Origin of the sequence: Pseudomonas sp. 58(2021) (assembly GCF_017491585.1) — a bacterium.
Classification (GTDB): domain Bacteria; phylum Pseudomonadota; class Gammaproteobacteria; order Pseudomonadales; family Pseudomonadaceae; genus Aquipseudomonas; species Aquipseudomonas fluorescens_BT.
The window spans coordinates 112,302-332,512 of the sequence record NZ_JAFGYZ010000004.1 but is presented as its reverse complement, the minus strand read 5'-3'; the positions used below and the strand labels follow the sequence as shown (position 1 = coordinate 332,512).

Below are 220,211 nucleotides of genomic sequence, written 5' to 3'. Positions count from 1 at the left end.
CCAGGCTTCGATGATCTGAAGCAAACCGCTATCGAAAACCGTGTAACTCATTGAATCTCAAGGAGTTTTCCGTTTCGACTGCGCCGGAAGTGGGGCGAATTATAGACCTCCAGAATCTGCCGTCAACACTTAATTTCGTTTTTCTTGCAGAACCTGTCGTTTACCCAGTAAACGCGGGATTCGACGGCCTACCGGCGGGAGGCGCAACATGAGAAGCAGTCCACCTATAAAGGCATAGACCGCCCACTCCTTAAGATCAGCACGCACAATCCACAGCATATGCAGCAACCCAAGCCCCAGAATCAAATAAGCCAATCGATGCAACTTCTTCCAGCGAACACCCAAACGACGCTGGCTATAACGATTGGACGTCACCGCCAATGCCAGCAATCCCAGAAACCCGAGCGTACCCACGATAATGTAAGGGCGCTTGCGCAACTCCACACCCAATTGCGACCAGTCGAATCCAAGGATGAACGCCATATAGCTGCATAAATGCAAAACCACATACGCAAAACACCACAACCCCAGCTGTCGGCGCACAGCAATCCACCCCGCCCACCCGGTGAGCTTCTGCAAAGGCGTCATGCTCAACGTGATCAGCAACAATACCAAGGTCCCAAGCCCAAGCCGATCGACCAGAACCTTTCCCGGATCCGGCCCGAGCAGATCCTCAAAGGCCTGATAGAACCACCACAACGGCCAGATGGCCGTTGCAATAAAAACGCCCACACGCCAGAACGGATATCGCATCAGTAATTCTTCCGCAGATCGAGCCCTGTATATAAAGAAGCGACTTCATCCGAGTAGCCGTTGAACATTTGTGTATCACGCACATTCGGCTTGAACAGGCTATTAGGAAGACGTCGCTCCCGAGCCTGAGTCCAGCGAGGATGATCCACCGTCGGGTTCACATTCGCATAGAACCCGTACTCATTTGCCGCAATGCTTTGCCAGGTCGTCTTGGGCTGCTCACTCACCAGACTGATCCGTACGATGGATTTGACACTTTTGAAGCCATACTTCCACGGCACTACCAGACGCAAGGGCGCGCCGTTCTGATTCGGCAGTTCACGGCCATACATGCCCACAGCCAGGATCGCCAACGGATTCATCGCCTCATCCAGGCGCAAACCTTCTACATAGGGCCAGTCGATCAGAGCAAATCCTGAACGCTGTCCGGGCATACTCTTGGGATCCTGCAAGGTTTCAAAACGAATGTATTTGGCATTGGACGTTGGCTCCACCTGCTTGAGCAGCGCCGATATCGGAAAGCCGATCCAGGGGATGACCATCGACCAGGCCTCGACACAGCGCAGGCGATAGATACGCTCCTCCAACTGATAAGGCTTCATGAAGTCCTCCAGCGCATAGCGCCCCGGTTTCCCCACCTCCCCGTCCACCACCACACTCCAGGGTTCGGTTTTCAGCAATCCGGCATTAGCTGCCGGATCACCCTTGTCGGTACCGAACTCATAAAAGTTGTTGTAATGGGTGGCGTCCTTGAAGGGCGTGATGGCCTCATCCTTGACGTTCACGGCGCCCCATTTAATAGAAGGCAGCTTTTCGGAAAACCAGACAGGCATCTTTCCGGGCTCGACATCGGCATAACGGACGGCCTCTTCGGCACTGGCCCAACGCGGCAGGCTGCCCATAGCCAGGCCGGCCGCCGTAGCACCGAGCAATTGCCGGCGAGAGAGATAAATGGATTCAGGCGTGACGTCCGACTCATGGCAGTCGGACGCTTTGGGGATTTTGATCAGCATGACAACTCCGCAGTTTTGGAGGACAGATGCACCCATAGACTGCGGAGTATGAGGGAAATTACATCACTCGACGTTTTTGTGGCGACGAAGATGCAACAGGTACTGCACAGGCCCCGAAGCCGCATAGGCAAGGAACACCAGCAGCAGAATGCGCGGCGGATCGCTGAACACCACGGCGAACACCAGCACCACCGCCAGGATCGCAACGAATGGCACGCGCCCCTTCAGGTCCAGCTCCTTGAAGCTGTTGTACTTGATGTTGCTGACCATCAGCATGCCGGCAGCCGCGACCATCAACGCAACCAGGAACGACATCTTCGATCCCTGTATTCCGTAGTCGCTGAATGCCCAGACAATCCCCGCCACCACACCGGCAGCAGCCGGGCTGGCCAGTCCGATGAAGTAGCGTTTGTCAGCAGTGCCGACCTGAGTGTTGAAACGTGCCAGACGCAGCGCCGCACCCGCCACATAGATAAAGGCTACCATCCAGCCGACCTTGCCCATGTCACCCAGCGCCCAGCCGAATGCCAGCAATGCCGGCGCGACACCAAAGGCAACCATGTCCGACAGCGAGTCGTACTCGGCACCGAATGCACTTTGTGTATTGGTCATGCGCGCCACACGGCCGTCGAGACCGTCGAGCACCATGGCGACAAAAATCGCGATGGCTGCGAACGCGAAGTACTTGCTCGCATTCGCCGCGTCCCCGGCGCTCAAGGCCGCCTGGGCACTCATCGAGTTGATAATGGAATAAAACCCTGCGAACAGGTTCGCAGTGGTGAACAGATTCGGCAGAAGATAGATACCACGATGCCGGACTTTACGACCTTCTGCGTCATGCCCTTCTTCGACATGTTCATCGATGGGCAGCAGGCTTTCGGCGTCTGAAGCCTGGTTCGGCTCTTCGGGGCGTTCGCTCATGGACATTACCTTGCAACGGATTGGACATTTTCGACAGGTGTCTGGGACGACGGTTCGGCCACAAACGATGCAGCTTTATACCAGAACCGTCCGCCCATACGAAAAAACGCGGCCGAAGCCGCGTTTTTTTTCACACAAGGGTCGACGACTTAGTTTTTGGCTTTGTCGACGATCTTGTTGGCACCGATCCACGGCATCATGGAGCGCAGTTGCTCGCCGATGATTTCGATACCGTGAGCGGCGTTGTTACGACGCTTGGCGGTCATCGAAGGGTAGCCGGTTGCGCCTTCGCTGATGAACATTTTGGCGTATTCGCCGTCCTGAATACGTTTCAGGGCGTTGCGCATGGCCTGACGGGATTCGGCGTTGATCACTTCCGGACCGGTCACGTACTCGCCGTACTCAGCGTTGTTGGAGATCGAGTAGTTCATGTTGGCGATACCGCCTTCGTACATGAGGTCAACGATCAGTTTCAGTTCGTGCAGGCACTCGAAGTAAGCCATTTCCGGCGCGTAGCCAGCTTCTACCAGGGTTTCGAAACCGGCTTTAACCAGTTCAACGGTACCGCCGCACAGAACGGCTTGTTCGCCGAACAGGTCGGTTTCGGTCTCGTCCTTGAAGGTAGTTTCGATGATGCCGGTGCGGCCACCGCCAACGCCTGCAGCGTAGGACAGTGCAACGTTCTTGGCGTTGCCCGAGGCGTCCTGGTAGATCGCGATCAGGTCAGGGATGCCGCCACCTTTCACGAACTCGGAACGTACGGTGTGGCCCGGGGCTTTCGGCGCGATCATGATCACGTCGAGGTCGGCACGCGGAACAACCTGGTTGTAGTGGATCGCGAAGCCGTGGGAGAAGGCCAGGGTGGCGCCTTTCTTGATGTTCGGCTCGATTTCGTTCTTGTACAGCTGGGACTGGAACTCGTCCGGGGTCAGGATCATGACCAGGTCGGCGCCGGCAACAGCGGCAGCCACGTCGGTCACTTTCAGGCCGTGGGCTTCTGCCTTGGCAACGGTGGCCGAACCTTTACGCAGACCGACAGTAACGTCGACACCGGAGTCTTTCAGGTTGCATGCTTGAGCGTGGCCCTGGGAGCCGTAACCGATGATGGCAACTTTCTTGCCCTGGATGATCGACAGGTCGCAGTCTTTATCGTAGAAAACTTTCATGAATTTCCCCTTTATATCCAGGCCGTTCAGGCCATTCGCTAATTTGGTTTAGATGCTGAGTACTTTGTCGCCGCGGGCAATACCGGTGACGCCACTACGGACGGTTTCCAGAATCGATGCGGTGCCGATGGACTGAATGAAGCTGTCGAGCTTGTCGCTGGTACCGGTCAGTTGAACGGTATACACGCTGGCGCTGACGTCGACGATCTGTCCACGGTAGATATCGGTGGTGCGTTTGATCTCGGCGCGCTGGGCGCCAGTGGCCTTGACCTTGACCAGCATCAGTTCACGCTCGATATGAGCGCTTTCCGACAGGTCCACCAGCTTGACCACTTCGATCAGCTTGTTCAGGTTCTTGGTGATCTGCTCGATGATTTCATCGTGGCCGACAGTGGTCAGCGTCAGACGCGACAGGGTCGGGTCTTCGGTGGGCGCCACGGTCAGGCTTTCAATGTTGTAGTTGCGCTGCGAAAACAGGCCGACTACACGAGACAAAGCACCAGGTTCGTTTTCCAGAAGCAAGGAAATAATGTGCCGCATGATTAGGTACGCTCCGTCTTGCTCAGCCACATATCGCGCATCGAGCCGTCTTTGATCTGCATCGGGTAGACGTGCTCGCTGGTATCGACCGAAATATCGATCACGACCAGGCGATCCTTCAGGGCGAACGCTTCTTCCATCTTCGACTTCAAATCTTTCGATTCGGTGATGCGCACGCCGACGTGGCCATAGGCCTCGGCCAGCTTGACGAAATCAGGCAGCGATTCCATGTACGAATGCGAGTGACGGCTGCCGTAGCTCATGTCCTGCCACTGACGCACCATGCCCAGGACACCGTTGTTCAGGATGACGATCTTCACCGGCAAACCATATTGCAGGCAGGTCGACAACTCCTGGATGTTCATCTGGATACTGCCTTCACCGGTGACGCACGCAACATCGGTGTCAGGGAAGCTCAGCGCGATACCCATCGCGGCCGGCAGACCAAAGCCCATCGTGCCCAGACCACCGGAGTTGATCCAGCGGTTCGGCTTGTTGAACTTGTAGTACTGCGCAGCAAACATCTGGTGCTGGCCCACGTCGGAGGTCACAAAGGCGTCGCCCTTGGTCACTTCGCACAGGGTTTCGATCACGGTCTGTGGCTTGATCTTGCTGCCGTCGCCCTTGTCGTAAGGGAACAGGCCGCGATCACCGCGCCACTCATCAACCTGCTTCCACCAGCTGGTGATCGCTTCCTTGTTCGGGGTTTCGCCGATTTCCTTGAGGATCGCGACCATTTCGGTCAGGACGCTCTCCACCGGGCCAACGATTGGCACGTCAGCCTTGATGGTCTTGGAAATCGAAGCCGGGTCGATGTCGATGTGAATGATCTTGGCGTTCGGGCAGAACTTCGGCGCGCCGTTGATCACGCGATCGTCGAAACGCGCACCGACAGCCAGGATCACGTCGGCATGGTGCATCGCCAGGTTGGCGGTGTAGCTGCCGTGCATGCCGAGCATGCCGATGAACTGACGGTCAGTGCCAGGGTAGCCACCCAGGCCCATCAAGGTATTGGTCACTGGCAAGTTGAGCATTTGCGCCAGTTCGGTCAGCGGCGCGGAGCCGTTGCCGAGAATCACGCCACCGCCGGAGTACAGCACAGGACGCTTGGCCGCCAGGAGCATTTCTGCCGCCTTGCGGATTTGCCCGGAGTGACCGCGAACGGCCGGGCTGTAGGAACGCAGTTTGGCTTTCTTCGGGAAGATGTATTCGAACTTCTCGGCCGGGTTGGTCATGTCTTTCGGGATATCGACCACGACCGGGCCCGGACGACCGGATTGCGCCAGGTAGAAGGCTTTCTTCATGACTTCCGGGATTTCGGACGCGTGCTTGATCATGAAGCTGTGCTTCACGATCGGCCGGGAGATACCGATCATGTCGGTTTCCTGGAACGCGTCGGTGCCGACCATGGTGCTTGGCACCTGACCGGAAATGATCACCATCGGAATCGAGTCCATGTAGGCCGTGGCAATACCGGTGATGGCGTTTGTGGCGCCTGGACCGGAAGTCACCAATACCACGCCGGCCTTACCGGTGGCACGGGCGTAGCCGTCAGCCATATGGGTAGCCGCTTGTTCGTGACGAACCAGGATGTGGGTCACTTCCGGTTCTTTGAACAGGGCATCGTAAACATGAAGGAGAGCACCACCCGGGTACCCGTAGATATATTTGACGCCTTCGTCACGCAAGAAGCGGACGAGCATCTCACCGCCAGATAAAAGCTCCACGTTGTTCACCTCTAAAACGCCAGAATACCGTCCACAGAAAAGCGAACGGGTCTTAATAGGTTTACTTCTCGGCAGAGCATGAGCGACGGTGGTCGCCGACTACGTCAGCACTGACTGAGCAAGTATTGGGATCGTCCCAAGTGTTGCGGGCCTTTCCCACCCAGCGCGAGGTAACGCGTTGCGGGTGTAACAGGTCGACGCGGATATGCGCCTCATGATCTGCCGAGAGGGTCTGCTTCTGGCAGTCCCTGTACAGCGGACTTTGGATTCTTCTGTTTCGCCCTCTCCAAGTCAAGCCGTCTTTAGGCCTAATTGTGGGTAAGCACATGAGAACGCAAGAAAAAACCTGAAAAGCGCTACTCTGTTAGCGTCAATTGCGCAATTTTGCCAAGGAATCAGCATGCGAACGCTCCTCGTCACTCTGCTGATCGGCCTCAGCCCCTGGTGCATGGCCGGTCAGATCTACAAGTGGGTCGATGCCCAAGGTGTCACGCACTTCGATGCGCAGCCACCACAAGGTCAGTCTGCAACGACAGTGCAAACGCCGCCCTCGCCTTCCCCGCGTCCGGCAGCCATGCCAGGCAGCGGCCCGCTGGGGGATCAGAAAGCCATCGATGACAAGGTCAAAAAACAGGTCGCCGAGCAACAGGACCAGCTCAAGGTCTTTTGCGAACAGGCGCGTACGAACCTGGCGCAGTTGCAGAACAATCCGCGCCTGAGGGAGGAAACCGAGGGAGAGTTGCGTCGACTGAGCGATACGCAACGTCAGGAGCGAATCGCAGAGACGCAGAAACAGATTGCCGAAAACTGCCAGTGATCACTGGCAGCCGGCCGCTCAGCGTGAAGCAGTGATCAGCAGGTCGAACTCTTTGAGCAAGACCTGCAACTGCCGGTCCTTGCCCTGCAGATTACGCTGGGCGAAGACCATTTCGGCCATTTCCTGAATGCCCGAGGCATTGGGCAATGGCAGGTTCTGCTCGAGGATGATCTTCATCCGGGGCAGGAAGATCCATTGCAGCCACTGCTCGAAATCGAGCGTGTCGACCGAGAATGGCTCGACGCTGCTCAAGGCTTCGACCGAAGGCTGGACGTCATCCCACCAGCCCTGGGCGCGCAATTCACGCTCGATCAACAACAGTTGATCGGCGACTTTCGAGAAACGCGCATCCATCACAGCGAAACCCTGGCCTTCTGACGGGCCAGAGCGGCGCCGGCGGAATCACCCTGTTTTTCGCGAGCTTGAGCAATAAGCTCCCACAGGCTGGCCTGCAAGTCCGGACGGCCGTTGGCCATGGTCAGCGCGCGGCGGGCGGTCTGCTCGGCTTGCGGAGCGTCGCCTTGGGCCATACGCACTTGCGCCAGGCGGTAGAGCACTTGCGGCTCACGCGGCGCAACGCGTTGAGCGCGCTCGAGGCTGGAGGATGCGCCATTCAAGTCGCCGCCGGCCTGCTGTTGCTGCGCAGTGGTCAGCAAAGCGAGTACCGGGCCGTCCAGTTGCTCATCGGCAGACAGACCGCCGCTGCTGCCGGCTGAAGGAATGCCACTCGGCGTCGAAGGCATGCTGTAGCTGCCGGAGCTGATCGGCGCAGACTCGACCGGCGAAGGATTGTATGGCCCCGGCGTGATACCTCCGGAGGCAGGGCCCGGAACGATCGGCGACGTGCTGATCGGCGCCGATGTCGTGGCGCCGCCGCCCGGCACCATCACCACCACGCCGGTATCGCCTTGCGGAATGGCCTGGGATTGCGCCTGACCTTGTACCGGGCGCTTGACCGTCGTCTTGCGGAAACCGCCGTTGGCCGACAGACGCTCACTGTTGGACACGGTCGTCCCCGCATCCACCACCGGGATCGAACCACGCTGTACGGTGGAGCAGCCGCTGAGCAAAGCCACGGCGGTCACCGCTGGAATCAACCACTTGTTCACTTGAAACCCTCTTCGCTTAATTCATCCAGCCCTTGACCCAATCCATCACCGACTCGCCCGACGCAGGGCTTTCGCCCGCACAGGAAGCGCCGGGTGGCGGTTCGCTGCCGCGAATATACGGCATCTGCACGGCGCCCGGACAGTTGGCATCAGAGCCCTGACCGGTACGCGAATCGACCCACGCCTGTACCACGTTATCCGGCTGTGGCATGTCCAGCGGCAGCGGATCGGCCTTGCGCATGAAGCTGGTCCAGACCTGCAGGGCACCGGTAGCACCGGTGAACGGCGTCTTGCCGTTATCGTCACGTCCGAGCCAGACCACTGCCAGCAGATCCTGACTGAAACCGGCAAACCAGCTGTCGCGCGAATCGTTACTGGTACCGGTCTTGCCGGCCAGCGTCAGCGTCTTGGGCAACACGTTGTAGACCGAGCTGCCGGTACCTTCGCGCATCACACGCTGCATGGCGTTCTGAATCAGGTAGATCGACGCCGGATCGAAACGCTGTTCGATCTGGAACGGATAACGCTTGAGCGGCTCGCCCTCGGCGGTCAGCACACTGCGGATTCCGCGCATCGGCGTATTGAAGCCACCGTTGGCGAGGGTCTGGTACATGGTCGCCACTTCGATCGGCGTCATGCCCCCGGCACCCAGCAGCATCGACGGAAACGCCGGGAACTCGCGGGTCACACCCAGGCGCCCGATGGTCTTGAGGACATTCGGAACACCCACCGCCAGCCCTAGACGCGAAGTCGACAGGTTGTAGGAATGCGCCAGCCCTTGATAGAGGAACACCGTACCGTGTGAGCGACGATCATAGTTCTGCGGTTTCCAGACCTGACCATCAGCACCCTTGATGGAAAGCGGGTCGTCCGACAGCCAACTGGTGAGCGTGTACTGACTCGGCTTTTCCAACGCCGTCAGATAAACCGCAGGTTTGACCAGAGAGCCAATCGGGCGCACTGCATCCAGGGCTCGGTTGAACCCGGCGTAACTGGCCTGGCGGCTGCCGATCATCGCCTGGACTTCGCCGGTTTCCGGGTTGGTCACGACCATCGCCGCTTCCACGTCATCGGCCCCCTTGCGGCCGGAAAGACGTTTGAACGTGTCATTGACCGAGGCTTCAGCCTTCATCTGCAGGATCGGGTCGAAACTGGTGAAGATCCGCAGGCCTTCTTCGGTCAAGTCCTCGTCACGGTAGTCTTCACGCAACTGGCGTTTGACCAGATCGATGAACCCCGGGAACGAGCTGTCGGCCAGCTTGCCGCGCGAGGTCACGCCCAGCGGCATTTTCTTTGCGGCCTCCACCTGTTCGGCAGACGCAACACCCTGCTGCTCAAGCACGTCGAGCACCAGGTTACGCCGCTCCAGCGCCCGCTCCGGGTTGCGCCGTGGGTTGTAATAGGACGGGCCCTTGACCATGCCGACCAACAGCGCGACCTGATGCAGTTTCAGCTCGGACAATGGCTGGCCGAAGAAGAACTGACTGGCCAGACCGAAACCGTGTACTGCACGCTGTCCATCCTGACCGACGAAGACTTCATTGAGGTACGCCTCAAGAATTTCCTTCTTGTCGTAATGCAGCTCAAGCAGCATCGCCATCATCGCTTCGGTGAGCTTGCGGGTCAGGCTGCGTTCGTTGGTGAGGTAGAAGTTCTTGACCAGTTGCTGAGTCAGCGTACTGCCGCCCTGGGTCATCTTGCCGCCGGATGTGTTGACCCAGATCGCCCGGGCAATCGACTTCGGCGAGACGCCCCAGTGACTGTAGTAATCCCGGTCTTCCACGGCGACCAGGGTTTCCAGCAGGTACGGCGGCACCTGATCGAGCTTGATCAGAATCCGGTCTTCAAGGTTTTTCGGATAGATCCCGCCGATCAGCAGCGGCTCCAGACGCACCACCGACAGCTTCGATCCGTTCGTCGCCGACAGTTCGGCCACGTAATCACCGGAGAAACGCACGCGCACCGGTTGCGGTTTCTCGAGGCCTTCGTAGAACTGGAAGCCACGGGTATTCAAATCGACGGTGTTGCCGTTGACCGCCGCAGCGCCGGGGCCATTGCTCACGGCTTCGCGGCGATAGCCCAGGGCATCGAGTTCGGTGAGGAAATCGTCCTTGCTCAACTTCTGTCCGACGAACAGCTCGAGCGGGCGCGCGTACACCTTGGCCGGGATGGTCCAGCGCTTGCCGGAGAACTTCTCCTGCACCACGGCATCGAGGTAAACGGCGAAGCCGGCCAGCACCACAAGGCCGACCAGACTGAGTTTAAGGGCCCAGCCCAACCATGGGCGCAGGCCCCGGGAAGGTGGTTTTTTAGGGGTACGGGGGGATCGAGTACGAGTCATGGCGGCGGATTATACGCACTTTATTCATACTCAACAGGAGCGCTCCGAGGTTTGCGTCGGGCGGGCGAGCGGCCATAATGGCGACCTCGAATTTCCCCAGTCTCTGAAGGATCGCCCGTGAGCCAGTCCCTGATCGCTGCCCTGCAAAACCCGGCCCTATACCCGCACCCTGTCGAAGGGTTTCAGGTCATCGAAACCCATATTTCGTGGGTTCTGCTCACCGGTCCTTACGCTTATAAAGTGAAGAAACCGGTGAATTTCGGTTTTCTCGATTTCACCAGCCTCGAATCACGCGAGCATTTCTGTGGCGAGGAGCTGCGACTGAATCAGCGCCTGACCGATGATTTGTATCTGGAAGTGTTGCCAGTGACCGGCAGTGCCGAAGCACCACAACTGGGCGGCGAAGGCCCGGCCATCGAATACGTGCTGAAAATGCGCCAGTTCCCGCAAACCGGCCTTTTGAGCACCCTGCAAGCCAATGGCGAACTGACCACTACACACATCGACGAAATGGCCGAGCAGATCGCTCGCTTCCACCTCAATGCGCCAAAGGTTCCGGCCGAGCATGAAGCCGGTACCCCGGATGCTGTCATGGCGCCGGTCTCGCAGAACTTCGAACAGATCCTGCCGTTCCTCAGCGACAAGAACGATCTGCTGCAACTCGAAGCGCTGAAAGCCTGGGCCGAAAGCAGCTTCGAACGCCTCAAGCCATTGTTCGCCCAGCGCAAGGCCGAGGGCTTCACCCGCGAATGCCACGGTGACATCCACTTGGGCAACGCCACCGTCATCGACGGCAAAGTGGTGATCTTCGACTGCATCGAGTTCAACGAACCGTTCCGCTTCACTGACGTCTGGGCCGACACTGGCTTCCTGGCGATGGACCTGGAAGACCGTGGCCTGAAATCCCTGGCCCGTCGTTTCATCAGCCAATACCTGGAGCTGACTGGCGACTATCAGGGTCTGGAAGTGTTGAACTTCTACAAGGCGTACCGAGCGCTGGTTCGTGCGAAGGTTGCGCTGTTCAGCATGCCTGCCGACGCAACCCCGGTGCAGCGCGCAACGACCCTGCGCCAATATCGCAACTACGCCAACCTGGCGGAAAGCTACAGCACCATTCCTTCGCGCTTCATGGCGATCACCCACGGCGTATCCGCTGTGGGCAAAAGCCACGTTGCCATGCGTCTGGTCGAAGCGCTGGGCGCGATTCGCCTGCGTTCCGACGTTGAACGCAAGCGTCTGTTCGGCGAGCAAACCGTTGCCAACGATGTTCAGGCCGGGATCTACAGCGCCGATGCCAGCACCGCGACTTATGCTCGTCTGCATGAAATCGCCGAAGTCATCCTGCACGCCGGTTTCCCGGTGGTGATCGATGCCACGTACCTCAAGCGCGAACAACGCGACAACGCCGCCAAAGTCGCCGAAGCCACCGGCACGCCTTTCCTGATCCTCGATTGCAATGCTCCACAGGCAGTGATCGAGAGCTGGCTGGCGATTCGTCAGGCAGACAAGAAGGATCCGTCCGACGCGACCCTCGCCGTGATCGAAGCACAGCAGGCTAACCGCGAAGCCCTGACGCCGGATGAAATCCTGCGCAGCAAACGCGTGCAGACCAATGAATCCGGCACTCTGGACACCGTCGTGGCGCAGATCCGCCAGCGTCTGCCAGGTCTGTAAGAAACTATTTCGGCCGTGAAGCCCTCGCTCGCTTCACGGCCGTCAAATAGTGGCACTATACTGGCGTCATAAAACCAACAGGTGATACGACATGAGCCAGCCGAAACTTCTCGACACCCCGCTTTATGCCTTGCTGCACAAAGACGACATCACAGGTTTCAACAATGAACGTCCGAAAGACGGCCCGATCGACATGGTCGGCGGTGATTTTCGCGGCCTCGACCTGCGTGAACTGAACGCCGATGGCGTGGATTTCCGGGACGCCTACTTCCGTTCCGCCGACCTGCGCGGCATCGACTTTCGCAACGCTTCGCTGGAAGGCGCGAGCCTGGCGCATGCGCAGATTTCCGGTGCCTACTTTCCGCCGGAGCTAAGTGCAGACGAAATCCTGATGTCGATGAATTTCGGTACGCGCCTGCGTTATCGCACCCGCTGATCTTTTGGAAACCTGAACCGTCCAGCGCCCCCGCTTTGCGCTGGACTGCGTGCCATTGGTAATTCTCCCTCGCCCTCCCCATCCTGATTCATCCGCGGAAACTGACCTTTCTTAGAAGCGTTTGCGTTGAATCCGACCAAACAACCACGCTTTTCCTACTGATGGCTACACTCCTGAGAAGATCGCCCACGCACCATTCGGCCGTCGCAAGGAGGCTTGATGAATGATGAACTGCAACACCTGAAGAATCTTGGCAAGACGTCGGCGCAATGGCTGCATGCCGTGGGCATCCACAGCGCCTCGGATCTGCGTCGCCTTGGCGCCGTGGATGCCTATCGGGCCGTGCGCACACGCGGGTTCCGGGCGTCGAAGGTGTTGTTGTATGCGATCGAAGGGGCGTTGATGGATGTGCACTGGAACGACATTCCAGCCGAACGCAAGGACGCTCTGAACAAACAGCTGGAAGCCATTTCCTCTCGCCACAAGAACTGACGGGCACTGACCGCCATGTACCTGCTCGGGGAACAATCGGCCCAGGCCGATGCATTGATCAACCACTTGCAGAGCTTGCCTGCGCAATGGCTTGAAGGCCTGGAGCCGTGCGGGCCAGCGCTGGAACTTGAAGCCACGGATGATCTGTTGGCACGTTTGCCGGACGACCAGCTGTTTTTGCTGACGCAAGGTGTCATCAACGGGCGACTCTGCGGTCGCGGCTTGTTTTACTGGCACGAGGGAGATTTGATCGGCCTGCAACAGGGTCCGGAATGGGCGGATTGCAGCTTGTATGCCTATAACCCGCTGACTTTACGGCCTTATCACCGAAGCGATTTGTTTCAACATGTGTATGGCGACTTTTCGCGCTCGGAACAGTTTCTGCGCTATCTGCTCGGGCAAATGGCACTGCTGGCGCATGCAGTCGCCGAGTTCAAGCCGCGCGAGTTTCGCAGCACCAATGGTTTCAAGCGGGTCGAAGCCGGAGACGTTCTGATCCGCGAGGGCGATGTCGCCGACCATGTGTTCGTGATTATCGAAGGACACGCCGAAGCGTTTGTTAACGGACACAAGGTAGGCGACGTGCCCAAGGATGAAATATTCGGCGCAATGGCCGTGTTCACCGGCGAACCGCGCAACGCAACAGTCATTGCCCGGCAAGCGAGCACCGTGATGCTGATCCCCGGCGATCAGTTTCTGAGCATGACCCGCAGCAATCCGAAAATCGCCCACAGCCTGATCGAAAGCATGGCGCGGCGCATCGACGAGCTCAACAAGCAGCTGACGGGATCGAACAGTCAGGTAACGCCCGTATACACAGGCCGTTGACGCCCTTGCCGGGACTAAACGACAGAAATGAAAAAACAATAGTTGACTCGTTAATGAGAATCGCTATGATTATCACAACTGGTCGCGAGATCAGTCGATATTCTGAAAAGCCCTTGGTTCGGACTCTCAGATTATCTCCTCATCAGGCTAATCACGGTTATTTGACCCGGTTTTTACCGGGTCTTTTTTTGCCTGTGGAAAAGTCATTTTTTGCCGAACTGTTTACGCATTTCGGCGCAATAATCCGGTTTCGGTGTGGCGGGGGTGAACCAGACATAATCAGCCATCGCCGCCGTGATCTGACTGCCCTGCTCCGCCAGCATCAGCACCGTCGGCGCTTCGGGCGCGCCCAGATCCAGCACATGCAGCGGCACACCGACATCCTTGCGCGCGTGATACGCACCCGCCAATAACAAGGCAGGCGCGGGCGCCGCCAACAATCGCGAGGCCATGCGTCGATCCCGCTGTTGCTGAACCGCCAGCATCGCCGGCATCTGTGATGACGGCAGCAAGCCGCAGTGAGAATCGCCGATCTGCTCCAACAACGTTTCTTTCACAGATTTGGCGTTGCTGCGCTCGCCGCTCAGGACAGGAGGATCGCGATAGAACGCGCGAATTTCGATGTTATCGAGATTGGCCGCCAGCAAAGGCCAGGATTGCGTCAGGGCGAACCGAACAATCGGCCCGTAGAGATTCCAGTCCCAACCGTCCTGCCAGGCCAATGCAGCAGGAAGATCCGCCGGCGGCGTTGAGGCATGTCGTACGTCATCAACCCGCGACTGTTGATCGGGTGTCAGCATTTCCAGCAGGAGGCTGCCCTGAGGGCGCGAGTCTTCGAGGTTCTGTAACAACCACAATTGAATGGCATGGTGATCGACGTTGTCATGCTGCTCGCCGATAACCACCCGCGATGGATTGCTCAGCTGAGTCAGTAATTGCTGCGCCGTCAGCCTCTCGCCACTGCGCAGATCCCGGATCTCGCCAACGACCGGCGGCGCCGCAACATGCTGGCAGCCTGCGAGCCACACCACCGCCAACAGCAAAATCCTGCGCATACCTTCACCTCGATGACGAAATCAGCGGGCGATGATCAGCGGATGCCCGCGCTCCGGGTGCGGTTGCACCAGCACTTCCAGACCGAAAACCGCCTTCAGCGATTCCGGACGCAATACCTGCTCAGGTGTATCCAGTGCGACCGGGCGCCCGCCTTCCAGCAGCAGGATGCGATCACAATAGCGCGCCGCCAGATTCAGATCATGCAGGATCACCAGCACCGCCGCGCCGCGATCGGCAAATTCGCGCACTGCCTGCAGCGTCGTGTGTTGATGCAACGGATCGAGCATCGAAGTCGGCTCATCCAGCAACAGGGTCTGCCCGGCCTGCCCCGGCCAGAGCTGCGCCAGCACCCGCGCCAGATGCACCCGCTGACGCTCACCGCCGGACAGTGCCAGATAACTGCGGCCACTCAGGTGTCCGGCATCGGCGGCCCGTAATGCGGCAGTGACGATCTCGTTATCGCGCGCCCGCCCGCTCTGATAAGGCAGACGCCCCATGCCGACCACTTCTTCGACACGAAAGGCAAAATCCAGGGTTGATACCTGCGGCAACACCGCCAGCCGCTGGGCGCGCTGAGTGCCACTCCAGTGGCTCAATACCTCACCGTCCAGCAACACTTCCCCTTCATGTGCGCTCAGCTCACCGCACAACGCGCCGAGCAAGGTGCTTTTGCCGGCGCCATTCGGCCCCAGCACGCCCAGCACTTCGCCCGGTTCGAGCTGCAGGCTGACGTCGGCCAGAACGGTCTTGCGGCCACGGCGGATGTGCAGATTGTGCGCGCACAGCATCAGGCACGCCCTCGCAGCAACAGATAAAGGAAGAACGGCGCACCGATGAACGCGGTGACGATGCCGATCGGCAGCTCCGCCGGTGCCAACGCCAGACGCGCCACCAGATCCGCCAGCAACAACAGACTGGCACCGGCCAGCACCGATGCCGGCAGCAATACCCGGTGATCCGGCCCCGCGAGCAAGCGCACCAGATGCGGCACCACCAATCCGACAAAGCCAATCATGCCCGCCGCGGCCACCGCTGCGCCGACGCCCAGCGCCGTGCAGAACACCAATTCACGCTTGAGCCGCTCGACATCGATCCCCAGATGCCCGGCTTCCGACTCGCCGAGCAGCAATGCATTGAGTGCCTTCGCCCGACGCGGAAGCCAGAGTGCAACACCGGCAGTGATGATCAGCAACGGCCACAACCGCGCATAGCTCGCGCCGTTAAGGCTGCCCAGGTTCCAGAACGTCAATGTGCGCAATGTGGCGTCGTCGGCCAGATAGGTAAACAACCCCACCGCCGAACTCGCCAGCGCCGTCAGAGCAATACCCGCCAGCAACATGGTCGCCACATGGGTCTGCCCGTTGCGGCGACCGAGGCGATAGACCAGCGCCGTCACGCCGAGCCCGCCAAGAAACGCGCAAACCGACAGCAGATAAGGCCCGAACCACTCGGGCAGACCGCCGAAAAACGAACCGCCGACGATCGCCACGGCAGCGCCCAACGCCGCGCCGCTCGAGACACCGACCAGCCCCGGATCGGCCAGCGGATTGCGAAACAGCCCCTGCATCGCCACCCCGGACAGCGCCAGCACACCGCCAACTGCCAACCCGAGCAGCGTACGCGGCAAACGAATCTGCCCGAGAATCAGCTCAGCCTGCTCCAGCCCGTCCGGCGCCAGCGGCACACCGATCATGCGCAGGGTAGCGCGCAAGGTATCGAACAACGGCAGGCTGACCGGCCCCAACGCCAGCGACAGCCAGATCGCCAGCAAACACAGCAGGATCAGGCCGATGAACAAGCCACGGGGTTTGACCAGCGTGGTCATTGGCCGCTCGGTGCCGGATAGAAACCGTCAGACAGGGTCTTCAGCGCAGCCGGCAAACGCGGCCCGAGCCCGCCCACCAGCAACGTCGGGTCCAGCTCCAGCACGCGTCCGGCCTTGGCCGCACGGCTGGAATTGAGGATCGGGTTTTCCTTGAACAACGCCGCTTTCGCCGCCTCGCCGGTCAGCGCACGGTCAGCGAACACCAGCACTTCAGGATCGAGACTGGCCAGGGACTCCACGGAAAACGGCTTGTAACCGGTGTGGGTCGCGAGGTTATGCCCGCCCGCCTGTTGCAGCAGCCAATCGGCGGCGGTGTCTTTGCCGGCGATCAGCGGTTTGCCGCCGGCATGGCCGAGCAGCAACAGCACGCCCGGCGCTTTCTGTTTAGTCTGCGCTTGGGCCACACGCGCCTTTTGCGCATCGAGTTGCTGTTGATAACGTTGCAGCAATTGCGCGGCCTGGCTTTCAGCGCCCAGTAACTGCCCCAAATGGGTGACGTTTTTTTCCAGCGTCGGCAGATCCGGCTGAGCCGAGAACAATTCCACCTGCACCTTGGCGCTGCGAACCTGCGAGATCACTGGCGGCGGGCCCATTTCTTCGGTACCGATCAGGATGTCCGGACGCAGGCTGAGGATGCCTTCGGCCGACAGGCTGCGCTGATAACCGATGCTCGGCAGCGACTGGAGGGATTGCGGATGCTGGCTGGTGGTGTCGACGCCCACCAACCTGGACTCGCCACCCAATGCACTCACCCACTCCGACAAGGCGCCACCGGCGCTGACCCAACGTTGCGGCAACTCGGCCGCTGCAGCCTGGTGGCTGACCAATAGTCCGACACACAGCGCAGCAACGCGGGTACTCAAGCGCATAGACAGCTTCCTTGAAAGGTTTTCCCGGGCATCGGGACGGCAGGCCAAGTATCCTCGGCAGCGGTCACCTCGCCACGGGCGAAGGCGGCCATTTGATAATTGTTTGCATTTGAACGTCAAGCTCGGACATATCCAGACACGAGCCGACACTGAGGATAGCCATGAAGTTTCTCTGCGCGGGTGCCGATCTGGTTGAAGGCGGCAGTCGCGGTTTCGATATCGACGGCAAAAAACTGTTTGCCGTGCGCCGCGCGGGGCAGGCTTACGTCTATCTCAATCGCTGCCCGCATCGGGGCGTCGGCCTGGAATGGCATCCCGACCAGTTTCTCGACCCGAGCAACAGCCTGATCCAGTGCGCCACCCACGGCGCACTGTTTCTGATCGAGGACGGAGAATGCGTCGCCGGCCCGTGCGCCGGGCAATCGCTGACGGCCATCCCTTGCCGTGAAGACGCGCAAGGGCTGTGGATCGATGTTTAACCGTTGAGCAGCACGTCCAGGCGCCGGTCGATCACCATCTCTTCATGGCTCAAACGCACGCCATACGCCAGTACTTCGACCCCACACGCCACCGCCTCGCGCAGCGCAGCGGCGTAGGTCGCGTCGATCTCCTCGGCCGGACGCACCGCTTCGACACCCGTGAGATTGACGCAGTACAACTGCACCGCGCGAATCCCGTCCCGGGCCAGATGCGCCAGCTCACGCAAATGCTTGGCGCCGCGCTCTGTCACCGCATCGGGAAATGCCGCGACCGCCGTGCCGTCGAAACCCAGCGTGACACTTTTCACTTCCACGTAGGCCGGGCCCGCCGGGTAATCGAGGCGAAAATCGATCCGGCTCTTTTCCTGTCCGTATGCCACTTCGCGCTTGAGCCCGGTAAACCCGTTCAATTCACTGATGACGCCGGTCTGCAAAGCTTCTTCGACCAGTGTGTTGGCGCGTCCGGTGTTCACGCAAAACAGCCGGCCCTGCGGGGTTTCGCCGACTTCCCAGGTACCGGGCAGCTTGCGTTTCGGATCATTGGAGCGGCTGAACCAGACCTGCCCGCCCTCGACCTGACAATTGAGCATCGAACCGGTGTTCGGGCAATGAATGGTCAGGAACTCGCCGCCAACGGTTTCGATATCGGCGAGAAAGCGTTTGTAACGGCGGATCAACCGTCCCTCTTCAAGAGGAGGATGAAAGCGCATCAGCCTTGCCAGCTCTTCAAGCCACGGGCGATGCGTTCCACCGCTTCCTGCAGGCGAGGGAGGTTTTGCGTGTAGGCAAAGCGCACATGATGGCCAGCCTGATAACGACCGAAATCCAGACCCGGGGTGAACGCCACATGCTCGGTTTCAAGGAAATGCCGGCAGAACGCGAAGGCATCACCGCCGAACTGGCTGATATCGGCATACAAGTAGAACGCGCCTTCCGGCTCCACGGCGATGTTGAAACCCAGCTCCCGCAGTGCGGGCAGCAGGAAATCGCGGCGACGACCGAATTCGGCGCGGCGCTCTTCGAGGATCGCGATGGTCTCTGGCTCGAAACAGGCCAGCGCCGCATGCTGGGCCATGCTCGGCGCGCTGATGTAGAGGTTTTGCGCGAGCTTTTCCAGCTCACTGACGGCAGCATCCGGCGCCACCAGCCAGCCGAGGCGCCAACCCGTCATGCCGAAATACTTGGAAAAACTGTTGAGGACAAACGCACTGTCGTCGACTTCCAGAACACTGGCGGCATCGGTGCCGTAAGTCAGGCCGTGGTAGATCTCGTCCACCACCAGATGCCCGTGACGCGCCTTGATGGCTGTGGATAACCCCGCCAGTTCGTCGCGCGTCAGGATCGTTCCGGTCGGGTTGGCGGGCGAAGCCACCAAGGCGCCGACACTGTCGTGATCCCAGTGGCGCTCCACCAGATCAGGCGTCAGTTGATACCTGACATCCGGGCCTACAGGAACCAGTTGCGCCGCGCCCTCGACCAGACGCAAAAAGTGCCGGTTGCACGGATAGCCGGGATCGGCCAGCAGCCAGTGCTTGCCCGGATCCACCAGCAATGCACTGGCCAGCAGCAGTGCCCCGGAGCCGCCCGGAGTGATCAGAATGCGCCGCGGGTCGATATTCAGACCATAACGGGTCTGATAAAAACCGGAAATCGCCTCCCGCAGCTCGGGAATCCCGCGCGCTGCGGTGTAACGGGTCTTGCCCGCCGTCAGCGCAGCCTGGCCGGCGCGGATAATCGGTTCGGCCGTCGTGAAGTCCGGCTCACCGATTTCCAGGTGGATCACGTCGTGGCCGGCGGCCTGCAATTCATTGGCCCGCGCCAGCAACGCCATCACATGGAACGGTTCGATCGCACGACTGCGCGCACTGTAGGGCTGAGCCATTGGCCTTCCTTCAACGAGTGAAAAGAAACGATTCTACCCATCTGCCGGAACGAGCGAGAACCCGCAGTGGTCACAGCCTCAAGAACACTGGACTGTAACGACCCGAGCGTACGCTCCAGGATTGACTAAAATCAGTGATTGAGCAGGTCTGCAACATTGCCGGACATGGCTTGGCAAACATTTGCAAGCCCCAACGGCCACGCGCTCGACATCCGGGAGTAGCGCGGGCCGAATTGATCTGGTAAGTTCGCCCGCTTGCAGCCGCAGGGCCGGCAGGTGTCGGTGATGGAGCAATCCTGCGCAATGGATTACAAGAGTAGAGGCGGTCCATTTCATGCCCACCCAAGCAAAGCAACAGGCAAGTCAGACCCTCAGCGGTTTCGAACCCTACGTCCCGAAAGCGGGCGAAGAGTACATGGGCGCTCCAATGCGCGCGCACTTCACCAAGATCCTGTCCAAGTGGAAGCAGGAGTTGATGCAGGAAGTCGACCGCACTGTTGATCACATGAAAGACGAAGCGGCCAACTTTCCTGATCCGGCCGACCGTGCCAGCCAGGAAGAAGAGTTCGCCCTCGAGCTGCGCGCCCGCGACCGCGAGCGCAAACTGATCAAGAAGATCGACAAGACCCTGCAACTGATCGAAGACGAAGAGTACGGCTGGTGCGACTCTTGCGGCATCGAGATCGGCGTCAAGCGCCTCGAAGCCCGCCCGACTGCCGACATGTGCGTCGACTGCAAGAACCTGGCGGAAATCAAGGAAAAGCAGGTCGGCAAGTAATCCCGACCTGAACGAAAAACGGAGCGTGCGAACGCTCCGTTTTTGTTTCTGCCGTTTTTTACTCTTCAAGTAACATCGCCCTCATGACTGCCAACACTTCCCCCGCCTACATCGGCCGCTTCGCCCCCACGCCCAGTGGCCACCTGCACTTCGGTTCGCTGGTAGCTGCCCTCGCTTCCTATCTGGACGCCCGCTCGGTGAACGGCCGCTGGCTGGTGCGCATGGAGGATCTCGATCCGCCCCGTGAAGAGCCCGGCGCGCAAGCGGCGATTCTCAAGGCGCTGGAAAGCTATGGCTTCGAATGGGACGGCGAAATGGTCCGCCAAAGCGATCGGCACGAAGCCTACGCCCAGGTGCTCGACAGCCTGTTCAATCACGGCCTCGCCTACGCCTGCACCTGTTCGCGCAAACAGCTGGAGCCGTATCACGGCATTTATCCTGGGCTATGCCGCAACGCCGGCCATGACCAGGAAGATGCCGCAATTCGCCTGCGCGTACCGGAGCTGGAATATCACTTCATCGACCGGGTACAGGGCGAATACCGCCAACATCTGGGCCGTGACGTGGGTGATTTCGTGATCCGTCGCCGCGACGGTCTCTACGCCTACCAACTGGCGGTGGTGCTGGACGACGCCTGGCAGGGCATCACCGACATCGTGCGCGGTGCCGATCTGCTCGACTCGACGCCGCGCCAGCTGTACCTGCAAGAACTGCTGGGCCTGCGTCAGCCGCGTTATCTGCACTTGCCCCTGATCACCCAGCCGGACGGCAACAAGCTCGGCAAGTCCTATCGCTCGCCACCGCTGGAAGCCGGTCAGGCCACGCCATTGTTGCTGAGAGCCTTGCGTGCGCTTGGGCAAGAGCCGGGGCCTGAACTGGCCCACGCCTCGCCGCAGGAGCTGCTGAAATGGGGCAGCACCCACTGGGATGCGACAAAGATCCCGCGCACACTGACCCTGCCCGAAGCGCGACTGCTGTGACGACACTTGCAGTGGCGCGCCCATCCGTTACCATCGCCGCACGTTTTCGGGCACGCGCATAAAAAAGAGAGGCCGGGATGTACATCTATCGCTTGGTCCTGCTTCTGGTCGTGGGGATCTACCTGTTTTCTCCTGCCATCATGGATTGGTGGATCGACGCTACGGGCGCCTGGTATCGCCCTTATCTGCTCTGGCTGATCCTGATTGTCGTGACCTTCATCCTGCAGAGCCAAAAAGATGCCGATGAGCTTTAGCCTGACCCAGATGCTGCTGATCAGCGCCGCCTACCTGGCCGCGTTGTTCGGCGTGGCCTGGATCAGTGAACGGGGCATGATCCCGCGGGCGATCATTCGCCATCCGTTGACCTACACCCTGTCGCTGGGGGTTTACGCCAGTGCGTGGGCGTTCTACGGCACGGTGGGTCTGGCTTATCAGTATGGCTACGGCTTTCTGTCCAGCTATCTCGGGGTGTCCGGCGCGTTCCTGCTGGCGCCGGTGCTGCTGTATCCGATCCTCAAGATCACCCGCACCTATCAGCTGTCGTCGCTGGCGGACCTGTTCGCCTTCCGCTTTCGCAGCACCTGGGCCGGTGCACTGACCACGATTTTCATGCTGATCGGCGTCCTGCCATTGCTGGCCCTGCAGATTCAGGCCGTAGCCGATTCCATCGGCATCCTCACCGGCGAACCGGTGCAGAATCGCGTAGCCCTGGCGTTCTGTGCGCTGATCATCCTGTTCACGATTTTCTTCGGCTCCCGTCACATCGCCACCCGTGAAAAGCACGAGGGGCTGGTCTTCGCGATTGCCTTCGAATCGGTGATCAAACTGGTGGCCCTCGGCGGCGTGGGCCTCTACGCGCTGTACGGCGTATTCGACGGCCCGCAACAGCTCGAACTGTGGCTGCTGCAGAACCAGACCGCCCTCGCCGCCCTGCACACCCCGTTGCAGGAAGGCCCGTGGCGCACGTTGCTGCTGGTGTTTTTCGCCTCGGCGATCGTGATGCCGCACATGTATCACATGACCTTCACCGAAAACCTCAATCCGCGCTCGCTGGTCAGCGCGAGCTGGGGTCTGCCGCTGTTCCTGCTACTGATGAGCCTGGCGGTGCCGCTGATTCTCTGGGCCGGCCTGAAACTCGGCGCCACCACCAATCCGGAATACTTCACCCTCGGCATCGGCATCGCCGCCAACAGCAAATCGCTGGCCCTTCTGGCGTATGTCGGCGGTCTGTCGGCGGCCAGCGGCCTGATCATTGTCACCACACTGGCGCTGTCGGGCATGGCCCTGAACCACCTGGTGCTGCCGCTCTATCAGCCACCGGCCGAGGGCAATATCTATCGCTGGCTGAAATGGACCCGCCGGGCGCTGATCGTCGCGATCATCATGGCCGGCTTCTGCTTCTACCTGATGCTGGGCGCCGAGCAGGATCTGGCCAACCTCGGCATCGTCGCTTTCGTAGCCACCCTGCAGTTTCTGCCCGGTGTGCTGTCGGTGCTGTACTGGCCGACCGCCAATCGTCGCGGCTTTATCGCCGGTCTGCTGGCGGGGATCGTGGTGTGGGTCGTGACCATGCTGCTGCCGCTGGTCGGCAATCTGCAGGGTTTCTATATTCCGCTGCTGAACATGATCTATGTGCTGGACGACACCAGCTGGCACATGGCGGCCATCGCCTCGCTGGCGGCCAACGTCCTGATGTTCACGCTGATTTCGCTGTTCACCAATGCCAGCCCCGAAGAGGCCAGCGCTGCCGAAGCCTGCGCTGTGGATAACGTGCGCCGTCCGCAACGCCGCGAACTGCACGCCGCCTCGCCACAGGAATTCGCCACGCAACTGGCCAAGCCGCTGGGCGCCAAGGCTGCACAGAAGGAAGTCGAGCAGGCCCTGCGCGACCTTTATCTGCCTTTCGATGAACGCCGCCCTTATGCCTTGCGCCGCTTGCGTGACCGGATCGAAGCCAACCTCTCCGGCCTGATGGGCCCGAGCGTAGCCCAGGACATGGTGGAAACCTTCCTGCCGTACAAGGCCGGCGGCGAAAACTACGTCACCGAAGACATCCACTTCATCGAAAGCCGCCTCGAGGATTACCACTCGCGCCTCACCGGCCTGGCTGCCGAACTCGATGCCCTGCGCCGCTACCACCGCCAGACCTTGCAGGAACTGCCGATGGGCGTCTGCTCGCTGGCCAAGGATCAGGAGATCCTGATGTGGAACAAGGCCATGGAAGAGCTGACCGGGATTGCCGCGCAACGGGTCGTCGGCTCGCGCCTGAGTACCATCGCCAATCCGTGGAAAGAATTGCTGCAAGGTTTCATCAACCTGCCCGACGAACATTTGCACAAGCAGCATCTGGCGCTCGACGGCCAGACCCGCTGGCTGAACCTTCACAAAGCGGCCATCGACGAGCCGTTGGCACCGGGTAACAGCGGCCTCGTGCTGTTGGTGGAAGACCTGACCGAAACCCAGATGCTCGAAGACAAACTGGTGCACTCCGAACGCCTGGCCAGCATCGGTCGTCTCGCGGCCGGCGTGGCGCATGAAATCGGCAACCCGATCACCGGCATTGCCTGTCTTGCGCAAAATCTTCGGGAAGAACGCGAAGAAGACGGCGAACTGACGGAAATCAGCGGCCAGATCCTCGAGCAGACCAAACGCGTGTCACGCATCGTGCAGTCGTTGATGAGCTTCGCCCATGCCGGCAGCCATCAGCACAGCGACGAGCCCGTCTGTCTGGCGGAAGTGGCTCAGGACGCCATCGGTCTGCTGGCGTTGAACCGGCGCAACTTCGAAGTCCAGTTCTACAACCTGTGCGACCCGGATCACTGGGTTGAAGGCGACCCGCAACGTCTCGCCCAGGTGTTGATCAATCTGCTCTCCAACGCCCGTGACGCCTCGCCTGCCGGCAGTGCGGTGCGGGTCAAGAGCGAAGCCGGCGAACACACGGTCGATCTGATCGTCGAGGACGAAGGCAGCGGTATTCCATCGAGCATCATGGACCGATTGTTCGAACCCTTCTTCACCACCAAGGACCCTGGCGAAGGCACCGGTCTGGGCCTTGCACTGGTCTATTCCATCGTTGAAGAGCATTATGGACAAATCACCATCGACAGCCCGGCTGATGTTCAGAGCCAGCGCGGCACCCGTATCCGGGTGACTTTGCCGCGCCATGTCGAAGCGACGTCCGCTGTGAACTGAGACCGTCGAGAGTATCGAATCAATGCCGCACATTTTGATCGTCGAAGACGAAACCATTATCCGCTCCGCCTTGCGCCGCCTGCTGGAACGCAACCAGTACCAGGTCAGCGAAGCCGGTTCAGTGCAGGAAGCACAAGAACGCTTCAGTATTCCCACATTCGATCTGATCGTCAGCGACCTGCGTCTGCCGGGTGCTCCGGGCACCGAGCTGATCAAGCTCGGCCAGGGCACGCCAGTGCTGATCATGACCAGCTACGCCAGCCTGCGCTCGGCGGTCGACTCGATGAAGATGGGTGCGGTGGATTACATCGCCAAGCCTTTCGACCACGATGAAATGCTTCAGGCTGTCGCGCGGATCCTGCGTGATCGCCAGTCGGCGCCTGCCGCCGGTGAAGCAGCGTCTTCCAAATCGGCCAACGGCAACGGCAAATCCGCCATCGACAACAGCAATGGCGAGATCGGCATCATCGGCTCCTGCCCGCCGATGCAGGACCTTTACGGCAAGATCCGTAAAGTCGCCCCGACCGATTCCAATGTTCTGATCCAGGGCGAGTCCGGCACCGGTAAAGAGCTGGTGGCCCGCGCCCTGCACAACCTGTCGAAACGCGCCAAGGCACCGATGATCTCGGTGAACTGCGCCGCCATTCCGGAAAGCCTGATCGAGTCCGAACTGTTCGGTCACGAGAAAGGCGCGTTCACCGGAGCCAGCGCCGGTCGCGCCGGTCTGGTGGAAGCGGCAGACGGAGGCACGCTGTTCCTCGACGAGATTGGCGAACTGCCTCTGGAAGCTCAGGCCCGCCTGTTGCGCGTACTGCAGGAAGGCGAAATTCGCCGGGTTGGCTCGGTGCAGTCGCAGAAGGTCGATGTCCGGTTGATCGCTGCAACCCACCGGGACCTCAAGAGCCTGGCGAAAATCGGCCAGTTCCGTGAGGACTTGTACTACCGCCTCCACGTGATCGCGTTGAAACTGCCAGCCCTGCGCGAGCGCGGCGCCGACGTCAACGAAATCGCCAATGCGTTCCTCGCTCGCCAGAGCGCGCGCATCAACCGCACCGACCTGAAATTTGCCGCCGATGCCGAACAGGCGATCCGGCACTATTCCTGGCCGGGCAACGTGCGGGAACTGGAAAACGCCGTCGAGCGCGCCGTGATTCTGAGTGAAAGCCCGGAAATCTCCGCCGACCTGTTGGGCATCGACATCGAGCTGGGGGATCTGGAGGATGACGAGTTCATCGGTCTGCCGGCGCAACCGGCCGGTAACGCCAGCAACAGCAGCCACGAGCCGACCGAAGATCTGTCGCTGGAAGATTACTTTCAGCATTTCGTGCTCGAGCATCAGGACCACATGACCGAGACTGAACTGGCGCGCAAACTGGGCGTCAGCCGCAAATGCCTGTGGGAACGCCGTCAGCGTCTGGGCATTCCACGGCGCAAGACCGGGGTCGCCAGCGAGAGCTGAACATTACCTGTCGAGTGTGCGGGTAACGGTTGAGGATGTGAAAAAACTGTTACCTCAGTCTTTTCACGTAACAGAAGCCGGGGTTATCGGTAACGAAACCCCGGCTTTTTTTCGCCCCGAGAAAACGGTTATATCGACCTAACCCCTTGTTTTATTGGGGTTCGCAAAAGTTGGCACGGCCCCTGCTATATCTTTGGTACAAGAACAATAACAAGCAATGCACAAGACAATAAAAATAAGACGAATCGACTCACGCACAATAAAAACAAGACGGCGAGAGGCGCAGCTAACTGATTCTTTTGGAGAGGCGTTGTATTTGGGGCTTGCCCCACGACCAGGCCGAGAACAACAAAAACTGTCCTAAGACAGAGCCTGTACTGGTTGGATCGAGAGATCACTGCAATTCAGCGACCAAAGCAATCCGTTTGCTCTTGGCTCCCGATTGGGAGGGTCATGAAGGAAAAGCTTCATGGCGAGGGCACTCAACAAAAACAAGAAGCCCGAATCAATAATAAAAAGAGCACGCAACTACTTCTTGGGGAGCTTCGGCTCCCCTTGTAGTTTCTCCTTTCCGGGAAATTCTCCCTTTCTGACGCATCTCCACCCCTCTAGCCTGCGGCCTGCAGCGCAAAACGGCAGCGTCCTACACCATCCCTCGACTAAATGCTAGAATCCCGGCCCATCATGCGGTCATTCTCTGGTATGGCCGAACATTCCTTCAAACAGTGCATCCCATGCTGAAGAAGCTGTTCCAGTCATTCCGAACTCCCCTGCGTCGTACGCAACACATCCGTAGCACGCCTGAAGTCCTCAACAGCGGCCAACATTCGCTGCAAAAGGCGCAATTCAGCCGATACGCGGTCAACATCGTCGAACGTCTGCAGGGCGCCGGCTACCAGGCCTATCTGGTTGGCGGCTGCGTGCGAGACATGCTGCTGGGCATCACGCCCAAAGACTTTGACGTTGCCACCAGCGCCACCCCCGAGCAGGTCCGCGCCGAATTCCGCAATGCGCGGATCATCGGTCGCCGCTTCAAGCTGGTACACATCCATTTCGGTCGCGAAATCATCGAGGTCGCGACCTTCCGCGCCAATCACCCGCAAAACGAAGACGACGAAGACAGCAACCAGTCTTCGCGCAATGAGAGCGGGCGCATTCTGCGCGACAACGTCTACGGCACCCTGGAAGAAGACGCGCAGCGCCGCGACTTCACCATCAACGCCCTGTATTACGACCCGGTCAGCGAGCGCATTCTCGATTACGCCAACGGCGTGCACGACATCCGCAATCACCTGATCCGCCTGATCGGCGACCCGAAACAGCGCTACCAGGAAGACCCGGTACGGATGCTGCGGGCCGTGCGTTTCGCCGCCAAGCTCAACTTCGGCATCGAAAAGCACACCGTGCAGCCGATCCGCGAACTGGCGCCGATGCTGCGCGAGATTCCGTCGGCCCGGCTGTTCGAGGAAGTGCTCAAGCTGTTCCTCTCCGGGCATGGCGCCATCACCTTCGAGATGCTGGTCGACCTGCAGTTGTTCGCGCCGTTGTTCCCGGCCAGCGCCGATGCGCTGGAATACAACCCGGAATACACCCACACACTGATCAGCGAAGCACTGACCAACACTGACCTGCGGATCAAGCAGAACAAACCGGTGACCCCGGCGTTCCTGTTCGCCGCGTTGCTGTGGCCAGCCCTGCCGGCCCGCGTGTTGCGTCTGCAGGAACGTGGCATGCCGCCGATTCCGGCGATGCAGGAAGCTGCCCACGAGTTGATCGCCGAACAGTGCCAGCGCATTGCGATTCCAAAACGCTTCACCATGCCGATCCGCGAGATCTGGGACATGCAGGAACGTCTGCCACGCCGCAGCGGCAAACGCGCCGACCTGTTGCTGGACAATCCGCGCTTCCGCGCCGGCTATGACTTCCTGCTGTTGCGTGAAAGCGCCGGTGAGCAGACCGATGGCCTGGGCGAATGGTGGACCGACTATCAGGACGCCAACGACAGCGAGCGCCGCGACATGATCCGCGATCTCAGCGGCAAGGAAGACGGCGCCAGCGGTGCGCCACGCAAGCGTCGCCGCAGCGGCGGTTCCAAGCGCAAGCGCGCCGGCGCACCGAGCGCCACGGGCGAATAAGGCATGGAACGCATCTACATCGGCATGGGCAGCAACCTGGCTGACCCGGCCGAACAACTGCGCAGTGCGGTCGACTCACTGGGGCAACTGCCGGATACGGTCCTGGCTGGCGTGTCTGCCTTTTACCAGAGCGACTCGCTGCTGCCGGGCCAGCCGCGTTATACCAACGCGGTCGCAGCGCTCGACAGCACACTCGCTCCGCTGCAACTGCTCGATGCCTTGCAAGCCATCGAAAACGGTCAGGGTCGCGAACGCCTGGAGCGCTGGGGTCCTCGCACGCTGGATCTGGACATCCTGCTGTTCGGTGACCGCCTGATCGATGAGCCGCGCCTGAAAGTCCCGCATTACCACATGCAGGAGCGTGCATTCGTCCTGTATCCCCTGGCCGAACTGGCCCCCGAAGATCTGCGCCTTGCCGATGGCCGCACCCTTGCCGATCTTCTCGCAGCCTGCCCGTTCGTCGGCCTCGAACGCCTTCCCCACCCCTGACATCTATCCCACATCGACTTATCCAAATCCCGGTTTTTGTCGGACAAAAACTACGCAGATCAGGCCCGCCGGCCCGCTGAATCGCATCAGTAACGCCGGTAACACTCCCGTCGTAACAATGCGGTAACACATGCAATTGACTTCCTGAGGCCTCATCACGACTATAGGCGTCCCGCTGCCGCCAACCCGGCATACAAGGGCGCAATCCAGGCCTTATAAGCACGACAAAAGAGCGTGCGCCTGAATAGATGACGAATCACGCGCGTTACTCGCAGTAGTTTCCAAAGCGCCTGAACGAGGATTTCTTACATGCCAGCCATCACTCTGACCACGCTCCAGAGCCTCAAGCAGAAAGGTGAGAAGATCACCATGCTGACCTGCTATGACGCGACCTTCGCCCACGCCTGCAACGAGGCTGGTGTTGAAGTGCTGCTGGTGGGCGACTCCCTCGGCATGGTCCTGCAAGGTCACGACAGCACCCTGCCGGTGACCATTGCGGAAATGGCCTACCACACCGCCTGCGTCAAGCGCGGCAACACCGACGCCCTGATCCTGGCCGACCTGCCGTTCATGGCCAACGCGACCCTCGAGCAAACCATGACCAACAGCGCCATGCTGATGCAGGCCGGCGCGCACATGGTCAAGGTCGAAGGTGCGCTGTGGCTGGCGGATTCGATCCGCCTGCTGGCCGAACGCGGCGTACCGGTCTGCGCCCACATGGGCCTGACCCCGCAAGCCGTGAACATTCTCGGTGGCTATAAAGTGCAGGGGCGCAACGAGAACCAGGCACGCCAGATGCGTGCCGACGCGATCTCCCTGGAGCAGGCCGGCGCGGCGATGCTGCTGCTCGAATGCGTGCCAAGCGAACTGGCTGCCGAAATCAGCCAGGCGGTGAAAATCCCGGTAATCGGCATCGGCGCCGGCACCGACACCGACGGTCAGGTACTGGTCCTGCACGACATGCTCGGCCTGTCGATCAGTGGCCGCGTGCCAAAGTTCGTGAAGAACTTCATGCAGGGTCAGGACAGCATCCAGTCCGCACTGAAGGCTTATGTGAACGAAGTCAAAGCCACCACTTTCCCTGGGATAGAACACGGATTCTCTGCATGAACACCGTCAAAACCGTACGTGAACTGCGCGCCGCCGTGGCTCGCGCCCGCAGTGAGGGCAAGCGCATCGGCTTCGTCCCGACCATGGGCAACCTGCACAGCGGCCACATCGCATTGATCACCAAGGCCAAACAGCGTGTGGATTTCGTGGTCGCGAGCATTTTCGTCAACCCGCTGCAGTTCGGCGCCGGCGAAGACCTCGACAAATACCCGCGTACGCTGGCCGCGGATCAGGAAAAACTGCTGGAAGCCGGTTGCTCCCTGTTGTTCGCCCCGACAGTCGAAGAAATGTACCCCGATGGCATGGCCGGTCAGACCCGGGTCAGCGTGCCACAGCTTTCCGAAGGCCTGTGCGGCGCCAGCCGTCCGGGACACTTCGAAGGCGTGGCGACCGTGGTCAGCAAGCTGTTCAACATGGTCCAGCCGGACCTGGCGATCTTCGGTCAGAAAGACTTCCAGCAACTGGCGGTGATCCGCGCGCTGGTGCATGACCTGAACATGCCGATCCAGATCATCGGCGAGCCAACCGTACGTGCTGCCGACGGTCTGGCGCTGTCGTCGCGCAACGGCTTTCTCAGCGAAGAACAGCGTGCCGTGGCACCGGTGGTCTATCGCACCCTGTGCGCCATTGCCGACTCGATCAAGCAAGGCGAGCGCGATTTCCCGGCGTTGATCCAGGCTCAGCGGCAACAGCTGGAAGTGGCCGGTCTGCGGCCGGACTACCTGGAAATCCGCCACGCCGTGACCCTGCGTCCGGCGACGGCAGAAGATCGTGATCTGGTGATTCTGGTGGCTGCGTTCCTCGGCACCACCCGATTGATCGACAACCTGCACCTGAATCTCGATACCCCCGCGTAAACACCGCCATCCCCCTGTGGGAGCCTGCCTGCAGGCGAAAGCGATCCATCGGTCAGAAATGATGCTGACTGCCGGGCCGTAATCGCCAGCAGACTGGCTCCCACATCGCTTTGTATCACCTGCGGCGTGTATTGCTGCCTACCTGCCCATCGGGCAAACTGCCCGCCGTTCTACTCGCGCGATGAGCAGGGACTTGCTTGCATTACCCGCCGTCTGTCGGCCTCTCCTGTTATCGATGTTAAAAAAGTACAGGTAACAGGTCAGAAGAAGCCAAGACAGATCGCAGCGCTGGGTTTACTGTATTCGCCCTGCGCCAAAGTAATCGTGTCGACGCAGTTGCCCCCTCGCCCAAACATGGCGGGGAGGTCTTTTCAGTGTTCAAAAGGCCGTTCAAGTAAAAAGGAAAACCGCAGCGATGGCGTACTACCGCACTCCTCATGACGTTACCGCTCTGCCTGCCTGGCAAGCGTTGAAAGATCACCGCCAAGCCATGCAGGATTTCAGCATGCGCGAAGCCTTCAACGCCGATCCGCAGCGCTTCAATCAGTTCACTCTCAGCAGCTGCGGACTGTTTCTCGACTATTCGAAGAATCTGATCAACGCCGAGACCCGCAACCTGCTGGTGGGTCTGGCCAATGAAGTCGATCTCAAGGGCGCGATCAAGGCCCTGTTCGACGGCGAAATCGTCAACTCCTCCGAAGGCCGCCCGGCGCTGCACACCGCCCTGCGTCGCCCGGTCGGCGACAAGCTGTCGGTCAACGGCGTCAACGTGATGCCTGAAGTACACAAGGTGCTGAACCAGATCACCGATCTCGTGGGCCGCATCCACGACGGTCTGTGGCGCGGTTACACCGAGAAGCCGATCACCGACGTGGTGAACATCGGCATCGGTGGTTCTTTCCTTGGCCCCGAGCTGGTCTCCGAGGCCCTGCTGTCCTACGCCCAGAAAGGCGTACGTTGCCATTACCTGGCGAACATCGACGGCAGCGAATTCCACGAGCTGACGCAAAAACTGCGCGCCGAGACCACGCTGTTCATCGTTTCGTCGAAGTCGTTCAACACCCTCGAAACCCTGAAAAATGCCCAGGCCGCTCGCGCTTGGTACCTGGCTCAGGGTGGTTCGGAAGCCGAACTGTATCGCCACTTCATCGCCGTCTCGAGCAACAACGCGGCAGCCGTGGCTTTCGGTATCCGTGAAGAGAACATCTTCCCGATGTGGGACTGGGTCGGCGGTCGTTATTCGCTGTGGTCGGCCATCGGCCTGCCAATCGCGCTGGCCATCGGCATGTCCAACTTCAAGGAACTGCTGTCCGGTGCCTACACCATGGACCAGCACTTCCAGAGCGCGCCGTTCGAACAGAACATGCCGGTGCTGCTGGCCCTGCTCGGCGTGTGGTACGGCAACTTCTGGGGCGCGCAAAGCCACGCGATCCTGCCGTACGACCACTACCTGCGTAACATCACCAAGCACTTGCAACAGCTGGACATGGAATCCAACGGCAAGAGCGTGCGCCAGGACGGCACCGCAGTGTCGACCGATACCGGCCCGGTGATCTGGGGCGGCGTCGGCTGCAACGGTCAGCACGCTTACCACCAGCTGCTGCACCAGGGCACCCAACTGATCCCGGCCGACTTCATCGTGCCAATCGTCAGCTTCAACCCGGTCTCCGACCACCACCAGTGGCTGTACGCCAACTGCCTGTCGCAGAGCCAGGCGCTGATGCTCGGCAAGACCCTGCCGGAAGCCGAAGCGGAACTGCGCGACAAGGGCATGAGCGAAGACCAGGTGCAGAAACTGGCACCGCACAAGGTGATCCCGGGCAATCGTCCGAGCAACACCCTGGTGGTCGAGCGCATCAGCCCGCGTCGTCTCGGCGCACTGGTGGCGATGTACGAACATAAAGTCTTCGTGCAAAGCGTGGTCTGGGGCATCAACGCCTTCGACCAGTGGGGCGTGGAACTGGGCAAGGAACTGGGCAAGGGCGTCTACAACCGTCTGGTCGGCAGCGAAGAAACCGCCGCTGAAGACGCGTCCACACAAGGCCTGATCAACTACTTCCGCGGCCGTCACCGCGGCTGATCCAGCCCTGAACACACCCCCTCTCCATGAGGGGGTGTTTGTTTACAGGTATTGAACCCTCCCCGCTCTCGGCGCATCTTTATCCTTGTCGCACAACAAGAATAAGGAACCGTCATGTTCGATATCAGCACGTTCCCCAAAGCCGATGCCGTCCGCCGGGCAGCCCAGTTGAGTCAGGACGACTACCAGCGCCTGTACCGCGAATCCATTGAACACCCCAGCACCTTCTGGGCCGAACAGGCCACCCGCTTCCTCGACTGGAGCACACCGTGGCAGACCGTCCAGCGCTATGACCTGAAGACCGGCCAAGCCGCCTGGTTTGCCGGTGGCAAGCTGAACGTCAGCTACAACTGCATCGACCGTCATCTGGAAAAGCGTGGCGACCAGACCGCCATTGTCTGGGAAGGCGACGATCCCGCCGAATCCACGCAAATCACCTACAGCAAACTCCATCACCACGTCTGCCGACTGGCCAACGTGCTGAAAAGCCGTGGCGTGAAGAAAGGCGACCGGGTGTGCATCTACATGCCGATGATTCCCGAAGCGGCCTACGCCATGCTGGCCTGCGCGCGGATCGGTGCGATTCACTCGGTGGTGTTTGGCGGTTTTTCACCGGACTCGTTACGCGACCGCATTCTCGACGCCGACTGCCGCACCGTGATCACCGCCGATGAAGGCGTGCGCGGTGGCAAATTCGTGCCGTTGAAACACAATGTCGACAAGGCCCTGCAGAGTTGCCCGAATGTCGGCACCGTCGTGGTGGTCGAGCGCACACAGAACAAAGTCAACTGGGTCGAAGGTCGCGACCTCTGGTATCACCAGGCCGTGCGTGACGTCAGCGACGATTGTCCGCCGGAACCGATGGACGCCGAAGATCCGCTGTTCATCCTCTACACCTCCGGCAGCACCGGCAAACCCAAGGGCGTGCTGCACACCACCGGCGGTTACCTGTTGCAGGCGGCGATGACCTTCAAGTACGTGCTCGACTACCGCGACGGCGAAGTGTTCTGGTGCACCGCCGACGTCGGCTGGGTCACCGGCCACAGTTACATCGTCTATGGCCCGCTGGCCAACGGCGCGACCACCCTGATCTTCGAAGGTGTGCCGAGCTACCCGAGCACTTCGCGGTTCTGGCAGGTGATCGACAAACACAAGGTCAACATTTTCTATACCGCTCCGACCGCGCTGCGCGCACTGATGCGCGAAGGTGCCGGTCCGTTGCAGGAAACGTCGCGGCAAAGCCTCAGATTGCTCGGCAGTGTCGGTGAGCCGATCAACCCGGAAGCGTGGGAATGGTATTTCAACGTGGTCGGCGAACAGCGCTGCCCGATCGTCGATACGTGGTGGCAGACCGAGACCGGCGGCATCATGCTCAGCCCGCTGGTCAGCGCCCAGCGAATCAAACCAGGCTGCGCCACCCAGCCGATGTTCGGCGTGCAACCGGTGCTGCTCGACGAGCACGGCAAGGAAATCAAGGGGGCCGGTAGCGGCGTGCTGGCGATCAAGTCGAGCTGGCCGGCGCAGATCCGCAGCGTCTACGGCGATCCGCAGCGCATGGTCGACACCTACTTCAAGCCCTACCCCGGCTACTACTTCACCGGCGACGGCGCCCGCCGCGACGAGGACGGCGACTACTGGATCACCGGGCGCATCGACGACGTGATCAATGTCTCCGGTCATCGCATCGGTACCGCCGAGGTCGAAAGCGCGCTGGTGCTGCACGACAGCATCGCCGAAGCTGCCGTGGTCGGTTATCCCCACGACGTCAAAGGCCAGGGGATTTATGCGTTCGTCACACCCATGAACGGCACCGAACCCAACGACGAACTGAAGAAAGAACTGCTGGCCCACGTCAGCAAGGAGATTGGCAGCTTCGCCAAACCGGACCTGATCCAGTGGGCCCCGGCCCTGCCGAAAACCCGCTCGGGCAAGATCATGCGGCGGATCCTGCGCAAGATCGCCTGCAACGAACTCGACAGTCTCGGCGACACCTCGACGCTGGCGGATCCGAGCGTGGTGCAGGGCTTGATCGATAAACGCTTGATCCAGTAAGGCCGCAAAAGCATCGCGAGCAGGCTCGCTTCCACAGGGACTTATAATCGTCTGTGGGAGCGAGCCTGCTCGCGATGGGAACCCCTCGATTGCCTGCCAAACTGCTAAACTCCCGCGCCCCGATTCCCTCCAGCAAGGCGCAAGCATGTCTTCCCTGAATCAGGCGCTGCGCGCCGCCCTCGATCAACGCCAGGATCTGCTCGCCGAGCTGCACAGCCAGGGCACGGATTGCTATCGCCTGTTCCATGGCAGCCAGGAAGGTGCCGGCGGCCTGACCGTCGACCGCTATGGCCCGCAACTGATGGTGCAGAGTTTCCACCAGACGCTGGAACTCACCGACCTGCTGCAACTGCACGCCACGGTGAATGAAACGCTGGGCTTGCAAACCTTGCTGGTCTACAACGACCGCTCCCGTGGCAACTCGCGCATCGACCGCGAAGACAGCGTCTACCGCGCCGAAGATGCAGCACTGGTTGATCTGGTCGGCCACGAATGGGGCCTGAACTACCGCGTGCGCGGACGCCATGCCGGGCAGGATCCGCTGCTGTTCCTCGACCTGCGCAACACCCGCGGCTGGGTCAAGGATCACGCCAGGGGCAAAAGCGTGCTCAACCTGTTCGCCTACACCTGTGGCGTCGGCCTCAGCGCGGCTGCCGGCGGTGCCCGCGAGGTATGCAATCTGGATTTCGCCGAAGGCAACCTGGCCGTCGGACGCGAGAACGGCTTGCTCAATCCGCAACTGCCGACCATGGAATTCATTCAGTCCGACTACTTCCCGGCGATCCGTCAGTTGGCCGGGCTGCCGATCAGTCAGCGTCGCGGGCAGAAACTGCCGAGCTATCAACGCCTCGAACAGCGCCAGTACGATCTGGTATTGCTCGATCCACCCGCGTGGGCCAAGAGCGCGTTCGGCACTGTCGATCTGCTGCGCGATTATCAGAGCCTGCTCAAGCCAGCCCTGCTGACCACCGCCGAAAACGGCGTGCTGATCTGCTGCAACAACCTGGCAAAAGTCAGCATGGACGACTGGCGCGAACAGGTACTGCGTTGTGCCGAGAAGGCCGGGCGACCGGTGCGCGAGTGGAGCGTAATGACCCCGGGCCGGGACTTCCCCTCACTGGACGGGCAACCGCCGCTCAAGACCCTGATTCTCCAGCTCTGACTCCCCCCCGGCAGGAGCCCCCTTCGGCAGCGCCTACAGATATTGCAGAAAAATCTGAATAATCCTGTCGCGCGCGATGTACTTCGGAACCGGAATCGCGTGCCATACTCCAAGGCACTCCGATTCAGACAGATGAAGCCGCACATGCCCAAAGGATTGATTCGCGCGATTGGCGCCCTGTTGACCGCTCTGGCCCTCTACAGCCTGCTGGGGTTTCTGATTCTGCCGGGCATTGCGCTGCGCATAGCCAACCAGCAACTGGCCAGCCATGCAACGCTGCCTGCGCACCTCCAGCGTATCGAACTCAATCCGTTCAGCCTCGAAGTCACGCTTTGGGGCCTGGTCATCGGCGAACCGGGCAAGGAGCAGGTCGGTTTCGAGCGCCTCTACGCCAACCTGCAACTCGACAGTCTGTGGACAAAAGCCCTGCACCTGTCCGACATCGAACTCGACAAACCCAAGACCGAAGTCCTGTTCGCCAAGGACGGCAAGCTCAATCTGCTGGGCCTGTTCAAACTGCCGGCCAGCGAACCGACGCCGGCCGATCCGAATGCCAAGCCTTTTCCACTGCGCATCGACCGGATCAAACTGGCCGGCGGCAACGTGCATTTCGAGGATGCACGCCCGAGCGAGCCGATCGAATTCGTCTACGACAAGCTCGACTTCGAACTGAATAACCTCAGCACCCTGCCTGAAGACAACGCCGACATGACCCTGGTCGCCATCGGCCCGTCCGGTGGGCAGATCGACTGGAAAGGCAACTTCAGCCTGATCCCGATCGCCTCACAAGGAACGCTCAAGGTCACCGATGGCCAGATGAAAGCCTTCTGGCCCTACGTTCGCGACGCCGTACCGCTGGCGCTGGAAAACGGTGTGGTCAGCCTCAGTACCGACTACAAGCTCAACCTGTCCAAGGAAACCGAACTGCTGCTGAGCAACGTCTCGGTCAGCGTCGCGCCGTTTGCGATCAAGACCCCGGACGGACGTCCGCTGGCAAGACTCGACCGCCTCGACGTCAGCGAAACCACGGTGGACCTGGCCAAACAGCAAGTAGTGGTCGGCAAGATCCGCAGCCAGAAACTCGAAACCTGGGCCGCCCTTGAAGCGGACGGGCAACTGGACTGGCAGAAACTGTTCGCCAGTCAGCCGTCCAAACCGGCTGCCAAGGCTGCGGCGGAACCCAAGAGCACACCGGCGGCCGCCGATTCACCGAAAGCGGAACCGACCGCCCCCGGCAAGCCATGGCAAGTGCTGCTCAAGGACGTGCAACTGCGTGACTACAAAGTACATCTGGCCGACCGCTCGGCGAAACCCGAAGTCACGCTGGACGTCACGCCGCTGAATGTCGACCTGCAGAATTTCGACAGTCTCAACGGCTCGCCCTTCAACCTCAAGCTCGATGCCGGCCTGGGCAAACAAGGCAAGATCAACGCCGACGGCGTGGTCAACCTGGCGCCGGTCACCGCCCAGCTCAACGTAAAAACCCAGGACATCGACCTGCGCGTCGCCCAGTCCTACATCAACCCGTTCATTCGTCTTGAACTGCGCAGCGGCATGCTCGGCAGCGACCTGAAAGTGAACCTGAAAAGCACCGAGCCGCTGGCATTCAGCGTCACCGGCCGCGCCCAGGTCGACCAACTGCACACTCTAGATACCCTGAAGACCCGCGACTTCCTCAAGTGGCAGCAAGTGGTGGTCGAAGGCCTGAACTATCAACATGGCGACAGCCTGTCGATCGACAGGATCAACCTGTTCCAGCCATATGCGCGTTTCATGATCAACGATGACCGCACCACCAACATCGATGATTTGCTGATCCCGCAACCTGCCGATTCCGGAGCGAAAACGGCAGCGGCCAAACCAGCCAACAACTCGAAACCGCTGGGCATTCATATCGGTGGTATCGCGATCAATGACGGCTCGGCCAACTTTGCCGACTTCAGCCTGACCCCGAACTTCGCCACGGCAATCCAGCAACTCAACGGCCAGATCGGCACCATCGACAGTCGTCAGGCGAAACCGGCCAGCGTTGACGTCAAGGGCAAGGTCGACCGCTATGCGCCGGTGACGATCAAAGGCGCGGTCAACCCGTTCGACCCCATGGCCAGCCTTGATATCGCCACCAGTTTCAAACGGGTCGAACTGACCACCCTGACCCCCTACTCCGGCAAGTTCGCCGGTTACCGGATCCGCAAGGGCCGGCTCAATCTCGACCTGCACTACCTGATCACCAAGGGCCAGCTCAAGGCCGAGAACAAAGTAGTGGTCGAGCAACTGCAACTGGGCGAGAAAGTCGACAGCCCGGATGCCGTGAGCCTGCCGCTGAAACTGGCGATTGCACTGCTCAAGGATGTGGACGGCAAGATTTCCATCGAGCTGCCGGTCACCGGCGACCTCAACAACCCGCAATTCAGCGTGATGCCGATTATCTGGCAGACCCTGCGCAACCTGATCGTCAAGGCGGCGGCCGCGCCGTTCAAGTTGATTGGCGGACTGGTCAGCGGTGGCGGTTCAGAAGATCTGGGTACCGTGTCCTTCGCGCCAGGCTCCAGTGAACTGAACAAGGATGCCGAAGCGGCGCTGGTCAAATTGTCCCAGGCCTTGAAAGAGCGCCCGGCCCTGCGCCTGGAAATCGAAGGCACCGCAGCACAAAGCAGCGACGGCCCACTGATCGCCGAGCAACGTCTGGAACGCGAATACCAGTACAACTACTACAAGATGCTCCAGCGCCGTGGCGACAAAGTGCCGGCTCAGGCTTCGCTGATTCAGGTGCCGGATAACGAAAAAGGCCCGCTGCTCGAAGGCATCTACCGCACCCGTTTGAAAACCCAGCCACCGGCCGAATGGAAGGATCTGGGCAAGGAAGAACGCACGGCGAAAATGCGTGCCGACGTGATCAAGTTCTGGAGTAGCAGCGACGTGCTGTTGCGCCAGCTCGGTCAGGAACGAGCCAGCAGCATCAAGGATTATCTGGTGGACAAGGGCCAGTTGGCCGATGACCGCGTGTACTTCATCGACGCCAATCTTGGCGAAGCGCAAAGCGACGGCCGCGTGGTGACGCAAATGCATCTGGACGCCGAGTGATGAACAATCAATGGCTGGCTGCAATTGCGTTGGCGCTCGTCGCCAGCCAGGCTTCGGCATCCGATACCCTGCGCTGCGGCAGCCAGTTGGTGAGCCTCGGCGACCGCGCCAGCGAAGTGTTGCAAAAGTGCGGCGAGCCGATCAGTCGCGATGTGCTGGGCTACAAGCGCAGCGCCAATCGCCGTGAAGAGTTTCAGGTCGAGGAATGGACCTACGGCCCGAGCAATGGCATGTACCAATACCTGCGCTTCGAGGGCAATCGCCTGCGGCAGATCAACAGCAAGCGCGGTAACTGACTCCACCACTTTCCTATCTCTGAAATAGAACAGGCCCCGACACGAATGCCGGGGCCTGTAATGGCCACAATCCGTGTGGCCGTTCGCATGAACTCTAAAGTGCGGCAGACGTATTGCTCGGCCCGCCTGTCGCGTCTTCTCCCGGTCCAGGCGAGAAGTCTTGCCTTACTCGGCTTTCAGGCCGTCAGCGGAGACCGCTTTCACACCTTTGATTTTCTTGGTGATGTCTACGGCCATTTTTTTCTGTGCTTCTGTCACTGCAACAGTGGAGGACAGAGACACGACGCCTTTGTTGGTTTCTACTTTGATGTCAGTGCCTGGAATGCCTTTTTCAGTGACCAGGTCGCTTTTGACTTTGGTGGTGATCCAGGTGTCGGAAGTAGCTTCTTTGGCCTTGGTCATTTCACCGGCAGCCAGAGTCATTGGAGCCTGGGTCGCCTGGGTGGATTGTGCGAATGCGCCGGTGGCCATGGTCAGGGTCAGCGCGGTAGCAGCAGCGGCAGTGATAGCGAACTTCTTCATACGAGTAACTCCTGTTTTTCTGGAAAGTCTGCTGGGTGTCTTGTCAGCAGGGTTACTGGAAGTATTGCGAACGCTGTGCCAACTTTTGAAAATACAATAAACTCTTATAAATCAATAATTTAGTGAAATTAAAAATTTTCGGAATCATGCAAATTGCATGACCCTTGAATTATCTACATGCAAGTTGCGGTTTTTGGGAAAGTTCCTAACACGCTGAAAAGATTGAAGCTTTTTTGTGAAGCACCGCAAAAGAAAATGCCCCGCAAAGCGGGGCATTTGATGAGCAGAGGTCAAGCAATCAAGTACCGCTGCCAGGGCAACCTTTAGGGGCGTAGTCAGGGTTGACTGTCGAGGCGCAGCTCCAGACGCCCGCGGTGTTACCCGTCGCACCGCCAGAACGGGTCAGCGTGATGGTCTTGCCCAGTACCGGAGCCGGTGCGTTGGCCAGAGTGCAGACTATGGTACCAGCTCCAGAAGACGCAGTACCCGAGGCAGTGACTGTGCCGCAGTTGGTTGTCGAATAGGATGCGTTACCGGTCACCAGCGTCAGCGTCGGGTCTGTACCTTGATTGATGGTGTCCTCGAACGGCACTTTCAGCGCGCTGATTTCCGCCAGACCTGCCGTCACTTTCGACCGTGCCTGGTACTTGGTGTATTGCGGCAGGGCAATGGTCGCCAGGATGCCGATGATCGCCACGACGATCAGCAGCTCGATGAGAGTGAAACCTTGTTGTTTTTTCATAGACACGCTCCATGCATGAGTCGGAATCTCATGATCTGAACAGGACTCAGCACAGCCCGTGCCAAGGCGCCCGCAGCCGCGCAGGCTGGGCGCGATCACGCTATCGCGGGGTTTCCTACAACGTGTAACCGCACTATCTGACACTTTTTGTCACCTGCACCGGAGAGGTTTGGCGCTGTCACTTGACTAGGCTATAAGTCATGAACTGTCTGCATCCGGGATTCCCATGAATGACATCGCTCTGAGCGGCCTGGCCAAACAGCTGGTCCAGGCCGAACTGCTCACGGAAAAAGTCGCCCAGCAAGCCTGGCAGCAGGCCCAGCGCAATCGCCTGTCGCTGGTCAGCTATCTGGTACAGAACAAACTGGTGAAGAGCTGGCAGGTCGTCGAAATTGCCTCGGAGCATTTCGGCATGGCATTCCTCGACCTCAACTGCCTGGACAAGGAAACCCAGCCCAAGGGCCTGGTCAGTGAAAAACTGGTGCGCCAGCATCACGCCCTGCCCCTGTGGCGGCGTGGCAACAAGCTGTTCGTGGGCATTTCCGACCCGAGCAATCACCAGGCGATCAACGACATTCAATTCAGCACCGGGCTGAGCACCGAAGCCATTCTGGTGGAGGACGACAAGCTCACCGACGCCATCGAAAAGTTCTTCGACACCCACGCTTCCGGTCTGGAAGACATGGCCGATGTCGACCTTGAAGGACTGGACGTCGAGTCAGTCGATGACAGCAAACAGGACGCCATCGGTGGGATGGACGCCGACGATGCTCCGGTGGTGCGCTTCGTCCACAAGATGCTGCTGGACGCGATCAAAAGCGGCGCTTCCGACCTGCACTTCGAGCCCTACGAAAAGAACTACCGGGTGCGCGTACGTACCGACGGCATCCTGCGTGAAGTGGCCAGGCCACCGATCCAGCTGGCCGGGCGTATCGCTGCACGTCTGAAGGTCATGGCCAGCCTCGACATCTCCGAACGTCGCAAGCCCCAGGACGGGCGTTTGAAGATGCGTCTGTCAAAAACCAAGTCGATCGATTTCCGGGTCAATACCCTGCCGACCCTGTGGGGCGAAAAAGTGGTGATTCGGATCCTCGACCCCTCCAGCGCCCAGATCGGCATCGACGCCCTCGGTTATGAGCCGGAGCAGAAAGAGTTGTACCTCGCCGCCCTGAAGCAGCCCCAAGGCATGATCCTGGTCACCGGTCCCACCGGGTCGGGCAAGACGGTGTCGCTATACACCGGGCTGAATATCCTCAATACCGTCGACATCAACATTTCCACCGCCGAAGACCCGGTGGAGATCAACATGGAAGGCATCAACCAGGTCAACGTCAATCCGAAGCAGGGCCTGGATTTCGCCCAGGCGCTGCGCTCGTTCCTGCGCCAGGACCCGGACGTGATCATGGTCGGCGAGATTCGCGATCTGGAGACCGCGGAAATTGCCATCAAGGCGGCGCAGACCGGTCACCTGGTTCTCTCCACACTGCACACCAACAGCGCCGCCGAAACGCTCACGCGTTTGCACAACATGGGCATCCCCGGCTTCAACATCGCTACATCGGTCAGCCTGATCATCGCCCAGCGTCTGGCACGCAAGCTGTGCAGCCATTGCCGAAAACCCATCGAGATCCCCCGCGAAACCTTGCTCAAGGAAGGCTTCCCCGAGGAACGCATCGGAAGTTTCACGATCTATGAGCCCGTCGGTTGCGATCAATGCAACGGCGGCTACAAGGGCCGCACCGGCATCTATGAAGTGGTCAGGAATACTCCCGAACTGCAGCGGCTGATCATGGCCGAAGGCAACTCACTGGAAATCGACAGCCAGATGCGCCTGGACGGCTTCAACGACCTGCGCACCTCGGGACTGATCAAGGCCATGCAGGGCATCACCAGCCTTGAAGAAATCAACCGGGTCACCAAGGACTGAACATGGCCGTCAAGGCAGCGAAAATCAGCGTCTACGCCTGGGAAGGCACGGACAGGAAAGGCAGCCGGATCACTGGCGAACTGAGCGGACAAAGCCCCGCGCTGATCAAGGCACAGTTGCGCAAGCAGGGCATCAACCCCGGCAAGGTGCGCAAGAAATCCGCGTCGTTGATGAACTTCGGCAAGCGCATCAAGCCTCTGGATATCGCCCTCTTCACCCGGCAAATGGCGACCATGATGAAGGCCGGCGTGCCATTGCTGCAGTCGTTCGACATCATTGGCGAGGGCTTTGACAATCCGGCCATGCGCAAGCTGGTGGACGAGGTCAAACAGGAAGTCGCCGCCGGTAACAGCTTCGCCGCGGCCCTGCGCAAGAAGCCGCAATACTTCGACGAGTTGTACTGCAACCTGGTGGATGCCGGCGAGCAGTCCGGTGCCCTCGACACCCTGCTCGAACGTGTGGCGACCTACAAGGAAAAGAGCGAAAGCCTCAAGGCCAAGATCAAGAAGGCCATGACCTACCCCACCGCCGTGGTTCTGGTAGCCGCGGTCGTCACCGCAATTCTGCTGGTGAAAGTGGTGCCGCAGTTCCAGTCGGTGTTTTCCGGCTTCGGTGCCGAACTGCCGGCGTTCACCCTGATGGTGATCGGCCTGTCGGAATTCATGCAGCAATGGTGGTGGGCGATTCTCGGCGTGCTGGTCGCAGCTTTTTTCGGCACCCGCCATGCTCTGAAGAAATCCCAGGCCCTGCGCGATCGCCGTGACGCCTGGCTGCTCAAGCTGCCGCTGGTGGGCACCATGATGTACAAGTCCGCCGTGGCCCGTTTCGCCCGGACCCTGTCGACCACCTTTGCCGCCGGCGTGCCGCTGGTCGAAGCGCTGGACTCGGTTGCCGGAGCCACCGGCAACGTGGTGTTCAAACGCGCGGTGCTGCGCATCCGCCAGGACGTGGCCACCGGTATGCAGCTGAATTTCTCGATGCGCACCACCGGCATGTTTCCCAACATGGCGGTCCAGATGACCGCCATCGGCGAGGAGTCCGGTGCTCTGGACGACATGCTCGACAAGGTTGCCGGGTTCTACGAGGAAGAAGTGGATAACATGGTCGACAACCTCACCAGCCTGATGGAGCCATTCGTCATGGTGGTGCTCGGGGTGATCGTCGGCGGACTGGTGGTGGCCATGTATCTGCCGATCTTCCAACTCGGCTCAGCGATCTGACATGCCCATCGACGAACTCTTCGCTCTCTATCCGCTGGCCTTTGTCTTCACCGCTCTGATACTCGGACTGGTGGTCGGCAGCTTCCTCAATGTGGTGATCTGGCGTCTGCCAAAAATGCTCGAGCGCGAATGGCGCCAGCAGGCTCACGATGTGCTTGGGCTGCCTGTCGAAACACCGCTGCCGGTTTACAACCTGATGTTGCCGCATTCGCAGTGCCCGCATTGCGCCCACCGCATTCGTGCGTGGGAAAACATCCCGCTGCTCAGCTACGTGTTTTTGCGCGGGCGCTGCTCGTCATGCGCGGCGCCGATCAGCAAGCGTTATCCACTGACCGAACTGGCCTGCGGTCTGCTCTCGGCGTTCATCGCCTGGCATCTGGGCTTTGGCTGGCCGGCATGCCTGCTGATCGTGCTGACCTGGGGCCTGCTGACGATGAGCCTGATCGATATCGAACATCAGCTGTTGCCCGACGTGCTGGTGCTGCCGCTGCTGTGGCTGGGGTTGATCGTCAACAGCTTCGGCCTGTTCGTCTCGCTGCACGACGCGCTGTGGGGGGCAGTAGCTGGCTACATGGCGTTGTGGTCGGTGTTCTGGCTGTTCAAGCTGTTCACCGGCAAGGATGGCATCGGTCACGGCGACTTCAAGCTGCTGGCACTGCTTGGGGCCTGGGGCGGCTGGCAGATTCTGCCGCTGACCGTCCTGTTGTCCTCGTTGGTGGGAGCGGTGCTGGGGGTGATTTTGCTCAAGTTGCGCGACCGGAATACCTCGACGCCGATCCCCTTCGGCCCCTATCTGGCAATTGCCGGCTGGATTGCCTTGCTCTGGGGTGGTCAAATAACCGACTTCTATTGGCAGTTTGTCGGTTTGAAATGAATACCCCTGTGGAAAAACCCTGGATTCTCGGCCTGACCGGCGGCATCGGCAGTGGCAAAAGCGCGGCGGCCCAGCACTTCATCGACCTCGGTATCCATGTCGTGGACGCCGATCATGCAGCACGCTGGGTGGTTGAACCGGGTCGCCCGGCGCTGGCGAAAATTGCCGAGCACTTCGGCCCGGATGTCCTGCAGGCCGACGGCACACTGGATCGCGCTGCATTGCGCAAGCTGATCTTCGAAGTGCCGGAGCAACGCCGCTGGCTAGAAGCGCTGTTGCATCCGCTGATCGCCGAGGAAATCGCCCATCACCTGGCGCTGGCAAAATCGCCTTACGCGATTCTGGTCTCGCCGCTGCTGATCGAGTCCGGACAGTACGCGATGACCCAACGGATCCTGGTGATCGACGCGCCGCAACAACTGCAGATCGAACGCACCTTGCAGCGTGACCAGACCAGCGAAGAGCAGGTCCAGGCGATCCTCAAGGCCCAGTCCAGCCGCGAAGACCGCGTGAGCCGTGCCGACGATGTGGTGGTCAACGACCGCGACCTCGCCTGGCTGCACAGCGAGGTCGAGCGCCTGCATCACTTTTACCTGACTTTATCCGGAGGCCAGTCATGAGCCAGACCCCAACCGTAAATTGCCCGACCTGCGGCGCCCCGGTGGAATTCACCCCCGAGAACAAATTCCGGCCGTTCTGCTCGGACCGCTGCAAACTGATCGACCTCGGCGCCTGGGCGTCGGAAGAACACAAGATTCCGGTGGCCCCGGATGCCGAGGACGAACTGTTTTCCGGCGACTTCGACCCGCGCCACTGATCCTCTGATCAGGGCCGCATGAAGCCGTAGTCCTGATCGTCGTCGAGGTTTTCCGCCAGAAAGCGCAACTCGTCGGCCAGGTCTTCGGCATTGCGTACGGCCTTGCTCTGTTGCACCACCGCACTGAGCAGGGCCCGCAGGCTCAGGCCCGGATCGAACCCCACCTCCTGCGCCATCTCCAGACTCTGCCGGGTTTCCTGCCTCGCCCACTCGTACACGCTCATGCCGCTGCTCCTGAAGGGATTTTGCCGAGCATGAAATGCTGCGCATCAAGTGGATTTGATGTGGATCAAGACTTGGGATCGTCGTCCTTCCAGGGCGCCGAAAGGTAGCGGGTGCGGTTGAAGGTCTCCAGCCATTCCGGGCTGAACACCACCAACGCGCTGATCACCATGCCGTTGATGAAAGCTTCGGGAAAAATCAGCAGCCACAGGTAACCGATGAAATCTTCCAGCCATTCCGGCATGGCGAAGAGGCCGTCGTACCAGAGCAAGGTCAGGCTCAGCGTCAGACACAACAACGCCGACAGCGCTGCGGCGAAAAAGCCGGAACAGAAGATGTACACGAACGGATTGCGCGGTTGGGCGCGCTCGACCAGGATTGCCACGCATTCGGTGATCAGCACCGGCAACAGGATCAGCAAGGCGCCGTTGACCCCGACAGCCACCAGATCCTGACGTCCCAACAACACCAGTCCCAGCTGCGCCACCAGTCCGCCGACGATTGCCAGCGGCCAATCCAGCAGCAGTGTCACCGCTGTCATGCCGATGAAGTGGTAGGACACGCCGCTATCGAAATCCCTGCGCACCAGCCACAGCAGAAACAACGCGAACACCGTGCCGAACAGCAAATGCTGACGGCGGTTGTCGCTGAACAGCTCGACCCACGGTGCGCGGACAATCGCCCAGAGCAGCACCGGCAGGTAAATCAGCCAGCCCAGCAGCAGGCTCGCAGACGACAGCAGCTCGGCGCCGATCATGGTTGCGCCTGCTCCAGCGCCTCGCGCAGTTCCGCAGCCTGGGTGTACTCATGCCGGGCCAGCAAACGCCCGTCCTTGAGTTGCAGCCAGAGCACCGTGCCATCAGCCCCGGGATAGCGCGAGGCCACACGGCCTTCGCGATCAAGCAACACTCGATAGCCATAGTCACGCATGGCCGGAATGGCGAACATCTTCGCAATCAACGCCGGCATGCGCTGGATATCGGCGACAAACACCGCATGCCGTGCCTCCAGATAGCCCTTGGGCTGATCGGCCATGGCTTGCTTGAGCAGTTTCGCACCGTCCATGTCACGCGCCACCAACAGCGTCGTGGTGCGGTTATCGAGAGTAAACGGCTGATCGTACTGATCCAGCAGCGTCCAGGATGCCAACCGCTCACCAACCTCCAGCGCATGGGCCCATAGCGGAACCACAGCGAACAACAACAGCCAGCGAAATTTCACATTCAACCCCTTTCATTCGACGTTGATACACGGTGCCATCAGTCTACACCGACCCTCCCGACTGCCCACTGATGCACTTTGCCGCGCGAACGCTTTCAGCTTGTCGCAATTGAACGCTAAGCTTGGGCCTATGGATGACTCGGATTATTTACGCCTGCTGACCATCGCCGCCGAGCAGGCCAACGCGTTCCTGTCCAATGCCCGCAAATGGGAGCGTGAGCGTTGGGTCTGCCAGCGCCTGCTGCAAGGCTTGAATATTCCCTATCGCGCCGACGAATTCGCCCCGGCTGGCGAGCCCCCGGACGTGTTGTTTCGAGACGCCAACTTCGAGGTGTTTTTCGTCCTCGACGAAGGTCGCCGGCTCAACGACGAATGGCGCGATGAGCTGCAACGCCGGCGCAGTGCCTTTTCCCTGAGCCAACTGGTACGCCGCGAAGCCAAGCCGCGACGAATTCCGGCCAATGAATTTCTGCTCAGACTGGCGCCGACCCTGCGCAAGAAGGCGCACAACTACAAGGAACGCGGCATGGACCTGGGCGAGCTGGACATCATTGCCTTCGCCAGCCTGAAACGCGAAGTGCTGGACCTCAACAGCCACTTTCCACCGCCCACCGAATATCTGCGTCAGGGCTGGCGCTCGCTGTCGCTGGTCGGGCCGACCTTCGCCCGGGTGTTGTTCGCCCACCCCGATGCACCAGACTTTCTGCGCAGCAATCTGGGTCGCAGCATCGTGTTCGATGTCGGGATCAGCCTGTGACGCCTCTTCAACAATTGATTGCCGATGTCCCGCAGTCCGGGCGTGTGCGCTGGATTGGCGTGCGCCCCGAATCCCGGGGTCCGATGCTCGCGCTCGATGCGGTTGAGGCGCGGCTCGAGGCCGGGCTCACCGGCGATCACGCTCGGCCCGGTGTGCGCAATGCGCGGCAGGTGACGCTGATTCAGTGGGAACATCTGGCTGTCATCAACGCCCTGATGGGCCGGTCGGCCGAACAACCGGTCACGCCTGAAGATCTGCGGCGCAATCTCGTCATCAGCGGGATCAACCTGTTCAGCCTCAAGGGGCGGCGCTTTCGCATTGGTCAGGCGATTTTCGAAACCACGGGCTGGTGCCAGCCGTGTGCGCGCCTGCAAAACAACCTCGGCCCCGGAACGTTCCAGGCGGTGCGCGGGCATGGCGGAATCACCGCGCGAGTGTTACAAAGCGGGATCATTCGCCTCGGGGACAGTGTGTCTGTCGAACCGGTCCCGGACAGTGGCTATGCTGCGTTCAATCCCGGATAAAAAAACCGCTGTAGCTTGTTCACATTCAGCAACGTCTACCCCTGACGAGGCCTCATATGACCAGCCGCCTGAACCCCGAAGACCAGAAGCATGTCGAAGAGTACCTGCAGTTGTCCCAGCACCGTGTCGAGCGCCGGCCATTCCGGCCGTGGATGCTCCTGGTGCTGGTGCTGGCAGTGACCATTGGTCTGGGCCTGTTGAGCCGACTTATCAGTTACCTGACGCTATGAGCAGCATCGCGCTCGCTTGGGTAACCGCACCGATTTCCTTTAAAAACCTTGCGAGCTATCCCTATGTCCCATCGTATTGTCATTGTCGGCGGCGGCGCCGGCGGTCTGGAGTTGGCTACCCGTCTGGGTAAGACTCTGGGCAAACGCGGCACTGCCAGCATCCTGCTGGTCGACGCGAACCTGACGCACATCTGGAAACCGCTGTTGCACGAAGTGGCCGCCGGATCGCTGAACTCCTCCGAAGACGAACTCAACTATGTCGCCCAGGCCAAATGGAACCACTTCGAGTTCCAGCTGGGGCGTATGAGCGGGCTCGACCGTGAGCAGAAAAAGATCCAGTTGGCCGCCACCTACGACGAAAACGGCGTGGAACTGGTCCCGGCGCGGGAAGTGCCGTATGACTCGCTGGTGATCGCGGTCGGCAGCACCACCAACGATTTCGGCACTCAGGGTGCAGCGCAGCATTGCCTGTTCCTCGACACCCGCAAACAGGCCGAGCGTTTCCACCAGCAACTGCTCAACCACTACCTGCGAGCTCACGCCGGACAATCCGATGGGGTCCAGCAGATCAGCGTGGCCATCGTCGGCGCCGGCGCCACCGGCGTCGAGCTGGCAGCAGAGTTGCACAACGCGGCCCATGAACTGGCGGCGTATGGTCTGGACCGGATCAAGCCGGAAAACATGCACATCACCCTGATCGAAGCCGGGCCACGGGTGCTGCCAGCGCTGCCGGAGCGAATCAGTGGGCCGGTGCACAAGACGCTGGAAAAGCTCGGGGTCAATGTGTTGACCAACGCGTCGGTCAGCCAGGTCACCGCCGACAGCCTGATCACAGCCGATGGCAACGAGATCAAGGCCAGCCTGAAAGTCTGGGCCGCCGGGATCCGCGCACCAGGTTTCCTCAAGGACATCGATGGCCTGGAAACCAACCGCATCAACCAGTTGCAAGTGCTGCCGACGTTGCAGACCACCCGAGACGAAAACATCTTCGCTTTCGGTGACTGCGCCGCGTGCCCGCAACCGGGCTCCGATCGCAACGTTCCACCACGGGCCCAGGCTGCGCACCAACAGGCGTCGCTGCTGGCCAAGTCGCTGAAACTGCGGATCGAGGGCAAGACCCTGCCGGAGTACAAGTACACCGACTACGGCTCGCTGATTTCGCTGTCGCGCTTCTCGGCGGTGGGTAACCTGATGGGCAACCTGACCGGCAGCGTGATGCTCGAAGGCTGGCTGGCGCGGATGTTTTACGTGTCGCTGTACCGCATGCATCAGATGGCGCTGTACGGGCCGTTCCGTACGGCGATGCTGATGCTGGGCAGCAAGATCGGACGCGGCACCGAGCCGCGCCTGAAGCTGCACTGATGTAAAAACACCGTGGGGGCGGACTCGCCCTCACGGTGTTTTGTTTTCTACTGTATCTGCCCCCTGCTTTCCCCACCTTCGCTTACAAACGCCCCGCTCCTCGACACAGACGCGATACACCGCCACCGCTTAATGGCCACACCCGAGCACACCTGCTCCGGCTTGATCGCCCTTAACGTGTGGTTGCGCTGTGCAACCGAAGGAGAATGCAATGTCCCGTACTTCGAAAATCGGCAAAAACTCCCTTGGCCTGGTCGGTGCCGTACTGGCCGGTGGCCTGATGCTGTCCGGCTCGGTGTTCGCCGCACAACCGCTGGCTCAGGGTTATATGGTCGCTTCGGCCGAGACCTCGGTGAAAACCCCGGAAGGCAAATGCGGTGAAGGCAAATGCGGCGATGCGTCGATGGCCAAGACCGACACCGATGGGGACGGCAAGGTCTCGCGCGCCGAATTTCTGAAGGTCGCGCCGAAGTCCGACTTCGACAAGATCGACACCAACCACGACGGCTTCATTGACGAGCAAGAGGCTTACAACAACGTCAAAGCCAACTTCGAAGCCAATGGCAAGAAAATGCCGAAAGGTCTGTTCGAACACCTGAAAGACCAGGACGGTGCCTGATTTTTCAGCCTGCCCGATAACACAAAGCCGCGCTTTCTCTGACGAGAAGCGCGGCTTTTTCACGCCTGCATGATTACAGCTGGAAGCGCCGCACCATGCCCTGCAGGGCATTGGCCAGTTGCGACAGTTCATGGCTCGACGCATTGGTTTGATCGGCACCCGCCGCCGAGCGCACCGACAGGTCACGAATGTTCACCAGATTGCGATCCACTTCCCGCGCCACTTGCGCCTGTTCTTCGGCGGCACTGGCGATCACCAGATTACGCTCGTGGATTTCGTGTACCGAGGCCGTGATCGTCTGCAACGCCTCACCGGCACGCTCGGCCAGCACCAGCGTGGTGGCCGCCCGCGAGGCACTGGCCTGCATCGACTCCAGCGCCAGGCTCGAACCATTGCGCATGCCCTGCACCATCTGCTCGATTTCCTGGGTCGACTGCTGAGTGCGATAAGCCAGCGCCCGGACTTCGTCAGCCACCACCGCAAACCCACGTCCACTCTCCCCGGCCCGTGCCGCTTCGATGGCGGCATTGAGTGCCAGCAGGTTGGTTTGTTCGGCGATCGCTCGAATCACGTCCAGCACTTTGCCGATGTCTTGTGACTGATTGGCCAGCGATTGCACCAGCTCGCCGGTGTGTTCGACTTCGCTGGCCAAGGCGTTGATGGCGCCGGCGGTTTCGCTGACCCGTTCCTGACCCAATTGCGCCGACTCGCTGGACTGGCGGGTGGCGTCGGACGTCGACACCGCATTGCGAGCGACTTCCTCGACCGCCGTGGTCATCTCGTTGACCGCGGCGGCGGCTTGTTCGATTTCGTTGTTCTGTTGTTGCAGCCCTTGCGTACTGTCGTGGGTGACCGCGCTCAGTTCATCGGAAGCGGTCGCCAGTTGCGTGGCCGATCCGCTGATGCCCTGCAGGGTTTCGCGCAGGTTCTGCTGCATGGTCGCCAACGCCTTGAGCAAGCGGCTGACTTCATCGTTGCCGTGGGTTTCGATCGGGCGGGTCAGATCGCCTCTGGCGACGTGTTCAGCAGCGTCGACGGCGGCGCTCAGGGGGCGAACGATGCTGCGGGTCAGCAACATGGCCAGGGCCACGGTGGCCAGCGCCGCCAAAGCGATGAACAAGGTCACGATGGTGCGCGAAGTTTCGTAGTGGGCGGCAGAGTTCTGACTTTCCGCGGCGACCTGGCGGGTAAACAGATCTGCCAGATCGTTGAGTTGTTTGCCGGAGCCGTCGACCACGGTTTTCATGTCGACCAGCAGCAGTTTGGTCAGCTCGTCACGCTTGCCTTGCTCGGCAAGGGTGAACGACTGGGCGATCCCGGAGCGATAGGCAGCAAAGGTCTTCTTGAACTGATCGTACAACTGCTGACCTTCCGGGGTGGTCACCAGCCGGTCGTAAGCGGCGATTTTCTCGCTCAGCTCCTTGTCGCGGGTATCCATCTGGCTGCGGTACGTGGCGATGTTGGCCGGATCCTGATCCAGCGCCATGCGCAGGGAGATGGTGCGAATGCGCAACATGATCTCGCGAATCTCGTCACCGCCGCGAATGCTCGGCAGCCACTGCGTCTCCACAGCCACTTCGCTGTCGCGGATGCTCGACATCTGCCCCAGCGCAAACACCCCGAGCAACGCCACCAGCACCGCGATCAGGGCAAAGCCCAGGGCGGCACGGGGAGCAATATTCAACTGACGAAGCAACATGACGAACGCCCTTTTCTTGTATTGGCCGGATTCAAGGGGCGATCAATGGCAGCCTCCTTGCGTTAGCGGGCTATCGGCAAGTTGTATGACGACTTGAATGAAACATTTCCGAAGGGCAAAAAAAATCCCCGTATCTTTCGATACGAGGATTTTTAATATGGTCGGGGTAAGGGGATTCGAACTCCTGACATCCTGCTCCCAAAGCAGGCGCGCTACCGGACTGCGCTATACCCCGGTAAAAAAAAGGCGACCTTTCAAAGATCGCCTTCTTCGATCAGCGCTTTTGGCCTCTGATCTTAAGATTCGATCCCAGTGTTACCTGGTTTCAAAAATGGTGGGTCGTGTGGGATTCGAACCTACGACCAATTGGTTAAAAGCCAACTGCTCTACCAACTGAGCTAACGACCCAAAAATGGTCGGGGTAAGGGGATTCGAACTCCTGACATCCTGCTCCCAAAGCAGGCGCGCTACCGGACTGCGCTATACCCCGGTTTGAAATTGGCTCCGTGACCAGGACTCGAACCTGGGACCCAATGATTAACAGTCATTTGCTCTACCGACTGAGCTATCACGGAACTACACATTTCAATTTACTACGGTGAAACTTGCAGCTTCTAGACACCGTTTTCGCATCGCTGCGTTCGTGTGTCTGAGGCGCGCTATTCTACAACCTAGAACACCTCTGTCAACCCCCTAAATTGCTTTCAAGTTAATGATTTGCAACTTATTTCAGATTTCTGCCCAGTGAGCTGAAACCGTGTTGGTGACTGACTGCGGGGCGCACTTTACAAGCCTTTTCCTTTGAGTTCAACAGCCTGGCGAAAAAAAAGGCCTCGCATTGCGAGGCCTTCCTTACTTCACCACCGGCAGGTGTCAGTTGAACGTGATCTCGTCGTTCTCCACGACACCGGTCGCGGTCTCGCCCGGCATGAAACGCCCCGACAGGATCAACTGCGCCAGCGGGTTCTCGATCCAGCGCTGGATCGCCCGCTTCAGCGGCCGTGCGCCATAGACCGGGTCGTAACCGACGGCAATCAGCTTGTCCATCGCTTCCGGGCTCAATTCCAGCTTTAGCTCGCGCTCGGCCAGACGGCTGCGCAGACGGCCCAGCTGGATCTCGGTAATGCCCGCGATCTGATCCCGCGCCAATGGCTCGAAGATCACCACTTCGTCGACCCGGTTGATGAACTCCGGACGGAAGTGGGTGGAAATCGCATCCATCACCGCTGCCCGTTGCGCTTCACGATCACCGACCAGTTCCTGGATCTGCATCGAACCGAGGTTGGAGGTCATGACGATCACGGTATTGCGGAAGTCCACCGTGCGGCCGTGGCTGTCGGTCAAGCGCCCATCCTCCAGCACTTGCAGCAGGATGTTGAATACATCCGGGTGCGCCTTCTCGACTTCGTCCAGCAGGATCACCGAGTAAGGCTTGCGCCGTACCGCTTCGGTCAGATAACCACCCTCTTCGTAGCCGACGTAGCCCGGTGGCGCCCCGATCAACCGTGCCACGGAATGTTTCTCCATGAACTCGGACATGTCGATCCGCACCATCGCCTCTTCCGTATCGAAGAGGAATTCGGCCAGCGCCTTGCACAGCTCGGTTTTACCGACACCGGTCGGGCCGAGGAACATGAACGAGCCGCTCGGACGATTCGGGTCTGACAACCCGGCACGGGACCGCCGCACCGCGTTGGCCACTGCGACCACCGCTTCGTCCTGGCCGATCACACGCTGGTGCAACAGGCTTTCCATCTTCATCAGTTTGTCGCGCTCGCCTTCGAGCATTTTCGACACGGGGATGCCGGTCCACTTCGAGACGACTTCGGCGATTTCCTCTTCGGTCACCTTGCTGCGCAGCAGCTGGTTCTCGCTCTTGCCGTGCTGGTCGACCATTTGCAGGCTGCGTTCCAGATCCGGGATCACCCCGTACTGCAACTCGGCCATGCGGTTCAGATCACCTTTACGGCGCGCGGCTTCCAGTTCCTGACGGGACTGTTCGATCTTCTGCTGAATCTGTGCAGAACCCTGCACTTCGGCTTTTTCCGAGTTCCAGATTTCTTCCAGATCCGAATACTCACGCTCATGACGGACGATTTCTTCCTGGAGTTTCTCCAGACGTTTCTTCGCCGCGTCGTCGCTTTCTTTCTTCAGTGCCTGGGATTCCACCTTCAACTGAATCAGGCGCCGCTCCAGCCGATCCAGCACTTCCGGTTTGGAGTCGATCTCCATGCGGATGCGGCTGGCCGCCTCGTCGATCAGGTCGATCGCCTTGTCCGGCAACTGCCGGTCAGTGATGTAACGATGGCTGAGCTTGGCCGCCGCGATGATTGCGCCGTCGGTGATCGCCACCTTGTGGTGAACCTCGTAACGCTCCTTGAGGCCACGCAGGATCGCGATGGTGTCTTCTTCGCTCGGCTCGTCCACCAGCACTTTCTGGAAGCGCCGCTCGAGGGCTGCGTCCTTCTCTATATATTGGCGGTACTCGTTGAGCGTGGTCGCGCCGACGCAATGCAGTTCGCCACGGGCCAGGGCCGGCTTGAGCATGTTGCCGGCGTCCATCGAGCCTTCGCCTTTGCCGGCGCCGACCATGGTGTGCAGCTCGTCGATGAACAGAATGATCTGCCCTTCCTGCTTCGACAGCTCGTTGAGCAACGCTTTCAGGCGCTCTTCAAACTCGCCGCGATACTTGGCACCGGCGATCAGCGCGCCCATATCGAGAGACAGCAGACGCTTGCCGCGCAGGCCGTCCGGCACTTCACCATTTATGATGCGCTGGGCCAGACCTTCGGCAATCGCGGTTTTACCCACGCCAGGCTCGCCGATCAGCACGGGGTTGTTCTTGGTCCGGCGTTGCAGAACCTGAATGGTGCGACGGATCTCGTCGTCACGGCCGATCACCGGGTCAAGCTTGCCTTCTTCGGCGCGCTTGGTCAGGTCGACGGTGTATTTATCCAGCGCCTGACGCGACTCTTCGTGGTTGGCGTCATTGACCGCTTCGCCACCGCGCAGGTTGTTGATCGCGTTTTCCAGCGCCTTTTTGCTCACGCCCTGGCCGAGCAGCAACTTGCCGAGCTTGCTGTTCTCGTCCATCGCGGCGAGCAGCACCAGCTCGCTGGAAATGAACTGGTCGCCTTTCTGCTGGGCCAGACGGTCGGCCTGGTTGAGCAGACGCGCCAAATCCTGCGACATGTTCACGTCGCCGGTCGGGTTCTGGATTTTCGGGAATTGATCGAGCTCTTTGGTCAGCTCTTTACGCAAGCTGTTGACGTCGAAGCCCACCTGCATCAACAGGGGTTTGATCGAACCACCCTGCTGTTCAAGCATGGCTTGCATCAAATGCGCCGGCTCGATGGCCGGATGATCGTGGCCGACGGCCAACGATTGGGCATCGGACAACGCCAACTGCAACTTGCTGGTTAAACGGTCTATACGCATGGGTCACCTTCCTTTTGAGCAGGCCGGACCTGAAAAACCATCCTGAATAAAGAAACCTGCCAGATACCGCTATAGATGCGGTCAATTCTGGAAGATTCAAGCGTCAGGGAGTTGATGCAGATCAGAGAGTTTAGCGGGTGAGCCAGACTAAGGAGGCAAAGCGACCGGTGCGCGACGCACGGCGATAAGAGAAGAAGCGCGGATCGGTCACGGTACAGAAACCGCCACCATAAACAGCGGTGACACCACGAACCGCCAGACGCAGTCGCGCCAGCTTATAGATGTCAGCCATGAACTTGCCCGCATTGTGGCTCGGGACAAAGGCTGTCTCGGCTTCGGGCAATTGATTGATGAAGACGTCCCGGACTTCCGGGCCGACTTCGAAGGCCTGCGGACCGATGGCCGGGCCGAGCCAGACCAGAACGTCTTCGGCGGGCACATCCAGACTGTCGAGGGTGGCTTCCAGCACGCCGGCCGCCAGGCCACGCCAACCCGCATGAGCCGCCGCCACGCGAGTGCCGGCACGGTCGCAGAACAGCGCCGGCAGGCAGTCGGCGGTCATTGCCGCACAAGCGATACCGGGTGTTGCCGTCCAGCTGGCATCCGCCGTGGCCACCACGGACGGATCAGCATGCGCCACGGCAATCCCGTGCACTTGCTGCAACCAGGCAGGCTTTATAGAGAAGTGTTCGGTCAGACGCCGACGGTTTTCAGCGACCGCCTCGGGACGGTCATCGACATGATCGCCCAGGTTTAGACTGTCGAACGGCGCCTCGCTGACGCCGCCCTCGCGGGTGGTGACACAGGCCTTGACGCTGGCCGGCGCGGGCCAGTCCGGCGTCAGCCAGTTCATCCGACGAATGCCTCGCGATCCTGCTTGAGCAGGGTCAGCAGCCAGACCAGATCTTCCGGCAACGGCGATTCCCAGCTCATGCGCTCACCGGTGGTCGGGTGATCCAGCTCCAGAAACCGCGCGTGCAGCGCCTGACGCGGGAAGTGCTTGAGGGACTCGACCATGGTCTGGCTCGCCGCTGGCGGAATGCGGAAACGACCGCCGTACGCCGGATCGCCGACCAACGGGAAGTTGATGTGCGCCATGTGCACGCGAATCTGGTGGGTACGACCGGTTTCCAGCTTCACCCGCACGTGAGTGTGGGAACGGAAGCGTTCCAGCACGCGGTAGTGGCTGACCGCCGGCTTGCCGCCTTCCATCACCGCCATGCGCTGGCGCTGCTGGCCATGCCGACCGATCGGCGCGTTGATCTTGCCGCCGGCCGTCACCACGCCGATCACGATGCACTCGTAGATCCGGCTGACACTGCGGCTTTGCAGCTGCGCGACCAGTTTGGTCTGCGCCTGGATGGTCTTGGCCACCACCATCAGACCGGTGGTGTCCTTGTCCAGACGATGCACGATGCCGGCACGCGGGACATTGATGATGTCCGGCACGTGGTGCAGCAAGGCGTTGAGCAAGGTGCCATCGGCGTGACCGGCGGCCGGGTGCACCACCAGGCCGGCAGGCTTGTTGATCACCAGAATGTCGTCGTCTTCATAGACGATGTCCAGTTCGATGTCCTGAGCGACCCATTCACCCTGGGCCTCCTGCTCGGCAGTGAGCTCAAGGATGGCACCGCCATGAACGATGTCGCGCGGGCGGATGACCGCCCCGTCCACAGTCAGGCGACCTTCTTTGATCCAGGCGGAAAGGCGCGAGCGCGAGTGCTCGGCGAAGAGTTGGGCGGCGACTTGATCGAGGCGTTGGCCGCCCAATTCGGACGGCACCTCTGCGCGAAGTTCAATTTTATCGGACATGCTCGGACTGGGCGTCGGCTACAGCCTTTGGTTTCGGCTGCGCGCTTGTGGTTAAATACGGCGTCTTTTGCCCCGGGGCTTTTCAACGGGGCGCTCATCATAACAGGACGGCCCCGCCCAAGACAGCGGCCGTCATAGGGACGCAAGCCGCCATGCAAGTGAAACACCTGCTGCTGATCGCCATCCTCGCATTGACCGCTGCTTGCTCATCGAAGGAAGTCGTAGACGAAAACCTGAGCGAAACCGAGCTGTACCAGCAAGCTCAACAGGACCTGGACAACAACAGTTACACCAGTGCCACCGCCAAGCTGAAGGCTCTGGAGTCGCGCTATCCGTTCGGTCGCTACGCGGATCAGGCACAGCTCGAACTGATCTACGCCAACTACAAGAACTCGGAGCCGGAAGCCGCAAAATCCGCCGCCGAGCGCTTCATTCGTCTGCATCCACAGCACCCGAACGTCGATTACGCCTACTACCTCAAGGGCCTGACCTCGTTCGACCAGGACGTCGGCCTGCTGGCGCGCTTCCTGCCGCTGGACATGACCAAGCGTGACCCGGGTGCTGCCCGCGATTCGTACAACGAATTCGCCCAGCTGACCAGCCGCTACCCGAACAGCCGCTACGCACCGGACGCCAAGCAGCGCATGATCTATCTGCGCAACCTGCTGGCAGCCTACGAAATCCACGTGGCCGACTACTACCTGACCCGTCAGGCCTACGTCGCTGCCGCCAACCGTGGCCGGTATGTCGTGGAAAACTTCCAGGAAACTCCATCGGTCGGTGACGGCCTGGCAGTGATGACCGAAGCCTATCAGCGTCTGCACCTGGACGAACTGGCGGCCACCAGCCTGGAAACCCTGAAGCTCAACTACCCGAACCACCCGAGCCTGAAAGACGGTCAGTTCGTACCGTCGGTCGCCGAAGCCGACAACCGTTCGTGGCTGAGCAAGGCCACTCTGGGCCTGATCGAGTCCCGTCCGCCGCTGCCGCCGGGAGAGACCCGCGCCAACCAGGACGTGCAGAAGCAGTTCCAGGACGCGAAAGACGCGATCCCGAACGAGCTCAAGCCCAAAGACGAAAACGGCGCAGTGATCGAAGAGGAAGAGCACGGGGCGGCCGGCAACAACGACGACCGCTCGTGGTTCAGCTACATGACTTTCGGTGTGTTCGACTGATCACAACGCAAGTACGAGAAAGGGAGATCTTCGGATCTCCCTTTTTTATTGCCGCGTTTTATTGCGCTGTGCGCCTGTCGAGTCCTTGGCTAAACTGCCGGATCATCAGCCAAAAAGCCGCCCATCATGCTTCGTCTACTCTTCTGGATCGCCCTGATCGCCGCCGCCGTCTGGCTGTGGCGCAAACTCAAGGCGCCTGCCGCCCCCACGCAATCCCCCCGCGAAAAGGATGCTGCGCCGATGGTGCGTTGCGCCCATTGCGGCGTGCACCTGCCGCGGGATCGTGCGCTGAGCCTTCAACAACAGTGGTATTGCAGCCAGGCTCACCTCGAGCAAGGCCCAGGCTCCAGTGATCGCTGAGGCCACCAACGCCACACGCAGACAGGCCCAGCGACTGCTGCGCCTTTATCACCTCTACCGCCTGAGCGTCGGCATCACCCTGGTGCTGCTGATCTCCAGCAACATGGACAACCGCCTGCTGACGTCAGCCGATGACGAGTTGCTGCGCAACGGCAGCTGGTTGTACCTGGTGCTGAACATCCTGCTGGTGGTGTTCCTGGAGAACATCCGGCGGCCGGCCCGGTTGTTCGGCCTGGCCCTGGTCGACATCCTGCTGCTGTGCGGGCTGTTCTACGCCGCCGGCGGCGTGGCCAGCCCGGTGGGCAATCTGCTGATCGTCTCGGTGGCCATCAGCAACACCCTGCTGCGACGACGGATCGGTGTGCTGATCGCAGCGATCGGGGCGCTCGGCATCGTCGGCCTCAGTTTTCTGCTGAGCTTCAGCCATCCCTTGAGCGCCAATGACTACCTGCAGGCAGGCACCCTTGGCGCTCTGTGTTTTGCCGGAGCACTGTTGGTACAGGGGTTGATCCGTCGTCTCGAAATCAGCGAAACCCTGGCCGAGCAACGGGCCAGCGAAGTGGTCAGCCTTGAAGCGCTCAATGCCTTGATCCTGCAGCGCATGCGCACCGGCATTCTGGTACTCGACGAGCGGCGCCGGGTACAACTGGCCAACCACAGCGCCCGGACGCTGCTGGCGCAGTCACCCCTCGAAGGCCAGTTGATCGATGACTATTCGACCGCGCTGGTCGAGCGCCTGAATCTGTGGCTGAACAACCCGACCCTGCGCCCGCAGAGCCTGAAAATCGCGGCCAACGGCCTGGAACTGCAACCGAGCTTCATCGCCCTGGAACAGAGCCCGAACCGCCAGACCCTGGTATTTCTCGAGGACCTGGCGCAGATTTCCCAGCAAGCCCAGCAACTGAAACTCGCCGCACTCGGGCGTCTGACTGCCGGTATCGCCCACGAGATCCGCAACCCGCTGGGCGCGATCAGCCATGCTGCGCAGCTGCTGCAGGAGTCCGAGGAACTCGACGGCGCGGATCGGCGTCTGACGCAGATCATCCAGGATCACTCCCAGCGCATGAACCGAGTCATTGAAAACGTCCTGCAACTGTCCCGACGCCAGCAGAGCGCGCCGCAACGGCTGGACCTGGAACCGTGGCTGGCGCAGTTCGTCGCCGAAGCCCGGGAACAGGCCGGTGAGCGCCAGCGCATACATTTGCGTATCGATTCCGGGGACTTTCGCACCCTCATGGACCCCGGTCAGTTGACGCAAATTCTCGACAATCTGTTGCGCAACGGCTGGCGTCACAGCGCCCTGCTGCACGATCCGGCCGAAGTGTGGCTGACGCTGTTCATCGACCGCGAAAGCCAGCTGGCTGTGCTCGAAGTACAGGACAACGGCCCTGGCGTGGCACTGGATCAACAGTCGCATCTGTTCGAGCCCTTCTTTACCACCAGCAGCCAGGGCACCGGCCTTGGACTTTATCTGTCCCGTGAGCTGTGCGAAAGCAACCAGGCCCGCCTAGACTTCATACCACGCCAAGGCGGCGGCTGCTTTCGCATCACCTTTGCTCACGGACGGAAACAAAGTTGAACACGAGCCCACGGCAAAAAATCCTCATCGTCGACGACGAACCGGATATCCGCGAACTCCTGGAAATCACCCTGGGACGGATGAAACTCGACACCTTCAGCGCGCGCAACCTCGGCGAAGCCCAAGCGCTGCTGAGCCGCGATACTTTCGATCTGTGCCTGACCGACATGCGCCTGCCGGATGGCACCGGACTGGAGCTGGTGCAGCACATCCAGCAACGCTATCCACAATTGCCGGTGGCGATGATCACCGCCTATGGCAGTCTGGAAACGGCGATCAACGCCCTGAAAGCCGGGGCTTTCGACTTCCTGACCAAACCGGTAGACCTCAGTCGTCTGCGGGAACTGGTCGCCACTGCGTTGCGCATGTCGGCGTCGGGCAATGTCTGCACCGCGATTGATCGCCGGCTGCTCGGTGACTCGCTGCCCATGCGCAATCTGCGCAAGCAGATCGATAAACTGGCCCGCAGTCAGGCGCCGGTCTACATCAGCGGCGAGTCCGGCAGCGGCAAGGAACTGGTTGCCCGGCTGATTCACGAGCAAGGCCCACGCGCCAGCCAGCCGTTTGTACCGGTGAACTGTGGGGCGATTCCTTCAGAGTTGATGGAAAGCGAATTCTTCGGTCACCGCAAAGGCAGTTTCACGGGTGCGGTGGAGGATAAGCCGGGCCTGTTCCAGGCTGCCCATGGCGGGACGCTGTTTCTTGATGAAGTGGCAGACTTGCCGCTGTCGATGCAGGTCAAGTTGCTGCGGGCGATTCAGGAAAAGGCCGTGCGCAGCGTCGGCGGCCAGCAGGAAACCGTGGTCGATGTGCGCATCCTCTGTGCGACGCACAAGGATCTCGACGCGGAAGTCGCCGCCGACCGCTTTCGTCAGGACCTGTATTACCGACTGAACGTGATCGAACTGCGGGTGCCCTCTCTGCGCGAACGTCGTGACGACATAGAAGCCTTGGCCAGCCATATGCTCAAGCGTCTGGCGAACGGTACCGGCCAGCCGGCGGCGCGCCTGCATCCACAAGCGCTGGAGGCATTGAAGAACTACCGCTTCCCGGGAAATGTGCGGGAGCTGGAGAACGTGCTTGAGCGGGCGCACACCCTGTGTGAAAACCGCACGATCGAGGCCGACGACCTGCGCCTGAGCGAAGGCAATTGCACAGCCGAGGGCGGCATTGCCGATCTCACGCAGATCGACAACCTCGAAGACTATCTGGAGAACGTCGAGCGCAAGCTGATACTGCAGGCCCTGGAAGAAACCCGCTGGAACCGTACCGCAGCGGCCCAGCGGTTGAATCTGTCCTTCCGTTCGATGCGCTACCGGCTCAAGAAGCTCGGCCTGGATTAAATCCGTCCGGTCGGGGCATACGGCGCCGGATCAATGATCGGCGCGCGCCCCAGCATCACATCGGCAAACAACTGACAGGACGCCGGCGCCAGCACCAGTCCGTTGCGGTAATGCCCGCAGTTGAGCCACAAGCCATCAAAACCCGGCACCCGGCCGATGTAGGGAACGCCCTCCGGCGAGCCGGGACGCAATCCGGCCCAGTGTCCCACCACTTCGGCATCCGCCAGCGCTGGCAGCAATTCGACCGCCGAGGCCTTGAGGCTTTCCAGTGCATTGTCGGTCGGGGTCTTGTCGAAACCTTCGTGTTCCAGCGTGCTGCCGATCAGGATGTGCCCGTCGCGACGCGGAATCGCGTAGCGCCCCTTGGCCAGCACCATGCTCGGCAGGAAATCCGCCGCGCACTTGTAGAGAATCATCTGGCCCTTGACCGGTTCCACCGGCAGCGACAGGTCCAAGGTCTTGAGCAATTCGCCGCTCCACGCGCCCGCCGTCAGCACGACCTGATCGCCAGCGATCACACCGGTGGAAGTCTGCACGCCCACCACACGCTCGCCTTCAAGGACAAACCCGCTGACTTCACACTGCTCGTGAATCGTCACGTTCGGCAGCGCCTGCAACGCCGCTTTCAAAGACTTCACCAACCGCGGATTGCGTACATTGGCCACATCAGCCATGTAGATCGCCCGTGAAAACCCACCACCGAGCACCAGCACCGCATCATGCGCCGCCGAGATATCCACAGCCCGCAGCGGACGGTTCTCCCGCGCGGCCCACGCCAGCGCTTCGGCTTCGTCATCCAGGTCCAGCCAATACAGGCCGGTGGTGTGAACCTCGGGATCAACCCCGGTATCGGCAAAAAGACGCTCGCCCAACTGTGGATAAAAATCCTGCGACCAGTGCGCCAGCGCGGTAACGGCCGCGCTGTAGCGCCACGGGTACAGCGGAGACACGATACCGCCGCCGGCCCAGGACGATTCCTGGCCGACGTTCGAACGATCCAGCAGCACCACGCTGCCGACCTCGGAGGCGAGATTGTACGCCGTGAGCAGGCCAATCACCCCGCCACCGACAATCACCACTTGCTGTTGCCTGGTCATGTTTGATCCAACCGTAAAAAAGACAGTGGGCGCAAATGGCGCCCGAAATATAGCGGCTCAGCGGCCCCAGCAATCCTTGGTGGTCAGCCCGGTGGTCGCGTTGTTCATGCTTCTGACACCGGTGTTGGTGAGGGTGAAATCCCCGCACTTGTCAGTGGCCATGGCCGTGCCGGTCTTGCGGGTCGCGGTCAGCACAAAGGTCTGGTCAGCGATGGTCGGGGTAATGGTGTAGAAATCATTACCCGTGCTGAGACCGGTGACGCCCGTGTAAACATTGTTTCTGGTGTAGAAGCGCTCGAGAGTCTGCGCCTGCTCCGTCAGCAGCGATACCACCTCGGCGCGACGGCCCTTCTTCAGATATTCGGTATAGCTCGGTGCGGCAATGGTGATGATGATTCCGATAATCGCAATCACGATCATGATTTCGATCAGGGTGAATCCTCGGATGGATCTGCGCATGCCTCAACTCTCGCTTACTGAATTTGTCGCCACATGATACGACGACTGCCGCCGCCGCCCTTTTCCACCAGGGTGGTGATGTTGCCACTGGAGTCGGTCTCGATCTTGCCCTTCCCGGCGTTGACGATGGCGTTCAAGGTCGGGATGCCGCCGGTGAATATCACTCCGCTGGAAATCGTGTCGCTGCTGTCGACGACACCATCGGCGTTGGTATCGAGCACCGCGTAGTTGAGCATCTTACCGCTGAACGCATCGAGTTCGACCAGTTTACCGGTGCCAAAACTCGCACAAGGATCGGTGGTGTCGACACTGGCCGTGGTAAACACGATGCGCCCGAGTACGATGCTGGCCTGATTGATCACCCGCTCGCCGGTCAGCACGTTGTTGTATACCAGCGGCAGGTACCAGCCCTTCTCCGCTGGATAGGTCGTGTCATTCTGGGTTGTGGTCAGGAACTGCCCGGAGCTGCCGGAGAAGGATCCGGTAATCGCTTGCGCCTGCAGACTGCTGACAGTCAGTTGACCCGAACCCCCATCGGCATCCCACACCGAATAAAACGCCTGCAAATCCTTGTTGGTCTTGTCGGCGGTCTCGTTGAATTTGCCGGTGCCGACGAAAATCTGTTTGCCACCCAGAGCATTGTCCGCCAGCAACGGTTGCGCGGTGATCGGCTGAGTCGCCCCGCCGGCTGTCGTGAACAGCGGCTTGCCGGAAAACGCCACGCCCCAGCTGTCGGACGAAGCGGCGCTCAGGTCGAACTTCCACAGCCGCCCCTTCAAGTCACCGCCATACGCGGCCTGCACCACGTTCTGCGAATTGACCCGCAGCTTCACCGAGGACAAACCGTTGGTGGTTTCCGTACTGTCGATGACGATTTTCCTGATCAGCGAGCCGTCACGCACATCCAGCACATACAGCGCCGCCACCCCGGAGTTGCTGCCGTAACCGTTGGCAATGAACGCTGCCCAGCGACCATCGGCCAAGCGTGCCACTTCCGGACGGGCATAGGCGTAACCCAGATCATTAAAAGCGTTGGAGGTGCTGGCAGTAGCCGGCGCGCTGACTTCCCACAAGGCACGGATAACGTTGCCTGCCGAGGCGTCGAACAGTTGGAGCCCGTAGAAGGTTTTGCCCCCGGCCCCCGTCCCGCCAATGGCCAGGGTTTTCCACGCCGTGCCGAATTGCGCATCGAATACACCAAGTTGACCGTCTACCAGAAACTTGTGGCTGACGCCGTTGACGTAGTTCGGATCGGCAATCAGGCGCAGCGAGGCCAATACGCTGGATGGCATGTAGGCATAGCGCCGGGTACCGTTAGCCGAGTTGATGACGCTGACAAATCCGTCGTTGGCGTTCACCACGAGGCTGGCATTCATGTTCGAAGCCTTGGTGGTCAGGTAGGTGCTGTAGGTGGTATCGCCAGCCAGATCGGAGGCGGTTTTATCCGTGGGTGAAGCCAGCACCAGCGGCGAGTTGATGATGTCCCCGAGCAACACGCTGCGCACTTTGAGCCCGGCCTTGTTGGTGCCCTTGCTCCATTCGACCAGGTCCATGCCGCTGATGCCGGTGGGCAAACCCTGACTGAGAACGGTCTGCTGGGTTGGGGAGAAATTACCGTAGGCCAGCGTCACCGCCGCATTGTTCAGAGTGTTCCACGACTGGTAGGTCGGCGCAGTGGCGCCGGGCACGATGGCGGTGTCGGTGGTCCACAGCACGGCCGACGTATTGACCGCCCCGGCCGAGGTGAAGCCAAAGGACTTGATCGTGCCGCGCCAATCTTTGGGATCGTAGGTGGTTTGAAAAAAACTGCTGCCAGCGGTCAGCGTGGTGCCGCTGGTCACACCCGCACCGCCGGAACCAGCCTTGGAGGTGATATCGCTCAACGCCGAAGACAGCGCGACATTCAGGCCGGCGCTGTCGGTCGCCTGGTAGTAGCGGCCCTGTCCGTAATCGGCGGCGTCCGAGAGCATGTCGTTGGAGGCGGTAAAACCTACGGTGTAGGTATTCATGTACTGCTTGGGAAAATCCACCGCATTCCAGCTCTTGCCTGCCGCGTCGGTACCGCTGAAACGCATGTCGATGTCGAAGGCGAACTTGGCGATATCGTCCAGATACAACGTATCGCCCTCCCCGTCCCCGTTCAGGTTGTTCCCGTCATTGTTGATGCCGTCCCAGTTCGGCAAGCGGCTGCCGCCCAGCGGGTCGTTGTTCGGAAAGGTGCGGTCGTAGGTCGGCAGGCCGTCGGTGATGACCACCCCGTAGTTTTTCTGGCAGCGGTACTGGATCGGGCTGGTGTAGGTGCTGGGGGTGCTGTTGTAGTACGGCGTCATCCCGCGCATGTAGCGGGTGATTTCGTAATAGGTCTCGGCCAGTGGCGTGTTGGCCACCGCGCTCAGGCCGTTGATCGAGGAAATCAGTGCGTTGTAGTTGTTGTCGGCCTGGGCCTGGGTCACGCTGCCGCTGACCGGTGACAAATCGCTGATGGAGCGTGCAATGAAACCACCGTTGCCGGGGTTGTTGCCGGTGGCCGGGTTGAAGGTGGCGAGGCCCATGCGCAGGTTGCGGTTGCTGGTGACCAGTGCGGTAGAGACGTTGCGCGCCACGTTGATCCGGTAATCGTTGGGAATGGCTCCGGTAGTGAAATCGCGTGTGCCGTTGTTGATCGCCAGTCCGACCACGTAGGAAATGTAATCCGCCGAATAGCGAGTGTTGCCGCTGCCCACCGGATCCGGCAGCTTCAGACAGAGCGGTGTCAGGCTGTTGTTGTAGAACGCATAGGCACCGCCGGAGCAGCCGGAAGTCGGCAGGCTCGAGAGAAAGATCGTATCGCCGGTGATGGCGGTCGAGCTCAGGCACAGGCCGATGACCGCGTTGCACTGCCGTGCCGGCGTGCGATCCTCGGCCGGATCGAACCCCGCCGCATAAATGATGCTGTTCATACTCCCTGAGTCGTCGATCAACAGCATGACGTTGGGCGGTACTGCGGCCGCGCTCAACAGCGGCGATTCGGACGGCGTGAACGCATATGCCGGCGTCGCCACATACAAGCCCGTCAAAAGCCCCGCCAGGCAGGCTCGCCACCTTGAGCGTCGCTCAATACTTCGCATAAACGCTCTCCACCACACTGCGTGAGCTGCCGACGATGCCGACTGCCGTGACCCGGTACAACGTCGCCGAGGTGTTGCTCGGCACGTTCACCGCCGTCAGGGTCGTGCCGATGTTCTGTACCCCGTAGAAGCCGCTGCCGGCGGCAATCCAGGTGACACCCGACGTGGAATTGAGCCCCGCTGAACTGACCACCGATGACTCCGCCGGCGGCGCGCATTGCGTGGTGTTGGCACACACCGCCAGCGAATAACTGTCCAGTTGCACGGCACTTTCACCAATGCGCAGCGCCGCCTCGGCCGTCTGGAACGATTGATTGCGCAGACTCACACTGCCGGCCATTTTTTCCTGAAGGTTGGCGCTTTGCATTGATGACAGGCCGATCACCGTGAGGAGCAGCAGAAACACCAGACTGACCAGCAACACCATACCGCCCTGGTACCGTCGCCGATGGAGAGAAACGTTCATCGCTCGCCCCTCACTGCAAGCGGTTGCGCAAGGCGGCAACCACGTTGAAGGTTTGATTGCTGACCCGATTGTTCGGGTCAGTGAGGGTCAGGCTCAGGCGCACGCTGCGGATCCGCGCCGGATCACCGGGATTGGCGCTGTAGGTGGACGCCGCGACATCGGTCGCAGAACTCGCCAGACCGAACATCACGGAAAACGCACTGACGTTGTTCACCAGCACCTGCTGGGCCGGATTCCCGCTGCCGGTGCCCATCAGAATCTGGTTGTTGCTGAAGCTGTAGATCAGACGACGGATCGGGAACGCGATCTGCCCCGTCGCTGCTGTCCGTGCGCCGGTATAAGCAATGGCGCTGTTGCGGCAATCGGAGACCACGGTCCAGGTCGGCGTCCCACCCGCGCTGCCCACATCGGCGGTGACCAGGGTCAGCTTGAGATTGGCGTTGTCCCAGCTGATCGGCATGATCTGAGCCGCCGTGAAATCCCCCGCCGAGCTGGAATCGGTAATCGTGCCCAGACAGCCGAACATGCCCACCATGCGCAGTTCCTGGATCATCTTGCTCAGCACGAACCGCGCGTCTTCCTGCATGGCGGCGGCGCTGTTCTGGCTGACGTAGGTGTTTTTCGCCGCCAGGAAGATCTGCACCACGCCGAGCACCACGATCAGCCCCAGCGCCAGCGCGACCAGCATTTCGATCAGGCCGAAGCCCAGATTATGGCGCTTCATGGCGTGGCCACCGGGTCGACCGCAGCGCGGCTGGTCAGGACAAAGCTGCGGGTTGCACTGCTCGTATTGGCGGCGCGTACGTCACTCCAGGTGATGGTGATGGTGTACACGCGTTGATTGAGGGTGATGCTGCCGGTGGCGGTCGGTCCGCCGAAATTGACGATATTGGTGGTGAAATCGTAGAGATCCTGATCCCGGGCGACACTCAGGTTGCCCGTGGTCGGTGGTGTGACGGTGTAGTCGGCGCCCGAGTTGGCGCGGATCCGGTCCATCATGTCGTAGGCGATGAAACTGGCCTGACTGGTCATCCGCGAGCTGTCGGTGTATTTCAGCGCATTGAGCTGAACCGCCGCCGCCCCCAGTAACCCGACCGTCAGAATCAACAACGCGACCAGCACTTCGATCAGCGTCATGCCCTCCTGTGCGTGCTTGCTCCCTGCCCTCATCCGCAGCTTCCACCCGATTGAATTCGTCCGTTCAGACACACGTTCAGCGTCCTGCTTTGCGTTCCCAGCGTATAACTGAACACCACCGCCGTGGACGGTGTTGCCAGCCCTCCCAGATTGTTGAAATCCAGCGCGGTCACTCCTGAGGTTAGCGTCAGAGTCGCGCCGCTGCTCATCGCTGGAACAACCCGCAATACATTGGCCGGAGTGCCAGTACTGTCATAGACCGACAGCTCGCCGGTCCAGACGCTGCCGCCGGCGCTCGGCCGCAAGCGAGTGGTGATGCCCCGGTTGATCGCCTCGAGCCTTGCGTAATTGAGGGCCCGTTGCAGGTCGCCGACTTCGGTGTCGGCCTTGCTGCCCTGGATCGATCGGGTAAACGCCGGGACGGCCATCGTGATCAGGATCACAACCAATGCGACCGCCACCAACACCTCGATCAGCGTGAAACCTTTTGTACGATGATCCATCGATGCCCTCCGTTGCCGTCGGCTATACCTGCCCAGTAAACCTAGAACATTCGACCGGGTTACGTCGGTTGATTTGCCCTGCCCGGCGCACGGATCGCGTCGAACACCCTGCATCAAGGAGGAACTGCTCATGCCGCAACAGGGATTCACTCTGGTCGAACTGCTCATGGGACTGGCGATCGGCGCAATTGTTCTGTCGCTGGTCAGTCCGGCGCTCGCCACACTGAAGGAGTCAAACCATCGACAGCAGGCGGCAGAGTCGCTGATCAGCGGGATCCGCAATGCCCGCACTCAGGCGATCACGCGCAATCAGAGCGTGGTGATTCATGGCATCGACGGGGACTGGAGCCGGGGCTGGCGGATCATTCTGGATGTCAGTGGCAAGGGTGCGGAAGACAGCAGCAATCCGCTGCTGGTCGAGCACGCCAGTGACGGGCGAATACCCATTGTCGGCAACTGGTTCGTCAGTCGGTACATACGCTTCAGCAGTCTGGGGCAACCGCTGATGCCCGGGCGGGCATTTCAGGCAGGAAAACTACACATCTGTTCGACCCGCGAGCCGGTCAGCCAGCTTCAACTGGTGCTGGCGGCGACCGGTCGCGTGCGCCTGGCCAGCGAAAAGGCTGAACAGGCGCTGTGTCGAAAGGATAAAGCGGTCAGATCGAGCGTACGCGCAGCTCTTTAGGCATCGAGAACGTGATGTTCTCTTCACGCCCGGCCAACTCGTCGGCACCGGTGGCACCCCAGGCCTGCAACTGCTGGATCACGCCGCGCACCAATACTTCCGGTGCAGAGGCGCCGGCGGTGATGCCGATACGCTCGACACCATCGAACCAGCTCTTCTGCAGGTCTTCGGCGCCATCGATCAGGTAGGCCGGGGTGGCCATGCGTTCGGCCAGCTCACGCAGACGGTTGGAGTTGGAGCTGTTCGGGCTGCCGACCACCAACACCACGTCGCATTCGTCGGCCAGTTGCTTGACCGCGTCCTGACGGTTCTGCGTGGCGTAGCAGATGTCGTCCTTGCGCGGCCCACCGATGGCTGGGAAACGCGTGCGCAAGGCGTCGATGACCCGGCTGGTGTCGTCCATCGACAGCGTGGTCTGGGTGACGAAGGCCAGTTTTTCCGGGTCGCGTACCTGCAGCTCGGCAACATCCTTCTCGTCTTCGACGAGGTAGATCGCGCCGCCGTTGCTCGCGTCGTACTGGCCCATGGTGCCTTCGACTTCCGGGTGACCGGCGTGGCCGATCAGGATGCATTCACGACCGTCGCGGCTGTATTTGGCGACTTCGATGTGCACCTTGGTCACCAGCGGACAGGTGGCATCGAACACTTTGAGGCCACGGCCGGCGGCTTCGGTACGCACGGCTTGCGAGACGCCATGGGCACTGAAGATCACGATGACATCGTCCGGCACCTGATCCAACTCCTCGACGAAGATCGCGCCACGACTGCGCAGGTCCTCGACGACAAACTTGTTGTGCACCACTTCATGACGCACGTAGATCGGCGGCCCGAACACTTCCAGGGCGCGGTTGACGATTTCGATCGCCCGGTCCACGCCGGCGCAGAAGCCACGGGGGTTGGCGAGTTTGATTTGCATGCTGTGCCTCGTGTCTTGCGCGCAAGAAAATAGATCATTGCAATCCCTGCGGGAGCAGGCTTGCTCGCGAAAGCGGTGTGCCAGACAACTTTTATGTTGAATGTCAGTCTGCATTCGCGAGCAAGCCCGCTCCCACAGGGGTTCTGCTGTGTTACTCAGACGGCTTTGACGGAGAAGATTTCCACGTCAAAGGTCAGCGTCTTGCCGGCCAGCGGGTGGTTGAAGTCGACGGTCACTTGCGCGTCGTCGAACTCTTTCACCACACCCGGCAGCTCAGTATTGGCCGCATCGTTGAAGATCACCAGCAGACCCGGCGACAGTTCCATGTCCGCAAACTGCGAGCGCGGCATGACCTGCACGTTTTGCGGGTTCGGCTGGCCGAACGCGTTTTCCGGCTCGACGGTCAGCGTGCGCTTGTCTCCGGCCTTGAAGCCGAACAGCGCCGCCTCGAAACCCGGCAGCAGGTTGCCATCGCCGACCTTGAAGGTCGCCGGGGCCTTGTCGAAGGTGCTGTCGACCGTGTCGCCGTTCTCCAGGCGCAATGCAAAGTGCAAGGTGACTTCCGTGTTCTGGCCGATGCGTTGCTCAGCCAATACCTGTTCAGTCATGAACGGCTTCTCCGGTTTTTTTACTTTTGAACATGTCCAGTGCCAGCATCACCGCACCAACGGTGATGGCGCTGTCGGCGAAGTTGAACGCCGGGAAGTACCAGCGGTTCTGCCAGTGCACCAGAATGAAGTCGATCACATGGCCCAGAGCAATGCGGTCATACAGATTGCCCAGCGCGCCGCCCAACACCAGCGCCAGCGCGATGGCCAGCCAGGTTTCGTTGCGGCCCAGGCGTTTGAGCCAGACCACCAGCACCGCACTGACCACCACCGCGATCAGGGCGAACAGCCAGCGCTGCCAGCCGGAGCTGTCGGCCAGGAAGCTGAACGCCGCGCCGGTGTTGTAAGCCAGGGTCCAGCTGAAGTAATCGGGAATGATCACGATCTGCTGGTACATCTCGAGCTTGCCTTCGAAGTAGAACTTGCTGGCCTGGTCGATGACCAGAACCAGCAAGCTCAACCAGAGCCAGCTCAGCCGTCCGAAACGGCCAACGGCATTAGGCATAGTGACGAACCTCGCCAGCGCCATCGATGTTGTCCACGCAACGGCCGCAGATCTCCGGATGCTCCGGGTTCACGCCGACGTCTTCACGGCAGTGCCAGCAACGGGCGCATTTCGGGAAGGCCGATTTGACGATCTTCAGCTTCAGGCCGCTGACTTCGGTGGCCACAGCTTCGGCCGGAGCCTGTACGAACGGCGCAACGCTGGCAGTCGAAGTGATCAGTACAAAGCGCAGCTCGTTGCTGAGTTTGGCCAGGTCGGCGCTCAGGGCATCTTCGGCGTACAGCGTCACTTCGGCTTGCAGGTTGCCACCGACAGCCTTGGCCGCGCGCTGGATTTCCATCTCCTTGTTGACCGCCACCTTCACTTCCATGATGCGATCCCAGTACTCGCGACCCAGCTCGAAGCCTTCCGGCAACTCGGTCAGACCTTCGTACCAGGTGTTGAGCATCACCGATTCGTTGCGCTCGCCCGGCAGGTATTGCCACAGTTCGTCGGCGGTGAAGGCCAGGATCGGCGCGATCCAGCGCACCAGCGCTTCAGAGATGTGGAACAGCGCGGTCTGGCACGAACGACGGGCCTTGCTGTCGGCGCCGGTGGTGTACTGGCGGTCCTTGATGATGTCGAGGTAGAAACCACCCAGCTCCTGCACGCAGAAGTTGTGGATCTTCGAGTAGACGTTCCAGAAACGGTATTCGCCGTAGTGCTCTTGCAGCTCGCGTTGCAGCAGCAGGGTGCGATCCACCGCCCAGCGATCCAGTGCCAGCATGTCTTCGGCCGGCAGCAGGTCGGTGGCCGGATTGAAGCCGGTCAGGTTGGAAAGCAGGAAACGCGCGGTGTTACGGATACGACGATAGGCGTCCGCGCTGCGCTGCAGGATCTGCTCGGACACCGCCATTTCGCCGGAGTAGTCGGTCGAGGCAACCCACAGACGCATGATGTCGGCGCCCAGGGTGTCGTTGACTTTCTGCGGCGCGATCACGTTGCCCAGGGACTTGGACATCTTGCGGCCGGACTCGTCCACGGTGAAGCCGTGGGTCAGCAGCTCGCGGTACGGCGCGTGGTTGTCGATGGCGCAACCGGTCAGCAGGGACGAGTGGAACCAGCCACGGTGCTGGTCCGAACCTTCCAGGTACAGGTCGGCACGCGGACCGGTCTCGTGGCCCATCGGGTGCGAACCGCGCAGGACGTGCCAGTGCGTGGTGCCCGAGTCGAACCAGACGTCGAGGGTGTCGCTGATCTTGTCGTACTGCGGCGCTTCATCGCCCAGCAGTTCGGCAGCGTCGAGTTTGAACCAGGCCTCGATACCTTCGACTTCGACGCGCTTGGCGACTTCTTCCATCAGCTCGACGGTGCGAGGGTGCAGCTCGCCGCTTTCCTTGTTCAGGAAGAACGGGATCGGCACACCCCAGTTGCGCTGACGGGAGATGCACCAGTCCGGACGGTTGGCGATCATCGAGTGCAGGCGCGCCTGGCCCCAGGCCGGGACGAACTTGGTGTCTTCGATCGCTTTGAGCGAGCGCTGACGCAGGGTGTCACCGGACACCGGCTCCTTGTCCATGCCGATGAACCATTGCGCGGTAGCGCGGTAGATCAGAGGGGTCTTGTGACGCCAGCAATGCATGTAGCTGTGTTCGATGACGGTGGTGTGCAGCAGCGCACCGACTTCGGTCAGTTTTTCGACGATGGCTGGGTTGGCCTTCCAGATGAACTGGCCGCCGAAGAACTCCAGCGACGGCACATAGACGCCGTTGCTTTGTACCGGGTTGAGGATGTCGTCGTTGACCATGCCGTATTTCTTGCAGGTCACGAAGTCGTCCACACCGTAGGCCGGGGCGGAGTGAACCACACCGGTGCCGGCGCCCAGTTCCACGTAGTCGGCCAGGTACACCGGCGACAGACGGTCGTAGAACGGGTGACGGAAGTTGATCAGTTCCAGCGCCGAACCCGGTGCAGTCGCCAGCACGGTGCCTTCGACGCCGTAACGGGTCAGGCACGATTCGACCAGCTCTTCAGCCAGCACCAGCAGCTTGTCGCCGATGTCGACCAGCGCGTAGGTGAATTCCGGGTGAACGTTGAGCGCCTGGTTGGCCGGGATGGTCCACGGGGTGGTGGTCCAGATCACGATCGAGGCCGGTTTGCCCAGCGACGGCAGACCGAACGCGGCAGCCAGTTTGGCTTCGTCGGCGATCGGGAACGCGACGTCGATGGTCGAGGACTTCTTGTTCTCGTACTCGACTTCCGCTTCGGCCAGGGCCGAACCGCAATCGAAGCACCAGTTCACCGGTTTCAGGCCCTTGAACACGAAACCGCCCTTGACGATTTCGGCGAGGGCGCGGATTTCACCGGCCTCGTTCTTGAAGTCCATGGTCTTGTACGGATTGGCGAAGTCGCCCAGCACGCCGAGACGGATGAATTCGGTCTTCTGACCTTCGATCTGCTCGGTGGCGTAGGCACGGCACAGCTCGCGGGTCTTGTCCGCGCCCAGGTTCTTGCCGTGGGTCACTTCAACCTTGTGCTCGATCGGCAGGCCGTGGCAATCCCAGCCCGGGACATACGGCGCGTCGAAGCCCGACAGGGTCTTCGAGCGGATAATCATGTCCTTGAGAATCTTGTTCAGTGCGTGACCGATGTGGATCGTACCGTTGGCGTACGGAGGGCCGTCGTGCAGGACGAACTTCGGACGATCCTTGCCAATCTCGCGCAACTTTCCGTACAGGCCAATACTGTCCCAGCGCTGCAGGATCTGCGGTTCGCGCTGTGGCAGGCCGGCCTTCATTGGGAAGGCGGTGTCCGGAAGGTTTAGCGTGGCTTTATAGTCGGTCATTTAAGGCTCTTCATTAGCGATGGGCGCTAGGTGCGGCTAGTGCACGGGCGGCGGCGACATCCGCGCTGATCGCCGTTTTCAATGCCTCCAGGGAGGCGAAACGCTGCTCTTCACGCAGCTTCTGGTGGAAAACCACCGTCAAACGCCGGTCATACAGATCGCCGGCAAAATCCAAAAGATGTACTTCAAGGTGGGCCTTGCCATCACCTTGCACCGTGGGCCGCACGCCGATATTGGCGACGCCGGGCCAGGTCTTGCCGTCGATGTCGACGTCGACCAGGTAAACACCGGTGAACGGCACGCGACGGCGCTTGAGCTGAATGTTCGCCGTGGGCGTACCCAACTGGCGGGCCAGTTTCTGGCCATGCAGCACACGACCGGCAATCCGGTACGGGCGGCCAAGCAGACGCTCGGCCAGGGCAAAATCGGCGGCGGCCAACGCGTTGCGCACCTGAGTGCTGCTGACGCGAATGCCGTCCAGCTCGACGGTTTGCGCCGCTTCCACGGTAAAACCGTGGACCTGCCCGGCCTGCAACAGGAAATCGAAATCGCCGAGACGGTCGCAACCGAAGCGGAAATCGTCACCGACCTCCAGATGCTGCACGCCGAGGCCATCAACCAGGATGGTATCAACGAACTCGCTGGCGCTGAGCTTGCTCAAGCGCTGGTTGAACGCCAGGCACAGAACCCGGTCGACGCCTTCGGCGGCCAGCAGTTGCAGCTTGTCGCGCAACCGGGCCAGGCGCGCCGGCGCGGTCTCCGGGGCAAAGAATTCCCGTGGCTGCGGCTCGAAAATCACCACGCAGCTGGGTACGCCCAACTCGAGCGCACGCTCACGCAGTCGGGCCAGGATGGCCTGGTGACCACGGTGAACACCGTCAAAGTTGCCAATAGTGGCGACGCAGCCCCGATGCTGGGGGCGCAGATTGTGGAGGCCTCGAACCAGCTGCATAACGCGCTTCTTGCTCATAAAGTGGCCGATTATAACCACACCCGACGGCCGACGACAGGCAACACCGTAACCCAAAGTGAACGAGCCGACAAAACTGCCGGCTCGCGTCCGCTTTTCAAGGGTGAAACCTCAGCTCAAGGCCTTGCGATTGAAGTCGCGCAGGCGGAAACCGAGCAACAGCAACATGCCGAAATAAGCGACCACGCCGGCAACGACCAGCACCCCCAGACGCAGGAAGCGCTCCAGCATGTGGCCCTGATCCCACGCGGGCATGAAATGCATGCCGATCACCAGCACCGCCGACATCACCGCCACCGCGAGCAACAGTTTCAAACCGAATTTCAGCCAGCCCGGCTGCGGTTGATACATCTGCTGTTTGCGCAGTTGATAGAACAACAGGCCTGCGTTCAGGCACGCACCGGCACTGATTGCCAGGGCCAGACCGGCGTGGGCCAGCGGACCGATCAACACCAGGTTGAACAGCTGAGTAACCACCAGGGTGAAGATTGCGATTTTTACCGGCGTACGGATGTTCTGTTGCGCATAAAAGCCTGGCGCCAGCACTTTGATCACGATAATCCCGAGCAAGCCGACAGAGTAGGCAATCAACGCCCGCTGAGTCATCTCCGCGTCAAACCCGCTGAACTGGCCGTACTGGAACAGCGAAACCGTCAACGGCTCCGCCAGTATCCCCAGCGCCAGCGCGCACGGCAGCACCAGCACGAAGCACAGCCGCAGGCCCCAGTCGAGAATCCGCGAGTATTCATGGCGGTCCTTGCTGGCGTAGGTCTTGGCCAAGGTCGGCAGCAGGATCGTGCCCAGTGCCACCCCCAGCACGCCGGACGGCAATTCCATCAGGCGGTCGGCGTAATACATCCACGACACCGAGCCCGCCACCAGGAACGAGGCGAAGATGGTGTTGATGATCAGGGAAATCTGGCTGACCGAGACGCCGATGATCGCCGGCAACATCTGCTTCATCACCCGCCATACGCCGGTATCGCGCAGACTCAGGCGTGGCAGCACCAGCATGCCGATCTTTTTCAGGTGTGGCAGTTGATAGAGCAACTGCGCCAGACCACCGACCAGCACGGCCCAGCCTAGAGCCATGACCGGTGGATCGAAGTACGGCGTCAGGAACAGCGCAAACACGATCATGCTGACGTTCAGCAGGGTCGGCACGAACGCCGGCACCGAGAAGCGGTTCCACGTATTGAGAATCGCACCGGCCAGGGACGACAGGGAAATCAGCAATATATAAGGGAAGGTGACGCGCAGCAGGTCGGAGGTCAGCTGGAATTTTTCCGGCGTATCGGTAAAACCGGGGGCCGTGGCCCAGATCACCCAGGGCGCGGCGATCATGCCCAACGCGGTGACCAGCGCCAGTACCAGGGTCAGCAGGCCGGAAACGTAGGCAATAAAGGTGCGGGTCGCCTCTTCGCCCTTCTGGCTTTTATATTCGGCCAGGATCGGCACAAAAGCCTGGGAAAACGCCCCCTCGGCGAAGATCCTGCGCAGCAGATTGGGCAGTTTGAAGGCGATAAAGAAGGCGTCGGTCGCCATTCCGGCGCCGAAGGTGCGGGCAATGAGCGTGTCGCGAACAAACCCGAGAATCCGGGAAAGCATCGTGATAGAGCTGACGGCGGCCAACGATTTGAGCAGATTCATTGAAGGAATTTGTGCCTGTCGATAAACAGCAGGCGAACAATGCGCCTACTTGTGCGATACTCCGCGCCGCAACAGCACAGAGCCAAAGCTCGCGAGTTTACAGGTCAAGCGCCGGAAATAAATATCCCGCCTCTTTATACCTACCACTTAGCGGAACGTCTCAAGCGCCCTTGACAAGACATCTCTTCATCGGCATGATTCGCGGCCTATTTTGTTTGCTATTTCCTAAAAAGTCTTTCGAGGAGCTCGACGGTGGCCAACTCACCTTCCGCCAAAAAACGTGCAAAACAGGCTGAGAAGCGTCGCAGCCACAACGCCAGCCTGCGTTCCATGGTTCGTACCTACATCAAGAATGTAGTTAAAGCCATCGACGCAAAAGACGCTGAAAAAGCTCAAGCTGCATACGTTCTGGCTGTGCCAGTTATCGACCGTATGGCCGATAAAGGCATCATCCACAAGAACAAGGCTGCTCGTCATAAGAGCCGCCTGAATGGCCACGTCAAGGCACTGAAAGAAGCTGCCTAAGCGACGTAGTCATTAAAAAACCGACCTCAGGGTCGGTTTTTTATTGCCTGCAATTTGGCAAAAAACAATGCAAAAAAAGAGGAGCCAACACGCTCCTCGTTTTTTTTGCGCTCAATCAATGAGCCGATGCCCACGGCAGAATCGGTATCGCCGTCACCGCATTCTGCGGACTCCCCTCGATCAGGCGATCGCTGTAGACCAGATACACCAGCGTATTGCGCTTCTTGTCGAGGAAACGCACGACCTGCATGGTTTTGAACACCAGCGAAGTGCGCTCCTTGAACACCTCCTCGCCATCCTTCAGCTCACCCTTGAAGCTGATGGGCCCCACCTGACGACAGGCAATGGACGCCTCGGCGCGATCCTCGGCCAGACCCAAGCCACCCTTCACGCCACCCGTCTTGGCGCGTGACAGGTAGCAGGTCACCCCCTCGACCTTTGGATCATCGAACGCCTCGACCACGATCCGGTCGTTCGGCCCGACAAACTTGAACACCGTCGATACCTGGCCGATTTCCTCGGCCGAGGCCAGCAATGGCAACGCCATCAACAGACCCAACAATCCTTTTGCCATGCGCATTGCGCTTTTCCTCAGACCAGAATCAGGTTGTCACGGTGAACCAGCTCCGGCTCAGCCATGTAACCCAGCAAACCGACAATCGCATCCGACGACTGACCGATGATTTTTTGTGCTTCCAGCGCGCTGTAGTTGGCCAGGCCACGGGCGATCTCACGACCGTCCGGCGCCACGCAAACCACCATCTCACCTCGACGGAAACTGCCCTGAACCAGTTTGACGCCAACCGGCAGCAGACTCTTGTGACCTTCCGACAACGCAGAAACCGCACCGTCATCCAGCACCAGCGTGCCGCGGGTTTGCAGATGACCGGCCAGCCATTGCTTGCGCGCCGCCAGCATGCCGCGCTCTGGCGACAGCAGCGTACCGATTCGCTCGCCCGCCTTCAGACGATCAAGCACTCGCTCCAGACGCCCACCCACAATGATGGTATGCGCTCCGGAACGCGCCGCCAGCCTCGCCGCGCGCAGCTTGGTCTGCATGCCGCCACGCCCCAGCGCACCGCCGGTTCCGCCCGCCACCGCATCCAAAGTCGGATCATCGGCACGCGCTTCGTAAATCAGCTGCGCGTCGGGATTGTTGCGCGGATCAGCGTCGAACATGCCGTCGCGATCCGTCAGGATTACCAGCAGATCAGCCTCGACCAGGTTGGCCACCAACGCAGCGAGCGTGTCGTTGTCGCCGAAACGGATTTCATCGGTGACCACGGTGTCGTTTTCGTTGATCACCGGGATGACTTTCAGCTCGACCAGTGCACGCAAGGTGCTGCGGGCATTCAGGTAGCGCTTGCGGTCGGACAGATCGTCGTGGGTCAGAAGAATTTGCGCCGTGTGCCGGCCATGCTCGGCAAAGCTCGACTCCCAGGCCTGCACCAGCCCCATCTGACCAATTGCCGCAGCAGCCTGGAGTTCGTGCATCGCACTGGGTCGTGCGGTCCAGCCCAAACGGCTCATGCCGGCCGCCACCGCCCCGGAGGACACCAGCACCAACTCGACGCCAGCCTCATGCAAAGCCACCATCTGCTCGACCCAGACGCCCATCGCCTTGCGATCAAGGCCCTTGCCATCCGCTGTCAGCAAAGCGCTGCCGATCTTCACGACCCAACGCTGCGCACCTGTCACCTTGCTCCGCATCATCTTCAACCTTAGCTTGAGGACAGCGCGACCCAGCGCTGCCCGTGACGTTATTCGTGGTTACTCGTGACCAACAATCGATTTCCAGATACCAAAACGCCGCTCGATTGAGCGGCGCTTAAGTTTACTTCAACGAATCAGTCACGCACGTAAATGATTTCCGGACCGTCTTCGTCATCCACATCTTCTTCGTCCCAGTCATCGTCACCGATGTCGTGGACCGACTTCACGCCACTGCGACGCAGGGCACGCTTGTCATCCAGCGCCTGCAACTGGGCACGGGCCTCGTCTTCGATGCGCTGATCGAGATCGGCCAGCTCTTCCTTGTAGGCCGGGTCATTGGCCAGGCGATCGGCACGATCTTCCAGGTAGCGCATGATGTCGCGCGTCAGGCGCTCGGTGCCTTCTTTGGCGATGGCCGAGATCACGTAGACCGGACCTTCCCATTGCAGACGATCGACAATTTCCTTGACGCGCTCTTCGTGCTCTTCTTCAAGGATCTGGTCGCACTTGTTCAGCACCAGCCAGCGGTCACGCTCCGCCAGGGACGGACTGAACTTGATCAGTTCGTTGACGATCACTTCAGCGGCGTCCGGCGCACTGCTTTCGTCCAGCGGCGCCATGTCCACGAGGTGCAGCAGCAGACGGGTACGCGCCAAGTGCTTGAGGAAACGGATACCGAGACCAGCGCCGTCGGAAGCACCTTCGATCAGACCCGGAATGTCGGCGATGACGAAGCTTTTCCAGCGGTCGACGCTGACCACACCCAGGTTCGGCACCAGCGTGGTGAACGGGTAATCGGCGACTTTCGGCTTGGCGGCCGACACGGAACGGATAAAGGTACTTTTACCGGCGTTCGGCAGACCCAGCAGGCCGACGTCAGCCAGAACCTTCATCTCCAGCTTCAGGTCACGCTGCTCGCCCGGCTTGCCCGGCGTGGTCTGGCGCGGCGCACGGTTGGTACTGGATTTGAAACGGGTATTGCCCAGACCGTGCCAGCCGCCCTGCACCACCATCAGTTTCTGACCGGACTTGGTCAGGTCACCGATGACTTCCTGGGTAGCAGAGTCGATGATGGTGGTACCAACCGGCACACGCAGGATCAGATCCTCACCCTTCTTGCCGGTGCAGTCGGTACTGCCGCCGTTGGAGCCACGCTCGGCATCGAAGTGTCGGGTGTAGCGGTAGTCCACCAGGGTGTTCAGGTTTTCATCGGCCATCATGTAGATGGAACCGCCGTCGCCGCCGTCACCCCCGTTCGGGCCGCCGTTTTCAATGAATTTTTCCCGACGGAAACTCATGCAGCCATTGCCGCCGTCGCCAGCCTTTACGCGGATCGATACTTCATCAACAAACTTCATAACCAACGCCTCTCGCCGTACGGACGAGCCGAAAAACAATCAAGACATAAGACTCTTGCAAAAATGAGCGCAGCGACCCCAATCCACGACCTGCATCGCACGCCGGCAGCCCATACAAACAGCTTTGCAAGAGACTCACCCCACAAACGAAAAAGCCCCGTCGCAAGACAGGGCTTCTCCAGCACTCTCGCAGTTAGGCTGCGACAACGCTCACGTAACGACGACCGAAGGCGCCTTTTACTTCAAACTTGATCACGCCTTCGATTTTCGCGAAGAGGGTGTGATCCTTACCCATGCCAACGCCGTAACCAGCGTGGAATTGGGTGCCGCGCTGACGCACGATGATGTTGCCGGCCTTGATGACCTGGCCGCCATACATCTTCACGCCAAGGCGTTTGGCTTCTGAGTCGCGACCGTTACGGGTACTACCACCAGCTTTTTTGTGTGCCATGAGTTCAATTCTCCTAGTGAGGAATTAGGCTGTAATTAAGCCTGAATACCGGTGATTTTGATCTCGGTGAACCACTGGCGGTGGCCCATACGCTTCATGTGGTGCTTACGGCGACGGAACTTGATGATGCGGACTTTATCGTGACGACCTTGGGAGATCACTTCAGCCTTGACGGTTGCGCCAGCAACAACAGGTGCGCCGATGTTCACGTCGTCGCCATTGGCGACCAACAGAACGCGGTCAAAAGTCACGGATTCGCCAGTAGCGACTTCCAGTTTTTCGATCTTCAGGTATTCACCTTCAGCGACCTTGTATTGCTTACCGCCGGTAACGATTACTGCGTACATGGTATTTCTCCGATAATCCTGCTCACCCAGCTCTTTATAAGAAGAGGTATTGGCTGGCATGGCTGCATGGGGCTGGAACGGCCCAAGTGCAATTGCGTAAGGCAGGTGCTGCCCAGGAAGTTCAGGGTGCGCGATTGTACGCAAGCCTTCGAAGTCATGCAAGGGGCCGTCCATCGCGCCTTGACAGGCCCGGACGTGGGTCCTAGCATGCCGCGCAACCCTTCTGGAGCACCTGTCGCTGATGCAACCCCAAGCTTTCTACCGCGCGGTGGCGGACGATTTTAGCGCCGTCGACGGCATCATCAAGAAGCAGCTGACTTCCCGAGTGCCGCTGGTATCGAAAATCGGCGATTACATCACGTCGGCCGGCGGCAAACGCCTGCGCCCTTTATTGGTGCTGCTGTGTGGCAAGGCCCTGGGTCGCGAAGGCGACGACATGCGTCTGCTGGCCGCCACCATCGAATTCCTGCACACCGCCACCCTGCTGCATGACGACGTGGTCGACATGTCCGGCATGCGCCGTGGCCGTTCGACCGCCAACGCCATGTGGGGCAATGCCCCGAGCGTGCTGGTCGGCGATTTCCTGTACTCGCGTTCGTTCGAAATGATGGTCGAACTGGGTTCGATGCCGGTGATGAAGATCCTGTCCCAGGCCACGCGCATCATCGCCGAAGGCGAAGTGCTGCAACTGTCCAAGGTTCGCGACGCGAGCACCACCGAAGAAACCTACATGGAAGTCATCCGCGGCAAGACCGCGATGCTGTTCGAGGCTTCGACCCACAGCGCCGCAGCGCTGGCCGGTGCGACCGCCGAGCAGAGCGAAGCCCTGCGCACCTTCGGCGATCACCTGGGCGTGGCGTTTCAGCTGGTCGACGACCTGCTCGACTACAAGGGCGACGCCGAAACCCTGGGCAAGAACGTCGGTGACGATCTGGCCGAAGGCAAGCCGACCCTGCCGCTGATCTACACCATGCGCGAAGGCACGCCAGAGCAAGCTGCACTGGTACGTCAGGCGATCCAGAAAGGCGGGATCGAAGACCTGGAAAGCATCCGCATTGCCGTGGAAGCGTCCGGTTCGCTTGAATACACCGCACAACTGGCTCGCGACTACGTGGCCCGTGCGATCAAGTGCCTCGAAGTATTGCCGGCCAGCGAATACCGCGATGCACTGGTTGAACTGAGCGAGTTCGCGGTCGCCCGCACGCACTGATCAACGCCGCGCAATCAAGAAACCGCAGCCTCCGTCGGAGCCTGCGGTTTTTTGTTGCCTGCCATCACGGATTAAAACCCTATACAATGTGCGACTTTTAATGATCCTCTCTCCAAGGAGCCTTAGTGAGCACGTTGCCACCCTGCCCGAAATGCAATTCCGAATACACCTACGAAGACGGCACCCAACTGGTGTGCCCGGAGTGCGCCCACGAGTGGTCTGCCGGCGGTGAAGCCGAAGTCGCGTCCGATGATGCCGTGAAGAAAGATTCAGTCGGCAACGTCCTGCAGGACGGCGACACCATCACGGTGATCAAGGACCTGAAGGTCAAGGGCACCTCGCTGGTGGTCAAGGTCGGCACCAAGGTCAAGAACATCCGCCTGTGCGACGGCGACCACGACATCGACTGCAAGATCGACGGCATCGGCCCGATGAAACTCAAATCCGAGTTCGTCAGAAAAGTCTGAACCTGCTGTCTTCCATCCCGCGCCCGTCGTGGGATGGAGCTTCACCCCCTCCCGCTATGCCCCACAAAACCAGGCAATAGCCAAATGCCAGCCGTTTTGACCTTACGCAATCTTTACCCATAAAAAATCACGAACCGCCAATAGGCGCTTGCTATTTGACGAATAAGAATTATTCTCATTGAAACCCTTTCAATGGAGATGAGAACCATGACTTATTTGATCGACGCCTGGCTGGATCGCCCGCACCCGTACCTCAGGATCCTGCATCGGGAAACCGGCGAAGTCTGCGCGGTACTGGAAGAAGAGGCCCTGCACGAGTTACAGGATCAAGGGGATCTGGACGTCAGCGGCCTGAGTTCCAGCGAACCGTTGGTGCTCAAGGAGCTGGTGCGCAATCTGTTCCTGTTCTGCTATGCCCGGGCCTTGCGCCCGACCAGTGAACTGCATCACAAGATCGAAGTATGAGAACGGCGGAGAAACCCTGCACAAGCCACGCTTGTGCAGGGTAACGGGATTACAGAACGTCGAGCAGCTCGACGTCGAACACCAGAACGCTGTGCGGCGGGATGCTGCCAACGCCTTGAGCACCGTAAGCCAGTTCGCTCGGCACGTACAGACGCCATTTGCTGCCGGCATTCATCAGTTGCAGGGCTTCGGTCCAGCCGGCGATCACGCCGCCGACCGGGAACTCTGCCGGCTGGCCACGCTCGTAGGAGCTGTCGAACACAGTGCCGTCGATCAGCGTGCCGTGGTAGTGAGTACGCACGGTGTCTTCACGGGATGGCTTGGCGCCTTCGCCCTGAGTCAGCACTTCGAATTGCAGACCGGAAGCCAGAGTGGTGATGCCGTCTTTCTTGGCGTTTTCAGCCAGGAACGCACGACCTTCGCCAGCGGCGGCTTCGGCCTTGGCAGCGGCTTCGGCTTGCATGATCTCGCGGATCACCTTGAAGCTGGCGGACAGCTCTTCCTGACCCACGCGGCTTGGCTTGCCCGCGAATGCGTCAGTCAGACCGGCCAGGATGGCGTCCAGGCTGACACCCGGTGGCGGGTTGTCGCGCAGCTGGTCACCCAGCTGACGGCCGATACCGTAGCTGACGCGGGTTTCGTCGGTGGACAGATTTACTTCGGACATGACACTGCTCCGCTGTGCGGACGGCCTCAGGACATGCCGTGCGTGCACAGCGCGTCCCGGCGCGCCCGGAACCAAAAGGGCGAGCAGACTAGCACAGATGTTCCGCCATTGATCAGGCCCTGGAGCCTACAGTGCCGAGCGCCAGGCCAGCGGCACTTTCAGGCTTTCTTCGCCGCTGGCACCAAGACCGCACATTTCATCATGTACCGAGGTGTGGACCAGGTTGAACGGCAGCACCGGAAGGTTGTGCAGGACATCCCGGGCATGCTCCACCGAGCGCAGCATCAGCATCTTGCCCTGGGGATCGCTCAACGGGTACGCCGCGCCGTGCATCCGCGCCTCGAGCAGGTAGATTCCGCCCTCCATGGAGATCAGGTTCAGCTCATCGACCTTCCTGGCGATGGCAAACGCATTCAACTCTTGCAGGTTCATGAACGCACCTCACGCTGTAGCGAGCCGGGACGCTTACAGGGATATGCCTCGGCGCTACAAAGTACAAGCCACAAATGACACCGCCCGTCTGTTTCGCAACAGACGGGCGGTTTTGTTACAGCCATCGACAGCTCATCAATGCTTGGTGAGCTTGTCCAGATAACCCATGGCGAACGCCGAGATCACGAAAGTCATGTGGATAATCACGTACCACATCAGGTGCTCGGGATCGACGTTCTTGGCATCCATGAAGATCCGCAGCAGGTGGATCGAGGAAATCGCCACGATCGACGCCGCCACTTTCATCTTCAGCGACGAGGAATCCATGGTGCCCAGCCAGCTGAGCTTTTCCTTGCCTTCGTCGATATTCAGCTCGGACACGAAGTTCTCGTAGCCGGAAATCATCACCATCACCAGCAAACCGCCGACCAGCGCCATGTCGATCAGCGACAGCAGCACCAGAATCAGCTCGGACTCGGCCATGGAGAAGACGTTGGGAATGACATGAAACACTTCCTGGAAGAATTTCAATGCCAGCGCCAGCAGCCCGAGGGACAGCCCGATATAGATCGGCGCCAGCAGCCAGCGCGTGGCGTACATTGCGTTTTCGATAAAGCGTTCCATTGACTCTCACACAAGAAGGGTTGTAATCGGCGGCGAGTATACCAGCCCCCCATGACAGCCAGAAACCGCCCGAAAATCCGCCACCTGCGTGTGTGTGTCAAAGTTTTTCTGCTAGTGTCCAAACCATTGACAGCCCAGCGACAGTGGACAGGACGACTGGAAATGGATGTGCGATTGCCGTTAACGACTGCCGGAATTTGCCTAGCCTTATCGATCGGCGGCTGCTCGCCCGGCGAGGAAAAACACCCGCTCAGCCTCGAACAGAAGACTGCGCAGTTCGAACAGTCGCTGGACGCCATCACCGACCCGAAACTCAAGGATGCCGTGACCGAACTCGGCGGCTCGCTACTGCTCCTGGAGCGCGCGCAGCAACGTCTCGACAACAAACCGCCCAGAACCGAATACGGTGAAGACGCCCTCGGCGTGCTCAAGCATTACCCCACTCCCCAGGCGCTGGTCGATACCTTCATCAACGGCCTGTTCGTGCTCCACAAGGATGCCAGCTCCGACTACCTGACCGACCTGCAGCCGGTGTTTCCCTTCAATCTCAATATCCCCGGCGGGTTTCTGTTCCCCCATGGCGTTGAGTGGCAATCGGTGACGTTGAGCAACAAACGGGTGATCACCTACCAGCCGGAATGGTCGGAAACCGATCCGGGCATTCAACTGAGTCCGTCCAGCTCCAATATCACCAACCCCGACGACCTGACCGTGACCTACCCGTTCATCGAGGGTCTGGACGTCGACAAGAAAACCCGGCCGCGTCCTGTGAGCCTGCAAGGTCAGGTGGAAGTCATCGCCCCGAAACGCCTGCACCGTTTCGATCTGGGCAAACAGGACGTCGGCCAGACCCGGACCGACGCCAACCTCAGCGTGACCCTGTTGAAGCTGGAAAAGAACTACGCCGAAGTCGAATTCAGCAACCATCTGCCGCTCGCCCCGGAAGTCGCCAACACGCCGCTCAACCCGCTGATCGTCCAGGCCCGTGACAGCACCGGCCAGTATCTGGCGCGAGCCGGCGCCATCAATGAAAGCCCCGAGCAGATCGCCTTCTATCAAAAACAACTGACGCACCTGCAACAGCAAAAGGCCTGGAGCGAGGATCTCGAGAAACAGCTGAACGACGACCAGCGCGCCTTCGAACAGCAGCATACGCGCCGTTACAACAAGGTCTACTTCAACGGGCCGATCGATACCCTTGAAGTCAGCGTGCTGGACTTCTCCGAGGCGACCGTCACCCGCAGGCCACTGGACCTGCCGATCCGCGAATTCAACGCGCACACCACGGCGAAAACCGTGCAGCCGCTGGATCTGGCGATCACCGTCTACGACGACCAGGCGCCCAACTGGCTAAAAGGTGCATCACTGACCGAGGACGAGCTGAAGAAAAGCATTCATATCCGCCAGTCAGTGGAAGAGCCCAGCGCCGCGCGCATCGAGTTCGATCACCGCAAAACCTTCAATGACGAGTTGCTGGGCGACGACCTGGCTCCCGGCGAAAGCCCGGTGACGTTCTTCACCGAAAAACACAACGGCAAACTCGACGAGCCGATCGAATTGCCGGCCGAGGCGTATCAGGTGGATCCGCTGCAAGCGACCATCACTTATGACTTGAACCTGTTTCCGGAAACCCCGGCAGTGGCCGTCGGTTCGATGCCCTTATTCCTCGCCACGGTGGCGAAACAGTCCTACGAAGCCAAGGCATTGCCCAAGGGCCTGGACATCAGGAACAACGAACTGGTGGTGGACCTGAAATTGTTTCCGGCCAACGAATGGCGATTCTTCGTCAAGGACGACAGCGGCAACTACCTGAAGCAGATCCTTTCAGTCAGCCACGACGCGGGCGCAGAAGGCCCGGCGCTGTTCGGCGTGCACTATTTCCACGGCCGTCCGACGCAGGTGGAAACCTATCATCGAACCGACCTCGTCACTGTGCAGTACGGCTTTGAGGTCAAGCTCGAGAAGGCGCAGACCCAGGGCGCTGCGCCTTGATCGGCGCTAATGATCGAAAATGCCGATATTGCGTCCACGTCCGCCGTTGATCTGCCGTAACTGGGCTTGCAGGTGCAAGGACCAGATCTGCGGATCATTGGCCAGTTCGTAGCCGTGCATCGTCAGGCTTTCGACGATGGTATCGAGGATCGATTCGGCAGCGACCGGCCCGTGGAACGGGCCTTGGGCCTTGATGGCGGAAGGTTGTTCACCGGCCATGCCGGCGGCAAAGAGCAAAGTCCACATGCCGGTATCGCCGGCCAACGGCTTGATGGCGCATTCGATTCGGGTTACGAGACCCAGGCACTGACGGGTGAGGCAGAGGTTGCGCGACATGGCGGCGACCCTCGGTAAAGCCGGTGTTCAGCCCTTGCTGAAGGACTGTTTCGATCCCGTGATACTGTCGATGTCCTTGAGCTGAGAATAGAAGAAAAGTCCGCCGCGCCAACCGCGCAGAACCAGAAGGCGCCGAATGGTCATTGTGTGAATATTGACGCCAGAGTGATGGCACTTTTGCCGACGTTCGCGACAAAACAAAATGGGAGCACAAGGCTCCCATTTATGTTCTGCAGCCTGGCTTACGCCGGCTTGGCCTCGGCGAGCGCCTCCTGCGCCAGTTCCTTCTCGGCCTCTTTCAGGTCTTCTTCGCTGATCATTTCGGCAATCACCCGCAGACGCTCCACCACGCGCGCGTTGACGCTGCCTTCCGGGAACTCGCCATTCTCGTTCGGCTCACCGGCAGGCTCACCCACCAGCAGGCTCAGCGCTTCATCTGCCTGACGCACCGCATAAACATGGAACTGCCCTGCACGCACTGCAGCCAGCACTTTCTCGTCGAGCATCAGCGTGGCGACGTTGGCGTGAGGAATGATTGCGCCTTGCTCACCTGTCAGTCCACGTGCTTCACAGAGACGGAAAAAGCCTTCGATCTTCTCGTTGACCCCACCCACCGCCTGCACTTCGCCGAACTGGTTGATCGATCCGGTGATGGCAAAACACTGCTTGAGCGGGGTTTTCGACAAGGCCGAAATCAGCGTGCACGCCTCGCCCAGCGACGCACTGTCGCCATCGACGTAGCCGTAGGACTGCTCCAGCGCGATGCTGGCGGAAATCGCCAGCGGGAATTCCTGGGCGTAACGGCTGCCCAGATACCCGGTGAGAATCATCACGCCCTTGGAGTGAATCGGCTGACCGAGGTTGACCTCGCGCTCGATGTCGACGATGCCGCTGCCGCCCGGGTAGACCGTGGCGGAAATCCGCGCCGGCACACCGAACGCCGAGTCACCGACTTCGAGCACGGTCAGGCCGTTGCACTTGCCGACCGCCGCGCCGTCGGTGTCGATCAGGATGATCCCTGCCAGCATGTCGTCGAGAATCCGTGCCGACACACGGCCGGTGCGGGTAGCCTTGGCCTTCAGGGCGCGTTCGATGTGGCCTGCGTCGGTCATTTCATCGCTGGCCAGGTGACGAATGAAATCCGCCTCGCTGACCAGCTGGAACAGATCGCCGATCCGCGCCGACAACCGCCCCTGATGCTCGGCCAGACGCGCGCTGTAAGTCGCCAGACGCGCCACCGCATCGGCGGTCAGCGGCGCCATGCCTTCTTCCGAAGTGCGGGTTTTCAGCAACTGGGCAAACTGCTCCAGACTTTCGTCGACCATCGGGATGTCTTCGTCGAAATCCACCAGAACACGGAACATCTCCTGGAAGTCCGGATCGAGGTCCTGCAGCGTGTAGTACAGCTGACGCGCGCCAATGATGATCACTTTGACATTCAACGGAATGAACTGCGGGTTGAGCGTCATGGTAGCGAAACGCCCCATCTCGCCCAGCGGCGATTCCATTTTCAGCTTGCGCGATTGCAGGGCGCGCTTGAGCGCATCCCATACGAATGGCTCGCCGAGCATTTTTTCCGCTTCGAGGATCAGGAAACCACCGTTTGCGCGGTGCAGCGCACCCGGTCGCAACTGACGATAGGTGGTGTAGAGCGCGCCCTGATCGGTGGTGTATTCGATGCGGCCGAACAGGTTTTCGTAGGTCGGATGCGGCTCGAATACCACCGGTGCACCGCCACTGTGTGGATGACCGACCACCAGGCTCGGTGCGTATTGTTCTTCCAGCAGCTTGCGCGCGACCGCATCGGTCTTGCTGTCATCGACCAATTGCTCGACCACGGTTTTCAGCAGATACACCTGCATCGCTTGCAAGTAACCGCAGACGGCCGCATTTTCCGCGTACTTCTCCGACAGCGGTGCGAGCAAAGGCTGCAAGGCCAGGGTGATGGTTTCTTCATTGAGCTGACGCAGTTGGTTGCTCGATTCGCGTTTCCACTGCGGCAGGCTCGCCAATTCTTCGTTCAGGCGTTCTTCGAGGCCGGAAATATCGTCGTGAAAGCGTTCGCGCTCGGCTTCCGGCAACTGGGCGAATTCGGCTTCGTCCAGCGCCTTGCCCTCAAGCATCGGGGTGAAGGCGATGTTGCTGCTGTCGCGGTACAGGGCGACGTCTTTTTCCAGGGCCAGACGTTCGATGACGTCCAGTGCCTTGTCGTAGCGCTGATTGAAGGCGCGGTCGATGGCGCTCTTCTTCTGCTGGTAGGACGGGTGTTCGAACACCGCAGGAAAGGTCGCCAGCAGGTTGTCGATCAGGCCGTTGATGTCGCCGATGAAGGCACCGGCGCTGCCCGATGGCAATTCCAGGGCGCGGGGTTCGCGCGGCTCATCGAAATTGTTGACGTAGACCCAGTCCGCCGGGGTCTGCAGGCGTTTGCCTTCGGCCTTCAGGTAGCGTTTGACGAACGAGAAACGGCCGGTGCCGGGCTCGCCCATGACGAATACGTTGTAACCGGGGCGTGGCATGGCCACACCGAACTGCAAGGCTTCGACCGCACGTTCCTGGCCAAGCACACCGCGAAAGGGCTCCAGATCATTGGTGGTAGTGAAGCTGAACTGTTCAGCGGAAAACGGACGGGTCAGCGCTTCGGGCGCTAGACGCAAGCTGGCAGCAACAGGATCAGGCATCGGACTTCCTTAACAATCAGGCGGGGCAGATAGCGGCATTCTGGCGCTGCCCGAGCCCCACTGGCAAGGCGCGCCACACGACACAAAGCATAGACAGCCGCCCTGCCCGCGGCCCGGTCCCGTGAAACCGGGGTTTATTCCAAATATTGTGCAAAAACTCACGGAACCCTCGGAACGTGCCTAAACTCCAAACTGCGCGGCTGGAACTAATACCGGCCCACTGGCTTCGTCTGGATCTGTTTCGTACAGAGCTTGGGGGCCAGAACCCTGTCCATTGGTATGCACACAAAGAGAACAAAGCTATGAAACGGATTCTTCTCGGTACTCTCTTCACCGCTGTATCCATCAACGCAATGGCGCAAGCTCCAGGCGGCCCGGATTGCGGTTGGGGCAACATGCTGTTCGAAGGTCAGCGTGGCACTCCGGCTCACTTCCTGGCATCCACCACCAACGGCACCTCCGGCAACGCCACGTTCGGCATGACATCCGGTACCAACGGTTGCTCCACCAACGCCTCGCTGACCTATGGCGGCAAATCCTGGTTTGCCATGAATGGCATGATGAACGAGCTGTCCGAAGACATGGCAAAAGGCAACGGCGAAGCGCTGACAACCTATGCCGTGGTACTGGGCGTGGCGCCGGAAGACCGTGCGCACTTCGCCGCCGTCACTCACGAGCACTTTCAGCAGATCTTCAGCAAGGCTGACGTGACTGCCGAAGACGTGCATACCAACACCCTGGCCGTGCTGAAAGCAGACCCTCGTCTGGCCAAGTACGCCACTCAGGCTTAAGCTCGGCCCCACCCGCTTCTTTCGGGAAGCGGGTTTTATTTTTTCGGCCCGCCCTTCCTTGGGTCTTTTGTTTCTTTCGACTTAAGTTGCCACCTATGCTCAAACGCCTTGCCTGGCTGGCGCTGTGTGTCTGCGCCCCGCTGTCCGCCGCGCCTCACATCGACCCTCACCGTTTGCAGCAACTGGCCAGCGACCGCTTCTGGATTTCCCTCGGTCATTACGAAACCGCCAAACTCGGTGGCTGGCGCAGCTACGTCAGCGACAAAAAGTTCTTCCTCGCTCCCGATGGCAACGAACACCCCGACCATGAACTGGCCGCCACCGTGCAGGCGCTGTACGCCCCCGCCCGTCTCGGTGAGCAACACGCCCAGTGCGTCTACCCGGCACGCACCCGCTGGCTGAAAGATCAACTGAACCTGACCGACCTGCCGACACCGGACTGCGCCGAATTCAAGAAATGGTTCAAGGACGTCTCCCCCCACAGCGCAGTGATGATTTTCCCGGCGGCCTACCTCAACAGCCCGTCGTCGATGTTCGGTCACACCCTGCTGCGTATCGACCAGGCTGACGTACAGAGCGACAAGACGTCGCTGCTCAGTTACGCGATCAACTTCGGCGCCTACATCGAAGGTTCGGACAACAGCATTCTTTACGCCTGGAAAGGCCTGATGGGCGGTTATCCGGGGCTGTTCGCACTGGTGCCCTATCAGGAAAAACTCTCGGAGTACCGCAGCCTGGAAAACCGCGACCTGTGGGAGTACCGGCTCAACCTGACGCAAGCAGAAACCGCACGCATGGTCGAGCATGTGTGGGAGTTGAAGCAGATTCAGTTCGACTATTTCTTCTTCGACGAAAACTGCTCCTATCGCCTGCTCGAACTGTTGCAGGTGGCACGCCCGAGCCTGCGCCTGACAGAACAGTTCCCGCTGACGGCGATCCCCACCGACACCGTCAAGGCGGTAAAGGAGTCCGGGCTGGTAGAGAGCATCGAATACCGCCCGTCCCGCGAGCGTGAATTGCTCAGCCGCGCCGAGCCACTGACCGGCGAAGAACAGGACTGGGTACTGAAAGTCAGCGCCGACCAGCAGCATTTGCAGGATCCAGCCTTCCAGGCCCTGCCCCGAGACCGCCAAGCGCTGATCATCGACGCCGCGTATCGGCTGGAACGCTACCGCGCCAACGGCCAGGAACGTGATCCACAGCGTGCGCAGCGCAGTTTCGAGCTGCTGCGGGCGATCAACAAGAACCCGGCGCCGGAGCTGCAAATCCCACAACCGGGCCTGCCCGAAGACGGCCACGAATCGCGTACCTGGCAGGCCGGTCTCGGCACGCGCGGGGACCGTGCGTTCGGCGAATACGGCTTGCGCATGGCCTATCACGACCTCAACGACAACGCCGAGAGTTTCCCCCTCGGCGCGCAGATCGAAATCCTGCAGATGAAGCTGCGCCAGTACGAAGGCAATCACTGGCAATTCCAGCAGCTGGATCTGGCGACCATCCGCTCGCTGACGCCGCGCAATGCGCTGTTGCAGCCGCTGTCGTGGCAAGTTACCGGTGGCCTTGAACGTGTACCGGGCAAGCATGACGACGAAAACCTGGTCAGCCACGTCAATGGCGGCGGTGGCGGAACCTGGGCGCTGGGTGACGATGTGCTCGGTTTTGCCCTCGGCACGGTGCGCGTTGAACACAACAATGATTTCGCCGAATTCGTTTCCCCGGCAGGCGGTTTCAATACCGGCGTGCTTTGGAAGAACCCGTTGGGCAATCTCAGTGTGGAGGCCAAGGGCGATTACTTCTTCAATGGTGAAGTGCGCCGCAGTCTGAGTCTGAACCAGCAGTGGGAATTGTCGCGCAACCTCGGCTTGCGCCTGAGTGCCCAGCGCGAGTTCAGCCATCTGGCAACGCCGGAGACCGAGGTGATGCTGGAAGTGAAGTGGTATCACTACTGAGGTTTTGATCTTTCTTTCACGCCCCATCGACGAATCCGCTTCTAGACTTTCCCTATCAGCCGTTTGACGGCCCGGGAGAGTGTGATGTGGCGGTGTGCGGGGTTTGTGGGCGTGTTGCTGTTGCTGGGTGGCTGTCAGAGCACCCACGAAGACCTGATTGCCAAAGGTTATCCACCGGCGTTCGCCGACGGTTTCGATGACGGTTGCATCAGCGGTCGTCAGGCAGCCGGCTCGATCAGCGGCGAGTTTCGCAAGAACGTGCCGCGTTATCTCAAGGACAAGCAATACGCCGAAGGCTGGAGCGACGGTTTCCGGCAGTGTCAGGCGATGCTGGAAAACAAGGATCGCGAACAGTATCGCAACGAACACTGGGACGAACGCGAACGCGCCTGGCAGCAGGAAAAGGACCAGGGTGCCGCGCGGGCCTATCGTTCGCAGTAGGTCGTTTCCAGACATCCGGTGAAACCAAATGCCTGCGACCATGGCCCAACGGTTGTAACAGGAGCCCATCATGAGTCGCGCCTTCGTCAACGAAGACAACGCCGCTGCGCAAGCCGATCAGCCAGTCGAACGGCAGATCAGCACGCAGCCCAATTACGTCACGCCACAAGGACTTGCCCAGTTGCAGGCGAAAGTTGCCGAGCTGCAGGCGCTGCACACAGAACAGTCCGCAAAGGGCGAACAGGCCGACAAACAGCGGCTGGCTGATCTCGAACGGGATTTGCGTTATTTCAATCAGCGGGTCGGCAGCGCTCAGGTCGCACCAGCTCCGACGTCCAACGAAAAGGTGCAGATCGGCAGTTGGGTCACCTACGCCGACGAACACAACACCGAGCGTCGGGTGCAACTGGTCGGCGAAGATCAGGCCGATGCCGCCAACGGCCTGATCAACTGGGCCTCACCGCTGGGCCGCGCGCTGCTTGGCGCACGACTCAACGACGAAGTGCTGTGGCAGCGTCCGGCCGGTAATCAACTGATCGAAGTGATCCGTATCGACCTGTCTTAAACCACTCCTTGCGCCAACATCGCGTCGGCGACCTTGACGAACCCGGCGATGTTCGCGCCTTTGACGTAGTTGATCCGGCCGTTTTCCTCACCGTAATGCACACAGGCGTGGTGGATCGACTGCATGATCGCGTGCAACTTGTTGTCTACCTCACCCGCCGTCCACAACAGGCGCATGGCGTTCTGCGACATTTCCAGGCCGCTGACTGCCACGCCGCCGGCATTCGATGCCTTGCCCGGCGCGAACAGAATGCCCGCTTCGATAAAGATATCCACAGCCTCAAGGGTGGTCGGCATGTTCGCGCCTTCGGCCACGCAGACGCAGCCGTTGCGCAGCAAGGTGCGGGCGCTTTCGGCGTCGAGTTCGTTCTGGGTCGCGCATGGCAGCGCAATTTCGCACGGCAACGACCATGGCAGTTGACCGGCGCGGAATTCCAGACCGTATGCGCCCGCCAGCTCGCTGATCCGCCCACGCTTGACGTTCTTCAGTTCCAGCAGCGCCAGCCACTGCTCTTCGCTCAGACCCGCTTCGCAATACAGCGTGCCTTCGGAGTCGGACAGGGAAATCACCTTGCCGCCCAGGTCCATCACTTTGCGAGCGGCGTATTGTGCAACGTTGCCGGATCCGGAAATCGCCACGCGCTTGCCTTCGACGGTCTGCTCGCGGCGCTTGAGCATTTCTTCGGCGAAGTACACGCAACCGAAACCCGTGGCTTCCGGGCGGATCAGGCTGCCGCCATAGGTCATGCCCTTGCCGGTCAGCACGCTGGTGAACTGGTTGCTCAGGCGTTTGTACTGACCGAACAGAAAACCGATCTCCCGTGCGCCGACACCGATATCGCCGGCCGGCACGTCCACGTCGGCGCCGATGTGCCGGTACAGCTCACTCATGAACGCCTGGCAGAAACGCATGACTTCGGCGTCGCTCTTGCCCTTCGGATCGAAATCCGAACCGCCCTTGCCGCCGCCCATGGGCAGCGAGGTCAGGGCGTTCTTGAAGGTCTGCTCGAAGGCGAGGAATTTCAACACGCCCAGATTCACCGAAGGGTGGAAGCGCAAACCGCCCTTGTACGGGCCGATGGCGCTGTTCATCTGGATGCGGAAACCGCGATTGACCTGGACCTTGCCCTGATCGTCGACCCACGACACCCGGAACACCACCGCCCGCTCCGGCTCGCAGAGGCGCTCCAGAATCCCCGAGGTCAGATAGTGCGGATTGGCTTCGAGAAACGGCCACAGGCTGCGCAGGACTTCTTCGACGGCCTGGTGGAATTCGGGCTGATCCGGATCGCGTTTTTTCAGACGGGCGAGGAAGGATTCGACGGATTCGATCATGGGAAAAGTCTCGGCAAATGTGTTGTCGTTGGAAGAGATTGAGCCGGACTGTAACAAACGACATGTACACAGCAATAGACAAAAATGTCGCATTTATGAAAACAAATAGTACACACGCTATAAATCACGGTGGATTGCAGACAAAAAAAAGCGGAGCCCGAAGGCTCCGCTCTTTCATGCAACCAACCTGTAATCAGGCCAGTTTCTTGTGGCGTACCCGGTGTGGCTGGGCCGCCGCTTCGCCGAGACGCTTTTTGCGATCGGCCTCGTACTCGGTGTAGTTGCCTTCGAAGAACACCGCTTGCGAGTCGTCTTCGTACGCCAGGATGTGGGTCGCGACGCGGTCAAGGAACCACCGATCGTGAGAGATCACAATGGCGGCGCCCGGGAAGTCCAGCAGGGCTTCTTCCAGGGAACGCAGGGTTTCAACGTCGAGGTCGTTGGACGGTTCGTCGAGCAGCAGGACGTTGCCGCCCTCCTTCAGGGTCAGCGCCAGGTGCAGACGACCGCGCTCACCACCGGACAGGTCCTTGACGAACTTCTGCTGATCGCCGCCCTTGAAGTTGAAGCGACCGACGTAGGTACGCGACGGGATCTCGTAGTTGCCGATGCGGATCTGGTCGGAACCGTCGGAGATCTGCTGGAACACGGTCTTGCTGCCGTCCAGGTCCTCGCGGCTCTGGTCAACGCAGGCCAGTTGCACGGTTTCGCCGATCTCGATGCTGCCGGAGTCCGGGGTTTCCTTGCCCATCAGCATGCGGAACAGGGTCGACTTACCGGCACCGTTACCGCCGATCACGCCGACGATGGCGCCTTTGGGCATGGAGAACGACAGGTTGTCGATCAGCACGCGATCGCCGTAGCCCTTGGTGACGTTCTTGAATTCGATGACCTTGTCGCCCAGGCGCGGACCGGCCGGGATGTAGATCTCGTTGGTTTCCGAACGCTTCTGGAATTCCTGCGACTGCATTTCTTCAAAGCGTTGCAGACGTGCCTTGGATTTCGACTGGCGGGCCTTGGCGCCTTTGCGCACCCACTCCAGTTCTTCCTTCATGGCTTTTTCGTGGGCCGATTGCTGCTTGGATTCCTGGGCCAGACGATCGGACTTGGCTTCCAGCCAACCCGAGTAGTTGCCTTCGTACGGAATGCCCGCGCCGCGGTCGAGTTCCAGAATCCAGCCGGCAACGTTGTCCAGGAAGTAACGGTCGTGCGTGATCGCGACCACAGTGCCCGGGAAGTCGTGCAGGAAGTGTTCGAGCCAGGCAACGGAGTCGGCGTCCAGGTGGTTGGTCGGTTCGTCGAGCAGCAGCATGTCCGGCGCGGACAGCAGCAGACGGCACAGGGCCACACGACGTTTTTCACCACCGGACAGGTGTTCGACCCTGGCGTCCCAGGCCGGCAGGCGCAGCGCATCGGCGGCGACTTCCAGCTGGCGCTCCAGGTTGTGACCGTCGCTGGCCTGCAGGATCGCTTCGAGCTTGGCCTGTTCGGCGGCCAGTTTGTCGAAGTCGGCGTCCGGGTCGGCGTAGGCGGCGTAGACCTCGTCCAGACGCGCTTGCGCATCCTTGATCACGCTGACCGCTTCCTCGACCACTTCACGCACGGTCTTGGTCGGATCCAGTTGCGGCTCTTGCGGCAGGTAACCGATGTTCAGTTCCGGCATCGGGCGTGCTTCGCCTTCGAACTCGGTGTCGACGCCGGCCATGATTTTCAGCAGCGTGGACTTACCCGAACCGTTGAGGCCGAGGACGCCGATCTTGGCGCCCGGGAAGAAGGACAGCGAAATGTTTTTCAGGATTTCCCGCTTCGGCGGAACAACTTTGCCCAGCCGATGCATGGTGAAGACGTATTGAGCCATGGAGAACCTTGGGTCAGTGACTGATGAATGATTGGGACACAGGCAATGCCCGGCCAGACCGTGCGCGTCGTTCACTGGAAGATATCAATGCGTGCGCGCGGAAAGTCTAGGAGCTGGAACGCTCCCGCGTAACCGGCAAAGCTACCTTAATGACAGAAGGCAGTCCAGCCGAGCGGGGCTGGCACTTCGCCACAACTCAAGGCATGCTAGCCGCCCTTTGGGCGTCCGGCTTATAGTGCACGTCGCGCCAGTCCAGCCAGACCGCAGGATTACAGCTTGTCCAACGTCACTCCGCCAGCCTCTGTGAGCAGCACCCAACCGGCGCCCGGCTCGTCCCTGCGCGGAACATTGAAAGGCGCGCTGGCGACTTTGGTGCTGTTGCTGCTGGCGCTGCTGTTCTGGCAACTGCTCGATCAACTGGGTGAAACCCAGAAAAACCAGCGCCAGTACACCATCGACTACACGGCCGATCTCGCTTCGCAAGTCAGCCTGAACATGTCGCTGAATGCGCAGATCGCCCTCAATCTGCTACCGATCGTCGAACAGCCGCAGTCCGCCGACGAACAACAGGCATTGCTGCGCAAGCTGCAGAAATCGCTGCCTGACCTGCAGAGCATGGCCTTGCTCAGCCCGTCGGGAAAAATCCTCAGCGACAGCGCCACAGACAGCAAGGACGCCGACTACCTCAGCGATCTGGTCCGCCGCAGTCACGCCCAGGCGCACTACTTCAGCAACGCCGACGACGGTTCCGTGGTGCATCTGTTGCTGCATCAGGCCAGCGGCAGCACTCGCGGTTACTGGGCACTGCGGCTGACACCCACCTTTTTCAGCGCACTGACCAAACAGGGCGAAACCGGCATCCGTCCTCTCTGGCTGGTGGAAAATCGCATCAACCATCAGATCATCAGTCGCGACGAAGCAATGCCCATCGGCAGCACCAGCGTCCTGACCCCGGACGATCTGGCCAACAGTGTGCTGACCGTGCCGCTGAGCAGCAGCGACTGGCAACTGCGCGGCCTGTTCGACCGCCAGCATGTGCTCGAACAACTGCTGCCGGCGTTCATCGGCAAATGCCTGTTGGGTCTGGCGCTGTCGCTGCTGCCGTTCATCGCGTTGCTCAACATGCGCCGTCGTCAGCGTCAGGTGCATGAAGGGCGTCGGCGTTATCAGGATATTTTCGAAGGCACCGGCGTGGCGTTGTGCGTGCTGGATCTTTCGGGGCTCAAGCAGGTTTTCGAGAAAGCCCAGATCCAGACCAGCGACCAGCTCAAGGCCTGGCTCGACCAGCCGGCGCGGCGCCAGCAATTGCTTCACGAACTGCGGATCACCGAGGTCAACCAGGTCGCGCTGCAACTGCTCAACGTCAATTCCTGTGACCACGCCTGGCAACTGTTGATCGACGGTCAGCCGCACAGTCAGTGCGCCATCGGCAATCAGGTACTCGATGCCGTGCTCCAGCAGCAAAAGCAGCTGGAACTGGAAATCAAACTGCCGGACATCAATGGCCGCGACCAGCATCTGTGGCTGGTGCTGCGCCTGCCTCAGGAACAGCACGATTACCAGGCCGTGATCCTGAGCATCAACGACATCACCAGCCGCAAGCTGATCGAATTGTCGCTGCTGGAACGCGAAGGCTTCTGGTCGGACGTGGTGCGCACCGTGCCGGATCACCTGTACGTGCAGGATGTGATCAGCCAGCGGATGATCTTCAGCAACCACCACCTCGGCCAGACCCTCGGTTACAACCGCACCGAACTGCATCAGATGGGCGAATACTTCTGGGAAATCCTCCTGCACCCGGAAGACGCCGACTACTATCACCGCTCGCGGCAGATGCAGCGCCACGCCGGCTACAGCCAGTTGCTGCAATGCCAGTTGCGTTTCCGCCACCGCGACGGCAAATGGCGGCGCTTCGATATCCGCGAACAGGCGCTGGCCCGGGACAAGCACGATCAGGTGACGCGAATCATCGGCGTGGCCAAGGACATCACCGAGCAGATCGAGGCCAGCGAATCGTTGCGCGACAGCGAACAGCGCTACCGGATGCTCGCCGAAAGCATCAGTGACGTGATCTTCTCTACCGACAGCAAACTCTCGCTCAACTACGTCAGCCCGTCGGTGCAAGCGGTGCTGGGCTACGACGCCGAATGGATTTTCCAGAACGGCTGGCAGTCGACCATCGCCAACCCGCAGCAGCTCAACGGCATCTACCACCTGATGGACCGGGTCAGCAAAGCCCTGGACAAGCCCGAGCAACTGGCAACCCTGCGCAGCCAGGTGCAGACCCAGATGTTCCTGTTCGACTGCCTGCGCGCCGACGGCCGCAAGATCCCGATCGAACTGCGTCTGGTGCTGGTGTGGGACGAACACGGCGCCTTCGAAGGCGTGCTCGGGGTCGGTCGCGACATCAGCCAGCAACGCCGTGCCGAAAAAGATCTGCGCATGGCGGCTACGGTATTCGAGCATTCGACCTCGGCGATCCTGATCACCGACCCGGCCGGTTACATCGTCCAGGCCAACGAAGCGTTCAGCCGGGTCAGTGGCTACGCGGTGAGCGAGGTGCTCGACCAGCTGCCGAACATGCTGACCGTCGACGAACAGCAGGACGCGCACCTGCGCTACGTGCTCAAGCAGTTGCATCAGCACAGCACCTGGGAAGGCGAAGTCTGGCTCAAGCGCCGCAATGGCGAGCACTACCCGGCGTGGGTCGGCATCACTGCGGTGCTCGATGACGAGGGCGATCTGGCCAGTTACGTGTGCTTCTTCAGCGACATCAGCGAGCGCAAGGCCAGCGAGCAACGGATTCACCGCCTCGCCTACTACGACGCCCTGACCCACTTGCCGAACCGCACGCTGTTCCAGGATCGCCTGCACACCGCACTGCAATCGGCCGACCGGCAGAAGTCGTGGGTGGTGCTGATGTTCCTCGACCTCGACCGTTTCAAACCGATCAACGACTCCCTCGGTCACGCCGCCGGCGACCGCATGCTCAAGGACATGGCCACGCGGTTGCTGGCCTGCGTCGACGATGACGACACCGTGGCGCGGATGGGCGGCGACGAATTCACCCTGCTGCTGCAACACCGTTCCAGTCGTGAGATGGCACTGAATCGTGCGATACATGTCGCCGAGCAGATTCTTGGCAGTCTGGTGCGACCGTTCGTGCTGGAGGGCCGCGAGTTCTTCGTCACCGCCAGTATCGGCATCGCCCTGAGCCCGCAGGACGGCAACGAACTCAGCCAGTTGATGAAGAACGCCGACACCGCGATGTACCACGCCAAGGAGCGCGGCAAGAACAACTTCCAGTTCTATCAGGCCGACATGAACGCCAGTGCGCTGGAGCGTCTGGAACTGGAAAGCGACTTGCGTCACGCGCTGGAGCAGAACGAATTCGTGCTGTATTACCAACCGCAGTTCAGCGGCGACGGCAAACGCCTGACCGGTGCCGAAGCCCTGCTGCGCTGGCGTCATCCGCGTCGCGGGCTGGTGCCGCCGGGGGATTTCATCCCGGTGCTCGAAGAACTCGGGCTGGTGGTGGACGTCGGCGACTGGGTCATCAGCGAGGCCTGCCGTCAGCTCAAGACCTGGCACCAGAGCCGCGTGCGCGTGCCGAAGGTCTCGGTGAACATTTCCGCCCGGCAGTTCTCCGACGGCCAGCTCGGCACGCGGATCGCCACCATCCTCAAGGAAACCGGCCTGCCGCCGGCGTGCCTGGAGCTGGAGCTGACCGAAAGTATCCTGATGCGCGAAGTCAGCGAAGCGATGCAGATCCTTGCCGGCCTGAAGAACCTGGGCCTGAGCATCGCGGTCGACGACTTCGGCACCGGTTACTCATCGCTGAACTACCTCAAGCAATTCCCGATCGATGTGCTGAAGATCGACCGCACCTTCGTCGACGGCCTGCCGTCCGGCGAGCAGGACGCGCAGATCGCCCGGGCGATCATCGCCATGGCCCACAGCCTGAATCTGGCGGTAATCGCCGAGGGTGTGGAAACCCATGAACAGCTGGACTTCCTGCGCGAGCACGGTTGCGACGAAGTTCAGGGTTATCTGTTCGGGCGGCCGATGCCGGCCACTCGCTTCGAGGCGCAATTCAGCAATGATGCGCTGTTCATGTTCGACTGAAGATCTGCGGCGCGGCCTTCGCGAGCGAGCTCGCTTCCACAGGGATTGATGTCGATCACGTAATCGCAGGCTGGCCTCGGTTATTGTGCGAACCGGCTGGTCAACGAAAAGGCCGGCACGGACGCCACATATCTGGTCATGAACGCCACTTGTCTGCGACATGATGTCGTTTCATATGCCATCCAAAACCCGATGGGTTAGAATGCCCCCCTTTTCTGCCCCCGATCCTTGAGGACCGCCATGTTCAGCCGTGATTTGACTATTGCCAAGTACGACGCCGATCTTTTTGCCGCCATGGAGCAAGAAGCCCAGCGCCAGGAAGAACACATCGAGCTGATCGCTTCGGAGAACTACACCAGCCCAGCGGTGATGGAAGCTCAAGGCTCGGTACTGACCAACAAGTACGCCGAAGGCTACCCGGGCAAGCGCTACTACGGTGGTTGCGAGTACGTCGACGTTGTCGAGCAACTGGCCATCGACCGCGCCAAGGAGCTGTTCGGCGCCGACTACGCCAACGTTCAACCGCACGCCGGCTCCCAAGCCAACGCCGCTGTTTACCTGGCCCTGCTGTCGGCCGGTGACACCATCCTGGGCATGAGCCTGGCCCACGGTGGTCACCTGACCCACGGCGCCAGCGTTTCCTCCTCCGGCAAGCTGTACAACGCCATCCAGTACGGCATCGACGCCAACGGCCTGATCGACTACGACGAAGTCGAGCGTCTGGCTGTTGAACACAAGCCGAAAATGATCGTGGCCGGTTTCTCTGCCTACTCGCAGATCCTCGACTTCCCGCGCTTCCGCGCCATCGCCGACAAGGTGGGCGCCTACCTGTTCGTCGACATGGCTCACGTGGCCGGTCTGGTCGCCGCTGGCGTCTACCCGAACCCGGTTCCGTTCGCTGACGTCGTGACCACCACCACCCACAAGACCCTGCGCGGTCCACGTGGCGGCCTGATCCTGGCCAAGGCCAACGCCGACATCGAGAAGAAGCTGAACTCCGCCGTATTCCCGGGCGCCCAGGGTGGCCCGCTGGAGCACGTGATCGCCGCCAAAGCGATCTGCTTCAAGGAAGCATTGCAACCTGAGTTCAAGGCTTACCAGCAACAAGTGGTGAAAAACGCCCAGGCCATGGCCGGCGTGTTCATCGAGCGCGGTTTCGACGTGGTTTCCGGCGGTACTGAAAACCACCTGTTCCTGCTGTCGCTGATCAAGCAGGAAATCTCCGGTAAAGACGCCGACGCCGCTCTGGGCAAAGCGTTCATCACCGTGAACAAGAACTCCGTGCCAAACGATCCACGTTCCCCGTTCGTCACCTCCGGCCTGCGCTTCGGTACTCCGGCTGTGACCACTCGCGGCTTCAAAGAGGCTGAGTGCAAGGAACTGGCCGGCTGGATCTGCGACATCCTGGCTGACCTGAACAACGAAGCGGTAATCGACGCCGTTCGTGAGAAAGTCAAAGCCATCTGCAAGAAACTTCCGGTATACGGCGCTTAATTGCGACGTTAAAAACGCAGCATGAAAAACCGGCCAGTGATGGCCGGTTTTTTTTCGTCCGCAAAAAAGTTTCCAACTGGAAATAGCTCAAGGTCGGGGCATTGCGCCCAACTGGTCAGACCGGTCATGCCAATTCGTCATTTTTCACTTGCGATCCGTAAAAAACAGCGCCTAGACTGCACCCGCACTGGACATACCGGTAAGACCACAATAATTAAGTCCTGAATCTGATGCGCCCCGCGCACGGCAGCCAGGACACCGACCAGGATTCCTCCCATGCTCAGATGGTGCTCGCGTTCAATCTTCCTCCAAGTGGTTCTCGGACTGATGCTCGGCATCGTCTGCGGGCTGACCCTTCCTGAATACTCGGCCCAGCTCAAACCGCTCGGCGACGGTTTCATCAAACTGATCAAGATGCTCATCGGTCTGATCGTGTTCTGCGTGGTGGTCAGCGGTATCAGCGGCGCCGGCGACCTGAAAAAGGTCGGGCGCATCGGTCTCAAGTCGGTGATCTACTTCGAAGTACTGACCACCATCGCCCTGGTGATCGGTCTGGTGTTCGCCTTCACCACCGGGATCGGCAGCGGCGCCAATATCCATCTGGAGCAACTGTCCGCCGCCGACATGGGCGACATCGCCGAACGCGGCCAGCACCTGCACACCACGACCCAGTTCCTGATGGACCTGATCCCGACGTCGGTGCTCGGCGCCTTTGCCGACAACAACATCCTGCAAGTGCTGCTGTTCTCGGTGCTGTTCGGCAGCGCGTTGAATCTGGTGGGTGAAGCGGCTTCCGGGATCTCGCGGCTGATCAACGAGCTGAGCCATGTGATCTTCCGGATCATGGGCATGATCGTGCGTCTGGCGCCGATCGGCGTGTTCGGCGCCATCGCCTTCACCACCAGCAAATATGGCCTCGATTCGCTGCAACACCTGGGCAGTCTGGTCGGCCTGTTTTATCTGACGTGCATCGCGTTCGTCAGCGTGATTCTCGGTCTGGTAATGCGTGCCTCCGGCCTGCGCATGTGGCCGCTGCTCAAGTACCTGCGCGAAGAACTGCTGATCGTCATGGGCACCGCCTCCTCCGATGCCGTGCTGCCGCAGATCATGCGCAAACTCGAACACTTGGGCATCGGCAGCTCGACTGTCGGGCTGGTGATTCCCACCGGTTATTCGTTCAACCTCGACGGTTTTTCGATCTACCTGACCCTGGCCATCGTGTTCATCGCCAACGCCACCGGTACGCCGCTGGCCATGACCGATCTGCTGACGATTTTGCTGGTATCGCTGATCACCTCCAAAGGCGCCCACGGCATTCCGGGGTCGGCACTGGTGATTCTGGCGGCCACGCTGACGGCCATCCCGGCGATCCCGGTGGTCGGTCTGGTGCTGGTGCTGGCGGTGGACTGGTTCATGGGCATCGGCCGGGCGCTGACCAACCTGATCGGCAACTGCGTCGCCACCGTGGCCATCGCCCGCTGGGAAAAGGACATCGACGTGCAGCGGGCGAACAAGGTGCTCAACGGCGAGCAGGGCTATAACTTTCAGCCGAGAAAAACCGTCGCTCAAGCGGCGGCCAAAGAATTCTGAATGAGCGCCGTGCCTGCGCCAATGCAGGCACGGCTCATGGAGCGAACACGTGATTACTACATCAACCGTCGTCAACTCAGTGGTCGAAAAACTCAGGGCCGCACTGGCCCGTGGTCAGTGGCGCTGCGGCGAGATGCTGCCGGGTCAGCGCGAACTGGCCGAACAACTGGGCATCAGCCGCCCGAGCCTGCGCGAAGCGGTGATCGTGCTGGAAACCCTCGGCCTGGTGCGCTCGATGCCGGGCAAAGGCGTGGTAGTCCTCGACACCCAGGCCAGTGACAGCCAAAGCCACGACAGCGCAGTGGCCGGCGCCAGCCTCGAAGACGTGCTGCAACTGCGCTACACCCTCGAGCCATTCATAGTCGGTCTGGTGGCGCAGTCGATCAGCAGCAAGGAAGTCGGGCAACTGCGCCTGACCTTGATGGACATGCGCGAAGCCCTCGAAGCCGGTGACAGCGAGACCGGCGTCAGCGCTTACATCGCGTTCCACGAAGAACTGTTCACCCTGACCTCGAACCCGATTTTCCAGAGCGTGGTGCAACAGACCAGCAATGCCCTCAAGCAAAGCGCCGAAGTGCTGCGCAATTCGCCGGAGCACCTGGCCGAACGCCTTGAGGAAAACGAAGCCGTGGTACGCGCGATCCGCAGCAAGAACAGCGCCCAGGCCAGCGCCGAGATGCGCCGGCATATCCTGCGCGAAGGCCAGCGCATGGGCATCGAGCTGAATATTCCGGATGACAACCTGAGCCACTGAAGCGCCTCACACTGGAGACCGGCCATGAACAGTCTTGCCACGCCGTCGCACCCTCGCCCGACCTCGGCGGCCCTGCCCTTCTCCCGCCTGCAAACGCCGGTGGACGACCTCTATCCGCGACTGTTCGACGCGATCCTCGAACAACGCCTCGATGCCGCCAGCCGTTTTACCGAAGAAAGTCTCAAGCAGATGTTCGGTGTCAGCCGCGCCGATGTGCGTCGGGTGCTGACCCAACTGTCCCACGAGCAGATCATCGTGCTACGGGCCAACCATCGGCCACGGGTTGCTGCGCCGGACGCCGAACAGACGCGCCAGGCCCTTCACGCCCGACGCCTGGCCGAGACCACGCTGGTGCGACTGGCTTGTCAGCATGCGCACGCTGATGATCTGAAACGTCTGCGCGCCTTGATCGAACGAGAGCGTCAGGCCGTGGATAAAGATCGACGGGGGGCGGCAATTCGCCTGTCTGGAGAGTTTCATTTGCAGTTGGCGAAGATGGCGCGGAATGCACCGTTGGCGCATTTTCTCGGCACGCTGGTGCCGTTGACCTCACTGGCAATTGCGCGATGCGGTAAGCAGACGCACAGATGTTGCGCATGGGAGGAGCACCTTGAAATTGTCGAGGCGGTGGAGCGCGGAGATATTTCAAAAGCCGGCATGCTGATGAATCGGCATCTGGATCACCTTGAGCAGACGTTGCTGGGTTCAGAATCTGGATATTGTGTTGCTGGTTAGAACGCCTTCGCGAGCAAGCCCGCTCCCACAATGAACTGCATTCCTCCTGACAGAATGCGATCTACTGTGGGAGCGGGCTTGCTCGCGAAGAGGCCTTTCGAGCCTTCACAAATTCAGTTTTGCTGTGCAGCCACCCTGGCAAACCCCTCCCGGATTTTCTCTTCCGGCAAATCGTCAGCGATAAACACAATCACGCTTTCCCGCGCCTCGCCCTCGGCCCATTCGGTGTCCCAGTCGAAGCCGTAGAGTTTCAGCACGCCCTGGAACACCAGCCGCCGATCTTCGCCCGCAATGTTCAGCACGCCTTTGTAGCGCAGCAATTGCTTGCCGTGCTCTTCCAGCAATTCATTCATGAACTCGCTGAGTTGATCGATATCCAGCGGTTGATCGGTGCGCAGCACCAGGCTGGAAATCCGGTCGATGGACGGCGCCTTGCTCACCGGGCGCAAACTCACGCCGCCACCGAGATCAGCGTTGAGGTTGAAACCGCGTACATCGAGCAATTCCGCCAGATCGATATTGCCGTGTTCGACCACACGGATCGGCGCACGTCGATTGATGCGCGTCAGGCGTTCGCTAAGCGCGGTGAACGCGGCTTCGTCCACCAGATCGGTCTTGCTCACCAGCAAGCGGTCGGCAAAACCGATCTGCGCCTGGGCGATGGTCTGGGTCAGGTGCAGCTCGGCGTGAGCCGCGTCGACAAGGGTGATGATGCCGTCGAGCAGATAACGCTCGCGCAGTTCTTCGTCGATGAAAAACGTCTGTGCCACTGGCGCCGGGTCGGCCAGACCGGTGCACTCGATGACCAGTCGATCGAAGGCGATTTCACCGCTGTCCAGCCGTTCGAGCAGCAGGTACAGGGCTTTGGTCAGGTCGGTATGGATGGTGCAGCAGACGCAGCCGTTGGCCAGGGTCATGACTTGCACCGGCTCGTCGCCCAGCAGTTGGGTATCGATGCCGGCGTCGCTGAATTCGTTTTCGATCACGGCGATTTTCAGGCCGTGCTCGGCTTTCAACAGATGGCGCAGCAAGGTGGTCTTGCCGGCGCCGAGGAAACCGCTGAGCACCGTTACGGGTATTGGAGAAGACAACATCGATCCCCTTCACAAAATTGATGAACAACACAAAACAAATGTGGGAGCGGGCTTGCTCGCGAAGGGGGTCGTGTCAGTCGACATCATTGCTCAATGACACACCGCTTTCGCGAGCAAGCCCGCTCCCACAGTTGGGGACTGCATCAACCGAAGGCTGTCAGATCAACAGCACTTCGGCCCACCCTTGCCACCGTAACGGGCTTCCTGACGTTCGCGAAAGAACATCTCGTAGCTCATCACCGGTTTGTCCGGGTGTTTGGTCTGCATATGCTCGACGTACGTGTCGTAGTCGGGCATGCCGACCATCAGGCGCGCGGCCTGACCGAGGTATTTACCGAGGCGACTCAGGTCATTGAACATGGTGCAATCCTCTGGTTACGCGTCCGGCAGGGCCTGGAATGGCGATTCTTTGTCCGTACGCTCTTTTTTGCCCCAGGCGGCGATGCCGACCTTGAGCGCATAGAACAGGATGCTGAATACCACGAACAGGAACAGCGCGGTCAATGTAGCGTTGGTGTAGGCGTTGAAGATCACGTGCTGCATCTGCTCGACGCTCTTGGCCGGTGCGAGCACCTGGCCTGCGGCCAGCGCATCGCTGTACTTCTTGGCCAGCGACAGGAAGCCGATCGCCGGGTTCGCGTCGAACAGCTTGATGAAGCCTGCGGTCGTGGTGCAGATCAGCAGCCAGGCGGCCGGCAGCAGGGTGACCCAGATGTAGCGCTGGCGCTTCATTTTGATCAGGACCACGGTGCCGAGCATCAGTGCGATACCCGCCAGCATCTGGTTGGAGATACCGAACAGCGGCCACAAGGTGTTGATGCCACCCAGCGGATCGATCACGCCCTGATACAGCAACCAGCCCCACATGGCCACACAACCGGCGGTGGCGATCAGGTTGGCGGTCCAGGACTCGGTACGCTTCAGCGCCGGTACGAAGGAGCCGAGCAGGTCCTGCAGCATGAAGCGACCGGCACGGGTACCGGCATCGACCGCAGTCAGGATGAACAGCGCTTCGAACAGGATCGCGAAGTGGTACCAGAACGCCATGGTGTTTTCACCCGGCAGGACACTGTGCAGGATCTGCGCGATACCGACCGCCAGGGTCGGCGCACCACCGGCACGGGCCAGAATGGTGGTTTCACCGATGTCATGTGCCACGGCTTGCAGGGCTTCCGGGGTAATTGCAAAGCCCCAGTTGCTGACAGCGGTCGCCACCGCCACCACATCGCCGCCCACCACGGCGGCCGGGCTGTTCATGGCGAAGTACACGCCTGGCTCGATCACCGAGGCCGCAACCATGGCCATGATGGCCACGAACGATTCCATCAGCATGCCGCCGTAACCGATGTAGCGGGCGTTGGTTTCGTTATCCAGCAGCTTCGGCGTGGTGCCGGACGAGATCAGCGCGTGGAAACCCGATACCGCACCGCACGCGATGGTGATGAACAGGAACGGGAACAGGCCGCCCTTCCACACCGGGCCGGTGCCGTCGACGAACTGGGTCAGCGCCGGCATTTTCAGCTCGGGCATGGTGACCAGGATGCCGACCGCCAGGGCGATGATGGTGCCGATCTTGAGAAACGTGGACAGATAGTCACGCGGGGCGAGGATCAGCCAGACCGGCAGTACCGCCGCGACAAAACCGTAACCGATCAGCATCCAGGTGATTTGCACACCGGTAAAGCTGAAGGCCTTGGCCCATACAGGGTCAGCGGCAATCTGCCCGCCCAGCCAGATCGAACCGAGCAGCAAAACAACGCCGATCACCGAGATCTCGCCGATGCGGCCCGGACGGATGTAGCGCATGTAGATGCCCATGAACATCGCGATCGGGATGGTCGCCATCACGGTGAAGATGCCCCACGGGCTCTCGGCCAGAGCTTTGACGACGATCAGCGCCAGCACCGCGAGGATGATGATCATGATCAGGAAGCAGCCGAACAGCGCGATGGTGCCGGGGATACGGCCCATTTCTTCACGCACCATGTCACCCAGGGAACGGCCGTTGCGACGGGTCGACATGAACAGGACCATGAAGTCCTGCACCGCGCCCGCCAGCACCACGCCGGCGATCAGCCACAGCGTACCGGGCAGGTAGCCCATCTGCGCCGCCAGTACCGGGCCGACCAGAGGCCCCGCGCCGGCGATGGCCGCGAAGTGGTGACCGAAGAGAATGTGTTTGTTGGTTGGAACGTAGTCCAGACCGTCGTTGTTGAGCACGGCGGGGGTGGCCCGACGCGGATCGAGTTGCATCACATTATTAGCGATGAACAGACTGTAGTAACGGTACGCAACCAGATAAATGGCCACGGCGGCGACCACGATCCACAAGGCGTTGATCGCCTCGCCTCGGCGCAATGCCACTACGCCCAGGGCGCACGCTCCTACGATTGCCAGCAGCAGCCAGGGTAAGTGGCGTAGCAGGCTATTATTATTTTTCATTTTATTATTCCAGCCAGGGTGGACAAGAAAGACAGCCACCCCGAGTTTAGCGCTGTTGGCGCCAAAGGCCATACCCCGACATTGGTCGGACGCCCTGCCTGACTGGCAACACTCGACGTGGCGGGTCTATAGTCAGCGAACCGTCCAGAGGATTGCGCCATGAGCGAGCACCCGTCCGAGCGCCGCCGCTTCAAACGTATCGCGTTCCATGCCAGAACCGAATTGAGCCAGGGCGAGTACATCTGGCCGGTGAAGCTGATCGACCTGTCGCTCAAGGGGCTGTTGATCGAGCGACCCGAGCCCTGGCTGGGCAATCCCGAGAAGGATTTTTTCGTCGACATTCATCTGAGCGAGGATGTGCACATCGAGATGGATGTGCAACTGGCTCATGAAGATCACGGCCAACTCGGTTTCGTGTGTCGGCATATCAGCCTGGAGTCGATTCAGCGCCTGCGTCGCCTCATCGAACTCAATCTGGCCGACGAAACCGAACTGGAACGCGAGCTCGCGGCGCTGATTGACGTCTGATCACTCGAACAACGAGTCCAGCGCCTGCTCCAGACGCGTCACCGCAATGATCTGCAAACCCGGAGGCGCTTCCTTCGGCGCATTGCCCTTGGGCACGATCGCGCGCTTGAAGCCGTGCTTGGCGGCTTCCTTCAATCGCTCCTGACCGCTCGGCACCGGGCGCACCTCGCCGGACAGGCCGACCTCACCAAATACCAACAAATCATGAGGCAGCGGACGGTTGCGCAGGCTCGACATGACGGCGGCCATCAACGCCAGGTCAGACGCGGTTTCCAGCACCTTCACCCCGCCGACCACGTTGAGGAACACGTCCTGATCGTGGGTCGGAATGCCGCCATGACGGTGCAGCACCGCCAGCAACATCGCCAGACGATTCTGATCCAGCCCCAGGGTCACCCGGCGCGGGTTGGCAAGGTGGCTGTCATCCACCAGCGCCTGGACTTCCACCAGCATCGGCCGGGTGCCCTCCCACGTTGCCATCACCACACTGCCCGGGACTTCTTCCTGAGCGCGTGTGAGAAAAATCGCCGAAGGGTTGGAGACTTCTTTCAGACCCTTGTCGGTCATACCGAACACGCCGAGTTCGTTGACCGCGCCGAAACGGTTTTTTACCGCCCGCAGCAGGCGCAACCGGCCATCGGACTCGCCTTCGAAATACAGCACGGTATCGACCATATGTTCCAGAACACGTGGCCCGGCCAGTGCGCCCTCCTTGGTCACGTGGCCGACCAGGAAAATCGCCGTGCCGCTTTGCTTGGCGTAACGCACCAGCAATGCCGCACTTTCACGCACCTGGGACACACCGCCCGGTGCCGATTGCAGTTGTTCGGTGAAGATTGTCTGGATCGAGTCGATCACCATCACCTTGGGTTTTTCCTGGCGGGCAGTGGCGATGATGGTTTCGATACAGGTTTCGGTCATGACCCGCAGTTGATCCTGCGGCAAGCCAAGGCGACGTGCGCGCATCGCGACTTGTTGCTGGGACTCTTCACCGGTGACGTACAGCGCCGGCATGGTCTTGGCGAGGTTGCACAGGGTCTGCAAAAGGATCGTCGACTTGCCGATACCGGGATCACCGCCGATCAACACCACCGAACCGTCCACCAGACCACCGCCGAGCACCCGGTCGAGCTCGCCGGAGGCTGTGGAAAAACGCGGGATCTCTTCGATGCTGACTTCGGCCAGGGTCTTGATTTGCGCCTGTTGCCCCGCCCAGCCAGTGCGCCCGCTCGGGGCGGCGGCACCGCCGCTCTCGACCATGGTTTCGGTCAGGGTGTTCCAGGCGCCGCATTCGCCGCACTGCCCGGCCCACTTGGGAAAGGTTGCGCCGCACTCGGTGCAGCCGTACATGCGCTTGGCCTTGGCCATCTGAACCCCCGACAAAAACCGCGATGATAACGCAGCTGTCGCCGATCAGCGCGGCGCGGCGGTACGGATTTCCCCGCTGGCCAGACGCGCGGCGCTGTTGCCCAACGGATCCTCTGCGTTCAGATCGGCGCCTCTTGCCTTGAGGGCTTCGAGCATTTCCGCGCGCTTGAACAGCCCGGCGTACATGGCCGCCGTCTGGCCGGCATCATTACGCTGATCCGGGTTGCACCGGGTAGCCATCAGACGCCGGGCAATCTGTACCTCTCCCTTGAAGATCGCCCCCATCAGAGCTGTGTTGCCACGCTGATCCCGGGCACAGGCATCGGCCCCGGCAGCCAGCAGCTTGTCCACAACCTCGCCCTCGCCGTGATACGCCGCCAGCATCAGTGCGGTGTAACCCTTGGGATCGCGCGTATCCAGCGAATAGCCTGCCTCGATAAACGTATCGAGCATGGCGACATTCCCCTCCCTTGCAGCGTTGAAATAGTAGTCCTGCAGTTGCGCCTTGAGCGCCGCTGAATCCTGTTCGGCCGGAGCTGCAAGGGCCGCGAACGACAGACAGCCCAGCAACAGCGAAAGATAAATGCGCATGAGTCGCCTCCTTGTAAGGTGCGAGGCCCGTCACGGGCCTCGCGGTGCTTCTCAGTCGACCAGTTTTGCCGCCAAAGCCTTGACCCGGCCAAGGTCACCCTTGGCCACCTTGGTCACACCGGCGCCATACTCCGGATCGGCCTTGTAGAGGAAGGACAGGATGATGTGCTTGCTTTCATCATCGGTGCTCGCCAGCGAACCGCCAAAGCTCTCGATCAGATCCTGACGTTCCTTCTTGCTGAAGGATCGATACAGATCACCGGCTTGCTTGAAGTTCTGCTCGCGCTGGATCTTCGCCTGCTGAGTGCTGCCTTGCAGGGACGACTGGCTATACCGTGCGCCTTGTGGCTCCTCACGCGGATGCAAACGGCTCGGCTGGTAGTTAACGCCCGTGCTGCTGGCACCGAAGTTCATCGCCCCATCCTGATTACCATTGTTCACCGCTACTTTTGGAGCGTTGACGGGTAATTGCAGGGCATTGGCACCCAGGCGATACATTTGAGTATCGGCATAAGAGAACACTCGACCTTGTAACAAGCGATCTTCCGAAGGTTCGATACCGGGAACAACATTGGCAGGTGCCATGGCAACTTGCTCAGTTTCCTGGAAGACATTCGAAGGGTTACGGTTCAACACCATTTGTCCAACTTTTCGCTCAGGAACATTGGGCCAGATCTTGGTTGCATCCAATGGATCGAAATCAAACTTGGACAAATCTTGCGAATTCAGAACTTGGACGTACAAGTCCCACTTCGGAAAATTGCCTTTATTGATATTCGCTACCAGGTCATTGGTCATATGACTGTAATCCTGACCCTGAACTTTTACGACTTGTTGCGGATCGAGATTCCTGATCCCCTGCAAACTTTTCCAGTGAAACTTCACGTAATGCACTTCGCCCTTGTCGTTGACCAACTTGTAGGCATGTACACCATTACCGTCCATCTCCCGATAACTGGCTGGCGTCCCTGAGTTGGAATACAGCTCGGTCAAAGTACGGGTGGCCTCAGGGACATGGGAGAAGAAATCGAAGCGACGGGAGTCATCATCAAGGTTGGTGCGCGGGTCCGGCTTGAACGCATGCACCATGTCCGGGAACTTGATCGCATCACGGATGAAGAACGTCGGAAAGTTGTTGCCCACCAGATCCCAGTTTCCGTCGGCGGTGTAGAACTTGGTCGCGAAGCCCCGCGGGTCGCGCAGGGTTTCGGGGGAGTGGTTGCCGTGCACTACAGCAGAAAAACGCACGAACACCGGCGTTACCTGCCCGGCGGCGAACACTTTGGCCTTGCTCAGATCGCTGAGATCGTTGGTTACAGTGAACGTGCCGTGAGCACCGGTGCCACGAGCATGCACGACGCGCTCGGGAATGCGCTCGCGGTCGAAGCGCTGCAGCTTCTGGATCAGTTGCACGTCCTGCAACAGCACCGGGCCGTTGGCACCGGCGGTTTGCGAGTTCTGGTTGTCGCCCACCGCTGCACCGTTATCCCGGGTCAGGGGCGCGGCGTTCACGGAAAAGGTCAGCAGGCTGGCGGCGAGTACGCCAAACGTACGGCGATGGGGAACAGCCCCGAGGCCAAGAGTGGAATTCATTTTCAGGCTCCTCTGTTTTTTGAGGCGCATCCAGGTGCGCCAGACAGAGGCTAGAAGCTCGATCAGCCAAACATAAATAGAAAGATCGTAACGCGATGATTGATTAATTTTTCTTCCAGATCAGCGGCTTGCAGCGTATTTCGCGCGCGATTAGTGGCACTTTGCAAACTAATGGCGAATCGATGTGTCGATAAATGCGGGCATTGTAAGAAGGTGTTTCGCGCACGACGCGTTTTGCTGATTTACACTGCTGACACCAAACTCATCTGTAACAAGGAAATAACTATGGGCGTGCTTAGCGAGTTCAAGGCCTTCGCGGTCAAAGGCAATGTGGTCGACATGGCCGTCGGTATCATCATCGGCGCGGCCTTCGGCAAAATCGTTTCATCGTTTGTCGGTGACGTGATCATGCCGCCAATCGGCCTGCTGATCGGTGGGGTGGACTTCAGTGACCTGGCAATAACCCTGAAAGCCGCCGAGGGCAGCGCCCCTGCGGTCGTGATGGCCTACGGCAAGTTCATTCAGAGCATTCTGGACTTCGTCATCGTCGCGTTCGCGATTTTCATGGGCGTAAAAGCCATCAACCGCCTGAAGCGCGAAGAGGCCGTGGCACCTACCCTGCCACCGGTTCCGACCAAGGAAGAAGAGTTGCTGGGCGAGATACGCGACTTGCTCAAGGCCCAGAACAACCGGCCTTGAAGACTGAAACGGCACCCGAGGGTGCCGTTTCTTTACCAGTAGTTTTCCACCGCCACCTGCCCTGGCCGACGGGTCAGGCTGAGGCTCATGCCTCGCTGCTTGAGCAAGGCCCGAGTGTCATCGATCATCTGCGGATTGCCACACAGCATGACCCGAGAATGGAGCGGATCAAGGTTGACCCCGGCCGCGCGCTCCAGCTCACCGTTTTCAATCAGGGTGGTGATACGCCCGTTCAGGGCACCGGCATGCGACTCACGCGTCACGACCGGGATGAACTGAAACTTGTGCGCGTATTCGGCCAGGTAATCGCGCCGCGTGAGTTCGTCGATCAGCTGTTGATAAGCCAGCTCCCTGGCTTCCCGCACGCTGTACACCAGGATGATTCGCTCGAATCTTTCCCAGACCTCGAAGTCCTGCAAAATCGACAGAAATGGTGCCACACCGGTGCCCGTGGATAACAGCCAGAGGTCGCGGCCATCGATGAAACGATCCAGCGTCAGATAGCCGAAGGCCTGGCGATCCACCAGCAATGTATCGCCCGCCTTGAGCCGGCTCAGCTCACTGGTGAACTCCCCGCCGGGTACCACGATGGAAAAGAATTCAAGGAACTCATCGAACGGCGAAGACACCATGGAGTAGGCCCGCCAAACCGTGCTGCCGTCATCCTTGGTCACGCCAAGCCTGGCAAACTGTCCGGCACGAAAGCGAAAGCCCGCGTCTCGGGTCGTACGCAATGTAAACAGGCTGGACGTCAGTGGTCGCACATCGATCAAGGTCTGGCGGCTGATTTTTTCTGCGCTGGCGGTCATCGGTACCTCCCTGGGCCAAGGTCGCAGTGTCCCGCAATAAAGCCCAATAAAAAACCGGACAATTTGTAGTGGTTAATGACGCAAACAACTACTGGCACAATGACATAGTTCAATTCTTGAAATTATGATCTGCATTTAATAATGAATAGGCGGCCAATCACAAACGACTAATTTTCTCCTATCTAAGAGCGAAAAATTCCAAACACTTGTGTAGGAAGCGTCCTACACTCGTTTTCGTGCACGAGCATTGGATCCAAAATCGCACCCCAGCGAAAAATATCGGAGAATCTTCAAATGGAAATTTGGAAGGAGTCGCAGATAAAGCAGCTGACATTTGCCACGAGAATTGATACTGCTTACCCGATTCTGCTGACATTTGCCAAAAACATAGGCTTCCAGTTCTGCGGCATTTCAATCACTTCGCCTGATCGAAATACACTGCAAAAGCCCTTGCGCTTCAATAACTACCCTCTAGCCTGGAATAAACAATATGAGGAGGAAAGCCACTGGGAGTTTGATCCGGTAGTCACGCACTGCACTCGCTCAATGCTCCCCATTCCCTGGAGCAAAGAGTTATTTTCAAAAACACCACAGTTGTGGAAGTCGTTAAAGGACCAGGGACTGGAGCACGGCTGGTCGCAATCCTTTCATCACGAAGAAAGCGGTCTGTGCAGTATCCTCAGCCTGGCCCGGCCTCACTGCCCGATCACTTCGATCGAGTTGTACGAGCATTTTGGCTACATGCTCTACGTCACCCGCCATCTGAGCGAACTCTTCGCCAGTACGCTTCCTTCACGGCCCGAGAAGGCTCGACCGCCTCGCCTGTCTGCACGAGAGGTCGAAGTGCTGAAACTCTGCGCCTGTGGCAAGACAGCTTATGAAACCGCGAGAATCCTCAGCCTGAGTGAGCGCACCGTGAACTATCACGTGCAGAACGTGATCGTGAAAATGAACGTCTGCAACAAGATCTCTGCAGTCATTGCCGCCGCCAAGGCGGGGATCATCTAGTCGGGATCACCAAAAACAACCAAGTAATGCCGTCGAAAAAAAAGTACCATTTACGACCTTCCTGAGTGATGACGCCAAACTTCGCGCCGCTGTTCACCTGGACGGTTCCGCCGCACGACACTCAGGGCCGCGGTACACCCGTTGATTACCCAGAGTCCCCGCCCCATGCCTTTGCTCGATACGCCCTTCGCCCAGCTTGATCTGATCCGCCAGCCCGAACAGCAGAACGAACCGCTGCAAGCCTTCGACGCAGCCGACGAATACCTGCTCAATCATCTGGCCGAACAGAATCTGCCGGCGGATACCCGAGTATTGGTGCTCAACGACAGTTTCGGAGCGCTGACCATCAGCCTCTCAGGCAAAGTGCAGGTCAGCACCAGCGGAGATTCGTTCCTGGCGTTTCAGGGCCTGGAAAAAAACCTGTTGCGCAATGGCCTGGCGTTCGATGCACTGCGCGGCACGCCAGCCAGCGAGCCGCTGGTCGGGCCATTTGACCGGGTGCTGATCCGTGTCCCGAAAACCCTGGCGCTGCTGGAGGAGCAACTGATTCGCTTGCAGGGCCAACTGGCCCCCGGCGCGCAAGTGGTGGCAGCGGCGATGGTCAAGCATTTGCCCCGTGCCGCCGGTGATTTGCTGGAACGCTACATCGGCCCGGTTCAGGCTTCGCTGGCAGTGAAGAAGGCACGCTTGCTGATCGCCACGCCCGAAACCAAGGCACCCGCCGTCTCGCCCTACCCGACCCGCTATCGCCTCGACGAGCCGGCCATCGAACTGCTCAACCACGCCAACGTGTTCTGCCGTGAAGGGCTGGACATCGGCACCCGCGCCTTCCTTCCGCACCTGCCGAAAAACCTCGGCTCAGCGCGAGTCGCGGATCTTGGCTGCGGCAATGGCGTACTGGCCATTGCCAGCGCCCTGCAAAACCCCGACGCGCATTACACGCTGGTGGACGAGTCGTTCATGGCCGTGCAATCCGCTGCCGAAAACTGGCGCGCGGCGTTGGGCGAGCGGGATGTAATCGTGCGCGCCGGTGACGGCCTGGCCGGACAGGAAGCGCAGTCGCTGGACGTAGTGTTGTGCAACCCGCCGTTCCACCAGCAACAGGTGGTCGGCGACTTCCTCGCCTGGCGCATGTTCCAGCAGGCCCGCGAAGCGCTGGTGGTCGGTGGTGCGCTGTACATTGTCGGTAACCGTCATCTGGGTTATCACAGCAAACTGGCTCGGCTGTTCCGGGGTGTCGAGCAGGTCGCGGCCACACCGAAATTCGTGATCCTCAAGGCGCGCAAATAATCCGGGCAAAAAAAACCCTCCGGTCGGAGGGTCAAAAGTCCGTGCCGCAAGGCAGCGGGATGGGAAGTCTCAGTGCGTGGTCAGGCCTGCGGCGTTCATGAACATGCGCATCAGGCTGGCGACGATGAACAGTGCTCCGACGCTGGCGACCCAGATCATCGCCAACCAGCCGAGCCGCTGCCACAGCGGCTTTTTTTCGGCTTCTTCAATGTCGTGCAGGGAATGTTTGCCGGTCATGCTTTCATCCTCCGGTTGAGGGAGATGGCGCCGCTACCGGCGCCATCGTGATCACCACTAGTGATAACCGTCTTCATGGGTGACCTTGCCGCGGAACACGTAGTAGCTCCAGAAGGTGTAACCCAGGATGAACGGGATGATGAACAGCGTGCCCACCAGCATGAAACCCTGACTTTGCGGCGGTGCGGCAGCGTCCCAGATCGAGATCGACGGCGGTACGATGTTCGGCCACAGGCTGATGCCCAGACCGCTGTAGCCGAGGAAAATCAGCACCAGGGTCAGCAGGAACGGCATGTAGTTGGCATTGCGTGCCACTGCGCGAATCAGACCGTACATCGTCACCAGCACCAGAATCGGCACCGGCATGAACCAGAACAGGTTCGGCATGCTGAACCAGCGTGTCGCGATTTCCGGGTGGGCCAATGGCGTCCAGAGGCTGACGACACCGATCACCGCCAGCAGCACGAAGGCCAGCGGGCGTGCCAGGTCATGCATCTGCTCTTGCAGCTTGCCTTCGGTCTTCATGATCAGCCAGGTGCAGCCGAGCAAGGCGTAAGCCACCACCAATGCAGCGCCGCAGAACAGCGTGAACGGCGTCAGCCAGTCCAGTGAACCGCCGGCGTATTGCCGGTTGACCACCGGCAAACCATCGATGAACGCGCCGAGCGCCACACCCTGGAAGAACGTCGCCGCCACCGAACCACCGATGAACGCCTTGTCCCACAGGTGACGCTTGTCATCCTTGGCCTTGAAGCGGAACTCGAACGCCACACCGCGGAAGATCAGCCCGATCAACATGAAAATCAGCGGCAAATACAGCGCCGACAACACCACCGAATAGGCCAGCGGGAACGCGCCGAACAATGCAGCGCCCCCCAGTACCAGCCAGGTCTCATTACCGTCCCACACCGGGGCGACGGTGTTCATCATCACATCGCGGTCGGTCTTGCCGGGGATGAACGGGAAGAGAATCCCGATCCCCAGGTCGAAACCGTCCATGACCACGTACATCATGATCCCGAAGATGATGATCACGGCCCAGATCAGCGGAAGATCAATACCCATGACTCAAATCTCCTTGGTCAGGCTGCGGTCGTGTTCGGCGCCATCGTCGTCGGCAGCGGACAACGGACGGGCCGGCGTGCGTTTCTGGCCAGGACCACCCTCGTTGGTCTCCTTGCCCTCGTCGGTCTTCGGCCCTTTGCGCACCAGACGCATCATGTAGCCCAAACCCGCACCGAACAGTGCGAAGTACACCACCACGAACATGATCAGCGTGATGCTCATCTGCATGAAACTGTGGTTGGACGACGCATCCGCCGTGCGCATCAGCCCGTAGACCACCCATGGCTGACGACCGATTTCAGTGGTGAACCAGCCCGCCAGAATCGCGATCAGACCGGACGGCCCCATCCACAACGCCAGATACAGGAACGGCCGCGACGTGTAGAGCGTGTCACGCTTGCGCAGCCACAGGCTCCAGAGACCGGTGAAGATCATCAGGAAGCCGAGGCCGACCATGATCCGGAACGACCAGAACACGATGGTCGAATTCGGCCGGTCTTCAGGCGGGAATTCCTTGAGCGCCGGGACTTGCTTGTCCAGCGAGTGGGTCAGGATCAGGCTGCCGAGGTACGGGATCTCGACGGCGTATTTGGTCTTTTCTTCCTTCATGTCCGGCCAGCCGAACAGGATCAGCGGCGTCGCTTCGTTACCGACGTTTTCCCAGTGACCTTCGATCGCGGCGATTTTCGCCGGCTGGTGCTTGAGGGTGTTGAGGCCGTGGAAGTCGCCGATGACCGCCTGGATCGGTGCGACGATCAACGCCATCCACATTGCCATCGACAGCATGGTGCGGATCGCCGGGTTGTCCTTGCCACGCAGCAGGTGCCAGGCGGCCGACGAACCGACGAAGAACGCGGTTGCGACGAATGCCGCCGTCGCCATGTGCATCAGGCGATAGGGGAATGACGGGTTGAAGATGATTGCCAGCCAGTCGGTCGGGATCACTTGGCCGTTGACGATCTCGAAGCCCTGCGGGGTCTGCATCCAGCTGTTGGAGGCAAGAATCCAGAACGTCGAAATCAGCGTGCCGATGGCTACCATGACCGTGGCGAAGAAGTGCAGCTTGCGTCCGACCTTGTTCCAGCCGAAGAGCATCACTCCGAGGAAACCGGCTTCAAGGAAGAACGCCGTGAGCACCTCGTAGGTCAGCAAAGGCCCTGTGACGGAACCTGCGAAGTCCGAAAAGCGGCTCCAGTTGGTGCCGAACTGGTAGGCCATGACCAGCCCCGAGACCACGCCCATGCCGAAGTTGACGGCAAAGATCTTCGACCAGAAGTGGTAGAGATCGCGGTAGGTGTCGTTGCCGGTTTTCAGCCACAGGCCTTCCAGCACCGCGAGATAGCTCGCAAGACCGATGGTGATTGCCGGGAACAGGATATGGAACGAGATGGTGAACGCGAACTGGATTCGGGCGAGATCTAGTGCCTCTAAACCGAACATAAGCTTTCCTCTATCAGATAACGGTTCCAAGGCTGGCGGCCTTGAACCACTGCCCCCACGGGTATGGAGTGCGGCGAACTCGGATTCGTTCTTCTTTTTACAGGCATCGCGACGCAGGGAGTCTGCCGACGGATCACCGATCAGTTCCGCGGAGGGTCTTGATCTGGATCAATCAACGTAGAAAGAGTAGTCCCATTTCCGACGGGGAACCGCGTGGTCTTTTGCCGCGTGACAAGTTGCCTCACAGGCCTGGCAACGCCCCGAAATACATCCTTGGCCAGATCTGGTGTCCGGATACCGAAAAATCGATGTCTGGCTAACTAATTTTTTTGTTATGGCAACTTTCTGTTACAGACTGGTGATAATCTCGCGATTCCCCTCGATCAAGACCGGCCCGCAGATGCCCAGCCAAGAGCCCTTGCTGTTACGCCACCACCGTCCCTTTCTTGCGTTCTGGTTTGCCCGGATCTTCACCGCCAGCGGTTTCCAGATGCTCACCGTGGCGATCGGCTGGAACCTCTATCAACTGACCGGCAACGTGCTCGATCTTGGGCTGGTCGGGTTGGTGGAGTTCGCGCCGCGGGTACTGTTCATGCTGCACACCGGCCACGTTGCCGATCGCTACGATCGGCGCAAGGTCGCGGCGATCTGCCAGTCGCTGCAGGCCTTGATCGCCCTGGCACTGGCTATCGGCAGCGCTACCGATCAGGTCACCCGGGAAATGATCTTTATCCTGGCGTTCCTGCTGGGCGCCGCGCGCTCGTTCGAGATGCCGACCACCCAGGCGCTGCTGCCGAGCATCGTGCCCAGTGCGCTGTTCCCACGGGCGGTCGCCGCCGCACAGTCCGCGCAGCAATCGGCCACCATCGTCGCCCCGGCCCTTGGCGGTCTGCTTTATGCCTTCGGCAGCGTCTGGGTGTATGGCCCGACCGTCGTTCTGTACATCATCGCCTGCACACTGATGCTCAATCTGCCCGCGCGACAGACCCCGCTGAACAAAGGCAAGGCGACACTGGATTCGTTGTTGGCGGGGGTCCGTTTCATTCGCAGCCGCCCGGACATTCTCGGGGCGATTTCGCTGGACCTGTTCGCGGTGCTGCTCGGTGGCGCTACGGCATTGTTGCCGGTGTTCGCCAAGGACATTCTGCTGACCGGTCCATGGGGCCTGGGGTTGCTGCGTTCGGCGCCGGCGGTCGGGGCGTTGATGATGTCGCTGTTCCTGGCGCGCTTTGCCGTCGAGCGAAACGTCGGACGGGTGATGTTCACTGCCGTCGGTGTATTCGGTGTGGCTACCATCGCTTTCGGTCTGTCGACGTCGTTCTGGTTCTCACTGGCGGTATTGGTAGTGCTGGGCGCGGCGGACATGATCAGCATGGTGATCCGCGCCTCGTTCGTGCAACTGGAAACCCCGGACGAAATGCGCGGCCGGGTCAGCGCGGTGAACGGCCTGTTCATCGGCGCCTCGAACCAGTTGGGCGAATTCGAATCCGGCCTCACCGCTCACTGGTTCGGCACCGTGCCAGCCGTGGTGATGGGCGGGGTCGGCACGCTGGTGGTGACCGGAACCTGGATCAAACTGTTCCCGACCCTGGCCAATCGCGACCGGATGCATGTGCCGGTGGAAGAGGTGAAGGCCTAGCTACACGGGCTCCACCAGCGGGGCCATCCCCAAAGCACAAATAGCTAGAAAAGATGCGGTACATAGATACCGCATTGAGTGTAATGTATCGCCTTACACTCGCTGCATGATCAAATCCTTTCAGCACAAAGGCCTTCGCGGCTTCTATGAAACCGGTTCGACTCGCGGGATTCGTGCCGATCACGCTAAACGGCTGTCGCGCATGCTGCAGTTCATGGATCGCGCAGCGGCTCCCGGGGATCTGGACCTTCCCGGTTGGCGTCTGCATCCACTGAAAGGGGAGCTTTGCGAGTACTGGTCACTCAGTGTGTCCGGGAACTGGCGGGTTATCTTTCGATTTGCAGGTTCGGATATCGAACTGATCGACTATCTGGATTACCACTGACAGGAGGCAGGCTCATGCCTATGCACAACCCGCCACACCCCGGTGAAACACTGCTGATGGACGTATTGCCGGAACTTGGGATCAGCGTGACCGAATTGGCTCGGCATCTTGGATTCGCTCGTCCTCACCTTTCCCGTGTTTTGCACGGGCATGCGCCGATCAGCCCGGATCTGGCCGTGCGACTGGAACGCGCGGGGATTGGCAAGGCTCGCATGTGGCTAGGCGTTCAAACCGATTACGACCTTTGGCAAGCCGAGCACCGTGAGCAGCCAGCCATTCAACCAATCGCTGCTCACGCCTGACCTTCTCAGGCCAGCAACTCCCCCGCTACCTTCGCTCTGACGGCCTTGCCCGCCAGTTGCTCGACCAGTGCCAGCGCAAACGCAAGCGCGGCGCCGGAGCCCTGGGCGGTGATGCAATTGCCGTCGACCACCACCGGTTGATCGACAAAGGTACAACCGGACAATTGATGGCTGGCTGTGGGCAGGCAGGTCATCCGGCGTTGACGTAATACACCGAAGCTTTGCAGCGCAACCGCCGGGGCTTCGGCGATGGCGGCGAACAGGCGTCCGGCACTGGCCTGGTCCTTGAGCAATTGTTGCAAGGGCTGGTGCGCGGCAAGGTGTTGTGCGCCGACCGCTCCGCCGGGCAGGACGATCAGGTCGAAGGTCTGGGCCAGCACATCAATGAGCATGCCGTCGGCGGTCAGCCGTGTGCCTCGGGCGCAGGTCAGCATGCGCCGGCCCTCAATGCTGGCCGCTACTACTTCGACGCCGGCCCGGCGCAGCACGTCGATCAGGGTCACGCTTTGCAGATCATCGATGCCCTCGGCGAGGGTAATCAGGGCTCTAAAGGTCATGGGCGCTTTCCGCTGGGTGATCTTTAAAGCGTAGTCAGCTTTGCCCTGCCCTGTTCGCGGCAGCCGTTACTTGATGTAAAGCTGGGTCGACATCGTGTTGCGCGGGGCGTTGATCGATGTATTGCTGAAGGTAAAGGTGCCTTCCTGACGGGCCGCCAGATCGAAGGTATACAGCGAGCCGACGGTTTTGCTGCCGGGCGTGCACTCGGTCAGATTGCCGTTATCAAAGGCACACACCGGGCTTCGCGTGCCGTTCACTTCAAAGCCGTCCAGTGCCGCTTGCGGCTGGCTCTGGCCATAGCCGATTTCCAGCACATAAACCTTGATGCCCGGCGCGCTGTGATCGCAGCGGGTCTGCACCTGACCATCGGTAATGTCTTCGAGCCCGCAGGACGCCGACTGAACCTTGATGACTTTCACCTCGCTCAATGGCGGTGCCGACGCCGCGAGTGCCGCCGGTACACCGGCCAGCAGCAAGGCCATCAGTCCAGCGGTCTTCATCCAACCCTTGCTCATGCGATCCATCCCCGAAAAAACAGCGCGCAGTATGGCGTACTTGGCCGTGGTGCAAAACTTCGCCGACGATCGATACCAACATCCGCCATATTCCTCACGCTGCTGGTATGATGCGCGGCTTTTTCCGGCCCACCACAATTTTCCAGGCGCTTGCGACGGTCTGTGCTTTGCTGTTGAGGTCGATACATTCACGGCGCCACGCGCGCCACGGGGAGCAGACATGCTGGAAAGGCTGTTTCAACTCAAGGCACACAACACCAACGTGCGGACCGAGATTCTGGCGGGCGTCACGACCTTCCTGGCCATGGCCTACATTCTGTTCGTCAACCCGAGCATCCTCGGCGAGACCGGCATGGACAAGGGCGCGGTGTTCGTCGCCACGTGTCTGGCAGCCGCCATCGGCTCCACGGTCATGGGCCTGATCGCCAACTACCCGATCGCCCTTGCGCCTGGCATGGGTCTGAACGCCTTCTTTACCTACACCGTCGTGTTGCACATGGGCCACACCTGGCAGGTAGCGCTGGGCGCGGTGTTCATTTCAGCCGTGTGCTTCTTCCTGCTGTCGATCTTCCGCATCCGTGAATGGATCATCAACAGCATTCCGCTGCCGCTGCGTTCGGCGATTGCTGCCGGTATCGGTCTGTTCCTGGCACTGATCGCTCTGCACAACGCCGGCATCGTGGTCAGCAACCCGGCGACCATGGTTGGCCTCGGTGATCTGAAGCAACCGGCACCGATCCTGGCGACTCTCGGTTTCGCCCTGATCGTTGCCCTTGAAGCCCTGAAAGTGCGTGGCGCGGTGCTGATCGGCATCCTCGCAGTGACCATTGTCTCGATCGTGATGGGCTTCACCCCGTTCGGCGGCGTGACGTCGATGCCACCTTCGCTGGCCCCGACCTTCCTGCAACTGGACATCAAAGGCGCGCTGGACATCGGGCTGGTCAGCGTGATCTTCGCCTTCCTGTTCGTCGACCTGTTCGACAACTCCGGCACCCTGATCGGCGTCGCCAAGCGCGCCGGCCTGATGGGCAAGGATGGCCACATGCCGAAAATGGGCCGTGCGCTGATCGCCGACAGCACCGCGGCCATGGCCGGTTCGCTGCTGGGCACATCGACCACCACCAGCTACATCGAATCCGCTGCGGGCGTCAGTGCCGGGGGCCGCACCGGCCTGACCGCCGTCGTCGTTGCGATTCTGTTCCTGCTGGCGTTGTTCTTCTCGCCACTGGCATCGAGTGTTCCGGCCTTCGCCACCGCGCCGGCACTGCTGTTCGTCGCCGTGCTGATGACTTCGGGCCTGGCGGAAATAGACTGGGAAGACATCACTGTCGCCGCGCCGGTCGTGGTCACCGCCCTGGCGATGCCATTCACCTATTCCATCGCCAACGGCATCGCCTTCGGCTTCATCGCCTGGACTGCGATCAAACTGCTGTCCGGCCGCGCCCGTGAGCTGAACCCGGCGCTGGTGATCCTGTCGATTCTGTTCGTGATCAAGCTGGGTTGGTTCAACGCATGACTTTTGATTCCCAGGCCTACACCACACAACTCGAAGACAAGGTCACGCGCCTGCGTGACCTGCTGGCCCCGTTCGATGCACCGGAGCCAACGGTGTTCGACTCGCCGCTGCAGAACTTCCGTCTGCGCGCCGAATTCCGCCTGTGGCGCGAGGCCGGTGAACGGCATTACGCGATGTTCTCCCAGGACGACAAACGCACGCCGATCCTGATCGAAGAGTTCCCGATCGCCAGCCTGCGCATCAACCAGCTGATGCCGCAATTGAAAGCGGCCTGGCAAGCCAGCGCGGCGCTGAGCCACAAGCTGTTTCAGGTGGAGTTTCTGACCACCCTGGCCGGCGACGCGATGATCACCCTGTGCTATCACCGTCCGCTGGATGAGCACTGGCACGCGGCGGCCACCCAGCTGTCGGCGGATCTGGGCGTCAGCATCATTGGCCGCTCCAAGGGCAAACGCGAAGTGCTCGGCCTCGATTACGTGGTCGAGAAGCTCGACGTCGGCGGCCGCACGTTCAGCTATCGTCAGCCGGAAGGCGCGTTCACCCAGCCCAACGGCACCGTGAACCAGAAGATGCTCAACTGGGCATACGAAGCACTGGGCGATCGCAGCGACGATCTGCTGGAGCTGTACTGCGGCAACGGCAACTTCACCCTGCCACTGGCAACCCGCGTGCGCAAAGTGCTGGCCACCGAAATCAGCAAGACCTCGGTCAATGCCGCACTGAGCAACCTGGCCGAAAACGCTGTGGATAACGTCACCCTGGTACGTCTGTCCGCCGAAGAGCTGACCGAAGCCCTGAACGAAGTTCGCCCGTTCCGCCGCCTGCACGGCATCGACCTGAAAAGCTACGAATTCGGCAGCGTGTTCGTCGACCCGCCACGGGCCGGCATGGACCCGGACACCTGCGAACTGACCCGTCGCTTCGACAATATCCTGTACATCTCCTGCAACCCGGAGACCCTGGCGGCCAACATCGCCCAACTGCACGACACGCACCGCATCACCCGCTGTGCGTTGTTCGACCAGTTCCCGTGGACCCACCACATGGAATCCGGCGTGTTGCTGACTCGCCGTTGACGGCAGATGCCAGAGACAAGAAAGCCGTCCTGACCGACGGCTTTTTTGTGCCTGTTCATGACGCAGGATCAATCTTGCGCGGGCGCCCACCCTTCCTGCCGTTGGCCCGGGCAGCTTCAGCTTTCGCAGTGCTGCTCTGGCGACCGTTGCGCGAAGCGATCACCGAGGCGGCCATGGCCATCAAGGGCTGACTGGCCGAGATCATGCCGGCGATGGAAATCTGCAGGTCCTTGCCGTCGTGGCAGAGCGCGGTGCCGGCAAAGCCGACGTTCAACCCGTTGAAGTCTTCAGGTTCGAAATCATCGAACTCCCGGTAGAGATTCACCGGCAGCAATACGCCGCTGTCGTCCTCGAAGTGAATCACCAGGCATGGTTTCTGAAAGGCCACCGACACGGCTTGCAGGCTGCTGCGTCGGCGCAGCCCTCCCCGCTCAACAGCTTCATCGAGGCGCTTTTCCGTTACCGGTCGATCAGCATGCAAACCGGCTTTTACTGTTTTCATAGTTCGATCTCCACACCTTCCTGAGCACCAACCAGGGCCAGCAGGGTTTTGTTTTCTTCTGGTTCGTAATATGCCGATCCGATTCTGAAGGTCGCTCCGGTGACTTCGCGCATGACCGCCACTTCGTTCGAGTCCCCGTCCCACCATTGGTTATCGAGACAGGCAGTCTGCAGACGAGTCCACCAAATTCGACGGGCCCGCCGCAGATGAACAGTTTCACGCAGCGATTGGCGCAGCCCCTCAAGCACTGCAATCGGTGGCCGACGCGACAGGGGCACCACATCCCATAACTCCACGCCGTTGTGCCAGAAGCTGAATTTGAAACGGGCACTCCATGCGCCTGAATCTACGTGCGCATGGGGCGGACAATGTTCGTCTCGCAACATGATCACCACCGACAATCCCTTGTAACTGCACACTTTCATGCTAACCCATCCGTTAGGTTAAAGAGTTTCGAAAACTGCCATTCCCTGACAATTCCGACCATCGGCATTGCTGCCTCAAATGGTCAGTACGTTTTCGAGCCTAGTGCGGGATTCAGGAAAGCCCTGGGCAAAATGGTAAGCAGTTCTTTCGCAGCGCCCGCGCATTTGCTACATACGAAGACTCATTCCCCGGTGTACTCAATCATGCAGCGACACTTTGACGATCTTCAGCTGGGCAGCATCGAGTTGTTTTGCCTGGCTGCCGAGTGCGGCAGCTTCACCGGCGCGGCGCAGGCGGCTTCGGTGACGCCGGCAGCGGTGAGCCGCTCGGTGTCACGCATGGAGGAACGCCTGGGTGTACGCCTGTTTGCACGCACCACCCGCAGCGTGAAACTGACCGACAGCGGCCGACGCTACTACGAAGAATGCAGCCAGGCGCTGGCGCAACTGGTCGAGGCGCAACGGGAAGTCATGGGCCAGCAGCAGGAACCGTCCGGCACCTTGCGTATCAGTATTCCCACGACTTACGCCCATCATCGGATCCTGCCGCTACTGCCCGCGTTTCGTGCGCGCTTCCCACAGGTGAAGGTCGACATGCACATCAGCAATCGCAACATCGACTTCGTCGGCGAGGGCTACGACATGGCGATCCGCGTGCGAGCGATTCCCGATTCCGGCCTGATCGCCCGGCATCTGGAAGATGCGGCGCTGGTGATGGTCGCCAGCCCCGACTACCTCAAACGCGCCGGCACGCCGCAGACCCTCGAAGACCTCGAACAGCACGAATGCATTCAATACGAACTGCCCAGCAGCGGGCGGCGTATCACCTGGCTGTTTTACGATGAAGAGACACCACGGGAAATCCTCGCCGAGGGCAATTTCTGTTGCTCCGATGACGTGCTCGGTGGCGTGACCCTGGCCAAACATGGCGCCGGGTTGTTCCAGACCTATCGCTTCATTGTCGAAAAAGAACTGGCCGACGGCTCGCTGGTGGAAGTGCTCAAGCCTTACAGCGGACGCTCGCGACCGTTCACGTTGCTGTACCCGCAGAATCGCCACATGCCACTGCGCGTCAGGGCTTTCATCGATTTTCTGGTCGAGCAGTTGCCGCACTGAATTGCACCAGTGTTCGATCACCGCACACAAAACCGGGCCGTCGATGCAGAGCAATTGATTAAAGTAACCAGCTAGTACAATTTAACTCCACAAGCCGAAACCCTCGGCCCAAGCCAAAAACAATAAGTGGAGTTTGCCCCCCATGCCCCCTATCGTTCTGGTGCTCAACGGCCCGAACCTGAACCTGCTCGGCACCCGTGAACCGGCCACCTACGGTCACGAAACCCTGGCCGACATCTCTGCCCTGTGCGGGCGCGCCGCCGAAGAATTCGGCCTGGCCGTGGAGTTTCGCCAGACCAACCACGAAGGCGAACTGCTCGACTGGATTCACGGCGCCCGCCAGCGTTGCGCCGGCATCGTGATCAATCCGGCTGCCTGGACGCACACCTCGGTAGCGATCCGCGACGCCCTGGTCGCCAGCGAATTGCCGGTGATCGAAGTCCACCTGTCCAACGTCCACGCTCGCGAGCCGTTCCGTCACCATTCGTTCGTCTCGGCCATCGCCACAGCCGTGATGTGCGGCTTCGGCAGCCACGGCTATCGCCTGGCCCTGGAACATTTCAGCCAGCGGCTGAAGGGGTGATCCGCATGAATCGCAACAACGTGATACTCGCCGGGCTGATCGGCGCCGGCATCCAGGCGTCCCGTACTCCGGCGCTGCATGAACATGAAGGCGACGAACAGGGACTGCGTTACCTGTACCGGCTGATCGATCTCGATCAACTGCAACTGGACAGCAGCGCCCTGCCCGACCTGCTGCTGGCCGCCGAGCGAATGAACTACACCGGCCTGAACATCACCTTTCCGTGCAAGCAGGCAATCATCCCGCTGCTCGATGAGCTCTCACCCGAAGCCCGGGGCATCGGCGCCGTGAACACGGTGGTGCTGAAGGACGGCAAACGCGTCGGCCACAACACCGATTGTCTGGGTTTCGCCGAAGGATTTCGTCGCGGGCTGCCAGACGTTGCCCGCGAACGTGTGGTCCAGATGGGCGCCGGTGGTGCAGGCGCGGCGGTGGCCCACGCCTTGTTGAGCGAAGGCGTACAGCAACTGAGCATTTTTGATGTGGATGTCGAACGGGCCGAGAGCCTGGCGAACAACCTCAATCAACATTTCGATGCGGGCCGGGCCGTGGCCGGACACGATCTGTCGAGCGCGTTGAGTCATGCCGATGGCCTGGTGAACACCACGCCGATGGGCATGGCCAAACTGCCGGGCATGCCCGTGCCGGCCGCATTGCTGCGTCCAGAATTGTGGGTGGCGGAGATCGTGTATTTCCCGCTGGAAACCGAACTGCTGCGCAACGCCCGCGCCCTGGGTTGCCGAACCCTGGATGGCGGCAATATGGCGGTGTTTCAGGCAGTGAAGGCGTTTGAGCTGTTCAGCGGCAAGGTGCCGGATGCGCAGCGAATGCTCGCGCATTTTCAAAGCATGAATGGGTAAAACCGTGAGGGGGCGACGCCCCCTCGACTTCAGTCACGCTTGCAGGTAACGCAGCACCGACTCGCAAATCATCTCGCGATGACGCTGCTTGATGGTTTCATCCGGCAGGTCGATCTGAAAGATCTCACCGAACGTGTGGCGGTTGGATACGCGATAGAAACAGAACGAACTGATCAGCAGATGCACGTCCAGCGCGTCGAGCCCGGCACGGAACACACCTTCAGCGGCACCGCGCGCCAGGATCTCGCCCAGCGAATCGAGGATCGTGTTGTTCATCGCCTTGATCGCGTCGGAACGCTTCACGTACTCGGCGTTATGGATGTTTTCGATGCAGACGATGCGCACGAAATCGACGTTGCGGTCGTGGTGATCGAAGGTGAACTCCACCAGACGGCGGATCGCCTCCACCGGAGGCAGTTCGGCCAGGTGCAAACGGTTTTCGGTGCTGCGGATATCGCCGTAGAGCTTCTCCAGAACCTCGACGTACAACTGCTCCTTGCTGCCGAAGTAGTAATAGATCATGCGCTTGGAGGTGTGAATGCGCTCGGCGATCGCGTCGACACGAGCACCGGACAGACCCTGCTGGACGAACTCGACGATCGCCTCCTGCAGGATATTCTCGCGGGTCTTTTCCGGGTTGTTCTTGCGACTCTTGCGCGGCTCAACCGCGGGTAGAACGGGGGCTGCGGAAAGTTCTGAAGTCATTGTCATTGCGGGCTCACGGCCATCACTGCACAGGCTGGCGATTATGGGCCGCGCGGCACAGTGAAGGAAGCCGCGCGGCCCGTGTTTAATCCCGCGTTTACGAATTTCCTACAACTTCGCCTGGCGAACGGCACCACTGCGTGCTTTGGCCATCGCAGCCAGCCGCACCGCGACGTTGGCGGCGCCATAACCGGCATAACCGTTCTTGCGCTGGATGATCTCGAAGAAGAAACGCCCCTCGAACGGCTCGGTGTAGACGTGGAACAACTCGCCACCTTGTGCATCGCGGTCGTACAGCACGTTGTAGTACGCCAGCTCGCTGAGGAATTCGTCGTCGAAATCGAAGCGCGCCGCGAGGTCATCGTAGTAGTTGAGCGGGATATCCAGCAGCGGTACACCCGCTTCTTTCGCCCGGCTGACCTCGGCGAAGATATCGTCACAATCGAAGGCAATGTGATGCACCCCGGAACCGCGATAACTCGACAGCGCGTGTGAGATCGCGGTGTTGCGGTTCTCGGAAATGTTCAGCGGCAGACGGATCGAACTGTCGCGGCTACGCAGCGCGCGACTCTTCACCAGACCGTACGGATCCGGCAGCACCACCTCGTCATCGGCCTCGAAATCCAGCAGGCTCTTGTAGAACAGCACCCAGCTGTCGAGGCTGTCTGCCGGCAGCGCCATGGCCATGTGATCGATGCGTTTGAGACCGCCGCGAGCCACAGCATCCGGCAGAAGATTGAAATCGGTGCCGTAGACATCCGCCTCTTCATCCACCAGATAAATCAGGCTGCCATCCGGCGCCCGCACCGCTGCCAACTCCAGTTCATTGGGGCCGACCAGCCCGCGATACGGCTGACCTTTATAGGCGACGGCGCGGGCCAGCGCACTGGCACTGTCCTTGACCCGTACGGCAGTGGCGCACAGCGACGGGCCGTGGGCTTCGAAAAAGCTGTGGCCGAACGAATAGGGTTCAGAGTTGAGGATCAGGTTGATATCGCCCTGACGCAACAGGCTGACGCTCTTGGAGCGATGCTGGCCGGCCTTGACGAAACCCAGCCGTTCCAGCCAGTTCGACAGCTTGGCACCCAGGCTTTCATCCACCGCGAACTCAAGAAACTCGATGCCGTTGTATTCGCTGGCCTTCGGCGTCTCGAAGAGGATGTCGCGGTTATCCACAGGGCGGACTTCCTGCTCCAGACGCTGGCGGGTTTTCTCCTCCAGGTACAGCAGCGAACGCAGACCGTCGGCCGCATTGGCCCGAGGCGGTGCGGCGCGGAAGCCGTCGTTGAATATTTCCAGCGACAGCGGCCCGGTGTAGCCGCTCTGGATAATCGGCGCGAGAAAACCCGGCAGATCGAATTCGCCCTGCCCCGGGAAGCAGCGGAAATGCCGGCTCCACTCCAGCACATCCATCGCCAGGATCGGCGCGTCAGCCATCTGCACGAAGAAGATCTTGTCGCCGGGAATCTCGGCAATCGCCCGTGGATCGCCCTTGAGCGACAGGGTGTGGAAGCTGTCGAGCAACACGCCGAGGGCCGGGTGATCGGCCTGACGCACGATGTCCCAGACCTGTTGATACGTGTTCACATGGCGGCCCCAGGCCAGCGCTTCATAACCGATGCGCAAGCCACGGGCGCCGGCGCGCTCAGCCAGCAGGCGCAGGTCATCAATCAGGATCTGCTGGTCGCCGACACTGTCTGGCGAGGCATTGCTGCAGACCAGCACCAGGTCGGTGCCCAGTTCCTGCATCAGGTCAAACTTGCGCTCGGCCCGCTCCAGGTTGCGCTCCAGACGATCGCGGCGGCAGCCTTCGAAATCGCGGAACGGCTGGAACAGGGTGATGGCAATCCCGAGGTCGGCGCACATCTGCCTGATTTCCCGGGGACTGCCGTCGTAATACAGAAGGTCGTTCTCGAAAATCTCCACCCCGTCAAACCCGGCGGCGGCAATGGCTTCGAGCTTTTCCGGCAGGGTTCCGCTCAAGGAAACGGTGGCAATGGATCGCTGCATGTTTCAACTCCCGGTGGAGACGTCGGCTACGGGGATTGCGCCGCTTTTATAAGATGAGCGAATTATTGGTCCCGGTTTTTCATTGAGCAATTTAAACTGTACTACCCGGTTAGTTTTGCGTGCGATTATCGAACACAATGCCGGTTTGGCGAATTGACGATTTTTCGTCCACTGCCCAACATCCCTTTCACCTTGAGTCCGGAACTGAACCACCGGTCGCAGCGTGCACAAAAAAAGCACACCAAATAACAAATCCAAAAACGGGTGGAACACATGATTCCTTCACAGACTTCCCGCATGGCTCCGGCCATGAGCACTGCCACGGGTGGCATCGGCGACAAGATCCGCGGCGCCATGGCCGTCGGCAAGACCCGTTGGGGCATGCTGGCGCTGGTGTTTTTCGCCACCACCCTCAATTACATCGACCGCGCCGCCCTCGGCGTCATGCAGCCAATCCTCGCCAAGGAAATGAGCTGGACGGCGATGGACTACGCCAACATCAACTTCTGGTTTCAGGTCGGCTACGCGATCGGTTTCGTGCTGCAAGGGCGGCTGATCGACCGGGTCGGCGTCAAACGCGTGTTCTTCTGCGCGGTGCTGCTCTGGAGCCTGGCCACCGGCGCCCACGGTCTGGCAACTTCGGCGGTAGGTTTCATGGTTTGCCGGTTCATCCTCGGCCTGACTGAAGCGGCGAACTACCCGGCTTGTGTGAAGACCACACGCCTGTGGTTCCCGGCCGGTGAACGCGCGGTGGCCACCGGCATCTTCAACGCCGGCACCAACGTCGGCGCGATGTTCACCCCGATGCTGCTGCCGTTGATTCTTCACGTATGGGGCTGGCAAGCCGCGTTCCTGTGCATGTCGGCACTGGGCGGGATCTGGCTGCTGTTCTGGGGTCTTAAGTATTTCAACCCGGAAGATCACCCGAGCGTCAAACAGTCGGAACTGGACTACATCCAGAAAGAAGTCGAACCGGAGCAGGCCCGCGTACCGTTCTCGAAAATCCTGCGGATGCGCGGCACCTGGGCCTTCGCCCTTGCCTACTCGCTGACTGCGCCGGTGTTCTGGTTCTACCTGTACTGGCTGCCGCCGTTTCTCAATCAGCAATACAACCTGGGCATCAACGTTACCCAGATGGGCATTCCGCTGATCATCATCTACGTCACCGCCGACTTCGGCAGCGTGGGCGGCGGGATTCTGTCTTCGTTCCTGATCGGTCGCGGCATGAACTCGATCAAGGCGCGGCTGCTGTCGATGTTCCTGTTCGCCTGCTGCATCATCGGCGTGGTCATGGCCGCCGGCTCCGCCAACCTGTGGATCGCCGTCGCCGCCATCTCCCTGGCCATCGGCGCGCATCAGGCCTGGACCGCCAACATCTGGAGCCTGGTGATGGACTACACACCCAAGCACATGATGAGCACGGTGTTCGGTTTCGGCGGCATGTGCGCGGCGATCGGCGGGATGTTCATGACCCAGATCGTCGGCCATATCCTGACTGTCACCAACAACAACTACACCGTGCTGTTCACCCTGATTCCGGCGATGTACTTCATCGCACTGACCTGGATGTACTTCATGGCGCCGCGCAAGATTCCTACCATCACCGAATAACTTTCCTGCACCGACCGGCCTGATTTCAGGCCGGTCACGTCTTCAGCGCCGGCTCTGCTGCCACGCTGCCGCCAGTCCGCTGCAACAGATCACCGCAATTCCGATCACTGTCATCAGGGTCGGCGTGTGAGCAAACAGCAACCAGCCCAGCAACCCTGCAAACACAATCTGGCAATAACCGAACGGCGCCAGCAACGCCGGCGCGGCATGGCGGAACGCCTGTGTCAGAAACAGGTGCGCGGTCATCCCGCAACTGCCCAGCGCCAGCATCAACAACGCATGCCCCAGACTCGGCACCTGCCAGAAGAACGGCACCAGCGCACTCATCACCAGCGTGTTGCACAACCCGGCGAAAAAATTGCTGGTGGTCGGGCTGTCGACCTCGCTGAGCTTGCGGGTCAGCAACTGATAGAAGCAGAAAAACAGCGCCGAACAGAACGGCAGGAGAATCGCCGGGGTGAACAGGTCACCGCCCGGATGGACGATGATCAGCACACCGATGAACCCGCACACCACCGCGATCCACTGACCGCGCGTCACCCGCTCCTTGAGCAGCGGCACCGACAGCGCCGTCACCAGCACCGGCGCAAGAAAGTTGACCGCCGTGGCCTCGGCCAGCGGGATGTACAGCAACGCCGTGGTGAAAAACAGGCTGGTGCCCAACAGGCACAACGCCCGCGCCAACTGCCACAACGGACGCTTGGTGCGCAGCACGCGCAGTCCGGACTGCGGCAGGAAAATCCCCGCCATCAGCAGCGTGTGCACCAGATACCGCGCCCACACCACCATGACGATCGGATAAAAACCCGAAAGGTATTTCGACAGCGCGTCGTGACTGGAGAACAGGAAGGTTGCCACGACAATCAGCAAGATCCCCTTGAAGGGTTGGTTGACGCCGGAAAGCGGGGTGCTGACGGTCATGGGCTCTCTCTGAATGAAAAATAAACGGTGACGAGGACGCGTGCGCCTCGCCCCTTGAAGCAGACTTAAAGCCGGGCCAACAATTCCCGTGTCCGGTCGATCGCCATTTGCGCCCGCTGCAATCCACTCACGCCCTGCTCCAGCAATTTGACCGTGGGAATTTCCAGACTCAGGGGAAGGTTAGCCGGAAGGCAGCGCAATAAGCCGCTCAAGTCACAATCCCCCTCGCCAGGAAACCGTCGTTCATTGCGGGCCTGACGCAAGATCTCGGCCATGTCCGTCGGCCTCGGCCCGGCAACATCGCACAACTGTGCGTAGCGCAGCCGTGAGGACGGCACACCGGTCAGATCTTCCAGCCGCGATCCGGAACGGTCGAAGTGAAACGCATCGACCAGCACCGCACCGTTTTCGCGCCCGGCGTTGTCGACGATGCGCAACGCCTGCTCAAGATTGCGTGCATCGGTCCACGGCATGAACTCCAGATGCGGATGCAAACCGTAGGGTGCCGCCCGATCGCAGAGTGCCGCAAAATTATCGGTGAGCCGCTGCTCGTCAGGATCGTTTCCGGCGACCAGCAATTCACTGGCACCGAACTCCGCGCCGACGCTGAGCAGTGGCTCGAAATCCGCCACCACCGTGTGCGGTTTCAGACGCAGGATTTCCACGTCGAGCACGCCGATTCCGGTGTCACGCAAACGCGCCAGTGTCTGACGCCGCAAATCGCCATCGGCTACCAACGGAAAGTGATATTCCTCGGCCGTCGCCGGCTCCAGACGCAAGCCGACATGGCTGTATCCGGCACGGGCGGCGACCTCGACCATCTCGGGTGGCGACAACTCCAGCACGGTCAGGCTGGCCAGGGACAGAATTCGTTCGCTCATGTTCAGGCCTCGATCTGCGCAGGTTCGGTGGCGCGACCGCTGGCCGCTGCTCCACGGATAGCCTCGACCAGCGCCAGCGTGCGGGCGGCGTCGGCGGCACTCACCAGCGGTTCGACTTCCCGGCGTGCGACGCGGACGAAATGCTGCAATTGCAACCGCAGGGCTTCGTCAGGCGTGAACGGTTCATCGACCGCCAGCAACAGCTCGTGCCAACCGGCGTCCACCTGATCGGGGTGGTAATGCCAGCGCTTGAGTTGCGGAATGCTCAAGGCCCCGGCCGTTCCCGCCAGCAAGTAACAAGGCTGTTCGGCATGGCACGGATAGACCGGATTCTCCCCGGAGTTCAACTCCCAGCTCCACGGCGCCGCCACCGCATCGGAACCGGTCAGGGTGCCCAGCGTTCCGCCATCGAACTGCAGCAGGATTGCCGCGCTGTCTTCATTGGCAAAACCGCGCACCGAACGGTCGGTGATTGCCTGCACCGAACGTACTTCTCCGCACAGATGACGCAGCAGATCGAGGTCGTGAATCAGATTGGTCAGCAGCAGTCCGGCACCGGCTTCGCGCCGCCACGCGGTTTCAAAATAGTGGTCGGGTTTGCGCAACTGGAACAACGCAGTCACCAGCGTCAGCCGCCCCAATGCTCCGCCCTTGACCAGTTCATGGGCCCGCACGATCAACGGATTGTGCCGCCGATGATGGCCAACCAACACCGGCACGCCGCTACGCTTCACCGCTGCCACCAGCTCCCGCGCCTCATCCAGATGCACACCCACCGGTTTTTCCAGCAACACCGGAACACCAGCGGCCAGGCAATCCAGTGCGGTGCTGACGTGCTGATTATTCGGATTGGCGACGACGACTGCGTCTGGCCGGTTCTGTTCCAGCATCTGACGGTGATCGGCGAAATGCGCCACACCCCACTCCGCCGCCAGGGCCGGTGCCTGAAGGCCGGGATCGGCCACGGCGCATAACGTGGCCTCAGTGAGATGTTTCAGGTGCCGGTAATGTTGCTGGCCCATACTACCGGCGCCGATCAAGGCGATGCGAAGGGGCGGGTTCAAGGTGCGATCCTCTTGTGATTGTTGTGGGAAAACTCACTCAACCAACAATTTAGAACCCGGTTCCAGATTCTCACACCCATCCGACTGAAAAGTGGGCGAACAGCGCACAGCTTTGCTTAAACGAACAACTCCGAGGCCAGGCTCGCCGCCGACAGCTCCGCGGTAAACGTCAGCAGCAACGGCGCCAGTTCATGCAATCGCGCCGCCGGCATCCGGGCGCTTGGGCCGGCGATGCTGAGCACGCCAATCACCCGGCCATCGGCGGGATGCTTCACCACGGCAGCAATCGCCGAAGTGCCCACCGCCGAACTTTCTTCCACACAGGCATAGCCCTGTTCCCGGGCCACGCGCAGGCGTTCGAGCAGTTCAATATTGGAGCGCGGCGCGTTGGGCCCGATATCCGACGGCACCTCCGCGCCCTGGCGTTCGACCAGCGACAACGCCTCGGCGTCGCTCATGCACGCCAGCCACGCATGGCCCGACGCGGTGTAGAACAGCGGCGCATCGCGGCCCATGTCCGGGTCGTAACGCAGGCCGGTGCGGGCGCCCTGGGCCTTGGCGATCCAGGTCTGACGCTCGCCGTCGATCACGCCCAGACGCACCAGCTCACCGGTTTCCTGGGCCAGCCGATCGAGCACCGGCTGCACGATGTCGGCACCGCTGCTCGACAGGTACTGAAAGCCCATCGCAACCAGTTTGGTGGAAAGGTGATAGCGCAACGTTTCCGGATTCTGCCGCACGTAACCCAGGCGGATCAGCTCGGCGAGCAGGCGGTGCGTCGCGCTCTTTGGAATGTCCAGTTGCTCGGCCAGGGTCTGCATCGGCAGCCCGCGCGGATCACTGGTGAGGCTTTCCAGCACGCTGAAAACCCGTTCGATTTGACTGCCGGCCATGGTGCGCTCTCGGTGAAATTTCGCCGATTCTAGAAGACATCCCAAGGAATGCGAAATCTGGAACCTGGCGTCCGATAACCGCCCACTTTGCGCGTCAGTCGGGTTGATCTGCTTCACTCGCACTGGTTATTTTCTGGAACATGATTCTAAAAATAATTGATAGCTGGAGCGTTTCCTGATGCCTGCCCTTCCCGATATCGACTGCGACGTTCTGGTGGTCGGCTCCGGCGCCGCCGGTTTGTCGGCCGCCGTCACCGCCGCCTGGCATGGCTTGAAGGTCATCGTGGTGGAAAAGGATCCGGTGTTCGGCGGCGCCACCGCCTGGTCCGGCGGCTGGGCGTGGGTGCCACGCAATCCGCTGGCCCGGCGCGCCGGGATCGTCGAAGACGTGGAACTGCCGCGCACCTACCTGCGCCACGAACTCGGCAAACACTACGACCCGGCCATGATCGACGCCTTCCTTGAAGCCGGCCCGCGCATGGTGGCGTTCTTCGAACAACACACTGCCCTGCAATTTGCCGACGGCAACGCCATCGCCGACATCCACGGCGAAACACCGGGCGCCGGCACCGGCGGACGCTCGGTGATTGCCGCGCCCTATGACGGACGAAAGGTCGGACGCCTGCTCAAACGTCTTCGTACAACCATGCGCGAAACATCGTTCATGGGCATGCCGATCATGGCCGGCGCGGACCTGTCGGCGTTTCTCAATCTGACTCGCTCGCTGTCGGCGGCCTGGCACGTGACCCGGCGTTTCACTCGCCACCTGCTGGACCTGGCGCTGCACGGCCGGGCGATGCAACTGGTCAACGGCGTGGCGCTGGTCGCTCGGCTGGCGAAATCCGCCGAAGACCTAGGCGTACTGCTGTGGGAATCGGCGCCAGTGACTGAACTGCTGCACGACGAATCACGCATCACCGGCGCTCACGTGCACACCGCGAAAGGCCCGGTCACTGTCCATGCGCGCAAGGGCGTGGTGCTCGCGGCCGGCGGATTTGCCAACGACATCGAGCGGCGCAAGGCCTTGTTCCCGCGCACGCCCACCGGTCACGAACATTGGGCGCTGCCTCCGCTGGCAGTTAATGGCGATGGCCTGCGGATGGGTGAAAACGTCGGAGGCCGGGTCAACACCGATGTGGCCTCGCCCGTGGCGTGGGCGCCGGTCTCGCAGGTGCCACATTCCGACGGCAGCATCGGCCATTTCCCACACATCATCGAACGCGGCAAACCGGGCGTCATCGGCGTGCTGCGCAACGGCCAGCGCTTCGTCAACGAAGCCAACGGCTATTACGACTATGTCAGCGCCATGGTCGCCGCGGCCCCTGAAGGCGAAGAAGTCGCTTCGTGGCTGATCTGCACCCGCGCGTTCCAGCGCCGTTACGGGCTCGGCATGTCTCGGCCGTTTCCGGTTCCGGTGTCAGGTTTTATCCGCAGCGGCTATCTGAAAACCGGCAATACCCTTGAGGAATTGGCCACCGCATGCGGCATCGATCCGAACGGTTTACGCGCCACTCTGCATGACTACAACCACCATGCCCGGCACGGCGAAGACCCGCTGTTCGGTCGCGGCTCGACGCCGTACAACCGCAAACAGGGCGATCCGGCGCAACAGCCCAATCCGTGCGTGGCGCCTATCGAACAAGGCCCGTTCTACGCGGTGAAGGTGCAGCCGGGCTGCTTCGGCACCTTCGCCGGGCTCAAGGTCAACCCGCATGCGCAGGTGCTCGACGCCGAAGACCGGCCTATCCCCGGGCTGTACGCTGCCGGTGGCGACATGGCCAGCATCATGGGCGGGCATTATCCGGCGGGCGGGATCAACCTCGGCCCGGCGCTGACGTTCGGTTACATCGCAGCCCGGCACATGGCGGGCGTCACGGCTTTCGAACAGGAGAATGACCATGCAGCACATCGTTAACAGACAAGGACTGAACCTGCCAAAACTCGGCCTCGGCACCTGGCCGATGCTCGGCGACGAATGCACCCGCGCCGTGGAGCAAGCCCTGGAACTCGGTTACCGCCACATCGACACGGCAGCGGCCTACAACAACGAAGACGCAGTCGGACAGGCCCTGGCGAATACGCCGACACCCCGCGAGCAGATCCACGTCACCACCAAGGTCTGGTGGGACCAGTTGCAACCGGACGCCATGCGTCACTCGCTGGATCGCAGCCTCAAGGCCTTGCGCAGCGAGTACGTCGACCTGTTCATGATCCATTGGCCGACCACCGACTGGGATTTGCCGCGCACCCTCGAAACCCTCGCGTCGTTCAAAGAACAGGGGCTGGCTCGCAACATCGGTGTGGCGAACTTTCCGCTGCCGCTGCTGCGCAAAGTCGTCGAGGAATACGGCATTCCTCTGTCAGCCATCCAGGTCGAGTACCACGTCCTGCTCGGACAAAACGCCCTGCTCGGCTACGCCCGTCAACACGATCTGGCGCTGACGGCCTACACGCCGCTGGCGCGTAACAAGGTCTCGGAGATTCCACAGATTCAGCAGATCGCCGAAAAACACGGCGTGCTGCCGACCCAAATCGCGCTGAAGTGGCTGCTGGATCAGGACAACGTTGCGGCGATTCCCAAGGCCAGCAGCAAAACCAATCAACTGGCCAACCTGGCATCGCTGAAGGTCGAACTGGATGACGACGACCGAGCGCTGATCGCTGCGCTGCCCAAGCGCGAACGTCAGGTCAGCCCGGACTTCGCGCCGGTGTGGGATGCCTTCGACCGCTGACACCTGACTCGGCAAAAGAAAACCGCCGGCGGATTGAATTCCCGGCGCTCATGCTCGTCAATAACAGGCCCGACCTCGTCACCCCGAGTGCGGGCCTTTGTGCGTGTGTACGAATAGACGGACGACCGGACTGGCGCCACACTCACACACCAGCAACACTCATCACCACGATCAGACAGAGGATTCCCACATGCTATGGAAAAAAGGCCGACGCAGTGACAACGTCGTCGATGCCCGTGGCGATGACATGGGAGGTGGCGGCGGCATGCGTTTCGGGGGTGGCAAGGGCCTGAGCCTCGGCGCGATTCTGCTGATCGTCGGCATTGGCTGGATCACCGGGCAGGACCCGCTGCAGATTCTCGGCCAACTGACCGGGCAGATGTCCGAGCAACCAGCCCCTTCTTCGCAAACCCGCCAGGCGCCGCCGGCCAACGATGAACAGGCCGAATTCGTGCGCTCGATCCTTGGTGACACCGAAGACACCTGGGGCGCGATCTTCCAGCAGGCCGGCCGCCAATACAAAGACCCGACGCTGGTGCTGTTCAGCAACCGGGTCAATTCAGCCTGTGGCATGGCCACCTCGGCCACCGGCCCGTTCTATTGCCCGGCAGACCAGAAGGTCTATCTGGACATGGCGTTCTTCCAGGAAATGGCCCAACGCTTCAAGGCTGCCGGCGACTTCGCCCAGGCCTACGTGATCGCTCATGAAGTCGGACACCATGTGCAGACGCTTCTCGGCGTCTCGGCGAAAATTCAGACAGCCCGCCAGCAAGGCCGGCAGATGCAAGGTGATGGCGGCCTGTTGGTGCGTCAGGAACTGCAGGCCGATTGTCTGGCCGGCGTCTGGGCCTACAACGCGCAGAAACGTCTGAACTGGCTGGAACCGGGCGACATCGAAGAAGCCTTGAACGCGGCGAACGCCATCGGTGATGATCGCCTTCAACAACAGGGTCAGGGCCGTGTGGTACCGGACTCGTTTACCCACGGTACGTCGGCGCAAAGGGTGCGCTGGTTCAAAACCGGATTCGCCCAGGGCCAGGTCGGCCAGTGCGATACCTTTGCGGCGAAAAACCTGTAAATGCATAAATGGCTGTTGGCTTTACTGTTGATCGGCGGCACCGCGCAAGCGGCCGGCGTCGACGCAATCAGTCCCGGGCGCCTGCAATTGCAGGCCGGCGAAATGGCGGTGGGCATCGGCCCGGCGCCGGCGAAAATCGAGCGGGTACTGATCGTCATTCATGGCAAGCTGCGCAACGCCGAAACCTATCGCAAAAGCGGCGAAGCCGCGGCGGAACTGGCCGGGCAAACCGCCAACACCCTGGTGATCGCCCCGCAGTTTCTCAACGAAAGCGATGTTGCTCTCTATTCATTGCCCGCCAGCGTGTTGCGCTGGAAGGGTAATGAATGGATGGGTGGCGGGTTATCCACAGGGCCGAACCCGCTGAGTTCCTACGCCGCACTGGACGAAATCGTCGGGCGGCTGACCGATCGCAAGCAATTTCCGGACGTGAAGCAGATCGTGATCTTCGGCCACTCCGGCGGCGGTCAGGTGGTGCAGCGCTATGCCCTGCTCGCCCGCGAACAACCGGCGCTCAAGGCTGAAGGCATTCGCTTGCGCTACGTGGTGGCCAATCCGTCGTCCTACGCCTACTTCAATGAGCAACGACCGGTGGCGTTCGATCATGCGCAGTGCCCGGGCTTCAACCGCTGGAAGTACGGTCTGGTGGATCCGCCGATCTACTCGGGTGGGCAAACGCCCGCACAGCTTGAAGGCAGTTACGTCAAACGCGAGGTGATTTATCTGCTGGGCCAGCAGGACACCGACCCGCAACACCCGGCGCTGGACAAGAGCTGTGCCGCCGAAGCACAAGGCGCCTATCGCCTGATGCGCGGAAAAATGTTTTTCAGCTATCTACTGCGCCGGCATCCGGAAGGGGTGAATCAGCGGCTGGTGGAAGTGCCCGGCGTCGGGCATAACGGCGACGGCATGCTGACCTCACCGGAAGGCCAGAAAGCACTGTTCGAATAAGTCTTGTGTTAAGTGGGCCGACGCCTTCGCCAGCAGGCTGGCTCCCACATTTGAAATGCATTCCCGGTGGGAGCGAGCCTGCTCGCGATGGGGCCCGCTCAGGCAACCAATCAATCAGGCGAACAACATCCGCCGCAACTCCACACAATCCTTCGCGTGCCAGTCGGTCAGCTCCGGCCATGGATTATCCGGCAGGTTCACCAGCACCGTGTGCGTGCCCGCCGCCCGACCGCAATCAAGATCAAACCGGTAATCACCAACCATCACCATCTCGCTCGCCGGCACTTGCCAGGCTTCGGCCAGTTTCAGCAGACCACCCGGATGCGGTTTCGGCGGCGCTTCATCGCGGCCCAGCACATCGTCAACCGCGAAGCAGTCAGCCAGGCCGATGGCCTCCAGCGTCACGTGGGCCAGCTCCCGCGCATTGCGGGTCAGGATGCCGAGGCGATAACCCCGAGCGTGCAGGTCGCGCACCAGCGCCACCGCGCCGACCGCCGGGGTCGAGCCGAGCGCCAGATCCCGCTCATGTTCCAGCAGCCACGCGTGTTTCGCCGCCGCTTCTTCGGCAGGCAATGCCGCGAGGTGCGTGAGAATGTCGTCCTCCGGCGGGATCGCCAGCGCCACGCGAATCGCCGCGAAGTCATGCACGGCGACGGTCAGGGTGCCGTCCATGTCGAACACCCAGTGCCGCACATCCGCCAGACTCATGCCCAGTCCTTGCGATGACGGATCAGGCCTTCCTGGGTCACCGACGCCACCAGTTGCCCGGCGCGGTTGAACACGCTGCCACGGGAAAAACCACGGGAATTGCCGGCCCACGGGCTGTCCATGGCGTAGAGCAACCAGTCATCGGCGCGCAGGTCGTTGTGGAACCACAACGCGTGGTCGAGGCTGGCGACCTGCATGTCTTTCTGCCAGACCGATTTGCCGTGCGGCAGCATCGAGGTGGTCAGCAGGCCGAAGTCCGAGGCGTAGGCCAGCAGGTATTTGTGCAGCGCCGGGATGTCGGCCAACGCGCCATCCGCACGGAACCACACGTACTTGATCGGATCCGCCGGTTGCAGGTTGTACGGGTCTTTTTCGGTGACCGGGCGCACTTCGATCGGCTTCGGGCACAACAGCTTTTCGCGCATGTGTTCCGGAATCAGGTGCGCGCGTTGCTGGGTCAGTTCCAGCTCCGACGGCAGGTTTTCCGGGCCGACCACTTGCGGCATCTGGCTCTGGTGCTCGAAGCCTTCTTCGTCGTACTGGAACGAAGCGCTGCAGGTGAAAATCGGGTGGCCCTTCTGGATCGCGGTCACGCGGCGGGTGCTGAAACTGCCGCCATCCCGCACGCGGTCAACCGAGTAGACCACCGGCAACTTGGCATCGCCCGGACGCAGGAAATAACCGTGCATCGAATGCACATGACGGGTTTCTTCAACGGTCTGACTGGCCGCCGACAGTGACTGGCCGAGCACCTGGCCGCCGAACAACTGGCGAAAGCCCAGATCCTGACTGCGACCACGGAACAGGTTTTCCTCGATCGGTTCGAGGGTCAGCAGATCCACCAGATCTTCCAACACTTGGCTCATTCAGACTCTCCTCACACAAAGCAATGCCGCGCAGTCTTGGCTGCGGCGACCAATTCAGATTCTGGCGCGAGCCATGATCGCGCCATTGTAAACGTCCGTGTCGGCTTAGCCATGCAAGGTCTGCAGCCATTGCTCCCTGGTGATGCGGTACAGCAGATGTCGACGCAGCGGGTGATCAACCGCCAGTTTCGGGTGATCGAAATCATGGGCTGGGTCGTGATGCATGCCGATGGCCTGCATGACCTTTTCCGACGGCAGATTGCTCTGTGCGGTGAACGCCACAATCTCCTTCAGGGCCAACCGGTCAAAGCCGCAACGCAACGCAGTCCACGCCGCCTCGCTGGCATATCCCAGGCCCCAGTGTTCCTTCGCCAGACGCCAGCCGATTTCCACCGCCGGGGTGAACGGGGCATCGAAACCGACCACGCCGAGTCCGGTAAAGCCGATAAACTCACCGGTGTCCTTGCGCTCCAGTGCCCACAGGCCGAAGCCGTGTTCGGCAAAATGGCCGCGCACACGGCCGATCAGCGCCGCGCTTTCCAGCCGGCTCAAGGGCGCAGGAAAGTAGCGCATCACCTGCGGATCGGCGCACATCGCCGCAAATGCCGGCAGATCAGCGTCCTGCCACTGACGCATCAGCAGTCGCGCGCTTTCCAGCTCAAGTATCGGCTCCATCGTGCCCCTCCGTTTCCATGCCGCAAGTCTACATCGCTGGTAGGCTTTGCACTCTTTCCTACTGCCTTTATGAATAGTCCGCCATGCCATTGCCGCTGATCTACCACGAAGACTACAGCCCCGAGTTTCCGGCGGATCACCGCTTTCCCATGGACAAGTTCCGCCTGCTGCGCGATCACCTGGTGGACAGCGGCCTGACTCGCGACGAAGACCTGCTGCGCCCTGAACTGTGCCCTGCCGACATCCTCGCCCTGGCCCATGACCGCGGTTATATCGAACGCTACATGAGTGGCGAGTTGTCCCGCGAAGACCAGCGGCGCCTCGGTCTGCCGTGGAACGAAGCTCTGGCCCGACGCACCGTACGGGCGGTCGGCGGCTCGATTCTCGCGGCAGAGAAAGCCCTGGAGCATGGCCTGGCCTGTCACTTGGCCGGCGGTACTCATCACGCCCACTACGACTACCCCGCCGGGTTCTGCATCTTCAATGACCTGGCGATCATCAGTCACTACCTGCTGCAAAGCGGCCGGGTGAACCGGGTGCTGATCTTCGATTGCGACGTGCATCAGGGCGACGGGACTGCACGAATTCTGCACAACACCCCGGAAGCGATCACCGTTTCCCTGCACTGCGAAAAGAACTTTCCTGCACGCAAAGCCGAAAGCGATTGGGACATTCCGCTGCCCAACGGCATGGGCGACGCCGATTACCTGAAAGTCGTCGATGACGCGCTCAACTATCTGCTGCCGCTGTATCAGCCGGATCTGGTGCTCTACGACGCCGGCGTCGACGTGCACAAGGACGACGCCCTCGGCTATCTGCAACTGACCGACGAAGGCGTTGCCGCCCGCGACGAAAGCGTGATGCGCCATTGCCTAGGCCGCGACATCCCGGTGGTCGGCGTGATCGGCGGCGGTTACAGCAAGGATCGCCACGCCCTCGCCCGCCGTCACGGGATCCTGCATCACAGTGCGCAGCGCGTCTGGCAGTCATCGGGTTGTCATTGAGTTGTGCTGCGTTACCCACAATGGCTGTGGAACGGCCTGTGGATAACCTGAGCGAAAGGGACTACAGCCCACGCTGAACATGGCTTGCAGCGCACTGTTTGTTTTTTGATCAGCAATTTGAGCCACCACAAGCCTCTGTGGGAGCGAGCCTGCTCGCGATGAGGCCCTCTCATGCGGAATCGATGGCGACTGATCCGCCGCATCGCGAGCAGGCTCGCTCCCACAAGGGATTTGCGCTGTTAGAATGCGCGCCATATTTCGTCAGACCGCAGCGCACGCCATGACCCAGATTCACGCCACCTCTCCCGCTCATGTCGCCATCATCGGCGGTGGCCCCGCCGGCCTGATGGCCGCCGAAGTGCTGAGCCAGGCCGGAGTCCGCGTCGATTTGTACGACGGCATGCCCTCGGTGGGCCGCAAGTTCCTGCTGGCAGGGGTTGGCGGCATGAACATCACCCATTCCGAAGCCTGGCCGGCGTTCCTCTCGCGCTACGCCGAACGCGCCCCGAACATTGCCCCGCTGCTGCGCGCATTCGACGCCGACGCCCTGTGCCGCTGGATTCACGAACTGGGCATCGAAACTTTCATCGGCAGCTCCGGCCGGGTGTTCCCCACCGACATGAAAGCCGCGCCATTGCTGCGCGCCTGGCTCAAGCGCCTGCGCGACAGCGGCGTGGTTATCCACACCCGCCACCGCTGGCTCGGCTGGGATGAAAACGGCGCGCTGCGCATCGACAGCCCGGAAGGCGAGAAAACCCTTACCCCCGACGCCACCCTGCTCGCCCTCGGCGGCGGCAGTTGGTCGCGGCTGGGTTCCAACGGCGCGTGGATGCTGCCGCTGGAGCAACGCGGCGTAGGACTGGCGCCCTTGCAGCCAAGCAATTGCGGCTTCGAGGTGCAAGCCTGGAGCGAACTGATGGTCAGCAAATTCGCCGGCGCGCCGCTGAAAAATATCGCCATCGGTTTGAACGACGACGTTCCGCGTTTGGGCGAATGCGTGATTACCGCGACAGGGATTGAGGGCAGCCTGATCTACGCGCTGTCGGCGCCGATTCGTGAGGCGATCAATGTGCACGGTGCCGCGACCATTCACATCGACCTGCTGCCCGGCCGGCCTGTGGATAAATTGCAGGCGGCGTTGAGCAAACCCCGGGGTTCGCGCTCGATGGCCAAGCATCTGCACAGTCAGATCGGGATTGATGGGGTGAAAGCGGCGTTGCTGCGGGAACTCACAGACGCCGCGACGTTTGCCGATCCGGCACTGTTGGCTCGGGCGGTCAAGGCTTTGCCGCTGACGCTGGTGAAAACCCGGCCGTTGGATGAAGCGATCAGCAGCGCGGGCGGAGTGACGTTCGAGGCGATGGATGAGCGGCTGATGCTCAAGGCGTTGCCGGGGGTGTTCTGTGCGGGGGAAATGCTGGATTGGGAAGCGCCGACTGGGGGGTATTTGCTGACGGCGTGTTTTGCCAGTGGCCGGGCGGCCGGAGCTGGAATGCTGGACTGGTTGAAACAGCGTAACTGATCGTTCCCGCATTGCGCGGGAACGACCCTTTCTGACGCTTAAGGCTTACGCTTACGCGGCCCGGTATTGAACACCGGCACTTTACGAACAGGCTTGATCGCCACCTCCGGCGCCGGGGTATCCCCGCTGTCCACCCACTTGCCCAGATTGCGCTTGCCACCGCCACCACCGGAAGCTTTCGGCTTTTTCGGTTTCTTCGGCTTCTTGATCACCTGACCACTGGCATCGGTGTCCGGCACGCGGTGCTCCGGCACAAAGTCCGGCTCAACCTCACGCTTCAACGTGCTGCGGGTCAGCATTTCAATCGCCGACAACATGTTCACTTCATCAGCGCACACCAGCGAAATCGCCTCACCGGTCGAACCTGCACGACCGGTACGACCGATACGGTGGATGTAATCCTCGGCAACGATCGGCAGATCAAAGTTGACCACCAGTGGCAGGTCTTCGATATCCAGACCACGGGCAGCAACATCGGTGGCCACCAGAATCTGCACTTCGCTCAGCTTGAACCGATCCAGCGCCCGCTGCCGGGTCGCTTGCGGCTTGTCGCCGTGGATGCCGTCGGCGTTCACGCCCAGGCCCTGAAGCTTCTCGACCAGCGCGTCCACACCGTTGCGGGTCTTGGCGAACACCAGCACCTGCTTCCACTTGTTCTTGCGCATCAGGTGCACGAACAGTTCCGGCTTGCGCTTCTTGTCCACCGTCACCACCCACTGCTTGACGGTGTTGGCCGCGACGTTGCGCGGGCTGACTTCGATGCTCTGCGGATCGTTGAGCATCTGCCCGGCCAGCAGGCGGATGTCATCGGAGAAGGTCGCGGAGAACAGCAGCGTCTGACGTTTCTTCGGCAATGCGCGGTAAATGTTCGCCAGCTCTTCGGAAAAGCCCAGGTCGAGCATGCGGTCGGCTTCGTCCAGCACCAGGGTTTGCAGCTGGTTGAACTTCAGCGCGTTCTGGCGGAACAGGTCGAGCAGACGGCCCGGGGTCGCGACCAGCAGATCGACGCCGCCGCGCAGCTTCATCATTTGCGGGTTGATGCTGACGCCGCCGTACACCGCGTAAGTGCGCAATGGCAGGTTCTCGGCGTACTGGCGCACGGCTTCGTGGACTTGTTCGGCCAGCTCGCGGGTCGGCACCAGAATCAGCGCACGCACCGAGTTGGCGGTGACTTTCGGCCCTTCCATCGCCAGCAGTTGCAGCAGCGGCAAGGCAAAACCGGCGGTCTTGCCGGTGCCGGTCTGGGCCGCGGCCATCAGGTCGCGACCGGCCAGCACGGCCGGAATGGCTTGCGCCTGCACCGGCGTCGGGGTCTGGTAGCCGAGCTTCTCGAGGGAGCGCAGCAAGGGTTCGATCAGGCCAAGGGTGGCGAAAGTCATGGGAGTACCGTAGGAAAAAATCAGAGCATGTGTGCGATGGCGCGCAGTTTACCCTAATTCGCACGCTGCTCCGTCGCTATGACCTTCGCTGCGGCAGCCGGCTCGCTGACCACCGGCGGCCGCGCCGGACGCCGCCACTGTGGCAGACTGATCAGCACCACCGCGCCGATGATCACCAGCATCGCCAGCGCCTCTTCGATGCCGATGGTCTCGCCGACAAACACGATCCCCAGCAACACCGCCACCGCCGGGTTCACATAGGCGTAACTGGTGGCCGCCGCCGGACGAACGTTTTTCAACAGGTACATGTAGGCGTTGAAGGCGATGATCGAGCCGAAGAAAATCAGGTACGCCAGCGCCAGCCAGCCTTCCAACGGCGGCATGGCTTGCAGGTGTTCACCGCTGGCCGCGCTGCCGATCAACAGCACCACGCCGCCCACCAGCATTTCCACGGCACTGGCCATTGCGCCCTGGGGCAATGGCAGGTGTTTGCTCCACACCGAACCGAACGCCCAACTCGCCGCCGCGAAAATCAGCAGTGCCGCACCCAGCGGACTCGATTGCAGGTTGGAGCCCATGTTGAGCATCGCGATGCCGATAATCCCCATCACCACCCCGGCCCACTCCAGGCGGGTGTTGCGTGCGCCCCAGAAATAACCGCAGAGCAAAGTGAACAGCGGCACCGTCGCCACCGCCAGCGCAGCAACACCCGAGGCCACGCCGCTGTGCTCGGCCAGGGTCACCGCGCCGTTGCCGAAACTGAGCAACAGAATCCCGATGATCCCCGCCGCTTTCCACTGCACCCAGGTCGGCGCCGGTGCCCCGCGCCAGCGCAGAAACGCATACATCAGCGTGCCGGCAATCACGAAGCGCACACCGCCGAGCATCAGCGGCGGCCAGTATTCGACGCCGATGCGGATCACCAGATAGGTCGATCCCCAAATCACGTACAACGCAAAAAACGCAGCGATCAACGGCAAGGAAAAACGGCGCAAGGCAGACATGGGCAGCTCGAAAGTCAGACTCAGAGGATTGGTTATTCTAGAAAGGCCAACCGCTAAAAATAAGTTACAAAACCTGTTTATAGCGCCGGTACACTTTTGAAAACACGGAGATCGACGGCCAAAACCGCGATTTCGAAAGTCTGGCATTTTCAGGAGTCCGACCTTGGACAAATACGACCGCATGCTGCTCGGCGCCCTGCTCGAAAACGGTCGCGCGTCCTACGCCGACCTCGCCCGCAAAGTGAACCTCTCCGCCCCCGCCGTCGCCGAGCGCGTGGCCAAACTTGAGGCGGCCGGAGTAATCACCGGGTATCAGGCGAACATCGACCTGTCGAAAATCGGCTTGCCGATCCAGTGCGTGATCGAATTGCGCCTCCACCAGAACGGCAGTCAAAAGGTCTACGACGAACTGGTGAAAATTCCGCAACTGACCGAGTGCTTTCGAGTGACGGGCGATCCGTGCGTGATCATGAAGGCCGCCGTGGGCTCGATGACCGAGCTGGAAGAGCTGATCAACCGGGTGGCGAAATTCGGGTTCAGCAAAACGTCGATCGTGTTGTCGAGTGCGATAGAGAAGCGGGTGCCGTTGGGGCATATCGAAGGGAATGGCAAACCCTGAGGTAATAACACCTACTGTGGGAGCGAGCCCGCTCGCGATAGCGGTGCGTCAGTCGGCCTAAATGTCGACGAAAAAACCGCATTCGCGAGCAGGCTCGCTCCCACATTAGATTTAGATGGATTCGGGATCAGCGATAGCGTTGCAGGTGTTCGCCGACTTTGGCGGCCGGGACTTTCTGCAATTTGCACAGCAAGTCGTGCGACAGCTCGCGCACGCCATGCTTGTGCCGCAACTCATCCGCCAAATGCGCCAGCAGATTCGCCGCCATCTCCGCATCCGCCATCGCCCTGTGCGCCTGGCCGGTATGCGGCAACTGGGCAAAAGAGGTGAGCGTACCGAGCTTGTGGTTAGGCGCTGCCGGCATCAAGCGGCGGGCCAGCAGCAGCGAGCAGGCGAAGTTCTGCAGGCGGGTGCGTTTGATCCGGCCCAGTTCGAAGTCCCAGAACTTCTGGTCGAAGGCGGCGTTGTGCGCCAGCAGCGGCGTGCAACCGACGAATTCGTTGACTTCGTTCATCACCTGTTCGGCCGGCGGCGCGGTGCGCAGCATGGCGTTGCTGATGCCGGTGAGTTGTTCGATGAAGGCCGGGACGCGGACGCCGGCGTTCATCAGGCTCTGGTAACGCTCGACGATGCGGCCGTTCTCCAGCATGACCACGGCGATTTCCGTGGCCCGGCAGCTGCTGCTCGGCGAGATGCCGGTGGTTTCAAAGTCGATGACTGCAATGCGTTCCAAACCGGGTTGTACTCCGTCCAAATCAATTCTTGAGCAGGGCTCAATTTTTCAACAGCAACGCGCCTTCAATCGGCACATAACGGCTGGCAGCGCGGATCAGCGAGTTGGCGGTCAGGCCGGGAACGCCGTAGGCCACCGCTTGCACGCCGTGTTTGTTGATGATGCGTTCGAGCAGCATGTCGAAATCGCCGTCACCGGAGGCCAGCACGATTTCGTCGACGTGGTCGGCGGCGTCCATGATGTCGAGGGTGATGCCCACGTCCCAGTCGCCCTTGGCCGAGCCGTCGCTGCGCTGGATGTAGGGTTTGAGTTTCACGGTGAAACCGAGGTTGCGCAGGATCTGCTGGAACTGCTGCTGTTTGCTGTCGCCCCGATCGATCGCGTAGGCGTAGGCCTCGACAATCTGCCCGTGCTGGCTGACATCCGCCCACAGCGCCGCGTAGTTGAAGTGGCAACCATAGGCCTGGCGGACGGTGTAGTAGAGGTTCTGCACATCGGCGAACACTGCGATTTTTTTCACCGGAGTTCCTGTGAGCGCTGACGCGCATGAGCCGGATCAGGCACCAGGCCCGAAAAAGGCGCCCAGTATGCCAGCCCGAAGGAAGGTTCCGCGAATAATCGGCCCGGGGCGCTCAGGCGCCCCGGACGAATGGTGAGTCAGACGAAGGAATCGTCGTCATCGAAGAACGATGAGTTGTCATCGCTGTAGTCGGTGTCGGTGAAGCCACCCTGATTGTTGCCGAAGGAATCGTTGTTGGCCATGCGCTGGTCATCGCCCCAACCGTTATTACCTTGGTCGGCCACTTGCGCAGGCTCTTCCTTGATCACTTCGACGATTTCTTCCGGCTGCTGGTTGTGATGGAACAGGCTGCTGATGCCTTGTGCCAGCATCACGCCACCCGCCACGCCGGCAGCGGTTTTCAGGGCGCCGCCGAGGAAGCTGCTGCCCGCGGCCGGTGCCGCTTGTTGCTGGCCATAACCCGGTGGTGGCGCGCCGAAGTTCTGTTGTGGCGCGGGTGCACCGAAGTTCTGCTGCGGAGCCGGTTCACGCCAACCGCCAGTGGACGCCGGAGCGCTCTGGGTCGGTGCCGGGCGTGGGCTGCTGCCACCGAAGATGCTCGACAGGAAACCGCCGCCGCTCGGCGCCGGGGCTGCACTTTGCGCCTTGGCCGATTGCAGTTCGGCCTGCAGTTGCTGAACCTGTTGAGTCAATTGTTTGTTCTGTTCGTCGAGGCTCTTGATCGCGGCCTCCTGCACCAGAATCGCCTGGGTCATGAAATAGCCTGCGGCCGGCTGGCGCGTCAGGTGTTCCTTGATCCGCGCCTCGGCCAGGGCGTCGCGCGGGGCTGCCTCCGTTTCGGCCTGTTGCAGCCGGGAAAACAGTCCATCGATCAGGGTTTGCTCTTCGCTGTTCATGGCGACCTCGTAGATTGCCGGGGATAACGTTGCCCTCGTCCACGGTGGAGGAGGCGCACCTACGTAATGGAGGCAGTGACAGAATGTTTCAATGGTCTTTACCGAACGTTTACGTTTGCGCCCTTCAGCACATCATCGGTTAAAGTGAGCCACTGTTTTTGACCTGCGATACCGACTGATGAATGCCTTCGATGTGCTGCGTGACTCTCTGTATTTCTTTAAACGCAATCTGGCCCGGATCGTCCAGCTGTGCCTGCCGCTGGTGATCCTCGAAGCCGCGCTGCAACAGGTGGTCGATCACGCCAGCGACCCGGACGGTTATTCGGCCATCAGCGTGATCGTCGGCCTGCTGGTCTACCCGCTGTACACCGCTGCGCTGATCCTGTTTCTCGACGCCCGCACCCGTGGCGAATCCCCGCAAACCCTCGACTTGCTGGCGATGGCGGCGCGTTTGTGGCCGCGTTTTGCTGTGCTCACCGCACTCAACACGCTGCTGATCCTGCTCGGTCTGTCCTTGTATTTCCTGCCAGGCCTGTGGCTGATGGTCACCCTGGCCTTCGGTGAATACCTGCTGGTGCTGCGCGGCTACGGCCCGTTGCAGGCGATGAAGGAAAGCCTGCGCCTGAGCCGCGGGCATTTCCTGCGAATTCTGGTGTGCATCCTGTGTGTGATGGGGCCGTTGTGGCTGCTCAAGGGCCTGACTCTGCAGGTCTATCCAGATCCACAGAATCCTTTGATCGCGGTACTGATCGACAGTGGTCACAGCTTCCTGCAGCTGTTCACCAGCGTGGTGCTGTTCCGCCTGTTCATGCTGATCAGCGAATTGCCCGACAAACGTGACGGAAGGGTCTGACCGCTCTGAGCTTGGGCTGAGCGACGGGTCTCGGGTATGCTCGGGACCACTTCCGTATCGCTATAAGCCGAGCCATGACCCGTCTACTGCGCTACATCCTGCTCTTCGTGCTGCTGGCCGTCGCCCTGATCGGCGTGATGATTTTCAGCCTGACCTGGCGCCCCGACGCCCGGGAGACCCTGCCGGTCAGTTGCATCGGGCAACCGCCAACACTGGTGCCCGGCCAGGCGCTGAAGGTCATGACCTGGAACGTGCAATACCTGGCCGGCAAGCGTTATGTGTTCTGGAACGACCTGGCCCACGGCGATGATGAGGCCCCGACTCAGGAAGACATGGCGTTCAGCCTTGACGAAGTGGCCCGGGTGATCCGCGACGAGCAACCCGACGTGGTGTTGATCCAGGAACTGGATGATGGCGCCAAGGCCAGCGACTATCAGAACCAGCTCAAGCTGTTGCAGGAACGCCTCACCGACCTCTACCCATGCAGCGCCCACGCCTTCGACTGGAAGGCCGATTTCGTCCCGGATCCGCATATCTTCGGCAGCGTCGGCCGGCAACTCGCGACCCTCAGCCGCTACCGCATCGAACACGCCGAGCGCCTGCAACTGCCGGTGCAGCCGTCGAACATCATCAGCCGTCAGTTCCAGCCGAAAAACGCCCTGCTCGCCACCACCCTGCCGCTCAGCGATGGCGGGCAACTGATGGTGTTCAACACGCATCTGGATCGCGCCGTGCAGCCGGACGAAACCTTGCAGGCGCAGGTGACGGCGGTGGCCAAGGTTCTCGACAAACACGAAAGCCAGGGCACGCCGTGGCTGATCGGAGGCGACTTCAACCTGTTGCCGCTCGGCCAGTACCGGCGCCTGCCGGTCGAACAGCGCACGCCCTACTCCGTGGACAGTGCGCTGCACCTGTTGTGGGACAAGTACCCGATGATCCCGACCAACAACGAAGCCAGCGGCATCGACCGCGCCAAATGGCTGACCCATTACCCCAACGACCCTGGCCTCAACGGCCCGGACCGCACGGTCGATTACCTGTTCTACAGCCCGAAGATCAAACGGGTCGAAGCCACGGTGCGTCAGGACGATACGTTGCGCATTTCCGATCATCTACCGGTGATTGCGCGGTTCCTGTTACCTCCCAACTAACTGCCGTCCTTGTGGGAGCGAGCCTGCTCGCGATAGCGGAGTGTCAGACGAAGGTTTTCTGACTGATATTCCACCATCGCGAGCAGGCTCGCTCCCACACGATGGACGGTGGTCTCAATGAGCCTCTTCGAGATCGTCGTGCAACAGCCCGAAGATCTGCCGTTTCATGTCGATGAACGAGCGCTCCATCACCATGTCCAGCGTGCGTGGGCGCTCGATCGGCACATCGAGAATTTGCTTGATCCGCCCAGGCCGTGCGCCCATCACGTACACCCGGTCGCCGAGCAGGATCGCTTCGTCGATGTCGTGGGTGACGAACAGCACGGTCTTCTTGCTGTTGCCCCACACCCGTAATAACAGCTGCTGCATTTGCAGGCGGGTCTGGCTGTCGAGGGCGCCGAAGGGTTCGTCCATCAGCAGGATCTGCGGGTCGTTGGCCAGCGCCCGGGCAATCGCCACCCGCTGCATCATGCCGCCGGACAGCTGCTTGGCGTAGTTGTCGGCGAACCCGGACAAACCGACTTCGTGGACATAGTGATCGACGATCTCCTTGCGCCGCGCCGCCGGCATGCCCCGGCGCTTGAGGCCGAACTCGACGTTCTGCCGCACGGTCAGCCACGGGAACAGCGTGTAGCTCTGGAACACCATCCCGCGATCCGCGCCGGGGCCCTGCACTTGCTGGCCGCCGACGTAGATCTCGCCGGATGTCGGCTCGGCGAGGCCGGCGGTGAGATACAGCAGGCTCGACTTGCCACAACCCGATGGCCCGACCAGCACTGCGAATTGCTGATCCGGCACTTCGAACGACACTTCTTCCAGCGCGGTGAACGTACCGCCGCCGGGTTTGCTGTAGCGCAGGCTGACCTTGTCCACCTGCAACCTTGGCGCGGCGAGTGCCGGTGCGGCGACCGGTTCGATGAAACGACGGTTGGCAGCGGTTACTGAGCCCATGCGGCAATCCTCAAACGCAAAAAGCGGAACAGTTGATCGGTGACCAGACCCAGCAGGCCGATGATCGCGATGGCGAGAAAAATCACGTCGACCTGAAAGCCGCGCATGGCCTTGAGGCTCAAGTAACCGAGGCCACTCGAGGCGGCGACCAGTTCGGCGACCACCAGATAGGTCCAGGCCCAGCCCATGGTCACCCGCAGGGTGTCGAGCACACCCGGCAACGACGCCGGGGCGATCACATGCAGCACCGCGTCACGCCGGTTGGAACCGAGGGTGTAGGAGGCGTTGATCAAGTCCTTGGAGATGCCTTTGGACACGTCCGCGATCATCACCAGTTGCTGGAAGAACACGCCGAAAATGATCACCGACACCCGTTGCTCCAGACCGATGCCGATCCACAGGATGAACAGCGGCACGAACGAGGTAACCGGCAGATAACGAATGAAATTGACCAGCGGTTCGAGGAACGCCTGGACGATGCGAAAGCTGCCCATCAGCAGACCCAGGGGCACCGCCACCAGCGACGACACGATGAAGCCGACCATCACCACTTCGACACTGGCCCAGACATGCTGGCCAAGGGTGCCGTCGCGGCTAAGGCGCACCGCCGCTTCAACCACCGCACCGGGCGTCGGCAGAAACATCCCCGGCACGATGCCGCCGTAGGACAACCCGGCCCACAGGCCGACCAGCAACACCCAGGCCAGACCGCTGGCGCTCCATACCACCGGCACCGGCAATCCGGTCTTCGGCGTGATGCAGCGGCTCAGCCATGAATTGCGCTTGAACATGACCAGTCTCCTAGAGCGGGCTGACGAAACGGTTATCCACCAGATCGTCGTTGCTGACGTTGTAGGGCTTGCCCTGCAATTCACTGGCGGTTTCGTTGGCCAGTTTGATCAGCGGTGCGCTGTCACCCGGCTTGCCCGGCGAGCCAAGGAGTTTTTCGCTCATGGCCTGATCGTAGAAACGCACGCCCTGCGCGGCAGCGGCCAGTTCCTTCGGATCGGACAGGTAACCGCCGACGCCCTTGGCCATGATTTCGTAAGCTTGCTGTGGATGGTCCTTGGTGTACTGCACCGCTTTGTAGAGACCGGCGACCAACGCCTTGACGTCTTCCGGCTGCTTCTCGATCACCGTGCAGTTGAGCGCCACCACATCGACGATCACCCCCGGCGTACTGCTGCTGTCGATCAGCACCTTGCCCTGCTGCTTGTCACGCACCATCGACAGATGCGGCTCCCAGGTCACGGCGGCCGGCACGCGACCGGCGATGAACGCGGTGGCGGCATCGTCGGCGGTCATGTTCTGCACGGTGATGTCGCTCATGCTCATGCCGTTCTTTTTCAGCAGGTACGAGAGCCAGAACTGCGAGGTCGACCCTTCGTTGACGGCCACGGCCTGGCCCTTGAGTTCTTGCAGGCTCTTCACGTTCTTGCCGACCAGCACGCCGTCGCCGCCATGGCTGTCATCCAGCGCGGCCACGGCCTTGAAGCAGAACTGCGGGCGGTACTTGAGCACTTCGTCGATGGTCGAGGCCGAGCCGGACAATTGCCCGGACGCCTGGGCGGCCATGTACATCGACGCTTCTTCGACCACCGGCAATTCGACGGTCAGGCCGTTCTCCTTGAAGTAGCCCAGATCCTGGGCCAGGTACAGGGTGCCGTAGCCGACCCACGTGGTGTGGCCGATCGACAAGGTGCCGGCCTGAGCGGCGGTGACGCAAAGGGCGGAAATCGCCAGAGGACCTGCAAGACGGGTAAACAAGGACTTGTTCATGGAGCACTCCCAACGCTGTTGATTTAGTTGTCATGGGCAGTACGGCCAGCCGTGGTGTCGCGATCACACGCTGCGGTCTCTGCTGGACTCTGGCGGGCAATGCCTTGGCTGGCGAAATCGATGTTGACCCAGGCTTGGCGTCAGGAAAACGAGGAAATAGTTAGACGCGAACGATGAAAAAACTGGGTAGTGCGCACCGCGAAAGGGCGCGTCGGGCAGGGGTGCACGGAGGGGGTGCAAGACAGCAAAAACGATGTTGAATCGACTGACGCAATCGCGGGCAAGCCCGCTCCCACAGTTATCGAGGCGGATCACAATTTTGTGAACGACTGATAAACCTGTGGGAGCGAGCCTGCTCGCGATGGGGCCTTGAGCCCTACGAATACCTCAGAGCCGACCGTATTCCTGCGCCGTACGATCAACCGCTTTCAGGGTCTTGCCCACCAGCTCATCGATCTCTTCACGACTGGCAATCAACGCCGGCGCCATGATCATCCGCCCCAGGGTCGAGCGAATGATCACCCCCTCTTCAAAACCGATCGTGCGGCAGCGCCAGGCGATATCGTTCTCATTGGCGAAGCGCTTGCGCGTGGCCTTGTCTTCGGCCAGCTGCAACGCCGCGACCATGCCCGTGCCCTGGATATCGCCCACCAGCGGGTGATTGCCGAACACCTCGCGCAGGCACTGTTGCAGGTACGGGCCGATGTCGTCCTTGACCCGCGTCACCACGCCTTCATCGCGCAATGCCTTGAGGTTGGCAATCGCCACCGCCGCCGCCACCGGGTGCCCGGAATAAGTCAGACCGTGAGCGAACACACCGCCCTGCTCCACCAGCACGTCGGCCATTTTCTTCGACAGGATCAAACCACCCATCGGGATGTAACCGGAGGTCAGGCCTTTGGCGATGGACAGGGTGTCCGGCTCGAAACCGAAGTATTCGTGAGCGAACCATTCGCCGGTGCGACCGAAGCCACCGATCACTTCATCGGCGCACAACAGCACGTCGTATTGGCGGCAGATGCGCTGGATTTCCGGCCAGTAGCTTTCCGGCGGAAAGATCATCCCGCCCGCGCCCTGGAACGGTTCGGCGATGAACCCGGCGACTTTATCCGCGCCCAGTTCGAGGATTTTCGCTTCCAGCTGCTGCGCCGCACGCAGACCGAATTCAGCTGGCGTCAGGTTGCCTTCGTGGGCGAAGAAGTACGGCTCGTCGATGTGCGCGATGTCGGGAATCATCCCGCCCATTTCGTGCATGAACTTCATGCCGCCGAGGGCCGTCGCGGCCAGGGTCGAACCGTGATAGCCGTTCCAGCGGCCGATCATGATTTTCTTCTCGGGCTTGCCCAGCACCTGCCAGTACCGGCGTACGGTACGGATCAGCACCTCGTTGGCCTCGGAGCCGGAGTTGGTGTAGATCGCGTGGCTGTAGTGCCCCGGCAGCAGGCTGAACAGCAGCTCGGAGAGCTCGATCACCTGCGGGTGGGTGGTGTGGAAAAACATGTTGTAGTACGGCAACTGCTCCAGCTGCCGGCTCGCCGCCGCGTTCAGATCCTTGCGCCCGTAACCGAGGTTGGTGCACCACAGCCCGGACATGCCGTCGAGGTAGCGCCGGCCGTCGTTGTCCCACAGGTGCAGGCGATCACCGCGCACCATCACCCGTGGGCCTTCGTCGTTGAGGGCCTTCTGGTCGACGAACGCATGAATGTGGTGCGCTGCATCGGCGGCCTGGTAGTCGCGGGTTTCACGTGAGGTGGTCATCGCCGGATCTCCTTTTTTGTTGTGAGCGGCTGTCATGAGCGCAGTTGAAACCAGGTGGTTTTCAACTGGGTGTATTTGTCGAACGAGTGCAGCGACAGATCGCGGCCGAAACCGGATTGCCTGCCACCGCCGAACGGCACGGTCACGTCCAGCGCATCGACGCTGTTGACCGACACCGTACCGGCTCGCAATTGCCGCGCCACCCGGTGCGCGCGGTGCAGATCATCGGTCCACAGCGATGCCGCCAGACCGTAGACGCTGTCGTTGGCCAGTTGCACGGCGTGGGCCTCGTCATCGAACGGCATCACCGCCAGCACCGGGCCGAACACTTCTTCGCGAAACAGGGTCATGTGCGGCTGCACGTCGGTGAAAATCGTTGGCTGAACGTAGTTATCCGAACCGTTGAAACTCAGTTGTCGCCCGCCGCAGACACGGGTCGCGCCTTCGCGTTCGGCCTGGTTGATGAAGCGCAGAATGCTTTCGGTCTGACGGGTGTCGACAATCGCCCCGGCCGCACTCGCCGGATCCAGCGGATCACCCGGCTGCCAGCGCTCGGCCTGGGCCTTCAGCCGTTCAACGAACTCGTCATGGATCGAGCGTTCCACCAGCAACCGCGAGTTGGCCGAGCAGACTTCGCCCTGATTGAAGAAGATCCCGAACGCGGCTTTCTGCGCCGCCAGATCCAGATCCTTGCAGTCGGCGAACACCAGATTGGCGCTCTTGCCGCCGCACTCCAGCCACACCTGCTTGAGGTTCGACTGCGCGGAGTACTGCATGAAATATTTGCCGACCTGTGTCGAGCCGGTGAACACCAGGCAATCGACATCCGGGTGCAGACCCAAGGCTTTGCCGGTCTGCTCGCCGAGCCCCGGCAGCACGTTCAGCACGCCGGCCGGCAACCCGGCCTCCAGCGCCAGCTCGGCCAGACGCAATGCGGAAAACGGTGATTGCTCGGCGGGTTTGAGAATGACCGAGTTGCCCGCCGCCAGCGCCGGCGCGAGTTTCCACGCGGCCATGTCCAGCGGGAAATTCCACGGCACCACGGCCGCCACCACGCCCAGCGCTTCGCGGGTGATGGTCGCCAGCACATTCGAGGCGCTTGGCGCGACTTGATCGTAGAGTTTGTCGAGGCTTTCGGCGTACCAGCGAAACACCCCGGCGGCACCCGGCACGTCGATGTTGTAAGCGTCCATCACCGGTTTGCCCATGTTCAGCGAATCGAGCAGCGCCAGCTCTTCGCGATGGGCCAGAATCAGATCCGCCAGACGCAGCAGCACTTGCTTGCGCTCGGTCGGTGAACGCCCGGCCCAGGTGCCGGCTTCGAACACCTGCCGCGCATTTTTCACCGCCGCATCGACATCCTCTTCACCGCACGCGGCGACGTTTGCCTGCAGTTGGCCGGTGGCCGGGTTGATCGCGGCAAAGGTCTGCCCCGACTGCGCCGCACGCCGTTTGCCGTCGATCACGGCCTGATTGGGAAAACTCAATTCAGCGGCCTTGCGCTGCCAGTCTGCAAGCTCGAACACGGTGGATGCTCCTTGGACTTTTATTCTTTTGAGAACAGTGCGGGGTCGATAGTCGCTCAGGCCCGTGCGCGCTAAAACCAGTAAAAATGTCTTCCCAGACAATAAAAAAGGTAACCAGCCGATGGCCCCTTCGCGCGCGTATGGGGCTATTGTTCAGGGACAAAAAAACCGCCGACAGAACGGAGGCCGGCGGCGTACAAATTGCTTGGATGTGAAATCCGTTCGCTTTGAGGTTCACCGTGGCCGCTTACAACCTGCGTCAGTTGAAATACTTCATCACCACCGTCGAATGCGGCAGCGTCGCCGAAGCGTCGCGCAAGCTGTACATCGCACAACCGGCGATTTCCACGGCAATCAAGGGGCTGGAAGACAGCTTCGGCGTGCAACTGCTGATCCGTCATCACGCTCAGGGCGTGTCCCTGACACCCAGCGGCGCGAGGTTCTTCCGCAAGGCTCAGGAACTGCTGCGCATGGCCAAGGAGTTCGAACAGAACGCCCTCGCCGACAACGACGTGGTGGCCGGGCAGATCGATATCGGCTGTTTCGAAACCGTCGCGCCGCTGTACCTGCCGCAGTTGATTGCAGGCTTCTCGGCGCTGTATCCGGGGGTGAAAATCCGCATTCGCGACGGCGAACAGCAGGAACTGGTGCAAGGCCTGACGTCGGGCACTTTCGACCTGGCGATCCTGTACAAACACGACCTCGACGCCACCATCGAAACCGAACCGCTGATGCCGGCCCAACGGCCTTACGCCCTGCTCCCGGCCGATCACCGCTTCGCCCAGCTCAAGCAGGTTTCGCTGCGGGACTTGTGCCTGGAACCGATGATCCTGCTCGACGTACAACCGAGCCGCACCTACTTCGTCAGCCTGTTCGAAGAACTCGGCCTGTCGCCGCGCATCGAGTTCAGCTCGCCGTCGATCGAAATGGTGCGCGGCATGGTCGGCCAGGGTTTCGGCTTCTCGATCCTGGTGACCCGACCGCATTCGGAATGCACCTACGACGGCAAAAAAGTCGTGTGCGTCGACATCGTCGAAGACGTCACCGGCTCAGGCCTCGTGGCCGCGTGGCTCAAACGCGGACAACTGACCAAACCGGCGCAGTTGTTTGCCGATTATTGCCGGGAGCAGCTGACGGCGAAGGCCAGCCGATGAAAATCAAAAGATCGCAGGTTGCGATCTTTTGATACCCCGTTTTTATAAGCCTCAGGCTGTCGCCAGTCCCCAAAAAACCTATTGATCGTTCTCCGTGCCGAGTTGAGGGTCAATTTCAACGAAGTTCCGACGCAAGTAACCTTCCATGGCAATGTCTTCAATCGCCCACTCACCATGCCCGAGGTTGCCGACCAGGTCGCGGCGTTGCAGGCGCTTCAAGGCAGTCTGAACCGTCGCCGCGCTGGGCACGTGGCCACCGGGCATCTCGCTGCCAATCCATTCGCGTCCTTCGGTAGAAAAAATGGGAAGGCCCCTCACCAGCCCGATAAGTACGGTGAAATCCAGGGGAGCCATCTCCAGGATCAGGTTCTCGAAGTTGCCTTCGTCCGTCATGGTGCTCCAGGCACGATGGTCTGCATCTCGCACACTGAGCCCCTCAGTGAGACACAGCAGGAATACGTCGCGAATGTACTTGGGCATGTAACCGCGAGCAGCAAAACGCTCGAAAGCGGCGTTTACCTCCCACTCCCTTCCGGTGATTTCCTGAAACCGCTGGCCCAGATGCTGGACAAACTCCAAGCCAAGATTAGGAAACTGGATCTCGTGGCTGAACTGATAGAACGGTGCTTTGGTACGACGAAACATTCGATGCAGGCCATCCTGGGAGGAACCTGTAAACACTGCAAAGACTTCACCGTGCGCATGCTGCAGCAGCGAACGGAGCGTAGCGGTCAAGTCTTCGAATTCCTTCCGGCTCGCCAGATGCTGGACCTCATCGATGATCAGCAGCGCCTTGCCGTTACCGAGTATCCGGAAGCGCTCGAAGAGCTCGATCAGGTTCAGTCCGCCTTCCTTCGCCAGTTCGGCCTTCACTGTTACGCCGTCAGTACTGGCGCCGGCCTCTACCGACTGGACGAGAGAACCCGGTCGCATGAGCTTTAGCCAGTTGCGTCGCAAGAACCCTGTACCGTGGATGGCCTCATACAGCGCACCCGCGATTACCCGCTCAGGATGCGCCTTGTCAAACCACAGGTCTGCTGTTGCAACAATAAAGCCGTGTGCCTTGGCAATCGGTATCAAGTCGTTGATCAGAAAGGTGGTTTTACCCTTGCGTCGAGGCGCGAATATCGTTGCGGCGTTCTGCAGGCGAGACTCGAAAGTGACCAGGATTCCTTCAGCCAGATTGGTGCGAGGAAAGAGCAGCGAGTCCTTGGTTTCCGGGGTCATTATGAGCCTTTATGTCAAAATAAATAATTTATGAATAAGGAAATAATTACGCATAATTGAGAAAGATGGAAGCCTTACCTGAATGTCTTCTGTCACGTACCCCGCGGTTTGGCCCGCGCAGTGGCTTCAGCCACCAGCGGATCATCCGGCCAGTAATGCTTCGGATAGCGCCCCTTCAGATCCTTCTTCACTTCGGCATAGGTGCTGCGCCAGAAGTTGGCCAGATCCTGCGTCACCTGCACCGGACGTCGTGCGGGCGACAGCAGGTGCAGTTTGACCACTTGCCGGCCGCCGGCGATGCGCGGTGTGTCGGCCAGGCCGAACAGCTCCTGCAAACGCACGGCGAGAATCGGTGGTTGCTCGCTGTAGTCGAGGCGAATCGACGAGCCTGACGGCACGCTCAGATGATGCGGTGCCTGTTCATCAAGCTGTTGCGGCAGCGGCCATGGCAGCAGATTGCGCACGATGCTCGACAGGTCGAGGTTGGCGAAATGACTGAGGCGCGAGACCTTGCCCAAGTACGGCATCAGCCAGTCTTCAAGGGTTTTCAGCAGCGTGGCGTCGCTGACATCCGGCCATTGGCTATCGCCCTTGGCGTCCAGGTCGAGCTGGCGCAACAAGGCAACGCGCGCCTGCCACTGGCGCAGGTCCGGGGTCCACGGCAGCAGCTCCAGACCTTTGCGCCGCACCAGATTGACCAGTGCCTGACTGCGGGCGTTTTCGTCGAGACCAGTCAGTGGTTCGCGACTGAGGATCAGTTCGCCGACCCTGCGCTGACGCTCGGCGCGCAGCACGCCTTCGCGCTCGTCCCAATCCAGTTGATCGACGTTATGCACCTGTTCGGCCAGCACCGAATCGAACAGCGCCGGATCGAAATCTGCCGCCAGATAAATCCGTTCTTCACGCTGGCCCTGACGGCTGCCGAGGTCGGCGATCACGATCCACGGTTCCTTCATCAGGCTGTCGGCTTCAGCGAACAGCGCCGCGCGGCCGTTGGCCAGACGATATTCGGCACCGCCGGCACGCCGCTGCTGGGCGACGCGGTCCGGGTAAGCCAGCGCCAGCAAGGCGCCAAGCCAGCGTGGGTGATCCGGATCGGCGACCGGTTCGCTCGGTTGCCCACGCAGGTAGCCGCGATACTGCCGCGCCAGTTGCCGGGCACGCTGCACGCCGCCCTGGGCACCACGGGCCGCACGTTCTTCACCGGACAGCAGTGCCAAACGACTGTGAAGATCGGCCCCGGCGCCACGCAAAATATCCCGCTCGCCGAGCAACGCGGCGACGTCGCACGCCATGGTCGCCAGCCCCAATGCCTGACCGCGCAACAGCAAATGAGCGATGCGCGGGTGGGCCGGCAATTCAGCCATGGCCTGACCGTGGCGATTCAGGGTTTCACCGTCCAGCGCACCGAGGCGCTGCAACAAGTCCTGCGCCTGTGCATAAGCGGCGGCGGGCGGTACGTCCAGCCAGATCAGATCACTGGGCGCCACGCCCCAGCGTCCGAGTTGCAAGGCAAGACCCGCAAGATCCGCCGAAAGGATTTCCGCACTGCCATAAGCCGCCAGTTGTTCATGCTGATCTTGCGACCACAGGCGATAACACACGCCCGGCTCCAGACGCCCGGCCCGGCCCGCGCGCTGGGTGGCGCTGGCTTTGGAGATGCGCTGGGTGTCGAGGCGGGTCATGCCGCTGCCCGGGTCGAAACGCGGCACCCGTGCCAGCCCGGCGTCGATCACCACGCGCACGCCGTTGATGGTCAGGCTGGTCTCGGCGATGTTGGTGGCCAGCACCACTTTGCGCTGACCTGCCGGGGCCGGGTCGATGGCGGCGCGTTGCGCGTTCAGGTCAAGTTCGCCGTGCAGCGGGCAGAGCAAGACGTCGCTGCGCTCACCGATGGCGTCCACCAATTGCTGATGAACACGGCGGATTTCCGCCTGCCCCGGCAGGAACACCAACAGGCTGCCGGTTTCGTCGTGCAGGGCTTCGAGCACCGTTTGCGTGACGCGTTGATCGATGTATTCGCCGGGCTGGAATGGCCGGCCCCAGCGCATCGTCACCGGGAACATCCGGCCTTCGCTGCGCAGGATCGGCGCGTCGTCGAGCAACCCGGCCAGACGTTCACCTTCAAGGGTGGCGGACATCAGCAGAATCTTCAGCGGTTGTTCAGCTCGAAACAGCTCCCGACCGTTCAGACTGAGGGCCAGCGCCAGATCGGCGTCGAGGCTGCGTTCGTGAAATTCGTCGAAGATCAACAGGCCCACGCCTTCCAGCGCCGGGTCGTCCTGCAAACGCCGGGTGAGAATCCCTTCTGTGACCACTTCGATGCGCGTGTTCGGGCCGACCTTGCTGTCGAGGCGGATGCGATAACCGACGGTTTCACCGACCTTCTCGCCCAGCTCGCTGGCCAACCGTTCTGCGGCTGCACGCGCGGCCAGTCGACGGGGTTCGAGCATGAGAATGGTCTGCCCGTTCAGCCACGCTTCATTGAGCAGGGCCAAGGGCACGCGGGTGGTTTTACCGGCGCCGGGCGGTGCTTCGAGCACGGCTTCGTGGCGTGTCGCGAGGGCTTCACGCAGGGCGGGTAAAACTTCATCGATCGGCAAAGAAATCATGCTGGCTCCCAAACAGAGCGGCGAGTATAACGGCGAACTGCCAGGCGTTCGTCAGGGTCTTAACTTCACACGATGACGCTTCGTTAACAGATGACTCAGGAGATTCCCATGCGCTTACCTTTTCGCCTGATCGGCGGTGTACTGGTTGCCACCCTGCTCACTCAGATCACTGCGTGCGGTTCGATTTTCTATCCCGACCGGCGCGGCCAGATCGACGGCAAGATCGACCCGGCGATTGCCGTGCTCGATGCCGTGGGCCTGTTGTTCTACATCATTCCCGGCCTGATCGCGTTTGCCGTGGACTTCACCACCGGCGCGATCTATTTCGAACCGGGCCACACGGCGCAGGTCGATCCGGCCAAGCTCAAGCAAGCCATCGGCCCGGACGGTCAGGTCGATAACCTCAAGTTGCAGGCTATTCTCGAAACAGAACTGGGCCGCAACCTGCCGCTGGACGACCCACGGCTGATCCAGCACAAGGGCAGCACCCAGCAACTGGCGATGTTCGGCCTGCAACCTGCCGCATAAGGAATTGACGAACCCATGACCCCCAGCCCCGAACACGCCCGCCTGCTGCGGCTGGCGACCCGCGCCTCGGTGGCGGTGGCCTGTACGCTGATCATCGCCAAAGCCATCGCCTGGTGGCTGAGCGGTTCGGTGAGCATGCTCGCCGGCCTCACCGACTCGGCCCTCGATGGCGTCACCTCGTTGCTCAATCTGCTGGCGGTGCATTACGCGCTGCGCCCGGCGGATAACGATCATCGTTATGGCCACGGCAAGGCCGAATCCCTGGCGGGCATGGCGCAGGCGCTGTTCATTGGCGGCAGTGCGACACTGATTGCGTTTCAGGCGTATGAGCGCATTCAGCAGCCTGAGCCGCTCGGCGCGCCGTGGATCAGTATCGGCGTGATCGTGTTTTCGCTGGTGCTGACAGCGGCGCTGTTGATGCTGCAGCACCGGGTGATCAAGCAGACCGGCTCCAACGCGGTGCGCGCAGACTCGCTGCATTACCGTTCGGACATGTTGCTCAACGGCAGCATCCTGATCGCGCTGATCCTGGCGGGTCTGGGCTTTCATCAACTGGATGCCTGGTTCGGTCTGGGGATCGCCGTGTACATCCTGTGGAGCGCGATCCAGATCGCCCGGGAAAGTTTTTCGGTGCTGATGGATGAAGAGCTGCCGACGGATGTCAGTCAGCACATGCTCGAACTGGCGTGCGGCGTGCCGGGCGTGCTGGGCGCGCATGATCTGCGCACGCGGATTTCCGGTAATCACTGGTTCGTGCAGTTGCACCTGGAATTGCCGGGAGAGTTGACGCTGTCAGTCGCCCACGGCATCAGCGATCAGGCTGCCGATGCGATCCACGCTGCCTACCCACGGGCCGAAGTGCTGGTGCACGCCGACCCGCAGGAAGTGGTGAAAGCCGCCCGCGCTCAGTAATTGACCTGATAACCGCGACTGCTCAGGCAATTGCCCTGGGCCTGGCGGTAGGCCTGCACCACTTCGGGCGCCGGCTGATAGGTTGCGGTGCGCGGATCGAAACCGCTTTGCTGCACCGCGTATTGATAGCACTGGTAGCCGTCCTGCTGGACTTGCTCCGGCGACTGGCCGTTGGCCGGATAGGCTTCCACGTCATAACCGTTGTTGGCCGGTTGCGGCGGTTGCTGCACCGGCGGCTCGACCACCACGTAATCCTGGGTCGCTTCCTGATAGGCGTAGTACGAGCCTGCCGCCAGGAACAACAGCGAACCGCCGATCCACACTTCACGGGCATAATCCGGCAGGTACTGGATGCGAATTCCCCGTGGCGGCTGAACCACGATGTAACGCGGACCTTGCGGGCGATACCAGTAGCCGCCGGAGTAGAAGTAATCCTGGCCGCGATACGGAACGCGGAAGTCACGATCCGGGAAGCGGTCGATCACATGGCCCGGCCGGTACTGCGGGCCGGGGCCCCAGCCGTTGCCATGCCCGTCGGGGCGACCCGGCCAGCGACGGTCATCGGGTCGATTGCCGGTCTGCCAGTTCTGGTGGTAGCCATTCTGCGGGCGCTCGTCGCGGTAGTAGCCCTGACGCGGCTCCTGGGTCTGGCGCACAGTGTCGGGGCGTGGCTGGATCGGCAGACTGTTGGCCGGCAGTTGTGGCGGCGGTGGTGGCTGGCGGACCGGATTGGGGTTGTAGGCCGGACGGTTCTGGTCGTGGTTCTGCCACTGCCCATTGTTGTGCTGCTGGCCGTTGTGTTCGAACTGGCGGCTGTTGTCGCCACGAATGATTTCGTTGTTCTGCGGCCGAGGCTGATTCTGCTGAGGCTGGTTTTGTGGACGTGGCTGGTTGCCGCCGCCGTGCTCTTGATTGTTGCCCCAATGCTCCCGCTCGCGTCCGCCGCCCTCGGGGCCGCGATTCTGCGGCTCATCGGCCAGTACCTGCGCACAGACACTCACACACAGCAAACCAACACTGGCCACACGCCAGATACGCGACTTCATGAAATTCCTCACTGCGGGCTGGACCCTGTAATTAAGAAGGGCTTGTAGCTAAGACCGGAAAGGGGCACACCGGGTTCTGCAACAGGTTATCAGTCACGCCATTTATTTATTGAGTGTGTGAGGTCAAATCGCGGGCAAGAAAAAAGGGAGACCCGTCGGCCTCCCTTCCAGAGAACTTCGTCCTGGCTCGACGCTTTTGACGTCGGCTCACCTCACGCCGTCTTCTGGACAGTGTGCAGCTCGGGGGCCGGCACGTCCCCGGTGGGGGCGGCGGCCGCGGCGGGCCTGATTGGGCGGGCCGCAGTGGACTGTGTTACCGAGCAGTGATTCTGGTGATAAGGATAGGCTCGAGCCCGCGACAGATGATTGCGAAGATTGCTCAATTAAACATCACTTGCGCAATTTTTAACCCTGGATAGATAATCCGCCGCAATAGTTAGAACAAAGGACAGATTCATGAGCAAACTCGACCGTTATGACCTGAGCATTCTGGCGGAATTGCAGCGCGACGCCCGCATCTCCAACCAGGAACTGGCCGAGCGCATCGGTCTGTCACCATCCCCTTGCTCGCGCCGGGTCAAGCAGCTGGAGGACGACGGCTACATCTCCCGTCAGGTCGCCCTGCTGGATCGCAAGATGCTCGGCCTGAGCCTGACCGCCTACGTGCTGATCGGCATGGACCGGCACACACCGGAGCGCTTCGAGAACTTCGAAGCGGCGATCCGCACCTTGCCGCAGGTGCTGGAATGCAGCCTGGTGACCGGGGTCGATGCCGACTATCAGCTGAAGGTCGTGGTGCCGGACATGGACCACTATCAGAAACTGCTGCTGGGGCATCTGACGCGGATTGAAGGCGTGACCAGTGTGCGCTCGAGCTTTGTGTTGAATCAGGTGCTCAACAGCACCGAACTGCCCCTGACTCATCTGCGCAGCTGAAATCGACGAATGACTGCGGCACACCGACGCAGGTCAATGCTGCGTCGTTCGCCGCTGGCGTATACTCCCGGCCGCCCTTTTAGCCGCATGCGTGCCGGAGAACCCGATGGATCCAGCAGTATTTGAAGAGTGGATGATGACCGGCCTGGTCAGCATCCTGATCATTTTCATGGGCTTCATCGTCTGGGATCTGGCGAAGAAGTCCAAGGCCGGACGCTTCGGCTCGTTCATTCTGTTCTTCGTGCTGGGCCTGGGCGTGGCCGCGTTCATCATCAAAAGCGTGGTGATCGGCCTGATCGAATCCGGCGCCTTATAAGCGCGCCGGCACTTCTTTCCACTGGCCCTGATCGAGCCCTTCGATCGTCCAGTCACCAATCCTGACCCGCACCAACCGCAACGTCGGCAACCCCACCGCCGCGGTCATCCGCCGTACCTGGCGATTGCGCCCTTCACGAATCACCAGTTCCAGCCAGGTTGTCGGTATGGTCGCGCGAAAGCGTACCGGCGGATTGCGCGGCCACAGCTCGGGCTCATCCAGTTGCCGCGCTTGCGCGGGCAAGGTCATGCCGTCATTCAATTCAACGCCGTCACGCAGACGCTGCAACTGCTCGGCCGTCGGCACGCCTTCGACCTGCACCCAATAGGTTTTCGCCAGCTTGTGTTTGGGGTCGGCGATCCGCGCCTGCAACTGGCCGTCGTTGGTCAGCAGCAGCAAACCTTCGCTGTCGCGATCCAGCCGTCCGGCCGGGTAGATGCCCGGAACGTCGATGTAATCCTTGAGCGTCGCCCGCCCTTCACCGTCGCTGAATTGCGTCAGCACATCGAACGGCTTGTTGAACAGGATCAGCTTCGGCTCGGCCGGTGGTGCCTTGGCGACACGACGCGGGGCTGAATAAGCTGGCTTCGCGCCGGGGCGGCGGGAAGGTGGACGTTGGGGACGGGACATAAGTGCACAGGCATTTGGCGATCAGGGCTGACAATGCTAGTGCCCCGACCGCCAAATGACCACGACTAACCGTTAGCGGAACGGCGGCTCGTCGAAGCTGCGCAGTTTGCGCGAGTGCAGCGAGTTGAGTTCGGTGCGCAGCAGGTCCACCGCTTCGATGCCGATCTTCAAGTGCTGGCTGACCGCACGTTCGTAGAACGCATTGGCCGAACCCGGCAGCTTGATTTCACTGTGCAGCGGCTTGTCCGATACACACAGCAACGTGCCGTACGGCACCCGCAGGCGATAACCCTGGGCGGCGATGGTGCCGCTTTCCATGTCCACGGCCACGGCGCGGGACAGGTTGATCAGCGGTCGTTCCTGAGCCCAGCGCAATTCCCAGTTACGGTCGTCATAGGTCAGCACGGTGCCGGTGCGCAGACGCTTCTTCAGCTCTTCGCCTTTTTCGCCGGTGATGTTGGCCGCCGCTTGTTGCAGCGCCAGCTGCACTTCGGCCAGTGCCGGGATCGGAATGTTCGGTGGCACCACCCGGTCGAGAATCCCGTCGCGACGCATATAAGCGTGGGCCAGCACGTAGTCGCCGATGGTCTGCGACTGACGCAGGCCGCCGCAGTGACCGATCATCAGCCAGCAATGCGGACGCAACACGGCCAGGTGGTCGGTGATGTTCTTGGCGTTGGACGGGCCGACACCGATGTTCACCAGTGTCACGCCGTGGCCATCGCTGGCGATCAGGTGATAGGCCGGCATCTGGTAGCGATGCCAGACCACACCGGCAGCAATTGCCGAGGCTTCGCCGTGATCCATGCCTTTTTCGATGATCACATTGCCCGGCAGCACCATGCGCACGAAGCGCGGGTCGCGGCGCAGTTGTTCCAGGCCATGGACGATGAACTGGTCGACATAACGGTGGTAGTTGGTCAGCAGAATCCACGGCTGCACATGGCGCCAGTCGCTGCCGGTGTAATGCACCAGACGGCGCAGGGAGAAGTCGACGCGGGCCGCATCGAACAGCGCCAGCGGCAGCGGATCGGTGTTTTCCCAGTCGTAGAGGCCGTCGGCGATGCCATCGGTGGCGGCGGACAGGTCGGTACTCGGGAACACCCGCGCCAGCACCGCAGCGGTGACACCGGAGCCGGCCAGTTCATCGCCCTGCTCGACCACGTACGGATAGGGAATGTTCTGCCCGCTGACCCCGACTTCGACAGTCACGGTGAAGTCGTGCATCAGCGGTGTGAGCTGCTCGAGCAGGTATTTGCGAAACGCCTTCGGATGGGTGACGGTCACGCTGTAGGTGCCCGGCAGCTGCACTTTGGCGTAGGCACGGGTGGTCTGCGGGACTTCGCCCTGGCAGTGATAGGTCAGACGCAGTTCGGGATAACGGAACAGGGCACGTTGCTCGGCGTCGGGCTCGACGCGATCCTTGAGATAACGCTTGAGCGCCGAGTTCAGCGCCGTGGTGGCCCGCTCATGCAGCTCGGCGAGACGATCCACGGCCTGTTCGGCGGTTTGAACGACAATAAACGCTTCGGTCACGATCAGCTTCCTGTGTTCTGACTTGCAGAGCTTCATCTTGCCTGCATCGTGGCGTCACGGAAACAGTGGCGTTGTGGCTATTCATCAATCTGACAGGCATATGCGGTCCCTGTGGGAGCGGGCTTGCCCGCGAAGGCGTCAGCACAGCCAACATTGATGTTGAATGTACCGGCCCCTTCGCGAGCAAGCCCGCTCCCACAGGGATGCTTTAGAAACCTTGCGGCGTCGAACGGGCGACGATGGCTTCGACATCCAGCCCACGCGGCAACGCGCCGTAGGCCCGACCGCCACCGCTCAGGCGACTGGCGATAAAGGCATCGCTGACTGCCGTATTACCGGCCTCCAGCAACAGCTTCGCTTGCAGCCCCAGCGCGATGTCTTCGGTCAATTGCCGCGCCCGGTACTGAATGTCGCTGGTGTCCTTGAACGACGCCTGCAATTGCTGGATATGCGCTGCCAGCCGTTTGTCGCCATGGCCATCGCCCAGTTCGTTGAACAGCACGTCGAGCACGCCCGGCTCCTTCGACAGCGCGCGCAACACATCGAGGCATTGCACGTTGCCGGAGCCTTCCCACGTCGAGTTCACCGGTGCCTCGCGGTACAGCCGCGGCAGGATGCTGTCCTCGACATATCCCGCGCCGCCCATGCATTCGGCGGCTTCGTTGATCATCGCCGGTGCGCGTTTGCAGATCCAGTATTTGCCCACCGCCGTCACCAGTCGGGCGAACTGCGCTTCATGGCGATCATTCAGATGATCCAGCGCCTTGCCCATGCGCAGGCTCAGGGCCAGCGCGGCTTCGCTTTCCAGTGCCAGATCGGCCAATACATTCTGCATCAACGGTTGTTCGCTGAGCAGTTTGCCGCCGACCTTGCGATGGGCGCAGTGATGGCTGGCCTGGGTCAGCGCCTGACGCATCAGCGAGCTGGAGCCGACCATGCAATCGAAGCGGGTCATGGCCACCATCTCGATGATGGTCGGCACGCCGCGCCCCTCTTCACCGACCATCCACGCCAGCGCGCCACGGAACTCCACTTCGCTGGAGGCGTTGGACTGGTTGCCGAGCTTGTTTTTCAGACGCTGGATGTAGAACTGATTGCGCGTGTCGTCCGGACGATGGCGCGGCAGCAGGAAACAGGTCAGGCCCTTGTCGGTCTGCGCCAGCGTCAGGAACGCATCGCACATCGGCGCCGAGCAGAACCACTTGTGCCCCACCAGCTCATAAGCCTGGCCCGGGCCGCTGGCACAGACCGGATAGGCCTTGGTGGTGTTGGCGCGCACGTCGGTGCCGCCCTGTTTCTCGGTCATCGCCATTCCGATGGTGACGCCAGCCTTGTGGGCCATGCCGACATTGCGCGGGTCGTATTCGGTGGCGAGGATCTTCGGCAGCCACTGTTCGGCCAGGTCCGGCTGCAAGCGCAGCGCGGGAACACTGGCGAAGGTCATGGTCAACGGGCAACCGCTGCCGGCCTCGGCCTGGCTGTGCAGATAGCTCATGGAGGCACGGGCAACATGGGCGCCGTCCTGTGGGTGAGCCCAGGGCAACGACGTCAGGCCATGTTCGATCGCCGTGCGCATCAGCTCGTGATACGCCGGATGAAACTCCACCAGATCGATGCGATGACCGTAGCGGTCATGGCTGGCGAACACCGGTTTGTTCTGGTTGGCGAGGAACCCGGCCTCCATCAGCGGCCCGCCGGCCAGCGCGCCGTAAGCGTCGATCCGCGACTCGGCCCAGCCGGCACCGAACCGCCGCGACCACTCCTGCAACGGCAGGTCGATGCGGTACAGGTTGGTGCCGTCCAGCGACGGTGGCTGGTTGGTGACTTCGTGGGTTTCGGCGAACTGATGCAGGTTCATGACGGGGCTCCTTGATCGGCCAGAGCTTCAGTTAAGCACCGCCCCCGAACCGATCAAAGTGTCATATCGGCCTAAATGCCGGCGCTTTCACCCTGTCAGCAACTCAATACCCGACGCTGCATGGCGACCTGCAAGTCTTCGAATTTCACCGGTTTGCTCAGGTAATCGATCGAGCCGGCGGAAGCGCAATGCTCTCGATCCGCCCCCAGCGCGATCACGAACACCGGCAGGTTGGCGCAGCCCGGCAGGTCGTGGATCTGGCAACACAGTGACGCGCCATCGAGCGGCGGCAACTGGCAATCGATCAGCACTGCATGGAACGGCTCGCGCTGCAGGCATTCGATGGCGGCGGCACCATGGTCGGCGGTACGCACGCGGAAACCGAGCTTGAGCAGCATGCCGCGCATCACCAATTGATTGACGCTGTTGTCGTCCACCAGCAACACGGTGCAGTCCTGCGGTGCGCGCATGGCATCGCGAATGAGCGTCGGCGCCGCTTCGACGGCCGGCAATTCAAACTCGACGTCCAGTTGGAAACGACTGCCGCGCCCCGGCTCGGAGCGATGGGTCAATTTGCCGCCGAGCAATTCCACCAGTTGTCGGCAGATCGCCAGCCCCACGCCCAGGCCGCCGTACTCGCGGGTCATCGAGCCGTCGAGCTGGAAGAAGCGCTGATACAGGGTCGCCTCGTCCAGATCGGTAAAACCGATGCCGGTGTCAATTACCGCAAACGACAGCGCCAGACGATTGTCCGTCGACGGCTTGCCGGTGACCCGCAAGGCGAGGCCGCCGACGCGAGTGAACTTGATCGCGTTATCCAGCAGGCACTCCAGGCATTGCGCGAGTTTGGCGCTGTCGCCCTGCAGGCGATCCGGCAGGGTCGCCAGCACGTCGACCTTGAAGTCCAGCGATTTGCTCGAGGCGTTGCCGTCGAACTGCACGCGCAGCGCCTCGACCACGGCCCGCAGGCTGAAACTGCCCGGTGTGGCTTTGAGCTTGCCGGCCTGCAATTCGGTCAGGGTCAGGATGCCGTTGACCATGCGCATCATGTCCCGCGCCGAACCGGCGGCGGTCTGTTGGTATTGTTCCAGTTCCGGGTCCAGTTCGACGGTCTGCATCAGCTCCAGCGAACCGATCACCCCGTTCATCGGCGTGCGCAGTTCATGGGTCAGGGTCGCCAGGAACTCGTCCTTGAGCTTGTTGCTGTGGGCCAGTTGCTGGTTCAGCACTTCGAGTTTCTGGCCGGCGTCGAACAGGGTCTGCGCCTGTTGCTCACGCATCGCGTTGATGCGGTCGGCCAGCGCCAGCGACAGCAGCGCCACCTCGATGGCCGAGCCGATCTGGCTGGCGTACATGGTCAGGAACACGTTGGGCAGCAGGCCCAGCACCATCATGGTGTTGACGATCCCGCCGAGCAGAAAAGCCGACCAGGCGATGATGAAATAGCGCGCCACCCGCAGGCCGCGCCACCAGGCGAGGATCCCGGCAGCGAAGATCACCACGGTAAAGGTCAGCGCCAGGGTCGTCGCCAGGCGCAGGGCCAGGGCATAACTGGTCATCAGCGACAGACCGATCACCAGTGCGCCGAACGCGATCAGGGCGATCAACAGCCGGTCGAGCCAGGGACTGTGGTTCCTGGTCTGCAGGAAACTGCGGGCGAACTGGCTGCCGAACAGCCCTGCGCAACCGATGAAAAACGGCGTGGCGGCGTTGGCCCACCACGGGTTGTCCGGCCAGAAATACTCGACTGCCGCGCCGTTGACCGACAGCTGATAGAGGCCGAACGATGCGATATAGAAGATGTAATAAAGGTAACTGGTGTCGCGCACGCTGAGGTAGATGAACAGGTTGTAGACCAGCATTCCCAGCAGCACGCCATAAATGATCCCCAGCACGTACAGGCGCACTGGCTGGTCTTCGAGGTACGCGGTGCTCGACCACAACGTCACCGGCGCCTGGATTGAGCCTTCGCTGGACAGCCGCAAATAGACGGTCTGTTGCTGGTCTGGCTTGAACGTGAGGTTGAACAGGTAGTTGTTCTGCCGGATCTCGCGACTGGCGAACGGCAACGCGTCCCCGGTCTGGCGCACCAGACGAAAGTCGCCAGCGGCGTCGGGCAGATACAGATCGAGGTGATCGAGCGGCGGATAGGCCAGCTCCAGCAGCCAGGTACGCTGCGCCGCCGGATTGCTCGGGCGGTAATGCAGGTCGATCTTCAGCCAGAACGCCGAGCGCGAGTAACCGGCATTGAGCGTGGCTTTATCGTGGGCCTTGAATTGTCCGGCAGCGGCTTGCGCGCGGACGTCGGCAATGCTCGCCTGACCGCTCGGGTCTTCGAACACTTGCAGGGATCGACCCAGCGGGAGACTCTGGGTGAACTCGTCGAATTCGACGGCGTTTGCCAGGAGGGGCAAACAGAACAGCAACATCAACAAATAGCGCATTGAAGCCCCAGCGTGGCTTGTCCGGTTGTGTCAGGAAGCCCCCCCATTCCCTTTGAGATGACGTAAAACCGGTATTACCTGTTATTGGTTTGGATCCACTCTAGCATAGCCGTTGATGGCCATTGAGCACCATGGAAATTTTTCCTACAAAGGCTCTAGAACGGGCGTTTCAGAGCAAAGCACCGGGCTAGAGCTGTTGGCTCGGTCAGATTGTGACAAGCGCTGTGGATCCGCTACCCGTGTTATCGGCAGGGCGCTGCGGCACAACACCCGAAAAACAGGTTTGGTGGTAAGCTCGCGCACCATGAATATCTACAGCTCACGCCCCGTTGTCCTCTGTCTCTCCGGCCACGACCCCAGTGGTGGCGCCGGCTTGCAGGCAGATATCGAAGCCCTGCTCGCTCAGGGTTGCCATGCGGCTCCGGCCGTCACCGCCCTGACCGTGCAAGACACGGTCAACGTCACTGACTTTCGCGTCCTCGACCGTGAGTGGGTACTGGCCCAGGCCAATGCCGTGCTCAACGATTCCGAAGTCGCGGCAGTGAAACTGGGCATGCTCGGTTCCCTGGAAATGGTCGACACCGTCGTCGAACTGCTTCAGGCGCACCCGCACTTGCCAGTGGTCTGCGACCCGGTGCTGCGCGCCGGCGGCGGCGGACGCCTGGGCAAGGACGAAGTCGGCTACGCCATGCGCGAACGCCTGCTGCCGCTGTCGATCATCGCCACCCCCAACCTTCCCGAAGCCCGGATCCTTGCCGAACTGCCGGAAGGCACCGCGGACGAGTGCGCTGAAAAACTGTTGCCGTACATCAAGAACCTGCTGATCACCGGCGGCCACGGCGACGAAACCGAAATCCACAATCGCCTGTACAGCCGTGACGGCCTGCGCGAAACCTTCAAATGCCAGCGTCTGCCCGGCAGCTACCACGGTTCCGGCTGCACCCTGGCCAGCACCCTCGCCGGCCGCCTGGCACTGGGTGAAAACCTGGCCAGCGCCGTGCGTACCGCGCTGGATTACACCTGGCGCACCCTGCGCGATGCCGAACAGCTGGGCAAAGGCCAGTTCGTGCCGCGTCGTCTGCCGCTGGATTTCTGTTCCTGATGTTCCGAGCCTGAGGTCTGCGCGATGAAACTACGTGGCCTGTATGCCATCACCGACAGCCAGTTGCTGGCCGGCAAGTTTCTGTCCTACGTGGAGGCGGCGCTGGAAGGCGGTGTCACCCTCCTGCAATACCGCGACAAGAGCAGCGACGAGGCCCGGCGCCTGCGTGAGGCCGAAGCCCTGCGCGATCTGTGCGAGCGCTACAAGACGCAACTGATCATCAACGATGACGCCGAACTGGCCGCACGCCTGAATGTCGGCGTGCACCTGGGGCAGACCGACGGCCCGCTGTCGCCGACCCGCGCCTTGCTTGGTTCAAAAGCGATCATCGGTTCGACCTGCCACGCACAGCTCGAACTGGCCGCACAGGCCGCCAAAGAAGGCGCGAGTTACGTCGCCTTCGGTCGCTTCTTCAATTCCAATACCAAACCCGGTGCGCCGAGTTGCAGCCTCGATCTCCTCGACCAGGCCAAACGCACCCTGCACCTGCCGATCTGCGCGATTGGCGGCATCACCCTCGACAACGCGGCGCCGCTGGTAGCCCACGGTGTCGATCTGCTGGCCGTGGTCCATGGCCTGTTCGGCGCAGACAGCACCGCCGAGGTGACCCGCCGCGCCCGCGCGTTCAACGAATTACTTAAAGTCTGATTTGAGAGCCCGATCATGTCTCGTTCCGAAACCCTGTTTGCCAACGCCCAGAAACACATCCCCGGTGGCGTGAACTCGCCGGTTCGCGCGTTCAAGAGCGTCGGCGGCACGCCGCTGTTCTTCAAGCACGCCGAAGGCGCCTACGTCACTGACGAAGACGACAAGCGTTATGTGGACTACGTCGGTTCCTGGGGCCCGATGATTCTCGGCCACAGCCACCCGGACGTACTGGACGCGGTGCGCAACCAGTTGCAACACGGCCTGTCCTACGGCGCGCCGACCGCGATGGAAACCGAGATGGCCGATCTGGTCTGCTCGCTGGTGCCATCGATGGAGATGGTGCGCATGGTCAGCTCCGGCACCGAAGCGACCATGAGCGCAATCCGTCTGGCCCGCGGTTTCACCGGCCGCGACAGCATCATCAAGTTCGAAGGCTGCTACCACGGCCACTCCGACAGCCTGCTGGTCAAGGCCGGCTCCGGCGCACTGACCCAAGGCGTGCCAAGCTCGGCCGGCGTACCGGCAGCGTTCGCCAAACACACCCTGACCCTGCCGTTCAACGACATCGACGCGGTTGAAAAAATGCTCGCCGAAGTCGGTCAGGACGTCGCGTGCATCATCGTCGAGCCCGTGGCCGGCAACATGAACTGCGTACCGCCGGCACCGGGTTTCCTCGAAGGCCTGCGCAGCCTGTGCGACAAGCACGGCGTGGTGCTGATTTTCGATGAAGTGATGACCGGTTTCCGCGTCGCCCTCGGCGGCGCCCAGGCTTACTACGGCGTGACCCCGGACCTGACCACCTTCGGCAAGATCATCGGCGGCGGCATGCCGGTCGGCTGCTTCGGCGGCAAGCGTTCGATCATGGAGCGCATCGCACCGCTGGGTCCGGTCTATCAGGCGGGCACCCTGTCGGGCAACCCGCTGGCGATGGCCGCCGGCCTGACCACCCTGCGCCTGATCAGCCGTCCGGGCTTCCACGCCGAGCTGACCGATTACACCACTCGCCTGCTCGATGGCCTGCAACAGCGCGCCGATGCGGCGGGCATTCCGTTCGTCACCACCCAGGCCGGCGGCATGTTCGGTCTGTACTTCAGCGGTGCCGACGACATTGTGACTTTTGAAGACGTAATGGCCAGCGACGCAGCACTGTTCGGCCGCTTCTTCCACCTGATGCTGGAAGGTGGTGTGTACCTGGCACCGAGCGCTTTCGAAGCCGGGTTCACCTCGATCGCCCATGGCGATGCCGAGCTGAAACTCACCCTCGATGCCGCCGAACGTGCCTTCGCCCAGTTGAAGTAAAACGTCCCGCCGCTGACGTTGGCCATTGCCAGCGTCAGCGTTCTCCTACATCCACGCGCCTTTTCCGACATGCCTGCCAAAAATCTCCCATAAAGTGGGCGATATATTTCCCGCGCAGCAGAAAATCGAGTAAAGACTTTGTAAGGATGGCCCTGCTTATTTCATAATGCGCGCTTATTGGATCCCTCGACGGGTCCGCGCGCCCTTCAGAGGTAAGTCGATTCCCATGAACCGCACCGGCCGCACCCTTGCCTTGGGCTGCCTGTTGCTCCTTCAGCCGCTGCTCGCACATGCACAAGCAGGCGGCAACTCGTTGTTGATCCCGGCGATGGGTCGTTGCACCCTCAATACTCAGCCGCAAGATGTCACGCAGGCTCTCGCCGCCTGCCAAAAGGCAGCGGATGAAGGGGATGCGCAAGCGCAATACGAGTTGGGTGAGTTCTACTACGACGGCAAGAACGCGCCGCGCGACCTCAATCAAGCCCTGAGTTATTTCGAAAAGGCTTCGCTGCAGGGCCACGCCCAGGCGCAATTCAAACTCGGCACCATGTTCTTCCACGGTGAGGGTGTGCAGGCCAACAACATCCAGGCCTACATCGTGCTGAAGATGGCCGCGGTCAACGGCGCCGAAGACGCACTGGACACCGCCGACGAAGTGTCCGAAAAGATGTCCCGCGAAGACCTGGAAACCGCAACCCAGGTGCTCGGGCAAATTTTCCGTAAATACCTGATGGAACTGCAGAACGCCGACGGGCGTACGCCGTTCTCGCCCCTGCCTTAGCTCCTTTTCCCGCCCCGCTTACTTTTCGGGCATCGGTACCGGAAACGGCATCACATTGCCAACCCCGCCACGGGCTTCGCTGATCTTCGGCGTACCGAGACGCTCCACTTCGTCGATGCGCACGATCGAATGCATCGGCACAAAGCTGCGCACCACGCCTTCGAACTGCGCCTTGAGCTTCTCTTCGCTCGGGTCGACGACCACCTGGGTGCGCTCGCCAAAGACGAACTCTTCCACTTCCAGAAACCCCCACAGATCACTTTGATAGATCTGCTTTGCGTACATTTCGTACACCTGGCCCTGGTTGAGGAAAATCACCTTGTAGATTGGAGCTTCGCGTTTGGTCATGGCGGGCGGACAACACATCGGGGTAAAAATGAGGGCGCAAACTATAGCATAGCCACTGGACGCGCAACGGTAGGAACCTGGGGACATGTTCCCTATAATGCGCGGTTCTTTGAACCACGTGACGACCCTATTCCATGGCCAAGAAGCTTTACATCGAAACCCACGGTTGCCAGATGAACGAGTACGACAGCTCGCGCATGGTCGATCTGCTGGGCGAACACCAGGCCCTGGAAGTCACGGCGCGCGCCGAAGATGCCGACGTGATTCTGCTCAACACCTGTTCGATCCGCGAACGCGCCCAGGACCGGGTGTATTCCCAGCTCGGTCGCTGGCGCGAACTGAAACTGGCCAACCCGGACATGGTCATCGCCGTCGGCGGTTGCGTGGCCAGCCAGGAAGGCGCGGCGATCCGTGATCGCGCCCCGTACGTCGACGTGGTGTTCGGCCCGCAGACCCTGCACCGCCTGCCGGAAATGATCGACGCCGCACGCATCAGCAAGCTGCCGCAAGTCGACGTCTCGTTCCCGGAAATCGAAAAGTTCGACCACCTGCCCGAGCCGCGCATCGATGGCCCAAGCGCCTACGTGTCGGTGATGGAAGGCTGCAGCAAGTACTGCACGTTCTGCGTGGTGCCTTACACCCGCGGCGAAGAGGTCAGCCGGCCGTTCGACGACGTGATCGCCGAGATCATTCACCTGGCCGAAAACGGCGTGCGTGAAGTGACCCTGCTGGGCCAGAACGTCAACGGTTATCGCGGCCTGACCCACGACGGGCGTCTGGCGGACCTGGCCGAACTGATCCGCGTTGTCGCGGCGGTCGATGGCATCGACCGCATCCGCTACACCACCTCGCACCCGCTGGAATTCTCCGACAGCCTGATCCAGGCCCACGCCGAAGTGCCGGAACTGGTCAAGCACCTGCACTTGCCGGTGCAGTCGGGTTCGGACCGGATTCTGGCGGCGATGAAGCGCAACCACACGGCACTGGAGTACAAATCCAAGCTGCGCAAACTGCGCGCCGCCGTACCGGGTATCTGCATCAGCTCGGACTTCATCGTCGGCTTCCCGGGGGAAACCGAGAAAGATTTCGAACAGACCATGAAGCTGATTGCCGACGTCGGCTTCGACTTCTCTTATTCGTTCGTCTACAGCCAGCGCCCGGGGACTCCGGCTGCCGACCTGGCCGACGACACCCCGGAAGAACTGAAGAAAGAACGCCTGAACGCCTTGCAGCACCGTTTGAACCAGCAAGGGTTCGAGATCAGCCGACAAATGGTCGGTTCGATCCAGCGGATTCTGGTGACCGATTACTCGAAGAAGGATCCGGGCGAGCTGCAAGGGCGCACCGAGAATAACCGTATCGTCAACTTCCGCTGCGATAATCCGACCCTGATCGGCCAGTTCGCCGACGTCCACATCGACGCGGCGCAACCGCACTCGCTGCGTGGCTCGCTGATCCAGTAACACCGCAAGAAGACCCCGCCAGACGGCTGAATCGATGCGAGGCTTTTTAAGAGCTTTCGCACCCACGCCACTGGCGTTATCCTTGATTTCATCCCAATTGCCCCATGGCGGCTAAATACGACCTTGAACGCACCCATAGAACCTCATCGTTTCATCCTCGAGCCTTTTGAGGCTCGCCGCTTCGCCAATCTGTGCGGACAGTTCGACGAACACCTGCGCCTGATCGAACAACGCCTGGCCATCGAGATCCGCAACCGCGGCAATCAGTTCGAGCTGATCGGCGAACCCAAGCACACCACTTCCGCGGAAAACCTGATTCGCCGCCTGTACCGGGAAACCAAGGGTTCAGAGCTGTCGCCGGATACGGTGCACCTGTTCCTCCAGGAATCGGCCGTCGAGCAGCTGGACAACCACGCTCCCGCCGAAGCCTCCGTAGCCCTGCGCACCAAGAAAGGCATGATTCGCCCTCGGGGCTTGAATCAGCTGCGCTACGTGAAGGAAATCCTCGGCAACGACATCAACTTCGGCATCGGCCCGGCCGGTACCGGCAAGACCTACCTGGCTGTCGCCTGCGCCGTCGATGCGCTGGAGCGCGAGCAAATCCGTCGCATCCTGCTGGTGCGTCCGGCGGTCGAAGCGGGTGAAAAACTCGGCTTCCTGCCCGGCGACCTGTCGCAGAAGATCGACCCGTACCTGCGCCCGCTCTACGACGCGCTCTACGAGATGCTCGGCTTTGAATACGTGGCCAAGCTGATCGAGCGTCAGGTGATCGAAGTCGCGCCGCTGGCCTACATGCGCGGTCGTACGCTGAACAACAGCTTCATCATTCTCGATGAAAGTCAGAACACCACCGTCGAGCAGATGAAGATGTTCCTGACCCGGATCGGTTTCGGCTCCACGGCCGTGATCACCGGCGACATCACCCAGGTCGACCTGCCGCGCGGCACCAAGTCCGGACTTCATCACGTCATCGAAGTCCTGAAGGATGTGCCGGGCATCAGCTTCACTCACTTCCAGCCCAAAGACGTGGTGCGCCACCCGTTGGTGCAACGCATCGTCGAAGCCTACGAGCGCTTCGAGACGCGCTTGGCCGACGAAGCGCCAAAGGACACCCGCCACGATGCTTGAGCTTGACCTGCAAATCGCGACCGAAGCGTCTGCGCCGACCGAAGCCGAGTTCCGCCAATGGTGCGAACTGGCCCTGCGCCAGCGCACCGCTGACTCGGAAATGACCATTCGTCTGGTCGACGAGGAAGAAGGTCGCGAACTGAATCACACCTGGCGCCACAAGGACTACGCGACCAACGTCCTGTCCTTTCCCGCTGAAGTGCCCGACGAGTTTCTCGACATTCCATTGCTGGGCGATCTGGTGATCTGCGTGGCCGTGGTCGAGCGCGAAGCCGCCGAACAGGGCAAGGAACTAAAGGCCCACTGGGCACATCTGGTCATTCACGGCTGCTTGCATCTGCTTGGTTACGACCATATAGATGACGAGGAAGCCGAGGAAATGGAAGCACTGGAACGCGAGTTGCTTGCCGAACTGGGTTATTCCGATCCGTACGCGGACGACGAAACCGAAACATCCCCTACTGTTACAACAAAGGATTCAGAGTAATCGCTATGAGCGAAGATCGATCGAGCAACGGGCAAAAGTCATGGCTGGGTAAACTGACCCAGGCTTTTGCCCACGAGCCGAAGAACCGCCAGGAGCTGCTTGAGCTGCTGCGCGATGCACATCAGAACAAACTGCTGGACAGCGAAGCGCTGGCCATCGTCGAAGGCGCCATCCAGGTGGCTGACCTGCAGGTTCGCGACATTATGGTGCCGCGCTCGCAGATGATCAGCATCAAGGCGACCCATACACCCCGCGAATTCCTCCCTGCCGTGGTCGACTCGGCCCACTCGCGCTACCCGGTCATCGGCGAAAGCCATGACGACGTGATGGGCGTGCTGCTGGCCAAGGATCTGCTGCCGCTGATCCTCAAGGAGAACGGCGACAGCTTCAACATCAAGGACCTGCTGCGCCCGGCCACCTTCGTGCCGGAGTCCAAGCGCCTGAACGTGTTGCTGCGTGAGTTCCGCGCCAACCACAACCACATGGCCATCGTCATCGACGAATACGGCGGCGTGGCCGGTCTGGTGACCATCGAAGACGTGCTTGAGCAAATCGTCGGCGACATCGAAGACGAGCACGACGTCGAAGAAGACAGCTACATCAAGCCGCTGCCCAGCGGTGACTTCCTGATCAAGGCCCTGACGCCGATCGAGAACTTCAACGAGTTCTTCGACAGCGAATTCTCCGACGACGAGTTCGATACCGTCGGCGGGCTGGTGATGAGCGCGTTCGGGCACTTGCCAAAACGCAACGAAATCACTGAAATCGGCGCCTATCGTTTCCGCATCCTGAACGCCGACAGCCGTCGGATTCATTTGCTGCGACTGACCCCTATCGCCCGGTAAAAAATCTAAGGATTGAAATGCGCTGGACTACCCGCCCCGGCTGGCCCGGTAACCTGCTGGCCGTGGCGGCCGGTGCAATCACCACCTTCGCGCTGGCACCGTTCGATCTCTGGCCGCTGGCGTTGCTGGCGGTCGGCCTGTTCTACGCCGGCCTGCGCGAGCTGAGCCCGCGCCAGGCACTGGGTCGTGGCTGGTGCTTCGGTTTCGGCCTGTTCGGCGCCGGCACCAGCTGGATCTATTACAGCATCCACCACTTCGGCGGTGCTTCGGTGCTGCTGGCCGGGTTCCTGATGCTGATCTTCACGGCGGCCATTGCCTGGTTCTTCGCCCTGCCCGCGTGGCTGTGGGCGCGCTGGCTGCGCCGTAACGAAGCACCGCTGGCCGATGCCCTGGCCTTCGCGGCGCTGTGGGTTGGCCAGGAAGCCTTTCGTGGCTGGTTCCTCACCGGTTTCCCGTGGCTGTACTCCGGTTACAGCCAGCTCGATGGTCCGCTGGCCGGGCTCGCGCCGCTGGGTGGCATGTGGCTGGTGTCGTTCGTCCTGGCACTGACCGCCGCGCTGATCTACAACGCACCGCGCCTGCTGCACACCGGTCGCAAGGGCTTTATCGCTGCCGGGCTGGTATTGCTGATCGGCCCATGGGCGGCGGGCATTGCATTGAAGGGCCACGCCTGGACCAGTCCCTCCGGCGCACCGCTGACCGTTGCGGCCATTCAAGGCAACGTCGAGCAAAGCATGAAATGGGACCCGGCGCAGCTCAACGCGCAACTGGCGTTGTACCGCGACCTGAGTTTCCGTTCGAAACCGGTGGATCTGCTGATCTGGCCGGAAACCGCCGTCCCGGTGCTCAAGGAGTCCGCCGAGGGTTACCTGAACATGATGGGCAGCTTTGCCGCCGAGCGTAAATCGGCGCTGATCACCGGCGTGCCGATTCGCGAAATGGTTCACCACGAGAGACGCTTCTACAACGGCATCACGGTGGTCGGCGAAGGTGATGGCACGTATCTGAAGCAGAAACTGGTGCCGTTCGGCGAGTACGTCCCCTTGCAGGACCTGCTGCGCGGGCTGATCGCGTTCTTCGATCTGCCGATGTCCGACTTCGCCCGTGGCCCTGCGGATCAGCCGCTATTGCAGGCCAAGGGTTATCAGATTGCACCGTTCATCTGCTACGAAGTGGTGTACCCGGAGTTTGCTGCCGGTCTGGCAGCACGCAGCGACCTGTTGCTGACCATCAGCAACGACACCTGGTTCGGCACCTCCATCGGCCCGCTGCAACACCTGCAGATGGCGCAGATGCGCGCTCTTGAAGCCGGGCGCTGGATGATTCGTGCGACCAACAACGGCGTGACCGGCCTGATCAATCCGTTCGGGCAGATCACCGAGCGCATTCCGCAGTTCGAACAAGGCGTGCTCTACGGCGAAGTGGTGCCGATGCATAACCTGACACCGTATCTGCAATGGCGCTCGTGGCCGCTGATCATTCTGTGCGTAGTGCTGTTTGGCTGGGCGCTGATGACCAACCGGATGTCCAAGACTCTCTGAAAACCCGATCACTCCCGCGCCCTGCGCGGGAGTGATCAATCGGCGCTGTCACCCCCTCGGTAGAACAGTGAATAGCCGATCTGCCCCACCGCCTCGTTCAACAACTGCCCGCTCTGCCAGATCGACTTGAACTCCGGCATCCAGCCGCCAAACGGCCGGGCGTTGTCCGTGCCGAGGAAGCCGACCGGTGCCGGCACTACTTCGAATCCAGCCTGTTGATAACTCCACACCGCACGGGGCATGTGCCAGGCCTGGGTCACCAGCACGATGCGTTTGACGCCCTCCGGCAACAGCACTTTGGCGCTGAATTCGGCGTTCTCCCACGTGGTGCGGCTTTCCCCTTCCTGCCAACGCACGGTCACACCGAAATCATCGCGCAGTGAATCGGCCATCAGCTTCGCTTCGGTCGGTGGCGTGCCGTAATGCAGGCCGCCACTGGTCAGAATCGGCAACCCTGACGCCTTGGCCAGGCGCGCCGCATAACGCTGCCGCTCGAGCCCGACGCCCGTCGGTTGATCCTCACCCCAGGCCAGATCGCCACGCTCGCGCCCGGAGCCCAGCACCACAATCGCATCGGCGCGCTGCGCAAGGCTTGTCCATGAGTCCCGGGGCAGCGGCGGCTCGCGCTCCAGGGCCTTGGCGCCCCATTGCACGACCACCGGCAGGCTCATCAGCAAGAACCCGCCAAAACCCAGGGCAAAACACAGGCCGGCCAGTCGCGGGCGCGAACGTCGCAACCACCAGGCGACGAGCAACAGCAACAAGAGCAGGCCGGGCGGCAATAGAAGTTGTTTAATGAAATAACGAAAAGGCATCGAGCATCTCCAGAGATGCCCGAAGCCTAAGTGGGTTGATACGACGCGACAACCAGTAGGGTCGGATCCTGTTGAAAAAGATCCGTTTTTTGACCTGCCATGCGTTTACTTGGCCTGCAGAGTGCGCACCTTGACGGGGTCTCTGCCAGGTGCCTTGTCCTTGAGCCAGACGACCTTGGCCGAATGGGCTGCATCGAGTTGCTTCACTGCCTGTGACAGGTATCCGTGGGTTTCACGCTCACTGCGATCCAGATAAGCCTTGACCAGATTGAACTCGGCGGGGCTCAAGCCACGCAATTCCAGCTCCAGGGGGCGCTCGTCGCGCAGCCGTCCAGCGGTTTTTGCAGCGTCCAGGGCCATTCCCAGACGATCGATCAACCGCTCGTACAACTCCGGTTTGCTTATGTTTCTTTGCTGTGACTCCACCATCCCTCACCTCATTGAAGATAAGACTCACTCCCCAGTTAGAGCTTAGCTTCGCTGCACAAACCGGCTGCACGCCGCGACCAACGGCCCTCGCCGCGATTTCAACGGGTAACACGGCTGCAATCAGGGTTTCCCTAGGCCAAGCGCGGTCATGTATGCTACGGCGCTTCCTGTAACTCCACTTCCAGCCCGTCCGGCCCGCTCCGGATGTCGCATTGAAGAGGATTAGGCCACCCCTATCCAGTACAAAAGTAGCCATGCACGAACAATATCAGCCCCGTGAAATCGAAGCCGCCGCCCAGTCGTTCTGGGACGAGCAAAAGTCCTTTGAAGTCAGTGAACAGCCAGGCAAGGAGACTTACTACTGCCTGTCGATGTTCCCTTACCCCAGCGGCAAGCTACACATGGGGCACGTGCGCAACTACACCATCGGCGACGTCATCTCCCGCTACCAGCGCATGCTCGGCAAGAACGTCCTGCAACCGATGGGTTGGGACGCCTTCGGCATGCCGGCGGAAAACGCCGCGATGAAGAACAACGTAGCCCCGGCCAAGTGGACCTACGAAAACATCGCCTACATGAAATCCCAGCTGCGCAGCCTGGGCCTCGCGGTGGACTGGTCCCGCGAAGTCACCACCTGCAAACCGGATTACTACCGCTGGGAACAGTGGCTGTTCACCCGCCTGTTCGAAAAAGGCGTGATCTACCGCAAGAACGGTACCGTGAACTGGGACCCGATCGACCAGACCGTTCTGGCCAACGAACAGGTGATCGACGGTCGCGGCTGGCGCTCCGGCGCGCTGATCGAAAAGCGCGAAATCCCGATGTACTACTTCAAGATCACCGCCTACGCGGATGAGCTGCTGGAGAGTCTCGACGAATTGACTGGCTGGCCGGAACAGGTCAAGACCATGCAGCGCAACTGGATCGGCAAGTCCCGCGGGATGGAAGTGCAGTTCCCGTACAACGTCGATTCGATCGGCGAAAGCGGTACCCTGAAAGTCTTCACCACCCGTCCGGACACCCTGATGGGCGCAACCTATGTTGCCGTGGCGGCCGAGCACCACCTGGCCGCTCTCGCCGCCAGGAACAACCCTGAGCTGCAAGCGTTCATCGCCGAATGCAAGGGCGGCAGCGTCGCCGAAGCCGACGTCGCCACCCAAGAGAAGAAGGGCCTGCCGACCGGCCTGTTCGTCGAGCATCCGCTGACCGGTGAAAAACTGCCGGTGTGGGTCGCCAACTACGTGCTGATGCACTACGGCGACGGCGCGGTCATGGCTGTGCCGGCTCACGACGAACGCGATTTCGAATTCGCCCACAAGTACAACCTGCCGGTCAAATCCGTGGTTCGCACCAGCTCCGGTGAAACCAACCCGGCGCCATGGCAGGATGCCTACGGCGAGCACGGCACGCTGATCAACTCCGGCGAGTTCGACGGCCTGGACTTCGCCGGCGCGTTCGACGCCATGGAAGTTGCCCTGATCAAGAAAAACCTCGGTGCCTCGCGCACCCAGTTCCGGCTGCGCGACTGGGGCATCAGCCGTCAGCGCTATTGGGGCTGCCCGATTCCGATCATCCACTGCGATACCTGCGGTGACGTGCCGGTACCGGAAGACCAGTTGCCTGTCGTACTGCCGGAAGACGTGGTGCCGGACGGCGCCGGTTCGCCGCTGGCACGCATGCCCGAGTTCTACGAGTGCACCTGCCCGAAATGCGGTCAGCCTGCCAAGCGTGAAACCGACACCATGGACACCTTCGTCGAGTCGTCCTGGTACTACGCCCGTTACGCCTCGCCGCACTTCGAGGGCGGTCTGGTGGAAAAATCCGCAGCCGACCACTGGTTGCCGGTGGATCAGTACATCGGCGGTATCGAACACGCCATTCTTCACCTGCTGTACGCGCGCTTCTTCCACAAGCTGATGCGCGACGAAGGCCTGGTGAGCTCCAACGAGCCGTTCAAGAACCTGCTGACTCAAGGCATGGTGATTGCCGAGACTTACTATCGCCGCGAAGCCAACGGCGCCTATACCTGGTTCAACCCGGCGGACGTCGATCTCGAACGCGACAGCAAGGGCAACGTCACCAGCGCCAGACTGAAAACCGACGGTCTGCCGGTGGAAATCGGCGGCACCGAGAAAATGGCCAAGTCGAAGAACAACGGCGTCGACCCTCAATCGATGATCGACCAGTTCGGCGCGGACACCTGCCGCCTGTTCATGATGTTCGCCTCGCCGCCCGACATGAGCGCCGCGTGGTCCGACTCCGGCGTTGAAGGCTCGCACCGTTTCCTCAAGCGCGTCTGGCGTCTGGCTCAGGCCCACGTCACTCAGGGCCTGCCGGGCAAACTGGACATCGCCGGCCTGAACGACGAGCAGAAAGCCGTTCGTCGCGCGATCCACCAGGCCATCAAGCAGGCCAGCCACGATGTTGGCCAGAACCACAAATTCAACACCGCCATCGCCCAGGTGATGACGCTGATGAACGTGCTGGAAAAAGCGGCACAATCCACCGAACAGGATCGCGCGCTGGTTCAGGAAGGTCTGGAAGCCGTTACGCTGTTGCTGGCTCCGATCACCCCGCACATTTGCCACGAACTGTGGAATCAACTGGGCCACGCCGATCCTGTGATCGACGCCGGCTGGCCAGTGGTGGATGAAAGCGCACTCGTTCAGGACAGCCTGACCCTGGTGATCCAGGTCAACGGCAAACTGCGCGGCCAGATCGAAATGCCGGCTGCCGCGACCCGTGAAGAAGTCGAAGCGGCAGCCCGCGCCAACGAGAACGTGCTGCGTTTCGTTGACGGCCTGACGATTCGCAAAGTGATCGTAGTGCCCGGGAAACTGGTCAATATCGTCGCCAGCTAATTGGATCGGGCGTCAGGTGTTCCTGACGCCCAGTAAAACCTTTCGGGCCACAGAGTCGGCCCACATGGTTTCAAGGGGAGCAACACAATGATCAAACGCAATCTGCTGGTGATGGGCCTCGCCGTCCTGTTGAGCGCCTGCGGTTTCCAGCTGCGCGGCACCGGCACCAACGAACTGTCGATCAAGGAGCTCGATCTGAGCGCCCGCAACGCCTACGGCGAGACCGTGACGCAACTGCGTCAGGTGCTGGAGGCCAGCGGCGTCAAGGTCGTCTCCGGCGCACCGTACAAGCTGTACCTGGCCGATGAGCAGGAAAACCAGCGCATCCTCAGCTACGCCGGCGCCGGTCGTACTGGCGAATATCAGGTGAGCACCGTGCTCAGCTATGACATCCGCGGTGAAAAAGGCCTGTTGCTCAAAAGCGACAAGCTTGAAGTGCAGAAAGTGTTCATCCACGACGGCAACAACCTCGTGGGTTCCGATCAGGAAGCCAACGATGCGCGTCGTGAAACCCGCCGCGAACTGGTTCAGCGCATGATGCTGCGTCTGCAACAGCTGACACCGGCGCAGCTGGACGCTCTGCAGCAAACCGCCAATGCCCGTGCCAAGGCAGAGGCCGACGCCCTGGAAGCGGCGCAGAAGGCTGAAGCGGAAACCCCGCGTCAGTCGCCGCTCGAACTGCCGCAGCAGTAAGCCGTTCGGGGCGCGCAGGCGCCCCGTTCGCCCTCTCTTATGAAGCTCGCTCCCGCCCAACTCGGCAAACACCTGCAAGGCGCCCTTGCGCCGGTCTACATCATCAGCGGCGATGACCCGTTGCTGTGTCAGGAAGCTGCCGACGCCATTCGCACCGCTGCCCGTCAGCAAGGGTTCGACGAACGCCAGGTGTTCGCCGCCGATGCCAATTTCGATTGGGGTACGTTGCTGCAGGCCGGTGCCAGCATGTCGCTGTTCGCCGAAAAACGCTTGCTGGAGCTGCGCCTGCCCTCCGGCAAGCCTGGCGACAAAGGCGCTGCCGCACTGATCGAATACTGCTCGCGCCCTGCCGAAGACACGGTACTGCTGATCAGCCTGCCCAAGCTGGACGGCAGCGCGCAGAAGACCAAGTGGGGCAAGGCGCTGGTCGAAGGTCCGCAGACCCAGTTCATCCAGATCTGGCCTGTGGATGCCAACCAGTTGCCGAGCTGGATTCGCCAACGACTGTCTCAGGCCGGCCTCTCGGCCAGTCAGGACGCGGTCGAACTGATTGCCGCGCGGGTCGAAGGCAACCTGCTTGCCGCCGCGCAGGAGATCGAGAAGCTCAAGCTGATGGCCGAAGGCGGTCAGATCACCGTCGAAACCGTACAGGCGGCCGTGGCCGACAGTGCGCGCTTCGACGTGTTCGGCCTGACCGACGCGGTGCTCAACGGCGAACCGGCTCACGCCCTGCGCATGCTCGAAGGGCTGCGCGGTGAAGGGATCGAGCCGCCGGTGATCCTCTGGGCCCTGGCCCGTGAGTTGCGCCTGCTGGCCAACATCTCGCTGCAGTACAGCCAGGGCACACCGCTGGACAAGTGCTTCAGTCAGGCCAAACCGCCGGTCTGGGACAAGCGCAAACCGCTGATGAGCAAGGCCCTGCAACGCTACTCGGCACAGCGCTGGGCGCAGTTGTTGCTTGAAGCCCAGCGCATCGATGCGCAGATCAAGGGCCAGGCGGCCGGTTCACCGTGGATGAGCCTCAGCCGTTTGGCGCTGTTGATGGCGGGTCAGCGTCTGGCGTTACCTGCCGAATGAAACCCGGGATCGCATACTGCGATCCAGTTTTTTTTGCACAGACCATTTCCTACAGCACATCTCGCCTTCAGTCCTATAGACAGAAGCTCGACATCGGCAGATCATTTGCCGCGCAAAACTCACTCACTCGCGAGAACCCTCATGAGCAAAAAGCCATCCAAACATGGCCACAACAAGGCCAAATCCATCGTCGCCCAACCCCTGTTCCGCAGCCGCCAGGAACGACCAACCAAGGGTAAAGGCAGCTATCGCCGCGAAGCCTTCCAGTCTGACAGCTGGGAGGCTTCTTACTTTCTGGCCGCTTGAAGCGCAGCACCCCTTCCTCATGTTAAGGTCTGCACCTGATTCGTATCCCCTGGACCTGTGCATGCCCCTCAGTCTTTCCCGTCGTTGGCCCGTTCGCCAACTGATCGCTGCCACAAGTTTCATACTGCTTGTCGCCTGCGCGGAGAAACCCACCGCCGCCGACGCGCAACCGCTTCAGACTGCTCCCATTGCCACGGCCCCTGCGATCGTCCCGCCGGTAGTGCCGTCCGGTGACGACCTCGATCTGCAACCAACCCAGACTTTCGCCGAGTGGCAGGCAGGTTTCCGCAAGGACGCCCTGGCCGCCGGAATTCGCGCTGACGTCTTTGACCGTGCCTTCGCCAACGTCAGTTTCGACGCCAGCGTGATCCGCGCCGACCGCAGCCAGCCGGAGTTCGCCCGGCCGGTCTGGGAATACCTGGACGGCGCCCTGTCGCCGCTGCGAGTACGTAAAGGCCAGGCCCTGATCAACCAGTACGCCGATATCCTGCAGCGCATCGAGCAACGTTACGGCGTCGATCGCCAGGCACTGGTATCGGTATGGGGGATGGAGAGCAATTTCGGTCAGTTCCAGGGCACCAAATCGGTGATCAACTCCCTGGCGACCCTGGCCTACGAAGGTCGCCGCCCGGGCTTTGCCCACGCGCAACTGATCGCGGCGCTGCAAATCCTGCAACAGGGCGACATCACACCGGAGAAAATGCTCGGCTCCTGGGCCGGTGCCATGGGCCAGACCCAGTTCATCCCGACCACCTACAACACCCACGCCGTGGATTTCGATGGTGACGGCCGCCGTGACATCTGGGGCAGCCCGGCTGACGCCTTGGCATCCACCGCGCATTACCTGCAAAGCTCCGGCTGGCAGCGTGGCCAGCCTTGGGGCTTCGAGGTGCAGCTGCCGAGCGGTTTCAACTACACCCTGGCAGATGGCGCGATTCGCAAGAGCGTCGCCGAATGGCGGCAACTGGGTGTGATTCTGCCCAACGGAGGCCAGCCACCAGCCGGCTCCGAACAGCTGTCAGCCGCCCTGCTGTTGCCGGCCGGCTATCGTGGCCCGGCGTTCCTGATACTCGATAACTTCCGAGCGATCCTCAAATACAACAACTCGTCGTCCTATGCTCTGGCGGTGAGTCTGTTGTCCGAACGCTTCAACGGTGCCGGGCTGATCAATGGCAGTTGGCCGAAAGATGACCTGCCGCTGAGTCGTACCGAGCGCATCGAGCTGCAAAACCTGCTGACCGCGCGCAACTACGACGCGGGCACCGCTGACGGCATCATCGGCGCCAATACGCGCAAGGCGATCCGCAGTGCGCAGCAGTCCTTGGGCTGGCCCGCAGATGGCTATCCGACGCACAAACTGCTCGAAAGCCTGCGCAACCAGTAAAAGCATCGCGGGCAAGCCCGCTCCCACAGGTTTAGAGGTGATCGCAGTATCTGCGTACAACCTGAAAACCGTGGGAGCGGGATTGCCCGCGATGACTGACTATCAGGCGATCAGTCTCTACGCCTTGATCACCACATCCTGTTCCAGCATCAACTCCTTCTTTCCTGCATCCAGTCGAACCAATGCCCCCAGCGGCAACGTCAGGTTCGGATCGCAGTGCCCGCTGCGCCAGCCTGACAGCACCGGAATCCGCAGTTGTGCAAAGGTCTGCTTGAGCAAGCGGTTCAAGGCCTCGACATCCACGCCCGCCACATCCCCGACCAGCACGCCGCGCAATCTGGCCAACTTGCCCGCCAGACGCATCTGAGTCAGCAAGCGGTCGATCCGGTACAGCGGCTCGTTGATGTCCTCGATGAGCAGAATCACCCCTTCGACGTCGATTTCGTAAGGCGTGCCCAGGGTCGCGGCGATCATTGCCAGATTGCCACCCAGCAGACGCCCGTGGGCAATGCCGGGCTCAACCGTGGTCAACGGATAAGCCGCCGGATGACTCAGTACACTGCCGGTCTTCAATTGACCGCGCAGCATGGCGAAGAACGACGTCACCGTTGGTGGCTCCTTGTCACCCAGCAGATCGGCATTCAACAGCGGCCCGTGAAAGGTCACGAACCCTGCGTAGCGACTGATCGCCAGATGCAGTGCAGTGATGTCGCTATAGCCAACGAACGGCTTGGCATGACGCGCCAGCAGATCGTAGTCGATTTGATCCAGCAGGCGCGGCGTGCCGTAACCGCCACGCAGACAGATGATTGCGTCAACCTCGGGATCAGTGAACGCCGCGTGCAGATCGTTCAGTCGCACCTCGTCGCTGCCGGCCAGATAGCCATCTTTCTCGTATACGCCAGGGAATACCCGCAAACCGTAACCCCGGGCGCGCATCCACTGAACGGCTTTTTCAGTCTCCAGCGTGCCGGGACCGGCAGGTGCAATGACACCTATCAGCCCTTCCGACGGCAGCGCCGGCACAGGCTTGTGCGGAAAAAGGGTGTGGGTCGGTCGAACGGTCATCCATGGATCTCCCTGTGTGAAGTCATGCTCACACAGTAGTCAGGAACGGCGACAAACAGAAGAGGTTCGGCTGCGCCGCAGTTTGCAGGAAAAGTCGATAACGAGTGTAGGCCGGACAAAAAAATGCCCGCCGGGCGGTAAACCCCGGCGGGCACTTTCTCATTCAGCGCTGAATCAGGAACCGAGAAGCTCGGCCTTGACCAGTTTCGCTTGCTCGTCGGCGTGGTACGAAGAACGCACCAACGGACCGGACGCAACGTTCTTGAAGCCCATCTTGTAACCTTCCTCGGCGAACCAGGCGAAGGTGTCCGGGTGCACAAAACGCTGCACCGGCAAGTGGCTGCGGGACGGTTGCAGGTACTGGCCCAGGGTCAGCATGTCGATGTCGTGTTCGCGCATGCGCTTCATGACCTCGATGACTTCGTCGTCGGTCTCGCCCAGACCCAGCATCAGGCCGGACTTGGTCGGAATGTGCGGCATCATCTGCTTGAAGCGTTGCAGCAGGGTCAGCGACCACTGGTAGTCCGAACCCGGACGCGCAGCCTTGTACAGACGCGGCACGGTTTCCAGGTTGTGGTTGAACACATCCGGCGGCTCGGCCGCGGTGATTTCCAGGGCGATGTCCATGCGGCCACGGTAGTCCGGGACCAGGGTCTCGAGCTGCACGTTCGGCGACAGTTTACGGATTTCGCGGATGCAGTCGGCAAAGTGCTGGGCACCGCCGTCACGCAGGTCGTCGCGGTCCACCGAGGTGATCACCACGTACTTGAGTTTCAGGTCGGCGATCGCGATGGCCAGGCTTTGCGGCTCGTTGACGTCCAGTGGTTTCGGACGACCGTGGCCGACGTCGCAGAACGGGCAGCGACGGGTGCAGATGTCGCCCATGATCATGAAAGTGGCGGTGCCGCCGGAGAAGCACTCGCCCAGGTTCGGGCAGGAGGCCTCTTCGCAGACGCTGTGCAGCTTGTGCTTGCGCAGCAGGCTCTTGATGCGGTCGACTTCCGGCGAAACCGGGATGCGCACGCGGATCCAGTCGGGTTTCTTCGGCAGTTCGGTGGTCGGAATGATCTTCACCGGGATGCGTGCAACCTTCTCGGCGCCGCGCAGCTTGACGCCGGCTTCAACCTTGGGACGCGGGGCCGGGCGCTCGGTCACGTCGAGCGTCGGGATCATGGTTTGCACTGCATCAGTAGTCATATCAGTCGATTCCGCCCGTCAGGGTCGTCTGCTCAGCATAGTCGAGGTGTTTGACGAGCTGCGCGCGCAGCCGGGCACTTACCTCGGCAAATTCAATCGATCCTGCGTGATCGCTCAGCTGGGTCATCGCCAGCCCGGCATAGCCGCAGGGATTAATCCGTCGAAACGGCTCCAGATTCATGTCCACGTTCAGGGCCAGGCCATGAAAGGAACAACCGTGGCGAATCCGCAAACCCAGAGAAGCGATTTTCGCTCCGTCGACATAGACGCCGGGAGCATCTGGCTTGGCCACTGCGGTGACGTCATAGCTGGCCAGCAGCTCGATCAGGCACCGCTCCATGCGCGTGACCAGGTCGCGGACGCCAAAACCCAGTTTGCGCACATCCAGCAGCAGGTACGCCACCAGTTGGCCGGGGCCATGGTAAGTCACCTGCCCGCCGCGGTCGACCTGCACCACCGGGATATCTCCCGGCAGCAACAGATGTTCAGCCTTGCCGGCCTGGCCCTGGGTGAACACCGGAGGGTGCTCGACCAGCCAGATTTCGTCGGCGGCATCGCTGCCGCGTTCGTTGGTGAAGCGTTGCATGGCATGCCAGACCGGCTCGTAAGCCATCTGGCCAAGTTCGCGAAAGCCCAGCGTGCCCGGCATCACAACACCATGTGTACGAAGCCGGTCGCCCGCAGTTCGCTGTTGATGTTGTACAGCTGATCCTGGTCGGTCGCGACGATGTGCAACTGGATGGTGGTGTACTTGCCGTTGCTGCTTTGACGCTCGTCCACACGCTCATCGTTGATCTTCGCGTGTTTCTTGACGATGTCGATGATCTTGTCTTTGTTGCCGACGCCCGTATCGCTGATCACCTTAACCGGATAATCAACCTGGGGGAATTCGATCTTTGGCGCCTTTACTTCGGTGTCGGTCATGGCGTAACGGCCTCGTAAGCGTAAGCCCGGTAACGAACAAGGCCCCGCTCCGGAAGGGAACGGGGCCATGCAGGTCAACTCGTATCAGTTGAACAAGCCGTAGAAGAATAGACGGATGCTATCCCACATGCGGCGGAAGATACCACCCTCCTCGACAGCGTCCAGAGCGATCAGATCGGCGCTGTGCACCACCTTGTCGTCCAGTTTCACTTCGACTTTACCGATCACGTCGCCCTTGGCGATTGGCGCGGTCAGTTGCGGGTTCATGGTCATGCTGGCAGCGAGCTTCTTCAGCTGGCCTTTGGGCAGGGTCATGGTCAGGTCTTGTGCCAGGCCGGCCTTGACCTGGCTGGTGGTGCCTTTCCATACCGGGGCCTGAGCCAGTTCGGTGCCCTTCTGGTAGAAGGTCTGGGTTTCGAAGAAGCGGAAACCGTAGGTCAGCAGCTTCTGGGTCTCGGCGGCGCGAGCCACTTCGCTGTTGGTGCCGAATACCACGGCGATCAGGCGCATGCCGTCACGAACGGCCGAGGACACCATGCAGTAGCCTGCTTCGTCGGTGTGACCGGTTTTCAGACCGTCAACGGTCTTGTCGCGCCACAGCAGCAGGTTGCGGTTAGGCTGTTTGATGCCGTTCCAGAAGAACTCTTTCTGCGAGTAGATCGCGTAGTGAGCCGGGTCTTCGTGGATGATCGCGCGAGCCAGGATCGCCATGTCGTGAGCCGACGAGTAGTGCTCTGGGTTCGGCAGACCGGTCGGGTTCATGAAGTGGGTGTTGGTCATGCCCAGATCGGCGACGGTCTTGTTCATCAGGTCGGCGAAGGCATCTTCGCTGCCAGCGATGTGTTCAGCCACCGCGACGCTGGCGTCGTTGCCGGACTGGATGATGATGCCGTGCAGCAGGTCGCTGACAGTCACCTGCGAGCCGACCTTGATGAACATCCGCGAACCGCCGGTGCGCCAGGCGTTTTCGCTGACGGTCACCGGGTCGTTTTCACCGATCTGGCCGCGACGGATTTCCAGCGTGGCGATGTACGCGGTCATCAGTTTGGTCAGGCTGGCCGGCGGCAGACGCTGGTCACCGTTGTTCTCCACCAGCACGTTGCCGCTGTTGGCATCCATGAGCACGTAGGCTTTGGCGGCCAGTTGTGGTGGCGACGGCATCATCTCGGCCGCGAAGGCGGCTGGCGAGAGGAGCAGCGGGACTAGCAGACACAGGCGTTTGGCAAAGGTGGTGATGTTCATCCGTCTCTCGAAATCGCTAATGGAAACTGCCCGAAGGCAAAATTAATCAGATGGCTTTCTAACGGGCCATCGCGTGTTCAGTTGCTCACTCCAGTCACCCTTTGCCGGGCTTTTGTTCTTCGACGAGCCAACAACCTGGCTCACCCCCCAATCGCTGGTGAACCGTCAATCAAGTGCTACGTATTGCTTACTCGGTGACCACGCTTGGCGAACCAAGGTTGGCCGAGCGCACGCTGTTCTGTACCTGGGCAATTTCACCCGGCGAGCCGATCGGTCCCAGGCGTACCCGGTGCAGGGTCTGCTGATTGCGCACGATCGAGCTGATGAACACCGGAGCGCTCACCATCCCGCTGAGCTTCGACCTCAGGAGTTCTGCAGCGTCCGGGTTGGCGAACGCGCCCACCTGCAGATACTGGCCAGACGCTGGTGCAGAAGCGTTTTTTTTTGCGCTGATCTGTACAGGTACAGTGTCAGAGGCATGTTGCTGCGGCGGTGGAGTCCACTGCTCGATGGTACCGGCCGAAGCCGTGATCACCGGCGCGCTATTCTGCGCGACTTGCGGCTCGTTGAGCATCAAAGGCGCCGGACGGCCCTTGGCGGCCCACCATTGTTGCGGGTCGATGCCCTCGACCTTGACCCGCGCGGTGCCGATTTCGGCATAACCGAGCTTTTTGGCCGCGGCGTAGGAGAGGTCGATGATCCGGTCCGAGTAGAACGGCCCGCGGTCGTTCACCCGCAGGATCACGCTCCTGTTGTTGTCAAGGTTGGTCACCCGAACGTAACTTGGCAGCGGTAAGGTCTTGTGGGCGGCACTCATGCCGTACAGGTCATAGACCTCGCCATTGGCGGTGTTCTGACCGTGGAACTTGGTGCCGTACCAGGACGCGGTGCCCGAGGCCACGTAGGTCTTGGATTCCTGCAACGGGAAGTAGGTCTTGCCCAGCACGGTGTACGGGTTGGCCTTGTACGGGCCGGTGTGCAGGGTCGGCGTGGCGTCCGGAATGCGCGACACGTCAACGTCCCACCACGGCGCGCCGTCCTTGTGGGCCCGGTTGATGTCCAGACCCGGCTGGGCACGAACGGTGTTGGAGGCGTATTTCTGAGTGGGCGCACGACTGGTCGAGCAACTGGCGACCAGGACCGCCAACGCGGCGAATGCCACCAGCTTCAGGGGTTTGTTGATAGGCAATGCCTGCATTACTTGACGCCCCGTGCTTTTACCAGCTCTTCAGACAGTTGATGTACAGCCATGGCGTACATCACGCTGCGGTTATAACGCGTGATCGCGTAGAAATTCTTCAGGCCCATCCAGTATTCCGGGCCATTGTCGCCTTCCAGGCGAAATGCAGTAACCGGCATATCATCGCGCAGCGCATCATGACTTGACCAGCCCAGCGCTCGCAACTCCCCGACGGTTTTCGTCGGCTCAATGCCAGTGGTCAGGCCATCATCCACCTGCTCGCCGCGCACATCGGCACGACTGACCACCGGCTCGCCGGCCACCCAGCCGTGACGTTTGAAGTAGCTGGCGACGCTGCCGATCGCATCATCCGGGTTGTTCCAGATATTGATGTGGCCATCGCCGTCGAAATCCACCGCGTAGGCGCGAAAACTGCTCGGCATGAACTGCGGCAGGCCCATCGCCCCGGCGTAGGACCCCTTGAGGGTCAGCGGGTCGACCTGTTCCTCGCGAGCCAGCAGCAGAAACTCACGAAGCTCCTTGCGGAAAAATTCGGCACGGGGAGGATAGTCGAAACCCAGCGTGGACAAGGCATCGATCACCCGGTAATTGCCGGTATTACGTCCGAAAAAGGTCTCGACGCCGATGATCGACACGATCACTTGAGCCGGAACGCCGTACTCCTGCTCGGCACGTGCCAGTACCGCCTCGTGCTGGCGCCAGAAGTCCACACCCCGGGCAATGCGCGCGTCGGTGATGAACATCGGCCGATATTCTTTCCACTGTTTGACGCGTTCGGCGGGTTTGGAAATCGCGTCGAGAATCGCCTGCTTGCGCTGGGCCTCGCGGAACACCGCCATCAGTTGCTCGCCGGCGAAGCCGTAGTCGCGGGTCATTTCACCGACGAATTCGGCCACCTGGGGCGAGCCTTCGTAATCGCCGGCCAGCGCTTCCTGCGCGCTGCCAAGGATGCCTACCAGGCCGAGCCACGGTGCGTATCGTGTCGCCCAGTCACGCATTACTTGCATTGAACTCTTCACCTTATTCAAACCTGTGCGATCCACTTGCGATGCGTATGGATCGACATCAAAACCCCAAACGCTGACAGCAGCGTCACCAGCGAAGTTCCGCCGTAGCTAATGAACGGCAACGGCACCCCTACGACCGGCAACAGGCCACTGACCATACCGATGTTGACGAAAACATAAACAAAAAACGTCATCGTCAAGGCGCCAGCGAGCAATTTGCCGAACAGTGTCTGCGCCTGAGCGGTAATCACCAGGCCGCGACCGATCAACAGCAGGTAGATCAGCAGCAGCGCACAGATGCCCACCAGTCCGAACTCTTCGCCCAGCACCGCAATGATAAAGTCGGTATGGCTTTCCGGCAGGAAGTCCAGGTGCGACTGGGTGCCCAGCAGCCAGCCCTTGCCGAACACGCCGCCGGAACCGATGGCAGCCTTCGACTGAATGATGTTCCAACCGGTGCCCAGTGGATCGCTTTCCGGGTCGAGGAAGGTCAGGATCCGCTGCTTCTGGTAATCGTGCATGATGAAGAACCACATGGCGATCGCCACGGGTACAGCGGCGGCCAGCACGCTGAGGATCCAGCGCCAGCGCAATCCGCCCATGAACAGCACGAACGCACCGCCGGCCAGAATCAGCAGCGAAGTACCCAGATCCGGCTGACGCACGATCAGAATGAACGGCACACCGATCAACATGAGACTGATCCCGACGTGCTTGAGCTGCGGCGGCAGGGTGCGCTTGGACAGGTACCAGGCGATGGTCGCCGGCATCAGGATCTTCATGAATTCCGACGGCTGGAAGCGGATCACTCCGGGAATGTTGATCCAGCGGGTCGCGCCCATGGCGTTGTGGCCCATGATGTCCACCACCATCAGCAGCACCACCCCGACCACATAACCGAGCGGCACCCAGCGGGCCATGAACCGTGGTTCGAACTGGGCGATGACGATCATCGACACCAGGCCGATACCGAACGAAGTGGCCTGCTTGGCCAGCAGATCCCAGCTCTTGCCGCTGGCCGAATACAGCACGAACAGGCTGCCGGCGGCGAGGATCAGCAACAGGACCAGCAAAGGTCCGTCGATATGCAGACGTTGCAACAGCGTCGCCCGGCGACGCATCACATCCTCGCTGGAGAGCATGCGATCGAAATTATTCTTCACGGGCCGTAGCCTCCGCACTGATTGGGCTGGCGTATTCGGCCTTCAAGCGTCCGTCCTGATCCAGCAGCCAGGCGTCCATCACCTGACGCACCACGGGCGCGGCGACGCCGGAACCGGACTCACCGTTCTCGACCATCACCGACACCACGATTTTCGGGTTGTCGGCCGGTGCAAAACCGACGAACAGGGCGTGGTCGCGGTGGCGTTCCTGCACCTTGGAGCGATCGTATTTCTCGCCTTGCTTGATCGCGACCACCTGGGCCGTACCCGACTTGCCGGCGATCCGGTATTGCGCGCCGATCGCCGCCTTGCGCGCCGTACCCCGGGCACCGTGCATCACCTGCTGCATGCCGTGATTGACCTTGTTCCAGTCCGACGGATCGCGCAGGACGATGTCCGGCATCGGGTTTTCATCCTTCGGCTTCTCGCCTTCGATGGTCTTGGCCAGGTGCGGACGGTTCCACACACCCTTGTTGGCCACCAGCGCGGTGGCCTGGGCCAGTTGCAACGGGGTCGACTGCATGTAGCCCTGGCCGATCCCGAGGATCAGGGTCTCGCCCGGGAACCACGCCTGCTTGCGGGTGGCGCGTTTCCACTCGCGCGAAGGCATCAGCCCTGGAGATTCTTCGAACATGTCCAGCGAGACCTTCTGGCCGATGCCGAACTTGTTCATATAGGCCGACAACCGGTCGATGCCGAGCTTGTGCGCCAGGTCATAGAAGTAGGTGTCGTTGGACCGCATGATCGCCGTATCGAGGTCGACGAAGCCGTCCCCGGTGCGGTTCCAGTTGCGATATTTGTGGTCATAGTTGGGCAGCATGTAGTAACCCGGGTCGAACACCCGGCTCGACGCCGTCACCACGCCGGCGTCCAGACCGGCAATCGCCACCGCCGGTTTGATCGTCGAACCCGGCGGGTACAGACCGCGCAGCACGCGATTGAACAGCGGCCGGTCGATAGAATCACGCAGTTCGGCATACGCCTTGAAGCTGATGCCGGTGACAAACAGATTCGGGTCGAAGCTCGGCTGACTGACCATGGCCAGCACCTCACCAGTACTCGGGTCCAGCGCCACCACCGCACCGCGTCGCCCGCCCAGCGCGGCCTCGGCGGCTTCCTGCAACTTGATGTCAAGGCTCAGGACGATGTCCTTGCCCGGCACCGGGTCGGTACGCTTGAGTACCCGCAGTACGCGGCCCCGGGCGTTGGTCTCGACCTCTTCGTAACCCACCTGACCGTGCAGTTCGGCTTCGTAGAAACGCTCGATGCCAGTCTTGCCAATATGGTGAGTGCCGCTGTAGTTGACCGGATCGAGGGTCTTCAGCTCTTTCTCGTTGATCCGCCCCATGTAACCCACCGAGTGCGCAAAATGCGCGCCCTGCGGATAGTGACGAACCAGTTGCGCCACCACTTCCACCCCGGGCAGCCGGAACTGGTTCACCGCGATCCGGGCGATCTGCTCCTCGGTCAGCTCGAACAGGATCGGCACCGGCTCGAACGGCCGACGCCCCTGGCGCATGCGCTTTTCGAAGATCACCCGGTCTTCCGGCGTCAGCTCCAGCACTTCGACGATCACGTCGAGTACCTGCTGCCAGTCGCCGGAGCGTTCCCGGGTCATACTCAGGCTGAAGCTCGGACGGTTGTCCGCCACCACCACGCCATTGCGGTCGTAAATCAGGCCACGGGTCGGCGGAATCGGCTGGACATGGACGCGGTTGTTTTCCGAGAGGGTCGAGTGATACTCGTACTGAATCACCTGCAGGAAATACAGCCGCGCAATCAGCACACAGATCAGCAGCACCACCGCAATGGCCCCGAACACGACGCGACTACGCACCAGACGGGCGTCTTTTTCGTGGTCCTTGATGCGGATCGGCTGGGACATGAGGGCAGGATTACTTGTGGTAAGGGTGGCCGGACAACACGGTCCAGGCACGATACAACTGCTCGCCGATGAGGATGCGCACCAACGGGTGTGGCAGCGTCAACGGCGACAACGACCAGCGCTGGTCGGCGCGGGCACAGACTTCCGGCGCCAGCCCTTCCGGGCCGCCGACCATGAAATTGACCGTGCGCGAGTCCAGCCGCCAACGGTCCAGTTCGCCCGCCAGCTGCTCGGTGCTCCAGGGCTTGCCGTGCACTTCGAGGGTGACGATCCGCTCGTTGTGCCCGACCTTGGCCAGCATGGCTTCGCCTTCCTGACGGATGAAGCGGGCCACGTCGGCATTCTTGCCACGGGTATTGAGCGGAATTTCCACCAGTTCCAGTGCCAGCTCGGACGGAAGACGCTTGGCGTATTCATGCCAGCCTTCTTCCACCCACTTGGGCATGCGTGAACCGACGGCGATCAGTCGCAGTCGCACAGCGCGGCCCTTACAGCTGGTCTTTGTTGAGCTTGGTGAAGTGCTCGTGGGTGTTTTCCGGGCTGTGGTGCTTGGCGTCCGCCGCACGGCTTTGCTCGGCACCGGCCCACAGGCGCTCCAGGTCGTAGAACTGACGAGCCGAGGCGGTCATCATGTGCACGATCACCAGGTCCAGGTCCAGCAGCACCCAGTCGCTGTCGCCCTTGCCTTCTTCGCCCAGCGGCCTGGCGCCCTGCTTTTTCACTTCTTCGCGAACCTTGTCCAGCATCGCGTTGATCTGGCGGTTGGACGTACCGGTGGCGATGATCATGTAGTCAGTGATGCTCTGCTTGTCGCGCACATCGATGATCTGGATGTCCTGGGCCTTGACGTCTTCCAGGGCGGCCACGGCAATCTTGACCAGCTCGTCACCTTTCAGCGGCTCGCTGGTGTTGACCGGCTCTGGCAGCGGAGCGCTCTTGAACGTGCCTTTGCGCTTTACTTTGGTTTGGTCTTTGTCAGTCATATAAAACTCGTTTTGCTCATGTATTCGGCGTCTCGTCCCACGATGATCGTGTTACTTGAGCACGCCTTGTTCAGTTCGACGCACGGTACAGACCGTGCGCATCGATGTAGGCCAGGACCGCGTCGGGCACCAGGAAACGTACCGACTTACCGCTGGCCAGCAGTTGACGGATCTGGGTGGCGGAGACCGCGAGCGGTGTCTGCCAGACGAATGCAATCTGTCCGCTCGGCCCTTTCAGGGCCAGCGGGTCGCTCACCGAACGCGCTGCCAGCAGGTTGCGCAAGGCATCCGGCGGTTCGCTGTCGGCGTCCGGGCGCTGTAGCACCAGGATGTGGCAATGCTGGAGCAACTCCTCCCAGCGGTGCCAAGTGGGCAGGCCGCAAAATGCGTCCCAGCCCAAAAGCAGAAAAACCTGGGTCCCGGCGGCCATTTCGGCACGCAGCGACTCCAGGGTATCGATGGTCCAGGACGGTTTGTCCCGCTGCAGTTCGCGGGCGTCCACCACCAGCGGCGGCACACCGGCCACCGCACATTCAACCATTGCCAACCGATCCTGCGCCGACACCTGCGGGGTATCGCGATGCGGCGGCCGGGCGCTGGGCATCATGCGCAGCTCATCGAGGGCCAGCGCTTCGGCAACTTCCAGCGCGCCACGCAAATGGCCGACATGCACCGGATCGAACGTACCGCCCAGAACGCCAATGCGCTGGGGACGAGACTTTCTGCCGGACTTCGGCGCTTTCAGGTCGAGGTCGGACAAGTCAGACCGTCGCCTGGCCGCGCAACTGGCCATCACCGACCACGATGTATTTCTCGCAGGTCAGTCCTTCGAGGCCCACCGGGCCACGGGCGTGCAGCTTATCAGTAGAAATGCCGATCTCGGCACCCAATCCGTATTCGAATCCATCGGCGAAGCAGGTCGGGGTGTTGATCATCACCGACGCCGAGTCGACCTGAGCCACGAACTGGCGGGTGTCGGCGAGATTTTCGCTGACGATCGAATCGGTATGGTGGGAGCCGTAATGGTTGATATGTTCGATGGCCTGGTCCAGACCGTCGACCACGCGGATCGACAGAATCGGCGCCAGATACTCGGTGCTCCAGTCTTCTTCGCTGGCCGGCACGGCATCGATGATCGCCCGGGTGCGCTCGCAGCCACGCAGCTCGACGCCTTTTTCGCGGAACTGCTTCGCCATCGACGGCAGGAAACCCTTCGCAACACTTTGATCGACCAGCAGAGTCTCCATCGCGCCGCAGATGCCGTAGCGATAGGTCTTGGCATTGAAGGCAATGCGCTGGGCTTTCGGCAGGTCGGCGTGCTCGCCGACATAGACGTGGCAGATGCCGTCCAGGTGCTTGATCACCGGCACCCGTGCGTCGCGGCTGATGCGCTCGATCAGGCCACGACCACCGCGCGGCACGATCACATCGACGTACTCGGGCATGGTGATCAGCGCCCCAACGGCGGCGCGGTCGGTGGTTTCCACCACTTGCACCACGGCGGCCGGCAGTTCGGCTTCGGCCAGACCGCGCTGGATGCAGGCGGCAATCGCGCGGTTGGAATGAATCGCTTCGGAACCACCGCGCAGGATGGTCGCGTTGCCGGATTTCAGGCACAGGCTCGCGGCATCGATGGTCACGTTGGGACGGGATTCGTAGATGATCCCGATCACGCCCAGCGGCACACGCATCTTGCCGACCTGAATGCCCGACGGACGGAAGCTCATGTCGCGGATCGCACCGACCGGGTCCGGCAGCGCTGCGACCTGACGCAGACCGACGATCATGCCGTCGATGCGCGCCGGGGTCAGTTCCAGACGCTCCAGCAGTGCAGGCTCCAGACCGTTGGCGCGACCGGCGGCCAGATCCTGTTCATTGGCTGCTGCAAGCTCGGCGCGGGCGGCATCCAGGGCATTGGCGGCAGCCAGCAGGGCGCGGTTTTTCTGCGCGGTGCTGGCACGGCCGATGACCCGGGAAGCTTCGCGGGCGGCGCGACCCAATCGGGTCATGTAGTCAAGAACGGACTCAGTCATGGTCTGCTGGGGTCTTGGCAAAGAGGAAAGCGGCAGATTATAGCTGTCGCGTCCCGGGACTAACAGCGGTGACGGGCGGATGGTCGAAATGGACGGCGATTTGCCGATGTTCAGCCGTAATTAAGGCTCGGATTGTTATCATCACGATCTCTTTCACCTGGATAAACACCGTTTGCCATGTCCAACCTGACCGTTCGCGCCCGTACCGAGCGCCTGCCGCTGGGCCTTCCGGACGTTTTTTTCGACCGTGACGCCCAGACGCTTGCCCGGGATCTGCTCGGCAAAGTCATCCGCCATCGCGTCGGCGACCTGTGGCTCAGCGCCCGGATCATCGAAACCGAAGCGTATTACTGCGAAGAAAAAGGCAGCCACGCGTCCCTCGGCTACACGGAAAAGCGTAAAGCTTTGTTTCTGGATGGTGGCCACATCTATATGTACTACGCCCGTGGCGGCGACTCGTTGAACTTCAGTGCCCAGGGGCCTGGTAATGCGGTTCTGATCAAATCGGCCTATCCATGGGTCGACGAGATCAGCGGCCCGGCCAGTCTCGCGCAAATGCTGCTGAACAATCCCGATGCTCAGGGCCACCCGCGCCCCTCGCAGAAACTCTGTGCCGGGCAGACTCTGCTGTGCAAGGCACTGGGACTGAAGGTGCCGGTGTGGGACGCCAAGCGCTTCGACCACGAAATACTGCTGGTGGAGGACACCGGCCCTGCGCCGGGGCACATCATCCAGACCACCCGCCTGGGCATCCCCCGCGGGCGCGACGAGCACCTGATGTATCGCTTCGTCGACGCAGCCTACGCCCAGTGGTGCACCCGGAACCCGTTGCGCCGGGGTCAGGTCGAAGGGCGTGATTACTTTCTGCTGTGAAATTCCCCTCTGCGGTACGCCGACCTGGGACATCAATGAAATGGAGTGCTTTGTATGGGCCCATGGCTCGATAGCGTGACCGGATGGCTGGCCGCCAACCCGCAGTGGCTGGCCGCTGCGGTATTCATCGTGGCCTTAGTCGAGTGCCTGGCGATTGCGGGGATCATCGTTCCCGGCACAGTGCTGCTGTTCGCCGTGGCGGCACTTGCCGGCAGCGGTGCGTTGTCACTGAGCGAGACCCTGTTGCTGGGCTTTCTCGGCGGGATTCTTGGCGACCTGGTTTCGTATTTCCTCGGACGCCACTTCCATCAGAACATCCGGCGCCTGCCGGGCCTGCGTCATCACCCGGAGTGGATGGCCGGCGCGGAGACCTATTTCCAGCGCTACGGTATTGCCAGTCTGCTGGTCGGGCGTTTCATCGGTCCGCTAAGGCCGATGCTGCCAATGGTCGCCGGGATGTGCGACATGCCCTTCCCGCGCTTCGCTGCCGTCAGCCTGCTGGCGGCGGCAGGCTGGAGCATTGCCTACCTGCTGCCGGGCTGGGCCACCGGGGCGGCGATTCGTCTGCCGTTGCCGGAAGGCTTCTGGCTGCAGGCAGGAATCGTCGCCGGCAGCATCGCGGTGATGGTCGGCCTGAGCGCCAACAGCAGCCTGCGCCGCCATCGCCGGGCGACGGTCTGGATCAGCAGCATGAGCCTGTTGATCCTGATCGCGCTGTTCATCGGTTATCCGTATCTGACAGCACTCGATCAAGGCGTCATGGCCCTTGTGCAGGAACACCGCAGTGCGGCGCTCGACGAAGTTGCGGTGGTTTTCACCCTGATCGGCGAATTCCGCAACATGCTGGTGTTCAGCATTCTGCTGACCGGCCTGTTGCTGCTGTGCCGCCAGTGGCGTCAGGCGATCTTCGCCGGCAGTACCTTGCTCGTCACCGCACTGGCCAACACCGGAACCAAACTGTTTTTCGCCCGGGTACGCCCGGAAGTGCTGACCGACCCGATCACCAGTTACAGCATGCCCAGCGGCCACGCGTCCGGGTCGTTCGCGCTGTTTTTGACACTGGCGGTGCTGGCCGGACGCGGGCAACCGCCAAGACTGCGCCTGACCTGGCTGTTGATCGGCTGCATTCCGGCGCTGGCGATTGCTCTGTCACGGGTGTATCTGGGGGCTCACTGGCCGACGGATGTCCTGGCTGGTGCCATGCTCGCCGCCTGCGTCTGCGCAGCGAGCCTGTGGCTGACTCAGCGCCGCTCCCCGCTTGAAGCGATGCCGCAAAAGGTCTGGTGGCTGGTGCTGCCTGCGCTGGTCGCCCTGTTCGGTTTTTTTGTATTGCGGCATTTGCCACACACCTTGTTGCGATATGCCTACTGAGCCCGCGCTCAATGCTCATCGGTGCATCCGGCGCCGGTGAGCGTCATCAAACATTTGGCAAAGCAAATGCTCATGAACAAGTCCGTGTCCCATGCCACATTCCGGCAGCAGCACCACAAACGGACTTGTGAAAAGAACCATGACTTTGACGAATCAATTGAACCCTGTTTCACGGACTGACCGACCGCCAGCTCCGATCAAAATATCCGACCTGAACATCCAATCGGAGCCCCCCCTTCAGGCCTCGGGCCAAAAGCCCGGGCTTGCGGATATCGACACCCTGTTCGGCCCTCTGCGCATTGGAGAGTTCAGCGTCAGTCGGCAGACGCTTCAGGCCTTGGGTGGCCGAATCCACGGGCAAGCCCTCTCGGCGAGCAGCACCTACTTTTCCGAACCTGACCAAGCGTTCATCGATGCACTGGAATTCGATACGACTCAGATCGAACAGCGCATGAGATCCGTTCCCTCACCGGAAAACGCTCAGATCCCGCCCCTGCTGTACGAAATCGTCACCCAGCGCTCTCCCGATGCCCCACCACTCATGCGTGAGATGCCCACCGGTGAGTTCGCTGACGCCATGAACAAGATCAACCACCTGCTGAACGCCACCCAACGCCTGGACATTCGTCGGGACCCGTTGCCCGAACACTTGCCGGACTGGGTCGACAAAACCAAAAGCCGCGGGATGGCCAGCATGGGCGTCGGGCTGCAGGCGTACGGACTCTACAGCGCTTACATCGGCGCCATCGACGCGTTGAAGAAAGGTGACACGACTGAAGCGCTGATCAACCTTGGCGGAGGTCTCTCGGAAATCACTTCACTGGGGGTCGAATACGCCCTGAGCAAGACCGGCGAGCAAATGATCCGCCAGGGATCCATGGCCTTCGAACAATTCGGCAAGACCTCCATGGGCAAGTGGCTGTGTCGTGGAGCCGGGTTGATCGCCAGCGTGCTGACACTGCCCTTCGATATCTATACCGCCATCAAATCCTTCACCGATGCGGCCAAGGCCCAGGGCAAGGAAGCGCAGGACCTGTATGTCACCGGCGGGCTGAGCGTGTTCAGTGGCGCGCTGTCCCTGGCCCTTGGCTGCGCAGCACTGGCGGGATTCCAGGCGGCAGGCCCGGTGGGTATCGCCGCCGCCGCAATCATGATTGTCGGATCAAAAATCTATGGTGCGGTGCGGGCGGTCGACGACATTGACGACTACATCGAACTGACCGTGAACGAACGCTGGCGTGCCGGCTGGTTTGCGTTCACCGGACAGCGTCAGGACAAGGCGCTCATGGATCGCTACCTGATCGCCAAGACCACCGACGACTACGCCAAAGCCCTGAAGACGCGCAGCCTTCGATGGCTGGACAACGAATTCAGGGAAACCGTCGACGTCATTGTCAACGGTCGATTCGAGGTGACGCTGCAACCCACCCGTCTCTATCGTTACCAATGGGACGAAGACAAGGGCGAAACGCCCTACACCATCGAAAACCTGCCCATCATCAAAGACACAGACGACTCGAATGACGCGCGTGACGGTTTACCGGATTCGGATTCCGTCGTCTCCATAACGAAAAGTGACCCTGCCAAAGGGGTTTTCTGGAGTCTGGGCGGTGGCCATGACACGGTGCAGGGTGTTAAGGAAAAGCCGAATTTCTTCAGCTACACCACAGGCCGCAAAACCCTGAGCGGTGGCGACAAGAACGACTCTTTTGTGTTTCAGTCGGCGTCAGAAGCACTCTCGTACGACCCGATCAAGGCCAGCGAACTGTCGGGTGGAGAGGGAATCGATCTATTGTGGCTTCAAGGCACGCACAAGCACCTCGACCATATTCCCGACCCACCCCGCCACCTCGGTTATGACATTGATCTGAAACGCGGAAGGCTGGCGTTGCGCCCCGCGAGCCCGGGACTTGAACCGGTACTGCATTCGACGCTCAAGTCCATCGAAAAGGTCGAGACACTTGCCGGCGCAACCAATCGGGTCATCGGCTCCGATCAGGCGGACATCATTGCAGCCAATGGTAACGATCACGTCGAGGCCGGTGCCGGGGATGATCAGATATCCGTACGTGGTCTGAATGCCACAGTCGATGGCGGTCCCGGCAGTGATATCTATTATCTGGACCCGATGTGCCACAGGATCTCCATCACCGAGGACGGTCTGGAGCCGAGCACGGTCTATCTGGGCGTATCGCTTGAAGCCATCCAGCGCTGGTTCGTCCGGGAGAACGCGCTGGTGATCGAGTCACTTCGAGACGATGATCCTGGGTCGCCCAGGCGTGAACTGATACTGGAGAACGCTTACCGGACCATGGATGGCAAACGCATCCTGCACCACGAAAAATGGGTGTTCATTACCCAGGACGGTTTCCAGTTGCAGCCGGATTGGCCCACCGAGATTCTGCAGTCCGGCGATCTGCCCGTCAGCGTCACCATCCGAACGTCAGGTGTACCCAAGGCGTCTCCGGTGCAGATCAACGATCATCCGCACGTACTGTCGGCTCAAGCACACTCTCACTATTTCGTTTCCCGCCAGATCCGTCGCGCCGCCCTGTTCGCCCCGAAGGACAGCCTCCCTTCGCACAGCACCGTGTACGTCGATTTCGACAGTGAGGAAATTGTCAGGGTCAGCGCCACTTATGTCGTGAGCATCACGGAAATGGAGGCGTTCACATTCCTCGATTACGACAATGTCCATTTCACCCTGACGTTCGCTCGGGGAGCCCGGCTCTCGCTGCATGGAAACGTGATCGGGAACCGGACCCGAAAGAGCGACATGGGCGCCGGCAACATGGCCGCCGGCTGGGCGATGAATCATCCCTTGACCCTGGTGATGCGCGATGGCGTCTCCTACCACCTGGACTTCCCCCGCAATAACTATCTGGAAGATGCAAAGAATCCGGGTTACCGGCTCATTGAAAGCCGAGCCTCACTGCGCGAGCGAGCGGGCCGATACCTGTTCGTCAGCCCCTTTGTCAGCAAGCGCGCCTTGAAGAATACCCCGCAACGGGTCGACTTTCTGGCCACCGAGCACAACGCGACCTATTGGCTGGAAGGAAGATCGGCAAGCTATGAGCTTTTCCCCGCCAGCAATCTCTCCATCCGCCTGTCCACCGCCGAAGCTGACGTCAGACTCTCCGGTTCATCCACCTGGCTCATTCACACGCATCTCCTGCCGGAAAAAATCACCCTGCGCGACCTGAGCATCAAGAACGACCTGATCAAAATCGGCAGCGTTCACATTCACCTGCCGGACAGTAACGATCCACTATTGCCCCTGGAAACCGTCGAGGTAGCGATCTCGTCCGGGAACCGTTACCGGATCAATAACCTGTTCGAGGTGATTGGTCTCTGCGTGGCGGATGCTCGGGCGTACTCGACAATCGATGCGCTTGTTCAGGACGCGAGGGACCACCAGCATCGCGACGAACTTGAAAACACTGATTTGCAGGTTCTGAACCTGCGCTTGCGCGATGCCACTTCCGGCAGGATTTTCTACAACGTTGCCACCGACACCTGGAGACTCGAAAGCGAGCCGTCCCGTGTGATATCGGCCGAACACCTGTCCATCGTCAAGGAATGACACCATGCGCCCCAAACCACCCTCAATGCCAACCCCGTCCAGGATCGACACGTCCGCCGACCCGTCGATTCAACCTCACCGGCTGCAGCCACAGGGGCAGATACCACCGTCACATGATTCACTTTCCGATCCGGTCATATCAGTCAATCGCCCCCCGGGGCATCAACTGCCATCCACCGCTATCACCACCCCTTCCAGAGTCGAGTTCTCGGACTTGCCTGAGCGGTCCCGGGAATCGGCAACCCTGTTGAGCCGCTATCTGTTGAGCCCCGGCTTGCTGCGCAACATGCAACCGGCCAATGAAGAGGGCTTGCGTTATGTCGTCGGACGCAAGTTCGTCGATGTCAAAGACAGCGGCACCGTGCATGTGGAGTTCGACCCGAACCTGGGCACGTATCGGGCCATGGATCTGTACCGAAAGCTTGCGCCGGGACCTGCGCTCTACAGAAACGCCGGCGAATCAACCTGGAGCCCTGCTCGACAGAGCGATACAGCCCATCCGCTCAAACGACCGAGTGCGGATAACCGTGCCGCAGAGTCGGCGGTGCCGACAAGACAGCCGCGAATCACGTTGGTGCCAGCCCAGTTGAAAGCAGCCACGTCCGAACTGCTGGGTACGCATTTCGCAAGGCTGTACCCGCAGATGACTCACGGTGAGCGGGTCATGCAATTGCGTTCATACAACCTTTCTCCGCTCCAGCACGTTCGACTGCGCGACGATCTGATCGCCCATCCGTCAGAGCTCCCGGAATGGGTCGTGCAGCACAAGACACGATCCCTGAACACTGACGACCCTGGACGCTACGACGCGCTCCATCAGGAAATAGAACCCCTGCTCCTTCCCCTGAGAAACGGCAAGCTGCTGCTCAGTCGTCTGGGCGATTATGGTGATTTCAGCGAGAGCGTCAGCCGCGAATTTCTCGACGGATTCATTGCGAAGCTGGGGTACCTGCGCAACGACAGCGACTGCCTGTACCGGACGGACATTCCGGCCCTGTTCCGGGCTGATGAACGGACACCGTTCGAGTTCTACAACGATGACCGGATGTTGCCGCGATTGAAGCATCCTCGTGGAGCAACCACCGAGAAACCGGTCAGCGCAACCGTCAGCCTGAAACTGGTTCATGCATATGCCGGCAAAGGCATCGATTCGCCCGATCCGGTATACCTGCTCTACAACAACCAGAAAAACAAGTACCCCGGACGCAAGCCCGGCGATCCCGACAATGAGTCAGGGGAATCTGACAATGACTGGTCCGAAGCGTCGGACGTAGAGCTCGACCCCGAACGCAATTACGAAACCGTCCGGCACGATCAAAAGATCATATTCGCCTACATCATCGACACACGAAAAATGGAAGTCGTTCTAAGAGAGGAGAATCACCTGCTCAATGCCGCGGCCAGGGACAAGGGTGCGTGGTTCCCGGAGGATGAGCTTGAGGCGCTGATTTCAGCATCGAAACGGGGCATCGATTCGAATCGCCTCTGGCTGCTCGACTCGACCCTGACTCGCGCCGCAAAAGTCGAAGACATTGCTTATGAGGCCGGATATCAGTCACGAATGGACATGGAAGAGCGAACCCATCGAGGCGCCTACAATCGATACGAATATGATGCTCTGATCGACAAGGCAGCCCAGGCCGGCAAACCGATACTGACACTGGGCAAGGACAAGGAGTGGTTCGCCAACGACATCATCTGGCCGCAATAGCGATTTCGACTCTAGGCAAACAACTCGCCCTGCAACTCGTCGAGCAGCGCCTGGATCGCATCCAGTCGCTGCTGCGGGTCATCGAGTTGCAGCAAGTCGATCTTGTCTTCCTCGGCAAACGGCAGCAGATACGCCAGCTGATTGGCCAGCGACTGCTGCCCTGCCGCTTCGGTGCCCATGTTCAGCGCCTCAACCATCGGATGCTCGGCCAGAGCCTTGAGCAACGCCACCAGATCGGCGTCCTCATCCTGCAAGGGTTGCTCAGGCTCTTCGTCCAGCCACTCGACCTCGGCGACGATCAGTTGATCGCGCTGCACTTCGGTGCGCTGCACGATGAACCGGCGTCCGCCCTGCACCCGAATGCCCAGCAGTCCGTTGTCCTGCTGCTGGAAGTCAGTGATCCGCGCTTCGCAACCGACCATGGCGAAACCTTCGGGGGCAGCGCCGACTTCATGGCCTTCGAGAATGCACACCACGCCGAAACCACCGCCCTGTTTCATGCAGCGGCCGATCATGTCCAGGTAGCGCGCCTCGAAGATCTGCAAATCCAGGTTGCAGCCGGGAAACAGCACCGTGTTCAGCGGAAAAAGCGGCAGACTCATAGACATTTCCTTACACCACCATCGACACCGCCAACGGCAGGAACACCGCCGTGGCCACGCCCATCAGACTCATTGCCAGTGCCGCGAAGGCGCCGCACTCGTCACTTTCCTGCAACGCCACCGACGTGCCGACCGCATGCGCCGTCATGCCCAGCGCCATGCCACGCGCCTCGGGACTGTGCACACCGAGGCGGGTCAACAACGCCGGGCCGAAGATCGCGCCGATCACCCCGGTGATCAACACGAACACTGCGGCCAATGCCGCGACACCGCCAATCTGCTCAGCCACCAGCATCGCGATGGGTGAGGTCACCGATTTGGGTGCCATGGTCATCAGGATCATATGATCGGCACCAAACCACCAGCCCAGCGCCACACCCATGCCCGTGGCGACCACCCCGCCTATCACCAGCGTAGTAAAAATCGGCCAGAACAATTGGCGGATGCGCCGCAGATTCAGATACAGCGGCACCGCCAGCGCGACGGTTGCCGGGCCCAGCAGAACGCTGAGGATCTCCGTGCTTTTGCGATACTCGACGTAAGTCAGGCCGCAACCGACCAACACGCCGATCACCAGCAGCATCGACACCAGCACCGGTTGCAGAAAGATCCAGCGGGTTTTCTCGAACGCCGCCAGTACCAGTTGGTAAGCCCCCAAGGTGATACCGATGCCGAACAGCGGGTGATGAATCACCGAAGCCCAGGCGCCTTGCCAGTCAAACAGCATCAGGATTCCTCCGAATGCGGTGCGTGGCGCTTGACCAGGCGCTGCATCAACACCCCGGCGAAAGCCATGGACAGAATCAGCGACACCACCAGCGCACCGACGATCGCCCAGAAATCCGCGGCAATCGCCGTGGCATAGACCATCACGCCCACCGCCGGCGGCACCAGCAGCAACGGCAGGTAACGCAGCAGACTGCCGGCCGCAAGATTCAGCGGCTCGCCGACTTCACCGCGCACGATCAGGAATGCCAGCAACAGCAAAAGGCCGATGATCGGCCCCGGCAGCACCGGCAACAGCAAATGATTGAGGGCCGTGCCGAGCAATTGAAACAGCACCAGCCACGTCAGGCCGCGTAGCAACATCCGTCATCTCCGTCTTACTTTCCAACCCGCAAGTCGTCGGCATTATAAGCACGCCTGCGCTATGGATCGGCATTCGCCAAAAGCATGGTCGGTTGACCTGAGCAAATCGCCATGATGATCTACAGTGGTTCGCAGGGCGGTCAAATCCCCCACCTGAAAAACTATAAAACCGATGAACCCAAGGAGAGTCTCAATGCCCTATGTTCCAGTTGCAGAGCTCAAAGATTATGTCGGCAAGGAACTCGGACGTTCCGAATGGCTCACCATCGATCAGGAGCGCATCAACCTGTTCGCCGAAGCCACCGGGGATTATCAGTTCATCCATGTCGACCCGGTCAAAGCCGCGCAAACGCCATTTGGCAGCACCATTGCACACGGTTTCCTGTCGTTGTCGCTGATCCCCAAACTGATGGAAGACATCCTGATCCTGCCGCAAGGCGTGAAGATGGTGGTCAACTACGGTCTGGACAGCGTGCGTTTCATCCAGCCGGTCAAGGTCAACTCCAAAGTCCGGCTCAAGGTCGACCTCGGCGAAGTGACCGAAAAGAAACCCGGCCAGTGGCTGCTCAAGGCCACCGCCACCCTGGAGATCGAAGGCTCGGACAAACCGGCCTACATCGCCGAACCGCTGTCGCTCTGCTTCGTCTGAGTGCCGGGATGCGAAGCCGCTCACGCGGTTTCGCATCCACTCCTCCCTGCCGGCTGTATAAGGTCACATAGCTGCGGCATACTCGGTCGCCTAATTGCCCGGATCCCGCTATGCGCCAACTTGCTGCTCTTGCACCGCTTGCCCTGACCCTGATGCTCACCGCTTGCGGCGACGGCGAATCGCTGTTGCCCCCGGACGCACGCCTGCCCGACGGCGGACGCTATCGCGGCGAGCTGGTCAACGGTCTGCTGCAAGGCCAGGGCCGGGTCGACTACCCCAACGGCAGCTGGTACGCCGGCACATTCGACAAGGGGCAGTGGCACGGTCAGGGCGAATGGCACGGCAGCAACGGCGAAGTCTATCGCGGCAATTTCCAGCAAGGCCTGTTCGACGGCCAGGGCACGCTGACCACCCACGGCGGCAGCTACACCGGCGGCTTCAAGCTCGGCCGGCGCGAGGGCGAAGGCACCCTGAAGGAAAACGCGATGACCTATCGCGGCGAATTCAAGGACGATCAGTATTCCGGCCTGGGTCGCCTGGAACTCGACGACGGCAGTTCCTACCAGGGTCAGTTCGCCCACGGCAAACCCAACGGTGAAGGCCAGCGCGGCGACGCCAGCGGCAATCAGTTCAGCGGCCACTTCATCAATGGCCAGCTCGAAGGCAACGGTACCTTCAACAGTGCCGACGGCGACATCTATGTCGGTGGCTTCAAGAACAATCAACTGCACGGCAAGGGCCGCTACGAGAACGCCGACGGCGACGTCTGGCTCGGCCAGTTCAAGGAAGGCGCGCTGACTGGCAAGGGCGAACTGATCGGTGCCGACGGCAGCCATTACATCGGTTATTTCAACGACTGGCGTTTCAGTGGCCAGGGCCGCTTGAATCTGTCCGACGGCAGTTTCTACATCGGCGGTTTCGACAGCGACAGCTACGCGGGACGCGGCACGCTGGTGCTGACTGACGGCACCGTGCTCAGCGGCACCTGGATCAATGGCCAGCGCGTGCGCGATGCAGACGGCAAATTGCTGCCCGACACCCTCGAACTCGGCCTGCTGGCCCAGGGCCGCCTGCTCGACGAAGCCTTGGCCAACGTGCCGGCCTCGACCCCGGCGGTAGAGTTGTACACCCTGACCCTCGGCGGCGACGGCAAGCAAAGCGTGTTCCTGCGCGAATCCGACTACGTGGCCAACATGCTCGCCAGCCGTTTCGGCGCCTTTGGCCAGATTCGCCTGGTCAACCATCGCGATCACCTGGGCGATCGACCGATGGCCACCCGCGAAAACCTGCGCCGAGCAGCACTGACCCTGGCCGAACGCACTGGCCCGGAAGACCTGGTGTTTATCTATCTGACCAGCCACGGCACCGCCGAACACGAACTGGTCCTCGATCAGCCGCGCATGGAGCTTGCCGACCTGCCCGCCGACGAACTCGCCGCCGTGCTCGCGCCGCTGAAAAACCGCGACAAGATCATCGTGATTTCCGCGTGCTATTCCGGTGGTTTCATTCCGGCGCTGAAGGACGAAAGAACGCTGATCATGACCGCCTCGCGCGCCGACCGCGTGTCATTCGGCTGCTCCGAGGAGGCCAACTTCACCTATTTCGGCGATGCCCTGTTTGCCCAGGCACTGAACCAGACCGACGACCTGGAGCAAGCCTTCAAACTGGCCAAGGCCACGGTTGCCGAGCGCGAGCTGGCGGACAACTTCGAAGCTTCTGAACCGCAGATCTGGGCACCGAAAACCGTGCTTGCGCACTGGCAGCTACTGCGCAAGCAACAGGCGAGAAAAGCGTTGCAAAGTGCTGCGTTGAACGACGGAGCGACAAACAGCAACTAAGCTGAACAGTATCAAGGGAGAGACACTATGTACTTGACGCCTCAGCATGTATTGCTTGCCGGAGCCACCGGGCTGACCGGTGAACATCTGCTCGACCGTTTGCTCAACGAGCCGACGATTACCCGTGTCCTGGCCCCTTCACGCCGGCCGCTGGCCGAACATCCGCACCTGGAAAACCCGGTCGGTGATCCACAGACGTTCCTTCCACAACTGGCCGGCCGGGTCGACATCGCCTATTGCTGCCTCGGCACCACCATCAAGCAGGCCGGCTCCGAAGAGGCGTTTCGCGCCGTGGATCTGGACATGGTCGTAGCATTCGCCAAGCGTGCCCGGGAAATGGGCGCACGACACCTGATCGTGATCAGTGCCCTGGGGGCCGATCGCCGATCCTCGATTTTCTACAACCGGGTCAAAGGCGAGATGGAATATGCATTGCGCGCGCAGGACTGGCCGCAACTGACCATTTGCCGGCCATCGCTGTTGCTTGGCGAACGCAGCGAGCCACGCCTGGGCGAACAACTGGCCGCCCCCTTCTCGAAACTGATTCCCGGCAAGTACCGCGGCATCGAAGCCTGCCAACTGGCCCGTGCCATGTGGCGCCTTGCGCTGGAAGAACAGGACGGGGTGCGGATCGTCGAGTCGGATGAGTTACGCAAACTCGGCAAGTAAGCTCCCTCACCCGGCAGTTCAACGCGGATCCGGACGGCCATTTCCAATGGAGTCCGAGGATCTCGCGTTGAACGGCCCGACAGTTGAAACGAACTGAATCGAATCAGTAACCACGTCCTATCTATTTACCTCATTCGCCTTCCCTTCCATGGATAACGTGCCTGCCGGCACGCCTGCGCCTGCTGTCATCCCCACATGAGACGGCAGCACGTCGGGCAATCATTGAAAGGATTCCCAGATGGCACCCAAAAACCCAACGCCGAAAAACACCGGCACACCCCACAACCCCGTTGATTCATCACCCCCTCCGTCAGTTCCGCGTTTTGAGATCCCGGGGCTGGTTCGCCTCGAAGGACCGGAACTCTCTCTGCCCAACCAGCAACCGGGAACCACACTGCCCGCCGTTACAAGCGACAGATTGCCCGCGATGCAGGTCAGGGACTTGGTAAACCCTGTCGCCGAGAACCCCGGAACCTCGCTCCTCGATCCCCGCTCGACCGAATCGATTCGCCAGTATGAAGTGCCACCCCAGGCAAGACCCCTTTTGCCTGCCGTGGGGCCCGAAGGGTTACGCGTCCACAAAGGGCGCATTTACGCCGAGGTGCAGTACACCTCGACCGCAACGGTCATGGTGGCCTGGGACGAGAGCATCGGAACCTACCGCCCCATCCTTCCACAGGAAGCGCACCCCTCTGGCCCTGCCCTGCACTTCGACCCCGAGAGCAATACCTGGCGGATCGGCAGGCCGCAAATTGTCAGCCGTTCGATTGAACCGACGATACATCAGCCGGTAGTCGACGCAGACGACAGCCTGGCACAGGCATTCCAGCCACAACCGGGGCGACCGCCTCAGCCGCAATCGGTCACTCCCGTCGTGTACGTCGATACCCGACATTACGTATGGGACGAAGCCACCCGCCATCACCATGGTTATGTGCTCATGCACCGAAAAATGCGGCTGGACGACTCGGTTGGCCCTCCGTTGCACCACGCGTTCAGGGACGATAGCGGCGCGTTCGTCAGTGTCGAACCCCCCGCTCACCCCATCGATCAGCCAGCCGAACTGCTGCCTGCCTGGACAGATCGCGACATCTGGGATCTCTACGGCATACAGGGTGCAGACATCGCCCGTTTTCGCGCCGAAGCAGAGCGCACCGGCAGGAAACCTCAGTGGGCCCATGTTCGCGCACGACGGATGGAAAACACCTACCTGTTTGACGAGCTACGTCGCTGGCTGGGGCCGGAGATGGACCGCAACATGTTCAACCGCCTCCTGGACCATCAGAAACGCCCCCCTGCCAAGTGGGCCGAACATCTCGAAACCGTCACTTTGCACCGCCCCGCACCACCCCCTCGAACGCCTTTACCAGAGCTGCCGACGCCCGACTCGTTGCCGCGCCTGTCGAAACCCGGCACACCAGAAAACCCGGACGCCACACCGGTTTACGGTGACAAGAGTCACTACACCTGGGATCTCGAAAAACCAGACCCTCATGGTTACGTCGAAATGCGGCGCAAACCTGGCCTGGACGACAGTCACGGCCCGCTCACTCAAGTGGCGTTCCCCGAAGGATCCGGCCTGACTGTCGTCAGGCCTGTGAAGTATTCAGCGGAACAACGGGCATTCCGACCCTACTGGCGGGACATCGATATCTGGAACCTGTACAGGATCGAAGGAGACGACCTCGTGCGCTTTCGTCGGGACGTTGCGATCTCCGGGAAACCACCCGCATGGATCAAACAACGTGAAGCGCCTTCCCGGCGCGAACAGTTGATCGAATACCTGCGGTTGTGGACACGCCCTTATTCTCAGCTCGACTCAAAGGAACAGGTCATTGCCCGCTTCCAGCCGTACAATCTGTCCACCCTGCAACTGGCGCGACTGTGCAAGGAGATATCGCCGACCGGGCAGTTCAAGAATCTGATCAACGATGAGCTGCCCATGTGGGCAATGACACATCGAGATCGCACGCGACTCGTAGCCAATCCAAAACTCTACGAGCCGTTTCTGCCGGAAATTCGTGCCGAAATGATCAGATTGAGAAATCAGGGGGCAGGCACCAGCATTCTGAAAGCCAGCCTGACGGCCCCCTTCTTTCAAGAATTGCTGGTACACAGTGGCTATAAACGCAACAAGCATAATTACCTGTACAGAACCGACATCCCCGCCGTGTTCAAAGTAGACGAGCGGATGCCCTTCGAAATTGCCCGGCCCGCCGCCATGGTTCCACAACGGTTATCGACCGTAGGCTCCACGAGCGAGACTCCCGTCAGCGCGGTGTTCAGTCTCAAGACTGCCATGGATTTCGCGAATGAGGTCGTCCGGACAGAGGATCCGCTGGCGGGTAGCGAATCGCGCCAGAACAGTCACGCCGGCCTGGCGCCCCACCCGCGACGTATCAGATTCTGC

The 220,211-nt window shown here is 60.9% G+C and carries 206 protein-coding genes and 4 tRNA genes (1 of these 210 only partly in view); 98 read left to right on the top strand and 112 right to left on the bottom strand.

Annotation, left to right across the window (positions count from 1 at the left end):
* Positions 1-129: 129 nt before the first annotated feature.
* The 6 genes from msrQ to J5M72_RS06975 all read right to left on the bottom strand — a co-directional run bounded on the left by msrQ (position 130) and on the right by J5M72_RS06975 (position 6,120).
* The gene (gene msrQ, locus J5M72_RS07000) at positions 130-753 is read right to left on the bottom strand and encodes a protein-methionine-sulfoxide reductase heme-binding subunit MsrQ (RefSeq protein ID WP_169431931.1); all 624 of its coding nucleotides are present in this window, start codon (positions 751-753) and stop codon (positions 130-132) included.
* On the bottom strand, positions 753-1,766 hold the full coding sequence (gene msrP / locus J5M72_RS06995; RefSeq protein WP_207864805.1) for a protein-methionine-sulfoxide reductase catalytic subunit MsrP: 1,014 nt from the start codon (positions 1,764-1,766) through the stop codon (positions 753-755). The genes msrQ and msrP overlap by 1 nt, the downstream gene beginning before the upstream one ends.
* A 63-nt stretch (positions 1,767-1,829) precedes the next feature.
* Positions 1,830-2,687, bottom strand: a complete 858-nt coding sequence (gene pssA, locus J5M72_RS06990; protein WP_065261609.1) for a CDP-diacylglycerol--serine O-phosphatidyltransferase — start codon at positions 2,685-2,687, stop codon at positions 1,830-1,832.
* Positions 2,688-2,836: 149 nt separating this feature from the next.
* Positions 2,837-3,853 carry a ketol-acid reductoisomerase gene (ilvC, locus tag J5M72_RS06985; protein WP_007959661.1) on the bottom strand — a complete coding sequence of 339 codons (1,017 nt, stop codon included), beginning with the start codon at positions 3,851-3,853 and terminating at the stop codon, positions 2,837-2,839.
* A gap of 48 nt (positions 3,854-3,901) precedes the next feature.
* A complete protein-coding gene (gene ilvN / locus J5M72_RS06980; RefSeq protein WP_003205610.1) occupies positions 3,902-4,393 on the bottom strand; it encodes an acetolactate synthase small subunit in 492 nt (163 codons plus the stop codon).
* Between the two features lie 2 nt (positions 4,394-4,395).
* Positions 4,396-6,120 carry an acetolactate synthase 3 large subunit gene (locus J5M72_RS06975; RefSeq protein ID WP_169431933.1) on the bottom strand — a complete coding sequence of 575 codons (1,725 nt, stop codon included), beginning with the start codon at positions 6,118-6,120 and terminating at the stop codon, positions 4,396-4,398.
* A 400-nt stretch (positions 6,121-6,520) separates the two neighbouring features.
* Between J5M72_RS06975 and J5M72_RS06970 the strand changes: the two genes are divergently transcribed.
* On the top strand, positions 6,521-6,937 hold the full coding sequence (locus tag J5M72_RS06970) for a DUF4124 domain-containing protein (RefSeq protein ID WP_207864803.1): 417 nt from the start codon (positions 6,521-6,523) through the stop codon (positions 6,935-6,937).
* Positions 6,938-6,955: 18 nt separating this feature from the next.
* Here J5M72_RS06970 and J5M72_RS06965 read toward each other — a convergent pair whose 3' ends face one another.
* From J5M72_RS06965 to mrcB, 3 genes are read right to left on the bottom strand one after another with little or no spacing between them, the layout of a single operon-like run.
* The gene (locus tag J5M72_RS06965) at positions 6,956-7,291 is read right to left on the bottom strand and encodes a YqcC family protein (protein WP_085712134.1); all 336 of its coding nucleotides are present in this window, start codon (positions 7,289-7,291) and stop codon (positions 6,956-6,958) included.
* Positions 7,291-8,046, bottom strand: a complete 756-nt coding sequence (locus tag J5M72_RS06960; protein ID WP_207864800.1) for a hypothetical protein — start codon at positions 8,044-8,046, stop codon at positions 7,291-7,293. The genes J5M72_RS06965 and J5M72_RS06960 overlap by 1 nt, the downstream gene beginning before the upstream one ends.
* Before the next feature lie 16 nt (positions 8,047-8,062).
* Positions 8,063-10,387, bottom strand: a complete 2,325-nt coding sequence (gene mrcB, locus J5M72_RS06955) for a penicillin-binding protein 1B (RefSeq protein WP_207864799.1) — start codon at positions 10,385-10,387, stop codon at positions 8,063-8,065.
* A gap of 117 nt (positions 10,388-10,504) precedes the next feature.
* Between mrcB and J5M72_RS06950 the strand changes: the two genes are divergently transcribed.
* From J5M72_RS06950 to J5M72_RS06935, 4 genes are all read left to right on the top strand, one after another.
* The gene (locus tag J5M72_RS06950; protein ID WP_169431937.1) at positions 10,505-12,061 is read left to right on the top strand and encodes a bifunctional aminoglycoside phosphotransferase/ATP-binding protein; all 1,557 of its coding nucleotides are present in this window, start codon (positions 10,505-10,507) and stop codon (positions 12,059-12,061) included.
* A gap of 91 nt (positions 12,062-12,152) precedes the next feature.
* Positions 12,153-12,497: a pentapeptide repeat-containing protein gene (locus J5M72_RS06945; protein WP_007959639.1), complete on the top strand. Its 345-nt coding sequence runs from the start codon at positions 12,153-12,155 to the stop codon at positions 12,495-12,497.
* A gap of 219 nt (positions 12,498-12,716) precedes the next feature.
* A complete protein-coding gene (locus J5M72_RS06940) occupies positions 12,717-12,989 on the top strand; it encodes a TfoX/Sxy family protein (protein WP_003228231.1) in 273 nt (90 codons plus the stop codon).
* Positions 12,990-13,004: 15 nt separating this feature from the next.
* Positions 13,005-13,817, top strand: coding sequence for a cyclic nucleotide-binding domain-containing protein (locus J5M72_RS06935; protein WP_207864796.1), 813 nt, complete (start codon positions 13,005-13,007; stop codon positions 13,815-13,817).
* 203 nt (positions 13,818-14,020) lie between these two features.
* On the opposite strand, the gene J5M72_RS06930 is transcribed toward J5M72_RS06935, so the two are convergent.
* From J5M72_RS06930 to J5M72_RS06915, 4 genes are read right to left on the bottom strand one after another with little or no spacing between them, the layout of a single operon-like run.
* Positions 14,021-14,872 (bottom strand): ChaN family lipoprotein, encoded by an 852-nt coding sequence (locus J5M72_RS06930; protein ID WP_207864794.1) that lies wholly within the window; start codon positions 14,870-14,872, stop codon positions 14,021-14,023.
* Between the two features lie 21 nt (positions 14,873-14,893).
* Entirely contained in the window at positions 14,894-15,661 is a 768-nt protein-coding gene (locus J5M72_RS06925; RefSeq protein ID WP_207864792.1) for a heme ABC transporter ATP-binding protein, read from the bottom strand.
* Entirely contained in the window at positions 15,661-16,644 is a 984-nt protein-coding gene (locus J5M72_RS06920; protein ID WP_169432707.1) for an iron ABC transporter permease, read from the bottom strand. Before J5M72_RS06920 ends, J5M72_RS06925 begins: the two co-directional genes overlap by 1 nt.
* 50 nt (positions 16,645-16,694) lie before the next feature.
* On the bottom strand, positions 16,695-17,567 hold the full coding sequence (locus tag J5M72_RS06915; RefSeq protein WP_207864790.1) for an ABC transporter substrate-binding protein: 873 nt from the start codon (positions 17,565-17,567) through the stop codon (positions 16,695-16,697).
* A 161-nt stretch (positions 17,568-17,728) separates the two neighbouring features.
* On the opposite strand from J5M72_RS06915, the gene J5M72_RS06910 reads away from it, so the two are divergent.
* A complete protein-coding gene (locus J5M72_RS06910; RefSeq protein WP_085689800.1) occupies positions 17,729-18,046 on the top strand; it encodes a Rieske (2Fe-2S) protein in 318 nt (105 codons plus the stop codon).
* Here J5M72_RS06910 and sfsA read toward each other — a convergent pair.
* On the bottom strand, positions 18,043-18,756 hold the full coding sequence (gene sfsA / locus J5M72_RS06905; RefSeq protein ID WP_169431942.1) for a DNA/RNA nuclease SfsA: 714 nt from the start codon (positions 18,754-18,756) through the stop codon (positions 18,043-18,045). The genes J5M72_RS06910 and sfsA overlap by 4 nt on opposite strands.
* Positions 18,756-19,928, bottom strand: a complete 1,173-nt coding sequence (locus J5M72_RS06900) for a pyridoxal phosphate-dependent aminotransferase (RefSeq protein ID WP_207864789.1) — start codon at positions 19,926-19,928, stop codon at positions 18,756-18,758. Before J5M72_RS06900 ends, sfsA begins: the two co-directional genes overlap by 1 nt.
* A 334-nt stretch (positions 19,929-20,262) precedes the next feature.
* Between J5M72_RS06900 and dksA the strand changes: the two genes are divergently transcribed.
* The 14 genes from dksA (at position 20,263) to J5M72_RS06830 (ending at position 39,602) form a co-directional block, all read left to right on the top strand.
* Positions 20,263-20,706: an RNA polymerase-binding protein DksA gene (gene dksA, locus J5M72_RS06895; RefSeq protein WP_169431944.1), complete on the top strand. Its 444-nt coding sequence runs from the start codon at positions 20,263-20,265 to the stop codon at positions 20,704-20,706.
* Between the two features lie 83 nt (positions 20,707-20,789).
* Entirely contained in the window at positions 20,790-21,686 is an 897-nt protein-coding gene (gene gluQRS, locus J5M72_RS06890; protein ID WP_207864788.1) for a tRNA glutamyl-Q(34) synthetase GluQRS, read from the top strand.
* Between the two features lie 77 nt (positions 21,687-21,763).
* A complete protein-coding gene (locus J5M72_RS06885; protein ID WP_003176118.1) occupies positions 21,764-21,940 on the top strand; it encodes a hypothetical protein in 177 nt (58 codons plus the stop codon).
* A complete protein-coding gene (locus J5M72_RS06880) occupies positions 21,924-24,878 on the top strand; it encodes a sensor histidine kinase (protein ID WP_207864787.1) in 2,955 nt (984 codons plus the stop codon). The genes J5M72_RS06885 and J5M72_RS06880 overlap by 17 nt, the downstream gene beginning before the upstream one ends.
* Before the next feature lie 22 nt (positions 24,879-24,900).
* Positions 24,901-26,337, top strand: coding sequence for a sigma-54 dependent transcriptional regulator (locus J5M72_RS06875; RefSeq protein WP_207864786.1), 1,437 nt, complete (start codon positions 24,901-24,903; stop codon positions 26,335-26,337).
* A 734-nt stretch (positions 26,338-27,071) separates the two neighbouring features.
* Entirely contained in the window at positions 27,072-28,472 is a 1,401-nt protein-coding gene (locus J5M72_RS06870) for a polynucleotide adenylyltransferase PcnB (RefSeq protein ID WP_169431948.1), read from the top strand.
* Positions 28,473-28,475: 3 nt separating this feature from the next.
* Complete coding sequence (folK, locus tag J5M72_RS06865) at positions 28,476-28,961, top strand: 2-amino-4-hydroxy-6-hydroxymethyldihydropteridine diphosphokinase (RefSeq protein ID WP_169431949.1); 486 nt, start codon at positions 28,476-28,478, stop codon at positions 28,959-28,961.
* Positions 28,962-29,270: 309 nt separating this feature from the next.
* Positions 29,271-30,071 (top strand): 3-methyl-2-oxobutanoate hydroxymethyltransferase, encoded by an 801-nt coding sequence (gene panB, locus J5M72_RS06860; RefSeq protein ID WP_169431950.1) that lies wholly within the window; start codon positions 29,271-29,273, stop codon positions 30,069-30,071.
* On the top strand, positions 30,068-30,928 hold the full coding sequence (gene panC, locus J5M72_RS06855; RefSeq protein ID WP_169431951.1) for a pantoate--beta-alanine ligase: 861 nt from the start codon (positions 30,068-30,070) through the stop codon (positions 30,926-30,928). Before panB ends, panC begins: the two co-directional genes overlap by 4 nt.
* A 415-nt stretch (positions 30,929-31,343) precedes the next feature.
* Complete coding sequence (gene pgi / locus J5M72_RS06850; RefSeq protein ID WP_085612637.1) at positions 31,344-33,008, top strand: glucose-6-phosphate isomerase; 1,665 nt, start codon at positions 31,344-31,346, stop codon at positions 33,006-33,008.
* 114 nt (positions 33,009-33,122) lie between these two features.
* Positions 33,123-35,060, top strand: coding sequence for an acetate--CoA ligase (gene acs / locus J5M72_RS06845; protein ID WP_207864785.1), 1,938 nt, complete (start codon positions 33,123-33,125; stop codon positions 35,058-35,060).
* Positions 35,061-35,205: 145 nt separating this feature from the next.
* Entirely contained in the window at positions 35,206-36,222 is a 1,017-nt protein-coding gene (locus J5M72_RS06840) for a class I SAM-dependent methyltransferase (protein ID WP_207864784.1), read from the top strand.
* Positions 36,223-36,354: 132 nt separating this feature from the next.
* On the top strand, positions 36,355-39,306 hold the full coding sequence (locus J5M72_RS06835; protein ID WP_207864782.1) for a DUF748 domain-containing protein: 2,952 nt from the start codon (positions 36,355-36,357) through the stop codon (positions 39,304-39,306).
* Positions 39,306-39,602, top strand: coding sequence for a DUF2845 domain-containing protein (locus J5M72_RS06830; protein ID WP_207864780.1), 297 nt, complete (start codon positions 39,306-39,308; stop codon positions 39,600-39,602). The genes J5M72_RS06835 and J5M72_RS06830 overlap by 1 nt, the downstream gene beginning before the upstream one ends.
* Positions 39,603-39,767: 165 nt before the next feature.
* On the opposite strand, the gene J5M72_RS06825 is transcribed toward J5M72_RS06830, so the two are convergent.
* Together J5M72_RS06825 and J5M72_RS06820 are read right to left on the bottom strand one after the other, a co-directional pair.
* Positions 39,768-40,124, bottom strand: coding sequence for a BON domain-containing protein (locus J5M72_RS06825; protein ID WP_065261581.1), 357 nt, complete (start codon positions 40,122-40,124; stop codon positions 39,768-39,770).
* A 298-nt stretch (positions 40,125-40,422) separates the two neighbouring features.
* A complete protein-coding gene (locus tag J5M72_RS06820; protein ID WP_085732829.1) occupies positions 40,423-40,866 on the bottom strand; it encodes a pilin in 444 nt (147 codons plus the stop codon).
* A gap of 226 nt (positions 40,867-41,092) precedes the next feature.
* On the opposite strand from J5M72_RS06820, the gene pilB reads away from it, so the two are divergent.
* Genes pilB through yacG form a run of 5 tightly spaced genes read left to right on the top strand, consistent with a single transcriptional unit; the run spans position 41,093 to position 45,704 of the window.
* Positions 41,093-42,793 carry a type IV-A pilus assembly ATPase PilB gene (gene pilB / locus J5M72_RS06815; protein ID WP_207864778.1) on the top strand — a complete coding sequence of 567 codons (1,701 nt, stop codon included), beginning with the start codon at positions 41,093-41,095 and terminating at the stop codon, positions 42,791-42,793.
* A gap of 2 nt (positions 42,794-42,795) precedes the next feature.
* Entirely contained in the window at positions 42,796-44,013 is a 1,218-nt protein-coding gene (locus J5M72_RS06810; RefSeq protein ID WP_169431957.1) for a type II secretion system F family protein, read from the top strand.
* A 1-nt stretch (position 44,014) separates the two neighbouring features.
* On the top strand, positions 44,015-44,887 hold the full coding sequence (locus tag J5M72_RS06805; RefSeq protein WP_207864776.1) for an A24 family peptidase: 873 nt from the start codon (positions 44,015-44,017) through the stop codon (positions 44,885-44,887).
* Complete coding sequence (gene coaE / locus J5M72_RS06800; protein ID WP_169431959.1) at positions 44,884-45,507, top strand: dephospho-CoA kinase; 624 nt, start codon at positions 44,884-44,886, stop codon at positions 45,505-45,507. Before J5M72_RS06805 ends, coaE begins: the two co-directional genes overlap by 4 nt.
* Positions 45,504-45,704 carry a DNA gyrase inhibitor YacG gene (yacG, locus tag J5M72_RS06795; protein ID WP_039771664.1) on the top strand — a complete coding sequence of 67 codons (201 nt, stop codon included), beginning with the start codon at positions 45,504-45,506 and terminating at the stop codon, positions 45,702-45,704. The genes coaE and yacG overlap by 4 nt, the downstream gene beginning before the upstream one ends.
* A gap of 8 nt (positions 45,705-45,712) precedes the next feature.
* On the opposite strand, the gene J5M72_RS06790 is transcribed toward yacG, so the two are convergent.
* The 3 genes from J5M72_RS06790 to J5M72_RS06780 all read right to left on the bottom strand — a co-directional run bounded on the left by J5M72_RS06790 (position 45,713) and on the right by J5M72_RS06780 (position 47,147).
* Positions 45,713-45,928, bottom strand: coding sequence for a hypothetical protein (locus J5M72_RS06790; RefSeq protein WP_007959584.1), 216 nt, complete (start codon positions 45,926-45,928; stop codon positions 45,713-45,715).
* Between the two features lie 65 nt (positions 45,929-45,993).
* Entirely contained in the window at positions 45,994-46,683 is a 690-nt protein-coding gene (locus J5M72_RS06785; protein WP_169431960.1) for an energy-coupling factor ABC transporter permease, read from the bottom strand.
* Positions 46,680-47,147 carry an FAD/FMN-containing dehydrogenase gene (locus J5M72_RS06780; protein ID WP_169431961.1) on the bottom strand — a complete coding sequence of 156 codons (468 nt, stop codon included), beginning with the start codon at positions 47,145-47,147 and terminating at the stop codon, positions 46,680-46,682. The genes J5M72_RS06785 and J5M72_RS06780 overlap by 4 nt, the downstream gene beginning before the upstream one ends.
* 130 nt (positions 47,148-47,277) lie before the next feature.
* On the opposite strand from J5M72_RS06780, the gene J5M72_RS06775 reads away from it, so the two are divergent.
* The 5 genes from J5M72_RS06775 (at position 47,278) to J5M72_RS06755 (ending at position 50,639) form a co-directional block, all read left to right on the top strand.
* Complete coding sequence (locus J5M72_RS06775) at positions 47,278-47,904, top strand: DUF1780 domain-containing protein (protein WP_003228301.1); 627 nt, start codon at positions 47,278-47,280, stop codon at positions 47,902-47,904.
* Entirely contained in the window at positions 47,901-48,428 is a 528-nt protein-coding gene (locus J5M72_RS06770; RefSeq protein ID WP_169431962.1) for an MOSC domain-containing protein, read from the top strand. Before J5M72_RS06775 ends, J5M72_RS06770 begins: the two co-directional genes overlap by 4 nt.
* A 56-nt stretch (positions 48,429-48,484) precedes the next feature.
* Positions 48,485-48,658 (top strand): DUF3094 family protein, encoded by a 174-nt coding sequence (locus J5M72_RS06765; RefSeq protein WP_003228304.1) that lies wholly within the window; start codon positions 48,485-48,487, stop codon positions 48,656-48,658.
* Positions 48,659-48,721: 63 nt separating this feature from the next.
* Positions 48,722-50,020 (top strand): NAD(P)/FAD-dependent oxidoreductase, encoded by a 1,299-nt coding sequence (locus J5M72_RS06760; protein WP_169431963.1) that lies wholly within the window; start codon positions 48,722-48,724, stop codon positions 50,018-50,020.
* A 211-nt stretch (positions 50,021-50,231) separates the two neighbouring features.
* Positions 50,232-50,639 (top strand): hypothetical protein, encoded by a 408-nt coding sequence (locus J5M72_RS06755; RefSeq protein WP_007959573.1) that lies wholly within the window; start codon positions 50,232-50,234, stop codon positions 50,637-50,639.
* A gap of 73 nt (positions 50,640-50,712) precedes the next feature.
* Here the strand turns inward: J5M72_RS06755 and J5M72_RS06750 are convergent, their stop codons facing one another.
* From J5M72_RS06750 to rluD, 8 genes are all read right to left on the bottom strand, one after another.
* A complete protein-coding gene (locus J5M72_RS06750; RefSeq protein ID WP_207864774.1) occupies positions 50,713-52,338 on the bottom strand; it encodes a methyl-accepting chemotaxis protein in 1,626 nt (541 codons plus the stop codon).
* Positions 52,339-52,496: 158 nt separating this feature from the next.
* Positions 52,497-52,573, bottom strand: a tRNA-Pro gene (locus J5M72_RS06745).
* A gap of 97 nt (positions 52,574-52,670) precedes the next feature.
* A tRNA-Lys gene (locus tag J5M72_RS06740) sits at positions 52,671-52,746 on the bottom strand.
* A 5-nt stretch (positions 52,747-52,751) separates the two neighbouring features.
* A tRNA-Pro gene (locus J5M72_RS06735) sits at positions 52,752-52,828 on the bottom strand.
* A gap of 9 nt (positions 52,829-52,837) precedes the next feature.
* A tRNA-Asn gene (locus J5M72_RS06730) sits at positions 52,838-52,913 on the bottom strand.
* A gap of 298 nt (positions 52,914-53,211) precedes the next feature.
* Positions 53,212-55,776 (bottom strand): ATP-dependent chaperone ClpB, encoded by a 2,565-nt coding sequence (gene clpB / locus J5M72_RS06725; protein WP_207864772.1) that lies wholly within the window; start codon positions 55,774-55,776, stop codon positions 53,212-53,214.
* A 130-nt stretch (positions 55,777-55,906) separates the two neighbouring features.
* Positions 55,907-56,629 carry a peptidoglycan editing factor PgeF gene (pgeF, locus tag J5M72_RS06720; RefSeq protein WP_207864770.1) on the bottom strand — a complete coding sequence of 241 codons (723 nt, stop codon included), beginning with the start codon at positions 56,627-56,629 and terminating at the stop codon, positions 55,907-55,909.
* On the bottom strand, positions 56,626-57,588 hold the full coding sequence (gene rluD / locus J5M72_RS06715) for a 23S rRNA pseudouridine(1911/1915/1917) synthase RluD (protein WP_011335991.1): 963 nt from the start codon (positions 57,586-57,588) through the stop codon (positions 56,626-56,628). Before rluD ends, pgeF begins: the two co-directional genes overlap by 4 nt.
* Before the next feature lie 152 nt (positions 57,589-57,740).
* Between rluD and J5M72_RS06710 the strand changes: the two genes are divergently transcribed.
* From J5M72_RS06710 to J5M72_RS06695, 4 genes are all read left to right on the top strand, one after another.
* Entirely contained in the window at positions 57,741-58,763 is a 1,023-nt protein-coding gene (locus tag J5M72_RS06710) for an outer membrane protein assembly factor BamD (protein WP_169431967.1), read from the top strand.
* A 126-nt stretch (positions 58,764-58,889) separates the two neighbouring features.
* The gene (locus J5M72_RS06705; RefSeq protein WP_169431968.1) at positions 58,890-59,123 is read left to right on the top strand and encodes a PP0621 family protein; all 234 of its coding nucleotides are present in this window, start codon (positions 58,890-58,892) and stop codon (positions 59,121-59,123) included.
* The gene (locus tag J5M72_RS06700) at positions 59,113-60,702 is read left to right on the top strand and encodes an ATP-binding protein (RefSeq protein ID WP_169431969.1); all 1,590 of its coding nucleotides are present in this window, start codon (positions 59,113-59,115) and stop codon (positions 60,700-60,702) included. The genes J5M72_RS06705 and J5M72_RS06700 overlap by 11 nt, the downstream gene beginning before the upstream one ends.
* Positions 60,699-62,045: a sigma-54 dependent transcriptional regulator gene (locus J5M72_RS06695; RefSeq protein WP_207864768.1), complete on the top strand. Its 1,347-nt coding sequence runs from the start codon at positions 60,699-60,701 to the stop codon at positions 62,043-62,045. Before J5M72_RS06700 ends, J5M72_RS06695 begins: the two co-directional genes overlap by 4 nt.
* Here J5M72_RS06695 and thiO read toward each other — a convergent pair.
* The 7 genes from thiO to J5M72_RS06660 are packed head-to-tail and all read right to left on the bottom strand — an operon-like array spanning position 62,042 to position 68,814.
* Positions 62,042-63,142: a glycine oxidase ThiO gene (thiO, locus tag J5M72_RS06690; RefSeq protein WP_207864766.1), complete on the bottom strand. Its 1,101-nt coding sequence runs from the start codon at positions 63,140-63,142 to the stop codon at positions 62,042-62,044. The genes J5M72_RS06695 and thiO overlap by 4 nt on opposite strands.
* A gap of 57 nt (positions 63,143-63,199) precedes the next feature.
* Complete coding sequence (locus tag J5M72_RS06685; protein ID WP_169431972.1) at positions 63,200-63,601, bottom strand: type IV pilin protein; 402 nt, start codon at positions 63,599-63,601, stop codon at positions 63,200-63,202.
* A 14-nt stretch (positions 63,602-63,615) separates the two neighbouring features.
* Positions 63,616-66,708, bottom strand: a complete 3,093-nt coding sequence (locus J5M72_RS06680; RefSeq protein WP_207864764.1) for a PilC/PilY family type IV pilus protein — start codon at positions 66,706-66,708, stop codon at positions 63,616-63,618.
* Positions 66,695-67,174, bottom strand: coding sequence for a PilX N-terminal domain-containing pilus assembly protein (locus J5M72_RS06675; protein ID WP_207864762.1), 480 nt, complete (start codon positions 67,172-67,174; stop codon positions 66,695-66,697). Before J5M72_RS06675 ends, J5M72_RS06680 begins: the two co-directional genes overlap by 14 nt.
* A gap of 10 nt (positions 67,175-67,184) precedes the next feature.
* Positions 67,185-67,898 carry a prepilin-type N-terminal cleavage/methylation domain-containing protein gene (locus J5M72_RS06670; RefSeq protein WP_169431975.1) on the bottom strand — a complete coding sequence of 238 codons (714 nt, stop codon included), beginning with the start codon at positions 67,896-67,898 and terminating at the stop codon, positions 67,185-67,187.
* A complete protein-coding gene (gene pilV, locus J5M72_RS06665) occupies positions 67,895-68,344 on the bottom strand; it encodes a type IV pilus modification protein PilV (RefSeq protein ID WP_207864760.1) in 450 nt (149 codons plus the stop codon). Before pilV ends, J5M72_RS06670 begins: the two co-directional genes overlap by 4 nt.
* A complete protein-coding gene (locus tag J5M72_RS06660; RefSeq protein WP_207864758.1) occupies positions 68,341-68,814 on the bottom strand; it encodes a GspH/FimT family protein in 474 nt (157 codons plus the stop codon). Before J5M72_RS06660 ends, pilV begins: the two co-directional genes overlap by 4 nt.
* Before the next feature lie 130 nt (positions 68,815-68,944).
* Here J5M72_RS06660 and J5M72_RS06655 point away from each other — a divergent pair, with 130 nt between their 5' ends.
* Positions 68,945-69,499 carry a GspH/FimT family pseudopilin gene (locus J5M72_RS06655; protein WP_207864756.1) on the top strand — a complete coding sequence of 185 codons (555 nt, stop codon included), beginning with the start codon at positions 68,945-68,947 and terminating at the stop codon, positions 69,497-69,499.
* Here J5M72_RS06655 and ispH read toward each other — a convergent pair.
* The 6 genes from ispH to murJ all read right to left on the bottom strand — a co-directional run bounded on the left by ispH (position 69,471) and on the right by murJ (position 76,972).
* Entirely contained in the window at positions 69,471-70,415 is a 945-nt protein-coding gene (ispH, locus tag J5M72_RS06650) for a 4-hydroxy-3-methylbut-2-enyl diphosphate reductase (protein ID WP_169431979.1), read from the bottom strand. The two genes, J5M72_RS06655 and ispH, sit on opposite strands and share 29 nt — an antisense overlap.
* Before the next feature lie 155 nt (positions 70,416-70,570).
* On the bottom strand, positions 70,571-71,008 hold the full coding sequence (gene fkpB, locus J5M72_RS06645; RefSeq protein ID WP_169432708.1) for an FKBP-type peptidyl-prolyl cis-trans isomerase: 438 nt from the start codon (positions 71,006-71,008) through the stop codon (positions 70,571-70,573).
* Between the two features lie 7 nt (positions 71,009-71,015).
* Complete coding sequence (lspA, locus tag J5M72_RS06640) at positions 71,016-71,528, bottom strand: signal peptidase II (protein ID WP_085712189.1); 513 nt, start codon at positions 71,526-71,528, stop codon at positions 71,016-71,018.
* Positions 71,521-74,352 (bottom strand): isoleucine--tRNA ligase, encoded by a 2,832-nt coding sequence (ileS, locus tag J5M72_RS06635; RefSeq protein ID WP_169431980.1) that lies wholly within the window; start codon positions 74,350-74,352, stop codon positions 71,521-71,523. The genes lspA and ileS overlap by 8 nt, the downstream gene beginning before the upstream one ends.
* Before the next feature lie 13 nt (positions 74,353-74,365).
* Positions 74,366-75,304 carry a bifunctional riboflavin kinase/FAD synthetase gene (gene ribF, locus J5M72_RS06630; protein ID WP_007959537.1) on the bottom strand — a complete coding sequence of 313 codons (939 nt, stop codon included), beginning with the start codon at positions 75,302-75,304 and terminating at the stop codon, positions 74,366-74,368.
* A 129-nt stretch (positions 75,305-75,433) separates the two neighbouring features.
* Positions 75,434-76,972, bottom strand: a complete 1,539-nt coding sequence (gene murJ, locus J5M72_RS06625) for a murein biosynthesis integral membrane protein MurJ (protein WP_207864754.1) — start codon at positions 76,970-76,972, stop codon at positions 75,434-75,436.
* 252 nt (positions 76,973-77,224) lie between these two features.
* On the opposite strand from murJ, the gene rpsT reads away from it, so the two are divergent.
* Positions 77,225-77,497, top strand: coding sequence for a 30S ribosomal protein S20 (gene rpsT / locus J5M72_RS06620; RefSeq protein WP_003228351.1), 273 nt, complete (start codon positions 77,225-77,227; stop codon positions 77,495-77,497).
* Between the two features lie 115 nt (positions 77,498-77,612).
* Here the strand turns inward: rpsT and J5M72_RS06615 are convergent, their stop codons facing one another.
* The 5 genes from J5M72_RS06615 to rplU form a co-directional block, all read right to left on the bottom strand.
* Complete coding sequence (locus J5M72_RS06615) at positions 77,613-78,077, bottom strand: CreA family protein (protein ID WP_169431982.1); 465 nt, start codon at positions 78,075-78,077, stop codon at positions 77,613-77,615.
* Between the two features lie 11 nt (positions 78,078-78,088).
* Entirely contained in the window at positions 78,089-79,207 is a 1,119-nt protein-coding gene (gene proB / locus J5M72_RS06610) for a glutamate 5-kinase (protein WP_085712194.1), read from the bottom strand.
* Positions 79,208-79,344: 137 nt separating this feature from the next.
* On the bottom strand, positions 79,345-80,568 hold the full coding sequence (gene cgtA, locus J5M72_RS06605) for an Obg family GTPase CgtA (protein WP_169431983.1): 1,224 nt from the start codon (positions 80,566-80,568) through the stop codon (positions 79,345-79,347).
* 193 nt (positions 80,569-80,761) lie between these two features.
* Positions 80,762-81,019 (bottom strand): 50S ribosomal protein L27, encoded by a 258-nt coding sequence (rpmA, locus tag J5M72_RS06600; protein ID WP_003228360.1) that lies wholly within the window; start codon positions 81,017-81,019, stop codon positions 80,762-80,764.
* 35 nt (positions 81,020-81,054) lie between these two features.
* Entirely contained in the window at positions 81,055-81,366 is a 312-nt protein-coding gene (gene rplU, locus J5M72_RS06595; RefSeq protein WP_003228361.1) for a 50S ribosomal protein L21, read from the bottom strand.
* A gap of 241 nt (positions 81,367-81,607) precedes the next feature.
* On the opposite strand from rplU, the gene J5M72_RS06590 reads away from it, so the two are divergent.
* The 3 genes from J5M72_RS06590 to J5M72_RS06580 all read left to right on the top strand — a co-directional run bounded on the left by J5M72_RS06590 (position 81,608) and on the right by J5M72_RS06580 (position 83,508).
* Positions 81,608-82,576, top strand: coding sequence for a polyprenyl synthetase family protein (locus J5M72_RS06590; protein ID WP_207864752.1), 969 nt, complete (start codon positions 81,608-81,610; stop codon positions 82,574-82,576).
* 125 nt (positions 82,577-82,701) lie between these two features.
* Positions 82,702-83,043, top strand: coding sequence for a zinc ribbon domain-containing protein YjdM (locus J5M72_RS06585; protein WP_007950963.1), 342 nt, complete (start codon positions 82,702-82,704; stop codon positions 83,041-83,043).
* 207 nt (positions 83,044-83,250) lie between these two features.
* A complete protein-coding gene (locus tag J5M72_RS06580; RefSeq protein ID WP_039771721.1) occupies positions 83,251-83,508 on the top strand; it encodes a hypothetical protein in 258 nt (85 codons plus the stop codon).
* A gap of 49 nt (positions 83,509-83,557) precedes the next feature.
* On the opposite strand, the gene J5M72_RS06575 is transcribed toward J5M72_RS06580, so the two are convergent.
* The 3 genes from J5M72_RS06575 to J5M72_RS06565 all read right to left on the bottom strand — a co-directional run bounded on the left by J5M72_RS06575 (position 83,558) and on the right by J5M72_RS06565 (position 85,231).
* A complete protein-coding gene (locus J5M72_RS06575; RefSeq protein ID WP_085689724.1) occupies positions 83,558-84,175 on the bottom strand; it encodes an FKBP-type peptidyl-prolyl cis-trans isomerase in 618 nt (205 codons plus the stop codon).
* A 126-nt stretch (positions 84,176-84,301) separates the two neighbouring features.
* Positions 84,302-84,607 carry a DUF6482 family protein gene (locus tag J5M72_RS06570; RefSeq protein WP_169431985.1) on the bottom strand — a complete coding sequence of 102 codons (306 nt, stop codon included), beginning with the start codon at positions 84,605-84,607 and terminating at the stop codon, positions 84,302-84,304.
* A gap of 135 nt (positions 84,608-84,742) precedes the next feature.
* On the bottom strand, positions 84,743-85,231 hold the full coding sequence (locus tag J5M72_RS06565; protein ID WP_007950967.1) for a TIGR00645 family protein: 489 nt from the start codon (positions 85,229-85,231) through the stop codon (positions 84,743-84,745).
* Positions 85,232-85,393: 162 nt separating this feature from the next.
* Here J5M72_RS06565 and J5M72_RS06560 point away from each other — a divergent pair, with 162 nt between their 5' ends.
* Complete coding sequence (locus J5M72_RS06560; protein WP_207864750.1) at positions 85,394-87,223, top strand: hypothetical protein; 1,830 nt, start codon at positions 85,394-85,396, stop codon at positions 87,221-87,223.
* 6 nt (positions 87,224-87,229) lie between these two features.
* On the opposite strand, the gene J5M72_RS06555 is transcribed toward J5M72_RS06560, so the two are convergent.
* Both J5M72_RS06555 and J5M72_RS06550 read right to left on the bottom strand, forming a co-directional pair.
* Positions 87,230-87,559, bottom strand: a complete 330-nt coding sequence (locus J5M72_RS06555) for a hypothetical protein (RefSeq protein ID WP_169431987.1) — start codon at positions 87,557-87,559, stop codon at positions 87,230-87,232.
* A gap of 242 nt (positions 87,560-87,801) precedes the next feature.
* Positions 87,802-90,240 (bottom strand): AAA family ATPase, encoded by a 2,439-nt coding sequence (locus J5M72_RS06550; protein ID WP_169431988.1) that lies wholly within the window; start codon positions 90,238-90,240, stop codon positions 87,802-87,804.
* 302 nt (positions 90,241-90,542) lie between these two features.
* Here J5M72_RS06550 and J5M72_RS06545 point away from each other — a divergent pair, with 302 nt between their 5' ends.
* From J5M72_RS06545 to J5M72_RS06530, 4 genes are all read left to right on the top strand, one after another.
* Positions 90,543-91,031, top strand: coding sequence for a DUF3015 domain-containing protein (locus J5M72_RS06545; RefSeq protein ID WP_007950971.1), 489 nt, complete (start codon positions 90,543-90,545; stop codon positions 91,029-91,031).
* Between the two features lie 95 nt (positions 91,032-91,126).
* The gene (locus J5M72_RS06540) at positions 91,127-92,980 is read left to right on the top strand and encodes a DUF4105 domain-containing protein (protein WP_207864748.1); all 1,854 of its coding nucleotides are present in this window, start codon (positions 91,127-91,129) and stop codon (positions 92,978-92,980) included.
* 84 nt (positions 92,981-93,064) lie between these two features.
* The gene (locus J5M72_RS06535) at positions 93,065-93,421 is read left to right on the top strand and encodes a hypothetical protein (RefSeq protein ID WP_169431990.1); all 357 of its coding nucleotides are present in this window, start codon (positions 93,065-93,067) and stop codon (positions 93,419-93,421) included.
* Positions 93,422-93,491: 70 nt separating this feature from the next.
* Complete coding sequence (locus tag J5M72_RS06530; protein ID WP_207864746.1) at positions 93,492-93,986, top strand: GreA/GreB family elongation factor; 495 nt, start codon at positions 93,492-93,494, stop codon at positions 93,984-93,986.
* Here J5M72_RS06530 and gdhA read toward each other — a convergent pair.
* Together gdhA and ettA are read right to left on the bottom strand one after the other, a co-directional pair.
* The gene (gene gdhA / locus J5M72_RS06525; RefSeq protein ID WP_207864744.1) at positions 93,983-95,320 is read right to left on the bottom strand and encodes an NADP-specific glutamate dehydrogenase; all 1,338 of its coding nucleotides are present in this window, start codon (positions 95,318-95,320) and stop codon (positions 93,983-93,985) included. The two genes, J5M72_RS06530 and gdhA, sit on opposite strands and share 4 nt — an antisense overlap.
* 193 nt (positions 95,321-95,513) lie before the next feature.
* Positions 95,514-97,178 carry an energy-dependent translational throttle protein EttA gene (ettA, locus tag J5M72_RS06520; RefSeq protein WP_102686326.1) on the bottom strand — a complete coding sequence of 555 codons (1,665 nt, stop codon included), beginning with the start codon at positions 97,176-97,178 and terminating at the stop codon, positions 95,514-95,516.
* A 276-nt stretch (positions 97,179-97,454) separates the two neighbouring features.
* On the opposite strand from ettA, the gene J5M72_RS06515 reads away from it, so the two are divergent.
* The 5 genes from J5M72_RS06515 (at position 97,455) to J5M72_RS06495 (ending at position 105,876) form a co-directional block, all read left to right on the top strand.
* Entirely contained in the window at positions 97,455-101,303 is a 3,849-nt protein-coding gene (locus tag J5M72_RS06515) for an EAL domain-containing protein (protein ID WP_207864742.1), read from the top strand.
* 240 nt (positions 101,304-101,543) lie between these two features.
* On the top strand, positions 101,544-102,797 hold the full coding sequence (gene glyA, locus J5M72_RS06510) for a serine hydroxymethyltransferase (protein WP_007950978.1): 1,254 nt from the start codon (positions 101,544-101,546) through the stop codon (positions 102,795-102,797).
* Positions 102,798-103,073: 276 nt separating this feature from the next.
* Positions 103,074-104,387 carry a C4-dicarboxylate transporter DctA gene (locus J5M72_RS06505; RefSeq protein WP_207864740.1) on the top strand — a complete coding sequence of 438 codons (1,314 nt, stop codon included), beginning with the start codon at positions 103,074-103,076 and terminating at the stop codon, positions 104,385-104,387.
* A 49-nt stretch (positions 104,388-104,436) separates the two neighbouring features.
* On the top strand, positions 104,437-105,141 hold the full coding sequence (locus tag J5M72_RS06500; RefSeq protein WP_207864738.1) for a FadR/GntR family transcriptional regulator: 705 nt from the start codon (positions 104,437-104,439) through the stop codon (positions 105,139-105,141).
* A gap of 24 nt (positions 105,142-105,165) precedes the next feature.
* Positions 105,166-105,876, top strand: a complete 711-nt coding sequence (locus J5M72_RS06495) for a GntR family transcriptional regulator (RefSeq protein WP_207864736.1) — start codon at positions 105,166-105,168, stop codon at positions 105,874-105,876.
* A 113-nt stretch (positions 105,877-105,989) separates the two neighbouring features.
* On the opposite strand, the gene yjiA is transcribed toward J5M72_RS06495, so the two are convergent.
* From yjiA to J5M72_RS06480, 3 genes are all read right to left on the bottom strand, one after another.
* Positions 105,990-106,970, bottom strand: a complete 981-nt coding sequence (gene yjiA, locus J5M72_RS06490; RefSeq protein WP_207864734.1) for a GTPase — start codon at positions 106,968-106,970, stop codon at positions 105,990-105,992.
* A 162-nt stretch (positions 106,971-107,132) separates the two neighbouring features.
* Positions 107,133-107,330 carry a YbdD/YjiX family protein gene (locus tag J5M72_RS06485; protein WP_003228401.1) on the bottom strand — a complete coding sequence of 66 codons (198 nt, stop codon included), beginning with the start codon at positions 107,328-107,330 and terminating at the stop codon, positions 107,133-107,135.
* Between the two features lie 15 nt (positions 107,331-107,345).
* Positions 107,346-109,412: a carbon starvation CstA family protein gene (locus tag J5M72_RS06480; RefSeq protein ID WP_207864732.1), complete on the bottom strand. Its 2,067-nt coding sequence runs from the start codon at positions 109,410-109,412 to the stop codon at positions 107,346-107,348.
* A gap of 159 nt (positions 109,413-109,571) precedes the next feature.
* Between J5M72_RS06480 and J5M72_RS06475 the strand changes: the two genes are divergently transcribed.
* Positions 109,572-109,940 carry a PilZ domain-containing protein gene (locus J5M72_RS06475; RefSeq protein ID WP_207864730.1) on the top strand — a complete coding sequence of 123 codons (369 nt, stop codon included), beginning with the start codon at positions 109,572-109,574 and terminating at the stop codon, positions 109,938-109,940.
* On the opposite strand, the gene radA is transcribed toward J5M72_RS06475, so the two are convergent.
* Genes radA through katB form a run of 3 tightly spaced genes read right to left on the bottom strand, consistent with a single transcriptional unit; the run spans position 109,941 to position 113,492 of the window.
* Positions 109,941-111,308: a DNA repair protein RadA gene (gene radA / locus J5M72_RS06470; protein WP_039771749.1), complete on the bottom strand. Its 1,368-nt coding sequence runs from the start codon at positions 111,306-111,308 to the stop codon at positions 109,941-109,943.
* 45 nt (positions 111,309-111,353) lie between these two features.
* Positions 111,354-111,899: an ankyrin repeat domain-containing protein gene (locus J5M72_RS06465; RefSeq protein ID WP_207864728.1), complete on the bottom strand. Its 546-nt coding sequence runs from the start codon at positions 111,897-111,899 to the stop codon at positions 111,354-111,356.
* 51 nt (positions 111,900-111,950) lie between these two features.
* Positions 111,951-113,492 carry a catalase KatB gene (gene katB / locus J5M72_RS06460; RefSeq protein ID WP_207864726.1) on the bottom strand — a complete coding sequence of 514 codons (1,542 nt, stop codon included), beginning with the start codon at positions 113,490-113,492 and terminating at the stop codon, positions 111,951-111,953.
* A 285-nt stretch (positions 113,493-113,777) separates the two neighbouring features.
* Here katB and mscL point away from each other — a divergent pair, with 285 nt between their 5' ends.
* Entirely contained in the window at positions 113,778-114,191 is a 414-nt protein-coding gene (gene mscL, locus J5M72_RS06455; RefSeq protein WP_102354481.1) for a large-conductance mechanosensitive channel protein MscL, read from the top strand.
* Positions 114,192-114,223: 32 nt separating this feature from the next.
* Here mscL and J5M72_RS06450 read toward each other — a convergent pair whose 3' ends face one another.
* The gene (locus tag J5M72_RS06450; RefSeq protein WP_207864723.1) at positions 114,224-115,000 is read right to left on the bottom strand and encodes a ferredoxin--NADP reductase; all 777 of its coding nucleotides are present in this window, start codon (positions 114,998-115,000) and stop codon (positions 114,224-114,226) included.
* Positions 115,001-115,294: 294 nt separating this feature from the next.
* Between J5M72_RS06450 and J5M72_RS06445 the strand changes: the two genes are divergently transcribed.
* Both J5M72_RS06445 and J5M72_RS06440 read left to right on the top strand, forming a co-directional pair.
* Positions 115,295-116,008, top strand: coding sequence for an autoinducer binding domain-containing protein (locus J5M72_RS06445; RefSeq protein WP_207864722.1), 714 nt, complete (start codon positions 115,295-115,297; stop codon positions 116,006-116,008).
* 165 nt (positions 116,009-116,173) lie between these two features.
* Entirely contained in the window at positions 116,174-117,298 is a 1,125-nt protein-coding gene (locus tag J5M72_RS06440) for a class I SAM-dependent methyltransferase (protein WP_207864720.1), read from the top strand.
* 69 nt (positions 117,299-117,367) lie between these two features.
* On the opposite strand, the gene J5M72_RS06435 is transcribed toward J5M72_RS06440, so the two are convergent.
* From J5M72_RS06435 to J5M72_RS06425, 3 genes are read right to left on the bottom strand one after another with little or no spacing between them, the layout of a single operon-like run.
* Entirely contained in the window at positions 117,368-117,535 is a 168-nt protein-coding gene (locus tag J5M72_RS06435; RefSeq protein ID WP_207864718.1) for a DUF2474 domain-containing protein, read from the bottom strand.
* Between the two features lie 57 nt (positions 117,536-117,592).
* A complete protein-coding gene (gene cydB / locus J5M72_RS06430; protein ID WP_169432006.1) occupies positions 117,593-118,600 on the bottom strand; it encodes a cytochrome d ubiquinol oxidase subunit II in 1,008 nt (335 codons plus the stop codon).
* A 3-nt stretch (positions 118,601-118,603) separates the two neighbouring features.
* Positions 118,604-120,040: a cytochrome ubiquinol oxidase subunit I gene (locus J5M72_RS06425; RefSeq protein WP_169432007.1), complete on the bottom strand. Its 1,437-nt coding sequence runs from the start codon at positions 120,038-120,040 to the stop codon at positions 118,604-118,606.
* 400 nt (positions 120,041-120,440) lie between these two features.
* Here J5M72_RS06425 and J5M72_RS06420 point away from each other — a divergent pair, with 400 nt between their 5' ends.
* The 3 genes from J5M72_RS06420 to J5M72_RS06410 all read left to right on the top strand — a co-directional run bounded on the left by J5M72_RS06420 (position 120,441) and on the right by J5M72_RS06410 (position 122,366).
* Complete coding sequence (locus J5M72_RS06420) at positions 120,441-121,679, top strand: MFS transporter (RefSeq protein WP_207864716.1); 1,239 nt, start codon at positions 120,441-120,443, stop codon at positions 121,677-121,679.
* Positions 121,680-121,785: 106 nt separating this feature from the next.
* Positions 121,786-122,064: a type II toxin-antitoxin system RelE/ParE family toxin gene (locus J5M72_RS06415; RefSeq protein WP_085747693.1), complete on the top strand. Its 279-nt coding sequence runs from the start codon at positions 121,786-121,788 to the stop codon at positions 122,062-122,064.
* A gap of 14 nt (positions 122,065-122,078) precedes the next feature.
* The gene (locus J5M72_RS06410; RefSeq protein WP_045121630.1) at positions 122,079-122,366 is read left to right on the top strand and encodes a HigA family addiction module antitoxin; all 288 of its coding nucleotides are present in this window, start codon (positions 122,079-122,081) and stop codon (positions 122,364-122,366) included.
* 5 nt (positions 122,367-122,371) lie between these two features.
* On the opposite strand, the gene J5M72_RS06405 is transcribed toward J5M72_RS06410, so the two are convergent.
* Both J5M72_RS06405 and J5M72_RS06400 read right to left on the bottom strand, forming a co-directional pair.
* The gene (locus J5M72_RS06405; RefSeq protein ID WP_207864714.1) at positions 122,372-122,923 is read right to left on the bottom strand and encodes a DJ-1 family glyoxalase III; all 552 of its coding nucleotides are present in this window, start codon (positions 122,921-122,923) and stop codon (positions 122,372-122,374) included.
* A 66-nt stretch (positions 122,924-122,989) separates the two neighbouring features.
* On the bottom strand, positions 122,990-123,439 hold the full coding sequence (locus J5M72_RS06400; protein ID WP_169432010.1) for a DUF4879 domain-containing protein: 450 nt from the start codon (positions 123,437-123,439) through the stop codon (positions 122,990-122,992).
* 220 nt (positions 123,440-123,659) lie between these two features.
* On the opposite strand from J5M72_RS06400, the gene J5M72_RS06395 reads away from it, so the two are divergent.
* Together J5M72_RS06395 and trmA are read left to right on the top strand one after the other, a co-directional pair.
* A complete protein-coding gene (locus J5M72_RS06395) occupies positions 123,660-124,955 on the top strand; it encodes an NCS2 family permease (RefSeq protein WP_207864712.1) in 1,296 nt (431 codons plus the stop codon).
* Positions 124,952-126,031, top strand: coding sequence for a tRNA (uridine(54)-C5)-methyltransferase TrmA (gene trmA, locus J5M72_RS06390; RefSeq protein WP_207864710.1), 1,080 nt, complete (start codon positions 124,952-124,954; stop codon positions 126,029-126,031). The genes J5M72_RS06395 and trmA overlap by 4 nt, the downstream gene beginning before the upstream one ends.
* A 55-nt stretch (positions 126,032-126,086) precedes the next feature.
* On the opposite strand, the gene J5M72_RS06385 is transcribed toward trmA, so the two are convergent.
* On the bottom strand, positions 126,087-126,533 hold the full coding sequence (locus tag J5M72_RS06385) for a hypothetical protein (protein WP_207864708.1): 447 nt from the start codon (positions 126,531-126,533) through the stop codon (positions 126,087-126,089).
* Positions 126,530-126,958 (bottom strand): hypothetical protein, encoded by a 429-nt coding sequence (locus tag J5M72_RS06380; RefSeq protein ID WP_039771768.1) that lies wholly within the window; start codon positions 126,956-126,958, stop codon positions 126,530-126,532. The genes J5M72_RS06385 and J5M72_RS06380 overlap by 4 nt, the downstream gene beginning before the upstream one ends.
* Positions 126,959-127,162: 204 nt before the next feature.
* On the opposite strand from J5M72_RS06380, the gene J5M72_RS06375 reads away from it, so the two are divergent.
* The 3 genes from J5M72_RS06375 (at position 127,163) to J5M72_RS06365 (ending at position 129,517) form a co-directional block, all read left to right on the top strand.
* On the top strand, positions 127,163-128,074 hold the full coding sequence (locus tag J5M72_RS06375) for a LysR family transcriptional regulator (protein WP_207864706.1): 912 nt from the start codon (positions 127,163-127,165) through the stop codon (positions 128,072-128,074).
* Positions 128,075-128,216: 142 nt separating this feature from the next.
* The gene (aroQ, locus tag J5M72_RS06370) at positions 128,217-128,657 is read left to right on the top strand and encodes a type II 3-dehydroquinate dehydratase (RefSeq protein WP_011336043.1); all 441 of its coding nucleotides are present in this window, start codon (positions 128,217-128,219) and stop codon (positions 128,655-128,657) included.
* Positions 128,658-128,662: 5 nt separating this feature from the next.
* The gene (locus J5M72_RS06365; RefSeq protein ID WP_207864704.1) at positions 128,663-129,517 is read left to right on the top strand and encodes a shikimate dehydrogenase; all 855 of its coding nucleotides are present in this window, start codon (positions 128,663-128,665) and stop codon (positions 129,515-129,517) included.
* A gap of 33 nt (positions 129,518-129,550) precedes the next feature.
* Here J5M72_RS06365 and J5M72_RS06360 read toward each other — a convergent pair whose 3' ends face one another.
* Both J5M72_RS06360 and quiC read right to left on the bottom strand, forming a co-directional pair.
* The gene (locus tag J5M72_RS06360; protein WP_169432017.1) at positions 129,551-130,228 is read right to left on the bottom strand and encodes a TetR family transcriptional regulator; all 678 of its coding nucleotides are present in this window, start codon (positions 130,226-130,228) and stop codon (positions 129,551-129,553) included.
* A 102-nt stretch (positions 130,229-130,330) separates the two neighbouring features.
* Positions 130,331-132,232 carry a 3-dehydroshikimate dehydratase QuiC gene (quiC, locus tag J5M72_RS06355; protein ID WP_207864700.1) on the bottom strand — a complete coding sequence of 634 codons (1,902 nt, stop codon included), beginning with the start codon at positions 132,230-132,232 and terminating at the stop codon, positions 130,331-130,333.
* Between the two features lie 273 nt (positions 132,233-132,505).
* On the opposite strand from quiC, the gene J5M72_RS06350 reads away from it, so the two are divergent.
* Positions 132,506-133,843, top strand: coding sequence for an MFS transporter (locus J5M72_RS06350; RefSeq protein WP_169432019.1), 1,338 nt, complete (start codon positions 132,506-132,508; stop codon positions 133,841-133,843).
* A gap of 42 nt (positions 133,844-133,885) precedes the next feature.
* Here the strand turns inward: J5M72_RS06350 and J5M72_RS06345 are convergent, their stop codons facing one another.
* The 4 genes from J5M72_RS06345 to J5M72_RS06330 form a co-directional block, all read right to left on the bottom strand.
* Positions 133,886-134,764, bottom strand: coding sequence for a DMT family transporter (locus J5M72_RS06345; protein WP_169432020.1), 879 nt, complete (start codon positions 134,762-134,764; stop codon positions 133,886-133,888).
* 65 nt (positions 134,765-134,829) lie between these two features.
* Entirely contained in the window at positions 134,830-135,645 is an 816-nt protein-coding gene (locus tag J5M72_RS06340; protein WP_169432021.1) for a sugar phosphate isomerase/epimerase, read from the bottom strand.
* 2 nt (positions 135,646-135,647) lie between these two features.
* A complete protein-coding gene (locus J5M72_RS06335; protein ID WP_207864698.1) occupies positions 135,648-136,709 on the bottom strand; it encodes a Gfo/Idh/MocA family oxidoreductase in 1,062 nt (353 codons plus the stop codon).
* 116 nt (positions 136,710-136,825) lie between these two features.
* Positions 136,826-137,602, bottom strand: a complete 777-nt coding sequence (locus J5M72_RS06330; protein WP_207864696.1) for an IclR family transcriptional regulator — start codon at positions 137,600-137,602, stop codon at positions 136,826-136,828.
* 178 nt (positions 137,603-137,780) lie between these two features.
* Here J5M72_RS06330 and J5M72_RS06325 point away from each other — a divergent pair, with 178 nt between their 5' ends.
* The 4 genes from J5M72_RS06325 to J5M72_RS06310 all read left to right on the top strand — a co-directional run bounded on the left by J5M72_RS06325 (position 137,781) and on the right by J5M72_RS06310 (position 142,363).
* Positions 137,781-139,517: an FAD-dependent oxidoreductase gene (locus tag J5M72_RS06325; protein WP_207864694.1), complete on the top strand. Its 1,737-nt coding sequence runs from the start codon at positions 137,781-137,783 to the stop codon at positions 139,515-139,517.
* Positions 139,501-140,334 (top strand): aldo/keto reductase, encoded by an 834-nt coding sequence (locus J5M72_RS06320; protein ID WP_169432028.1) that lies wholly within the window; start codon positions 139,501-139,503, stop codon positions 140,332-140,334. Before J5M72_RS06325 ends, J5M72_RS06320 begins: the two co-directional genes overlap by 17 nt.
* A gap of 190 nt (positions 140,335-140,524) precedes the next feature.
* Entirely contained in the window at positions 140,525-141,412 is an 888-nt protein-coding gene (locus J5M72_RS06315; RefSeq protein ID WP_207864692.1) for a neutral zinc metallopeptidase, read from the top strand.
* Positions 141,413-142,363, top strand: a complete 951-nt coding sequence (locus J5M72_RS06310; protein WP_207864690.1) for an alpha/beta hydrolase — start codon at positions 141,413-141,415, stop codon at positions 142,361-142,363.
* 114 nt (positions 142,364-142,477) lie between these two features.
* Here J5M72_RS06310 and J5M72_RS06305 read toward each other — a convergent pair whose 3' ends face one another.
* The 3 genes from J5M72_RS06305 to J5M72_RS06295 all read right to left on the bottom strand — a co-directional run bounded on the left by J5M72_RS06305 (position 142,478) and on the right by J5M72_RS06295 (position 144,612).
* Complete coding sequence (locus J5M72_RS06305; protein WP_207864685.1) at positions 142,478-143,071, bottom strand: HAD family hydrolase; 594 nt, start codon at positions 143,069-143,071, stop codon at positions 142,478-142,480.
* Positions 143,068-143,937, bottom strand: coding sequence for an acyl-CoA thioesterase II (gene tesB / locus J5M72_RS06300; RefSeq protein WP_207864683.1), 870 nt, complete (start codon positions 143,935-143,937; stop codon positions 143,068-143,070). Before tesB ends, J5M72_RS06305 begins: the two co-directional genes overlap by 4 nt.
* A 105-nt stretch (positions 143,938-144,042) precedes the next feature.
* Positions 144,043-144,612 carry a GNAT family N-acetyltransferase gene (locus J5M72_RS06295; RefSeq protein WP_169432032.1) on the bottom strand — a complete coding sequence of 190 codons (570 nt, stop codon included), beginning with the start codon at positions 144,610-144,612 and terminating at the stop codon, positions 144,043-144,045.
* A gap of 83 nt (positions 144,613-144,695) precedes the next feature.
* On the opposite strand from J5M72_RS06295, the gene J5M72_RS06290 reads away from it, so the two are divergent.
* Positions 144,696-145,616, top strand: a complete 921-nt coding sequence (locus tag J5M72_RS06290) for a histone deacetylase (RefSeq protein ID WP_007958746.1) — start codon at positions 144,696-144,698, stop codon at positions 145,614-145,616.
* Positions 145,617-145,896: 280 nt separating this feature from the next.
* Positions 145,897-147,138, top strand: a complete 1,242-nt coding sequence (locus J5M72_RS06285) for a TIGR03862 family flavoprotein (protein ID WP_207864680.1) — start codon at positions 145,897-145,899, stop codon at positions 147,136-147,138.
* A gap of 38 nt (positions 147,139-147,176) precedes the next feature.
* Here J5M72_RS06285 and J5M72_RS06280 read toward each other — a convergent pair whose 3' ends face one another.
* Together J5M72_RS06280 and yedA are read right to left on the bottom strand one after the other, a co-directional pair.
* On the bottom strand, positions 147,177-148,517 hold the full coding sequence (locus J5M72_RS06280; protein WP_163976544.1) for a DEAD/DEAH box helicase: 1,341 nt from the start codon (positions 148,515-148,517) through the stop codon (positions 147,177-147,179).
* A 53-nt stretch (positions 148,518-148,570) separates the two neighbouring features.
* Positions 148,571-149,521, bottom strand: coding sequence for a drug/metabolite exporter YedA (gene yedA / locus J5M72_RS06275; protein WP_207864678.1), 951 nt, complete (start codon positions 149,519-149,521; stop codon positions 148,571-148,573).
* Between the two features lie 163 nt (positions 149,522-149,684).
* Between yedA and J5M72_RS06270 the strand changes: the two genes are divergently transcribed.
* Positions 149,685-150,140: an Lrp/AsnC family transcriptional regulator gene (locus J5M72_RS06270; RefSeq protein WP_169432036.1), complete on the top strand. Its 456-nt coding sequence runs from the start codon at positions 149,685-149,687 to the stop codon at positions 150,138-150,140.
* Between the two features lie 127 nt (positions 150,141-150,267).
* Here J5M72_RS06270 and J5M72_RS06265 read toward each other — a convergent pair whose 3' ends face one another.
* The 3 genes from J5M72_RS06265 to J5M72_RS06255 all read right to left on the bottom strand — a co-directional run bounded on the left by J5M72_RS06265 (position 150,268) and on the right by J5M72_RS06255 (position 152,289).
* Positions 150,268-150,873 carry a 3'-5' exonuclease gene (locus J5M72_RS06265; protein ID WP_207864676.1) on the bottom strand — a complete coding sequence of 202 codons (606 nt, stop codon included), beginning with the start codon at positions 150,871-150,873 and terminating at the stop codon, positions 150,268-150,270.
* Positions 150,874-150,913: 40 nt separating this feature from the next.
* Positions 150,914-151,393: an NYN domain-containing protein gene (locus tag J5M72_RS06260; protein ID WP_007958730.1), complete on the bottom strand. Its 480-nt coding sequence runs from the start codon at positions 151,391-151,393 to the stop codon at positions 150,914-150,916.
* A gap of 137 nt (positions 151,394-151,530) precedes the next feature.
* Positions 151,531-152,289, bottom strand: coding sequence for a DUF2076 domain-containing protein (locus J5M72_RS06255; RefSeq protein WP_207864674.1), 759 nt, complete (start codon positions 152,287-152,289; stop codon positions 151,531-151,533).
* 178 nt (positions 152,290-152,467) lie between these two features.
* On the opposite strand from J5M72_RS06255, the gene J5M72_RS06250 reads away from it, so the two are divergent.
* On the top strand, positions 152,468-153,142 hold the full coding sequence (locus J5M72_RS06250; protein ID WP_169432040.1) for a YciC family protein: 675 nt from the start codon (positions 152,468-152,470) through the stop codon (positions 153,140-153,142).
* Positions 153,143-153,216: 74 nt separating this feature from the next.
* Positions 153,217-154,293 carry an endonuclease/exonuclease/phosphatase family protein gene (locus tag J5M72_RS06245; RefSeq protein ID WP_169432041.1) on the top strand — a complete coding sequence of 359 codons (1,077 nt, stop codon included), beginning with the start codon at positions 153,217-153,219 and terminating at the stop codon, positions 154,291-154,293.
* Between the two features lie 114 nt (positions 154,294-154,407).
* Here J5M72_RS06245 and J5M72_RS06240 read toward each other — a convergent pair whose 3' ends face one another.
* From J5M72_RS06240 to J5M72_RS06220, 5 genes are all read right to left on the bottom strand, one after another.
* The gene (locus tag J5M72_RS06240) at positions 154,408-155,244 is read right to left on the bottom strand and encodes an ABC transporter ATP-binding protein (protein ID WP_064382153.1); all 837 of its coding nucleotides are present in this window, start codon (positions 155,242-155,244) and stop codon (positions 154,408-154,410) included.
* Positions 155,232-156,035: an ABC transporter permease gene (locus J5M72_RS06235; RefSeq protein WP_007958721.1), complete on the bottom strand. Its 804-nt coding sequence runs from the start codon at positions 156,033-156,035 to the stop codon at positions 155,232-155,234. Before J5M72_RS06235 ends, J5M72_RS06240 begins: the two co-directional genes overlap by 13 nt.
* Positions 156,036-156,045: 10 nt before the next feature.
* Positions 156,046-157,023, bottom strand: a complete 978-nt coding sequence (locus tag J5M72_RS06230; RefSeq protein ID WP_169432042.1) for an ABC transporter substrate-binding protein — start codon at positions 157,021-157,023, stop codon at positions 156,046-156,048.
* Positions 157,024-157,410: 387 nt separating this feature from the next.
* A complete protein-coding gene (locus J5M72_RS06225; protein ID WP_207864672.1) occupies positions 157,411-158,781 on the bottom strand; it encodes an aspartate aminotransferase family protein in 1,371 nt (456 codons plus the stop codon).
* 32 nt (positions 158,782-158,813) lie between these two features.
* Positions 158,814-160,307, bottom strand: a complete 1,494-nt coding sequence (locus J5M72_RS06220; RefSeq protein ID WP_207864670.1) for an aldehyde dehydrogenase — start codon at positions 160,305-160,307, stop codon at positions 158,814-158,816.
* A gap of 239 nt (positions 160,308-160,546) precedes the next feature.
* Between J5M72_RS06220 and J5M72_RS06215 the strand changes: the two genes are divergently transcribed.
* Complete coding sequence (locus J5M72_RS06215) at positions 160,547-161,461, top strand: LysR family transcriptional regulator (protein WP_007958716.1); 915 nt, start codon at positions 160,547-160,549, stop codon at positions 161,459-161,461.
* Between the two features lie 78 nt (positions 161,462-161,539).
* Here the strand turns inward: J5M72_RS06215 and J5M72_RS06210 are convergent, their stop codons facing one another.
* Positions 161,540-162,688 carry a hypothetical protein gene (locus J5M72_RS06210; RefSeq protein ID WP_169432045.1) on the bottom strand — a complete coding sequence of 383 codons (1,149 nt, stop codon included), beginning with the start codon at positions 162,686-162,688 and terminating at the stop codon, positions 161,540-161,542.
* Positions 162,689-162,780: 92 nt separating this feature from the next.
* The gene (gene hrpB, locus J5M72_RS06205; protein ID WP_207864663.1) at positions 162,781-165,300 is read right to left on the bottom strand and encodes an ATP-dependent helicase HrpB; all 2,520 of its coding nucleotides are present in this window, start codon (positions 165,298-165,300) and stop codon (positions 162,781-162,783) included.
* Between the two features lie 108 nt (positions 165,301-165,408).
* On the opposite strand from hrpB, the gene J5M72_RS06200 reads away from it, so the two are divergent.
* A complete protein-coding gene (locus tag J5M72_RS06200; protein ID WP_169432047.1) occupies positions 165,409-165,828 on the top strand; it encodes a polyribonucleotide nucleotidyltransferase in 420 nt (139 codons plus the stop codon).
* 15 nt (positions 165,829-165,843) lie between these two features.
* A complete protein-coding gene (locus tag J5M72_RS06195; RefSeq protein ID WP_169432048.1) occupies positions 165,844-166,740 on the top strand; it encodes a cation diffusion facilitator family transporter in 897 nt (298 codons plus the stop codon).
* On the opposite strand, the gene J5M72_RS06190 is transcribed toward J5M72_RS06195, so the two are convergent.
* Complete coding sequence (locus J5M72_RS06190; protein ID WP_169432049.1) at positions 166,734-167,786, bottom strand: DUF6515 family protein; 1,053 nt, start codon at positions 167,784-167,786, stop codon at positions 166,734-166,736. The two genes, J5M72_RS06195 and J5M72_RS06190, sit on opposite strands and share 7 nt — an antisense overlap.
* Positions 167,787-168,242: 456 nt before the next feature.
* On the opposite strand from J5M72_RS06190, the gene J5M72_RS06185 reads away from it, so the two are divergent.
* Positions 168,243-168,722, top strand: coding sequence for an Lrp/AsnC family transcriptional regulator (locus tag J5M72_RS06185; protein ID WP_007909658.1), 480 nt, complete (start codon positions 168,243-168,245; stop codon positions 168,720-168,722).
* A 106-nt stretch (positions 168,723-168,828) separates the two neighbouring features.
* Entirely contained in the window at positions 168,829-169,038 is a 210-nt protein-coding gene (locus tag J5M72_RS06180; protein ID WP_003228500.1) for a DUF2788 domain-containing protein, read from the top strand.
* On the opposite strand, the gene J5M72_RS06175 is transcribed toward J5M72_RS06180, so the two are convergent.
* From J5M72_RS06175 to J5M72_RS06160, 4 genes are all read right to left on the bottom strand, one after another.
* Positions 169,033-169,668 carry a pseudouridine synthase gene (locus J5M72_RS06175; protein WP_243433228.1) on the bottom strand — a complete coding sequence of 212 codons (636 nt, stop codon included), beginning with the start codon at positions 169,666-169,668 and terminating at the stop codon, positions 169,033-169,035. The genes J5M72_RS06180 and J5M72_RS06175 overlap by 6 nt on opposite strands.
* 72 nt (positions 169,669-169,740) lie before the next feature.
* Complete coding sequence (gene amn, locus J5M72_RS06170) at positions 169,741-171,240, bottom strand: AMP nucleosidase (RefSeq protein WP_011336076.1); 1,500 nt, start codon at positions 171,238-171,240, stop codon at positions 169,741-169,743.
* 172 nt (positions 171,241-171,412) lie between these two features.
* On the bottom strand, positions 171,413-173,062 hold the full coding sequence (locus J5M72_RS06165) for an acyl-CoA dehydrogenase family protein (protein ID WP_207864661.1): 1,650 nt from the start codon (positions 173,060-173,062) through the stop codon (positions 171,413-171,415).
* A gap of 95 nt (positions 173,063-173,157) precedes the next feature.
* Entirely contained in the window at positions 173,158-175,506 is a 2,349-nt protein-coding gene (locus J5M72_RS06160) for a hybrid sensor histidine kinase/response regulator (protein WP_169432051.1), read from the bottom strand.
* A 304-nt stretch (positions 175,507-175,810) separates the two neighbouring features.
* Here J5M72_RS06160 and J5M72_RS06155 point away from each other — a divergent pair, with 304 nt between their 5' ends.
* From J5M72_RS06155 to J5M72_RS06140, 4 genes are all read left to right on the top strand, one after another.
* A complete protein-coding gene (locus J5M72_RS06155; protein WP_007958699.1) occupies positions 175,811-176,608 on the top strand; it encodes a hydroxymethylpyrimidine/phosphomethylpyrimidine kinase in 798 nt (265 codons plus the stop codon).
* A 24-nt stretch (positions 176,609-176,632) separates the two neighbouring features.
* Complete coding sequence (thiE, locus tag J5M72_RS06150) at positions 176,633-177,256, top strand: thiamine phosphate synthase (protein ID WP_207864656.1); 624 nt, start codon at positions 176,633-176,635, stop codon at positions 177,254-177,256.
* A 15-nt stretch (positions 177,257-177,271) separates the two neighbouring features.
* On the top strand, positions 177,272-178,555 hold the full coding sequence (hemL, locus tag J5M72_RS06145; protein WP_169432053.1) for a glutamate-1-semialdehyde 2,1-aminomutase: 1,284 nt from the start codon (positions 177,272-177,274) through the stop codon (positions 178,553-178,555).
* Between the two features lie 226 nt (positions 178,556-178,781).
* Positions 178,782-179,336 (top strand): tetratricopeptide repeat protein, encoded by a 555-nt coding sequence (locus J5M72_RS06140; RefSeq protein WP_047296791.1) that lies wholly within the window; start codon positions 178,782-178,784, stop codon positions 179,334-179,336.
* Between the two features lie 18 nt (positions 179,337-179,354).
* Here J5M72_RS06140 and J5M72_RS06135 read toward each other — a convergent pair whose 3' ends face one another.
* Entirely contained in the window at positions 179,355-179,684 is a 330-nt protein-coding gene (locus J5M72_RS06135) for a DUF1820 family protein (RefSeq protein ID WP_169432054.1), read from the bottom strand.
* Between the two features lie 134 nt (positions 179,685-179,818).
* Between J5M72_RS06135 and miaB the strand changes: the two genes are divergently transcribed.
* From miaB to lnt, 5 genes are all read left to right on the top strand, one after another.
* Positions 179,819-181,147 (top strand): tRNA (N6-isopentenyl adenosine(37)-C2)-methylthiotransferase MiaB, encoded by a 1,329-nt coding sequence (gene miaB, locus J5M72_RS06130; protein ID WP_064382169.1) that lies wholly within the window; start codon positions 179,819-179,821, stop codon positions 181,145-181,147.
* Positions 181,148-181,270: 123 nt separating this feature from the next.
* A complete protein-coding gene (locus J5M72_RS06125; protein ID WP_011336084.1) occupies positions 181,271-182,275 on the top strand; it encodes a PhoH family protein in 1,005 nt (334 codons plus the stop codon).
* Positions 182,268-182,762 (top strand): rRNA maturation RNase YbeY, encoded by a 495-nt coding sequence (gene ybeY / locus J5M72_RS06120; protein WP_207864654.1) that lies wholly within the window; start codon positions 182,268-182,270, stop codon positions 182,760-182,762. Before J5M72_RS06125 ends, ybeY begins: the two co-directional genes overlap by 8 nt.
* 5 nt (positions 182,763-182,767) lie before the next feature.
* Positions 182,768-183,607, top strand: coding sequence for an HlyC/CorC family transporter (locus tag J5M72_RS06115; protein ID WP_207864652.1), 840 nt, complete (start codon positions 182,768-182,770; stop codon positions 183,605-183,607).
* A gap of 17 nt (positions 183,608-183,624) precedes the next feature.
* Positions 183,625-185,148, top strand: coding sequence for an apolipoprotein N-acyltransferase (lnt, locus tag J5M72_RS06110; protein WP_207864650.1), 1,524 nt, complete (start codon positions 183,625-183,627; stop codon positions 185,146-185,148).
* A 35-nt stretch (positions 185,149-185,183) separates the two neighbouring features.
* Here the strand turns inward: lnt and J5M72_RS06105 are convergent, their stop codons facing one another.
* Positions 185,184-185,963 carry a YdcF family protein gene (locus tag J5M72_RS06105; protein ID WP_169432057.1) on the bottom strand — a complete coding sequence of 260 codons (780 nt, stop codon included), beginning with the start codon at positions 185,961-185,963 and terminating at the stop codon, positions 185,184-185,186.
* A 105-nt stretch (positions 185,964-186,068) separates the two neighbouring features.
* Positions 186,069-186,392 (bottom strand): hypothetical protein, encoded by a 324-nt coding sequence (locus J5M72_RS06100; RefSeq protein ID WP_169432058.1) that lies wholly within the window; start codon positions 186,390-186,392, stop codon positions 186,069-186,071.
* Positions 186,393-186,646: 254 nt separating this feature from the next.
* On the opposite strand from J5M72_RS06100, the gene leuS reads away from it, so the two are divergent.
* From leuS to J5M72_RS06075, 5 genes are all read left to right on the top strand, one after another.
* On the top strand, positions 186,647-189,253 hold the full coding sequence (gene leuS / locus J5M72_RS06095) for a leucine--tRNA ligase (protein ID WP_207864648.1): 2,607 nt from the start codon (positions 186,647-186,649) through the stop codon (positions 189,251-189,253).
* A gap of 87 nt (positions 189,254-189,340) precedes the next feature.
* The gene (gene lptE, locus J5M72_RS06090; protein WP_169432060.1) at positions 189,341-189,946 is read left to right on the top strand and encodes an LPS assembly lipoprotein LptE; all 606 of its coding nucleotides are present in this window, start codon (positions 189,341-189,343) and stop codon (positions 189,944-189,946) included.
* A gap of 39 nt (positions 189,947-189,985) precedes the next feature.
* Entirely contained in the window at positions 189,986-191,023 is a 1,038-nt protein-coding gene (gene holA, locus J5M72_RS06085) for a DNA polymerase III subunit delta (RefSeq protein ID WP_207864645.1), read from the top strand.
* A gap of 141 nt (positions 191,024-191,164) precedes the next feature.
* Positions 191,165-191,329, top strand: a complete 165-nt coding sequence (gene arfA / locus J5M72_RS06080) for an alternative ribosome rescue factor ArfA (RefSeq protein WP_007958672.1) — start codon at positions 191,165-191,167, stop codon at positions 191,327-191,329.
* A gap of 61 nt (positions 191,330-191,390) precedes the next feature.
* On the top strand, positions 191,391-192,713 hold the full coding sequence (locus J5M72_RS06075; protein ID WP_207864642.1) for a lytic murein transglycosylase: 1,323 nt from the start codon (positions 191,391-191,393) through the stop codon (positions 192,711-192,713).
* A gap of 117 nt (positions 192,714-192,830) precedes the next feature.
* Here the strand turns inward: J5M72_RS06075 and J5M72_RS06070 are convergent, their stop codons facing one another.
* The 13 genes from J5M72_RS06070 to J5M72_RS06010 all read right to left on the bottom strand — a co-directional run bounded on the left by J5M72_RS06070 (position 192,831) and on the right by J5M72_RS06010 (position 205,416).
* The gene (locus tag J5M72_RS06070; RefSeq protein WP_207864640.1) at positions 192,831-193,781 is read right to left on the bottom strand and encodes an LD-carboxypeptidase; all 951 of its coding nucleotides are present in this window, start codon (positions 193,779-193,781) and stop codon (positions 192,831-192,833) included.
* A 174-nt stretch (positions 193,782-193,955) separates the two neighbouring features.
* Positions 193,956-194,954: a lipoyl synthase gene (gene lipA, locus J5M72_RS06065; RefSeq protein ID WP_169432710.1), complete on the bottom strand. Its 999-nt coding sequence runs from the start codon at positions 194,952-194,954 to the stop codon at positions 193,956-193,958.
* 25 nt (positions 194,955-194,979) lie between these two features.
* A complete protein-coding gene (lipB, locus tag J5M72_RS06060) occupies positions 194,980-195,627 on the bottom strand; it encodes a lipoyl(octanoyl) transferase LipB (protein WP_169432063.1) in 648 nt (215 codons plus the stop codon).
* The gene (locus J5M72_RS06055; RefSeq protein ID WP_007958664.1) at positions 195,627-195,902 is read right to left on the bottom strand and encodes a DUF493 domain-containing protein; all 276 of its coding nucleotides are present in this window, start codon (positions 195,900-195,902) and stop codon (positions 195,627-195,629) included. The genes lipB and J5M72_RS06055 overlap by 1 nt, the downstream gene beginning before the upstream one ends.
* A gap of 84 nt (positions 195,903-195,986) precedes the next feature.
* Positions 195,987-197,144 (bottom strand): D-alanyl-D-alanine carboxypeptidase family protein, encoded by a 1,158-nt coding sequence (locus J5M72_RS06050; protein WP_169432064.1) that lies wholly within the window; start codon positions 197,142-197,144, stop codon positions 195,987-195,989.
* Positions 197,145-197,331: 187 nt separating this feature from the next.
* Complete coding sequence (locus J5M72_RS06045) at positions 197,332-198,342, bottom strand: septal ring lytic transglycosylase RlpA family protein (RefSeq protein ID WP_207864638.1); 1,011 nt, start codon at positions 198,340-198,342, stop codon at positions 197,332-197,334.
* On the bottom strand, positions 198,342-199,352 hold the full coding sequence (gene mltB, locus J5M72_RS06040; RefSeq protein WP_207864636.1) for a lytic murein transglycosylase B: 1,011 nt from the start codon (positions 199,350-199,352) through the stop codon (positions 198,342-198,344). The genes J5M72_RS06045 and mltB overlap by 1 nt, the downstream gene beginning before the upstream one ends.
* Before the next feature lie 17 nt (positions 199,353-199,369).
* On the bottom strand, positions 199,370-200,473 hold the full coding sequence (gene rodA / locus J5M72_RS06035; protein ID WP_085712360.1) for a rod shape-determining protein RodA: 1,104 nt from the start codon (positions 200,471-200,473) through the stop codon (positions 199,370-199,372).
* Positions 200,474-200,504: 31 nt separating this feature from the next.
* Entirely contained in the window at positions 200,505-202,400 is a 1,896-nt protein-coding gene (gene mrdA, locus J5M72_RS06030) for a penicillin-binding protein 2 (protein WP_169432066.1), read from the bottom strand.
* A gap of 10 nt (positions 202,401-202,410) precedes the next feature.
* Positions 202,411-202,878, bottom strand: coding sequence for a 23S rRNA (pseudouridine(1915)-N(3))-methyltransferase RlmH (rlmH, locus tag J5M72_RS06025; protein ID WP_169432067.1), 468 nt, complete (start codon positions 202,876-202,878; stop codon positions 202,411-202,413).
* 10 nt (positions 202,879-202,888) lie between these two features.
* Positions 202,889-203,383 carry a ribosome silencing factor gene (gene rsfS / locus J5M72_RS06020; protein WP_169432068.1) on the bottom strand — a complete coding sequence of 165 codons (495 nt, stop codon included), beginning with the start codon at positions 203,381-203,383 and terminating at the stop codon, positions 202,889-202,891.
* A 70-nt stretch (positions 203,384-203,453) separates the two neighbouring features.
* On the bottom strand, positions 203,454-204,176 hold the full coding sequence (nadD, locus tag J5M72_RS06015; protein ID WP_243433227.1) for a nicotinate-nucleotide adenylyltransferase: 723 nt from the start codon (positions 204,174-204,176) through the stop codon (positions 203,454-203,456).
* Complete coding sequence (locus J5M72_RS06010; RefSeq protein WP_169432069.1) at positions 204,145-205,416, bottom strand: glutamate-5-semialdehyde dehydrogenase; 1,272 nt, start codon at positions 205,414-205,416, stop codon at positions 204,145-204,147. Before J5M72_RS06010 ends, nadD begins: the two co-directional genes overlap by 32 nt.
* 177 nt (positions 205,417-205,593) lie before the next feature.
* Here J5M72_RS06010 and J5M72_RS06005 point away from each other — a divergent pair, with 177 nt between their 5' ends.
* From J5M72_RS06005 to J5M72_RS05990, 4 genes are all read left to right on the top strand, one after another.
* Positions 205,594-206,289, top strand: coding sequence for a DNA-3-methyladenine glycosylase (locus tag J5M72_RS06005; RefSeq protein ID WP_207864633.1), 696 nt, complete (start codon positions 205,594-205,596; stop codon positions 206,287-206,289).
* Between the two features lie 54 nt (positions 206,290-206,343).
* Complete coding sequence (locus J5M72_RS06000) at positions 206,344-207,660, top strand: bifunctional DedA family/phosphatase PAP2 family protein (protein ID WP_207864631.1); 1,317 nt, start codon at positions 206,344-206,346, stop codon at positions 207,658-207,660.
* Between the two features lie 139 nt (positions 207,661-207,799).
* On the top strand, positions 207,800-211,243 hold the full coding sequence (locus J5M72_RS05995; protein WP_207864629.1) for a calcium-binding protein: 3,444 nt from the start codon (positions 207,800-207,802) through the stop codon (positions 211,241-211,243).
* 247 nt (positions 211,244-211,490) lie between these two features.
* Positions 211,491-212,954, top strand: coding sequence for a hypothetical protein (locus tag J5M72_RS05990; protein ID WP_243433226.1), 1,464 nt, complete (start codon positions 211,491-211,493; stop codon positions 212,952-212,954).
* A gap of 11 nt (positions 212,955-212,965) precedes the next feature.
* On the opposite strand, the gene J5M72_RS05985 is transcribed toward J5M72_RS05990, so the two are convergent.
* From J5M72_RS05985 to J5M72_RS05975, 3 genes are read right to left on the bottom strand one after another with little or no spacing between them, the layout of a single operon-like run.
* Positions 212,966-213,556 carry an LON peptidase substrate-binding domain-containing protein gene (locus tag J5M72_RS05985; RefSeq protein WP_169432074.1) on the bottom strand — a complete coding sequence of 197 codons (591 nt, stop codon included), beginning with the start codon at positions 213,554-213,556 and terminating at the stop codon, positions 212,966-212,968.
* Between the two features lie 10 nt (positions 213,557-213,566).
* Positions 213,567-214,283: an LrgB family protein gene (locus J5M72_RS05980; protein ID WP_169432075.1), complete on the bottom strand. Its 717-nt coding sequence runs from the start codon at positions 214,281-214,283 to the stop codon at positions 213,567-213,569.
* On the bottom strand, positions 214,283-214,645 hold the full coding sequence (locus J5M72_RS05975; RefSeq protein WP_169432076.1) for a CidA/LrgA family protein: 363 nt from the start codon (positions 214,643-214,645) through the stop codon (positions 214,283-214,285). Before J5M72_RS05975 ends, J5M72_RS05980 begins: the two co-directional genes overlap by 1 nt.
* A 193-nt stretch (positions 214,646-214,838) precedes the next feature.
* On the opposite strand from J5M72_RS05975, the gene J5M72_RS05970 reads away from it, so the two are divergent.
* The 4 genes from J5M72_RS05970 to J5M72_RS05955 all read left to right on the top strand — a co-directional run.
* Complete coding sequence (locus tag J5M72_RS05970) at positions 214,839-215,294, top strand: MaoC family dehydratase (protein WP_007909575.1); 456 nt, start codon at positions 214,839-214,841, stop codon at positions 215,292-215,294.
* 110 nt (positions 215,295-215,404) lie between these two features.
* Entirely contained in the window at positions 215,405-217,132 is a 1,728-nt protein-coding gene (locus J5M72_RS05965; protein WP_169432077.1) for a C13 family peptidase, read from the top strand.
* Between the two features lie 27 nt (positions 217,133-217,159).
* The gene (locus J5M72_RS05960) at positions 217,160-217,801 is read left to right on the top strand and encodes an oxidoreductase (protein WP_169432078.1); all 642 of its coding nucleotides are present in this window, start codon (positions 217,160-217,162) and stop codon (positions 217,799-217,801) included.
* A gap of 238 nt (positions 217,802-218,039) precedes the next feature.
* Positions 218,040-220,211 carry the 5' portion of a hypothetical protein gene (locus tag J5M72_RS05955; protein WP_207864625.1) on the top strand. 429 nt of this gene lie beyond the right edge of the window, so the window shows 2,172 of its 2,601 coding nt (coding positions 1-2,172); the start codon lies at positions 218,040-218,042; the stop codon falls past the right edge of the window.

What these genes read in the sequence shown, in the direction of transcription:
- msrQ (WP_169431931.1), bottom strand. Translation starts at nt 753, where the DNA reads ATGCGATATCCGTTCTGGCGTGTGGGCGTTTTTATTGCAACGGCCATC.
- msrP (WP_207864805.1), bottom strand. Translation starts at nt 1,766, where the DNA reads ATGCTGATCAAAATCCCCAAAGCGTCCGACTGCCATGAGTCGGACGTC.
- pssA (WP_065261609.1), bottom strand. Translation starts at nt 2,687, where the DNA reads ATGAGCGAACGCCCCGAAGAGCCGAACCAGGCTTCAGACGCCGAAAGC.
- ilvC (WP_007959661.1), bottom strand. Translation starts at nt 3,853, where the DNA reads ATGAAAGTTTTCTACGATAAAGACTGCGACCTGTCGATCATCCAGGGC.
- ilvN (WP_003205610.1), bottom strand. Translation starts at nt 4,393, where the DNA reads ATGCGGCACATTATTTCCTTGCTTCTGGAAAACGAACCTGGTGCTTTG.
- J5M72_RS06970 (WP_207864803.1), top strand. Translation starts at nt 6,521, where the DNA reads ATGCGAACGCTCCTCGTCACTCTGCTGATCGGCCTCAGCCCCTGGTGC.
- J5M72_RS06965 (WP_085712134.1), bottom strand. Translation starts at nt 7,291, where the DNA reads ATGGATGCGCGTTTCTCGAAAGTCGCCGATCAACTGTTGTTGATCGAG.
- mrcB (WP_207864799.1), bottom strand. Translation starts at nt 10,387, where the DNA reads ATGACTCGTACTCGATCCCCCCGTACCCCTAAAAAACCACCTTCCCGG.
- J5M72_RS06945 (WP_007959639.1), top strand. Translation starts at nt 12,153, where the DNA reads ATGAGCCAGCCGAAACTTCTCGACACCCCGCTTTATGCCTTGCTGCAC.
- J5M72_RS06940 (WP_003228231.1), top strand. Translation starts at nt 12,717, where the DNA reads ATGAATGATGAACTGCAACACCTGAAGAATCTTGGCAAGACGTCGGCG.
- J5M72_RS06935 (WP_207864796.1), top strand. Translation starts at nt 13,005, where the DNA reads ATGTACCTGCTCGGGGAACAATCGGCCCAGGCCGATGCATTGATCAAC.
- J5M72_RS06930 (WP_207864794.1), bottom strand. Translation starts at nt 14,872, where the DNA reads ATGCGCAGGATTTTGCTGTTGGCGGTGGTGTGGCTCGCAGGCTGCCAG.
- J5M72_RS06925 (WP_207864792.1), bottom strand. Translation starts at nt 15,661, where the DNA reads ATGCTGTGCGCGCACAATCTGCACATCCGCCGTGGCCGCAAGACCGTT.
- J5M72_RS06915 (WP_207864790.1), bottom strand. Translation starts at nt 17,567, where the DNA reads ATGCGCTTGAGTACCCGCGTTGCTGCGCTGTGTGTCGGACTATTGGTC.
- J5M72_RS06910 (WP_085689800.1), top strand. Translation starts at nt 17,729, where the DNA reads ATGAAGTTTCTCTGCGCGGGTGCCGATCTGGTTGAAGGCGGCAGTCGC.
- sfsA (WP_169431942.1), bottom strand. Translation starts at nt 18,756, where the DNA reads ATGCGCTTTCATCCTCCTCTTGAAGAGGGACGGTTGATCCGCCGTTAC.
- J5M72_RS06900 (WP_207864789.1), bottom strand. Translation starts at nt 19,928, where the DNA reads ATGGCTCAGCCCTACAGTGCGCGCAGTCGTGCGATCGAACCGTTCCAT.
- dksA (WP_169431944.1), top strand. Translation starts at nt 20,263, where the DNA reads ATGCCCACCCAAGCAAAGCAACAGGCAAGTCAGACCCTCAGCGGTTTC.
- gluQRS (WP_207864788.1), top strand. Translation starts at nt 20,790, where the DNA reads ATGACTGCCAACACTTCCCCCGCCTACATCGGCCGCTTCGCCCCCACG.
- J5M72_RS06885 (WP_003176118.1), top strand. Translation starts at nt 21,764, where the DNA reads ATGTACATCTATCGCTTGGTCCTGCTTCTGGTCGTGGGGATCTACCTG.
- J5M72_RS06880 (WP_207864787.1), top strand. Translation starts at nt 21,924, where the DNA reads ATGCCGATGAGCTTTAGCCTGACCCAGATGCTGCTGATCAGCGCCGCC.
- J5M72_RS06875 (WP_207864786.1), top strand. Translation starts at nt 24,901, where the DNA reads ATGCCGCACATTTTGATCGTCGAAGACGAAACCATTATCCGCTCCGCC.
- J5M72_RS06870 (WP_169431948.1), top strand. Translation starts at nt 27,072, where the DNA reads ATGCTGAAGAAGCTGTTCCAGTCATTCCGAACTCCCCTGCGTCGTACG.
- folK (WP_169431949.1), top strand. Translation starts at nt 28,476, where the DNA reads ATGGAACGCATCTACATCGGCATGGGCAGCAACCTGGCTGACCCGGCC.
- panB (WP_169431950.1), top strand. Translation starts at nt 29,271, where the DNA reads ATGCCAGCCATCACTCTGACCACGCTCCAGAGCCTCAAGCAGAAAGGT.
- panC (WP_169431951.1), top strand. Translation starts at nt 30,068, where the DNA reads ATGAACACCGTCAAAACCGTACGTGAACTGCGCGCCGCCGTGGCTCGC.
- pgi (WP_085612637.1), top strand. Translation starts at nt 31,344, where the DNA reads ATGGCGTACTACCGCACTCCTCATGACGTTACCGCTCTGCCTGCCTGG.
- acs (WP_207864785.1), top strand. Translation starts at nt 33,123, where the DNA reads ATGTTCGATATCAGCACGTTCCCCAAAGCCGATGCCGTCCGCCGGGCA.
- J5M72_RS06840 (WP_207864784.1), top strand. Translation starts at nt 35,206, where the DNA reads ATGTCTTCCCTGAATCAGGCGCTGCGCGCCGCCCTCGATCAACGCCAG.
- J5M72_RS06835 (WP_207864782.1), top strand. Translation starts at nt 36,355, where the DNA reads ATGAAGCCGCACATGCCCAAAGGATTGATTCGCGCGATTGGCGCCCTG.
- J5M72_RS06830 (WP_207864780.1), top strand. Translation starts at nt 39,306, where the DNA reads ATGAACAATCAATGGCTGGCTGCAATTGCGTTGGCGCTCGTCGCCAGC.
- J5M72_RS06825 (WP_065261581.1), bottom strand. Translation starts at nt 40,124, where the DNA reads ATGAAGAAGTTCGCTATCACTGCCGCTGCTGCTACCGCGCTGACCCTG.
- J5M72_RS06820 (WP_085732829.1), bottom strand. Translation starts at nt 40,866, where the DNA reads ATGAAAAAACAACAAGGTTTCACTCTCATCGAGCTGCTGATCGTCGTG.
- pilB (WP_207864778.1), top strand. Translation starts at nt 41,093, where the DNA reads ATGAATGACATCGCTCTGAGCGGCCTGGCCAAACAGCTGGTCCAGGCC.
- J5M72_RS06810 (WP_169431957.1), top strand. Translation starts at nt 42,796, where the DNA reads ATGGCCGTCAAGGCAGCGAAAATCAGCGTCTACGCCTGGGAAGGCACG.
- J5M72_RS06805 (WP_207864776.1), top strand. Translation starts at nt 44,015, where the DNA reads ATGCCCATCGACGAACTCTTCGCTCTCTATCCGCTGGCCTTTGTCTTC.
- coaE (WP_169431959.1), top strand. Translation starts at nt 44,884, where the DNA reads ATGAATACCCCTGTGGAAAAACCCTGGATTCTCGGCCTGACCGGCGGC.
- yacG (WP_039771664.1), top strand. Translation starts at nt 45,504, where the DNA reads ATGAGCCAGACCCCAACCGTAAATTGCCCGACCTGCGGCGCCCCGGTG.
- J5M72_RS06790 (WP_007959584.1), bottom strand. Translation starts at nt 45,928, where the DNA reads ATGAGCGTGTACGAGTGGGCGAGGCAGGAAACCCGGCAGAGTCTGGAG.
- J5M72_RS06785 (WP_169431960.1), bottom strand. Translation starts at nt 46,683, where the DNA reads ATGATCGGCGCCGAGCTGCTGTCGTCTGCGAGCCTGCTGCTGGGCTGG.
- J5M72_RS06775 (WP_003228301.1), top strand. Translation starts at nt 47,278, where the DNA reads ATGGATGACTCGGATTATTTACGCCTGCTGACCATCGCCGCCGAGCAG.
- J5M72_RS06765 (WP_003228304.1), top strand. Translation starts at nt 48,485, where the DNA reads ATGACCAGCCGCCTGAACCCCGAAGACCAGAAGCATGTCGAAGAGTAC.
- J5M72_RS06760 (WP_169431963.1), top strand. Translation starts at nt 48,722, where the DNA reads ATGTCCCATCGTATTGTCATTGTCGGCGGCGGCGCCGGCGGTCTGGAG.
- J5M72_RS06755 (WP_007959573.1), top strand. Translation starts at nt 50,232, where the DNA reads ATGTCCCGTACTTCGAAAATCGGCAAAAACTCCCTTGGCCTGGTCGGT.
- J5M72_RS06750 (WP_207864774.1), bottom strand. Translation starts at nt 52,338, where the DNA reads ATGTTGCTTCGTCAGTTGAATATTGCTCCCCGTGCCGCCCTGGGCTTT.
- clpB (WP_207864772.1), bottom strand. Translation starts at nt 55,776, where the DNA reads ATGCGTATAGACCGTTTAACCAGCAAGTTGCAGTTGGCGTTGTCCGAT.
- pgeF (WP_207864770.1), bottom strand. Translation starts at nt 56,629, where the DNA reads ATGAACTGGCTGACGCCGGACTGGCCCGCGCCGGCCAGCGTCAAGGCC.
- rluD (WP_011335991.1), bottom strand. Translation starts at nt 57,588, where the DNA reads ATGTCCGATAAAATTGAACTTCGCGCAGAGGTGCCGTCCGAATTGGGC.
- J5M72_RS06710 (WP_169431967.1), top strand. Translation starts at nt 57,741, where the DNA reads ATGCAAGTGAAACACCTGCTGCTGATCGCCATCCTCGCATTGACCGCT.
- J5M72_RS06705 (WP_169431968.1), top strand. Translation starts at nt 58,890, where the DNA reads ATGCTTCGTCTACTCTTCTGGATCGCCCTGATCGCCGCCGCCGTCTGG.
- thiO (WP_207864766.1), bottom strand. Translation starts at nt 63,142, where the DNA reads ATGACCAGGCAACAGCAAGTGGTGATTGTCGGTGGCGGGGTGATTGGC.
- J5M72_RS06685 (WP_169431972.1), bottom strand. Translation starts at nt 63,601, where the DNA reads ATGCGCAGATCCATCCGAGGATTCACCCTGATCGAAATCATGATCGTG.
- J5M72_RS06680 (WP_207864764.1), bottom strand. Translation starts at nt 66,708, where the DNA reads ATGCGAAGTATTGAGCGACGCTCAAGGTGGCGAGCCTGCCTGGCGGGG.
- J5M72_RS06675 (WP_207864762.1), bottom strand. Translation starts at nt 67,174, where the DNA reads ATGAACGTTTCTCTCCATCGGCGACGGTACCAGGGCGGTATGGTGTTG.
- J5M72_RS06670 (WP_169431975.1), bottom strand. Translation starts at nt 67,898, where the DNA reads ATGAAGCGCCATAATCTGGGCTTCGGCCTGATCGAAATGCTGGTCGCG.
- pilV (WP_207864760.1), bottom strand. Translation starts at nt 68,344, where the DNA reads ATGAGGGCAGGGAGCAAGCACGCACAGGAGGGCATGACGCTGATCGAA.
- J5M72_RS06660 (WP_207864758.1), bottom strand. Translation starts at nt 68,814, where the DNA reads ATGGATCATCGTACAAAAGGTTTCACGCTGATCGAGGTGTTGGTGGCG.
- J5M72_RS06655 (WP_207864756.1), top strand. Translation starts at nt 68,945, where the DNA reads ATGCCGCAACAGGGATTCACTCTGGTCGAACTGCTCATGGGACTGGCG.
- ispH (WP_169431979.1), bottom strand. Translation starts at nt 70,415, where the DNA reads ATGCAAATCAAACTCGCCAACCCCCGTGGCTTCTGCGCCGGCGTGGAC.
- lspA (WP_085712189.1), bottom strand. Translation starts at nt 71,528, where the DNA reads ATGCCTAATGCCGTTGGCCGTTTCGGACGGCTGAGCTGGCTCTGGTTG.
- ileS (WP_169431980.1), bottom strand. Translation starts at nt 74,352, where the DNA reads ATGACCGACTATAAAGCCACGCTAAACCTTCCGGACACCGCCTTCCCA.
- ribF (WP_007959537.1), bottom strand. Translation starts at nt 75,304, where the DNA reads ATGCAGCTGGTTCGAGGCCTCCACAATCTGCGCCCCCAGCATCGGGGC.
- murJ (WP_207864754.1), bottom strand. Translation starts at nt 76,972, where the DNA reads ATGAATCTGCTCAAATCGTTGGCCGCCGTCAGCTCTATCACGATGCTT.
- J5M72_RS06615 (WP_169431982.1), bottom strand. Translation starts at nt 78,077, where the DNA reads ATGCGCATGGCAAAAGGATTGTTGGGTCTGTTGATGGCGTTGCCATTG.
- proB (WP_085712194.1), bottom strand. Translation starts at nt 79,207, where the DNA reads ATGCGGAGCAAGGTGACAGGTGCGCAGCGTTGGGTCGTGAAGATCGGC.
- cgtA (WP_169431983.1), bottom strand. Translation starts at nt 80,568, where the DNA reads ATGAAGTTTGTTGATGAAGTATCGATCCGCGTAAAGGCTGGCGACGGC.
- rpmA (WP_003228360.1), bottom strand. Translation starts at nt 81,019, where the DNA reads ATGGCACACAAAAAAGCTGGTGGTAGTACCCGTAACGGTCGCGACTCA.
- rplU (WP_003228361.1), bottom strand. Translation starts at nt 81,366, where the DNA reads ATGTACGCAGTAATCGTTACCGGCGGTAAGCAATACAAGGTCGCTGAA.
- J5M72_RS06590 (WP_207864752.1), top strand. Translation starts at nt 81,608, where the DNA reads ATGCAACCCCAAGCTTTCTACCGCGCGGTGGCGGACGATTTTAGCGCC.
- J5M72_RS06580 (WP_039771721.1), top strand. Translation starts at nt 83,251, where the DNA reads ATGACTTATTTGATCGACGCCTGGCTGGATCGCCCGCACCCGTACCTC.
- J5M72_RS06575 (WP_085689724.1), bottom strand. Translation starts at nt 84,175, where the DNA reads ATGTCCGAAGTAAATCTGTCCACCGACGAAACCCGCGTCAGCTACGGT.
- J5M72_RS06570 (WP_169431985.1), bottom strand. Translation starts at nt 84,607, where the DNA reads ATGAACCTGCAAGAGTTGAATGCGTTTGCCATCGCCAGGAAGGTCGAT.
- J5M72_RS06565 (WP_007950967.1), bottom strand. Translation starts at nt 85,231, where the DNA reads ATGGAACGCTTTATCGAAAACGCAATGTACGCCACGCGCTGGCTGCTG.
- J5M72_RS06560 (WP_207864750.1), top strand. Translation starts at nt 85,394, where the DNA reads ATGGATGTGCGATTGCCGTTAACGACTGCCGGAATTTGCCTAGCCTTA.
- J5M72_RS06555 (WP_169431987.1), bottom strand. Translation starts at nt 87,559, where the DNA reads ATGTCGCGCAACCTCTGCCTCACCCGTCAGTGCCTGGGTCTCGTAACC.
- J5M72_RS06550 (WP_169431988.1), bottom strand. Translation starts at nt 90,240, where the DNA reads ATGCCTGATCCTGTTGCTGCCAGCTTGCGTCTAGCGCCCGAAGCGCTG.
- J5M72_RS06545 (WP_007950971.1), top strand. Translation starts at nt 90,543, where the DNA reads ATGAAACGGATTCTTCTCGGTACTCTCTTCACCGCTGTATCCATCAAC.
- J5M72_RS06540 (WP_207864748.1), top strand. Translation starts at nt 91,127, where the DNA reads ATGCTCAAACGCCTTGCCTGGCTGGCGCTGTGTGTCTGCGCCCCGCTG.
- J5M72_RS06535 (WP_169431990.1), top strand. Translation starts at nt 93,065, where the DNA reads ATGTGGCGGTGTGCGGGGTTTGTGGGCGTGTTGCTGTTGCTGGGTGGC.
- J5M72_RS06530 (WP_207864746.1), top strand. Translation starts at nt 93,492, where the DNA reads ATGAGTCGCGCCTTCGTCAACGAAGACAACGCCGCTGCGCAAGCCGAT.
- gdhA (WP_207864744.1), bottom strand. Translation starts at nt 95,320, where the DNA reads ATGATCGAATCCGTCGAATCCTTCCTCGCCCGTCTGAAAAAACGCGAT.
- ettA (WP_102686326.1), bottom strand. Translation starts at nt 97,178, where the DNA reads ATGGCTCAATACGTCTTCACCATGCATCGGCTGGGCAAAGTTGTTCCG.
- glyA (WP_007950978.1), top strand. Translation starts at nt 101,544, where the DNA reads ATGTTCAGCCGTGATTTGACTATTGCCAAGTACGACGCCGATCTTTTT.
- J5M72_RS06505 (WP_207864740.1), top strand. Translation starts at nt 103,074, where the DNA reads ATGCTCAGATGGTGCTCGCGTTCAATCTTCCTCCAAGTGGTTCTCGGA.
- J5M72_RS06495 (WP_207864736.1), top strand. Translation starts at nt 105,166, where the DNA reads ATGAACAGTCTTGCCACGCCGTCGCACCCTCGCCCGACCTCGGCGGCC.
- yjiA (WP_207864734.1), bottom strand. Translation starts at nt 106,970, where the DNA reads ATGTTGTCTTCTCCAATACCCGTAACGGTGCTCAGCGGTTTCCTCGGC.
- J5M72_RS06485 (WP_003228401.1), bottom strand. Translation starts at nt 107,330, where the DNA reads ATGTTCAATGACCTGAGTCGCCTCGGTAAATACCTCGGTCAGGCCGCG.
- J5M72_RS06480 (WP_207864732.1), bottom strand. Translation starts at nt 109,412, where the DNA reads ATGAAAAATAATAATAGCCTGCTACGCCACTTACCCTGGCTGCTGCTG.
- J5M72_RS06475 (WP_207864730.1), top strand. Translation starts at nt 109,572, where the DNA reads ATGAGCGAGCACCCGTCCGAGCGCCGCCGCTTCAAACGTATCGCGTTC.
- radA (WP_039771749.1), bottom strand. Translation starts at nt 111,308, where the DNA reads ATGGCCAAGGCCAAGCGCATGTACGGCTGCACCGAGTGCGGCGCAACC.
- J5M72_RS06465 (WP_207864728.1), bottom strand. Translation starts at nt 111,899, where the DNA reads ATGCGCATTTATCTTTCGCTGTTGCTGGGCTGTCTGTCGTTCGCGGCC.
- katB (WP_207864726.1), bottom strand. Translation starts at nt 113,492, where the DNA reads ATGAATTCCACTCTTGGCCTCGGGGCTGTTCCCCATCGCCGTACGTTT.
- mscL (WP_102354481.1), top strand. Translation starts at nt 113,778, where the DNA reads ATGGGCGTGCTTAGCGAGTTCAAGGCCTTCGCGGTCAAAGGCAATGTG.
- J5M72_RS06450 (WP_207864723.1), bottom strand. Translation starts at nt 115,000, where the DNA reads ATGACCGCCAGCGCAGAAAAAATCAGCCGCCAGACCTTGATCGATGTG.
- J5M72_RS06445 (WP_207864722.1), top strand. Translation starts at nt 115,295, where the DNA reads ATGGAAATTTGGAAGGAGTCGCAGATAAAGCAGCTGACATTTGCCACG.
- J5M72_RS06440 (WP_207864720.1), top strand. Translation starts at nt 116,174, where the DNA reads ATGCCTTTGCTCGATACGCCCTTCGCCCAGCTTGATCTGATCCGCCAG.
- J5M72_RS06435 (WP_207864718.1), bottom strand. Translation starts at nt 117,535, where the DNA reads ATGACCGGCAAACATTCCCTGCACGACATTGAAGAAGCCGAAAAAAAG.
- cydB (WP_169432006.1), bottom strand. Translation starts at nt 118,600, where the DNA reads ATGGGTATTGATCTTCCGCTGATCTGGGCCGTGATCATCATCTTCGGG.
- J5M72_RS06425 (WP_169432007.1), bottom strand. Translation starts at nt 120,040, where the DNA reads ATGTTCGGTTTAGAGGCACTAGATCTCGCCCGAATCCAGTTCGCGTTC.
- J5M72_RS06420 (WP_207864716.1), top strand. Translation starts at nt 120,441, where the DNA reads ATGCCCAGCCAAGAGCCCTTGCTGTTACGCCACCACCGTCCCTTTCTT.
- J5M72_RS06415 (WP_085747693.1), top strand. Translation starts at nt 121,786, where the DNA reads ATGATCAAATCCTTTCAGCACAAAGGCCTTCGCGGCTTCTATGAAACC.
- J5M72_RS06410 (WP_045121630.1), top strand. Translation starts at nt 122,079, where the DNA reads ATGCCTATGCACAACCCGCCACACCCCGGTGAAACACTGCTGATGGAC.
- J5M72_RS06405 (WP_207864714.1), bottom strand. Translation starts at nt 122,923, where the DNA reads ATGACCTTTAGAGCCCTGATTACCCTCGCCGAGGGCATCGATGATCTG.
- J5M72_RS06400 (WP_169432010.1), bottom strand. Translation starts at nt 123,439, where the DNA reads ATGAGCAAGGGTTGGATGAAGACCGCTGGACTGATGGCCTTGCTGCTG.
- J5M72_RS06395 (WP_207864712.1), top strand. Translation starts at nt 123,660, where the DNA reads ATGCTGGAAAGGCTGTTTCAACTCAAGGCACACAACACCAACGTGCGG.
- trmA (WP_207864710.1), top strand. Translation starts at nt 124,952, where the DNA reads ATGACTTTTGATTCCCAGGCCTACACCACACAACTCGAAGACAAGGTC.
- J5M72_RS06385 (WP_207864708.1), bottom strand. Translation starts at nt 126,533, where the DNA reads ATGAAAACAGTAAAAGCCGGTTTGCATGCTGATCGACCGGTAACGGAA.
- J5M72_RS06380 (WP_039771768.1), bottom strand. Translation starts at nt 126,958, where the DNA reads ATGAAAGTGTGCAGTTACAAGGGATTGTCGGTGGTGATCATGTTGCGA.
- J5M72_RS06375 (WP_207864706.1), top strand. Translation starts at nt 127,163, where the DNA reads ATGCAGCGACACTTTGACGATCTTCAGCTGGGCAGCATCGAGTTGTTT.
- aroQ (WP_011336043.1), top strand. Translation starts at nt 128,217, where the DNA reads ATGCCCCCTATCGTTCTGGTGCTCAACGGCCCGAACCTGAACCTGCTC.
- J5M72_RS06365 (WP_207864704.1), top strand. Translation starts at nt 128,663, where the DNA reads ATGAATCGCAACAACGTGATACTCGCCGGGCTGATCGGCGCCGGCATC.
- J5M72_RS06360 (WP_169432017.1), bottom strand. Translation starts at nt 130,228, where the DNA reads ATGACAATGACTTCAGAACTTTCCGCAGCCCCCGTTCTACCCGCGGTT.
- quiC (WP_207864700.1), bottom strand. Translation starts at nt 132,232, where the DNA reads ATGCAGCGATCCATTGCCACCGTTTCCTTGAGCGGAACCCTGCCGGAA.
- J5M72_RS06350 (WP_169432019.1), top strand. Translation starts at nt 132,506, where the DNA reads ATGATTCCTTCACAGACTTCCCGCATGGCTCCGGCCATGAGCACTGCC.
- J5M72_RS06345 (WP_169432020.1), bottom strand. Translation starts at nt 134,764, where the DNA reads ATGACCGTCAGCACCCCGCTTTCCGGCGTCAACCAACCCTTCAAGGGG.
- J5M72_RS06340 (WP_169432021.1), bottom strand. Translation starts at nt 135,645, where the DNA reads ATGAGCGAACGAATTCTGTCCCTGGCCAGCCTGACCGTGCTGGAGTTG.
- J5M72_RS06330 (WP_207864696.1), bottom strand. Translation starts at nt 137,602, where the DNA reads ATGGCCGGCAGTCAAATCGAACGGGTTTTCAGCGTGCTGGAAAGCCTC.
- J5M72_RS06325 (WP_207864694.1), top strand. Translation starts at nt 137,781, where the DNA reads ATGCCTGCCCTTCCCGATATCGACTGCGACGTTCTGGTGGTCGGCTCC.
- J5M72_RS06320 (WP_169432028.1), top strand. Translation starts at nt 139,501, where the DNA reads ATGCAGCACATCGTTAACAGACAAGGACTGAACCTGCCAAAACTCGGC.
- J5M72_RS06315 (WP_207864692.1), top strand. Translation starts at nt 140,525, where the DNA reads ATGCTATGGAAAAAAGGCCGACGCAGTGACAACGTCGTCGATGCCCGT.
- J5M72_RS06310 (WP_207864690.1), top strand. Translation starts at nt 141,413, where the DNA reads ATGCATAAATGGCTGTTGGCTTTACTGTTGATCGGCGGCACCGCGCAA.
- J5M72_RS06305 (WP_207864685.1), bottom strand. Translation starts at nt 143,071, where the DNA reads ATGAGTCTGGCGGATGTGCGGCACTGGGTGTTCGACATGGACGGCACC.
- tesB (WP_207864683.1), bottom strand. Translation starts at nt 143,937, where the DNA reads ATGAGCCAAGTGTTGGAAGATCTGGTGGATCTGCTGACCCTCGAACCG.
- J5M72_RS06295 (WP_169432032.1), bottom strand. Translation starts at nt 144,612, where the DNA reads ATGGAGCCGATACTTGAGCTGGAAAGCGCGCGACTGCTGATGCGTCAG.
- J5M72_RS06290 (WP_007958746.1), top strand. Translation starts at nt 144,696, where the DNA reads ATGCCATTGCCGCTGATCTACCACGAAGACTACAGCCCCGAGTTTCCG.
- J5M72_RS06285 (WP_207864680.1), top strand. Translation starts at nt 145,897, where the DNA reads ATGACCCAGATTCACGCCACCTCTCCCGCTCATGTCGCCATCATCGGC.
- J5M72_RS06280 (WP_163976544.1), bottom strand. Translation starts at nt 148,517, where the DNA reads ATGACTTTCGCCACCCTTGGCCTGATCGAACCCTTGCTGCGCTCCCTC.
- yedA (WP_207864678.1), bottom strand. Translation starts at nt 149,521, where the DNA reads ATGTCTGCCTTGCGCCGTTTTTCCTTGCCGTTGATCGCTGCGTTTTTT.
- J5M72_RS06255 (WP_207864674.1), bottom strand. Translation starts at nt 152,289, where the DNA reads ATGAACAGCGAAGAGCAAACCCTGATCGATGGACTGTTTTCCCGGCTG.
- J5M72_RS06250 (WP_169432040.1), top strand. Translation starts at nt 152,468, where the DNA reads ATGAATGCCTTCGATGTGCTGCGTGACTCTCTGTATTTCTTTAAACGC.
- J5M72_RS06245 (WP_169432041.1), top strand. Translation starts at nt 153,217, where the DNA reads ATGACCCGTCTACTGCGCTACATCCTGCTCTTCGTGCTGCTGGCCGTC.
- J5M72_RS06240 (WP_064382153.1), bottom strand. Translation starts at nt 155,244, where the DNA reads ATGGGCTCAGTAACCGCTGCCAACCGTCGTTTCATCGAACCGGTCGCC.
- J5M72_RS06235 (WP_007958721.1), bottom strand. Translation starts at nt 156,035, where the DNA reads ATGTTCAAGCGCAATTCATGGCTGAGCCGCTGCATCACGCCGAAGACC.
- J5M72_RS06230 (WP_169432042.1), bottom strand. Translation starts at nt 157,023, where the DNA reads ATGAACAAGTCCTTGTTTACCCGTCTTGCAGGTCCTCTGGCGATTTCC.
- J5M72_RS06225 (WP_207864672.1), bottom strand. Translation starts at nt 158,781, where the DNA reads ATGACCACCTCACGTGAAACCCGCGACTACCAGGCCGCCGATGCAGCG.
- J5M72_RS06210 (WP_169432045.1), bottom strand. Translation starts at nt 162,688, where the DNA reads ATGACCCCGGAAACCAAGGACTCGCTGCTCTTTCCTCGCACCAATCTG.
- hrpB (WP_207864663.1), bottom strand. Translation starts at nt 165,300, where the DNA reads ATGATTTCTTTGCCGATCGATGAAGTTTTACCCGCCCTGCGTGAAGCC.
- J5M72_RS06200 (WP_169432047.1), top strand. Translation starts at nt 165,409, where the DNA reads ATGCGCTTACCTTTTCGCCTGATCGGCGGTGTACTGGTTGCCACCCTG.
- J5M72_RS06195 (WP_169432048.1), top strand. Translation starts at nt 165,844, where the DNA reads ATGACCCCCAGCCCCGAACACGCCCGCCTGCTGCGGCTGGCGACCCGC.
- J5M72_RS06190 (WP_169432049.1), bottom strand. Translation starts at nt 167,786, where the DNA reads ATGAAGTCGCGTATCTGGCGTGTGGCCAGTGTTGGTTTGCTGTGTGTG.
- J5M72_RS06185 (WP_007909658.1), top strand. Translation starts at nt 168,243, where the DNA reads ATGAGCAAACTCGACCGTTATGACCTGAGCATTCTGGCGGAATTGCAG.
- J5M72_RS06180 (WP_003228500.1), top strand. Translation starts at nt 168,829, where the DNA reads ATGGATCCAGCAGTATTTGAAGAGTGGATGATGACCGGCCTGGTCAGC.
- J5M72_RS06175 (WP_243433228.1), bottom strand. Translation starts at nt 169,668, where the DNA reads ATGTCCCGTCCCCAACGTCCACCTTCCCGCCGCCCCGGCGCGAAGCCA.
- amn (WP_011336076.1), bottom strand. Translation starts at nt 171,240, where the DNA reads ATGAAGCTCTGCAAGTCAGAACACAGGAAGCTGATCGTGACCGAAGCG.
- J5M72_RS06165 (WP_207864661.1), bottom strand. Translation starts at nt 173,062, where the DNA reads ATGAACCTGCATCAGTTCGCCGAAACCCACGAAGTCACCAACCAGCCA.
- J5M72_RS06160 (WP_169432051.1), bottom strand. Translation starts at nt 175,506, where the DNA reads ATGCGCTATTTGTTGATGTTGCTGTTCTGTTTGCCCCTCCTGGCAAAC.
- J5M72_RS06155 (WP_007958699.1), top strand. Translation starts at nt 175,811, where the DNA reads ATGAATATCTACAGCTCACGCCCCGTTGTCCTCTGTCTCTCCGGCCAC.
- thiE (WP_207864656.1), top strand. Translation starts at nt 176,633, where the DNA reads ATGAAACTACGTGGCCTGTATGCCATCACCGACAGCCAGTTGCTGGCC.
- hemL (WP_169432053.1), top strand. Translation starts at nt 177,272, where the DNA reads ATGTCTCGTTCCGAAACCCTGTTTGCCAACGCCCAGAAACACATCCCC.
- J5M72_RS06140 (WP_047296791.1), top strand. Translation starts at nt 178,782, where the DNA reads ATGAACCGCACCGGCCGCACCCTTGCCTTGGGCTGCCTGTTGCTCCTT.
- J5M72_RS06135 (WP_169432054.1), bottom strand. Translation starts at nt 179,684, where the DNA reads ATGACCAAACGCGAAGCTCCAATCTACAAGGTGATTTTCCTCAACCAG.
- miaB (WP_064382169.1), top strand. Translation starts at nt 179,819, where the DNA reads ATGGCCAAGAAGCTTTACATCGAAACCCACGGTTGCCAGATGAACGAG.
- ybeY (WP_207864654.1), top strand. Translation starts at nt 182,268, where the DNA reads ATGCTTGAGCTTGACCTGCAAATCGCGACCGAAGCGTCTGCGCCGACC.
- J5M72_RS06115 (WP_207864652.1), top strand. Translation starts at nt 182,768, where the DNA reads ATGAGCGAAGATCGATCGAGCAACGGGCAAAAGTCATGGCTGGGTAAA.
- lnt (WP_207864650.1), top strand. Translation starts at nt 183,625, where the DNA reads ATGCGCTGGACTACCCGCCCCGGCTGGCCCGGTAACCTGCTGGCCGTG.
- J5M72_RS06105 (WP_169432057.1), bottom strand. Translation starts at nt 185,963, where the DNA reads ATGCCTTTTCGTTATTTCATTAAACAACTTCTATTGCCGCCCGGCCTG.
- J5M72_RS06100 (WP_169432058.1), bottom strand. Translation starts at nt 186,392, where the DNA reads ATGGTGGAGTCACAGCAAAGAAACATAAGCAAACCGGAGTTGTACGAG.
- leuS (WP_207864648.1), top strand. Translation starts at nt 186,647, where the DNA reads ATGCACGAACAATATCAGCCCCGTGAAATCGAAGCCGCCGCCCAGTCG.
- lptE (WP_169432060.1), top strand. Translation starts at nt 189,341, where the DNA reads ATGATCAAACGCAATCTGCTGGTGATGGGCCTCGCCGTCCTGTTGAGC.
- holA (WP_207864645.1), top strand. Translation starts at nt 189,986, where the DNA reads ATGAAGCTCGCTCCCGCCCAACTCGGCAAACACCTGCAAGGCGCCCTT.
- arfA (WP_007958672.1), top strand. Translation starts at nt 191,165, where the DNA reads ATGAGCAAAAAGCCATCCAAACATGGCCACAACAAGGCCAAATCCATC.
- J5M72_RS06075 (WP_207864642.1), top strand. Translation starts at nt 191,391, where the DNA reads ATGCCCCTCAGTCTTTCCCGTCGTTGGCCCGTTCGCCAACTGATCGCT.
- J5M72_RS06070 (WP_207864640.1), bottom strand. Translation starts at nt 193,781, where the DNA reads ATGACCGTTCGACCGACCCACACCCTTTTTCCGCACAAGCCTGTGCCG.
- lipA (WP_169432710.1), bottom strand. Translation starts at nt 194,954, where the DNA reads ATGATCCCGACGCTCGACGTGACCGAGCGCCCGGCCCCGCGTCCCAAG.
- lipB (WP_169432063.1), bottom strand. Translation starts at nt 195,627, where the DNA reads ATGCCGGGCACGCTGGGCTTTCGCGAACTTGGCCAGATGGCTTACGAG.
- J5M72_RS06055 (WP_007958664.1), bottom strand. Translation starts at nt 195,902, where the DNA reads ATGACCGACACCGAAGTAAAGGCGCCAAAGATCGAATTCCCCCAGGTT.
- J5M72_RS06050 (WP_169432064.1), bottom strand. Translation starts at nt 197,144, where the DNA reads ATGAACATCACCACCTTTGCCAAACGCCTGTGTCTGCTAGTCCCGCTG.
- J5M72_RS06045 (WP_207864638.1), bottom strand. Translation starts at nt 198,342, where the DNA reads ATGCAGGCATTGCCTATCAACAAACCCCTGAAGCTGGTGGCATTCGCC.
- mltB (WP_207864636.1), bottom strand. Translation starts at nt 199,352, where the DNA reads ATGCAAGTAATGCGTGACTGGGCGACACGATACGCACCGTGGCTCGGC.
- rodA (WP_085712360.1), bottom strand. Translation starts at nt 200,473, where the DNA reads ATGCGTCGCCGGGCGACGCTGTTGCAACGTCTGCATATCGACGGACCT.
- mrdA (WP_169432066.1), bottom strand. Translation starts at nt 202,400, where the DNA reads ATGTCCCAGCCGATCCGCATCAAGGACCACGAAAAAGACGCCCGTCTG.
- rsfS (WP_169432068.1), bottom strand. Translation starts at nt 203,383, where the DNA reads ATGACTGACAAAGACCAAACCAAAGTAAAGCGCAAAGGCACGTTCAAG.
- nadD (WP_243433227.1), bottom strand. Translation starts at nt 204,176, where the DNA reads ATGGCCAGTTGCGCGGCCAGGCGACGGTCTGACTTGTCCGACCTCGAC.
- J5M72_RS06010 (WP_169432069.1), bottom strand. Translation starts at nt 205,416, where the DNA reads ATGACTGAGTCCGTTCTTGACTACATGACCCGATTGGGTCGCGCCGCC.
- J5M72_RS06005 (WP_207864633.1), top strand. Translation starts at nt 205,594, where the DNA reads ATGTCCAACCTGACCGTTCGCGCCCGTACCGAGCGCCTGCCGCTGGGC.
- J5M72_RS06000 (WP_207864631.1), top strand. Translation starts at nt 206,344, where the DNA reads ATGGGCCCATGGCTCGATAGCGTGACCGGATGGCTGGCCGCCAACCCG.
- J5M72_RS05995 (WP_207864629.1), top strand. Translation starts at nt 207,800, where the DNA reads ATGACTTTGACGAATCAATTGAACCCTGTTTCACGGACTGACCGACCG.
- J5M72_RS05985 (WP_169432074.1), bottom strand. Translation starts at nt 213,556, where the DNA reads ATGAGTCTGCCGCTTTTTCCGCTGAACACGGTGCTGTTTCCCGGCTGC.
- J5M72_RS05980 (WP_169432075.1), bottom strand. Translation starts at nt 214,283, where the DNA reads ATGCTGTTTGACTGGCAAGGCGCCTGGGCTTCGGTGATTCATCACCCG.
- J5M72_RS05975 (WP_169432076.1), bottom strand. Translation starts at nt 214,645, where the DNA reads ATGTTGCTACGCGGCCTGACGTGGCTGGTGCTGTTTCAATTGCTCGGC.
- J5M72_RS05970 (WP_007909575.1), top strand. Translation starts at nt 214,839, where the DNA reads ATGCCCTATGTTCCAGTTGCAGAGCTCAAAGATTATGTCGGCAAGGAA.
- J5M72_RS05965 (WP_169432077.1), top strand. Translation starts at nt 215,405, where the DNA reads ATGCGCCAACTTGCTGCTCTTGCACCGCTTGCCCTGACCCTGATGCTC.
- J5M72_RS05960 (WP_169432078.1), top strand. Translation starts at nt 217,160, where the DNA reads ATGTACTTGACGCCTCAGCATGTATTGCTTGCCGGAGCCACCGGGCTG.